The organism is Variovorax sp. DAIF25, from assembly GCF_050711835.1.
In the GTDB taxonomy this organism is placed as follows: domain Bacteria; phylum Pseudomonadota; class Gammaproteobacteria; order Burkholderiales; family Burkholderiaceae_C; genus Variovorax.
Window position 1 is genome coordinate 111943 of sequence record NZ_CP136637.1, and the last position, 228654, is coordinate 340596.

General features: G+C 70.5%; 200 protein-coding genes and 1 riboswitch (2 of these 201 cut by a window edge). Of the genes, 116 read left to right on the top strand and 84 right to left on the bottom strand.

Features of this window, described 5'->3' with window-relative positions; translation table 11 throughout:
• The 17 genes from R0232_RS34710 to R0232_RS34790 form a co-directional block, all read left to right on the top strand.
• Positions 1–491 carry the 3' portion of a Rieske 2Fe-2S domain-containing protein gene (locus tag R0232_RS34710; RefSeq protein WP_431513838.1) on the top strand. It extends 196 nt beyond the left edge of the window, so the window shows 491 of its 687 coding nt (coding positions 197–687); the start codon falls outside the window, past its left edge; its stop codon occupies positions 489–491.
• Positions 484–2298 carry a 2Fe-2S iron-sulfur cluster-binding protein gene (locus R0232_RS34715; RefSeq protein ID WP_431513839.1) on the top strand — a complete coding sequence of 605 codons (1815 nt, stop codon included), beginning with the start codon at positions 484–486 and terminating at the stop codon, positions 2296–2298. The genes R0232_RS34710 and R0232_RS34715 overlap by 8 nt, the downstream gene beginning before the upstream one ends.
• A gap of 9 nt (positions 2299–2307) precedes the next feature.
• Positions 2308–2952 (top strand): glutathione S-transferase family protein, encoded by a 645-nt coding sequence (locus R0232_RS34720; RefSeq protein ID WP_431513840.1) that lies wholly within the window; start codon positions 2308–2310, stop codon positions 2950–2952.
• A gap of 137 nt (positions 2953–3089) precedes the next feature.
• Positions 3090–4217 carry a Gfo/Idh/MocA family protein gene (locus R0232_RS34725; protein WP_431513841.1) on the top strand — a complete coding sequence of 376 codons (1128 nt, stop codon included), beginning with the start codon at positions 3090–3092 and terminating at the stop codon, positions 4215–4217.
• A gap of 49 nt (positions 4218–4266) precedes the next feature.
• Positions 4267–5178, top strand: a complete 912-nt coding sequence (locus tag R0232_RS34730; RefSeq protein WP_431513842.1) for a sugar phosphate isomerase/epimerase family protein — start codon at positions 4267–4269, stop codon at positions 5176–5178.
• Positions 5175–6347, top strand: coding sequence for an aldose 1-epimerase family protein (locus R0232_RS34735; protein ID WP_431513843.1), 1173 nt, complete (start codon positions 5175–5177; stop codon positions 6345–6347). The genes R0232_RS34730 and R0232_RS34735 overlap by 4 nt, the downstream gene beginning before the upstream one ends.
• A 69-nt stretch (positions 6348–6416) precedes the next feature.
• Positions 6417–7478 (top strand): LacI family DNA-binding transcriptional regulator, encoded by a 1062-nt coding sequence (locus R0232_RS34740; protein WP_208513560.1) that lies wholly within the window; start codon positions 6417–6419, stop codon positions 7476–7478.
• A gap of 42 nt (positions 7479–7520) precedes the next feature.
• The gene (locus tag R0232_RS34745; protein WP_431513844.1) at positions 7521–8282 is read left to right on the top strand and encodes an SDR family NAD(P)-dependent oxidoreductase; all 762 of its coding nucleotides are present in this window, start codon (positions 7521–7523) and stop codon (positions 8280–8282) included.
• Between the two features lie 204 nt (positions 8283–8486).
• Positions 8487–9743, top strand: coding sequence for an ABC transporter substrate-binding protein (locus tag R0232_RS34750; RefSeq protein ID WP_431513845.1), 1257 nt, complete (start codon positions 8487–8489; stop codon positions 9741–9743).
• A gap of 22 nt (positions 9744–9765) precedes the next feature.
• Positions 9766–10716 (top strand): carbohydrate ABC transporter permease, encoded by a 951-nt coding sequence (locus R0232_RS34755; protein WP_093345691.1) that lies wholly within the window; start codon positions 9766–9768, stop codon positions 10714–10716.
• A complete protein-coding gene (locus R0232_RS34760) occupies positions 10716–11546 on the top strand; it encodes a carbohydrate ABC transporter permease (protein WP_431513846.1) in 831 nt (276 codons plus the stop codon). Before R0232_RS34755 ends, R0232_RS34760 begins: the two co-directional genes overlap by 1 nt.
• 167 nt (positions 11547–11713) lie before the next feature.
• Entirely contained in the window at positions 11714–12895 is a 1182-nt protein-coding gene (locus R0232_RS34765) for an ABC transporter ATP-binding protein (protein ID WP_431513847.1), read from the top strand.
• A 31-nt stretch (positions 12896–12926) separates the two neighbouring features.
• Entirely contained in the window at positions 12927–14132 is a 1206-nt protein-coding gene (locus R0232_RS34770) for a CaiB/BaiF CoA transferase family protein (RefSeq protein WP_093345697.1), read from the top strand.
• A complete protein-coding gene (locus R0232_RS34775; RefSeq protein ID WP_431513848.1) occupies positions 14129–15271 on the top strand; it encodes a hypothetical protein in 1143 nt (380 codons plus the stop codon). The genes R0232_RS34770 and R0232_RS34775 overlap by 4 nt, the downstream gene beginning before the upstream one ends.
• 31 nt (positions 15272–15302) lie before the next feature.
• The gene (locus R0232_RS34780) at positions 15303–16070 is read left to right on the top strand and encodes an enoyl-CoA hydratase/isomerase family protein (RefSeq protein ID WP_057590038.1); all 768 of its coding nucleotides are present in this window, start codon (positions 15303–15305) and stop codon (positions 16068–16070) included.
• A gap of 1 nt (position 16071) precedes the next feature.
• Positions 16072–17259, top strand: coding sequence for a fumarylacetoacetate hydrolase family protein (locus R0232_RS34785; RefSeq protein ID WP_431513849.1), 1188 nt, complete (start codon positions 16072–16074; stop codon positions 17257–17259).
• Positions 17260–17305: 46 nt separating this feature from the next.
• Positions 17306–18352: a LacI family DNA-binding transcriptional regulator gene (locus tag R0232_RS34790; protein ID WP_296783351.1), complete on the top strand. Its 1047-nt coding sequence runs from the start codon at positions 17306–17308 to the stop codon at positions 18350–18352.
• Between the two features lie 98 nt (positions 18353–18450).
• Here R0232_RS34790 and R0232_RS34795 read toward each other — a convergent pair whose 3' ends face one another.
• Together R0232_RS34795 and R0232_RS34800 are read right to left on the bottom strand one after the other, a co-directional pair.
• Positions 18451–22830 carry a hypothetical protein gene (locus tag R0232_RS34795; RefSeq protein WP_431513850.1) on the bottom strand — a complete coding sequence of 1460 codons (4380 nt, stop codon included), beginning with the start codon at positions 22828–22830 and terminating at the stop codon, positions 18451–18453.
• A gap of 361 nt (positions 22831–23191) precedes the next feature.
• Positions 23192–24631 carry a short-chain fatty acyl-CoA regulator family protein gene (locus tag R0232_RS34800; RefSeq protein ID WP_431513851.1) on the bottom strand — a complete coding sequence of 480 codons (1440 nt, stop codon included), beginning with the start codon at positions 24629–24631 and terminating at the stop codon, positions 23192–23194.
• Positions 24632–24754: 123 nt separating this feature from the next.
• On the opposite strand from R0232_RS34800, the gene R0232_RS34805 reads away from it, so the two are divergent.
• The 6 genes from R0232_RS34805 to R0232_RS34830 all read left to right on the top strand — a co-directional run bounded on the left by R0232_RS34805 (position 24755) and on the right by R0232_RS34830 (position 32178).
• Positions 24755–25150: an acyl-CoA thioesterase gene (locus R0232_RS34805; protein WP_208513781.1), complete on the top strand. Its 396-nt coding sequence runs from the start codon at positions 24755–24757 to the stop codon at positions 25148–25150.
• Between the two features lie 5 nt (positions 25151–25155).
• Complete coding sequence (gene prpC, locus R0232_RS34810; RefSeq protein ID WP_431513852.1) at positions 25156–26313, top strand: bifunctional 2-methylcitrate synthase/citrate synthase; 1158 nt, start codon at positions 25156–25158, stop codon at positions 26311–26313.
• 120 nt (positions 26314–26433) lie between these two features.
• On the top strand, positions 26434–27417 hold the full coding sequence (locus R0232_RS34815; protein WP_093345741.1) for a tripartite tricarboxylate transporter substrate binding protein: 984 nt from the start codon (positions 26434–26436) through the stop codon (positions 27415–27417).
• Positions 27418–27472: 55 nt separating this feature from the next.
• Positions 27473–30097 carry a Fe/S-dependent 2-methylisocitrate dehydratase AcnD gene (gene acnD / locus R0232_RS34820; RefSeq protein WP_431513853.1) on the top strand — a complete coding sequence of 875 codons (2625 nt, stop codon included), beginning with the start codon at positions 27473–27475 and terminating at the stop codon, positions 30095–30097.
• Between the two features lie 12 nt (positions 30098–30109).
• Positions 30110–31303 carry a 2-methylaconitate cis-trans isomerase PrpF gene (gene prpF, locus R0232_RS34825; RefSeq protein ID WP_431513854.1) on the top strand — a complete coding sequence of 398 codons (1194 nt, stop codon included), beginning with the start codon at positions 30110–30112 and terminating at the stop codon, positions 31301–31303.
• Positions 31304–31317: 14 nt separating this feature from the next.
• The gene (locus tag R0232_RS34830; RefSeq protein WP_431513855.1) at positions 31318–32178 is read left to right on the top strand and encodes an isocitrate lyase/PEP mutase family protein; all 861 of its coding nucleotides are present in this window, start codon (positions 31318–31320) and stop codon (positions 32176–32178) included.
• On the opposite strand, the gene R0232_RS34835 is transcribed toward R0232_RS34830, so the two are convergent.
• On the bottom strand, positions 32169–33623 hold the full coding sequence (locus tag R0232_RS34835; RefSeq protein ID WP_431513856.1) for a PLP-dependent aminotransferase family protein: 1455 nt from the start codon (positions 33621–33623) through the stop codon (positions 32169–32171). The genes R0232_RS34830 and R0232_RS34835 overlap by 10 nt on opposite strands.
• An 83-nt stretch (positions 33624–33706) precedes the next feature.
• Here R0232_RS34835 and R0232_RS34840 point away from each other — a divergent pair, with 83 nt between their 5' ends.
• Complete coding sequence (locus tag R0232_RS34840) at positions 33707–34330, top strand: FMN-binding negative transcriptional regulator (protein WP_431513857.1); 624 nt, start codon at positions 33707–33709, stop codon at positions 34328–34330.
• On the opposite strand, the gene R0232_RS34845 is transcribed toward R0232_RS34840, so the two are convergent.
• Positions 34331–35215: a LysR family transcriptional regulator gene (locus R0232_RS34845; protein WP_431513858.1), complete on the bottom strand. Its 885-nt coding sequence runs from the start codon at positions 35213–35215 to the stop codon at positions 34331–34333.
• Between the two features lie 107 nt (positions 35216–35322).
• Here R0232_RS34845 and metE point away from each other — a divergent pair, with 107 nt between their 5' ends.
• Positions 35323–37614 (top strand): 5-methyltetrahydropteroyltriglutamate--homocysteine S-methyltransferase, encoded by a 2292-nt coding sequence (metE, locus tag R0232_RS34850; protein ID WP_431513859.1) that lies wholly within the window; start codon positions 35323–35325, stop codon positions 37612–37614.
• A gap of 173 nt (positions 37615–37787) precedes the next feature.
• Complete coding sequence (locus R0232_RS34855; RefSeq protein ID WP_431513860.1) at positions 37788–40508, top strand: LuxR C-terminal-related transcriptional regulator; 2721 nt, start codon at positions 37788–37790, stop codon at positions 40506–40508.
• 7 nt (positions 40509–40515) lie between these two features.
• Here R0232_RS34855 and R0232_RS34860 read toward each other — a convergent pair whose 3' ends face one another.
• The 8 genes from R0232_RS34860 to R0232_RS34895 form a co-directional block, all read right to left on the bottom strand.
• The gene (locus tag R0232_RS34860; protein ID WP_431513861.1) at positions 40516–41595 is read right to left on the bottom strand and encodes a zinc-binding dehydrogenase; all 1080 of its coding nucleotides are present in this window, start codon (positions 41593–41595) and stop codon (positions 40516–40518) included.
• A gap of 46 nt (positions 41596–41641) precedes the next feature.
• The gene (locus tag R0232_RS34865) at positions 41642–43696 is read right to left on the bottom strand and encodes a PQQ-dependent dehydrogenase, methanol/ethanol family (protein WP_431513862.1); all 2055 of its coding nucleotides are present in this window, start codon (positions 43694–43696) and stop codon (positions 41642–41644) included.
• Positions 43697–43758: 62 nt separating this feature from the next.
• Positions 43759–44958 carry a porin gene (locus R0232_RS34870; protein WP_431513863.1) on the bottom strand — a complete coding sequence of 400 codons (1200 nt, stop codon included), beginning with the start codon at positions 44956–44958 and terminating at the stop codon, positions 43759–43761.
• Between the two features lie 36 nt (positions 44959–44994).
• Positions 44995–45861, bottom strand: coding sequence for an acetoacetate decarboxylase family protein (locus tag R0232_RS34875; RefSeq protein ID WP_431513864.1), 867 nt, complete (start codon positions 45859–45861; stop codon positions 44995–44997).
• A 190-nt stretch (positions 45862–46051) separates the two neighbouring features.
• Positions 46052–46837: an SDR family NAD(P)-dependent oxidoreductase gene (locus R0232_RS34880; protein WP_431513865.1), complete on the bottom strand. Its 786-nt coding sequence runs from the start codon at positions 46835–46837 to the stop codon at positions 46052–46054.
• Positions 46830–47495, bottom strand: a complete 666-nt coding sequence (locus R0232_RS34885; protein ID WP_431513866.1) for an NADPH-dependent FMN reductase — start codon at positions 47493–47495, stop codon at positions 46830–46832. The genes R0232_RS34880 and R0232_RS34885 overlap by 8 nt, the downstream gene beginning before the upstream one ends.
• 5 nt (positions 47496–47500) lie before the next feature.
• Positions 47501–48670 (bottom strand): LLM class flavin-dependent oxidoreductase, encoded by a 1170-nt coding sequence (locus R0232_RS34890; protein WP_208510303.1) that lies wholly within the window; start codon positions 48668–48670, stop codon positions 47501–47503.
• Positions 48671–48886: 216 nt separating this feature from the next.
• Complete coding sequence (locus R0232_RS34895; protein WP_431513867.1) at positions 48887–50239, bottom strand: LLM class flavin-dependent oxidoreductase; 1353 nt, start codon at positions 50237–50239, stop codon at positions 48887–48889.
• 205 nt (positions 50240–50444) lie between these two features.
• Here R0232_RS34895 and R0232_RS34900 point away from each other — a divergent pair, with 205 nt between their 5' ends.
• The 3 genes from R0232_RS34900 to R0232_RS34910 are packed head-to-tail and all read left to right on the top strand — an operon-like array spanning position 50445 to position 52779.
• Complete coding sequence (locus tag R0232_RS34900; protein WP_431513868.1) at positions 50445–51542, top strand: putative FMN-dependent luciferase-like monooxygenase; 1098 nt, start codon at positions 50445–50447, stop codon at positions 51540–51542.
• The gene (locus R0232_RS34905) at positions 51539–52171 is read left to right on the top strand and encodes a CMD domain protein (RefSeq protein WP_431513869.1); all 633 of its coding nucleotides are present in this window, start codon (positions 51539–51541) and stop codon (positions 52169–52171) included. Before R0232_RS34900 ends, R0232_RS34905 begins: the two co-directional genes overlap by 4 nt.
• Positions 52172–52176: 5 nt before the next feature.
• Positions 52177–52779, top strand: a complete 603-nt coding sequence (locus R0232_RS34910; protein ID WP_431513870.1) for an alkylhydroperoxidase domain protein — start codon at positions 52177–52179, stop codon at positions 52777–52779.
• Between the two features lie 3 nt (positions 52780–52782).
• Here the strand turns inward: R0232_RS34910 and R0232_RS34915 are convergent, their stop codons facing one another.
• Positions 52783–53724: a CysB family HTH-type transcriptional regulator gene (locus R0232_RS34915; protein WP_431513871.1), complete on the bottom strand. Its 942-nt coding sequence runs from the start codon at positions 53722–53724 to the stop codon at positions 52783–52785.
• 286 nt (positions 53725–54010) lie between these two features.
• Here R0232_RS34915 and R0232_RS34920 point away from each other — a divergent pair, with 286 nt between their 5' ends.
• Positions 54011–55489 carry a SidA/IucD/PvdA family monooxygenase gene (locus R0232_RS34920; RefSeq protein ID WP_431513872.1) on the top strand — a complete coding sequence of 493 codons (1479 nt, stop codon included), beginning with the start codon at positions 54011–54013 and terminating at the stop codon, positions 55487–55489.
• An 18-nt stretch (positions 55490–55507) separates the two neighbouring features.
• Here the strand turns inward: R0232_RS34920 and R0232_RS34925 are convergent, their stop codons facing one another.
• Positions 55508–56527: a tripartite tricarboxylate transporter substrate binding protein gene (locus R0232_RS34925; RefSeq protein ID WP_431513873.1), complete on the bottom strand. Its 1020-nt coding sequence runs from the start codon at positions 56525–56527 to the stop codon at positions 55508–55510.
• A 180-nt stretch (positions 56528–56707) separates the two neighbouring features.
• Between R0232_RS34925 and R0232_RS34930 the strand changes: the two genes are divergently transcribed.
• From R0232_RS34930 to R0232_RS34965, 8 genes are all read left to right on the top strand, one after another.
• Entirely contained in the window at positions 56708–58960 is a 2253-nt protein-coding gene (locus R0232_RS34930; RefSeq protein ID WP_431513874.1) for a rhodanese-like domain-containing protein, read from the top strand.
• Complete coding sequence (locus R0232_RS34935; protein ID WP_093345771.1) at positions 58957–59940, top strand: ABC transporter permease; 984 nt, start codon at positions 58957–58959, stop codon at positions 59938–59940. The genes R0232_RS34930 and R0232_RS34935 overlap by 4 nt, the downstream gene beginning before the upstream one ends.
• 42 nt (positions 59941–59982) lie before the next feature.
• Positions 59983–60960, top strand: coding sequence for an ABC transporter permease (locus tag R0232_RS34940; protein WP_431513875.1), 978 nt, complete (start codon positions 59983–59985; stop codon positions 60958–60960).
• Position 60961: 1 nt separating this feature from the next.
• Positions 60962–62692, top strand: a complete 1731-nt coding sequence (locus tag R0232_RS34945; protein WP_093345773.1) for an ABC transporter ATP-binding protein — start codon at positions 60962–60964, stop codon at positions 62690–62692.
• A 69-nt stretch (positions 62693–62761) separates the two neighbouring features.
• Positions 62762–63061, top strand: coding sequence for a type II toxin-antitoxin system HigB family toxin (locus R0232_RS34950; protein ID WP_431513876.1), 300 nt, complete (start codon positions 62762–62764; stop codon positions 63059–63061).
• Between the two features lie 15 nt (positions 63062–63076).
• A complete protein-coding gene (locus R0232_RS34955) occupies positions 63077–63454 on the top strand; it encodes a helix-turn-helix domain-containing protein (protein WP_208513257.1) in 378 nt (125 codons plus the stop codon).
• Between the two features lie 175 nt (positions 63455–63629).
• Positions 63630–64454, top strand: a complete 825-nt coding sequence (locus R0232_RS34960) for a type IV toxin-antitoxin system AbiEi family antitoxin domain-containing protein (RefSeq protein ID WP_431513877.1) — start codon at positions 63630–63632, stop codon at positions 64452–64454.
• Complete coding sequence (locus tag R0232_RS34965) at positions 64438–65385, top strand: nucleotidyl transferase AbiEii/AbiGii toxin family protein (RefSeq protein WP_431513878.1); 948 nt, start codon at positions 64438–64440, stop codon at positions 65383–65385. The genes R0232_RS34960 and R0232_RS34965 overlap by 17 nt, the downstream gene beginning before the upstream one ends.
• A 13-nt stretch (positions 65386–65398) precedes the next feature.
• Here the strand turns inward: R0232_RS34965 and R0232_RS34970 are convergent, their stop codons facing one another.
• The 18 genes from R0232_RS34970 to R0232_RS35055 all read right to left on the bottom strand — a co-directional run bounded on the left by R0232_RS34970 (position 65399) and on the right by R0232_RS35055 (position 88774).
• Entirely contained in the window at positions 65399–65809 is a 411-nt protein-coding gene (locus R0232_RS34970; RefSeq protein WP_431513879.1) for a VOC family protein, read from the bottom strand.
• A 26-nt stretch (positions 65810–65835) separates the two neighbouring features.
• On the bottom strand, positions 65836–67443 hold the full coding sequence (locus tag R0232_RS34975) for an ABC transporter substrate-binding protein (RefSeq protein ID WP_431513880.1): 1608 nt from the start codon (positions 67441–67443) through the stop codon (positions 65836–65838).
• A 40-nt stretch (positions 67444–67483) separates the two neighbouring features.
• A complete protein-coding gene (locus tag R0232_RS34980; protein ID WP_431513881.1) occupies positions 67484–69202 on the bottom strand; it encodes a hydantoinase B/oxoprolinase family protein in 1719 nt (572 codons plus the stop codon).
• Positions 69199–70926 (bottom strand): hydantoinase B/oxoprolinase family protein, encoded by a 1728-nt coding sequence (locus R0232_RS34985; protein ID WP_431513882.1) that lies wholly within the window; start codon positions 70924–70926, stop codon positions 69199–69201. Before R0232_RS34985 ends, R0232_RS34980 begins: the two co-directional genes overlap by 4 nt.
• Entirely contained in the window at positions 70923–73082 is a 2160-nt protein-coding gene (locus tag R0232_RS34990; protein WP_431513883.1) for a hydantoinase/oxoprolinase family protein, read from the bottom strand. Before R0232_RS34990 ends, R0232_RS34985 begins: the two co-directional genes overlap by 4 nt.
• 47 nt (positions 73083–73129) lie before the next feature.
• Positions 73130–74389 carry a cystathionine beta-lyase gene (metC, locus tag R0232_RS34995; protein WP_431513884.1) on the bottom strand — a complete coding sequence of 420 codons (1260 nt, stop codon included), beginning with the start codon at positions 74387–74389 and terminating at the stop codon, positions 73130–73132.
• A complete protein-coding gene (locus tag R0232_RS35000; RefSeq protein ID WP_431513885.1) occupies positions 74386–75021 on the bottom strand; it encodes a cysteine dioxygenase in 636 nt (211 codons plus the stop codon). Before R0232_RS35000 ends, metC begins: the two co-directional genes overlap by 4 nt.
• Before the next feature lie 16 nt (positions 75022–75037).
• On the bottom strand, positions 75038–75907 hold the full coding sequence (locus tag R0232_RS35005; protein WP_431513886.1) for an amino acid ABC transporter ATP-binding protein: 870 nt from the start codon (positions 75905–75907) through the stop codon (positions 75038–75040).
• The gene (locus tag R0232_RS35010) at positions 75894–76730 is read right to left on the bottom strand and encodes an amino acid ABC transporter permease (protein WP_431513887.1); all 837 of its coding nucleotides are present in this window, start codon (positions 76728–76730) and stop codon (positions 75894–75896) included. The genes R0232_RS35005 and R0232_RS35010 overlap by 14 nt, the downstream gene beginning before the upstream one ends.
• Entirely contained in the window at positions 76720–77466 is a 747-nt protein-coding gene (locus R0232_RS35015; protein WP_203207493.1) for an amino acid ABC transporter permease, read from the bottom strand. Before R0232_RS35015 ends, R0232_RS35010 begins: the two co-directional genes overlap by 11 nt.
• Positions 77467–77601: 135 nt before the next feature.
• On the bottom strand, positions 77602–78456 hold the full coding sequence (locus tag R0232_RS35020) for a transporter substrate-binding domain-containing protein (protein WP_431513888.1): 855 nt from the start codon (positions 78454–78456) through the stop codon (positions 77602–77604).
• Between the two features lie 70 nt (positions 78457–78526).
• Positions 78527–80230, bottom strand: a complete 1704-nt coding sequence (locus tag R0232_RS35025) for a rhodanese-like domain-containing protein (RefSeq protein WP_431513889.1) — start codon at positions 80228–80230, stop codon at positions 78527–78529.
• A gap of 84 nt (positions 80231–80314) precedes the next feature.
• Positions 80315–81223, bottom strand: coding sequence for an SDR family NAD(P)-dependent oxidoreductase (locus tag R0232_RS35030; RefSeq protein WP_431513890.1), 909 nt, complete (start codon positions 81221–81223; stop codon positions 80315–80317).
• Complete coding sequence (locus R0232_RS35035) at positions 81220–82296, bottom strand: ABC transporter substrate-binding protein (protein ID WP_431513891.1); 1077 nt, start codon at positions 82294–82296, stop codon at positions 81220–81222. The genes R0232_RS35030 and R0232_RS35035 overlap by 4 nt, the downstream gene beginning before the upstream one ends.
• A gap of 24 nt (positions 82297–82320) precedes the next feature.
• Positions 82321–83952, bottom strand: a complete 1632-nt coding sequence (locus tag R0232_RS35040; protein ID WP_431513892.1) for an ABC transporter substrate-binding protein — start codon at positions 83950–83952, stop codon at positions 82321–82323.
• Between the two features lie 2 nt (positions 83953–83954).
• Positions 83955–85589 carry an ABC transporter substrate-binding protein gene (locus R0232_RS35045; RefSeq protein WP_431513893.1) on the bottom strand — a complete coding sequence of 545 codons (1635 nt, stop codon included), beginning with the start codon at positions 85587–85589 and terminating at the stop codon, positions 83955–83957.
• Complete coding sequence (locus R0232_RS35050) at positions 85586–87139, bottom strand: amidase (RefSeq protein WP_093345821.1); 1554 nt, start codon at positions 87137–87139, stop codon at positions 85586–85588. Before R0232_RS35050 ends, R0232_RS35045 begins: the two co-directional genes overlap by 4 nt.
• Before the next feature lie 30 nt (positions 87140–87169).
• On the bottom strand, positions 87170–88774 hold the full coding sequence (locus R0232_RS35055; protein WP_431513894.1) for an ABC transporter substrate-binding protein: 1605 nt from the start codon (positions 88772–88774) through the stop codon (positions 87170–87172).
• A gap of 220 nt (positions 88775–88994) precedes the next feature.
• On the opposite strand from R0232_RS35055, the gene R0232_RS35060 reads away from it, so the two are divergent.
• Complete coding sequence (locus R0232_RS35060; protein WP_431513895.1) at positions 88995–90230, top strand: acyl-CoA dehydrogenase family protein; 1236 nt, start codon at positions 88995–88997, stop codon at positions 90228–90230.
• Positions 90231–90244: 14 nt separating this feature from the next.
• Here the strand turns inward: R0232_RS35060 and arr are convergent, their stop codons facing one another.
• Positions 90245–90655 (bottom strand): NAD(+)--rifampin ADP-ribosyltransferase, encoded by a 411-nt coding sequence (gene arr, locus R0232_RS35065; RefSeq protein WP_431513896.1) that lies wholly within the window; start codon positions 90653–90655, stop codon positions 90245–90247.
• Positions 90656–90853: 198 nt separating this feature from the next.
• On the opposite strand from arr, the gene R0232_RS35070 reads away from it, so the two are divergent.
• The 10 genes from R0232_RS35070 (at position 90854) to R0232_RS35115 (ending at position 104646) form a co-directional block, all read left to right on the top strand.
• The gene (locus R0232_RS35070; protein ID WP_431513897.1) at positions 90854–92038 is read left to right on the top strand and encodes an LLM class flavin-dependent oxidoreductase; all 1185 of its coding nucleotides are present in this window, start codon (positions 90854–90856) and stop codon (positions 92036–92038) included.
• Positions 92039–92099: 61 nt separating this feature from the next.
• Complete coding sequence (locus tag R0232_RS35075) at positions 92100–93125, top strand: aldo/keto reductase (RefSeq protein WP_431514677.1); 1026 nt, start codon at positions 92100–92102, stop codon at positions 93123–93125.
• Positions 93122–94360: an SfnB family sulfur acquisition oxidoreductase gene (locus R0232_RS35080; protein WP_431513898.1), complete on the top strand. Its 1239-nt coding sequence runs from the start codon at positions 93122–93124 to the stop codon at positions 94358–94360. Before R0232_RS35075 ends, R0232_RS35080 begins: the two co-directional genes overlap by 4 nt.
• Positions 94361–94393: 33 nt before the next feature.
• The gene (locus R0232_RS35085) at positions 94394–95359 is read left to right on the top strand and encodes an aliphatic sulfonate ABC transporter substrate-binding protein (protein WP_431513899.1); all 966 of its coding nucleotides are present in this window, start codon (positions 94394–94396) and stop codon (positions 95357–95359) included.
• A gap of 573 nt (positions 95360–95932) precedes the next feature.
• The gene (locus R0232_RS35090) at positions 95933–98191 is read left to right on the top strand and encodes a hypothetical protein (protein WP_431513900.1); all 2259 of its coding nucleotides are present in this window, start codon (positions 95933–95935) and stop codon (positions 98189–98191) included.
• A 787-nt stretch (positions 98192–98978) separates the two neighbouring features.
• A complete protein-coding gene (locus R0232_RS35095; RefSeq protein WP_431513901.1) occupies positions 98979–100253 on the top strand; it encodes an HAF repeat-containing protein in 1275 nt (424 codons plus the stop codon).
• 136 nt (positions 100254–100389) lie between these two features.
• On the top strand, positions 100390–100653 hold the full coding sequence (locus R0232_RS35100; protein WP_431513902.1) for a hypothetical protein: 264 nt from the start codon (positions 100390–100392) through the stop codon (positions 100651–100653).
• 1010 nt (positions 100654–101663) lie between these two features.
• Positions 101664–101975, top strand: coding sequence for a hypothetical protein (locus tag R0232_RS35105; RefSeq protein WP_431513903.1), 312 nt, complete (start codon positions 101664–101666; stop codon positions 101973–101975).
• Between the two features lie 205 nt (positions 101976–102180).
• Positions 102181–102987, top strand: coding sequence for a MetQ/NlpA family ABC transporter substrate-binding protein (locus R0232_RS35110; RefSeq protein ID WP_431513904.1), 807 nt, complete (start codon positions 102181–102183; stop codon positions 102985–102987).
• Between the two features lie 30 nt (positions 102988–103017).
• A complete protein-coding gene (locus tag R0232_RS35115; protein WP_431513905.1) occupies positions 103018–104646 on the top strand; it encodes an ABC transporter substrate-binding protein in 1629 nt (542 codons plus the stop codon).
• A 19-nt stretch (positions 104647–104665) separates the two neighbouring features.
• On the opposite strand, the gene R0232_RS35120 is transcribed toward R0232_RS35115, so the two are convergent.
• The 9 genes from R0232_RS35120 to R0232_RS35160 form a co-directional block, all read right to left on the bottom strand.
• On the bottom strand, positions 104666–105490 hold the full coding sequence (locus R0232_RS35120) for an ABC transporter ATP-binding protein (RefSeq protein WP_431513906.1): 825 nt from the start codon (positions 105488–105490) through the stop codon (positions 104666–104668).
• 4 nt (positions 105491–105494) lie between these two features.
• A complete protein-coding gene (locus tag R0232_RS35125; protein ID WP_431513907.1) occupies positions 105495–106334 on the bottom strand; it encodes an NADPH-dependent oxidoreductase in 840 nt (279 codons plus the stop codon).
• Entirely contained in the window at positions 106331–107374 is a 1044-nt protein-coding gene (locus R0232_RS35130; RefSeq protein WP_431513908.1) for an ABC transporter ATP-binding protein, read from the bottom strand. The genes R0232_RS35125 and R0232_RS35130 overlap by 4 nt, the downstream gene beginning before the upstream one ends.
• Positions 107371–108243 carry an ABC transporter permease gene (locus R0232_RS35135; protein ID WP_431513909.1) on the bottom strand — a complete coding sequence of 291 codons (873 nt, stop codon included), beginning with the start codon at positions 108241–108243 and terminating at the stop codon, positions 107371–107373. The genes R0232_RS35130 and R0232_RS35135 overlap by 4 nt, the downstream gene beginning before the upstream one ends.
• Positions 108240–109259 carry an ABC transporter permease gene (locus R0232_RS35140; protein ID WP_431513910.1) on the bottom strand — a complete coding sequence of 340 codons (1020 nt, stop codon included), beginning with the start codon at positions 109257–109259 and terminating at the stop codon, positions 108240–108242. Before R0232_RS35140 ends, R0232_RS35135 begins: the two co-directional genes overlap by 4 nt.
• A 61-nt stretch (positions 109260–109320) precedes the next feature.
• The gene (locus tag R0232_RS35145) at positions 109321–110931 is read right to left on the bottom strand and encodes an ABC transporter substrate-binding protein (protein WP_431513911.1); all 1611 of its coding nucleotides are present in this window, start codon (positions 110929–110931) and stop codon (positions 109321–109323) included.
• Positions 110932–110961: 30 nt separating this feature from the next.
• Positions 110962–112170: an SfnB family sulfur acquisition oxidoreductase gene (locus R0232_RS35150; RefSeq protein WP_431513912.1), complete on the bottom strand. Its 1209-nt coding sequence runs from the start codon at positions 112168–112170 to the stop codon at positions 110962–110964.
• Complete coding sequence (locus R0232_RS35155; protein ID WP_431513913.1) at positions 112167–113549, bottom strand: LLM class flavin-dependent oxidoreductase; 1383 nt, start codon at positions 113547–113549, stop codon at positions 112167–112169. Before R0232_RS35155 ends, R0232_RS35150 begins: the two co-directional genes overlap by 4 nt.
• 77 nt (positions 113550–113626) lie before the next feature.
• On the bottom strand, positions 113627–114538 hold the full coding sequence (locus tag R0232_RS35160; protein WP_431513914.1) for a TauD/TfdA dioxygenase family protein: 912 nt from the start codon (positions 114536–114538) through the stop codon (positions 113627–113629).
• Positions 114539–114749: 211 nt separating this feature from the next.
• Between R0232_RS35160 and R0232_RS35165 the strand changes: the two genes are divergently transcribed.
• A complete protein-coding gene (locus R0232_RS35165; RefSeq protein ID WP_431513915.1) occupies positions 114750–115241 on the top strand; it encodes a helix-turn-helix domain-containing protein in 492 nt (163 codons plus the stop codon).
• Positions 115238–115897, top strand: coding sequence for a nucleotidyl transferase AbiEii/AbiGii toxin family protein (locus R0232_RS35170; RefSeq protein ID WP_431513916.1), 660 nt, complete (start codon positions 115238–115240; stop codon positions 115895–115897). The genes R0232_RS35165 and R0232_RS35170 overlap by 4 nt, the downstream gene beginning before the upstream one ends.
• Positions 115898–115901: 4 nt before the next feature.
• Here the strand turns inward: R0232_RS35170 and R0232_RS35175 are convergent, their stop codons facing one another.
• Complete coding sequence (locus R0232_RS35175; protein WP_208509415.1) at positions 115902–116921, bottom strand: ABC transporter substrate-binding protein; 1020 nt, start codon at positions 116919–116921, stop codon at positions 115902–115904.
• 226 nt (positions 116922–117147) lie between these two features.
• On the opposite strand from R0232_RS35175, the gene R0232_RS35180 reads away from it, so the two are divergent.
• Genes R0232_RS35180 through R0232_RS35205 form a run of 6 tightly spaced genes read left to right on the top strand, consistent with a single transcriptional unit; the run spans position 117148 to position 123426 of the window.
• Positions 117148–118338: an ABC transporter substrate-binding protein gene (locus R0232_RS35180; protein ID WP_431513917.1), complete on the top strand. Its 1191-nt coding sequence runs from the start codon at positions 117148–117150 to the stop codon at positions 118336–118338.
• Between the two features lie 49 nt (positions 118339–118387).
• Positions 118388–120217 (top strand): ABC transporter permease, encoded by a 1830-nt coding sequence (locus R0232_RS35185; RefSeq protein ID WP_431513918.1) that lies wholly within the window; start codon positions 118388–118390, stop codon positions 120215–120217.
• Positions 120218–120234: 17 nt separating this feature from the next.
• Complete coding sequence (locus R0232_RS35190; protein WP_431513919.1) at positions 120235–120813, top strand: OsmC family protein; 579 nt, start codon at positions 120235–120237, stop codon at positions 120811–120813.
• A complete protein-coding gene (locus R0232_RS35195; RefSeq protein WP_431513920.1) occupies positions 120797–121654 on the top strand; it encodes an ABC transporter ATP-binding protein in 858 nt (285 codons plus the stop codon). The genes R0232_RS35190 and R0232_RS35195 overlap by 17 nt, the downstream gene beginning before the upstream one ends.
• Positions 121651–122505, top strand: coding sequence for an ABC transporter ATP-binding protein (locus R0232_RS35200; RefSeq protein ID WP_431513921.1), 855 nt, complete (start codon positions 121651–121653; stop codon positions 122503–122505). The genes R0232_RS35195 and R0232_RS35200 overlap by 4 nt, the downstream gene beginning before the upstream one ends.
• A gap of 33 nt (positions 122506–122538) precedes the next feature.
• Positions 122539–123426, top strand: coding sequence for a VOC family protein (locus R0232_RS35205; protein ID WP_431513922.1), 888 nt, complete (start codon positions 122539–122541; stop codon positions 123424–123426).
• A 20-nt stretch (positions 123427–123446) separates the two neighbouring features.
• On the opposite strand, the gene R0232_RS35210 is transcribed toward R0232_RS35205, so the two are convergent.
• The gene (locus R0232_RS35210; protein ID WP_209539317.1) at positions 123447–123731 is read right to left on the bottom strand and encodes a hypothetical protein; all 285 of its coding nucleotides are present in this window, start codon (positions 123729–123731) and stop codon (positions 123447–123449) included.
• 164 nt (positions 123732–123895) lie between these two features.
• On the opposite strand from R0232_RS35210, the gene R0232_RS35215 reads away from it, so the two are divergent.
• A complete protein-coding gene (locus R0232_RS35215) occupies positions 123896–124393 on the top strand; it encodes an arsenate reductase ArsC (RefSeq protein WP_431513923.1) in 498 nt (165 codons plus the stop codon).
• 15 nt (positions 124394–124408) lie between these two features.
• Here R0232_RS35215 and R0232_RS35220 read toward each other — a convergent pair whose 3' ends face one another.
• Positions 124409–124657, bottom strand: coding sequence for a hypothetical protein (locus R0232_RS35220; protein WP_093345893.1), 249 nt, complete (start codon positions 124655–124657; stop codon positions 124409–124411).
• Positions 124658–124837: 180 nt separating this feature from the next.
• Between R0232_RS35220 and R0232_RS35225 the strand changes: the two genes are divergently transcribed.
• From R0232_RS35225 to R0232_RS35255, 7 genes are all read left to right on the top strand, one after another.
• Positions 124838–125149, top strand: coding sequence for a hypothetical protein (locus R0232_RS35225; RefSeq protein WP_431513924.1), 312 nt, complete (start codon positions 124838–124840; stop codon positions 125147–125149).
• Between the two features lie 150 nt (positions 125150–125299).
• Positions 125300–125515 (top strand): hypothetical protein, encoded by a 216-nt coding sequence (locus R0232_RS35230; RefSeq protein WP_431513925.1) that lies wholly within the window; start codon positions 125300–125302, stop codon positions 125513–125515.
• A 20-nt stretch (positions 125516–125535) separates the two neighbouring features.
• On the top strand, positions 125536–125946 hold the full coding sequence (locus tag R0232_RS35235) for a hypothetical protein (protein WP_431513926.1): 411 nt from the start codon (positions 125536–125538) through the stop codon (positions 125944–125946).
• Positions 125947–126275: 329 nt separating this feature from the next.
• Complete coding sequence (locus R0232_RS35240) at positions 126276–126959, top strand: response regulator (protein WP_431513927.1); 684 nt, start codon at positions 126276–126278, stop codon at positions 126957–126959.
• A gap of 38 nt (positions 126960–126997) precedes the next feature.
• Positions 126998–128779 carry an ATP-binding response regulator gene (locus tag R0232_RS35245; protein ID WP_281077766.1) on the top strand — a complete coding sequence of 594 codons (1782 nt, stop codon included), beginning with the start codon at positions 126998–127000 and terminating at the stop codon, positions 128777–128779.
• Positions 128780–128889: 110 nt separating this feature from the next.
• Positions 128890–130245 (top strand): hypothetical protein, encoded by a 1356-nt coding sequence (locus R0232_RS35250; protein WP_431513928.1) that lies wholly within the window; start codon positions 128890–128892, stop codon positions 130243–130245.
• Between the two features lie 90 nt (positions 130246–130335).
• Positions 130336–130506: riboswitch (yybP-ykoY riboswitch) on the top strand.
• A 10-nt stretch (positions 130507–130516) separates the two neighbouring features.
• Positions 130517–131089: a TMEM165/GDT1 family protein gene (locus R0232_RS35255; RefSeq protein ID WP_093345903.1), complete on the top strand. Its 573-nt coding sequence runs from the start codon at positions 130517–130519 to the stop codon at positions 131087–131089.
• 18 nt (positions 131090–131107) lie between these two features.
• Here R0232_RS35255 and R0232_RS35260 read toward each other — a convergent pair whose 3' ends face one another.
• Entirely contained in the window at positions 131108–132097 is a 990-nt protein-coding gene (locus R0232_RS35260; protein ID WP_208510258.1) for a tripartite tricarboxylate transporter substrate-binding protein, read from the bottom strand.
• 76 nt (positions 132098–132173) lie between these two features.
• Positions 132174–133667, bottom strand: coding sequence for an alpha/beta hydrolase (locus R0232_RS35265; RefSeq protein WP_431513929.1), 1494 nt, complete (start codon positions 133665–133667; stop codon positions 132174–132176).
• Between the two features lie 198 nt (positions 133668–133865).
• On the opposite strand from R0232_RS35265, the gene R0232_RS35270 reads away from it, so the two are divergent.
• The gene (locus tag R0232_RS35270) at positions 133866–134669 is read left to right on the top strand and encodes an IclR family transcriptional regulator (RefSeq protein ID WP_431513930.1); all 804 of its coding nucleotides are present in this window, start codon (positions 133866–133868) and stop codon (positions 134667–134669) included.
• A 25-nt stretch (positions 134670–134694) separates the two neighbouring features.
• Here R0232_RS35270 and R0232_RS35275 read toward each other — a convergent pair whose 3' ends face one another.
• A complete protein-coding gene (locus tag R0232_RS35275) occupies positions 134695–135576 on the bottom strand; it encodes an AraC family transcriptional regulator N-terminal domain-containing protein (protein WP_431513931.1) in 882 nt (293 codons plus the stop codon).
• A gap of 147 nt (positions 135577–135723) precedes the next feature.
• Between R0232_RS35275 and R0232_RS35280 the strand changes: the two genes are divergently transcribed.
• Positions 135724–136476, top strand: coding sequence for an SDR family NAD(P)-dependent oxidoreductase (locus R0232_RS35280; RefSeq protein ID WP_431513932.1), 753 nt, complete (start codon positions 135724–135726; stop codon positions 136474–136476).
• Positions 136477–136489: 13 nt separating this feature from the next.
• Positions 136490–136894, top strand: coding sequence for a VOC family protein (locus R0232_RS35285; RefSeq protein WP_431513933.1), 405 nt, complete (start codon positions 136490–136492; stop codon positions 136892–136894).
• A 5-nt stretch (positions 136895–136899) separates the two neighbouring features.
• Here the strand turns inward: R0232_RS35285 and R0232_RS35290 are convergent, their stop codons facing one another.
• The 3 genes from R0232_RS35290 to R0232_RS35300 all read right to left on the bottom strand — a co-directional run bounded on the left by R0232_RS35290 (position 136900) and on the right by R0232_RS35300 (position 138713).
• Positions 136900–137832, bottom strand: coding sequence for an alpha/beta hydrolase (locus R0232_RS35290; RefSeq protein ID WP_431513934.1), 933 nt, complete (start codon positions 137830–137832; stop codon positions 136900–136902).
• Between the two features lie 84 nt (positions 137833–137916).
• Positions 137917–138300, bottom strand: coding sequence for a MerR family transcriptional regulator (locus tag R0232_RS35295; protein WP_431513935.1), 384 nt, complete (start codon positions 138298–138300; stop codon positions 137917–137919).
• Positions 138301–138335: 35 nt separating this feature from the next.
• Complete coding sequence (locus tag R0232_RS35300; RefSeq protein WP_093345920.1) at positions 138336–138713, bottom strand: tautomerase family protein; 378 nt, start codon at positions 138711–138713, stop codon at positions 138336–138338.
• Positions 138714–138800: 87 nt separating this feature from the next.
• Here R0232_RS35300 and R0232_RS35305 point away from each other — a divergent pair, with 87 nt between their 5' ends.
• A complete protein-coding gene (locus R0232_RS35305; protein WP_431513936.1) occupies positions 138801–139658 on the top strand; it encodes a LysR family transcriptional regulator in 858 nt (285 codons plus the stop codon).
• Between the two features lies 1 nt (position 139659).
• Here the strand turns inward: R0232_RS35305 and R0232_RS35310 are convergent, their stop codons facing one another.
• From R0232_RS35310 to R0232_RS35340, 7 genes are all read right to left on the bottom strand, one after another.
• Positions 139660–141552 (bottom strand): TRAP transporter large permease subunit, encoded by a 1893-nt coding sequence (locus R0232_RS35310; protein ID WP_431513937.1) that lies wholly within the window; start codon positions 141550–141552, stop codon positions 139660–139662.
• Positions 141549–142562 carry a TRAP transporter substrate-binding protein gene (locus R0232_RS35315; RefSeq protein ID WP_431513938.1) on the bottom strand — a complete coding sequence of 338 codons (1014 nt, stop codon included), beginning with the start codon at positions 142560–142562 and terminating at the stop codon, positions 141549–141551. Before R0232_RS35315 ends, R0232_RS35310 begins: the two co-directional genes overlap by 4 nt.
• Positions 142563–142631: 69 nt before the next feature.
• The gene (locus tag R0232_RS35320; RefSeq protein WP_431513939.1) at positions 142632–144221 is read right to left on the bottom strand and encodes an acyl-CoA synthetase; all 1590 of its coding nucleotides are present in this window, start codon (positions 144219–144221) and stop codon (positions 142632–142634) included.
• A complete protein-coding gene (locus tag R0232_RS35325) occupies positions 144218–145390 on the bottom strand; it encodes an acetyl-CoA acetyltransferase (protein WP_431513940.1) in 1173 nt (390 codons plus the stop codon). Before R0232_RS35325 ends, R0232_RS35320 begins: the two co-directional genes overlap by 4 nt.
• Before the next feature lie 14 nt (positions 145391–145404).
• Positions 145405–146223 carry an SDR family NAD(P)-dependent oxidoreductase gene (locus tag R0232_RS35330; RefSeq protein WP_057591868.1) on the bottom strand — a complete coding sequence of 273 codons (819 nt, stop codon included), beginning with the start codon at positions 146221–146223 and terminating at the stop codon, positions 145405–145407.
• 22 nt (positions 146224–146245) lie between these two features.
• Complete coding sequence (locus R0232_RS35335; RefSeq protein WP_431513941.1) at positions 146246–146647, bottom strand: PPC domain-containing DNA-binding protein; 402 nt, start codon at positions 146645–146647, stop codon at positions 146246–146248.
• Complete coding sequence (locus tag R0232_RS35340; RefSeq protein ID WP_431513942.1) at positions 146640–147110, bottom strand: PCC domain-containing protein; 471 nt, start codon at positions 147108–147110, stop codon at positions 146640–146642. The genes R0232_RS35335 and R0232_RS35340 overlap by 8 nt, the downstream gene beginning before the upstream one ends.
• Before the next feature lie 200 nt (positions 147111–147310).
• Between R0232_RS35340 and R0232_RS35345 the strand changes: the two genes are divergently transcribed.
• The 4 genes from R0232_RS35345 (at position 147311) to R0232_RS35360 (ending at position 152401) form a co-directional block, all read left to right on the top strand.
• Entirely contained in the window at positions 147311–148192 is an 882-nt protein-coding gene (locus tag R0232_RS35345; protein ID WP_057591871.1) for a LysR family transcriptional regulator, read from the top strand.
• 290 nt (positions 148193–148482) lie between these two features.
• Complete coding sequence (locus R0232_RS35350; protein ID WP_431513943.1) at positions 148483–150477, top strand: M14 family zinc carboxypeptidase; 1995 nt, start codon at positions 148483–148485, stop codon at positions 150475–150477.
• Between the two features lie 35 nt (positions 150478–150512).
• Positions 150513–150698 carry a hypothetical protein gene (locus R0232_RS35355; protein ID WP_431513944.1) on the top strand — a complete coding sequence of 62 codons (186 nt, stop codon included), beginning with the start codon at positions 150513–150515 and terminating at the stop codon, positions 150696–150698.
• A 59-nt stretch (positions 150699–150757) separates the two neighbouring features.
• Positions 150758–152401: an amidase family protein gene (locus R0232_RS35360; protein WP_431513945.1), complete on the top strand. Its 1644-nt coding sequence runs from the start codon at positions 150758–150760 to the stop codon at positions 152399–152401.
• A gap of 17 nt (positions 152402–152418) precedes the next feature.
• Here R0232_RS35360 and R0232_RS35365 read toward each other — a convergent pair whose 3' ends face one another.
• Complete coding sequence (locus R0232_RS35365) at positions 152419–152601, bottom strand: hypothetical protein (protein ID WP_057591873.1); 183 nt, start codon at positions 152599–152601, stop codon at positions 152419–152421.
• Positions 152602–152923: 322 nt separating this feature from the next.
• A complete protein-coding gene (locus R0232_RS35370) occupies positions 152924–153676 on the bottom strand; it encodes an SDR family oxidoreductase (RefSeq protein ID WP_431513946.1) in 753 nt (250 codons plus the stop codon).
• A gap of 101 nt (positions 153677–153777) precedes the next feature.
• Between R0232_RS35370 and R0232_RS35375 the strand changes: the two genes are divergently transcribed.
• Complete coding sequence (locus R0232_RS35375; protein WP_431513947.1) at positions 153778–154704, top strand: cupin domain-containing protein; 927 nt, start codon at positions 153778–153780, stop codon at positions 154702–154704.
• Positions 154705–154713: 9 nt separating this feature from the next.
• Here the strand turns inward: R0232_RS35375 and R0232_RS35380 are convergent, their stop codons facing one another.
• From R0232_RS35380 to R0232_RS35410, 7 genes are all read right to left on the bottom strand, one after another.
• Positions 154714–155850 (bottom strand): 2-methylaconitate cis-trans isomerase PrpF family protein, encoded by a 1137-nt coding sequence (locus tag R0232_RS35380; protein ID WP_431513948.1) that lies wholly within the window; start codon positions 155848–155850, stop codon positions 154714–154716.
• Between the two features lie 3 nt (positions 155851–155853).
• The gene (locus R0232_RS35385; protein ID WP_431513949.1) at positions 155854–156852 is read right to left on the bottom strand and encodes a Bug family tripartite tricarboxylate transporter substrate binding protein; all 999 of its coding nucleotides are present in this window, start codon (positions 156850–156852) and stop codon (positions 155854–155856) included.
• A 38-nt stretch (positions 156853–156890) separates the two neighbouring features.
• Positions 156891–158072 (bottom strand): 2-methylaconitate cis-trans isomerase PrpF family protein, encoded by a 1182-nt coding sequence (locus R0232_RS35390; protein ID WP_431513950.1) that lies wholly within the window; start codon positions 158070–158072, stop codon positions 156891–156893.
• 4 nt (positions 158073–158076) lie between these two features.
• Entirely contained in the window at positions 158077–158868 is a 792-nt protein-coding gene (locus tag R0232_RS35395; protein ID WP_431513951.1) for a tripartite tricarboxylate transporter substrate binding protein, read from the bottom strand.
• A gap of 210 nt (positions 158869–159078) precedes the next feature.
• A complete protein-coding gene (leuD, locus tag R0232_RS35400; RefSeq protein WP_431513952.1) occupies positions 159079–159705 on the bottom strand; it encodes a 3-isopropylmalate dehydratase small subunit in 627 nt (208 codons plus the stop codon).
• Positions 159706–159707: 2 nt separating this feature from the next.
• Positions 159708–161126, bottom strand: a complete 1419-nt coding sequence (locus tag R0232_RS35405; protein ID WP_431513953.1) for a 3-isopropylmalate dehydratase large subunit — start codon at positions 161124–161126, stop codon at positions 159708–159710.
• Between the two features lie 5 nt (positions 161127–161131).
• Positions 161132–161995: an isocitrate lyase/PEP mutase family protein gene (locus tag R0232_RS35410; protein ID WP_431513954.1), complete on the bottom strand. Its 864-nt coding sequence runs from the start codon at positions 161993–161995 to the stop codon at positions 161132–161134.
• Positions 161996–162130: 135 nt separating this feature from the next.
• Between R0232_RS35410 and R0232_RS35415 the strand changes: the two genes are divergently transcribed.
• Entirely contained in the window at positions 162131–162934 is an 804-nt protein-coding gene (locus tag R0232_RS35415; protein WP_093346201.1) for a GntR family transcriptional regulator, read from the top strand.
• Positions 162935–162938: 4 nt separating this feature from the next.
• Positions 162939–163739, top strand: coding sequence for an aminoglycoside phosphotransferase family protein (locus R0232_RS35420; protein WP_431513955.1), 801 nt, complete (start codon positions 162939–162941; stop codon positions 163737–163739).
• Positions 163740–163778: 39 nt separating this feature from the next.
• Here the strand turns inward: R0232_RS35420 and R0232_RS35425 are convergent, their stop codons facing one another.
• From R0232_RS35425 to R0232_RS35445, 5 genes are all read right to left on the bottom strand, one after another.
• Positions 163779–164174 (bottom strand): VOC family protein, encoded by a 396-nt coding sequence (locus R0232_RS35425; RefSeq protein ID WP_431513956.1) that lies wholly within the window; start codon positions 164172–164174, stop codon positions 163779–163781.
• Complete coding sequence (locus tag R0232_RS35430) at positions 164171–165793, bottom strand: FAD-dependent monooxygenase (RefSeq protein ID WP_431513957.1); 1623 nt, start codon at positions 165791–165793, stop codon at positions 164171–164173. Before R0232_RS35430 ends, R0232_RS35425 begins: the two co-directional genes overlap by 4 nt.
• A gap of 60 nt (positions 165794–165853) precedes the next feature.
• Complete coding sequence (locus R0232_RS35435) at positions 165854–166630, bottom strand: alpha/beta fold hydrolase (protein WP_431513958.1); 777 nt, start codon at positions 166628–166630, stop codon at positions 165854–165856.
• An 8-nt stretch (positions 166631–166638) separates the two neighbouring features.
• Positions 166639–167598 (bottom strand): Bug family tripartite tricarboxylate transporter substrate binding protein, encoded by a 960-nt coding sequence (locus R0232_RS35440; protein ID WP_431513959.1) that lies wholly within the window; start codon positions 167596–167598, stop codon positions 166639–166641.
• A gap of 151 nt (positions 167599–167749) precedes the next feature.
• Positions 167750–168673 carry a LysR family transcriptional regulator gene (locus R0232_RS35445; protein WP_431513960.1) on the bottom strand — a complete coding sequence of 308 codons (924 nt, stop codon included), beginning with the start codon at positions 168671–168673 and terminating at the stop codon, positions 167750–167752.
• An 84-nt stretch (positions 168674–168757) separates the two neighbouring features.
• Here R0232_RS35445 and R0232_RS35450 point away from each other — a divergent pair, with 84 nt between their 5' ends.
• The 23 genes from R0232_RS35450 (at position 168758) to R0232_RS35560 (ending at position 196967) form a co-directional block, all read left to right on the top strand.
• The gene (locus tag R0232_RS35450) at positions 168758–170011 is read left to right on the top strand and encodes a cation:proton antiporter (RefSeq protein ID WP_431513961.1); all 1254 of its coding nucleotides are present in this window, start codon (positions 168758–168760) and stop codon (positions 170009–170011) included.
• A 155-nt stretch (positions 170012–170166) separates the two neighbouring features.
• On the top strand, positions 170167–171315 hold the full coding sequence (locus R0232_RS35455) for a transporter substrate-binding domain-containing protein (RefSeq protein ID WP_431513962.1): 1149 nt from the start codon (positions 170167–170169) through the stop codon (positions 171313–171315).
• A gap of 16 nt (positions 171316–171331) precedes the next feature.
• Positions 171332–171931, top strand: coding sequence for an ANTAR domain-containing response regulator (locus R0232_RS35460; RefSeq protein WP_093346041.1), 600 nt, complete (start codon positions 171332–171334; stop codon positions 171929–171931).
• Positions 171932–172190: 259 nt separating this feature from the next.
• Complete coding sequence (locus R0232_RS35465; RefSeq protein ID WP_261210604.1) at positions 172191–173438, top strand: transporter substrate-binding domain-containing protein; 1248 nt, start codon at positions 172191–172193, stop codon at positions 173436–173438.
• Between the two features lie 65 nt (positions 173439–173503).
• Positions 173504–174397 (top strand): urea ABC transporter permease subunit UrtB, encoded by an 894-nt coding sequence (gene urtB / locus R0232_RS35470; protein WP_057591911.1) that lies wholly within the window; start codon positions 173504–173506, stop codon positions 174395–174397.
• A 5-nt stretch (positions 174398–174402) separates the two neighbouring features.
• The gene (gene urtC / locus R0232_RS35475; protein WP_431513963.1) at positions 174403–175518 is read left to right on the top strand and encodes an urea ABC transporter permease subunit UrtC; all 1116 of its coding nucleotides are present in this window, start codon (positions 174403–174405) and stop codon (positions 175516–175518) included.
• Complete coding sequence (urtD, locus tag R0232_RS35480) at positions 175515–176273, top strand: urea ABC transporter ATP-binding protein UrtD (RefSeq protein WP_431513964.1); 759 nt, start codon at positions 175515–175517, stop codon at positions 176271–176273. The genes urtC and urtD overlap by 4 nt, the downstream gene beginning before the upstream one ends.
• Complete coding sequence (locus R0232_RS35485) at positions 176267–176959, top strand: ATP-binding cassette domain-containing protein (protein WP_203207381.1); 693 nt, start codon at positions 176267–176269, stop codon at positions 176957–176959. The genes urtD and R0232_RS35485 overlap by 7 nt, the downstream gene beginning before the upstream one ends.
• A gap of 55 nt (positions 176960–177014) precedes the next feature.
• Positions 177015–178556, top strand: a complete 1542-nt coding sequence (locus R0232_RS35490) for an amidase (RefSeq protein ID WP_431513965.1) — start codon at positions 177015–177017, stop codon at positions 178554–178556.
• A 172-nt stretch (positions 178557–178728) separates the two neighbouring features.
• The gene (gene phnA, locus R0232_RS35495; protein ID WP_431513966.1) at positions 178729–179967 is read left to right on the top strand and encodes a phosphonoacetate hydrolase; all 1239 of its coding nucleotides are present in this window, start codon (positions 178729–178731) and stop codon (positions 179965–179967) included.
• Between the two features lie 10 nt (positions 179968–179977).
• Entirely contained in the window at positions 179978–181075 is a 1098-nt protein-coding gene (psrA, locus tag R0232_RS35500) for an iron-containing alcohol dehydrogenase PsrA (protein WP_431513967.1), read from the top strand.
• A gap of 61 nt (positions 181076–181136) precedes the next feature.
• On the top strand, positions 181137–182582 hold the full coding sequence (phnY, locus tag R0232_RS35505) for a phosphonoacetaldehyde dehydrogenase (protein WP_431513968.1): 1446 nt from the start codon (positions 181137–181139) through the stop codon (positions 182580–182582).
• A gap of 108 nt (positions 182583–182690) precedes the next feature.
• Positions 182691–184256 (top strand): ABC transporter substrate-binding protein, encoded by a 1566-nt coding sequence (locus tag R0232_RS35510; RefSeq protein ID WP_431513969.1) that lies wholly within the window; start codon positions 182691–182693, stop codon positions 184254–184256.
• Between the two features lie 49 nt (positions 184257–184305).
• On the top strand, positions 184306–185262 hold the full coding sequence (locus R0232_RS35515; RefSeq protein ID WP_093346069.1) for an ABC transporter permease: 957 nt from the start codon (positions 184306–184308) through the stop codon (positions 185260–185262).
• A 3-nt stretch (positions 185263–185265) separates the two neighbouring features.
• Positions 185266–186111 (top strand): ABC transporter permease, encoded by an 846-nt coding sequence (locus tag R0232_RS35520; RefSeq protein WP_057591920.1) that lies wholly within the window; start codon positions 185266–185268, stop codon positions 186109–186111.
• 14 nt (positions 186112–186125) lie between these two features.
• Positions 186126–187829 carry a dipeptide ABC transporter ATP-binding protein gene (locus tag R0232_RS35525; protein WP_431513970.1) on the top strand — a complete coding sequence of 568 codons (1704 nt, stop codon included), beginning with the start codon at positions 186126–186128 and terminating at the stop codon, positions 187827–187829.
• Positions 187826–188626 (top strand): phosphodiesterase, encoded by an 801-nt coding sequence (locus R0232_RS35530; protein WP_431513971.1) that lies wholly within the window; start codon positions 187826–187828, stop codon positions 188624–188626. The genes R0232_RS35525 and R0232_RS35530 overlap by 4 nt, the downstream gene beginning before the upstream one ends.
• Positions 188623–189882 carry an alkaline phosphatase family protein gene (locus R0232_RS35535; RefSeq protein WP_431513972.1) on the top strand — a complete coding sequence of 420 codons (1260 nt, stop codon included), beginning with the start codon at positions 188623–188625 and terminating at the stop codon, positions 189880–189882. The genes R0232_RS35530 and R0232_RS35535 overlap by 4 nt, the downstream gene beginning before the upstream one ends.
• Before the next feature lie 111 nt (positions 189883–189993).
• The gene (locus R0232_RS35540) at positions 189994–191061 is read left to right on the top strand and encodes a porin (RefSeq protein ID WP_431513973.1); all 1068 of its coding nucleotides are present in this window, start codon (positions 189994–189996) and stop codon (positions 191059–191061) included.
• A 50-nt stretch (positions 191062–191111) separates the two neighbouring features.
• Positions 191112–192716, top strand: coding sequence for an alkaline phosphatase D family protein (locus R0232_RS35545; RefSeq protein ID WP_431513974.1), 1605 nt, complete (start codon positions 191112–191114; stop codon positions 192714–192716).
• Between the two features lie 3 nt (positions 192717–192719).
• Positions 192720–194021, top strand: a complete 1302-nt coding sequence (locus R0232_RS35550) for an MgtC/SapB family protein (protein ID WP_431513975.1) — start codon at positions 192720–192722, stop codon at positions 194019–194021.
• 38 nt (positions 194022–194059) lie between these two features.
• Positions 194060–196057 (top strand): acetate--CoA ligase, encoded by a 1998-nt coding sequence (gene acs, locus R0232_RS35555; RefSeq protein ID WP_431513976.1) that lies wholly within the window; start codon positions 194060–194062, stop codon positions 196055–196057.
• 199 nt (positions 196058–196256) lie between these two features.
• Positions 196257–196967, top strand: a complete 711-nt coding sequence (locus R0232_RS35560; protein WP_431513977.1) for a glycosyltransferase — start codon at positions 196257–196259, stop codon at positions 196965–196967.
• A 3-nt stretch (positions 196968–196970) separates the two neighbouring features.
• Here the strand turns inward: R0232_RS35560 and R0232_RS35565 are convergent, their stop codons facing one another.
• The 3 genes from R0232_RS35565 to R0232_RS35575 form a co-directional block, all read right to left on the bottom strand.
• Positions 196971–197234 carry a hypothetical protein gene (locus R0232_RS35565; RefSeq protein ID WP_093350133.1) on the bottom strand — a complete coding sequence of 88 codons (264 nt, stop codon included), beginning with the start codon at positions 197232–197234 and terminating at the stop codon, positions 196971–196973.
• A 229-nt stretch (positions 197235–197463) separates the two neighbouring features.
• A complete protein-coding gene (locus tag R0232_RS35570) occupies positions 197464–197718 on the bottom strand; it encodes a DUF1488 family protein (protein ID WP_208511063.1) in 255 nt (84 codons plus the stop codon).
• 74 nt (positions 197719–197792) lie between these two features.
• Positions 197793–197975, bottom strand: a complete 183-nt coding sequence (locus tag R0232_RS35575) for a hypothetical protein (RefSeq protein ID WP_208511064.1) — start codon at positions 197973–197975, stop codon at positions 197793–197795.
• A 288-nt stretch (positions 197976–198263) separates the two neighbouring features.
• Here R0232_RS35575 and R0232_RS35580 point away from each other — a divergent pair, with 288 nt between their 5' ends.
• Positions 198264–198482 (top strand): hypothetical protein, encoded by a 219-nt coding sequence (locus R0232_RS35580; protein WP_208511065.1) that lies wholly within the window; start codon positions 198264–198266, stop codon positions 198480–198482.
• Positions 198479–206716 carry a GH36-type glycosyl hydrolase domain-containing protein gene (locus tag R0232_RS35585; RefSeq protein WP_431513978.1) on the top strand — a complete coding sequence of 2746 codons (8238 nt, stop codon included), beginning with the start codon at positions 198479–198481 and terminating at the stop codon, positions 206714–206716. Before R0232_RS35580 ends, R0232_RS35585 begins: the two co-directional genes overlap by 4 nt.
• On the opposite strand, the gene R0232_RS35590 is transcribed toward R0232_RS35585, so the two are convergent.
• Positions 206700–207689 (bottom strand): Bug family tripartite tricarboxylate transporter substrate binding protein, encoded by a 990-nt coding sequence (locus R0232_RS35590; protein ID WP_431513979.1) that lies wholly within the window; start codon positions 207687–207689, stop codon positions 206700–206702. The genes R0232_RS35585 and R0232_RS35590 overlap by 17 nt on opposite strands.
• 33 nt (positions 207690–207722) lie before the next feature.
• Positions 207723–208526, bottom strand: coding sequence for a crotonase/enoyl-CoA hydratase family protein (locus R0232_RS35595; RefSeq protein ID WP_093350045.1), 804 nt, complete (start codon positions 208524–208526; stop codon positions 207723–207725).
• 166 nt (positions 208527–208692) lie between these two features.
• On the opposite strand from R0232_RS35595, the gene R0232_RS35600 reads away from it, so the two are divergent.
• The gene (locus R0232_RS35600; RefSeq protein WP_431513980.1) at positions 208693–209364 is read left to right on the top strand and encodes a TetR/AcrR family transcriptional regulator; all 672 of its coding nucleotides are present in this window, start codon (positions 208693–208695) and stop codon (positions 209362–209364) included.
• 12 nt (positions 209365–209376) lie between these two features.
• Here R0232_RS35600 and R0232_RS35605 read toward each other — a convergent pair whose 3' ends face one another.
• From R0232_RS35605 to R0232_RS35615, 3 genes are all read right to left on the bottom strand, one after another.
• Positions 209377–211047: a tannase/feruloyl esterase family alpha/beta hydrolase gene (locus tag R0232_RS35605; RefSeq protein ID WP_431513981.1), complete on the bottom strand. Its 1671-nt coding sequence runs from the start codon at positions 211045–211047 to the stop codon at positions 209377–209379.
• A gap of 164 nt (positions 211048–211211) precedes the next feature.
• Complete coding sequence (locus R0232_RS35610) at positions 211212–212180, bottom strand: Bug family tripartite tricarboxylate transporter substrate binding protein (protein WP_431513982.1); 969 nt, start codon at positions 212178–212180, stop codon at positions 211212–211214.
• A 69-nt stretch (positions 212181–212249) separates the two neighbouring features.
• The gene (locus R0232_RS35615) at positions 212250–213170 is read right to left on the bottom strand and encodes a LysR substrate-binding domain-containing protein (RefSeq protein WP_431513983.1); all 921 of its coding nucleotides are present in this window, start codon (positions 213168–213170) and stop codon (positions 212250–212252) included.
• A 164-nt stretch (positions 213171–213334) separates the two neighbouring features.
• Between R0232_RS35615 and R0232_RS35620 the strand changes: the two genes are divergently transcribed.
• Positions 213335–214435 (top strand): porin, encoded by a 1101-nt coding sequence (locus R0232_RS35620; protein ID WP_431513984.1) that lies wholly within the window; start codon positions 213335–213337, stop codon positions 214433–214435.
• Between the two features lie 48 nt (positions 214436–214483).
• Positions 214484–215083 (top strand): nuclear transport factor 2 family protein, encoded by a 600-nt coding sequence (locus R0232_RS35625; RefSeq protein WP_431513985.1) that lies wholly within the window; start codon positions 214484–214486, stop codon positions 215081–215083.
• Between the two features lie 31 nt (positions 215084–215114).
• On the opposite strand, the gene R0232_RS35630 is transcribed toward R0232_RS35625, so the two are convergent.
• Positions 215115–216104, bottom strand: a complete 990-nt coding sequence (locus R0232_RS35630) for a Bug family tripartite tricarboxylate transporter substrate binding protein (protein ID WP_431513986.1) — start codon at positions 216102–216104, stop codon at positions 215115–215117.
• Positions 216105–216252: 148 nt separating this feature from the next.
• Between R0232_RS35630 and R0232_RS35635 the strand changes: the two genes are divergently transcribed.
• The 8 genes from R0232_RS35635 (at position 216253) to R0232_RS35670 (ending at position 224456) form a co-directional block, all read left to right on the top strand.
• Positions 216253–216810: a VOC family protein gene (locus R0232_RS35635; RefSeq protein ID WP_431513987.1), complete on the top strand. Its 558-nt coding sequence runs from the start codon at positions 216253–216255 to the stop codon at positions 216808–216810.
• Positions 216803–218302 carry a bifunctional 3-(3-hydroxy-phenyl)propionate/3-hydroxycinnamic acid hydroxylase gene (locus R0232_RS35640; protein ID WP_431513988.1) on the top strand — a complete coding sequence of 500 codons (1500 nt, stop codon included), beginning with the start codon at positions 216803–216805 and terminating at the stop codon, positions 218300–218302. The genes R0232_RS35635 and R0232_RS35640 overlap by 8 nt, the downstream gene beginning before the upstream one ends.
• A gap of 33 nt (positions 218303–218335) precedes the next feature.
• Entirely contained in the window at positions 218336–219073 is a 738-nt protein-coding gene (locus tag R0232_RS35645) for an IclR family transcriptional regulator (RefSeq protein ID WP_057596260.1), read from the top strand.
• A 31-nt stretch (positions 219074–219104) separates the two neighbouring features.
• Positions 219105–219962, top strand: coding sequence for a fumarylacetoacetate hydrolase family protein (locus R0232_RS35650; RefSeq protein ID WP_431513989.1), 858 nt, complete (start codon positions 219105–219107; stop codon positions 219960–219962).
• Between the two features lie 18 nt (positions 219963–219980).
• The gene (locus R0232_RS35655; RefSeq protein WP_431513990.1) at positions 219981–220952 is read left to right on the top strand and encodes a tripartite tricarboxylate transporter substrate binding protein; all 972 of its coding nucleotides are present in this window, start codon (positions 219981–219983) and stop codon (positions 220950–220952) included.
• A gap of 14 nt (positions 220953–220966) precedes the next feature.
• Positions 220967–221536 (top strand): NADPH-dependent FMN reductase, encoded by a 570-nt coding sequence (locus R0232_RS35660; RefSeq protein WP_208509031.1) that lies wholly within the window; start codon positions 220967–220969, stop codon positions 221534–221536.
• A gap of 21 nt (positions 221537–221557) precedes the next feature.
• On the top strand, positions 221558–222157 hold the full coding sequence (gene mobA, locus R0232_RS35665) for a molybdenum cofactor guanylyltransferase MobA (protein ID WP_208509030.1): 600 nt from the start codon (positions 221558–221560) through the stop codon (positions 222155–222157).
• A 169-nt stretch (positions 222158–222326) separates the two neighbouring features.
• Positions 222327–224456: a hypothetical protein gene (locus R0232_RS35670; RefSeq protein ID WP_431513991.1), complete on the top strand. Its 2130-nt coding sequence runs from the start codon at positions 222327–222329 to the stop codon at positions 224454–224456.
• Between the two features lie 21 nt (positions 224457–224477).
• Here R0232_RS35670 and R0232_RS35675 read toward each other — a convergent pair whose 3' ends face one another.
• Positions 224478–225266, bottom strand: a complete 789-nt coding sequence (locus R0232_RS35675; RefSeq protein ID WP_431513992.1) for an AraC family transcriptional regulator — start codon at positions 225264–225266, stop codon at positions 224478–224480.
• A gap of 70 nt (positions 225267–225336) precedes the next feature.
• On the opposite strand from R0232_RS35675, the gene R0232_RS35680 reads away from it, so the two are divergent.
• Positions 225337–225996: an MSMEG_1061 family FMN-dependent PPOX-type flavoprotein gene (locus R0232_RS35680; protein ID WP_431513993.1), complete on the top strand. Its 660-nt coding sequence runs from the start codon at positions 225337–225339 to the stop codon at positions 225994–225996.
• Between the two features lie 49 nt (positions 225997–226045).
• Positions 226046–226432 carry a hypothetical protein gene (locus R0232_RS35685; RefSeq protein ID WP_208510188.1) on the top strand — a complete coding sequence of 129 codons (387 nt, stop codon included), beginning with the start codon at positions 226046–226048 and terminating at the stop codon, positions 226430–226432.
• Between the two features lies 1 nt (position 226433).
• Here R0232_RS35685 and R0232_RS35690 read toward each other — a convergent pair whose 3' ends face one another.
• Positions 226434–226940, bottom strand: a complete 507-nt coding sequence (locus tag R0232_RS35690; protein ID WP_431513994.1) for a GNAT family N-acetyltransferase — start codon at positions 226938–226940, stop codon at positions 226434–226436.
• Positions 226937–227389 carry a winged helix-turn-helix transcriptional regulator gene (locus R0232_RS35695; RefSeq protein WP_431513995.1) on the bottom strand — a complete coding sequence of 151 codons (453 nt, stop codon included), beginning with the start codon at positions 227387–227389 and terminating at the stop codon, positions 226937–226939. Before R0232_RS35695 ends, R0232_RS35690 begins: the two co-directional genes overlap by 4 nt.
• 46 nt (positions 227390–227435) lie before the next feature.
• Between R0232_RS35695 and R0232_RS35700 the strand changes: the two genes are divergently transcribed.
• Positions 227436–228377: an aromatic alcohol reductase gene (locus tag R0232_RS35700; RefSeq protein WP_431513996.1), complete on the top strand. Its 942-nt coding sequence runs from the start codon at positions 227436–227438 to the stop codon at positions 228375–228377.
• A gap of 233 nt (positions 228378–228610) precedes the next feature.
• Positions 228611–228654, top strand: partial view of a TonB family protein gene (locus tag R0232_RS35705; RefSeq protein ID WP_431513997.1) — the 5' end (the start) only. 580 nt of this gene lie beyond the right edge of the window; 44 of the gene's 624 nt are visible here — the first part of the coding sequence; its start codon is at positions 228611–228613; its stop codon lies off the right edge, out of view.

The following is a 228654-nucleotide window of genomic DNA, read 5'->3' on the forward strand; positions in this document are numbered from 1 at the left end:
GCTTCGTCGTCGGGGAAACGCTGGTCTGCCGCTACCACGGCTGGCGCTACGGCCGCGACGGCCACTGCGTGTCGGTGCCCTCGTCGCCGAAGAACGCGAGCCCGCCGGCCGCCTGCGCGCGCACCTACCTCAGCCGCGAGAGCGACGGCATCGTCTGGGCCAGCCTCGCGCGCATGCCGGCCGGCTATCCGCCGCGCCTTGGCGACGACCTCGTGCCGTCGCGCAGCTTCACGGTCGACCTCGATGCCGACACCTTCGCGCTGCAGGCCGAACGCGCGGGCTGGTTGCAAGGGCAGAGCACTTGCGTCTGGCAAGAAGGTGCATCGGCCCTGCTGATCCAGCCGCTGATGCCCGGCACCTCGATCGTCCACCTGCTCGTCGCGCGGAGTGCATCGAGCCTCGACAAGCAACGGGCCATCGAAAGCATCAAGACGCACATCGCCCGATGGACGGCCGAGGCCCGCGCACCGAGGGAGACCGAACATGCCTGACGCCATCGATCCCGCGATCGCGGCCGACTGGCTCGCCATCGGCGACAGCCTCGGCCTCGCGCCCGGCACGAGCCGGCGAGCCCGACTGCTGGGCCACGACCTGCACGTGCGCCGCCAGCCCGACGGCGCGCTCGAGGCCTGGTTCGAGGCCGAGCCCACGAGGCCTTGCCACGCCACCGACCACTGCGGCTTCATCCTGCTGTGCCTCAGCGACGAACCCGGGCCGCTGTTCGAACTGGCGGCCTTCGCGAACCCCGCGCGCCGCTTCCTCTACATGGGCGGCTTCGGCATCCACAGCGGTCCGCTGCGGGTGGTGGAGAACTTCCTCGACATGGCGCATTTCCCCTTCGTCCATGCCCACATCCTGGGCTCGGAGGAAGCGACCGAAGTGCGCGGCTACGAGGTCGAGCTCGATGCCCGCCAGGAGCTCTGGGCCCGCGACTGCAAGTTCATCCAGCCGCTGGCCTCGGCGGATGCGAAGGGCGGGGCGGACGTCGACTACGTCTACCGTGTCGTCAACCCTTTCTCGCCGATGCTCTACAAGCATCCGGCGGGCCGTTCGGCCGAGCTCGCCGACATCATCTTCCTGTTCATCCAGCCCACCGACGAAGAGCGCTGCATCGCGCACTTCGCGATCAGCTTGTTCGATGCCGAAAGCTCGAGCGGCGAGATCATGGCCTTCCAGCAGAACATCCTCGGGCAGGACAAGCCGATCCTCGAGAACCACGTCCACAAGAAGCTGCCGCTGGATCCGCGCATCGAGGTGCCTTCGCGCGCCGATGCGGCCTCGAGCACCTTTCGCCGCTGGCTGCGCGACATCCATCTGCGCTGGGGCATCGAAGCGCAGAGCACCGAGCCGCGGCCGCGGCTCAGCGTGGAGGTCTCGGCCAAGCGAACCGTGGCGCAGGACATCGTCGAGTTCAAGCTGCGCTCGCCGCGGCGCGGCCCTTTGCCGAGCGCCACCGCGGGCTCGCACCTCGACGTGCACCTGCCGAACGGCCAGATCCGCCAGTACTCGGTCTGCGGCCAGGACGACGAGGGCTACACGATCGCCGTCAAGCGCGAGGCCGATTCGCGTGGCGGTTCCATCGCCTTGCACGAGTCGGTGCAGGCCGGCATGCAACTGGAGATCGGACTGCCCAAGAACAACTTCCGGCTCGACCCGCGCATCGAACACGCGGTGCTGATCGCGGGCGGCATCGGCATCACGCCGATCCTCGCGATGGCGCGCGATCTCGTGGCAAGAGGAAAGCGGCCGGCTCTGCACTACTTCTGCCGCTCGGTCGAGCATGCGGCGTACCGTGCCGAGCTCGAGGCACTGTTGGGCATGAACCTGCATCTGCACCTGGGCCTGTCGCCGCAGCAGACCGAAGACCAGGTGCGACAGATGCTGGTAACGGGCAGTGATGCGCATGCCTTCGCCTGCGGGCCCGCACCGCTGATGCAATGCATCGAGCGCGTCGCGGCAGAACTCCATTGGCCCGCCGAGCGCGTGCACTTCGAATACTTCCGACGCACCACGCCCGTCGAGGCCACCGGCCCCGCATTCACCGTCGAACTCGCGCGCAGCGGCCGCCGCGTGCAGGTCGCGAGCGACACCACCATCGTCGAAGCACTGCGCGCGATCGACATCCACCTCGACACCAGCTGCGAGCAAGGCGTGTGCGGCACCTGCCTGTGCACCGTCATCGACGGCGAGCCCGATCACCGCGACCAGTACCTGAGCGCGGGCGAGAAGGCGTCCCACATGCAGATGCTGCCCTGCGTCTCGCGGTCGCGCTCGGCAACGTTGGTGCTCGACCTTTGAGGGCGCGCGATGATCAAGCTCTACAACGAACAGCTGTCCGGCAACTGCTACAAGCTGCGGCTCTTCATGGCCTTGCTCGGCATCGCCCATGAGCGCGTGCCGGTCAACTTCCATCCCGGGCGCGAACACAAGCAGGCCGAATTCCTCGCGCTCAATCCCTTCGGCCAGTTGCCCGTGATCGACGACGACGGCTTCGTGCTGCGCGACGCGCAGGCCATCCTCGTCTACCTCGCGAGCTGCCACGACAGCGCCGGCACCTGGTTTCCCGCCGATCCGAAGCGCCGTGCCCAGGTCATGCTGTGGCTCACCGTGGCCGAGGACATCACGCGCAGTGCCTCGGCCGCGCGCCTGCACGATGCCTTCGGCTACGACTTCGACGCACCGTCCTGCCGCGCGGCCGCGCACAAGCTGTTCGCGCACATCGAAGACCACCTGGGCGACCGCGAGGCCGCGGACGAGGGCTGGCTGGTCGGCGCCACGCCCACGCTCGCCGACATCGCCTGCTTCCCCTACATCGCGCTCGCGCCCGAGGGCGGCATCGCGCTGACGCGCTATCCCGCGCTCAGGCGCTGGATCGCGCGCGTCAAGTCGATCCCGGGCTTCATCGGCATGCCCGGCATCTTCGCGCTCGGCATCGACGCCGAAGCCACCTGATGCGTCGCGGGATGCCCCGCTGATTCGCCTCAAAAAACCTCATCCCGGTCGATTGGTCCGGGTCGCCGCGTCCCTTAACCTCGGTCGCGAGGCAGCAAAGCACTGCCTCGTTCAGCACCCAGGACAGGAGACAAGCCATGACCCCAACGAGCGCGACCGCCGCGCCGGCCGCCGATGCCCGCGGCTTCGAACCCGACGCGCCGATCCGCTGCCGCGACTTCCGCATCGGTGCCATCGGCGCCGGCTTCATCATGGCGGACGTGCAGCTCGCGGCCTACCGCGAGGCCGGTTTCCCCGTGGTGGCGATCGCCTCGCGCACCCGTTCCAAGGCGGCCGATGTGGCGCAGCGCTGGAACATCCCCACGGTGCACGACACGCCCGAGGCGCTGATCCGCGATCCGCAGGTTCAGATCGTCGACATCGCCTTTCCGCCCGACCGCCAGCCCGAACTGATCCGCCTCGCGCTCGCGCAGCCGCACGTGAAGGCGGTGCTCGCGCAGAAGCCGCTGGCGCTCGATCTCGACACGGCGCGCGCGCTGGCCGAGGAGGCGCGCGCGGCCGGCAAACCGCTGTCGGTGAACCAGAACATGCGCTTCGACCAGTCGATGCGCGTGCTCAAGCAGCTGCTCGACCGCGGCGAGCTCGGCACGCCGGTGCTCGCCACCATCGAGATGCGCGCCATCCCGCACTGGCAGGAGTTCCTGCGCGGCTACGGCCGCCTCACGCTGGCCAACATGAGCGTGCATCACCTCGACGTGCTGCGCTTCCTGTTCGGCGAGCCCGAGGACATCTACACCGCCGCGCGCCCCGATCCGCGCACCGGCTTCGAACACAGCGACGGCATCGTCTGCTCGACCCTGCGCTTTCGCAGCGGCGTGATGGCGCTCAGCATGGAGGACGTCTGGACCGGCCCGCACGGCGAGGGCTTCGATGCCGGCATCTTCATCAAGTGGCGCGTCGAGGGCACCGAGGGCGTGGCCGAAGGAACGATCGGCTGGCCCGACTATCCCGAAGGCAGCCCGAGCACGCTGCGCTACAGCTCGCGCCACGGCACGGGCGGCCAATGGATCGCACCGAGCTGGTCCACGCGCTGGTTCCCGCAGGCCTTCGCCGGCGTGATGGAACAGCTGCAATGGGCGCTCGCCCAGGGCGAGGCGCCGCTGCTCGACGTCGCCGACAACGTGAAGACCATGGCGCTGGTCGAGGCCGGCTACCGCTCGCTCGCCGAGCGGCGCGCCGTGCCGCTGGCCGAGTTCGGTGTCTGAGCCGCGCGCTTTCCCCGCATCCCCACCCACAACCCATCGGAGACAACCCATGATCCAAGTCGGCATCTTCAGCGGCTACTTCCCCTATGCCCTCGAGGAGTCCGCGCGCCGCATCAAGGCGCAGGGCTTCAACACCGTGCAGCTCGATCTCGCGTTCAAGGACATCGACTTCTCCACGCCCGAGGCCATCACGCGCGAGAAGTGCCACCGCGTGCGCGACACCTTCCGCCGCCACGACCTGCCGATCAGCTGCGTGTCGGCGTACACGAACATCGTCCACCCCGACGCCGGCGAGCGCAAGCGCCGCAACGACTACCTCAAGGCCACCTTGCGCCATGCGCGCGACTGCGGCACGCCCTACGTGATCAGCGAGACCGGCACCGTCAACCCCGACAGCGACTGGTCCTCGCATCCCGACAACAAGAGCGAGCGCGCCTACGCCGACTGCGTGAAGGTGGTGCGCGAGCTCGCGCAGGAGGCGCACGACCACGGCGCGGTGTTCCTGGTCGAGACCTACGTCAACAACATCATCGGCTCGGTCGAGGAGACGCTGCGCCTGTTCGCCGACGTCAATCATCCGGGCCTGGGCCTGCTGATGGACCCGACGAACTACTTCGAGAGCCACAACATCGACCGCATGGACCAGGTGCTGAACCAGATGTTCGACGCGCTCGGCGACAAGGTCCGCATCGCGCATGCCAAGGACGTGAAGCGCGCCGCGGGCGACGACAAGAGCGAGAAGTTCGCCGACATCGATGCCTCCGAAGCGCACCAGTTCCGCGGCGTGGGCGAGATCGAGCTGCCGGCGCCGGGCCTGGGCGCGCTGAACTACGACCTCTACCTCAAGCGGCTCGCGCAGCACCATCCCAACATCCCGATCATCATCGAGCACCTCGACGAATCGGACGTACCGCGCGCCAAGCGCTTCCTCGACGACAAGCTGCTGGAGGCCGGCGCGTGATCCAGCTCCACGGCCGCCACTGGACCCGGCGCGAGCTGCGCGAACACGCGGGCACGCTCGCGCAGTTCGCGGGCGTGCGACTGGTGACGCTGGGCGACGGCGTGGAACGCGGCATCCGCTGCCTCGAGTTCCGCACCGGCACCGGCTTCGCGTTCCAGGTGCTGGTCGACCGCGCGATGGACGTGGGCGCCTGCGAATACCGCGGCGCCGCCATCGGCTGGCAATCGCCCACGGGCTTCCGGCATCCGGGGCTGCACGAGAACGCGGACGAGGGCGGCCTCGGCTGGCTGCGTTCCTTCTCGGGCCTGCTCGTGACCTGCGGCCTCGACCACACGCTGTTCATGGACAGCGACCCGGCCGGCCACTACCACTACACGCCGCGCAAGAGCGTCGACAGCGGCCTGCACGGCCGCATCGCGAACATTCCCGCGCGGCTCACGGGCTACGGCGAGCGCTGGGAGGGCGACGACTGCATCCTCTGGTGCGAGGGCGTGGTGCAGCAGTCGGCAGTGTTCGGCGAGGACCTGCACCTGGTGCGGCGCATCGAGGCGCGCGTGGGCGAGCACGGCTTCACGCTGCACGACCGCGTGGTCAACCACGGCTTCTACCGCACGCCGCACATGTTCTGCTACCACATCAACGCCGGCCATCCGGTGCTCGACGAGGGCAGCCGCTACATCGCGCCGATCCGCCATACGCCCTGGGCCGCGCATGCCGATGCATTGCGCCGGCAATCGGTGGGCTACCGCACGCAGCCCGGACCGCAGGCGGACTTCCACGAGCAGGTCTACGAGCACGCGATGGCGGCCGATGCGCAGGGGCGCATCCCGGTCGCGCTGGTCAACGAGGGCTTCGACGGCGGCCGTGGCATCGGCCTCGCGGTCGAGGTCAACCGCGACGAGTTCCCGTGCCAGTTCCAGTGGCAGAACTACCAGCGCGGCCAGTACGCGATGGGCATCGAGCCGAGCACCAACCACGTGCTGGGCAAGCCCTTCGCGCGCGAACGCGGCGAGCTGATCTGGCTCGAGCATGGCGACGAGCGCCGCTACACCACGCGCTTCTCGGTGCTCGACGGGCGCGGCGAGATCGCGGCCTTCGAGGAGCGCGTGCGCGCCATCTGTGCACAGCCCGCCGACGAGTACCCGGTCATCACCGGCCGCTGGGACTGAGGCGCGAAGATGGGCGAGCCGGTGCGGACATCGCGGCAGGGCGTCTCGTTGCGCGGAATACTCGGCGACATGAAGACGAAGACATCGACGCCCCCCGCCGAGGCCCCCGGCCGCTCGCGCCTGGCCGACGTCGCGCGCGTGGCCGGCGTTTCCAAGGCCACGGCCGACCGCGCGCTGCATGCGCGCAAGGGCGTGCGCTCGGCCACGGTGCAGCGCGTGGTGCGCGCGGCCGCGCAGCTGGGCTACCTGCCCGACGAGAGCCTGCACCAGGTGCTGCGGCCACGGCCGATGGAGCTGATCTTCCTGCTGCCGGCCGGCACCAACCAGTTCATCCGCATGCTCGGCGACTACGTCGGCATCGTCGAGAAGCAGCTCGAGCCCTTCAACGTGCGCTGCCGCCGCGTCGAGATCGAGGGCTTCGATGCCGAGGTGCTCGCCGCGCGGCTGCTGCGCCATGGCCGGCAATGCGACGGCATCGCCTTCGTGCCGCTCGAGCATCCCGCCGTGCGCGAGGCCGTCGCGACGCTGGCCGACCAGGGCGTGCACCTGCTCACGCTGCTGTCGGACCTGCCGGGCTCGCGCCGCGCCGCCTATGTGGGCATCGACAACCACGCGGCCGGCCGCACCGCCGGCTATCTCATGGGCCGCATGCTCGACCGCAAGTCGGGCAAGGTCGGCCTGATCGCGGGCAGCCTCAGCTACCGCGGCCACGAGGAGCGCGAGGTCGGCTTCCTGCAGGTGCTGGCCGAGCAATTCCCGGGGCTGCGCGTGGTGGGCCTGCGCGAGGGCCACGACGACGTGGCGCAGAACTACCGCCAGGCGCGCACCTTGCTGCGTCAGCATGCCGACCTGGTGGCGCTCTACAACATCGGCGGCGCCTCCGAAGGCATCGGCCGCGCGCTCAAGGAGGCGGGCCTCGACCGCAAGGTGGTCTTCATCGGCCACGAGATCACGCCCGACACCCGCGCCATGCTGATCGACGGCACGCTCGACGCGGCCATCAACCAGAACCCGCAGACCGAGGTGATGAACTGCGTGCGCATCTTCGCCAACCTGCGCGCGGGCCGCGATGCGCTCGCGGGCGTGGAGCCGGTGCGCGCCGGCATCGCGGTGCGCGAGAACCTGCCCTGATCCCTCCTTTCCTCACACGACTTCAAAAGACACGACACGACCATGGACATGACAGGCAAGAAGGTGCTGGTGACCGGCGCCGCCGGCGGACTCGGCACCAGCATCTGCTGGGCTTTCGCACGCGCGGGCGCGCAGGTGCTGGCGCTGGACATCGATCCGGCCAAGGGCGAGCGCCTGGTCGCGGCCGGGGAGGGCGAGGGCGCCGAGGTGCGCGCGCGGCTGCGCTTCGTGCAGGGCGACCTCGCCGATCTCGGCGCGCTCGCGGCGCAACTGGCCACGCTCTTCGAGGCCCAGGGCGGCATCGACGTGCTGATCAACAACGCCGCCATCTATCCCTCGCGCAGCATCGAGGAGTTCAGCATCGAGGAGCATCGCCGCGTGCAGGGCGTGAACGTCGACGCGGCGCTGGTCTGCGTGCAGGCCGCGCTGCCGCACATGAAGCGCCAGCGCTTCGGCCGCATCGTCAACGTCGTCAGCATCACGATGTACGGCGGCTGGCCGCTGCTGCTGCCCTACGTCACCTCCAAGGGCGCGCTGCTCGGCATGACGCGTGCGATGGCGCGCGAGCTCGGGCCGCACGGCATCACGGTCAACGCGGTGTCGCCGGGCGCCTTCCCGACCGATGCCGAGAAGATCCATCCCGACCCCGAGGGCTACGAGCGCTTCGTGCTCGAGCACCAGTCGGTCAAGCGCCGCGGCGCGCCCGACGACATCGCGAACGCGATGCTGTTCTTCGCGGCCGAGGGCAGCGGCTTCATCACCGGCCAGACGCTCAACGTCGATGGCGGCTGGGTGATGCAGTAGCCGCCGGAGCCCCGACCCCTCCGCTCCACGCCTCCACCACCAGCTAGGGAAATCCCGTGATCGCAGCCACGGGTTGCAACGCTAAAGTCGTACTTGTTAGCGCTAACAGTTAGCGCTAATAATCTCGCCAACAGCAGCGCGACGGCTTCGGCCGGACGCCTCGAATCCCACGGCAGGGCCTGCCGTCATCGGAGACAGACACACATGAAGCAACGCCTTTTCACCGGCCGCCGCGCGGCCCTCGCCGCGATCGCCATCGTTCCGGCCCTGCAGCTGCTCGCCGCGGGCAGCGCCCAGGCGCAGGCCGCCGGCAAGCAGGTCGTGACCTTCGCCGCATCGAGCTTCGCCGAGCCCGGGCGCGGCGAGAAGATGCGCGCCTGGATCGGCAAGTTCAACCAGAGCCAGGACAAGGTCGAGATCCAGCCGGTCACGATCCCGTTCTCGTCCTTCGCGAGCACCGTCTTCACGCAGATGGGCGGCAATGCCGGCCCCGACCTCGTGCGCTTCGACCTGCCCGAGTTCTATGCCGCGGTCGATGCCAAGCGCCTCGTGCCCATCGACGACGTGATCGCCGACGGCGCCTTCCCGCTCACCGGCCCCGACAAGTACATGAAGATCGGCGGCAAGCGCTACGGCGTGGTGTTCGAGGTCAGCAACTACGCGATGGTCTACAACAAGGCGTTGCTCAAGGGCACGCCGCCTGCGAACTTCGACGAGTTCCTGGCCGCCGCCAAGGCCGCGACCGCCGCCGGCAACTACGGCTATGCCTACCGCGCCACCATGGCCGAGCGCGGCGGCTTCTGGTATGACCTGTGCAACTACGTCTACGGTTTCGGCGGCCGCTGGTCCGACGAGCAGGGCAACCCGACCATCAACAGCGCCAAGGTGATCGAGGGCGTGGCGGCCTACAAGAAGGTCTACGACGCCGGCGCGATCCCCAAGGGTGCCGATGCCGCCACCTACCGGCGCATGTTCGCCGAGGGCAAGATCGCGATGCAGGTCGACAACGGCGGCGTGGCCGCCAACCTCGCGACCCAGGCCAAGGGCTTCGAGTTCGGCGCCGCGCCCTCGCCGTTTCCCACCAAGGCGCAGGGCATGATCCTGGCGCCGATCAGCATCAACGCCAACAGCAAGAACAAGGCCGCGGCCGGTGCCTTCCTGCAGTGGATGCTGACGCCCGAGGCGCAGCGCGAGCTGCAGCTGATCCACGGCGCCTCGAGCGTCGCGATCGCCGTGCCGCGCTCGGCCGAGGAGGTCGCCAAGTGGCCCTGGATCTCGGTCTACGACCAGCAGACCGCCAACAGCGTGCCCGCGCTGCCGCAGGGCCTCGAGGTCAAGGCGCCCGAGATCCAGCAGATCGTGATCGAGCAGGTCATCAAGGTGCTGCAGGGCGGCGTCGATCCCGCCAAGGCGATGAACGACGCGCAGCAGACCGTGCTGAGCCGCGTGCTCAAGCGCTGAACCCGCGCTGCATCCCGTGACGATGAACGCCACGCTGTCCTCCGCCGCCGCGGTGGCCCGCCGCGAGGGTGCGCGCCGCCGCGCGCGCCTCGACGGCCATCCGCTCGCGCCCTATGCGCTGGTGCTGCCGGCCACGCTCTACCTGCTCGTGTTCCAGGGCTATCCGCTGTTGCGCGAACTGGTGCTGAGCTTCACCTCGACCTCGCTGCTCGCGGCCTCGCAGGGCGAATGGGTCGGCCTGCAGAATTACGCCGACCTCTGGAACGATCCCGACTTCCACCGCGTGATCTTCACCACGCTGCTCTACACCGTGGCCTGCGTGGCCTCGGCGATCGGGCTGGGCCTGGCCTCGGCGCTGCTGCTCGACGCGCCGTTCCGCGGCCGCGGCATCGCGCGCGCCGCCGTCACCATCCCGTGGGCCGCGCCGCCGGTCGCGGTGGCGCTGATCTTCATCTGGATCTACAACGCCCAGTACGGCGTGTTCGGCCACACGCTGCGCTTCTTCGGCATCGCCGCGGGCAGCGAGAACTGGCTCGACAGCATGCAGCACGCCATGCCCGCGGTGCTGATCACCACCATCTGGCAGATCTTCCCGTTCGCGTCGGTGGTGCTGCTGGCGGCGCTGCAGGGCGTGCCTTCCGAGTTGCGCGAGGCGGCCGTGATGGACGGCGCCGACCGGCTCAGCGTGTTCAAGGCGGTGGTGTGGCCCACCATCCGGCCCTCGGTCGCGCTGCTGGCACTGTTCTCCACCATCTGGTCGCTGCGCCGCTTCGACCTGATCTGGCTGCTCACGCAGGGCGGGCCGGTGGGTGCCACCAACACGCTGGTGATCGACCTCTACCGGCGCGCCTTCGTCAACCACCACCTGGGCCAGGCCGCGGCCGTCGGCATGGTGGGCGTGGCGATCGCGCTGGCCGTGACGCTGGTGTACTTCCGCTACACCGCGCGCGCCGAACGCGAAGGAGAGCGCTGATGCACGCCGCCATGAGCCGACAGGCGCTGCGCATGCTCGCGGTGCTGGTGCTGCTGGGCGCAGCGGCCTTCCCCATCTACTGGATGCTGGTGACCTCGCTCACGCCGACCGAAGCGCTGTTCGCCGACCGGCCGCAGCTGCTGCCGTTGCTGGGGCAACTGCCGGTGTATGCGAGCGTGTTCGCCATCAAGCCGGTGGCGAGCTGGCTCTTCAACAGCGCCTGCGTCGCGATCGGCACCACGGTGCTGAGCATCGCGCTGGCGGTGTTCCCGGCCTATGCGCTGTCGCGCTTCCGCTTCGGCGGCAAGGGCGCGATCGGCTTCGGGCTGTTCGCCACCCAGATGCTGCCCGAGGCGATGCTGGTGGTGCCGTTGTACGCGATCTTCGCGCAGATGCAGCTGCTCAACACCCTGAGCGGCCTGATCCTCGCGAACACCGCTTTCACCGTGCCGGTGATCACCTGGATCCTCAAGGGCGCCATCGACGGCGTGCCGATCGAGGTCGAGGAGGCCGCGCGGGTGGACGGCTGCTCGCGCATCGGCATCGTGCTGGGCGTGGTGGTGCCGCTGATCGCGCCCACGCTGGCCGCGGCCGCGGTGATCTCCTTCTTCCATGGCTGGAACGAGTACGTGTTCGCGCAGACGCTGATCACCGAGGAGCGGCTGCACACGGCCTCCGTCGGCCTGGCCGGCTTCATCGGCGAGCTCAGCACGCCGCTCGATGCCGTGATGGCGGTGGGCGTGATGTACACGCTGCCGGCCGTCATCTTCTACCTGATCGTGCAGCGCCACGTCGTCTCCGGCATGACGGCCGGCAGCGTCAAGGGCTGAGAAGGCATGAATGAACCTGCTGCGCACCCCGATCTCGCGTCTGCGGTCCTCGCCGTACCTGAGTACGGCTCCGGTCCTCGACGCGACCTCGGGGCGCTCGCGACGGTTCCTTCACGCCTTCTGAGCGCCCGTCGAACCCGAATAACCAAACGCTAGATCTTCAATCCATGGCTTCCATCAAGCTCCAGGACATCACCAAGAACTTCGCCGACAAGCATGTCGTCAAGGGCGTGTCGATCGACGTGCCCGACGGCGAATTCCTCGTGCTGCTCGGCCCCTCCGGTTGCGGCAAGTCGACCCTGCTGCGCATGCTCGCCGGGCTCGAGAGCATCAGCGGCGGCGAGATCCACATCAACGAGCGCCGCGTCGACGAGCTGCCGCCGACCGAACGCGACATCGCCTTCGTGTTCCAGTCCTATGCGCTCTATCCGCACATGACGGTGCGGCGCAACATCGCCTTTCCGCTGATCATGCGGCAGCACCGCTGGTGGTTCCACATCCCGCTGCTCGGCGGCATGGCCAAGCGGCGCATCGAGCGCTCGCCGGCCGTCTCGCAGCTGGTGGAGCGCACCGCGCGCACGCTGGCGCTGACCGACTGGCTCGACAAGTTCCCGCGCACGCTCTCGGGCGGCCAGCGCCAGCGCGTGGCGCTCGGCCGCGCGATGGTGCGCGAGCCGCAGGTGTTCCTGATGGACGAGCCGCTGTCGAACCTCGACGCCAAGCTGCGCACCACCATGCGCGCCGAGATCTCGAAGCTGCACCAGCGCGTGGGCGGCACCTTCGTCTACGTCACGCACGACCAGGTCGAGGCGATGACCATGGGCACGCGCATCGCGCTGCTCAAGGACGGCGTGGTGCAGCAGTTCGGCAGCCCGCGCGAGATCTACGAGGCGCCCGCCAACCTCTACGTGGCGCGCTTCATCGGCACGCCGCCGATGAACCTGCTGCAGGCCACGGTGAACGCCGACGGCAGCGCGCTCGCGCTCGGCGGCGAGGCCTCGATGCCGCTGCCCGCGCACCTGCGCGGCCTGGCCGCGCCCGGCGCCGCGGTGGTGCTCGGCCTGCGGCCGAACGCGCTGACGGTGGCGCGCGGCGGCCAGGGCCTGGCCGGGCGCATCGCGCTGGTCGAGCATGTCGGTGCCGAGTCGCTGGTGGCGGTCGCGCTCACCGAGGCGCGCACGCTGCACGACGAGGAAGGCGCCGCGAACGCCGACCTGATGGTCACGGTGCCGGGCTACACCGACCTCGCGAACGGCGACCCGGTCGCGGTCGGCTTCGATGCCGCGCAGGCCGTGCTGTTCGACGCCGCCACGGGCCGCAACCTCGCCGCCGCGCCGCGCACGCACTGAATTCTTCCCACCCCTCACGTCCACACACTCCATGAACAAATCCTCCGCCATCCTCGAGGGCTTCCGCGTTCTCGACTGCTCCATCGCCATGGCCGGCCCCTTCGCGGCCCAGCGCCTGGGCGACCTGGGCGCCGACGTCATCAAGGTCGAACCGGTCGCCGGCGAATGGCAGCGCCATGTCTCGGCCGGCGGCGCGCGCGGCAACCGCATCAATGTCTCCTTCCTCTCGCTCAACCGCAACAAGCGCAGCCTCGCGGTCGACCTCAAGAGCGACGAGGGCCGCGACGCGCTCTACGAACTGGTGCGCGGCTCCGACGTGTTCCTGCAGAACTACCGCCCCGGCGTGGCCGAGCGCCTGGGCGTGGACTACGCCACGCTCTCGAAGATCAACCCGCGGCTGGTCTACGTCTCGATGTCGGGCTACGGCGAGGACGGTCCCTACAAGCTCTGGCCCGGGCAGGACCTGCTGCTGCAGGCGATGAGCGGCGCCATGCTCTCCACCGGCCGCGCCGGCGAGCCGCCGTCGCCCGCGGGCCAGTACCTGGTCGACGCCATCACGGCCTCGACCGCCTTCGAGGCCGTGATCGCCGCGCTGCTGCACCGCGAGCGCAGCGGCGAGGGCCAGCTGGTGCAGGTCAACATGCTCGATGCCATCGTCGCGCTGCAGATGCAGGAGCTGTCGGTGTTCAGCGTGGCCGGCAAGCCGCAGGAGCGCACGGCCGAGCCCCATGCCCACGTCTACATCCGCGCGCCCTATGGCGTGTTCGCCACGCAGGACGGCTTCCTCGCGCTGGCCTTCCCGAAGATGGCGGCGCTGGCGCAGGCCATCGGCGCGCCGGTGCTGGCCGACTTCGACGACGAGCGCGACACCTTCGCGCGGCGCGACGAGATCTTCTCGATCACGCGCGAGAAGCTGCGCCACCGCAGCACCGCCGAGTGGCTCGCGGTGTTCCGCGCGGCCGACATCTGGGCCGGCCCGGTCTACGGCTATGCCGACGTCATGAACGATCCGCAGATCGTCCACAACGGCACCTTCGTCGAGTACGAGCATCCGACCGAGGGCAAGGTGAAGACGCCGGGCTTCCCGATCAAGTTCACGCGCACGCCCTCGAGCGTGCGCCGCGGCGCGCCGCTGGCGGGCCAGCACACGCGCGAGATCCTCGGCGAGCTGGGCTGGAGCACCGAGCGCATCGACGGCCTGCTCGCGGCCAAGGTGATCGGGGAAGAGACGCTGTGAGCGGCGCGCCGATCAAGGGCCTGACCTGGGACCATCCGCGCGGCTACGTCGCGCTCGAACGCGCGGCCGAGCGCGCGCGCGCCGAGGGCCTCGACCTGCACTGGGAGCGCCAGCCGCTCGAGGGCTTCGAGTCGCATCCGATCGAGGACCTGGCCGAGCGCTACGACCTGATCGTGCTCGACCATCCGCACATCGGCGACGCGGTGACCGGCGACTGCCTGCAGCCGCTCGAATCGCTGTTCGCGGCCGACGACCTCGCGCGCTGGCGCGCCCAGAGCATCGGCCGCTCGTTCGACAGCTACCGCTATGCCGGCGTGCACTGGGCGCTGCCGCTCGATGCCGCCACGCAGGTGGCGGTGGCGCGCAGCGACCGGCTCGAGGGCCCGCTGCCGCGCAGTTGGGCCGAGGTGCTCGCGCTGGCCGCGCGCCAGCCGGTGTGCCTGTCGCTGGCCGGCCCGCATGCCGCGCTCTCGCTGTTCAGCATGGCGGCCGCGCACGGCGATGCGCCCACGGGCAGCGAGCCCGGCCGGCTGTTCACGGGTCAGGGCGCCACCACGGCCTGGGAACTGCTGTCGGAACTGCATGCGCTGGCCTTCCGCGGCTGGGCCGGGCTCAACCCGATCGGCATCCTCGATGCGATGTCGCGCGATGCACAGGCCGTGTACTGCCCACTGGTCTACGGCTACGTCAACTACGCGGTGGCCGGCGCCGGCACGCGGCCGCTGCACTTCGCCGACGTGCCCGCGGGTTCGCACGGCCTCGGCTCGACGCTCGGCGGCACCGGCCTCGCGGTGAGCCGGCGCGCGACGGTCAGCGATGCGCTGCGCGCCCACCTCGTCGCGCTGATGAGCCCGGCGATGCAGGAAGACTTCATTCCCTTCGCCGACGGCCAGCCGAGCGCGCGCAGCGCGTGGAGCAACGAGCGCGTCAATACCGCCTGGAACGGCTTCTTCGCGCAGACCCAGGCCACGCTCGAGGCCGCGATCGTGCGGCCGCGCCACCCGGGCTACATCCCGTTCCAGACCGCGGCCTCGGCGCTGGTGCGCGAGATGCTCGCCGACCGGCTCGCGGCCAGGGCCGCGCTCGAGCGGCTCCAGTCCCTCTACCAGAGCCACCGGCCCGCGGGCAGCGAAGTCTGAGCCCGTCTTCCCTTCTTCAGTCCACATCGCCATGAACCACATCCTCTTCGAGGTCCGCGACCGGGTCGCGACCCTGATCCTCAACCGCCCCGAGAAGCTCAACGCCGTCACGCCCGAGATGGCCGATGCGCTGGTCGCCCACGTGAAGGACTGCAACGCGCGCGCCGACGTGCGTGCCGTCGTCATCACGGGCGCCGGCGAGAAGGCCTTCTGCGCCGGCAGCGACATCGCCGAGCTCGACGGCTACGACACGCCCTGGACCTTCCGCAACCGGCCCGACTACTGCGACGCGATCCGCGCGCTGCGCAAGCCCGTGGTCTGCGCCATCAACGGCTATGCGCTCGGCGGCGGCCTCGAGACCGCCATGTCCTGCGACATCCGCATCGCGGCCGAGCACGCACGCTTCGGCGCGCCCGAGGTCAAGCTCGGCTGGATCGGCGGTGGCGGCATGTCGTACATGCTCGCGCACAGCATCGGCGCCTCGAACACCGCGCTGATGCTGATGGGCGGCGATCCCATCGGCGCGCAGCAGGCGCTGCAGTGGGGCCTGGTGAGCGAGCTGGTGCCGGCCGCCGAGCTGCTGGCGCGCGCGCAGGCCATTGCCGCCACCATCGCGAGCCGCCCGCCGATCGCGGTCGAGACCGCCAAGGCCAACCTGCGCGCCGCCTATGCGATGCCGCTGGAGACCGCGATCCAGTACGAACGCGACCTGCAGACCGTGTGCTTCGCGACCGAGGACGCGAAGGAAGGCCGCGCGGCCTTCAAGGCGCGCCGTCCGGCCGTGTTCGAGGGGCGCTGAGATGCAGGCGATTCCCGACATGGTCGACGCCGCGGCCACGCTGCCCATCGATGCGGAAAAAGCGCTGCTCGTGGGCCGCGCCTGGCTGCCGGGCGAGCAGGGCGGCCCGACGCTGGTGACGGTGCGCGAAGGCCAGTTGGTCGACATCGGCGCGCTCGCGCCCACGGTCTCGGCGCTGCTGGAGCGCGAGGATGCGGCCAGCGCCGTGCGCGATGCCGAAGGCGTGCCGCTCGGCACGCTGGCCGACTGGCTCGCAAGCACCGCCGCGCACGGCCCCGATCCCGCGCAGCGCCACCTGCTCGCGCCCAACGACCTGCAGGTGGTGAAGGCGGCCGGCGTGACCTTCGCGGCCAGCATGGTCGAGCGCGTGATCGAGGAACAGGCGCGCGGCGATGCGAGCCGCGCCGAGGCCGTGCGCCGCCAGGTGGTGGCCGTGGTCGGCGACGACCTCTCGGGCATCGTGCCGGGCTCGCCCGAGGCCATGCAGCTCAAGCAGGTGCTGCTCGCGCAGGGCCTGTGGTCGCAGTACCTCGAGGTCGGCATCGGGCCCGACGCCGAGGTCTTCACCAAGGCCGCGCCGCTGGCCTCGGTGGGCACCGGCGTGCAGGTGGGCCTGCATCCGGGCTCGACCTGGAACAACCCCGAGCCCGAGGTCGTGCTCGCCGTCGACAGCCGCGGCCGGACCGTCGGTGCCGCGCTCGGCAACGACGTCAACCTGCGCGACTTCGAGGGCCGCAGCGCGCTGCTGCTGGGCAAGGCCAAGGACAACAACGCCTCGTGCGCCATCGGCCCGTTCATCCGCCTGTTCGACGCCCACTACGGCATCGACGACCTGCGCGCCACCGTGGTCGAGCTGCGCGTGGAAGGCGAGGACGGCTTCGTGCTCGAGGGCTCGAGCTCGATGGCGCAGATCAGCCGCGATCCGCTCGAGCTGGTGCGCCACGCCATGGGCGCGCATCACCAGTACCCCGACGGCATCCTGCTGTTCTGCGGCACCATGTTCGCGCCGATCCAGGACCGCGACGCGCCGGGCGCCGGCTTCACCCACCACGAGGGCGACCGCGTCGCGATCCGCGCCGAGCGGCTGGGCACGCTGTTCAACCGGGTCGGCCGCAGCGACCGCGTTCCGCCGTGGACCTTCGGCATCGGCGCGCTGATGCGCAACCTCGCCGCGCGCGGGCGGCTTTGAGCGCGGCGGTGGCCGGGCGCGCTTGGCGGCAGAATCCGGGCCACCCATGACAGAACCCGAAAAAAGACAGGGCCGCCGCCGCTTCGGCACCAATTCCGTCACCATGGCCGACGTGGCCCAGGTGGCGGGCGTGTCGGCACAGACCGTGTCGCGCGTGCTGCGCGACCCCGAGGGCTGCACGCCGCAGACGCGCGAGCGCGTGGAGGCGGCGATCCGCAGCACCCGCTACGTGCAGAACCTCGCGGCCAGCCACCTGGCCTCGAACCGCAGCATGACGGTGGCCGCCGTGATCCCGCAGATCGCGGCCTCGGTCTTCGCCGAGACGCTGCAGGGCCTGTCGAACGTGCTGCTGCAGGCCGGCTACCAGGTGATCATCGGCCACACCGACTACAGCCACGAGCGCGAGGAGGCCGTGGTGCGCAGCCTGCTGGGCCGACGCCCCGACGCCTTCTTCCTCGTCGGCACGCGCCACACCGACGCGGTGCGCGAGATGCTCGCGCGCGCCGCCATTCCCGTGGTCGAGAGCTGGGCCTGGACGCGCAAGCCCATCGACCAGCTCGTGGGCTTCTCGAACCAGGAGGCGCTGGCCGCGGCCGTGGCCTATGCGCAGCGCCGCGGCTACCGCCATCCCACCTTCGTGGGCGCCGCGCGCCCCGGCGACGACCGCGCGCGCGAGCGCCTGGACGGCTACACCACCGGCATGGCGCGCCACTACCCGGGCCAGGCGCCGCGCAGCCTGGTGGTGGAGGACCTGCCCTACACCATGGGCAGCGGCAGCACCCTGCTCGAGGCCGCGCGCGCACGCTTCCCCGACAGCGACCTGCTGCTGTTCTCGAGCGACCTGCTGGCCTCGGGCGCGCTGCTGGCCTGCCAGCGGCTGGGCATCGCGGTGCCGAAGCAGCTCGCGATCATGGGCTTCGGCGACTACGAGATCGCGCGGGAACTCAACCCCGGCCTCACGACCATCGCGGTGCCGACCGTGCGCATGGGCGAGGAGGCCGCGCGCATGCTGGTGCAGCGGCTGCGCAGCGAGACGCCGGCGGCGCGCAAGCGCGATTTGGGTTTCGAGCTGATCGAGCGCGGGAGCGCCTGAACGGGACCGCGCCCCGCGGGGCGCCATGAGAAAAGGGGCCGACCGTCGCCGGTCCGCCCCTTCTCGTCGTGCGCCGCGGCGCGAGCCGCGGTGCGCGATCAGCCCAGCAGGCCGTGCAGGATGTTGGCGACCGGGGTCACCACATTGCCCACCGTGTGCTCGACCTGGCTGGTGATCGGGGTCACCACGTCGCTGACCACCGAGCCCACCGCGTGATCGACGTTCTCGACCACGTTGGACACGGTCGCGACCACCGGGGCCGCCGCCGCGGTCGCGCCGGCCAGGATGTCGGTCACCGGGGCCAGGGCACCGGAGCCGGCGCTGGTCAGCGTATCGACCACCGGAGCGAGGGTGTCGCTCAGGCCGCTGGCGATCTCGGTTACCGGCTGCAGGATGTTGGCCACCGGGCCGTCGCCGCCCAGCGCACCGAGCAGGCTGCCGACGAGGCCGTCGTTGCCGAGCAGGCCACCCACCAGGCCACCGACCAGACCGTCGCTGCCCAGCAGGTTGCCCACCAGGCCATCGTTGCCGAGCAGACCGCCGACCAGGCCGTCGTCGCCGAGGACGCCACCGAGCAGGCCGCCTTCGCCGCCGCCGAGCACGCCGCCCAGCAGGCCGTCGTCGCCGAGGATGCCACCGAGCAGGCCGCCATCACCGCCGAGCACGCCGCCCAGCAGGCCGTCGTCACCGAGGATGCCACCGAGCAGGCCGCCATCACCGCCGAGCACGCCGCCCAGCAGGCCGTCGTCACCGAGGATGCCGCCGAGCAGACCGCCGTCGCCACCGAGCACGCCGCCCAGCAGGCCGTCGTCACCGAGGATGCCGCCGAGCAGACCGCCGTCGCCACCGAGCACGCCGCCCAGCAGGCCGTCGTCACCCAGGATGCCGCCGAGCAGGCCGCCGTCACCGCCGAGCACGCCACCCAGCAGGCCGTCGTCGCCCAGGATGCCGCCGAGCAAGCCACCTTCGCCACCGAGCACGCCGCCCAGCAGGCCACCGTCGCCCAGGACGCCACCGAGCAGGCCGCCGTCGCCACCGAGCACGCCGCCCAGCAGGCCATCGTCGCCGAGGATGCTGCCGAGCAGGCCACCGTCACCGCTGAGCAGACCGCCCAGCAGGCCGTCGTCACCGAGGATGCCGCCGAGCAGGCCGCCTTCGCCACCCAGCAGACCGCCGAGCAGGCCACCGTCGGCCGGCGCATCGGCCGCGACCATCAGGCTGGCCGAGGCGCTGGCATCGGCACCACCGCCGAGCAGGCCGCCCAGCAGACCGCCGAGAAGGCCGTCATCGCCGAGGATGCCGCCGAGCAGGCCACCGTCGCCACCGAGCACGCCGCCGAGCAGACCATCGTCACCCAGGATGCCACCGAGCAGGCCATCGTCGCCGAGGACGCCGCCCAGGAGGCCACCGTCACCACCGAGCAGGCCGCCCAGCAGACCGTCGTCACCCAGGACACCACCCAGCAAACCGCCGTCGCCGCCGAGCAGACCGCCCAGCAGACCGTCGTCACCCAGGACGCCACCCAGCAGGCCGCCGTCGCCACCGAGCAAGCCGCCCAGCAGACCGTCGTCACCCAGGACACCACCCAGCAGGCCGCCGTCGCCGCCGAGCAAGCCGCCCAGCAGGCCGTCATCACCCAGGATGCCGCCGAGCAGGCCGCCGTCGCCGCCGAGCAAGCCGCCCAGCAGACCGTCATCGCCGAGGACGCCACCCAGCAGGCCACCGTCGCCACCGAGCAAACCGCCCAGCAGACCGTCGTCGCCCAGGATGCCACCCAGCAGACCACCGTCGCCACCGAGCAAACCGCCCAGCAGACCGTCGTCACCCAGCACGCCACCCAGCAGGCCGCCGTCGCCGCCGAGCAAACCGCCCAGCAGACCATCGTCACCCAGCACACCACCCAGCAGCCCATCGCCGCCGATCAGATTCGCCACGCCATCGGTCAGGAAGTCGACCTGCGTGCCCACCGCGCCCAGCAGTGCGTCGGTGGTGCCGGCGCCCAGCAGCTGGTCGGTCAGCGGGCTCAGCAGGCCGCCGACACCGTCGGTGACCTGGCTCACGAGGTCGTCCACCGGATCCAGCACGTTCGGGTCGTTCGGCGTGAAGGTGTCGCCGAGCACCGGGCCCAGCAGGCCGCTCACCGTATCGGTCAGGCTGTCGGTCAGGCCGACCACCGGGGCGAGCACGTCGCCCAGGCCGAGCTCACCGAGCAGCCCGTCGTTGAGGCCGTCGACCAGGCCGCCGACGATGCTGTCGGTCGGGTCGAGCAGTTGGGCACCGGTGCCGCCACCGCCACCGCCGATGCCGCCGAGCACGCCGCCCAGCAAGCCACCGAGCAGACCGTCTTCACCGAGCAGGCCGCCCACGAGGCCGTCGCTGCCCAGCAGGCCGCCGACCAGACCGTCGTCGCCGAGCAGGCTCGGCACCAGGCCGTCCTCGCCGAGCACGCCGCCGAGGATGCCGCCTTCGCCGAGCAGGCCACCCAGCAGGCCGTCGTCGCCCAGCAGGCCACCGACCAGGCCGTCATCGCCGAGCAGACCGCCCAGCAGGCCATCGCCGCCGATCAGGCCACCGAGCAGGCCGTCGTCGGCCAGCACGCCGCCGAGCAGGCCGTCGTCACCGAGCAGGCCACCGAGCAAGCCGTCATCGGCCAGCAGACCGCCGAGCAGGCCGTCGTCGCCCAGCAGGCCGCCGAGCGGGCCACCGGCGCCGAGGATGCCGTCTTCGCCGAGCACGCCACCGAGCAGGCCGTCGTCGCCGAGCAGACCGCCCAGCAGGCCGTCGTCACCCAGCAGGCCGCCGAGCAATCCGTCTTCACCGCCGAGCAGGCCACCGAGCGGGCCGTCGGCCAGCAGGCTGCCGACCACGCCATCCGGTCCCAGCAGGCTGCCGACCAGACCGTCGGGTCCGAGCAGGCCGCCGCTCAGGCCTTCGCTGCCGAGCAGGCCGCTGAGCAGGCCGTCGTCGCCGAGCAGGCTGCCCACGATGCCGTCTTCGCCGAGCAGGCCGCCGAGGGCACCGTCGTCGCCCAGCAGGCCACCGAGCAGGCCGCCTTCGCCGAGTGCCGGGCCCAGCAGGCCGCCGAGCAATCCGTCTTCGCCGCCCAGGCCGCCGAGCAGGCCGCCGTCACCCAGCAGAGTGTCGAGCAGGCTGCCGACCGCCGTGCCTTCGCCGATCAGGCCACCGAGCAGGCCGTCGTCGCCGAGCAGGCCGCCCACGAGGCCGTCTTCGCCCAGCAGGCCACCGAGCAGGCTGTGCTCGCCGAGCAGGCCGTCGAGCACCTGGCCGACCACGCCGTCGTCGCCCAGCAGGCCGTCGACGAGGCCGTCGATGCCCAGGCCGGTGGTCACGCCGCCCAGCAGGCCGTCGCTGCCCAGCACGTTCTCGAGGATGTTGTTCAGCGCATCGGTCAGGTAGTCGACCTGGCCATTGAGCGTGTCGATGATCGCGCCGGTGGTGCCGCCGCCCAGCAGGCCGTCGACCACGGGGGACAGCACGCCGCCGAGGTTGGTGGTGACATGGTCGACCACGTTGTCCACGGGATCGAACTCGTTGGGATCGTTGGGCGTGAAGTCGCTGCCGGCGATCGGCGCGAGCACGTCGTCGATCACGTCGGTGACGCTGTCGACGATGGGCTTCACGGTCTGGAGCGCGCCGCCCAGGCCCAGGGTGTTGTCCACGGCATCGATCACGTGGCCGACGGTGCCGTCGCCCGGATCCAGCAGGTGGTCGGCATCCGCGTCGGCGTCGGCGTCTGCATCGGCGTCAGCGTCGGCATCCGCGTCAGCGTCCGCATCTGCGTCGGCATCCGCATCGGCGTCTGCATCCGCGTCGGCATCGGCGTCCGCATCGGCATCCGCGTCTGCGTCGGCATCACCGTCCGCATCGGCGTCGGCATCCGCGTCCGCATCGGCATCCGCATCGGAATCGCCGACACCGGGAATGAAGAAGGGAACGCTCGAATCGCTGCCGCCGCCGCCCAGGGCCGCGGCCAGCGCGATGCCGCCCAGCGCGCCGAGCGCGAACTCGCCGACGCCGAGGCCGCCGCCGGTGGCGAGCTTCTTGGTAACGGCCAGCGCCGCCGCATCGGCGTCGGCATCGGGCGGGGTGACGGCGAGGTCGCCCGAGGCCACGTCGACATTCACCTGCTCGAGGCCGCCCGGCAGCTTGGTCGACGTGACGGTGGCATCGGTGCCGCCCGCGAAGACGCCGGCCAGCGGCGCCTTGTTGGTGGCCGAGCCGGGGAACAGCACGTTGGCCTGGCCGCCATCGGGAACGATCACGCGGTCGCCGGCGATCAGCGACTGGTTGCCGTCCACCGGGATGCTCACGCCGTCGCGCACGATGGTCGTGCCGGGCGTCGCATTCGATAGCGATCCGATGCTGGCGGGCGCGGCGGCCGCGGGTGCCGAGGAGGGCACTGCCGCGGCCGCGCCCATCGGGGCGATCGGCGAGGCGGTGGCTTGAGCGAGGACCACGGGCGCCCCACCGTTTGCGGTGGTGGCCGGGGTCGTCGGGGTCGATGATTGTGTTGTAGTCATGGCGGCCTCTGTGACAAAGATATGGCCTACAGGGGCAACATGCGTGCCGCCTTCGCGCTGCCGCCATGACAGGCCTTTGTTACGGCACCGTGATCGACTTATCTCGTTGATTCAAAAGGCTTTTGGCGTTTGGGGTAACACGCGGCGGGAACATGCGTAACACCGCTTTTCGCCGCGCGTTACGTAACGCGGGGCGCTTTTTTTCCGGAACGCCAAGCGGGTTCCGGGGTCGCGCCACGGCGCCGGCGAAGGCGTCGAAAAGCCGTCGGACGGCGCCCGCGCGGGGGCACCGCGACGCCTAGCGCTCGAAGCCGTAGGGCGCGAACCGGCTCTGGTTCTCGTCCACGTCGAGCGTCTCGCCGATGAACGGAAAGGCGCGCTGCGGGCAGCGCTCGCGCTCGCAGACCTTGCAGCCCATGCCGATCGGCGTGGCGGCCTCGGGGTCCTGCAGGTCGAGCCCCTTCGCATACACCAGCCGCGGCGCATGGCGGATGTCGCAGCCCAGTCCGATCGAGAAGGTCTTGCGCGGCGAGCCCCAGCCGCGCTGCCCGCGCGAGACCGAGCGCGCGATCCACAGGTAGCGCCGCCCGTCGGGCATGCGCGCGAGCTGCGGCAGGATGCGCTCGGGCTGCGCGAAGGCCTCGTACACGTTCCACAGCGGGCAGGTGCCGCCGGTGCGGCTGAAGTGGAAGTGCGTGGCCGACTGGCGCTTGGAGATGTTGCCGGCCTTGTCCACGCGCACGAAGAAGAAGGGCACGCCGGGCGCGCCCAGCCGCTGCAGCGTGCTGAGCCGGTGGCACACGGTCTCGAAGCCGACGCCGAAGCGCTGGCCGAGCAGGTCGATGTCGTAGCGCAGCGATTCCGCGGCCTCGAGGAAGGCGCCATAGGGCAGCAGCAGCGCGCCCGCGAAGTAGTTCGCGAGGCCGATGCGCGCGAGCTTGCGCGAGGCCGGGTCCTCGGTGAAGGGCGGCGCGTCGACCAGCGCGTCGATCGCCGCGCCGAGCTCGAGCAGCGCGAGCTGGGTGCCGAGCTGGAACGCCTGCTGGCCCGGCTCGAGCGCGGGCGACAGCCGCAGGCTGCGCTGCGCGGCGTCGTAGCGGCGCTTGCTGACCTCGGTGTCGTCGGTCAGCAGCACGCGCACGCCATGGCGCTGGCGCAACCGCTCGACCAGCCATTCGGCGAGATGGCCGCCGTGCTCGCGCGCGCCCGGCGCGGCCTGCGCCTGCTGCGCCTCCCGCGCCAGCGCCTCGGCCGCGCGGTCGAGGGTGTCGAAGTGGTTCTGGTGCGCGAAGAAGAAGTCGCGCACCACCTCGAAGGGCATGGCGCGCGGCGCGGCCAGGCCCGAGCGCTCGTCGCCCAGGCGCAGCGCCATGGTCTCGAGCTGTTCCATCGCCTCGAGGTTGCGCCGGTGCAGCGCCAGCAGCGCGCGGCCCAGCGCGGGCATCTGCGCTGCCACCTCCTGCAGCTCGGGCAGCGCCACCGGCTCGGCGGCGTCGGCCAGCGCCTCGCGCATGCCGGCGACCAGCCGCGCCTCCTCGTCCTCGGAGAACTGCTGGATGTCGACGCCGAGCGCGCGGCTGATCTTGAGCAGCACCGCCACCGTCAGCGGCCGCTGGTTCTGTTCGAGCTGGTTGAGGTAGCTGGGCGACAGCTCCAGGGCATTGGCCAGCGCCACCTGCGACAGGCCGCGCTCCGCGCGCAGGCTGCGCAGGCGCACGCCCATGAATGTCTTCTTCATCGTTTCGCCTTCGCTGCGAATGCGGGGAAATTCGCAAAATTTGCAAATTGGAGGATTGGGGTTCGCAAGAATTTGCCTTTTCAGTCCTTCTGCAAACCGCATTCTCTGCGTAGATTGCGAAGCATGACAACACCCGCTGGAACGACAGAACTGCGCGAACTGGTGCTGCCGGTGCATGCCAACCACCGCGGCACGCTGTTCGCCGGGCAGGGCCTGCAGCTGATGACCAAGGCCGCCTTCCTGGCCGCGCGCGGCCTGGCGCAGCGCGAGGTGGTGATGGCCGGCGTGACCGGCGTCGACTTCCTCGCGCCGGTGCCGGTGGGCCACCAGTTGCTGCTGCGCGGCTGGGTCAGCCGCATCGGCCGCAGCTCGATGACCGTGTGCGTGACCGGCCTGGCCGACGTGCCCGGCGCGCCGGCCGAAGAAGTCCTCAAGGGCGTGTTCGAGATGGTGGCGGTCGACGCCGCCGGTCGTCCCGCCGCCATCGATCGCGCCTACCTCAACGAAGAAACCGCATGAACCCCATGACCGAAACCACCGCCCCCGCGGGCTTCCGCCCCAAGAAATCCGTCGCCCTCTCGGGCGTGACCGCGGGCAACACCGCGCTGTGCACCGTGGGCCGCACCGGCAACGACCTGCACTACCGCGGCTACGACATCCTCGACATCGCCGAGGTCTGCGAGTTCGAGGAGATCGCCCACCTGCTGGTGCACGGCAAGCTGCCCACGCGCGCCGAGCTCAAGGCCTACAAGGCGCGGCTCAAGGCGCTGCGCGGCCTGCCCGCGAGCGTGAAGGAAGCGCTCGAGAGCCTGCCGGCCGGCGCTCACCCGATGGACGTGATGCGCACCGGCGTCTCGGCGCTGGGCTGCGTGCTGCCCGAGAAGGACGACCACAACCTGCCGGGCGCGCGCGACATCGCCGACCGCCTGATGGCCTCGCTCGGCTCGATGCTGCTGTACTGGTACCACTGGAGCAGCCAGGGCAAGCGCATCGACGTGGAGACCGACGACGACTCGATCGGCGGCCACTTCCTGCACCTGCTGCATGGACAGAAGCCCTCCGAGGCCTGGGTGCGCGCGATGCACACCTCGCTCAACCTCTATGCCGAGCACGAGTTCAACGCCAGCACCTTCACCGCGCGCGTCATCGCCGGCACCGGCAGCGACATGCACTCGGCCATCGCCGGCGCGATCGGCGCGCTGCGCGGCCCCAAGCACGGCGGCGCCAACGAGGTCGCGTTCGAGATCCAGAAGCGCTACGACAGCCCGGCCGAGGCCGAGGCCGACATCCGCCGCCGCGTGGAGGCCAAGGAAGTCGTGATCGGCTTCGGCCACCCGGTCTACACCGTGAGCGACCCGCGCAACGTGGTGATCAAGGGCGTGGCCCGGAGGCTGTCGGAAGAGGCCGGCTCGACCAAGATGTACGACATCGCCGAGCGGCTCGAGTCGGTGATGTGGGAGGTCAAGAAGATGTTCCCCAACCTCGACTGGTTCAGCGCCGTGAGCTACCACATGATGGGCGTGCCCACCGCCATGTTCACGCCGCTGTTCGTGATCGCGCGCACCAGCGGCTGGGCCGCGCACGTCATCGAGCAGCGCGTGGACAACAAGATCATCCGCCCGAGCGCGAACTACACCGGTCCCGAGGACCTGGCGTTCGTGCCGATCGAGGCGCGCGCCTGAGGCGAGAGGCTGAGGCGCGGTGAAGTCCTTCCAGGCCGATGTCGCTCGGAGCACACTCCGCGGTGCCGCCCCGCGGGGCGGCGCGCTCCCACACCGAACGACAACACTGGAGACAAGACCATGACGCTGAATCGCCGCGCCTTCTCGGCCGCCGCCCTGGCGGGACTGACGCTGCCCGCCGCCACCCTGAGCCGCGCCCAGGAGGCGTTCCCGAACAAGCCGCTGCGCATCGTCTGCCCCTTCGCACCGGGCGGCGGCTCCGACTTCATCGCCCGCGTGGCGGCCAACGTGCTGACCCAGCAGCTGGGCCAGTCGGTGGTGGTGGACAACCGGCCCGGCGCCGGCGGCACCATCGGCACCGAGTACGCGCTGCACACGCCGCCCGACGGCTACACGCTGCTGCTGATCGCGGGCAGCTACACGGTCAATCCCTCGCTCTACAAGCTGCGCTTCGATCCGGTGGCCGAGATGACGCCGGTGATCCAGCTCTCCAAGGGCGCCTACGTGCTGTGCGTCAACCCGTCGAAGGTGCCCGCGAAGAACCTGCAGGAACTGCTGGCCTTCGCGCGCCAGAACCCCGGCAAGCTCACCTTCGCCTCGGCCGGCAACGGCAGCCACCTGCACATCGTGAGCGAGTACCTGTTCGGCATGGCGAAGGTCAAGGCCACGCACGTGCCGTACCGCGGCACCGGGCCGGCCGTCACCGACCTGGTGGCGGGCAACGTCGACATGTTGATCGCGGGCACCGAGGCGCTGATGCCGCACGTGCAGTCGGGCCGGCTGCGCGCCTTCGCCGTCACCACGGCGAAGCGGCTGCAGGCCTATCCCGACATCCCCTCGATCGCCGAGAGCGGCGGCCTGCCCGCGTACGACGTGGTGGCCTGGCACGGCCTGATCGCGCCCCGGGGCGTGCCGCCGTCCGTGCTCGCCAAGCTCAACGGCGCGCTCGACACCGGCCTCAAGGCGCCGGAACTGGTCGCGAAGCTCGATCCCACCGGCGTGTCGCCGGCCGGCGGCAGCGCCGAGCAGTTCGGCGCGCTGATCGGCACCGAGATCCCGCGCTATGCCAAGGTCGTGAAGGACAACGACATCCGCTCCGAATGAACCCCGCGCGGCCCCTCGCAGCGGGGCCGCATCGCTTTCCTGCCCGCTTCCCACGATGACTTCTAGCCACAGAAAAAAACTCCCCGGCACCGCGCTCGACTACATCGACGCGCGCGCCGCCATCGAAGCGCTGCGCCCCGGTGCCTGGGACACGCTGTCCTACACCGCGCGCGTGCATGCCGAGAACCTCGTGCGCCGCTGCGATCCCGCGATCCTCGACGAATGCCTGCTGCAGATCGCCGAGCGCCGGCGCGATCGCGACTTCCCGTGGTTCCCGGTGCGCGTGGTCTGCCACGACATCCTGGGCCAGACCGCGCTGGTCGACCTCGCGGGCCTGCGCGATGCGATCGCGGCCGAGGGCGGCGATCCGGCGCAGGTGAATCCGGTGGTGCCGGTGCAGTTGATCGTCGACCACTCGCTGGCCGTGGAGTGCGGCGGCTTCGACCCGCGAGCCTTCGAGAAGAACCGCGAGATCGAGGACCGGCGCAACGAGGACCGCTTCCATTTCATCGAGTGGACCAAGCGCGCCTTCGCCAACATGGAGGTGATCCCCGCGGGGAACGGGATCATGCATCAGATCAACCTCGAGAAGATGTCGCCCGTGGTCTACGTGCAGGACGGCCTGGCCTTCCCCGACACCTGCGTGGGCACCGACAGCCACACGCCGCACGTCGACGCGCTGGGCGTGATCGCGGTCGGCGTGGGCGGGCTCGAGGCCGAGAACGTGATGCTCGGCCGCGCCTCGTGGATGCGGCTGCCCGAGATCGTCGGCGTGGAGCTCACGGGCCGCCGCCAGCCGGGCATCACCGCCACCGACATCGTGCTGGCGCTGACCGAGTTCCTGCGCAAGGAAAAGGTGGTCGGCGCCTACCTCGAGTTCTACGGTGAGGGCGCGCGCAGCCTCACCATCGGCGACCGCGCGACCATCTCCAACATGTGCCCCGAATATGGCGCCACCGCGGCGCTGTTCCACATCGACGAACAGACGCTGGCCTACCTGCGGCTCACCGGCCGCGAGGACGCGCAGGTCGCGCTGGTCGAGACCTATGCGAAGACCGCGGGCTTCTGGGCCGACGCGCTGGCATCCGCCACCTACGAGCGCGTGCTGAAGTTCGACCTCTCCAGCGTGGTGCGCAACATGGCGGGCCCGTCGAACCCGCACCGCCGCCTGCCGACCTCGCAGCTGGCCGAGCGCGAGATCGCCATCGGCCTGCACGAGGCGCGCCAGCAGGAGGCCGCGGGCCTGATGCCCGACGGCGCCGTGATCATCGCGGCCATCACCTCGTGCACCAACACCTCGAACCCGCGCAACGTGATCGCGGCCGGGCTGCTGGCGCGCAACGCCAACCGGCTGGGGCTGGTGCGCAAGCCCTGGGTCAAGTCCTCGCTGGCGCCGGGCTCGAAGGCCGTCGAGCTCTATCTGCGCGACGCCGGCCTGCTGGCCGAGCTCGAGCAGCTGGGCTTCGGCATCGTCGCCTTCGCCTGCACCACCTGCAACGGCATGTCGGGCGCGCTCGATCCGAAGATCCAGCAGGAGATCGTCGAGCGCGACCTCTACGCCACCGCCGTGCTCTCGGGCAACCGCAACTTCGACGGCCGCATCCATCCCTACGCCAAGCAGGCCTTCCTGGCCTCGCCGCCGCTGGTGGTGGCCTATGCGATCGCGGGCACGATGCGCTTCGACATCGAGCGCGACATCCTCGACGTGGTCGACGGCAAGGAGATCCGCCTGGCCGACCTCTGGCCCGCCGACGAGGAGATCGACGCGATCGTCGCCGCCTCGGTGCGGCCCGAGATGTTCCGCCAGGTCTACGAGCCGATGTTCGCGATCCATGCCGACCACGGCGAGAAGGCCAGCCCGCAGTACGACTGGCGCCCGCAGTCCACCTACATCCGCCGTCCGCCCTACTGGGACAGCGAGGGCGTGGGCGCGCTCGCGGCCAACCCGCGCACCCTGCGCGGCATGCGGCCGCTGGCGCTGCTGCCCGACAACATCACGACCGACCACCTGTCGCCGTCGAATGCGATCCTGCGCGACAGCGCCGCCGGCGAGTACCTCGCGAAGATGGGCCTGCCGGAAGAGGACTTCAATTCCTACGCCACGCACCGTGGCGACCACCTGACGGCGATGCGCGCCACCTTCGCCAATCCGCAGCTCGTGAACGAGATGGCGGTGGTCGACGGGGTGCAGAAGAAGGGCTCGCTCGCGCGCATCGAACCCGAGGGCCGCGTGGTGCGGATGTGGGAGGCGATCGAGACCTACCTGAATCGCCGCCAGCCGCTGATCATCGTGGCCGGTGCCGACTACGGTCAGGGTTCCTCGCGCGACTGGGCCGCCAAGGGCGTGCGCCTGGCCGGCGTCGAAACGGTGGTGGCCGAGGGCTTCGAGCGCATCCACCGCACCAACCTGCTCGGCATGGGCGTGCTGCCGCTCGAGTTCAAGCCCGGCACCACGCGGCTCACGCTGGGGCTGGACGGCACCGAGACCTACGACGTGGCCGGCGAACCGGCCCCGCGCGCCGACCTCGCGCTGATCGTGCATCGCCGCAATGGCGAGGAGCTGCGCATACCGGTCACCTGCCGCCTCGACACCGCCGAGGAAGTGTCCATCTACGAGGCCGGCGGCGTGCTGCAGCGTTTTGCGCAAGACTTCCTGGCCGCGAACACCGCGGCCGCTTGAGAACCCATCACCATGGCATCCATTCCCCAGATCAAGATTCCCGCCGTCTACATGCGCGGCGGCACCAGCAAGGGCGTGTTCTTCCGCCTGCAGGACCTGCCGCCGGCCGCGCAACAGCCGGGCCCGGCGCGCGACGCGCTGCTGCTGCGCGTGATCGGCAGCCCCGACCCCTATGCCAAGCAGATCGACGGCATGGGCGGCGCGACCTCGTCGACCTCGAAGACCGTGATCCTCTCGCGCTCCACGCGGCCCGATCACGACGTCGACTATCTGTTCGGCCAGGTGTCCATCGACAGCGCCTTCGTCGACTGGTCGGGCAACTGCGGCAACCTGTCGGCCGCCGTGGGTCCGTTCGCGATCGCGCAGGGCCTGATCGATCCGGCCCGCGTGCCGGCCGATGGCGTGTGCACCGTGCGCATCTGGCAGGCCAACATCGGCAAGACCATCGTGGCCCATGTGCCGATCTCTGGCGGCCAGGTGCAGGAGACCGGCGACTTCGAGCTCGACGGCGTGACCTTCGCGGCGGCCGAGGTGCCGCTGGAGTTCATCGATCCGGCCGACGAAGGGGAGGGCGAGGGCGGCGGCGCCATGTTCCCCACCGGCAGGCTGGTCGACGACCTCGAGGTGCCCGGCGTCGGCACTTTCAAGGCCACGCTGATCAACGCGGGCATCCCCACCATCTTCGTCAACGCCGCCGACATCGGCTACAGCGGCACCGAGCTGCAGGACGCGATCAACGGCGACCCGAAGGCGCTCGCGATGTTCGAGACCATCCGCGCGCACGGCGCCGTGAAGATGGGCCTGATCCAGGACATCGCCGAGGCCGCGAAGCGCCAGCACACGCCCAAGGTCGCGTTCGTCGCGCCGCCGAAGGACTACGTCGCGTCCAGCGGCAAGCCGGTGCGGGCCGCCGACGTCGACCTGCTGGTGCGCGCCCTGTCGATGGGCAAGCTGCACCACGCCATGATGGGCACGGCCGCGGTCGCGATCGGCACCGCGGCCGCGATTCCCGGCACGCTGGTGAACCTCGCGGCCGGCGGCGGCGAACGCCAGGCGGTGCGCTTCGGCCATCCGTCGGGCAGCTTGCGCGTCGGCGCCGAGGCGCGCGCGGTCGATGGCCAATGGGCCGTGACCAAGGCCCTGATGAGCCGCAGCGCGCGCGTATTGATGGAAGGCTGGGTGCGCGTGCCCGGCGACAGTTTCTGAAAACGGATCCCCTCATGTCCACCCGCAAGCAACTCAAGTCCCTCGCCGAGGCCCGCCGCGGCCTGATCGTTCCGGGCGCCTTCAATGCGCTCTCCGCCCGCGTCGTCGAGGACCTCGGCTTCCAGGCCATCTACGTCACCGGCGCCGGCGTCACCAACATGTGGTTCGGCATGCCCGACCAGGGCTTCATGGGCCTGTCGGAGATCGCCGACCACACGGCGCGCATCCGCGATGCGGTGTCGGTGCCGCTGATCGTCGATGCCGACACCGGCTTCGGCAACGCGCTCAACGTGCGCCACACCGTGCGCACGCTCGAGCGCGCGGGCGCCGACTGCATCCAGTTCGAGGACCAGGTCGCGCCCAAGCGCTGCGGCCATTTCTCGGGCAAGGAAGTGATCTCGACCGAGGAGGCCGTGAGCAAGATCATGGCGGCCGTCGATGCGCGCCGCGATCCCGACCTGCTGATCATGGCGCGCACCGACGCGGCCGCCGTCCATGGCTTCGAGGCCGCGGTCGAGCGCGCGCAGCGCTTCGCCGAGGCCGGCGCCGACATCCTGTTCGTCGAGGCCGTGACCAGCGCCGAGGAAGTGCGCGCGCTGCCGCGGCGCCTCGACCGGCCGCAGCTCATGAACATGGTGATCGGCGGCAAGACGCCGATCTTCAACGCGACCGAACTCGGCGAGCTCGGCTACGGCATCGTGCTCTATGCCAATGCCGCGCTGCAGGGCGCGGTGGCCGGCATGCAGAAGGCGCTGACGGTGCTGCGCGACGAGAAGGAAGTGCGCGAGTCCAGCGGCCTGGTCACGCCCTTCGCCGAGCGCCAGCGGCTCGTGGGCAAGCCCGAGTGGGACGCGCTGGAGCAGCGCTACACCTGAAGCACCGCGGCCAGCAGCCGCACGCCCTGCGCGATCTGCTCGACCGTGAGGCTCGCATAGCCGAGGATCAGACCGCCGCAACGACTGCCGGTGGCCTTGCCCGCGTAGAGCGGCGACACCGGATAGACACCCACGCCACGCAGCCGCGCCGCGGCGACCAGCGCGGCTTCGTCGCGCGGCCGCAGCCACGGCAACCACAGCACCACGTGCAGCCCGGCCGCCGTGCCCGCGACCTGCGCCTCGGCCGGCAGATGGCGCGCGATCGCCTCGAGCAGCGCCGTGCGGCGGCGCTCGTTCTCGCGCCGCGCGCGCCGCACGTGGCGCTCGTAGGCACCGCTGTCGATCAGGGCCGCCAGCACCCGCTGCTCGAGCAGCGGCGCATGGCGGTCGGCCATGCGCTTGGCCTGGCGGAACACCGGCACCAGCTCGGGCGGCAGCACCAGGTAGCCGAGCCGCATCTGCGGCGACAGCGCCTTCGAGAAGGTGCCCACGTAGAGCACGCGCCCGTCGGCATCGATCGCGCGCAGCGCATCGATCGGGCGCTGGCCGTAGCGGAACTCGCCGTCGTAGTCGTCTTCCACGATCCAGGCGCGCTGCTGCCGTGCCCATTGCAGCAGTTCGAGGCGCCGGCCGATGGCGAGCACGCCGCCGAGCGGGAACTGGTGCGAGGGCGTGACATAGGCCAGGCGCGCGCGGCCGTCGCGCGGCAGCGCGGCCGTGTCCAGGCCCTGCGCATCGACGGGCACCGGCAGCATCGCGGCCCCCGTGGCCTCGAAGCAGCGCCGCGCCATCAGGTAGCCGGGGTTCTCGAACACGAAGGCATCGGCCGGATCGAGCAGCAACCGCGCGCACAGGTCGATGCCCTGCTGCGAGCCCTGCACCACGACGATCTGTTCCGCGTCGCAGACCAGCCCGCGCGCGCGCCGCAGATAGCCCTGCAGCGCGCGCCTCAAGCCTTCGTCGCCTTCGGGCGGCGCGTAGCTCAGGCTGCGCTGCTGGCGCAGCAGCTCGGCCTGGTAGGCGCGCCGCCAGACCAGCGCGGGGAAGTCGCGCGAGGCGACCGCGCCATAGAGGAAGTCGATGCGCGCCGGCTCGGGCGGCGCGGTGGCCGGCGGCGCCATCGCGGCGATGCGGCGACCATAGGCCGACAGCGTGGGCGCGGGCCGGGCGCGGCCACGGGGCGTCGCGGGGCGCGCCACCGCCGCGGCCGGCGGGCTCGCGATGCGCGCGGCACGGCCCGCGGACGTGAGCAGGTAGCCCTCGGCCGCGAGCTGCTCGTAGACCGCGGTCACCGTGGTGCGCGAAACGCCGAGCTCGGCCGCCAGGGCCCGGGTCGACGGCGCGGGCGCGCCCGCGGGCAGGGTGCCGTCGGCGATCTGGTCGCGCAGCAGCGCATAGATGCGGCGGCCCGCGCCCTGGCCTGGGGGAAGCGACAACTGGTCCATGCAAAAAGGCCAAAACTGGTTCTTCGCATTGTGCCGGTTCGAGGCGACATTCAGGCACCCCCACGCTTCTCACCCCACGCCCGATGTACATCCCCGCGCATTTCGCCGTCACCGATCCCGCCGCGCTCCAGCGCGTCATCCGCGAGCATCCGCTCGGCATGCTGGTCACGCACGGCCCCGCGGGGCTGGACGCCGAGCACCTGCCCTTCGAGTTCGATCCCGAGGTCGGCACGCACGGCCTGCTCTCGGCCCACGTCGCGCGCGCCAACGACGTCTGGCAGCGCTGCCCGAGCGGCACCGAGGTCATGGTGGTCTTCCGCGCCGCGCAGGCCTACATCTCGCCGAGCTGGTATCCGAGCAAGCACGAGCAGCACCGCCAGGTGCCGACCTGGAACTACGAGGTGGTGCATGCGCACGGCACGATCACCGTGCGCGACGACGAGCGCTTCGTGCGCGGCATCGTCGCGCGCCTCACGCGCCGCCACGAGGCGGCCGAGCCCCGGCCCTGGAAGATGGGCGACTCGGCGCCCGAATTCATCGACGGGCTGCTGGGCCACATCGTCGGCATCGAGATCGCGCTCACCTCGCTGGTCGGCAAGTCGAAGCTCAGCCAGAACAAGGAGACGCGCGACCGCACGGGCGCGTCCGAGGCGCTGGCCGCGCGCGGCCATGCCGAGCTCGCCGAGCGCATGCGCCCGGCCGGCTGATCAACCGGCCGCGCGCGCCAGCTCGACGAAGGCGCGCAGGTAGTCGATGTCGGTGTCGGTCTCGCGCGCGCCCAGGAAGATCTGCTTGGCGATGCCGCGCGCGCCGAGCCGCACCGGCACCACGTCCATCTTCTGCGCGTACTCCTCGACCAGCCAGCGCGGCAGCGCGGCCACGCCGCGGCCGCTGGCCACCATCTGCAACATGATGTCGGTGGTCTCGATGGCCTTGTGCCGCTTGGGCGTCACGCCCGCGGGCATCAGGAACATGTTGTAGATGTCGAGCCGATCGGTCGCCACCGGGTAGGTGACCAGCACCTCCTGCGTGAGCTGCGCGGGCTTCACGTAGGGCAGGTTCGCCAGCCGGTGGCCGCGCGCCACCGCCAGCACCTGCTCGTAGTCGAACACCGGCTCGTAGTGCAGGCCCGGCTTGTAGAGCGGGTCGGGCGTCACGAGCAGGTCGATCTCGTAGCCGAACAGCGCGCCGATGCCGCCGAACTGGAATTTCTGCTTCACGTCCACGTCCACGTCGGGCCAGGCCGCGAGGTAGGGCGAGACCACCTTGAGCAGCCACTGGTAGCAGGGATGGCATTCCATGCCGATGCGCAGCGAGCCGCGCTCGCCCTGCGCGAACTGGCCCAGCCGTTCTTCCGCCAGCGCGAGCTGCGGCAGCACGCGGTTGGCCACCGCGAGCAGGTACTGGCCCGCCTGCGTCAGCCGCAGGCTGCGCCCCTCGCGCTGCCAGACCTCGGTGCCGAGCTGCTGTTCGAGCTTGCGGATCGAATGGCTCAGCGCCGACTGCGTGAGGTGCAGCACCTCGGCGGCCGCGGTCAGCGAGCCCTGCTTGTCCACTTCCTGGACGATCGACAGATGGATGCGCTCGAGCATGGTCAATGAGCCAGATTCATGGATACGTGAAATAAGACCATTTTACTTCACGGGTCGCCAAACCTAGGATCGCGCCTTTCCCTGTACTGCCGGACCCTTCGCTACCCATGACCACCACCCACAACCTCGGCTTTCCCCGCATCGGCGCCCGGCGCGAACTGAAGTTCGCGCTCGAGTCGTACTGGAAGGGAGAGTCCTCGCGCGACGCGCTCCAGGCCCTGGGCGCCACGCTGCGCCAGCGCCACTGGAACGACCAGGCCGGCATCGACCTCGTGCCGGTCGGCGACTTCGCGTTCTACGACCAGGTGCTGGACATGAGCTTCACGCTCGGCAACCTGCCCGAGCGCGTGCGCGGCTTCCATGGCGATGCGCTCGACAACTACTTCCGCGTGGCGCGCGGCCGCTCGGCGCAGTCGGCCGAGGAGCATGCGGGCTGCTGCGGCGGCGTGGCCGCGGGCGAGATGACCAAGTGGTTCGACACCAACTACCACTACATCGTCCCCGAGTTCACCGCGACCACCGAGTTCAGGCTCGATGCCTCGCGCCTGCTCGAACAGCTCGACGAAGCCAAGGTCCAGGGCGTGAAGGCCAAGCCGGTGCTGGTCGGCCCCGTGACCTACCTGGCCATCGGCAAGGCCAAGGACGACTCCGACCGCCTCGCGCTGCTGCCGCGCCTGCTGCCGGTCTATGCCGAGCTGCTCGACGCGCTCGCGGCGCGCGGCGTCGAATGGGTGCAGATCGACGAGCCGCTGCTCGCGACCGAGCTCGATGCCGACTGGCAGCACGCCTTCAACACGGCCTACCACCACCTCAAGAGCGCGAGGATCAAGATCCTGCTGGCCACCTACTTCGGCCAGCTCGCCGAGAACAAGTACCTGGCCGCCAACCTGCCGGTGGCCGGCCTGCACGTCGATGCCATCAACGGCCGCGACGACGTGCTGCCGCTGCTGAGCATGCTGCCGCCGCACAAGGTGCTGTCGCTCGGCGTGATCAACGGCCGCAACATCTGGAAGACCGACCTGGCCGCCGTGCTCGACTGGCTCGAGCCGCTGGCCGAGCGCCTCGGCGACCGCCTGTGGATCGCGCCCTCGTGCTCGCTGCTGCATGTGCCGGTCGACCTGGCGAGCGAGCAGAAGCTCGACGCCGAGCTCAAGTCGTGGCTTGCGTACGCCCTGCAGAAGCTCGAGGAACTGCGCGTGCTGGCCAGCGCGCTGCGCGACGGCCGCGCGGCCGTGAAGGAGGCGCTGGCCGCGAACGCCGCGGCGCTGGCCGCGCGCCGTGCCTCGCCGCGCGTGAACAACCCCGCCGTGCAGGCGGCCGTGGCCCGGCTCAACAGCCAGCTCGGCCGGCGCGAGAGCGTCTATGCCCAGCGCGCGCCCAAGCAGGCCGCGTTCCTCAAGCTGCCGCCGTTCCCCACCACCACCATCGGCTCGTTCCCGCAGACGGCCGAGATCCGCCATGCGCGCAGCGAGTTCAAGGCCGGCCGCCTCGACGCGGCCCACTACCAGGTGGCGATGCGCGCCGAGATCGAGCGCAGCGTGCGCGAGCAGGAAGCGCTCGACCTCGACGTGCTCGTGCATGGCGAGGCCGAACGCAACGACATGGTCGAGTACTTCGGCGAGCAGCTCGAGGGCTATGCCTTCAGCCAGTTCGGCTGGGTGCAGTCCTACGGCTCGCGCTGCGTGAAGCCGCCGATCCTGTTCGGCGACATCAGCCGCCCGAAGGCGATGACGGTCGAGTGGATCCGCTATGCGCAGTCGCTCACGCAACGGCCGATGAAGGGCATGCTGACGGGCCCCGTGACCATCCTCAACTGGTCCTTCGTGCGCGACGACCAGCCGCGTTCGGCCTCGTGCCGCCAGCTCGCGCTGGCCATCCGCGAGGAGGTGCTCGACCTCGAGCGCGCCGGCGTGCGCGTGATCCAGATCGACGAGGCCGCGCTGCGCGAAGGCCTGCCGCTGCGCAAGTCGCAATGGCAGGAGTACCTGGACTGGGCGGTGGATGCGTTCCGCATCACGGCCAACGGCGTGCGCGACGAGACGCAGATCCACACCCACATGTGCTATTCGGAGTTCAACGACATCATCGCGTCGATCGCCGACATGGATGCCGACGTCATCACCATCGAGACCTCGCGCTCGGACATGGAGCTGCTCGATGCCTTCGACGACTTCAAGTACCCGAACGAGATCGGCCCCGGCGTCTACGACATCCACTCGCCGAACATCCCGAGCCAGGAGCACATCGTGCAGCTGATGAAGAAGGCGGCCGAGCGCATTCCCGCGGAACGCCTGTGGGTCAACCCCGACTGCGGCCTCAAGACGCGCCAGTGGCCCGAGGTGATTCCGGCGCTGAGCAACATGGTGGCGGCCGCCAAGACGCTGCGCGCCACGGCCTGAGGGCGATCGGCCGCGCTGAAACCGCGTTCCGATTCTTCGATCGATAAGGGCGGCCCGCCAGCGGCTGCCGGCTTGCCACGCCCCGCGTGGCTCGGCTACCCTGAGGCCGCGGCCGCGATGCTGTCACGCCATTGCAACAGCCATGCGGCAGCCGGCATCGCGACCCGCTCCTCATGTCCACCACCGAGCGCACCCGCCCGCATTCCACGGCGCCTGCCAGGCCCGCCGCGGCGGCGCCTCGCCTGCCCGCGGACATGGTCGAACGCACCGAGCTGATCGAGGCCTGGCTGCCGCACCGGCACCGCCGCTGCCACGTGGTGCTGGGCCCCGCGGGCAGCGGCAAGACCACGCTCGCCCTGCAATGGCGCGCCCGTCTCTCGCCGCTGGGCTTTCATGCGGCATGGCTGTCGATGCATCGCGGCGAGCCGCCGCAGGCACTGGCGCGGCGATTGATCGCGGCCTGCCCGCAGTCGCCGCTGCTGGAAGAAGCGCAAGCCGGCGCGGCGTCCGCCTTCCCGTCGCCCGGCATGCTGGCCGCCGCGATGCTTCGCGCATTCGCGCACCAGGGCCACGATGTCATGCTGCTGATCGACGACTACCAGAACGTCGCCGACCCGCAGGTGCACGAGCTGTTCCAGACGCTGCTCGACTACGCCCCCGCCAACCTCCATCTGCTGATCCTTTCGCGCACCGAGTTGCCGTTGTCGCTGCTGCGCCTCGCGACCTCGGGCCAGCTGCACCTCATCGACTGGCAGCGGCTTCGCTTCACGCGCGCCGAAACGAGCCAGCTGGTCGGCCGCCATGCGCCCGCGTTGCCGCCCCATGGCCTGGCCCGCCTGCAGGCGCTGACCGATGGCTGGGCGGTGGGCATCCGCATGCTCGTGCAGGCGGCGCAGCGCCGGCACGCCGACAGCCGCGCGCCGTTGCGGATCACCACGCAGATCGCCACCTACCTCCAGCGCGAGCTGCTCTCCCATCTGCCGGCCGCCTTGCTGCACGCGCTGGTCCGGCTGTCGCCGGCGCGGCACTTCAACGAAGCGCTCGTGGCCCGGCTGCTCGGCGTCGACATCCTGGAGCGCCTGAGCACGCTGCTCCAGCGCGAGCGCCTGCTGATCACGGCGACGACGCGCTCGGGCGGCGAGACCTGGTGGCAGTTCCATCCCTTGCTGCACGAGCTGCTGCTGACCCGCTTCGCCCAGATGCCCGCCGAGTCGCAGCAGCGTGCACGGCAAGGGCTCGGCGCCTGGTTCGCCCAGCGCGGCATGCTCGACGACGCGGCCCGCCTGCTGATCGCCGCGGGAGAGCCCGAAGCGGCGGCCGACTGGATCGAGGCCCATGCCGGCAGCCTCTTCTTTCGCGGCGAACTGCAAGCGCTGGTGCGTGCGCTGTCGGTGCTGCCGCCCGAGCTGCTCGCCCGGCGCCCGGCGCTGCGCCTCTGGGACGCCTGGTCCTTGCTGTGCCACCGCCGCTTCGATGCCTGCGCCCGCAGCCTGGCCGAGCTCGAACGGGGCGCCGATGGGCAGTCGCCCCGGCAACGCTACCTGCTGCGCATGCTCAAGGTCTCGCTCGCCATCCAGCGCGACGACCTGGCCGCGGTGGCCCAGGACGTGCCGGGCCTGCGCGAGACGGCGGGCATCGACGACGCGGTGCTGCTCGGCGGGCGGCGCAACCTCGTGGCCTGGAGCCTGTTGCAGCAGGGCCGGCCCGAGGAAGCGCGCCGGCATCTCGCGGGCCCGATGCTGGTCTCGGACGACGGCACGCCGCTGCGCGATTCCCCCTTCGGCTCGCAGATGAGTTCCGTCATCCTCGGCGCGACCCATCTGCACGAAGGCGGCTGCCGCCAGGCCGAGGCCGTGCTGAGCGCCAGCCTCGAGCAGTCGGTCGCCACCCTGGGCGAACAGTCGCTGAGTGCCTGCATCGCGGCGGGCACGCTTTGCGAAGTGCGGGTCGAGACCGGCGACGTGGAGGGCGCGCGATCGCTCGCCGCGCGCTATCTGCAGATGCTGGAGAAGCTGGCCTATCCCGATGCCCTGCTCAGTGCGACGCTGGCCCTCGCGCGCCTGCAGGTGCTGGCGGGCGACTTCGACGAAGCGCTGGCGGTGCTCGACGCCCTGGCCGAACTTCCCATGGTCCGAGGCATGCCGCGCATCGGCGCCAGGCTGTGCCTCGAGGCCTTTCACACCTGCCTGCTCGCCCGGCGCGAGAAGGAGGCCGGCGCGCGGCTGGCAGCGCTCGAAGCCCTGGCCCGCCAGGCGCACGCCGTCGCGCACCATGGGGCCGCGACCATCGCGCGGTGGACCGAGCTGGCGCAGGCGCAATGGCATCTGCACCGCCTGCAGGACGCGAAGGCCGGCGATCTCATCGGTGCCCTCGAAGCCGATGCCGCGCTCGACGGCCGGCTTCGCTTCCAGGCCGGTGCGCTGGCCGCCGTCATCCTGCGGCGCGGCGGTCGCGAGCGCATGGCGGCCCGCCGCACCCTGGAACTCGTGCAGCAGGCGCGGGCCCTGGGGCTATTCGCGAGCCTCGTGGCCCAGGGCCCGGAATTCGTCGACCTGTTGCGCGAGCTGGCCCGCTGCGTCCCCGCGGACGATCCGATGCTGGCGCTGTTTCTCGAACGCGTGCTCGCGCAGGTCCCCGCGGCGCCGTCCTTCGCCGTCCCGGCACGCGCGCGACGCGAAGCGCCGAGCAGGCGGGAGCGGCAGGTGCTCGCACTGCTCATGCACGACCTGTCGAACCGCCGCATTGCCGAGGCGCTCGGCGTCTCGGTCGAAACCGTGCGCTGGCACCTCAAGAACATCTATCTGAAGCTCGAGGTCAGGGGCCGGCGCGACGCCATCGCGGCGGTGCGCCGCCTCGGCATCGATCCGGATCCGCGGCACGAGGACCTTCGCTGACCGCGTCTCAAGGCCGGCGCGGATCCACGAGGATCTTGACCGGCCCGTCCGCGCCGCGCAGCGCAGCGAACGCGCCCTCGACGCCGCTCAAGCCCACGGTCGACGAAACGAGCGGCGCGGCATCGATCGATCCCTCGGCGAGGCGATGCAGCGTGGCCGCAAACTCGGAGGGCGTGTAGGCGAACACGAACTCGAAGCGAAGCTGCTTCTGGATGGCCAGCGCCGGCTGGATCCGGTCTTCCGTCATGCAGACACCCACGACCGTGACGCGGCTCGTCGGCGGCACGTTCGCGATCAGCGCCTGCAGCATGCCGGGGGTGCCCACGCATTCGAACACCGCCGCCTCGCGCAGGCTGCGGCCCGACAACTGCGCCGCGCCCAGGCTCGCGAGCGTGGCCGGCACGTCGAGGGCCTCCCAGTACGCATGCGGCGAAACCATCGCGGGGTCGACCACGATGTCGGCCCCCATGCGTTCGGCCAGGCGCCGCCGCGCGGCGGAGAGATCGCAGGCGATGATCGGCGCGACCTTCGCGATCCGCAGTGCCGCGATCACCGCGAGACCGATCGGCCCGCAACCGACGACCAGCGCGACGCAGCCGGGTGGAGGTGCGGCCTGCGCCACCGCGTGCGTGCCGACCGCGAAGGGCTCGACCAGGGCCGCGAGCTCCGTGGGCAACCCGTTCGGCACCTCGAGCAGCAGCGACTCCTGGAGCACCAGGCGCTCCGCGAAACCGCCGGGCAGCCGGTTCGAGAAGCCGATGAACTCCATGCCGTCGGCCGTGTGGACGTAAGGCATCGCGACCACCCTGGCGCCGGGCCGCAGCCGCTTCGATGCGCGCGGCCCGTGCTCCAGCAACTCGCCGCAGAACTCGTGGCCCAGCACCATGTCCCGGTCCGCATCGATCGAGAGCCCGCTTCCCGACTGCGCGTTCAGCGCCGCCAGCTCGGGCAGATGGTCGAGCGCGTGCAGATCCGAACCGCAGATGCCGCAGGCCAGCGTGCCGACCAGCACCTGGCCGGCTTGCGGGACCGGGTCGTTCATGTCCTCGCAGACCAGCCTGTGGTGCCGGCAGACGACAGCGCGCATGGGTTCCTCCTGTTTCCTTCGTGATCGGCGCCCGGCGGCCCGGGCCTCATCGCGGGGCCGAACGGATGTAGTGCTGCAGGCGCTCGAGTTCCTCGGCCGTCAGCTCCTCGAAGCGCGGCATGCCGGCAGCCATCAGCCGCCCCTGCCTGACCACGGCCTCGAAGGTCGTGGGGTCGGCGGCCATCGCCGATCTGCGCAGGTCCGGCGCCCCGCCGGCGGCCGCCGCGTTGAAGCCATGGCACAGCGCGCATCGCTGCGCGTAGAGGATCAGGCCGGCGATCGCCTTCGACATGTCGGGCTTGAACGAAGGGTCGTCGATGAACGGCAACTCGGCCGACGTGGAAGGCGGCAGCGACGCCTTGCCGTCGAGCGCGAAAGTCAGGACCCGGCGCCGCTGCAGCCTGTAGTCCCAGACGGGCGGGGGCAGGAAGCCGCGCCATCCGGTGATCACCGTCACGTACTGCCTGCCGTCGAGTTCGTAGCTGATCGGGTTGCCCAGGATGCCGTTCCCGGCATCGAAGGACCACAGCCGCTTGCCGCTGTCGGCCGCGTAGGCGACGAACTGGCCGCTGCCCTGGCCCTGGAACACCAGGTTGCCGGCCGTGGCGAGCGTTCCGCCGTTCGTTCCGGCACCGAGTTCGATGCGCCATGCCTGCCGCTGCCGCAGCACGTCCCAGGCGACCAGTGCCGAGGTCAGCGGCGGCACCTTCAGGTTCGCGGGCGGCAGCCCCAGGCCGCCGTCGTTGACCATGCCGGCCCGGCGCTGCCACGCCCGCGGGTCCGGCGGATCGACATAGGGGAAGCCGTTCTCGCTCGCGGGGATGTAGGCCAGTCCGGTCCTGGGGCTGAGCGACATGGTCTGCACGTTGTGCGCGCCGAACGAGCCGGGCTGCACGACGAAGGGCCGGCCGCCCGGATAGCGGGCCGCCGGGTTCTCCACCGGGCGGCCGGTGCGCAGGTCGATGCGCTCGGCCCAGTTGACGTTCCTGGCGAACTTCTCCGCCGACACCAGCTTGCCCGTTTCGCGATCGATCACATAGAAGAAGCCGTTCTTGGGCGCATGCAGCAGGACCGGCCGCAGCTTGCCGTCGATCGGCAGCTCCGCCAGCTCGATGTCCATGGCGGCGCTGTAGTCCCAGGTCTCGCCCGGGTTGACCTGGTAGTGCCACTGGTACTCGCCGGTGTCGGCATCGAGCGCCACGATGGAGGCCAGGAACAGGTTGTCGCCGCCGCCCGGGCTGCGGATCTTCTGGTTCCAGGGCGACCCGTTGCCGACGCCGATATAGACGCGCTTGAATCGCTCGTCGTAGGTCATGGCATTCCACACGGTGCCGCCGCCGCCGTGTTTCCACCATTCGCCGGTCCAGGTCTTCGCGGCCATCGCCATGGCCTCGTTCTCGAAGCCCCTGGCCGGGTCGCCCGGCACGGTGTGGAAGCGCCAGAGCTGCTTGCCGGTCGCGGCGTCGTAGGTCGTGACATAACCGCGCAGCGCGCCGTAGTCGGCCCCGCCGAACCCGATGATGACCTTGCCGTCGAAGGCGCGCGGCGTGCCCACGCCATAGGCTTCGCTCCCGGGGTCGATGGTCTGCACGCTCCAGTCCTGCCGGCCCGTGCGGGCATCGAGCGCGATCAGCCGGCCGTCCACCGTTCCCACGAAGATCCGCCCGTCGAGATAGGCCAGGTCATGCAGGCCGAAGCCGGCGCGCAGCTTGTGGCCGGCCAACCTGTAGGCCTCGGGATCGTGTTTCCACAGCAGCTTTCCGCTGCGCGCGTCGACCGCATGGACCACCGACTGCCCGGCCGCGAAGTACAGCACGCCGTCGACCATCAGCGGTGCGCTGAAGCTGGTGAGGCCCGGATCGATGTCGTGGCTCCAGCCGAGGCCCAGGCGCTCGATGTTGCCGCTGGTGATCCGGTCCAGGCCGCTGTAGTAGGTCTCGCCGTGCGTGCCGCCCTTGGCGAACCAGTTCGCGCCCGCCGCATCGGCGGCGATGCGCGGCGCCGGTTCCGCGGGGCCCGCGGCGACCGGCGGCATGAAGGCCAGCGCCATCGCGGCGACCAGGAGCGCGCGAACGCCGATCGAATGCTTGTTCGTGATCATGAGGTTCGTCCGTCGTTCGATTCGGTTGAGAAGCATTTCCGGGCTCGGGACAAGGCCGTGTCCTAGAAGAAGTGCCGCAGGCCGAGCTCGAATCCGGTCGAGGTGCCGGGCCGGCGCTGGACCGACTCCGCGGACGCGCTGCCGTAGAACGGTCGCGCCAGGCTCAGGCGGGTACCGTCGTGGTTCGTCAGGCGCATCAGGTTCGCGTAGAGCGCGGTTCGCTTGGACAGGTTGTGCACGTAGCCGATGGCCCATTTGCCGACCCTCGGCGTGCCGAAGCTCGCGAGCGTGCCGGGGGCGAACAGTCCGTCGTAGCGCACGCGCGCATAGGAGGCGCGCAGCATGCCGGCGCCCACGGGAACCGTCAGGCCCGCCAGGTAGCCGCGCATGCCGATGTCGGGGAGCGGGGTCGAGGCCGATGCCGTCATGTCGTTCCCACCCGACGCCTTGGACCTCGAATACTCCGCCACCAGTTTGGCGATGCCGAAGTCGTAGCTTGCGACGGCCGTGAAGAAGCGGACTTTGTCGCTGCTGGCGTCGCGCAGGCCGCCACCTACCTCGATGCGGCTGTACGTGCCCGCGAGGAGCAGCGGGCCATCCGCATAGGCCAGGCCCATGCCCGCGTAGCGATCGGCCTTCGTTCGACCGCGCGACGAGCGCGAACCGCCCGGGGCATCGTCGTCCTCGCCCAGGGCATACATGAGTTGGCCGTGGAAGCCGCCCAGATTCGGCGGCAGCAGGTAGCTGGCCGAATTGCTCGCGCGCATGTAGTCCGCGATTCCGCCCAACCCGCCCGGATTCCCCAAGGGATCGAGGGCATTGGCGGCGGACAGCAGATTCACGCCGTTGCCGAATCCCACGAAGGGGTCGATCACGGAGTCGGCGCCGAAGGCCAGCGTGTAGTCCCGCCCGAAGCGGATCTCGCCGAACGGCCCGGAGAGGCTCACGACGGAACGATCCCTGAATCCATCGAGACCCTCGGAACCGTCGTCCACGGCGGTGCCTGCCTGCAGCCAGATGCCCAGCTGGAGGCCGCCGCCCAGGTCCTCGCTGCTGCGGAAGCCCAGGTGGCTCTTGCCGAAGTTTTTCTGGTTCAAGGCGTCGAGGCGCTTCGTCGTCTTGCGCCGCGTGACGAGATCGCGCTCGCTGTTCGTATAGCGGCTGATCGACATGTCGATCACGCCGAATATCGTGGTGGTCGATTGCGCCGAGCACAGCGGTGTGACGCTCGATGCGCAGAATGCGAGCAGATATTTGTGCACGGGGTCTCCATCCCGATGGCTGTTCTTGCCGGCGTCCTATTTCTTGATGGGGTACGAACGGCGCGGCATGACGAGCTGAAGCCTGGCCTTGCGCAGCAGCGTGGCGCCGAGGACCTTGCCCACCGGCGCGTGGTGGAAGGGGGCGAATTCCGAGAAGCCCGTCAGTGCGAGCGAGCCGTTGCCCGACCAGAGCTCGCCCGAGATCACCTTCATCACCGAGGGCACGAGTTCGTCGACGACGGGGGGCTGTTCCTTCGACACCGCGCGCACGGTCCGGCGGTTGAGCGTGGTGCTGGCGGCGGCACCGAGGGCGGCGGCATCCATCCGCCTGACCGGCTGGAACTGGGCATAGGCCGCCGGAACATCCGCCGGGCGCCTCACCGATGCGACGACGAGGCTGCTCATTTCGACGCGCTCGGCATCGAAGGAGATGTCGGCCAGCAGCTTGGGCCATCCCAGCCATTCGCGTCCTTCGATCATCGATTGTTCGTTGTCGACATAGATGTTCAGGACATAGCTGGCCGCCGCCCCTTCGTGACGCACGGGCACGCTTTGCAGGACTTCGCGGTAGCTGCCGACACCGGACATCCCGTAGCGCACGAAGCTCAGGACGGCGGCGCCGCTGCCATCGTGTTCCACGCCCGGGGGCAGGGCGATCTGCGCGCCCGCCGCGACCTTGTAGACCAGCGACAGGATGTCCACGTCGCTGAAGTCGGCGAGCTCGTCGTTCCGGCGGCCGGCCTGCGGCGCGGAGGGCTGCGCCGGCGTGGCGGCGCGCATCGGCAGGCCGAGGCTGCCGCCCGCCAGGCCGACCGCCGCCGCGGCGAGAAGCCGGCGGCGCGCCATGCCCGGCGCTGCACCGAGGGCGGGCGAGGTGAAGGAAAGAAGGGGGCGATGCGTCATGGGGTCACTCCTGAAAAGTGCTGGAAGAAAAGCGCTGCCTCGTGGAACCGGCCGGCCTGCGCGAGGCGAGCGCTCGCGCCTCGCGCACCGGTGCGTGATGTCGGCAGCCGGAGGCTGCGTGCAGGGCTGCGCCGCGCGCTGGACCGCGGGTCCGCTCGAATGGGGGGCGATCGGCGCGACGCGCTGGCCGTCAACCCATGAAGTCGGCGACCTTGGGTTGCCCGGTGCCGGCCATGGCCCCGCCGTCGACCACGACGATGCTGCCGGTCATGTAGCTGGCGGCGTCCGATGCCAGGAAAGCCACCACGCGCGCCACTTCCTCCGGCATCCCCGCGCGCCGCATCGGGATGCCGCGTTCCCAGGTCTCGCGCAGCTTGCCCATGCCCTCGATCGGCGCCGTCAGCGGGGTGGCGATCAGGCCGGGGCAGATCGCATTGACGCGGATGTTGTGGGGCGCGTGATCGAGCGCCAGCGCGCGCGTGTAGTTGATCACCGCGCCCTTGGCGGCGTTGTAGGCCGTGAAACCGTGGTCGCCCGCCAGGCCCGAGATCGACGCGGTATTGACGATCGCGCCGCCGCCGCGCTGGCGCATGAGCGGAATCACCGCCTTGCAGGCATAGAAGACCGAGTGCAGGTCCACCGACAGCACCCGGTGCCAGGTGCCCACGTCCAGTTCCGGCGTGGTGCCGCCCAGGCAGCCGATGCCCGCGTTGTTGTGCAGGATGTCGACGCCGCCGAAACGGTCGGCGACCGCCTCCGCCAGGTCCATGACCTGGTCGAGGTCGGCAACGTCGCACTGCCGGAACCAGGCGGCGGACCCCAGCTCGGCCGCCAGCGCCGCCCCGCGCTCGCCGTCGATGTCGGCCAGCACGACCCGCGCTCCCGCGCCCACGAAATGGCGCGCGGTCGCGGCGCCGATGCCGGAAACGCCACCGGTGACGATGACGACCTTGCCCTCGAACTTCGAATCAGCCATCGATCTTCTCCTTGGTTGTTGCGGGTGAACACGGTCCGGCAAGCATGGGATGCCAGCCCGCGAGGTGCAGCACCTGCCGCACCATCGCCTCGAGCTGGCCCGCCACGTCGGGGTTCAGGCTGTCCGCCGCGTCGACCAGCGGCTGCGCGGAGTTGACGGCCACGCCCAGCGGCGTGGGCCAGCCGCGCAGGGCATGGGCGACCGAGCGCAGTGCCGTCAGCGTGCTGTTGGCACCCTGCCAGCCCGCGGCCGACGCGATGCATCCCACGGCGCGGCCGTGCAGGTAGGGGCGTGCATCGACGCGCAGTTCCTCGAGGTAGTCGAGCGCGTTCTTGAGCAGGCCCGAGATGCCGCCGTGGTAGCCCGGCGACGAGACGATCATGCCGTCGCAGCGCTGCACCTCGCGCACGAAGGCCCGCGCCACGGGATGGCGCACGGGACGGTCCGGCGCGTACATCGGCAGCTCGAGTTCCGCCGCACGGAAGAAGGAGGTGGTCGCGCCCAGCGATCTCGCCAGCGCTTCGCAGTGCCGGGCGAGGCGCTCGCTGGTGGAGCCGAGGCGGACGGTGCCGCCGACGATCACCAGGTGCGGCAGCGCCGAATCGAAGAGGTGCGCCACGTCGGCGGCCGCCGCCTCATGGAGAGGGAGGGGATTCATGGCGCTCAGGCGTTCTTCGCATCCAGTTCCGCCTGGTACTTGCGCGACATGTGGTCGATCGCCTTGAGCTGGTCGGCCGCATGGGCCGCGCGCGTGCTGCGCGCCAGTTCGGCGGCCTCGAGCGTCGGCGCGGCCTGGCCCTGGAAATGCGGCGCGACCTCGCGCGCGAAGATCTCGAGCGAGCGGTCGGTATCGAAGCGGTTGGCCCAGTTGTGCGCCATCAGCAGCATCGAGCCGAAACCGCCCGACTGTTCCACCAGGCGCTGCACGTGTTCGCGCGCCTGCGCGGCGGTGCCGATGACGCCGACCCGGGCCGCCGTGATGAAGTCGATCATCTGTTCGATCGTGTCGCCCTTGACCCCCATCTGCGGGAAGGCCGCGACCTGCTGCATGTACTCGAACCAGTAGGCGATGCCGTGGCGGACTTCCTGGCGCGCCTGCTCCTCCGTGTCGGCCAGGTGGAACATGCTCACCAGGCGCCACTTGCGGCGATCCATCGTGGTGCCGAAGTGCCGCGCCCGCTCCTCGGCCACCGACCAATGGCTGGCCAGCGCATCGAAGCCCTCGGCGCTGAGCGTGGCCCCGATCGACAGCAGGCCCAGGCCGTGGGTGCCGGCCATGCGCGGGCCGGTCGGCGAGGCGACGGCGGCCACCGCGATCTCGAACGCCTCGGAGTAGGGGCGCAACTGCAGCCGGGCATCGATCAGCTTGTGGGTCTGGGTCTGCGCGTTGACGGTCTCGCCGCGCAGCAGGCGCACGATGATCTCGAGGTTCTCGCCCATCAGCTCGCGCGTGTCGGTCGGGCTCAGGCCGATCATGGCCGAGTCGGTGGGCAGCGAGCCCGGGCCGACGCCCAGCATCACCCGCCCGCGCGTCAGGTGGTCGAGCAGCACCATGCGGTCGGCCACCCACAGGGGGTTGTGGTAAGCGATCGACGTGACGCCGGTGCCGAAGCGCAGATGCCGGGTGCGCTCGGCCGCCGCCGCGATGAAGATTTCCGGGCAGCCGATGATCTCGGTGCCGGCGCTGTGGTGCTCTCCGATCCACGCCTCGTCGTACCCGAGCCGGTCGAGCTGCTCCATGAGCAGCAGGTCGAGGCTCAGGGCCTGCGTCGGGTTGGTGCCCGATCTGTGGAAGGGCGCGAGGAAGACGCCGAACTTGAGGCGCTGCGGCATGGTGTTCTCTCCTGATGGACTGATGTGTGACCTGTTGTCGCGAAGCACCAGGTCCGTGTCGGTCTGGTGTCGCGGGTCCCATGCTGTCCATGCAGCGCCGCCCGGCAACCACCCGATTCAGGGTGGCTAGGGTTTGTCATAGGCGGCTCGATCGACCGGCGCGATGCGCGGGCACGGCCTCGCGCGCCATCGGCGCGCCGGTGTCGACCCGGCTCTCTAGGCCGCGCTCACCGCGGCCCGGCGCTGCCCATGCCGCGGCCGCTGCAGCCCCAGGTGCTCGCGCAAGGTGCGCCCCTCGTACTCGGTGCGCACCAGGCCGCGCCGGCGCAGCTCGGGCAGCACCAGCGCGATGAAGTCCTGCAGCCCGCCCGGGAACCACGGCGACATGATGTTGAAGCCGTCGGCGCCGCCTTCCTCGAACCACTGCTGCAGCTGGTCGGCGATGCTCTGCGGCGTGCCCACCACCTGCTGGTGGCCGCGCGCGCCCGCGATGCGCAGGTAGAGGTCGCGGATGCTGAGGTTCTCGCGCCGCGCGAGGTCGAGCAGCAGGCGCTGCCGGCTCTTGGGGCCGTTGGTCTCGGGCAGCTCGGGCACCGGGCCGTCGACCGGCAGGCCCGAGAAGTCGAAGCCGCCGATCACGTTCGACAGCAGCGAGACACCCACCACCGGGTGCACCAGGTCCTGCAGCAGCGCGAACTTCTCCTCGGCCTCCTCCTGCGTGCGGCCGACCACCGGGAAGATGCCCGGCATGATCTTGATCGACTCGGGCTCGCGGTCGTAGGCCTGGGCGCGGTCCTTGATGTCGCGGTAGAAGCTCTTCGCCTCGTCGAAGGTCTGGTGCGCGACGAAGATCACCTCGGCCGTGCGCGCCGCGAGGTCGCGGCCTGCTTCCGAGGCGCCGGCCTGCACCACCACCGGCCGGCCCTGCGGCGAGCGCGAGACGTTGAGCGGCCCGCGCACCGAGAAATGCTTGCCCTTGTGGTGCAGCACGTGCAGCTTGTCCTCGTGGAAGTACTGGCCGCTGTCCTTGTCGCGCACGAAGCTGTCGTCCTCCCAGCTGTCCCACAGGCCGGTCACCACGTCGTGGAACTCGGCCGCGCGCTCGTAGCGCAGCGCATGCTCGAAGTGCTCGTCGCGGTTGAAGTTCTGCGCCTCGCTGGTGCCGCTCGAGGTCACGAGGTTCCAGCCCGAACGTCCGCCGCTGATCTGGTCGAGCGAGGCGAACTTGCGCGCCACGTTGAAGGGCTCGTTGAAGCTGGTCGACACGGTGGCGATCAGGCCGATGCGCTCGGTGACCGCGGCCAGCGCCGACAGCAGGGTCAGCGGCTCGAAGTGGTCGCTGCGCGCGGTGCGCGAGAGCGAGGCGAGTTCGCTGCTGCGCACGCCCACCGAGTCGGCCAGGAAGACGGCATCGAACTTCGCGGCCTCGGCCAGCTTCGCGAGCTCGACGTAGTGGCGGAAATTGCTGCCCGCGTCGGCCTGGGCCTGCGGATGGCGCCAGGCGGCGATGTGGTGGCCGGTCTGCATGAGAAAGGCGCCCAGCTTGATCTGGCGGGAGGAAGTGGCCATGGGAACTCGTGGTCGGAGGGTGCGCGCAAAAGTGCGGCGGCAGGTTAAGTCGGTGCCCGCTCGCGCGGAAAGAAGGGATTCGCACTTCCTTAGGCGCGCACTGCATTTGGCAAGGCGGATTGATCGCGCAGCCTCGGTTTGCGCATATGCATGCGACTTTTTCTTCGCAGGCGGCGCGCGCCGCGGCCGCCACAATTTCCGCTTCATGCCCGAGCCTTCGCACGCACCCTCCGCCCAACGACCGACGGTGCGCAAGCGCCTCGGCTTCTTCAGCCGGCTGCTCGACGACGCCCCCGCGGCCGAGCGCTATCGCCTGGTGGCCGCGCAGATCGCGCACGCCGAGGCCTTCGGCTTCGACTCGGCCTGGGTCGCGCAGCACCACTTCCACGAACACGAGGGCGGGCTGCCGTCGCCCTTCGTCTTCCTGGCCCACGTGGCCGCGCGCACGCGCCGCATCCGCCTGGGCACCGGCATCGTGACCCTGCCGCTCGAGAACGCGCTGCGCGTGGCCGAGGACGCCATCGTGCTGGACCTGCTCGCGGGCGGTCGGCTCGAAATCGGCGTGGGCACGGGCGGCACGCCCGAGGCCTTCGCCGCCTTCGGTCTCGATGCGGCCGAGCGTCCGGCCCTGTTCGCACGGCAGCTTGCGGCCGTGCGCGCGGCCTGGGCCGGCCGGCCGCTCGCGGGCGGCGACACGCTGTACCCCGCGGGCGCGCAACTGCTGGGCCGGATCTGGCAGGCGACCTTCTCCGTGAGCGGCGGCACGCGCGCGGGCCAGGCCGGCGACGGCCTGATGCTCTCGCGCACCCAGCCGCGCACGCTGGAAGCACCCGATGCGACGCTGGCCGAGCTGCAGGACCCGATCGTCGATGCCTACCTGGCCGCGCTGCCGGCCGGCGCCACGCCACGCATCGTGGGATCGCGCAGCGTCTTCGTGGCCGACACGCGCGCCGAGGCCCTGCGCCTGGCCGAGATCGGCCTGCGCCGCTCGGCCGCGCGCTTCGCGGCCTCGGGCGGCGGTGGTCTCGCGGACCGCGCGGGCCCCGAGGCCCCGCTCGAACGACTGATCGCCGCCTACGACGTGCACGTGGGCACGCCCGAGGACGTGATCGCCTCGCTTGCCGCCGACAGCACGCTCGCGCGCGTCACCGACCTCGTGTGCCAGGTGCACTCGGTCGATCCGCCGCATGCGGCGATCCTGCGCTCGATCGAGCTCGTCGCCACCGAGGTCGCGCCCGCGCTAGGCTGGCAGCGCGACACGGCGGCGGCCTCCACCGACATTCCTTCCCTCCAGACCTCATGACCGCCATCACCCCTCCCGTCGCCGACGTGATCGACCAACTGGTCGGCATCGCGCCCGGCGATCCGCTCGACCGGCTGCGCGCGCAGCGCGAACAGGCGCGCCTCAACGCGCAGCAGAGTTATCTCGCGCTGTTCGCGCCGACGCCGCCCGTGCCCGAGGACTTCGACATCGCGGACCGCTTCGCCGTCGCGGCCTTCGTGACCGCGCTGCACGAGCAGTCCGAGGTCGCGCGCTTCTATGCGCAGCGCCTCGCCGCGCAGCGCGCCCGCGCGGGCCTGGCCGAGGCGATCGCGGACGAAGCGAAACGCGCCGCCGCCAAGGGCCCGTACGGCCGCTATCCCGCGGGACCGCTGAGCGCCGAGGACACGGCCGGCCCCTCGTATGCGGTCGCCGATGCGAACCGCGAAGCGCTGGGCCCGCGCCTCTCGGCCGCGCTCGTGCATGCACAGTTGCTGGTGTTCCATCCGCGCGATGCGAGCCCCACCGCGCTGCAGGCCTTGCTCGATGCCGGCTGGTCGTCCACCGGCATCGTGACCCTGTCGCAGCTCGTGGCCTTCCTCGCGTTCCAGGTCCGCGTCGTCGCGGGCCTGCGCACGCTGGCGCGCCATCCCATCACTTCCGTCGACTGAACGCCATGGCCACCGAATCGACCCTGAGCTATCCGGACAACGCGCACCCCGCGCGCTTCACGCAGGCGCAGCTCGAATGGCTGCCCTGGCTCGAGCCACTGCCCGAAGCCGAGCTCACCGAGCGCCACTTCGCGGGCCTGGTGGATGCGGCGCGCGCCAAGTCGCCGTACTTCCGGCTGCTCGCGCGCGATCCCGACATCCTCGGCGCGCGCACGCGCACCGACAAGGACATCTTCTACAACCCCGAGGCCGGCCTGCCGCGCGCCGAGCGCGAACTGGCCGCGGCCGCGGCCTCGCGCCACAACGGCTGCATCTACTGCGCCTCGGTGCATGCGCGCTTCGCCACGCATTTCTCGCAGCGTTCGGACGATGTGCAGCGGCTGCTCGACGAGGGCACGGCGGCCGCGCTCGGCGAGCGCTGGGACGCGATCGTCGCGGCCTCGGTGGCGCTGTCGTCCACGCCTTCGAGCTTCGGCACGGAACACATCGAGGCATTGCGCGCACAGGGCCTCGACGACCTCGCGATCGCCGACGTGATCCACGGCGCGGCCTTCTTCAACTGGGCGAACCGGCTGATGCTCTCGCTGGGCGAGCCGCAACAACCCTGACGTTCAGGCGCCGTCTTCGGGCGGCGCCTCCGCACTGGCGCGCGCGATCGCCTCGCGCGCCATGCCGGGCGCGAAGGCATCGATGAAGGCATGGATGTAGCCGCGCAGATGCCCGCCGCGGCGCACCGCGAGCTGGGTGCGGTTCTCGCCGAACAGGTGGCCGGCTTCCAGCGCGCGCAGGCGCCGGTCGCGCACTGCGTCGTAGGCCAGGTCGGCGACGATGCCCACGCCCACGCCGAGCTCCACGTAGGTCTTGATCACGTCCGCATCCATCGCGGCCAGCACGATGTCGGGAGAGAGGCCATGGCGCGCGAAGGCCTCGTCGATGCGCGAGCGGCCGGTGAGGCCGCTGTCGTAGGTGATGAGCGGATGGCGCGCGAGCTTCTCGATGGTGAGCGGCGCCTCGGTCAGCAGCGGATGGCCCGCGGGCGCCACCACCAGGTGCGTCCAGCAGCGACAGGAGATGGCCGCGAGCTGCGGATGGTTCTGCGGCAACTCGGTGGCGATGCCCACGTCGACCTCGCCGTCGAGCAGCATCTGCGCGATCTGGCGCGGCGTGCCCTGGTGCAGGTGCAGCCGCACGCCGGGAAAGCGCAGCCGGAACTCCTGCACCGCGGCCGGCAGCGCATAGCGCGCCTGCGAATGCGTGGCCGCGATCGACAGCAGGCCCTCCTCGCGCGCCAGGAAATCCTGGCCGGCCTGGCGCAGGTTCAGGCTGTCGTCGAGCACGCGCTCGATGATCGGCAGCAGGTGGTCGCCGGGCGAGGTGAGGCCCGTGAGCCGCTTGCCCGAGCGCTTGAACAGCAGGATGCCGAGCTCGTTCTCGAGGTCGCGGATCTGCCGGCTCACGCCGGACTGCGAGGCCTCGAGCACCACGGCGGCTTCGCTGAGGTTGAAGCCGCAGCGCACGGTCTCGCGCACGGATCGCAGTTGCTGGAAGTTCATGGCGACGGGAAGAGGCTTGTCTCTGGCGGGGGCATGCGCCTTCCGGGCGCGCACTCGGTGGGAGTGCCCGCAGGCTATCGCGCGACGATGCCGTGCGGCAAAGAACAAAAACGGATCAGCGTATGCGGATTACGTGCTTCGCGAAGGCCGCGCTCTCTTGAAGAATGAGGGCTCTTGCCTTCGAGGGTGAGTGTCTCCTGGTCGCTACGGCGATGCAGTTTCAACGGGCCCCTCGGGGCCCGTTTTTTTTCGCGGCATCCGCCGCGCCACTCCTGTCGACCACCTCATGAGCAACGCCCCCTCCACGCCCCTCGCACCGAACGACCCGCGCGACCGCTTCGCCCACGAGGCCCTGCGCCTGCTCGGCCCCGCGCCCGCCAACTGGGTGCCGCGCCACGATGGCATCGACCACGACGTGCTCGTCGTCGGCGGCGGCCAGAGCGGTGCCGCGCTCTCGTTCGCGCTGCGCCGCGCGGGCATCGCCGAAGTCAGCGTGATCGATGCCGCGCCCGATGCGCAGCGCGCGGGCGTGTGGCTCACGCGCGCGCGCATGCACAAGCTGCGCACGCTCAAGAACCTGGTCGGCCCCGAGGGACCGGTGAGCGCGCTGGGCTTCCAGGCCTGGTACGAATCGCGCCATGGCCTCGAGGCCTATGCGGCGCTCGACCGCATTCCGCGCACCGACTGGGCCGCCTACCTCGACTGGTTCCGCCACATCACCGCCACCGGGGTGCGTTACGGCACGCGGCTGGTCGGCTTCGAGGCGGCCGGGCAGGGCGCGGTGCCGCACTTCCGCGTGCGGCTCGAGGTCGATGGCCAGGAGCGCATCGAGACCGCGCGCAAGCTGGTCTTCGCCAACGGCGTGGCCGGCAGCGGCGCGCCCTTCGTGCCCGAGCTGCTCGCGAATGCGGTGGCCGGCGGGCTCGCGGCCCACACCGGCCATGCGATCGATTTCGCGGCGCTCGAAGGCAAGCGCGTGGCCGTGATCGGCGCGGCGGCCTCGGCCTTCGACGCGGCCGCGGTGGCGCTCGAGCATGGCGCGGCCGCCGTGCACCTGTTTGCGCGCCGCGACCATCTCGCGGCCACGCCGGTGGCGCGCGTGCGTGGCTATCCGGGCCTGTACGACAACTACTTCGCGCTGCCCGATGCCACGCGCTGGCACCATGCGGCGCGCTACCGGCGCCTGGGCACCACGCCGCCGCCCGACTCGGTGCAGCGCGTGCTGGCCTTTCCCAACTTCCATCTGCACCTGGGCGCGCCGTGGCGCGGCGTCACGCAGAACGGCAACCGGCTCGTGGCCCATGTGCACGACGAGCATTTCCACTTCGATTTCGCGATCGCCGGCACCGGCTACAGCCACGAGCTGAGCGAGCGCCCCGAGCTGGCCGGCATCGCCGAGCTGGTGCTGCGCTGGCGCGACCGCTTCGAGGCGCCCGCGCACGAGCGCGACGACGAGCTCGCGGCCGCGCCCTACCTGGGCACGGGCCTCGAGCTGGTCGAGAAGACAGCGGGCACGGCGCCGTGGCTGCGCGACATCCACGTCTACAACCCGGGCGGCTTCGCGAGCACCGGGCTGCCGCTGGGCGACGTGCCCGGCATGCGCGGCTACGTGCCGGCCATCGTGCGCCGCATCAGCGAGGACCTGGTGCTGGCCGACCTGCCGCTGCACGAGGCGCGCACGCGCGCCGAGGTGGCGCCGGACTTCGGGCCCGAGCTCTATGCGGGCGCGCTGTGGCAGGGCGAGGCGCGGCTGCAGGTAGCCTGAACGGATGGCGGCGGGATCTCAGCGCAGCGAGATCCCCGCCGTCTGGATGGTCTTCGCATAGCGGATGCGCTCCGCCGCCAGCGTGCGCCCCAGGTCGGCCGGCGAACCGCCCGTCACCTTGAAGCCCATGTCCTCGAGCTTGGCGCGCGTCTCGGGCGCGGCGATCACGGCCTGGATGTCGCGGTTGATCTTCGCGACCACGGCCGGCGGCGTGCCGGCCGGCGCGAAATAGCCCTGCCAGCTCTCGACCGCGAAGCCCGGCAGCCCGGCCTCGGCCATGGTCGGCACCTCGGGCAGGGCGCCCGAGCGGTAGTCGGTGGTGACCGCGAGCGCGCGCAGCTTGCCGGCGCGCACGTGGTCGGTCACGGCGGCCAGCGTGATCAGCGTGGCGTCGACATGGCCCGCGAGCACGTCGAGCGTGGCCGGGCCGCCGCCCGAGTAGGGGATGTAGTTGACCTGCGCGCCGGTCTCCTGGCCGATCATCTCGTGCGCCACGTGGGCGATGCCGCCGTTGCCCGGCAGCCCCAGGCTGATCGAGTGTGGCCGTGCCTTGGCGCGCGCGAGGTAGGCGCGGAAGTCGCCGATGCCGGTCTTCGGATTGACCACCAGGATCTGCGGATTGACCACCGCCTTGATCACCGGCGTGAAGGCCTTCTGGCCGTCGTAGGGCAGGCGGTCGAACAGGATGCCGTTGAGCGTCAGGCCCTCGCCCTGCTGCAGCAGCGTGTAGCCGTCGGCCGGCGACTTGGCCACGCGCGCGGCGCCGATGGTGCCGCTGGCGCCCCCGAGGTTCTCGACCACCACCGACTGGCCCCAGCGCTCGGTCAGGCGCTCGGCGATCAGGCGCGTGAGCTTGTCGGCGCTGCCGCCGGCGGCCACCGGCACCACGATGTGGACCGGCTTCGAGGGGAAACCGGCCGCCTCGTCGGTGGCGGCGCGGGCGGAAGCCGTGAAGGCGGCGAGCAGGACGGGCGCGGCCAGCGTGGCGCGCAGCAGGGCGCGGCGCGCGCCGCGGATCGGGAAGGGCAGGGAGGTCATGGAGGGTCTTGTTCGAGGATGCGCCGACCGTAGGCGCGGGCGCGCGCGCGTCCAACGAAGCAAACCGGATATGCGTAGAAGAAAAACTTCGTTCGGCCGGCCCGGTCCGGCGCATACCCTGCCCACACCGCGGCCCCGGGCCGTGTTCCCGCTTCCCCGCCTTCCCCTCGAAAGTCCCCCATGAGCCTCTCCGAACTCCCCGTCGAAACGGCGGGCAACGACGTCGCGAGCGAGCGCGCGCGCGCCGTCGACGCCTTCCTCGCGCAGGCGCGCGGCCTGCTGGCCGCCGGCCCCGGCGAGGGCCATGCCCGGCTGCAGCCCGTGGCCGATGCGCTGATCGCCCTGGGCCGGCGCGCCGACCTGTTCCCGGCCGCCCATTTCCCCATCGATGCCGAGCGCCCCGCGCAGGTCTACCGGCTGGCCGAGGACGCCGATGGCGGCTTCGCGCTCTACCTCTCGGCGGGCCTGGCCGGCAAGGCCCAGCCGCCGCACGACCACACGACCTGGGCGATCATTGCCGGCGTCGAGGGCAACGAGCGCAACGTGCTCTACCGCCGCGAGAAGACCACCGACCCCGCGCGCGACGACCTCGTGCAGACGCGCGTGGTCGACGTGGCCGCGGGCAGTGCGGTGGTGCTGACGCCCACCGACGTCCACACCATCGAACTGGTCGACGGCCTCGACGGCCGGCACCTGCATTTCTACGGCCGCGCGCTCGAGCGGCTCGAGCATCGCGTGGTGTTCGAAGGCACGGCCGGCGGCAGCTACCGCCGGTTCGGGCCGCCGCGCAACATCCGCCATCCGGCGATCGCGCCGGCGGCGCTCAAGGCCGCGCTGTCCGATGGCGAGGAGATCGCGCTGCTCGACGTGCGCGAGACCGGCGTCTTCGTGCGCAGCCATATCCTGCTGGCCGCCTCGGCGCCGCTGTGGCGACTGGAGCTCTTGATCGACCGCCTGGTGCCGCGCCGCGACACCCGCATCGTGCTGACCGACGCCGACGAGTCGCTGGCCCACCAGGCGGCAGGCAAGCTGGTGCGCCTGGGCTGGCGCAACGTGTCGGTGCTGGCCGGCGGCACCGCGGGCTGGGCCGCGGCGGGCTACGAGCTGTTCAGCGGCAGCAACGTGCCGAGCAAGGCCTTCGGCGAGGTCATCGAGCACCGCAAGCACACGCCGTGGATCTCGGTCGACGAGCTGCACCAGCGCGTGGAACGCGGCGACGACATCGTGGTGGTCGACAGCCGCACGCCCGAGGAGTTCGCCGACTTCAGCCTGCCGTTCGCCCACAGCCTGCCGGGCGCCGAGCTGGTCTACCGCATCCATGAATTCGCGCCGCGTCCCGAAACGCTGGTGGTGGTGAACTGCGCCGGCCGCACGCGCAGCATCGTCGGCGCGCAGACGCTGATCGACGCGGGCATTCCGAACCCCGTGGTCTCGCTCAAGGACGGCACCATGGCCTGGCTGCTGGCCGGGCGCACGCTGTCGCATGGCCGCAGCGCGCCGCTGCCCGAGCCCGAGGCCGCCGGCCTCGAGCAGGCGCGCGCACGGGCCGAGGACGTGGCCCGGCGCGCCGGCGTGCGCCGCCTCGACGCCGCGGGGCTGGCGCGGCTCGAGGCCGAGGCCGGCGAACGCTCGCTCTACCGCTTCGACGTGCGCACGCGCCAGGAGTACGAGGCCGGCCATCTCGAGGGCTGGCGCTGGGCGCCCGGCGGCCAGCTGGTGCAGGCCACCGACGAATACGTGGGCGTGCGCCGCGCGCGCATCGTGCTGGCCGACTGGGACGGCGTGCGCGCGCTGACCACCGGCGCCTGGCTCGCGCAGCTCGGCGGCCACGAGGTCTTCGTGCATGCGCCGGCGCCGCTGCCCGTGCTGGTGCTCGGCCCCGAGCCCGTGAAGCTGCTGCCGCTGCATGCGCGCGCGCCGCGCATCGCCGTGCGAGAACTCGCATCGGCGCTGGACGCCGGCAGCGTCGCGGTGTTCGACATCGAGCGCCGCGCCGCCTACGAGCGCCGCCATGTCGCGGGCGCGCGTTTCGCGGTGCCCGACCGGCTCGAGGAATTCGTCGCCGGCCTGCCCGCCACGCAGCGCGTGGTGCTGGTCTCGTCCGACGGCGTGCTGGCCGGCGCGGTCGCAGCCGAGCTGATCTCGCGTCTGGCCCGCGACGGCTCCGCGCGCGAGGTGCTCGCGCTGGCGGGCGGCACCCAGGCCTGGGTCGCGGCCGGCCTGCCCACCGGCCAGGGCGTCGAGGGCGTGCTGACCGGCGACGACGACCACTGGTACAGCCCCTACGCGCATGCCGACCTGGCGGCGCGCAATGCCGGCTTCCAGCAGTACCTGGACTGGGAGATCGGCCTCGTGGCCCAGCTCGAGCGCGAAGGCGACGTGGGCATCCGGCTGGTCGCGCCCGCCACGGCCGACGCGGCGGTGGCGCCATGAACCTGCGAAGCGCCGGCCGAACCCTGGTGCGCACGGCCTGGCAGGCCGTGCCGACCGTGATCGGCGTCATCCTGCTGAACTTCGTGCTGATGCAGCTGATCCCGGGCGACGCCGCCGACGTGGTGGCGGCCGAATCGGGCTCGGCCACGGCCGAGAGCATGGCGCAGCTGCGCGCCCACTTCGGCCTCGACCTGCCGGTGCTGCAGCAGCTCGGCAGCTACCTCTACAACCTCTCGCACGGCAGCCTCGGCGTTTCGCCGCGCTACAACATGCCGGTGGTGGCGCTGATCGGCGCGCGCCTGGGCAACACGCTGCTCTTGATGCTCACCGCGCTGGGCTTCGCGCTCGCCATCGGCATCGCGCTGGGCACCATCATGGCCACCCGCGTGGGCCGCTGGCAGGACCGCACGCTCTCGGTGCTGGCGCTGCTGCTGTACTCCACGCCGGGCTTCTGGCTCGGGCTGATGGCGATCGTGCTGTTCTCGGTGCACCTGGGCTGGCTGCCCACCGGCGGCAGCGAGACCATCGGCGCGGGCTACACCGGCCTGAAGCACGCGGTCGACGTGGCGCGCCACCTGGTGCTGCCGGCGCTCGCGCTCGCGGGCTTCTACATCGCCATCTTCTCGCGGCTCACGCGGGCCGCCATGCTCGAGGTGTCGCGCCAGGACTTCGTGCGCACCGCCGAGGCCAAGGGCCTGCATCCGTGGACCGTCACCATGCGCCACGTGCTGCGCAACGCGCTGATCCCGGTCACCACCGTGGCCGGCATGCACCTGGGCACCCTGCTCGGCGGCGCGGTGGTGGTCGAGACCGTCTTCAGCTGGCCCGGCCTCGGCCGGCTGGCCTTCGACTCGGTGGCCGGACGCGACTACACGGTGCTGCTCGGCGTGCTGCTGATGTCCTCGCTGCTGGTGATCGTGGCCAACATGCTGGTCGACCTGCTGCACGCGCTGCTCGACCCGCGCATCCAGGTGCGCTGAGTTCCGCACGCGCACCGCTTCACGCTCTTCTCGTTCTCACCGATGTCCACTCCCTTCCTGCTCGACTCCAACCTCGCGCAAGCGAGCGCGCCGGCAACGGCGCCCCGCCGCGCGGAACCGCCCGCGCCGCCGACGCCGGCCGCTGCCGTCGTCGTCGCCGCCGTCGACGCACGCCCGGTCTCGGCGCGCCGCGCCGCGCTGCGCGCCTTCGTGCGCAACCCTTCCGCCGTGGCGGGCGTGGTGCTGCTGCTGGCGATGCTGGTGCTGGCGCTGCTCGCGCCGCTGCTCTATCCGGGCGATCCGCTCGACATGGTCGCGCAGCCGCTGCTGTGGCCCGGCCAGGACGCGGCCTATCCGCTGGGCAGCGACTCGCTCGGGCGCGACGTCGCCGCCGGCATCGCGCACGGCGCGCGCGTCTCGCTCGCCGTGGGCGTGGTCGCGGCCGTGCTGAGCCTCGCGATCGGCATCCTCGTGGGCGCCACCGCGGGCTACTTCGGCGGCCGGGTCGACGACGTGCTGGTGCGCATCACCGAGCTGTTCCAGACCATGCCCTCGTTCCTGTTCGTGATCGTGGTGGTGGCGATCGGCCAGCCCTCGGTGCCGGTGATCGTGTTCGCGATCGGCCTGGCCTCCTGGCCCGTGATCGCGCGGCTGGTGCGCGCCGAGTTCCGCGCGCTGCGCGAGACCGAGTTCGTGCTCGCCGCGCGCAGCCAGGGCTTCGGCCATGCGCGCATCATCTTCCAGGAGATGCTGCCGAACGCGCTGCCGCCGGTCATCGTCACCACCTCGGTGCTGGTGGCCAGCGCGATCCTGATCGAATCGGCGCTGTCCTTCCTCGGCATGGGCGACCCCAATGCGGTGTCGTGGGGCAGCATGATCGGCCAGGGCCGCGAGCTGCTGCGCACGGCCTGGTACCTCACGGCGCTGCCGGGCGCGGCCATCGTCTTCACCGTGCTGGCGCTCAACCTCGTGGGCGATGGCCTCAACGATGCCTTCAACCCGCGTTTGAGGGGCCGTTGAGATGACGCTCGAACCAGTGACGATCGCGCCGCCGCTGCTGGACGTGCGCGGCCTCGATGTCTTCTTCCACGGCTCGAACGGTCCGATCCAGGCCGTGCGCGGGCTGGACCTGACCTTGCAGCGCGGCGAGACGCTGGCGCTGGTCGGCGAATCGGGCTGCGGCAAGTCGACCACCGCGCTGGCGCTGCTGCGCCTGCTCGCGCCCGGCACCGCGCTGCGCGGCAGCATCCATTTCGACGGACGCGACATCCTCGCGCTGTCGCCGGCCGCGCTGCGCGAGGTGCGCGGGCGCGAGATCGCGATGATCTTCCAGGAGCCGATGACTTCGCTGAACCCGGTGCACACCATCGGCGCGCAGATCGAGGAGACGCTGCGCCGCCACGAGAAGCTCTCGGCCGCCGCGGCGCGCCGGCGCGCCATCGAGTTGCTCGACCTGGTGCGCATCCCCGAGCCGCAGCGGCGCATCGACGACCATCCGCACAACCTCTCGGGCGGCCAGCGCCAGCGCGTGATGATCGCGATGGCCGTGGCCTGCAAGCCGCGCCTGCTGGTGGCCGACGAGCCGACCACCGCGCTCGACGTGACCATCCAGGCGCAGATCCTCGAACTGCTCGACGGCCTGCGCCGCGAGCTCGACATGGCGCTGCTGCTGATCACCCACGACCTGGGCCTGGTGGCCCAGTGGGCCGATCGCGTGGCCGTGATGTACGGCGGCGAGAAGGTCGAGGAGGCACCGACCTCGAAGCTCTTCGCCGCCCCTTCGCATGCCTACACCCGCGGCCTGCTCGGCGCCTCGCTGCATGCCGGCAGCGCGTTGCACTACGCGGATGCGCGCCTGCCCGAGATCCAGACCCGGCTCGACCCCGCGACCGGCGTGCGCGACTTCGCGCTGCACGTGCCGCAGCCGAACACGAAGGTGCGTGCCTTGCCCGTGCGCGCCGCGGCCGGCGAGCCGCTGCTGTCGGTGCAGGACCTGCGCACCGACTATCCGACGCGCGGCGGCGGCGTGCTGCATGCGGTCGACGGTGTGTCCTTCGACATCCGCGCGGGCGAGACCGTGGGCCTGGTCGGCGAATCGGGCTGCGGCAAGTCCACGCTCTCTCGGACCCTGCTGCGGCTGGTGGACCCGGCGGGCGGGCGCATCGTGTTCGACGGCACCGACATCGCTTCGCTGTCCGAGAAAGCGCTCAAGCCGTGGCGGCGCCGTGTGCAGATGGTGTTCCAGGACCCCTATGCATCGCTGAACCCGCGGCGCAGCGTGTTCGACATCCTCGAGTCGGTGCTCAAGGTGCACGGCGTGGACGACCGCGCCGAGCGCCGCAACCGCATCGCCGCCATCCTCGAGCGCGTGGGCCTGCCGGCCGACGCGGCGCGGCGCTTTCCCAACGAGTTCTCGGGCGGGCAGCGCCAGCGCATCGGCATCGCGCGCGCGCTCGTGCTGCGGCCGTCGCTGGTGGTGCTCGACGAGCCGGTGTCGGCGCTCGACGTGTCGGTGCAGGCGCAGATCCTGAACCTGCTGGTGGAGCTGAAGGAGGACTTCGGGCTTTCCTACCTGTTCATCTCGCACGATCTGTCGGTGGTGCGGTACATCGCGGATCGGGTGATGGTGATGAACAAGGGGAAGATCGTGGAAACGGGGGGGTATCAGGATATTTGGGATCGGCCGCAGCATGCGTATACGCGGAGTTTGATTGCGGCTGTGCCGGGGGCGGAGCAGAGGAAGGCGGCCTGAGGTTGCTCCGAAAACGCCGGCGGGAACACATCGCCGGCACCAGTCCCAATTTGGGACTAAAATTGCGTCATGCGAGTCATCGCCCAGAAAATGCTGGTCGACTTCTACCGGCAGGACGCCCATCAGGACTGTGTCGGCCCGGCGCGGGCCTGGTACGCGATGGCCTGCGCCGCGCAGTGGACGCAGCCCGCCGATGTCGTGGCCGCCATGCCGAAGGTCAGCATCCTCAAGGACGGCCGTGCCGTGTTCAACCTCGGGGGCAACAAGTACCGGCTCGTCGTCTGGATCAACTACGACTACGCAACGATCTACACCCGGTTCATCGGCACGCACGCGCAGTACGACCAGATCGACGCGAACACCATTTGAAGGAAGGAGCCCGTCATGGAAATTCAACCCGTCAAGAACGAAAGCAGCTACCGCGCCGCGCTCGCGGCGATTGAAGGCCTGATGATGGCCAAGCGGGACACGCCCGAAGGCGACCGCCTCGATGTGCTCGTGACGCTGGTTCAGGCCTACGAAGCGAAGCATCACCCGATCGATCCCCCCGACCCGATCGAGGCGATCAAGTTCCGCATGGACCAGTCGGGCATGGGCGTGAAGGATCTCGTTCCCTTTATCGGACCGCTGAATCGTGTGTACGAGGTGTTGGCGCGCAAGCGCCCGTTGACGTTGCACATGATCCGCCGCCTGAATAAAGGGATGGGGATTCCGGCCGATGTGTTGATTGGGTTGGCCGAGGAAGAAGCATTGGTGGATTGATGAATCCACCGGGCCGGCCGTCCCGGCTGGAGTGGGTGGGATCGGAAACTCCTGAAGGGTCGGCTGAGGACGGGCGTGTTGACGTCTTGGGAATAAAGCACCCCCGATGACCAAATTTCCGACCGTCGAACACCAAGCCTAGGCAGAAGTTCAGAAAACCTGTATTTTGAGCACTATGAGTGATCAAAATCACGGAAAACTAAACCATCTGCTGGCCGAACTCGACGACACCCGTCTTGTCTCCAGCAGTTGGCTGCGGGCACATGGCTACTCCAACAGCCTGGTCGCGCGCTATGTGGGCAGCGGGTGGCTGGTCTCGCCGGCTCGCGGCGTCTACATGCGCCGAGGCGCACGTCTGCAGTGGGATGGGGTGGTGCGCAGCCTGCAGGTCGGGGAGGAGATGGCGCTGCACGTGGGAGGGCGCTTCGCGCTGACCTTGCAGGGACACGAGCACTACCTGCGCCTGGGCGATGCCGGTGTGGTGACGCTCCATGGGCCGCAGCGGCCACCGGGCTGGGTGGACAAGCTGCCGCTGAAGGAGCGCTTCGCATTTCTCGGCAAAGGGCCGTTCGATCTGCCGTCCCTGGCGTTCAGCGCCAGGCTGGCCGAGTCCGCACTGGCCCAACAAGGCTTGGCATGGCATCGGATGGGCCCGGACGCCGATGCGCGTTTGGTGTGTGCCACGCCCGAACGCGCCATGTTGGAGCTGTGCGACGGCGTGTCGGATGCGCCGCAGATCCACGAAGCCGACGCCCTGATGCAGGCCATGACCACGCTGCGGCCGCAGCGCGTTGAATGGCTGCTGCGCCACTGCCGGAGCATCAAGGCCAAGCGGCTCTTTCTGGCCCTGGCCGACCGCCACCGGCATGCGTGGTTGTCGCACGTGTCCCTGGAGGGCGTCGATCTCGGCCGGGGCAAGCGCGCCTTGGTTCCCGGTGGGCGCCTGCATCCGACCTACCAGATCACCTTGCCGGCAGACCTCGATGAACACCTGGCTTGAGTCCCGAGGTGGGCGCTACGCCGACCGGGTACGGCTGCTGGTCGAGATCCTGCCGGCGCTCGCGCAGGAGCCGCGTTTCGCGCTCAAGGGCGGAACCGCCATCAACCTGTTCGAGCACGACCTGCCGCGTTTGTCGGTCGACATCGATCTGGCCTGGCTGCCGGTGCACGACTACGCTGAGGATGCGAAGTTGATCGCGCAGGCCTTCGGGCAATTGGCCGATGGGCTGCGAGCCCGTCCGTTGCAGCTGCAGGTGCAGACCTCGGCGGGCGAGGGCACGGGGACGATCACGAGGCTGGTGGCCAGCCGTGGCCGTGCGCGCGTGCAGATCGAGACGACACCGGTCATGCGCGGCACGGTGCATCCGGTACGCCACATGGTCGTGCGTCCGACGGTAGCGGAGGCATTCGGCTTTGCGCAGGCACAGGTACTGGATTTCGCCGACCTCTACGCCGGCAAGCTCGCCGCGGCCTTGTCCCGGCAGCATCCGCGCGATCTCTTCGACGTGGGCTTGCTGCTCGACGACGAACGGGCGGACGAGGTGCTCTGGCGCACTTTTCTCGTGTACCTCACGTGCAGCCCCAAGCCCGCCTGGGAGATGCTGGCGCCCCGCGTGCCGGCGGATTTCGCGGCCACCTTCGAAGCCCATTTCAAAGGCATGACCGCCGAGCCCATCGACGTGCAGACCTTGCTGGAGAACCGCGATCGACTGCTCGCGCGCGTGGCGAAGTGGCTGGATGAGCCGTCGCGTAGCTTCCTTCGATCGGTCGAACAGGAGCAGCCGGATTTCGACCTGATCGGGCTGGCCCATGCCTCGGGCCTGCCAGGCGTGCGACGCAAGCTGCACAACCTCGCGCAACGTACCGCGAGCAAGCGTGAGGCGGATCGCTGCCAGTTGGAAGAGACATTGGCGCGCATCGCGACGCGCTGAAGTCCGCAGAGGGTCATCCGTCGCCCTCGCGCGGCCGCTCCCCCACCCCCGCCGAAAACCTCACCAGATACCCGTCCGGATCCTGCACCACCACCTGATGCACCCCCACCTCGACGTTCCCCTTGCGATACCACTTCTCCTCGGCCGCCAGAAACAACGGCCACCCCGCAAGCGCCAAGGCCTCGAGGATCGGCCCCAGCGCCCGCACGCCCACCTGAAAATTCACACCGCGTCCATACGGCGCCTCCAACGCCCCGGTCACCCAGTTGCGCCCCCGCCCTCGTTCCTCGAGCATCACCTGCGCCCCCTCCCGATCGAGGTAGGCGAACCCCTCGTCCAGCCGGTGATAGACGACCGCGAACCCACAGAGGTCGCACCAGAACCGCAGGCTCGCATGCACATCCGCGACCAGCAGTTCCGGCACCAGCTTCGCCGGAATGAACGAAGCGCTTATTTCTTCGCCTCGTCGACGTAGACATCCGCCAGATTCGACTCCACCCCATCCGCCGTCAACGAATGGTCATGCACCCGCTGATTGGCAATGGTGATGAACACAGGCTGATAGAGATTCAAATCCGGCACATCCCGCGCCACCGTATCCTGAAACTCCTTGAACAGCTTCAGCCGCCGCGCAGGATCGTTCTCCACCGCCGCATCCTCGAGCAGTTTGTCCACCACAGGACTCTGATAGTGCGTGCCATTCGAGAACGGCACCCCCTTGATGAAGTTCTTCGACCAGTACAACCGCTGCACCCCCACGGTCGGATCGAACAGGTTGCTGGCCCCGTTGTGCGTGAACGCGAAATCGCGGTCCGTGTAGATGCGCTTGATGAAGGCGCTCGGATCCTGCGCCCGCACCGTCACCGCGATGCCGATGCGCGCCAGGGTCGAACGCAGGTAGTCGGCCAGGCGCGGGCCGTCCGCGCCGATGGGGTTGAAGTCCAGCGGCACGCTGAAGCGCACGCCGCCGGCCTTGCGCGGATAGCCGGCCTCGTCGAGCAGGGCGTTGGCCTTCTTGAGGTCGAAGGCATAGGGCGAGGGCGCGGGATCGTGGAAGGCCTTGAGGCCGGGTGCGATCGGCGAATAGCTGACCTGGCCGTAGCCGTAGTTCACCACCTTCACGATCACGCCGCGGTCGACGGCATGGGCCACGGCCTGGCGCACCTTCTCGTTCTTGAAGTACTCGTTGTCGAGGTTGAACTCGAGCCGGGTCACGTTCGACGAGTAGCTGTTGCCCTTGGTCTCGAAGCGCAGCGCGGGCACCTTCTTGAGCCGCTCGAGGTCCGCGAGCGGCACCGGCGTGCGATAGCCGAGGTCGACGGTGCCGGTCTCGAAGGCCACGGCGGCTGCCGCTGGGTCGGTCACGAAGCGCACGATCAGCTGGTCGATGAAGGGCTTGGGCTTGTCCCAGTACTCGGGATTGCGCTCGTACACGATGTGGCTGCCGCGCACCCACTCCTTGAACCTGAACGGGCCGGTGCCGATCGGCGCGTTGTTGTTCGGGTTGTTCGCCGGGTCGGTGCCCTCGTAGACGTGCTTGGGCACGATCGGCGTCTCGGTCGCGACCAGCGCGCGGATCAGGTAGGGCGCGGGCTTCGACAGCCGCAGGATCGCGGTGTACTTGTCGGGCGTGTCGATGGCCGTGAGGTTGGCGAAAGTGTTGCGGCCGCGCGGATGGATCTTCTTCAACAGCTCGATCGAGTAGGCGACGTCGGCCGAGGTGAAGTCCTTGCCGTCGTGCCACTTCACGCCCTGGCGCAGCGTGAAGGTGTAGGTCAGGCCATCGGGGCTGATGACCCACTTGGTCGCCAGCTGCGGCTGTGGATTGACGTCGTAGTCGTACTTGAGCAGGCCCTCGGTGACCTTGGCGCTGACGCTGAGGATCGGCGTGGCGACATTGCCGATGGTCACGAGCGCGGTCGGCTCGCTGGTCGACAGCAGGGTCAGGGTGCCGCTGTGATTGGGCGGCGCGGCCTGCGTGGCGGCAGCGAGGCCGGCGGCGAGCAGCAGCGCGACGGCGGCGCGGCGGAGGTGCGGGGGGCGGAGCAGGGAAGACATGGTGGGAGGAACGGAAGCAGAAAGAAGAAGAGGAACGAAATCAGGCAACGGCGGCATCGATCGCGGGCACCGGCGCGGCCGTCACCAGCCCTTCGCGCAGGTCGCGCGCGATGGCGGCTTCGGCGCGCCGGGCGGCATCGCCGAGGCCACCGCCGCCGGGCGTCTCGACCACCAGCTTGTCGCCGGCCGGAATCAGCTGGCGCCCCTTGGCGCGCAGCGCGCGGCCCGAGGCCAGCCGCAGCCGGCCCGGCGCGCCGTCGCTGCCGCCGAGCGCGCCGCGCGCCGGATGGTCGACGCGGTCGAAGGCGGCGGCGATCAGGAAGGCCGCGTCGGGCTGCGCATGGCGCACCTCGATCACCTGGCCCAGGCCGCCGCGCACGGTGCCGGCACCGCCCGAGTCGACGCGGAACTCCTTGCGCTCGAACAGCAGCGGCGCCTGGGTCTCGAGGATCTCGAGCGAGACGTTGCGCACGCCGCTCGGGTAGGCGGTGACCGAGAGGCCGTCCTTGCCGGGCCGCGCGCCGGTACCACCGGTGCTGAAGCTGATCACGTTGAAGCGCGGACCGCGGCGCACCGCCTCGGCATCGGCCGGCGCGGTGCCGGCCAGCACCTCGCCGCCCACGAGCTGCAGGTTCCACAGCGACGACGAACCCTCGGCCGGCACCCGGTCGGGCCGGGCCTGCCGCAGCGCGCCGAACACGGCGTCGGGCAGCAGCTGGCCGATGACGTGGCGCGCGGTCACGGCCGCGGGATGCAGCGCATGCAGGATGCAGCCCTCGGGCGCGGCGACGCGGATCGGCGCCAGCGAGCCCGCGTTGTTGGGCACGTCGGCGCCCACCAGGCAGCGGATGCCGAAGGAGGTGTAGGCATCGGTGTAGGCCTTGGGCACGTTGATGCCGCGCGCCACCGTGCCCGAGGTGCCGGCGAAGTCCACGTCGATGCCGTCGTCGCCGATGGTCACGGCCACCTGCAGCGTGATCGGCGCGTCGTAGCCGTCGGCCACCAGCGTGTGGTGCCAGGTGCCACGCGGCCATTCGGCCAGCGCCTCGCGCATGGCCTGCGCCGAGCGCGCGATGACGAAGTCGCCGAGCGCCTCGAGGTCGGCCAGGCCGAACTCGCGCAGCAGGGTGCGCAGCCGCCGGCCGCCGACCTCGTTGCAGGCCACCAGCGCGAACAGGTCGCCCTCGACCTGCTCGGGATCGCGCACGTTGGCGCGGATGATGGCGTGCACCGCCGGGTCGACCGTGCCGCGGCGCACGAAGCGCAGGATCGGCAGGAACAGGCCCTCGTGGTAGATCTCCAGCCCGTCGGGACTCGAGCCGATGCCGCCGATGTCGACCACGTGCAGCGTGGAGGCGAACAGCGCGACCGCGCGCCGCGCCTCGCCCTCGCCATGGAACACCGGCGTGACCATGGTCATGTCGAACAGGTGGCCGGTGCCCTTCCACGGGTCGTTGGTGAGGAACACGTCGCCGTCTTCCATGGTCTCGATCGGAAAGCGGCGCAGGAAGTGCTTGACCGACTCGGCCATCGAGTTGACGTGGCCCGGCGTGCCGGTCACGGCCTGCGCGATCATGCGGCCGTCGGGCAGGAACACGCCGGCCGAGAGGTCGCCGGCCTCGCGCGTGGAGGTGCCGAAAGCGGTGCGGATCAGCGTCTGGGCCTGCTCCTCGACCACCGAGAGCAGGCGGTTCCAGGCGAGCTGGTGGCGGATCAGTTGGCGGCCGGCGGGGGCCGCGGGCTTGGGTGTGGAACTCATGCGTGGTGGTCCGAAAGTTCGGGGGCGAAGGAAGAAGAGGAGGAAAGAGGAGCGGCCGCCGCATGGCTGATCAGCCCGGCTTCGAGGTCGCGCGCGATCCGCGCCGGATCGCGCTCCGAGGGATCGCCGAGGCCGGCACCGCCGGGCGTCTCGACCACCAGCACCTCGCCGGCCGGTACGAGCTGGCGCCCCTTGCCGCGCAAGGTCGTGCCCGCATGCTTGAGCCGCGCGGTGCCCGGCGCGCCATCGCCGCCGCCGAGCGCGCCGCGCGCCGGAAAGCGCACGCGGTCCCAGGTGGCCGACAGCACCATCGGGTCGCCGTCGGCGTTCTCGACCTCGATCACCTGGCCCAGCCCGCCGCGCGAGCTGCCCGCGCCGCCCGAATCGGGCCGGTACTCCTTGCGCCGGAACAGCAGCGGCGCCTGGGTCTCGAGGATCTCGAGCGAGACGTTGCGCACGCCGCTAGGGTAGGCGGTGGCCGAGAGCCCGTCCTTGCCGGGCCGCGCGCCGGTGCCGCCGGTGCTGAAGCTCACGATGTTGAAGCGGCGCGCGCGCCGCAGCGCGTCGTTGGGCCCGCCCTCGATCGGCTGGCCGCCGTACAGGCGGATGTTCCACAGCGACGACGCGCCCTCGGCCGGCACGCGGTCGGGCCGGGCCTGACGCAGCGCGCCGAACACCAGGTCGGGCAGCATCTGGCCGATGGCCGCGCGCGTGGCAACGGCCGCCGGCGGCAGCGCATGGACGATCGAGCCCTCGGGCCCGACCACGCGGATCGGCGCCAGGGAGCCCGAGTTGTTGGGCACGTCCGCGCCGATCAGGCAGCGGATGCCGAAGGAGGTGTAGGCATCGGTGTAGGCCTTGGGCACGTTGATGCCGCGCGCCACCGTGCCCGAGGTGCCCGCGAAGTCGACCAGGATGCCGTCGTCGGAGATCGTGACCGCCGCATGCAGCTCGACCGGCGTGTCGTAGCCGTCCACGGTCATGTGGTTGCGCCAGGTGCCGCGCGGCCAGTCGGCCAGCGCGGCGCGCATGGCCTGGGCCGAGCGCTCGATCACGTAGTCGCCCTGCGCCTGCAGGTCGTCCAGGCCGAACTCGCGCAGCAGCCGCTGCAGCCGCGTCGCGCCCACCGCGTTGCAGGCCACCAGCGCATGCAGGTCGCCCTCGACCTGCTCGGGCTCGCGCACGTTGGCGCGCACGATGGCCAGCACCGACTCGTCGAGCACGCCGTCGCTCGCGAAGCGCAGCGGCGGCAGGAACAGGCCCTCGTGGTAGATCTCGAGCGCGTCGGGGCCGGCATTCACGCCGCCGATGTCGACCACGTGCACCGTCGAGGCGAACAGCGCCACCAGCCGGCCGCCGTGGAACACCGGCGTGACCATCACCACGTCGAACAGGTGGCCCGTGCCCTTCCACGGATCGTTGGTGACGAACACGTCGCCGTCGCGCATGGTGTGGGCCGGAAAGGCGCGCAGGAAATGCAGCACCGAGTCGGCCATCGAGTTGACGTGGCCCGGCGTGCCGGTCACGGCCTGCGCCACCATGCGGCCGTCGGGCAGGAACACGCCGGCCGACAGGTCGCCGGCCTCGCGCGTCGGCGTGCCGAAGGCGGTGCGGATCAGCGCCTGCGCCTGCTCCTCGACCACGGCGAGCAGGCGGCTCCACACGAGCTGCTGGCGCAGCGCCTGGCGCCCATTGGCGGTGCTGGCGGCGCTGGCAGCACTCATGCCGCCACCGCCGCTGCCTGCGCTTCCTCGTCGTGCTGCACGGCCGTGGTGTCGTCGAGCACCAGCGCGCCGAGCCGGCTCACGCGCGCCTCGAAGCCTGCGATCAGTTGCGTGGTCGTCTCGTCCTCGACGACCAGCGCCGGGCCCTCGACCCACAGGCCGGGCCGCAGCGCGGCGCGCTCGTACACCGGCACCGCCTGCCAGCGGCCGGTCTCGGCGTCGTAGAGCTCGCGCGTGGCCGAGGCCGTGGCGCGGCCCTCGTCGGCCACGAGCCCGTCGGCCTCGGGCGCGGCGCGGCCGCCGGCTTCCACCGCGACCGACCAGCTCACGGCCTCGGCCGCGATGTGCGGCAGGCTGCGGCCGTAGAGCGCGGCATAGCGCGCCTCGAAGCGCAGGTGCAGCGCGGCGCTGGCGGCCGCGTCGAATGCGCCCTCGGGCAACTCGACCGGGATCTCATGGCCCTGGCCCGCATAGCGCATGAACACCACGCGCTGGCGCACCAGCGGCGCGCCGGGCGCGGCACGCAGCACCACGTCGTCGGCGGTGGCGGTGAGCTCGTCGAGCAGCCGGCCCACGGCCGCGTGGTCGATGCGGTCGAGCCGCTGGTGCAGGCTGCGCACCGTCTGGTAGGCCACCGGTGCCCAGAGGAAGCCCAGCGCCGAACCCACGCCGGCCGAGTTGGGAATCACCAGCCGCGCGATGCCGAGCTTGCGCGCCAGCAGCGCCGCATGCAGCGGCGCCGCGCCGCCGAAGGCGATCAGCGTGCTCTCCTCGGCCACCTTGCCGAGTTCCGAGGCATGCACGCGCGCCGCGTTGGCCATGTTCTCGGTCACGATCTCGACCACCGCCTGCGCGGCCGCCTCGACCTCGAGCCCGGTCTGCGCGGCCACGCCCTGCAGCAGCGCGGCGCGCGCGCGCTGCGGATCGAGCCGCACCTTGCCGACAGCGAAGCGCGCCGGGTCGATCGCGCCGAGCGCCGCATGCGCATCGGTCACGGTCGGCTGCTCGCCGCCCAGGCCGTAGGCGGCCGGGCCGGGCGAGGAGCCGGCGCTGTCGGGGCCGACCTGCACCACGCTCAGGTGGTTGACGCGCGCGATCGAGCCGCCGCCGGCTCCGATCTCCACCATCTCGATCACCGGGATGCGGATCGGCAGGCCCGAGCCCTTGAGGTGCCGGTGCACGCGGCCGAACTCGAAGCTGCGGCTCAGCTGCGGCTGGTAGTCGTCGATGAAGCAGATCTTGGCCGTGGTGCCGCCCATGTCGAACGAGAGCGCGCGCGTGGCGCCGATCTGCTCGGCCACCTGGCGCGCGAGCACCGCGCCGCCCGCCGGGCCCGACTCGACCAGCCGCACCGGCTCGTCGATGCCGGCCTGCAGCGTGGTGATGGCGCCGCCCGAGGTCATGAGGAAGGGCTCGGCCTTCAGGCCGCGTTCGCGCGCGCCGTCCTGCAGCCGGCGCAGGTAGCCGGCCACCTGCGGCTGCACGTAGGCATTGGCGCTGACGGTCGACAGCCGCTCGTACTCGCGGATCTCGGGGCAGACGTCGGAGGCCAGTGACACCCACAGCTGCGGCGCATGCTCGCGCAGCAGCTCGCGCACGCGGCGCTCGTGCACGGGGTTCGCATAGCCGTGCAGGAAGCACACGGCCACGCTCTCGATGCCGTCGGCCACGAGCTGGCGCGCGAGCACGGCCACCTGGGCCTCGTCGAGCGGCGTGACCACGCGGCCCGCCGCGTCGGTGCGCTCGACCACGCCATGGCGCCAGTGGCGCGGCACCAGCGGCGCCGGCTTGTCGAGGAACACGTCGTACTGCGCGAAGCGGTCCTCCAGCCCGATCTCGACCAGGTCGCGGAAGCCCTGCGTGGTCAGCAGCGCCGTGGGCGCGCCCTTGCGCTCGATCAGCGCGTTGGTGGCCAGCGTGGTGCCGAGGATCAGCAGGTCGACGTCGGCCCAGGCCGCGCCGGCCTGCTGCAGCACCTCCGCCACGCCGTCGAACACGGCCTGTTCGGGCGCGGCCGGCGTGGTAAGCACCTTCACGGTGTGCTTGCGCTCGCCGCGCAGCAGCACGATGTCGGTGAAGGTGCCGCCGACGTCGACCGCCACGCGCACGCGCGGGTCGATGACGGGGACGGTGGGGGAGGTGGAGTGCGAGGACATGGCGACGGTTCGAGGGAAACGGGAGAAGCGGGAGAGGAAGGGAAGACTCAGAGCAGGTGCGCGCCGGCGCGCAATTCGCGGAACGGTGCCGTGGGTGCTGATACGGGCGCGGATCCGGTTGCAGTCGCCTTCGCGAAGGCCCGCGCCAGGTCGGCCACGAGGTCGCCCGGATCCTCGAGGCCGACATGCAGCCGCACCACCGGTGCGTTGCCCTGCCACTGGCGGTGTTCGCGCAGCCGCTCGGGCTGGGCCGCGAGCGCCAGGCTTTCGTAGCCGCCCCACGAGGCGCCGATGCCGAACAGCGTGAGCGCGTCGACGAAGGCATCGGCCTCGGAGGCCGTGGCATCGCGGAACGCGAAGGACACCAGGCCGCTCGCGCCGCTGAAGTCGCGCCGCCACAGCGCATGGCCCGGGTCTTCCGGCAGCGCCGGGTAATACACGCGGCCCACCTGCGCCTGCTGCTGCAGGAAGCGCGCGACCTCGGTGGCATTGCGCTGGTGCTGCGCCAGCCGCACCGGCAGCGTGCGCAGGCCGCGCAGCGCCAGGTAGGCGTCGTCGGCGCCGATGGTCAGGCCCAGCGCCTCGTGCGCGCTCAGCAGCTTCGCGGCCAGCGCGGGGCTGTCGACCACCACGATGCCCTGCATCAGGTCGGAATGGCCCGAGATGTACTTGGTGGCGGCCTGGATCGAGATGTTGGCGCCGAGCGCGAGCGGCTTGTAGAACCAGCCGCCGCTCCAGGTGTTGTCGGTGGCCACGGTCACGCCGCGCTCGCGCGCGATCGCGCTGAGCGCGGGCAGGTCGAGCACCTCGTAGAGCAGCGAGGTCGGCGACTCGAGGTAGACCAGCCGCGTGTTCGGCCGCAGCAGGCTCGCGAGGTCGTCGTGCGCGGGCGAGAAATACTCGACCGTGATGTTGAGCCGCTTGAGCAGCGTGCTGTCGACGCGCCGCAGCGGCGCATAGACGCCGTCGGCCACCAGCGCATGGTCGCCGGGCGACAGCAGCGCGAGCAGCACCAGCGTGATCGCCGACAGGCCCGAGGGCGTGAGGAAGGCGCGGTGCCCGCCCTCGAGCGCGGTCACGGCGTCCTCGAGCGCGCGGTGCGTGTCGAGGCCATGGCGGCCATAGGAGGCCACGCGCTCGCCCGTGGCGCGGCGGTGGTGATGATCGGCATGGGCGGCAGTGTTCTCGAAGCGCACGGTGCTCGTGCGCACCACGGGCACGTTGACCGGGCCCGAGCCGGCGCGCAGCTGCGGCGCGCCCGCATGCAGCAGCCGGGTCGCGTCGTTCAAGCCGTTGACAGCGCTCATGCGACCGCCTTGCTCGGCTGCAGCTGCGTCGCGTTGTAGTTGACGATCGCGCCGGTCTCGAGGTTCACGCCGATGCGGCGCGACAGCGTCTCGAGCGGCTGGCCGTAGAGATGGAAATGCAGCGTCGGCCGGTCGCCGATCACATGGATGCTGTGCAGGTCCTCGGGCAGGAAGGCGATCGAGGTGCCGGGCTGTACCGTCACCTCGCGCTCGAGTTCGAGCCGCGCCTGCGCGGGATCGCTGCCGTCGTCGATGCGGCGGTAGACGCGGTTCTCCTCCTGGCCCTCGACCGCCACGATGGTGGCCCAGGTCGTGTGGTTGTGCGGGATCGAGGTCTTGCCGGGATTGATCGAGTTCAGGTAGAGCGCCACGTCGTCGTCGCCGTCCCCGGGGTTGAGCCGGTAGCGCGTGGAGGCGCCCACGCCCTCGCTCGCGGCCGGCGGCGGGAAGTCCTCGCGCGTGAACAGGGCGGCGTGGGCCGCGAGCTTCTCGAGCCGCGCCGTGATGCGCGCGAGCACCGCGCGGTCGAGTGGCTGGGCCGCGGCGATGGCGCGGATGTCGGCCAGGGCCTGGTCGACGGCGATGCGGCGCTGGGCCGCGATGGCGGTCGTGTCGTTCTGGGAAGTGGTCATGGGGAGCCTCGGTGGGTCAGAGGGCGAAGCGCAGCCGGTCGAAGGGCGGCGTTTCGGGGAAGGGGGCGGGGCGGCGCGCGGGCACGCTGTCGTCGGACGGGTCGCGCGCACCGTCGCCGAGCGCGCGGTGCAGGAAGGCGCGCGTGCGGTCGCTGGCGGGCGCGCGGAAGATGCGCGCGGGCGGGCCGTGCTCGACGATCACGCCGGCCTCGGTGAAGTAGACGGTGTCGCTGATCTCCTCGGCGAAGCGCATCTCGTGCGTCACCAGCACGCAGGTCAGGCCCTCGCGCACCAGGTCGCGGATCACGGTCAGCACCTCGCCCACGGTCTCGGGGTCGAGCGCCGAGGTCACCTCGTCGAACAGCATCAGCTCGGGCCGCATCGCGAGCGCGCGCGCGATCGCCACGCGCTGCTGCTGCCCGCCCGAGAGCTCGCCCGGATAGGCCGCGGCCTTGTGCGAGAGCCGCACCTTGTCGAGCAGCTCGCGCGCCTCGCGCTCGGCGGCGGCGCGCTCGCGGCCGGCCACGCGCGTGGGCGCGATCACCAGGTTCTCGAGCACCGTGAGGTGCGGGAACAGGTTGTACTGCTGGAACACGAAGCCCACGCGCTTGCGCAGCGCGATGAACTCGGCCTCGGCGCGCAGCGCGTCCACGCGCGTGTCGCCGACGCGGATCTCGCCGCGCTGCGGTCGCAGCAGCCCGGTGATGCAGCGCAGGATGGTCGACTTGCCCGAGCCCGAGGGCCCGATGATCGACACCGCCTGGCCGCGCTGCACCTCGAGCGAGATGCCGCGCAGCACCGCGTTGGCGCCGAAGGCGAGCTCCACGTCGCGCAGGGCGACCAGGGGCGTGTTGGAGCGGGGGGTGGCGGTCTCAGTGGCGGGCATGGCGGCGTTCCAGCGCGCGCGTGGCGCGGGCGATCGGGTAGCAGTAGGCGAAGAACACGGCGAGCAGCGTGAAATAGACCAGCACCGTGAAGTCGGTGCGCGCCACCGTGTTGCTGGCGACCTGGGCCGCGTCGACCACGTCGTGCGCGCCGACCAGCGAGGACAGCGCCGTGCTCATCGTGATGCTCGCGTAGAGGTTCATCCACGGCGGCAGCATGCGGCGCAGGCACTGCGGCAGCACGATCAGCCGGAAGATCTCGCCGCGCCGGAAGGCCAGCGACTGCGCGGCCTCCCATTGCGCGCTCGGGATCGACTGGATCGCGCCGCGGAAGATCTCGGCCACCACCGCGCTGGTGGGCAGCGCGAGGCCCAGCACCACCTTGAGCCAGTCGGGGAAGGGCACGGTCCAGGCCACCAGCCGCAGCTCGAACGGAAACACGTAGGTGGTGAAATAGATCAGCACCAGCACCGGCGCGTTGCGGAAGAACTGCACGTACCAGCGCGTGGCCCCGCGCACCGGCGCGAACGGCGAGAACGACAGCGCGCCCACCAGCAACCCCACGGCGGTGCCGATCGCCATCGCGAGCACGCTGATCTGGACGTTGGTGAGCAAGCCCAGCAGCAGCGTGGGCGACCATTGCCACAGGTGGCGCAATGCGGCGGGCGTGGTGCCGGTGGCGGTCCAGGCCGTGACCAGCAGCAGCACGGCGGCCAGCGCGGCGAGCCAGGGATGGCGGCGCGGATCGAGGTGCGCGATGAAGCCTGCGCCGGCCTCGGTGCCGAGTGCGGGAGCGGCCGGAGCCGCGGCGATCTCACTGGCCATAGCCGGGCATCCGCCAGCGCGCCTCGAGCCAGCGCCCGGCCAGGCTCACGAGCCAGGTCAGCAGGCCGAAGTACAGCAGGATCAGCAGCAGCAGCTCGAGCACGTTGTCGCGCTGCGTCCAGATCATGATCGACTCGTAGGTCACGTCGCCCACGGCGATGGCCGAGGCCACCGCGGTCATCTTCACCAGGTCGACCAGGTTGTTGACCAGCGAGGGCAGCGCGAAGCGCAGCGCCAGCGGCAGCTCGACGCGCCACAGCAGCTGGCGCTGCGAGAAGCCCAGCGAGCGCGCGGCCTCGAGCGTGACGCGCGGCACCGCCTCGATGCCCGCGCGCAGCGCCTCGGCGTGGAACACGCCCTTGTGCAGCGCGACCACGATCACCACCCAGACGAAGGGCGTCAGCGGATTGCCGCCCAGGCCCTGGAGCTGCTGCGTGATCAGCATGTTGAGCACGAGGAAGGCGCAATAGAGCTGCACCAGCGTCGGCGTGTTGCGCGTGACTTCCACGAAGGCGCGCGCCGGCAGCGCGACCCAGCGCCGCGGCGAGGTCAGCGCGGCCGCGATCGCCACGCCCGCCGCGAGGCTGCAGGGCACGGTGAGCACGCAGAGCTCGAAGGTGACGAGCAGCCCGCGCAGGAAGGCCTGGCGCTCGCCCGCATCGAGCACGAAGGCGTAGTTGAGGCCCAGGGTCTTGAGCGCGGCCACGGCCTGCGCGAGCAGTCCGGCGTCGTTCATGGCTGGCGCGCCGACGATGGCGTGTCGGTGGAGGAGCGTGGCTTCATGGCGCGAACGGAAAGGGCAGGGCGCGGCGCCGGTTCAGGGGCGCCGCTCACGGCGAACGGAAGGGGGCGATGCGGCCGGGCCGTGGGTTCAGGGCGCGGCGCGCAGCTTGGCCTGCAGCTCGGGCAGCAGCGGCTGCGGCGGCTCGATGCCGTTGCGCTTCTCGGTCTCGATCAGCCAGCCGCTGCGGTGCCATTGCTTGACCACCTTGTCGACCGCGGCGATGGTGTCGGCCTCGCCCTTGCGGGCCCAGACCACCGAGGGCGCGGGCAGGATCTCGTCGCGGATCGGCGCCGCGTAGGTGGCCCATTCGGGATTGCTGCGCAGCAGCGGCTGGATCAGCGTGGCGTCGTGCACGGCGGCCACGCAGTTGCCGCCGCGCAGCGCCAGCAGCGATTCCTGCGCGGTCTTGAAGCCGCGCACCTGGGCGCCGTACTGCTCCTGCAGCGGCTTCACGAAGCTGCTGCCCTGCGAGGCACACACGGTCTTGCCGCGCAGGTCTTCCCACTTGGCGATGCCGCTGGTCTTGAGCACGGCGGCCGTGCCACCCACGCGGTAGAACGGCGTTGGTGCGTAGCCGAGGATCTCGCCGCGGTCGGCGTTGTATTCCATCGAGGCGATCAGCAGGTCGACCTTGCCCGACTGCAGGAACTGCACGCGGTTGGCCGGCTGCACCTGCACCAGCTCGACCTCGGCGCCGAGCTGCTTGGCGAGGTCGCGAGCGAGGTCGGGGTTCCAGCCCACGAGCTGTTGGGTGGCCGGGTCGATCGAGCCGAAGGGCCCGCCGTTGACCACCACGCCGATCGCGACCTTGCCGCGCTGCTTGATGCGGTCGAGCGTGGCATCGGCATGGGCCGCGCCGGCCAGGCCGAGCAGGGTGGCGAGCGCCGCGGCGGCGAAACGGGAGGAAGAAGGGGAGAAACGCGAACGCGGACGGGAAGTCATCGAATGAAAGGGGCGAAGCAGGGCAGGCGGCGATCTTCCGAGGCCGCGCCTGCCGTCGCAACGAAGGCCTTCAACTATCGATATGCGCTTTTCCGTGCAAGCCTCGGGTCGCTTCGCCGTGCGGCCGGAACACGGCCAGCTCGTCGCCCGCGCATTGCGCGATCAGGCCCAGCTCCCAGTCGAGGTAGCGGCGCGCCGCGTCGAGGTTGCCGTCGTGCCGGTCGTGCACGAAGAACAGGTAGTCGATGGCCTCGGCATCGCCGGGCGACGCTGGCGTGGCCTCCATGCCGTGGCCCGCGGCCACGAGCGCCTCGTGCGTGGTCCAGGTGGGCGCGGGCCAGCCGGCATCGCGCAGGTCGGCGGCGGCGAGCCGTGCCACCAGCGCGTCGGGCGCGATCAGCAGCAACGGGCGGCGCGTGTCGCCACCGGTGGCGGTGCGCGCATCGGCCAGCAGGCGCGGGCGGATCGACCAGCGCGCGCCGCGCACGTGGGCCTGGCGGTAGGCCGGCGACGCGCGCAGGTCGAGCAGCACCGTGCCTTCGGGCAGCGCGACCAGCTGCCCGGCCGAAGCCGAAGCGGGCACCGGGCCCAGCGCCGGCGGCGCGCCCTCGGGCACGCGCAGCCCGCTCGCGAGGCCGCCTTCGACCAGCGCGGCCTCGAGGCCCAGCCGGCGCAGCCACAGCGCGATGACCGGCGCGCGCACGCCATCGTCGTCGAGCACCACCACGCGCGCATGGCGCACGCCGATCTGCAGGTCGGTGGCCTGCAGCAGCTGGCCGCCCGGCGCATGGCGCGCGCCGGGCAGGCTGCCGGCCGCGAATTCCTCGGCCGTGCGCACGTCGAACACGAAGGCGGTGCGGCTGGCGTCGTCGAGCCAGGCCTGTGCCGCGGCCCGCGACAGCACCGGCACGCCGAAACGCCGCGCGGCGGCCTCGGCACTCGCGCGCGCGGCTTCGCGCCGGGCCGCATCGGGCGCGGCCGGCAGCGTTCGGCGGCTGCCGCGCTCGAGCTCGAGGCCGGCCAGCGCCCAGCCCTGGGTGCCGTTCTCGAGCGCGAACACCGGGTTGGGCACGCCGAGGTCGCGCAGGATCTGCGCGCCGACGATGCTGCGGGTGCGGCCCGCGCAGTGCACCACGATCGGCGTGCGCTCGTCGCTCACCTGGGTGCGCCAGCGCAGCGCCAGTTCGCCGTTGGGCACGGGAATGGCGCCGGGCAGCGTCATCTTGCGGTGTTCCTCGAGCGTGCGGCCGTCGAGCAGCACGAAGGGCTCGGCCTCGCGCTGCCAGCGCGCCAGCGTGGGCGCGTCGATGTGCGGCACCTCGAAGGCATGCTCGGCGACCTCGCCGAAGGTCTTCGAGGGCAGGTTCACGCCCTTGAACAGCGTGCGGCCCGCGCGTTCCCAGGCCGGCGCGCCGCCGGCCAGCACCGAGACGCCGGACCAGCCGAGCGCGGCCAGCCGCAGGGCCGCGCGCCGGGCCAGCGCATCGCCGTCGATGCCGTCGTCGAACAGCACGGTGCGGGTCGCGCGGCGCGGCACCAGCCGCGCCACCTCGGGCTCGAGCCGGCTGTAGGCCGCATGCACCGCGAAGAAGGGATGGCCCTCGCCGTACTGGCCGTGCTCGCGGATGTCGAGCAGCGCGAGCTCGTCGCCGTCCTGCAGCCAGCGCTGCAGGGTGGCGGCATCGATGGCGGGCACGCGTTCGGGGGAGGAGGAAGAGGAAGAGGAGGGCGCCGCGCCGGTGGCGGGCGCCGCGAGATCGGCGAGTGAGGACATGGAATGGGGACGGTGAAAATCGGCGGCACCTTAGCGGCCGCCGGTGCGCGCGGCTACGAAGCCTTCCGCATAAGCACATGCGGTTCAGGCCGCGAGCGACTCGGCCACGAAGTCCTCGATGCGCCGCGGTGGCCGGCCCAGCACGCGTTCCACCGTGTCGGTGACGGTGGCCGCCTCGCCGGCACCGATCAGCGCGGCGAACTGCGCATGCACCTGCGCGATGTAGGGCGAGGGCGCCTGCGCCTGGCGCGCCGCGAGTTCCTGCGGTGACAGCGGCTCGGCCACCACCGGGCGGCCGCTGAGGCCGGCCGCGATGCGCGCGAGCTCGCCATGGTCGACGGCGCGCGCGCCGGTCAGCACCCAGGGGCCGGGCGGCGCGTCGTCCGCATCGTTCAGCAGCGCCTCGACCGCCACGTCGGCGATGTCGCGCGCGTCGATGCAGGCCACGCGCGGCAGGCCCGGCGGCGCGTGCAGCACATCGCCCGCGGCCAGTTCGGCCGCCAGCCGCGCGAGCACCACCTGCGTCCAGGCATTGGGGCGCAGCACGCGGTGCGCGATGCCCGTGGTGGCCAGCGCGGCCTCGATGCGCGCATGCGCGTCGCCCGACAGCGAACGGCCCGGCGGCTCGATGGTCCAGTGCGAGCCCGAGAGCTTGACGATGCGGCGCACGCCGGCCTCGGCCGCGGCCTCGATGGCGGCGATCTGCTGCGCGGCCAGCGCGGGCACGATCGGCGACAGCAGGAACAGGTGCGAGACGCCTTCGAAGGCGCGCCGCAGCGAGGCCCGGTCCTCGAGGTCGCCCACGGCCACCTCGAAGGGCGCGCGCTCGTGCCGGCTCTGGTCGGTCAGCGCGGCGGCATTCGCCACCTGCCGCGTGAAGGCGCGCACCACCGCGCCGCGCTCGCGCAGCCGCGGCACCAGCAGCCGGCCGAGGCGGCCGGTGGCACCGGTCACGAGGATGCGCGGCGCCGGGTTGGAGTTCGCGGCGCTCATGCGGCGGCAAGCACCGCGGCTTCGGGCGCCGTCGCCTTGCCGGCACGCAACGTACGCAAGGGCTCGGCATCGACCCACTCGCCGAGGTCGAAGTCGCCCGGCAGGAAGCCCCACTGCAGCAGGAAGTCCTTGAAATGCCCGATCGCCTCGACCAGCGGCGCGTCGAGCCCGATGCCCAGGTGCCGGTGCACCTCGGGCCCGTTCGAGGCCAGCACCGCCTCCTCGCTGGTGGCGATCTCGCGCGCCACGAAGCGCACCGTCTCGTCGGGATGGTCCTCGGCCCAGCGGCCGGCGCGCTCCACCACCTCGAGCAGGCGCAGCACCAGGTCGGGCCGCCGCTCGGACAGCGCCGCATCGACCGTCAGCACGCGCGGCGTGCCGTTGTTGATGCGGATCTTCGGATCGGGATGGCTGCCGAACTCGGACACCACCTGGGCGCCGATCAGGTTCGCGACCACCAGGCCCTCGGCGCCCTTGACGAAGATCGCGTCGACCTCGCCGCGCACCAGCGCCTCGACCTCGCGGAAATAGGGATGGCGCCGGCGCAGCCCGAACAGGCTGGGCTCGCCCTGCGCGAGGATCACCGACTCCTCGATCGGCAGCTGCACCAGCGTGAGGTCCTCGGTCGTGAGGCCGGCCAGCGACAGCGCCGACACCACGCCCTTGAGCGCGGTGGCGCGGTGGAAGTCGATCAGGTCGTTGACGCGGCGCGGCACCGCGAAGCGCCGGCCCGCGAGCTGTTCGATCGACGCGATGCCGCGCCCCGGCAGGGTCACGATGGCCTGGAACTCGTCGGTCCAGGTGATCGCCACCAGTCGCGTCGCGCGGCCGTTGGCGCGGGCCCAGATCGGCGGGATGTTGCCGCCCTGGCGGAAGGACCAGGCCAGGTGGTGGTCGAAGTGGCTCTCGCGGATGCTGCGGTCCTTCGAGTCGATGATCGATTCGATCGCGATGCCTTCCTCGGCGAAGGTCTGGGCCAGCCAGCCCTGGCGCGCGGCGATGCCCAGTGGCGAGGGCACGGGGCAGCGGGTGTACCAGAGCACGTCGGGGCGGTCGGTGGTGGCGGTGGTCATGGAGAGGTTTCCTTTCACTGTCGATCAGGTGCCGATCCACGCACCGGCCAGGTTGCCGGCGATGCCGTCGGCGCTGACCGTGTGGCCGCGCACGCGGCGGTCGGCGATGGTGTAGTTGTCGAGCGCCAGCAGCGTGATGTCGGGCAGGTCGCGCACGATGTGGCGCTGGAACTCGGCGAAGGCCTGACGCCGGCGCGTCTCGTCGGTCTCGATGGCGGCGGCCTCGAGCAGCCGGTCGACCTCGGGGTTGTTGTAGCCCGAGCCATTGGAGAACGGCAGGCCCTTCTTGAAGTTCTTCGACCAGTACAAGCGCTGGATGCCCACGGTGGGGTCGAAGGTGTTGCTCATCACGCTCACGTGCAGGTCGAAGGCGCGGTCGGCATAGATGCGGCGCACGTAGGTCGCGAAGTCGGTCGCGTTGATCGTGACCTCGATGCCGATGCGCCCCAGGCTCTGCTTCAGGTACTCGGCGGTGCGCTGGCCGCCCTCGTTGGGAATGGGCGTCAGCGCGAGCTTGAGCCGCAGGTTGGGGCCGGCCTTGCCGCGCGCGAGGCCCGCCGCGTCGAGCAGGGCCTCGGCCTGCTTCGGATCGTGCGGCAGCACCGGCAGGTCGGGCACGTAGAACTTCGCGAGCGCCGGATGCACCGGCCCCGGGATCAACCGGCCCTGGCCGTACCACACGGTCTTCTGCACCACCTGGCGGTTGATGGCATGCGCGATCGCCTGGCGCACGCGCAGGTCCTGCAGCGCGGGGTTCTCGAGGTTGAACTCCACCCGCGAAACGTTGTTGATGTACTGGTAGCCGTTCGGCTCGAACACCAGGTTCGGCCTGGCGCGCAGCCGCTCCACGTCGCCCAGCGGCACCGGCGTGCCCGGGCTCAGGTGCACCTCGCCCTTCTCGATCGCGGCCGCGCGCGCGGCGGCGTCGGGGATGAAGCGCACGATCAGCCGGTCGACGTAGGGCCTGGGGTTGTCCCAGTAGTCGGGGTTGCGCTCGTAGCTCACATGGCTGCCGCGCACCCATTCCTTGAACACGAAGGGGCCGGTGCCCACGGGTGCGTTGTTGGCCGGGTTGGCATCGGCCTTGCCGTTCTCGTAGAGGTGCTTCGGCACGATCGGCGACTCGGCCGCCGACAGTGCGGTGATCAGGTAGGGCACCGGCTTCGACAGCACCAGGATCGCGGTGTGCGCATCGGGCGTGCGCACCTCCGATACGCTCGAGAAGGTGGCGCGCCCGCGCGGGTGGTATTGCTTGAGCAGGCCGATCGAATGCGCGACGTCGGCCGATGTGAAGGGCCGGCCGTCGTGCCACTTCACGCCGCGGCGCAGGGTGAAGCTGTACTGCAGCCCGTCGGCGCTCACGCTCCAGGCGGTCGCGAGCTGCGGCTGCGGCGAGAGATCGAAACCGTAGCTCAGCAGGCCCTCGGTGGTCTTGGCCGAGATCAGCACCGAGGCGCCGGCCGAATGCGCGATGGTGGTGAGCGTGGGCGGCTCGGGATCGATCAGCACGGTCAGCGTGCCGCCGCGCACCGGCGTGCCCGCGTCGCGGCCCTGCGCGAGCGCGGACACCGCCGCGAACGGCGAGGCCAGGCCCGCGAGCCCGAGTCCCGCGCCGGCCTGCAGCCAGGCGCGGCGCTCCATGTTCCAGTCCTGCATGCTCATCCCTTGAGGTGAAGATCGGCGAAGTTGCCCGACAGGCCCTCGGCGCCGACCGTGTGGCCGCCGATGCGGCGATTGGCCACCGTGACCTGCGCCACCGCCACGAGCCCGATGGTCGGCAGCTCGCGCGCGATCACGCGCTGGAACTCGGCATAGAGCGCGCGCCGCTTGGCGGCATCGTTCTCCACCGCCGCGGCCTCGAGCAGCCGGTCGACCTCGGGGTTGTCGTAGTGCGCGCCGTTGGAGAAGGGCACGCCGGGGCGGAAGTTCTTCGACCAGTAGAAGCGCTGGATGCCGACCGCGGGGTCGAACATCTGGCTCATGCCCTGGTTGTTGAAGTCGAAGTCGCGGTCGGTGTAGACGCGCTTGATGTAGGCGCCGAACTCCTGCGTGCGCACCGTCACGTCGATGCCCACGCGCGCGAGCGCCTGGCGGATGTACTGGCCCACGCGGTTGCCGCCGCCGTCGAACACGTCGTGGCTGACGCGAAAGCGCACGCCGTCGGCGCCGCGCGCAAAGCCGGCCTCGTCGAGCAGCGCCTCGGCGCGCTTGCGGTCGAAGCCCGGCACGCCGGCCGCGGGCTCGTAGAAAGCCCGCAGCACCGGCGAGATCGGGCCCGGCGCGGCCAGGCCGTAGCCGTACCACACGGTCTTGAGGATCACCTCGCGATCGATCGCATGCGCCACCGCCTGGCGTACCTTGGCGTGGCGGAAGTAGGGGTTGTCGAGGTTGAACTCGATGCGCGTGGTCGAGTTGTTGAAGTACTCGTTGCCGCGCGTGTCCAGGCTCAGGTGCGGCAGCGCCTTGAGCCGGTCGAGGTCGGGGATCGGCACCGGTGTCGCGCCGGCCAGGTCGACCGTGCCGCTCTCGAGCGCGGCCGCGGCCGCCGCGGGATCGGGCACGAAGCGCACCACCAGCCTGTCGATGTAGGGCTTGCCGGTATCCCAGTAGTCGGGGTTGCGCTCGTAGATGATGTGGCTGCCGCGCTGCCATTCCTTGAACACGAAGGGCCCGGTGCCGATCGGCGCGTTGTTGGCCGGATGGCTCGCGAGATCGCGGCCCTCGTAGACATGGCGCGGCACGATCGGCGACTCGGCGGCAGCCAGCGCGGTCAGCAGGAAGGGCGCGGGCTTGCTGAGCACCAGCACCGCCGTGTGCGCATCGGGCGTGCGCACCTCACTCACGCTCGCGAAGGTGGCACGACCGCGCGGATGCGACTGCTTGAGCGCGAGGATCGAGAAGGCCACGTCGGCCGAGGTGAAGGGGCGGCCGTCGTGCCACTTCACGCCGCGGCGCAGCCTGAAGGTGTATTGCAGGCCGTCGGGCTGCACCTCCCAGGCCACGGCGAGCTGCGGACGCGGGCGCAGGTCGAAGTCGTAGCTCAGCAGGCCCTCGACCGCCTTGGGCGACACCAGGAAGGTGCCGGCCGCGGAGTTGACCAGGCCCACCAGCGTGGGCGGCTCGAGCGCGGTGAGCAGGGTGACGACGCTGCCGGGCTTGTGGCGCGGCGCGGTGTCCGGTGCGGTATGGGGCGCGGCATTGGCCGCGGCGGCCGGCACAGCGGCCAGCGCGAGCGGCAGCCCCGCGAGCCGCCGGTGGAAATGCCGGCGGCTGATCGGAGGCGTCGGCGTCATGCGGCGGGCGCGGTCGGGGCGGCGGGCGTCGCGGGCGCGGCCACGCTGTCCTCGTAGCCCGGCGGCGCGATGAAGCCGCCATAGGCCTCCTCGAGCAGCCGCGCGAAGGCGATGGTGGTGCGGTCCTCGAGGTAGGCGCCGACCGCCTGCGCGCTCACCGGCAGGCCCTCGTCGTCGAGCCCGATCGGGAAGCTGGTGGCCGGCAGGCCCGGCAGCACCGGCAGCCCGGCCCAGGCGAACAGGTCGAGGAAGCGCACCTCGCGCGTGCCGTCCTCGAAGGCCACGGGATAGGTGCGCGCATCCTTGGGCTCGTCGTGGTTGTGCCGGAAGGCCGGCAGCGGCGCCACCGGCGTCACCACCACGTCGAACTGCGCGAAGAAGCGTTCCCACTGGTGGCGCAGCGCCACGCGCGCCTCGTGGTCCTGCAGCCACTGGCTGTGGCGCAGCGTGGAGGCGCGCAGCCAGGCCGCGTCGGCGCTGTCGTCCTCGGGCGAGAGCGCTTCCAGCCGCTGCTGCGCGGCCTCGCTGAGCGCTGGCGGCGTGGCCAGCGAGGAGCCCAGCAGGCTGCGGTAGACGCGGTGCGAGCGCACCAGGTCGGGCAGCAGACCCGGCGGCAGGTCGGCCGGCCGGCTCACCTGCACGCCCTGCGTGCGAAGCCGGTCGACCACGCGCTCGCTCACCTGGCGCTCGTGCACGCTGCGCTCGCTGCCGGGCCACTGGTCGATCACCAGCACGCGGAAGTCGGACAGCCGCGCATGGCGCGCCGGCGGCAGGGTCGCCTTCCAGCCCTTGGCCAGCAGCGGGTCGCGATTGATGAGCAGGCCGAGCGCGAGCTCGAGATCGGACGCCGTGCGCGCGAGCGGCCCGGCCACCACCAGGTCGCGCTCGGCATGGCGGCCCGAGGGCACGCCGGTGCCGCGCAGCGCCACCAGGCCGGCGGTCGGCTTGTGGCCGTACACGCCGTTGAAGTGCGCGGGAATGCGGATCGAGCCGCCGATGTCGGTGCCGATCTCCAGCGCCACGTAGCCCGCGGCCAGCGCCGCGGCCGAGCCGCCCGAGGAACCGCCCGGCGTGCGCGCCGGGTCCCAGGGGTTGTTGCTGATGCCGTAGACCGCGTTGTAGCTCTGCAGGTCGGCCAGGCCCAGCGGCACGTTGCTCTTGCCGACGATCACCGCGCCGGCCTCGCGCAGCGCGGCCACCGCGAGCGAGTCCTCGCGCGCCACGTTGTCGGCGAAGGCCGGGTTGCCGCTGCTCGTGACCAGGCCCGCCACGTCGAAGGACTCCTTCACCGTGACCGGCACGCCCAGCAGCGGCCGGCGTTCGCCGCGCGCGAGCGCCGCGTCGGCCTCGCGTGCCGCGGCGCGCGCGCGCTCGTCGTCGCGCACGGGCACCGCGTTGAGCGCGCCGTCGAAGCGGTCGATGCGCGCGAGCAGGTGCTCGAGCAGCGCCACCGCGCTGACGCGGCCCTCGGCCAGCGCGCGGGCCTGTTCGCCGGCGCTCGCGAAGCTCAGTGCATGGAGTTGGTCGTTCGTGATGTCCTGGAGGCTCATGGCGTTCCGTCCGTCTCTGTCTTCTCTGTCTTACTTGCGGGGTTCGATCCAGGCATCGGCGAAGTCGCCGGCCGTGAGGTCGATGCTGTTGTTGAGTTCGTGCACGCGGGTGCTGTAGACCTGCAGCGCCGAATGCACCGTGACCAGCGGCACCACCGGCAGCTCGCGGCCCACGATCTGCTGGATCTGGCGGAACTGGGTGGCGCGCTTCGCGCCGTCGAGCTCGACCGCGGCCTGGCGGAACAGCTCGTCGACCTGCGGGTTGTCGTAGTGCGAGGCATTGATCCAGATCAGCGGATTGCGCACCCCGTCGCCCCAGTAGATGCGCTGCACGCCCACCGTCGGGTCGAACAGCCGGCCCAGGCCGTTGAGGTTGATGTCGAAGTCGCGCGTGCTGTAGACGCGCTTGAGGAAGGTGGGCAGGTCGCCGTCGACGATCTCGACCTTGACGCCGATGCGCGAGAAGGCCGCGCGCAGGTAGTCGCTGGTGCGCTTGAATTCCGCGCCCGGGATGTAGCTCAGCCGCAGCGAGAAGCGCGTGCCGCCCGCGCCGCGCGGCTGGCCGGCTTCGTCGAGCAGGCGGTTGGCCGCGGTCACGTCGAAGGGATAGCGGAAGGTGCTGTCGTCGTAGTAGTCGGCCAGCACGCGCGGGATCGGCGAGTTCACCACCTCCACGCGCTTGTAGTAGATGGTGTCGCGGATGAAGTTGCGGTCGATCGCCTGCGCGATCGCATGCCGCACCTTCGGGTTCGCGAGCACCGGGTTCTCGAGGTTGAACTCGAGGAACGAGGCGTTGTTGAGGAAGGCGTCGTAGGTGGCGTCGACCTTGAGCTTCGGGTTCTTCTCGAGCCGTTCGAGGTCGGCCAGGCCCACGCCGAGCGCCGCGTCGACCTCGCCGGTCTCGACCGCGGTGGAGATCGCGGCCGGATCGCGCACGAACTTCACGATCACGCGGTCGAGGTGCGGATAGCCCTTGCGCCAGTAGTTCGGGTTCTTCCTGAGCACCAGGTGGCTGCCGCGCACCCACTGGTCGAACACGAAGGGGCCGGTGCCCACCGGCGCCGTGACGTTGGGATTGCCCAGCGGCTCGCCGTCGGCGTAGCGGTGCGAGGGCACGATCGGCAGTTCGGCCGAAGACAGCGACTTCAGCAGGAAGGGCGCGGGCTTCGACAGCACGATCACCGCGGTCAGCGGATCGGGCGCGTCGACGCGTTCCACGTTCGCGAGCGTGATGCGCCCGCGCGGTCCCTGCTTCTTCTGCGTCAGGATCGAATAGCGCACGTCCTCCGCGCCGAAGTCGCGGCCATCGTGCCACTTCACGCCGGGGCGCAGCTTGAAGGTGTACTTCAGGCCATCGGCGCTGACCTGCCACGACGTGGCGAGCAGCGGCTGCGCGCGGAACTGAGCGTCGTAGCGCAGCAGGCCCTCGGTGATCTTCGCACTGATGTTGCGGTTGTCGGTCTTGGTGTCGAGGAAGGACACCAGCGAGGTCGGCTCCTGCGATACCGCGAGCGTCAGCGTGCCGCCGTCGATGGGTTGGGGGGAGGGTGCGGTGCCCTGCGCGAAGGCGCCCGGGAGCGCGGCGGCCACTGCTGCGGCGAGGGCGACGCGCAGTGCCCATCGATCGAATTTCATTCTCTGACTGGTTAGCGGTTGGGCCGCCGATGGTCTGGGATATCCCCGCGAAATCCAAGCGCGCGCTTAGCATCTTTTCGCGTTTGGAAATGCGCCGTGCTCCACGCGATCCGTGCCCGTTCGCCATTGCAGGAATGCGAGTTTTCTTATGCGGGAAACGGCCATGCCGCGCGCCCATACTGCGTTCATCCTCGACCGCTCGCTGCCCGCACCTTCACCGATGAACGCACCCGACCGCGCCGCGCTGGCGCCCGACCTCCAGACCCTGCTCGATCGCCTGCCCGCGCTGGCCATGGCCATCGCACAAGGCGCCTCGCAGCGCGAGCGCGACCGCGTGCTGCCCTTCGAGGCCTTCGCGCTGTTCCGCGCCTCGGGCCTCGGCGCGCTGCGCGTGCCGCCCGAGCGCGGCGGTCCCGGCGGCTCGGTCGAGGACCTGATCGAGGTGGTCGCGACGCTCGCGGCCGCCGACTCCAACGTCGCGCATGCGCTGCGCATCCACTACAACGCGATCGAGCTCTGGACCACCGCGCCACCCGATGCGAACAGCGAGCTGCAGCTGGCGCGCGTGCGCGAAGGCGCGCTGTTCGGCGGCGCCTTCACCGAGCTCGGCACGCCCAAGTCGGGCACCGTGACCACCGCGCTCGAGCGCGATGGCGATCGCCTGGTGCTCAACGGCCGCAAGTACTACGCCACCGGCACCGCCTTCTCGGATTACGCGAGCATCGCTGTGCGCGACCCCGAGGGCCGCGACGTCGCCATCGTCGTGCCCACGCGGCGCGAAGGCCTGCACGTGAAGGACGACTGGGACGGCATGGGCCAGCGCCTGACCGCGAGCGGCAGCCTGGAGTTCGAGGGCCTCGAAGTGCACGCCGACGAGCTGGTGTACGGCAGCCCCAAGACCCTGCAGCGCCGCCATGCATCGTCGCTGCGCCAGCTCTACCTGGTGGCCGTGGCCGCGGGCATCGTGCGCAACATCTTCGCCGACGCGCTCGACTATGTGCGCCACCATGCGCGGCCGGCCGCGCACAGCCCGGCCGACAGCGCGGCGCAGGACCACTTCACGCAATGGGTGGTCGGCGACCTAGCGACCGCCACGCACGCGGTCGATGCGCTGGTCGCGGACAACGCGCGGCGCCTCGATCGTTCGGCGCAGGCGCTGCGGCACGATGCCGCAACGGACCAGGAGAGCGAACGCACGCGCCAGCTCGTGCTCGAAGGCGCGCTCGCCACCGCGAAGACCCAGCTCGCGGTGAGCCGCATCGCGCTGCAGGCGGCCGAGCGGCTGTTCGAGGCCGGCGGCGCATCGGCCACCTCGCGTCGCCACAACTTCGACCGCCACTGGCGCAATCTGCGCACCATCTTCAATCACAACCCGCTGCAGCAGAAGGCACGCGTGATCGGCGACCACCATCTCAACGGCACGACCACGCATCTCGAAGAGGGCAAGGTGTTCTGACAGGGTGTGGGCGTTCAGTCCTCGATCGCCTCGATGCCCGCGCGCCTGAGTTCCTCCAGGCGCTCGCGCATCGCCTGCAGCTGCTCGGGCGCATGGCCCTGCCAGTCGCTCACCTCGCCCGTGATCCGCAGCGGCTGCCGCGTGCGGTAGGACTTGGTCGGGTTGCCGGGGAATTTCTTGTCGGTCAGGTTGGGGTCGTCCTCGATCGGCCCGGTCGGCTCCACCACGTAGATCCGGCCGCGTCCCTCGCCGACGGCCAGCTCGGCGCCCCAGGTCGCGGCCTCGAGCGTGGCGCTCAGGTACACATACGCCGCCTTCCTGCGCTGGCCGTAGTTGGAGCTGTAGCCGGCCTCGATCAGGTCGCCGAGGTTCAGGTCGGCCTTGGTGCCGTGGTAGTAGGGCGGTGGGGTGGGGGTGGCTGACATGTGCGGATGTACCTCCGGGAAAAGTCGAGCCGAAGGAGGTTAGCGGAGTTCCATGCCCACGCTCCTACGCTTTCTCGTGTTCCCCCAAAGCCGTCCACCTTCGCCATTGCGCCTCCCCGCATGTCGATATGCGAATTACGGGCGTGCCATTCCCGCCCCTGCTGGCCAGAATCCGCGCCAGCAGAAAGTAATCCTCCAATGTCCCTGTCACACCGACCCGGCGCCATCGCCGGATGGGAGCGCTTCGTCGCGCCGACCGAATTCGCCGCCAGCCCGATCTCCCGTGCCTTCGAGCAGCCGGTGCTGCTGGGCCTGTTCCTGCCGATCCAGGCCGGGGGCTGGAGCGCGTCGACCTTGCCGCGCACCACCGACTGGCGCTTCGATTACAACCGCGACCTGGTGCTGCAGGCCGAGCGGCTGGGCTTCGACCTGGTGTTCGCGCTCTCTCAATGGCTGCCCAAGGGCGGCTACGGCGGGGTGTTCAACGGCAACGCGCTCGACTCCTTCATGACGACGGCGGCCCTCACCGCGGTGACGCAGCGCATCATGCTGATCTCGACCATCCACGTGCTCTACGGGCCGCTGCATCCGCTGCACCTGGCCAAGTACGCGGCCACGCTCGACCACATCTCGGGCGGGCGCTGGGGCATCAACGTGGTGACTGGGCACCGCGCGGTCGAGCACGAGATGTTCGGCTCGCAGCGCATCGAGCACGACCGGCGCTACGAGCTCGCGGCCGAGTTCCTCGAGGCGGTGCAGCGGCTGTGGGCCGACACCGAGAACTGGGCGTTCCAGGGCGAGTCGCCGTGGAAGCTCGATGGCGCCTTCGTGTCGCCCAAGCCGCGCTTCGGCCGGCCCGTGCTGGTGAACGCGACCGGCTCCGACGCCGGCATCGAATTCGCGGCACGCTATTCCGACATCGTCTTCATCACCAGTCCGGCCGGCTCGAGCTTCCCGAGCGCGATCGAGGCGTTGCCCGCGCACACGGCGCGCGTGAAGCAGGCCGCGCGCAACGTGGGCCGCGAGGTGCGCACGCTGCTCAATCCCATGGTCATCAGCCGCGCGACCGAGAAGGAGACCTGGGCCTACCACGATGCGATCGTGGCGCATGCCGACGTCGATCCGCAGGCCAGCTTCAACCGCTTCGACAGCGACGCCCATGCGTGGCGCGGCCGCGTCGGCAACGACGCCGCCAAGCGGCGCGCCATCGGCGGCAACATCGAGGTGATCGGCACGCCCGAGCAGGTGGTCGAGCAGTTCGTGCAGCTCAAGCGCGCGGGCGTCGACGGCCTTCAGCTGAGCTTCTACGACTTCAAGCCCGACCTCGAATTCTTCGGCGACCGCATCCTGCCGCTGATGAAGCAGGCCGGGCTGCGCTTCTGATTCCGGCGCGTCACGCGCGCCGCCTCTTCCTTCCTCTCTTCTTCCTTCTCCCATGAGCACCATCGACTACCGGCCGCTCGGCCGCAGCGGCATCCTCGTCTCGCCGCTGACCCTCGGCACCATGATGTTCGGCGGCCAGACCGACCGCGCGACCTCGCAACGCATCGCCGACCGCGCGCGCGAGCAGGGCGTGAACTTCATCGACACCGCCAATGCCTACAACCAGGGCCAGTCGGAGACGGTGGTCGGCGAGCTGATCGCGCCGCACCGGCAGCACTGGGTGATGGCGACCAAGTTCGCCAATGCCGATCCCGACATCGAAGGCCCGAACAACCGCAGCACCGGACGCCACGGCATCGTGCGCTCGGTCGAGGCCAGCCTGAAGCGCCTGGGCACCGACCACATCGACCTGCTCTACCTGCACCGCGAGGACCGCCAGACGCCGGTGGAGGAAACCGTGCGCGCGCTCGGCGACCTGATCCGCGCGGGCAAGCTGCGCAGCTACGGTCTGTCGAACCACAGCGCCTGGAAGATCGCCGAGTTCGCGCGCACGGCCGATGCGCTCAACGTCGACCGGCCGGTGGCGACGCAGCCGCTCTACAACCTCGCGAACCGGCAGATCGAGGCCGAGCACCTGCCCGCGGCCGAGTACTACGGCCTCGGCGTGGTGTCGTACAGCCCGCTCGCGCGCGGCGTGCTCACGGCCAAGTACCGGCCCGGCGAGGCGCCGCCGCCCGGCACGCGCGCGGGCCGCGACGACAAGCGCATCCTGCAGACCGAATGGCGCCCCGAATCGCTGGAGATCGCGCAGCGCGTGAAGGAACACGTGGAGGGCCGCGGCATCACGCCGGGCCAGTTCGCGCTGGCCTGGGTGCTCAACAACCGGCTCGTGACCTCGGCCATCGCCGGGCCGCGCACGCTCGAGCAGTGGGAAGACTACGTGCCCGCGCTGCAGTACCGCTTCACCGACGCGGACGAGGCACTGGTCGACGGCCTCGTGACCACGGGCCATTCGTCGCGCCCGGGCTTCAACGATCCCAGCCACCCGTTCTTCGGCCGCAAGCCGCGGCATCGCGCGGCGCCATGAGCGCGCTGGCCGCATCGATCGAGGTCCAGAGCGATCTGCCGCGGACCGCGCGCCGCGTCGAGCCAGCGCAGCGGCTGCGCTCCGACGCCGAGGTGCTCGAAGCCGCGCAGCGTGTCGCGAAGTCGCTGGCCGAAGGCGCGGCCGCGCGCGACAGCCAGCGCCTGCTGCCCGAGCGCGAGCTCGACCAGGTCTCGGGCGCCGGCCTGTGGGCCATGAACCTGCCGCGCGCCCATGGCGGCGCGGCCGTGTCCTACGCCACCGTGGCGCGGGTGTTCGCGCTCCTGTCGGCAGCCGATGCCTCGATCGGCCAGATCCAGCAGAACCACAACAGCGCCGTGTTCTGGCTCTCGACCATCGGCACCGAGGCGCAGAAGGCCTTCTTCCTCGGCGAGATCCTGCGCGGCTGCCGCTTCGGCAATGCCAACGTCGACGCACCGCGCGACGGCGCCGTGCAGCCGCTGCGGATCGAGCGCACGCCGCGAGGCTGGCTGTTGCGCGGCGAGAAGATCTACGCCACCGGCGCGCTGTTCGCGCACTACGTGTCGGCCATCGGCCTGAACGCGGCCGGCGAGAAGACGGTGGCGATCATTCCGGCGGGCACGCCGGGCCTGGCCATCGAGGACGACTGGCAGAGCTTCGGCCAGCGCACCACCGCGAGCGGCCGCGTGCATCTCGACGACGTGCTGCTGCCCGATCTCTGCGTGCTGCCGATCCACCGCGCCTACAGCGAGCAGCCGATGGGCGCGGTCTCGCAGATCAGCCATGTGGGCATCGACCTCGGCATCGCCCAGGCCGCGCTCGACGACACGGTGCGCTTCCTGCGCGAACACGCATCGATCGCGCAGCCGACCGGCGCACCGCGCGCGATCGTCGATGCGCTGGTGATCGCGCAGGTCGGCGAGATCCAGATCCGCCTGCACGCCGCCGAGGCGATGACTCAGCGCGCGGGCCTCGCGCTCGACGAAGCCATCGCCCGGCCCGACCGCGAGCGCCGCGCCTTGGCCTCGCTCGCGGTGGCCGAGGCCAAGGTGCTGACCTCGGAGATCGCGCTGCATGCCTCGAGCAAGCTGTTCGAGCTCTGCGGCACGCGTTCCGCGCAGGCGCCGCATGCCTTCGACCGCCACTGGCGCAACGCGCGCGTGCACACGCTGCACGACCCGGTGCGCCACAAGTTCACTGTGGTCGGCGACCACCTGCTCAACGGCATCCTGCCCGAGAGCGCGGGTGCGCTGTGACCCTGGCTTTCATTCGCTGAATCGATCCCCGCCATGCTGACCCGCCGCCAATTCACTCTCGCCGCGGGCGCCGCCTCGCTGGTCGCCGCCCCTTCCGCCTGGAGCGCCGCCACCGGCCTCAAGGGATCCACTTTGACGCTGGGCTACCAGAAGACCGGCATTCCGCTGGTGGCGCGCCAGCTCAAGGTGTTCGAGAAGCGCTTCGAGCCGCTGGGCATCCGCATCGAATGGGCCGAGTTCACCTCGGGCCTCAACCTGCTGCAGGCCATGGACACCGGCGACGTCGCCTTCGGCAATGCGGGCAACGTGGGCTGCATCTTCCTGCAGGCCTCGGGCGGGCGCGTGGCCTATGTGGCGGCGCAGCCCTCGACGCCGCGCTCCGAGGGCATCCTCGTGAAGGAGGATTCGCCGATCCGCAGCATCGCCGACCTGCAGGGCCGGCGCATCGGCTATGCCAAGGGATCGAGCTCGCACAACCTGGTGGCGGCCGCGCTCGAGCGCCAGGGGCTGGACATCAAGGCCGTGACCAGCATCGGCCTGGGCGCGGCCGACGCGGCCTTCGCCTTCGATGGCGGCGACATCGATGCCTGGGCCATCTGGGACCCGTACTTCACCATCGCGCGCCGCCGCAACAGGACGCGCGTGATCGCCTGGCAGGGCGACGTGCTCGAGGACAGCGCCTCCTTCCTGCTCGCCAACACCGGCTTCGCCAAGGCCTGGCCCGCTCATGTGAAGGCGCTGGTCGAGGGCTCGGCCGAGGCCGGCCGCTGGGCCAGGGCCAATCCCGCCGAGGTCGCGAAGTCGGTCGCGGCCGCCACCGGCATGCCGTTGGACGTGGTGACCGAGGTCAATGCCAATGCGGGCTTCGACGTGGTGCCGCTGTCGAACGCGATCCTCGCTTCGCAGCAGCGCACGGCCGACCGGCTGTTCAAGCTCGGCGTGCTGCCGAAGTCGGTCGCGGTGCGCGAGGCGGTCTGGGACAACGCGGAGCGCGGCTGAGGCTGGGGCACCGCATTCGTGCGCGCGGGCGAGCCATCCGGCCGATCCCATCGGCGCCGAATCCAAGGCCAGCATCCGCCGCGCGATGCCTCGTGGCATCGCGGATGCTCGCATGCGCAGTGCGGCGCCGCGATCTTTTCGGGCCATCGATCAGAGCGCCGAACCGGGCTTTCCAATTGCGCATCGATGACGACCCAATGGGCCTGATCAATTAGCCCCGGAATATCTTTCTCATCGGCAATTCAATGCCATTGCGAATACCGCAATGGCATCGTTGCAAGGCATATGAATTGCTTCTCCACGCGGTCCGCAACGCGAGATGCTCATCAACACGAGAGACAAGCGTCGGCCCCGATGAATTGCTAAATCCGCATTGCGCGAATCGGACACCACTCGGAGCGAGTCGTGCCTGGATCGCAGATCGCTCCAATCATCGAAAGAATATTTTGGAGAAGATCAATGAATGGACAGCGTTGCATGCGCTTGTTGAAAGCGTGCGCGGTTCTTCTGGGATTCGCCCTCGCGAGCGGATGCGGTGGAGGCAGCGACGGTGGGGCGGGCTCCCTGGCCTTGATGGTGCCCCCGCCCACGACCGGCGTCACCACCGGAACGGCCGATCCGGCGCCGACGATCCCGGTCACCACCCCACCGAACCCGGAGGATCCTTCCGTCGTCACCCGCTTCACCGCGACCGTGCCGTTCGGCGAGAAGGGAGGCCATGTGTCCTCGGAGCAGATCGTCTACGGCTTCGGCACCGCGGCGGTGTCGGATGCGCGGTACAAGGACGTGATCTACACCGTGCCGCTGCGGGGCACGGTGCGCTATCCGACAGGACCGGCCGGCACACCGGGCGATTCCAGGGTCCAGCCCGCGGCCAGCGGCGGCCATCCGGTGGTGGTGTTCCTGCACGGCATGCATGACTCCTCCGATCTCAACAATGCCAAGGGCTACGACTACCTGCAGAAGAACCTGGCGGAGAACGGCTACGTGGCCTTCTCCATCGATGCGGGAAAGATCAACGGGCTCAACGGCAACGCCTCGGACGCCGGTGCGCTGGCGCGCGGCCAGCTGCTGATGACCACGCTCGACCTGCTGCGCGCGGGCAACGCCACGGGCGTCTTCAACGGCGTGTCGCTGCCCGAGCTCAAGGGCAGGATGGACCTCGGGCGCGTGGGCCTGGTCGGGCACTCGCGCGGCGCGGAAGCGGTGGCCTATGCGGTGGAGCTGAACCGGCAACGCGTGGGCATCAGCTACCAGAACATCGAGAAGGCACGCGACATCCGCGCGGCGACCATTCCGCTCCAGGCCGCGCTCGACGAAGCGCGGCAGCGGGTCGACGAGGCGCAATCCGCCTCGACCGCCGTCTCGGTGCAGCTCCTGATCGCGAAGTTCAAGCGCCAGGCGGCGCTGGACCGCACGCCGCCCGCGCCAGCGCTGGAGATCGAGGCCTTGACCCGCGAGGTGGAGCAACTGCAGCGCCAGGCGCAGGACGCACAGGCCACGCTCCAGGCCGCGGAGCTCGCGCTGGAGAAGGCCACCGCCGCGTTCCGGGACCTGGGCACCGTGGTGCGGCGGATCAATGCGAACAGCGAGCAATGGCTGCAGCAGGCCACCTCCGAGGAGGCCCTGCGCCGATCCGGCGTGCTGCTGCCTTCGGGCACCGGGGACCCGCACCGGATCCGCGCGGTCTTCTCGCTCGCGGCGATCAACAAGAAGCAGCTGTCGCGCATCACCCATGTGCCGTTCATGACCCTGCTGCCGAGCTGCGACGGCGACGTCTACACGCTGGAAGGCGCGCAGATCTTCGACGAGAGCCGCTACACCGCCGAGGACGACAGCGCGCCCAAGTACCAGGTCGTGGTGCGGGGCGCCAACCACAACTTCTACAACGACTACTGGGCCGAGACCGACGATTCGCAGGGCCGAGCACCGCTCTATTGCAAGGCCGCGCAGGCCGAGACGCTGCGCCTGAACCAGGAGGACCAGCGCCGCAACGGCATGTTCCTGATCGAATCGTTCATGCGCTATTTCGTCGGCGACGAGTTCCAGTTCGCGCCGTACTGGAAGGGGCAGGCGCCGATCCCGGCCGCGGGCTGCCCGGTGGGCGAGGGCAGTTGCGACGAGCGCGTGATCCTGACGATCCATCAACCCGCCGCGCAGCGCAAGCTGCTCCAGAACTTTAGCGCCGCCGATGCCAGCGCGAGGAACCCGGGCGGGCTCTCGACCTCCTACGAGAAATTCACCCAGGCCGTGCAATGCCGATTCCTCGCGCTCAAGCCCGATCGCGACGCGGCATGCACCGATCCCGCGAGCCAGGCCGGCGTCGATCGCCTGTTCAAGGAAGGCGCGCTGTACGACTTCACCTATGACGCGAAGACGCTGCTGACCTGGTCGATCACGGACCAGGCCCAGCTGCAATGGACCGCGGCCGGCGCCGCGATGACGATCCACACCGGCGACCTCTCCACCAAGGGCTTCGACACGCTGAGCCTGCGCGTCGCCGTGGTGGCACCGATCGGGCAGGAGGTCGAGATCGCGCTGACCGACACGCAGGATCGCAAGGCCGCGATCAAGGGCAGCGACTTCAGCGACGCGCTCTACGGCATCGCGCGCAAGCCCGACGGCGCGATCCCGCTGGTCGACGCGCCCGCGGATGCGATCTATGCCGACACCGGCACCACCCGGCCGCTGCTGAACATGGTGGCGGTTCCGCTGAAGGCCTTCGCGCTGCATGGCGTGGATCTCGCGCACATCAAACAGGTCACGCTGCGGTTTCCGAAGGCTTCGGGCAGCGTGGCGGTGACCGATGTCCAGTTGCAGCGGATGAATTGAAGACTGCCATCCGCGCCGTCGTCATCCTCGGGAGGGACGGCGCTTCGACAGGCGTCATCCGGTGCCGGCAAACCGCCGCAACGAAGCCTCCGTGACCCGCAGATGGCTCACGCGGCACAGCTTCTGCTGTGCCGCTGCATACCATCGGCGCAACGACCAGCGGGGGCGGGGTTTCGCGGGGCCGTGCACCAGCAGGCTGTACACGCGCAGTTGCCCCGCCAGGATGCAGGAGCGGACCACCCGCGCCGTGACCTGCAAGTCTTGGCAAGCCTGCTCGAAGCCTACGCCCTCGCATACGCGAGAGCTCAAGCCTCGGCGGTGCATCTGGCAGCGCACGGAGCGCTCGCTGCGGCGCAATCGCCGGCAGATTGTCCTGACCGGCAAGACGCCGGCCCAACGCTCGAGGTCATGGAGTTCGGAGTCGCTCCAGCGGCGACGTGGTCGCGACGCGAGGCCGATGGCCTGGGATTCAGGTACGTGTGAGAGGACCATGAGCAATGCCTCCATTGCTTCTCGACCCGCCGACTGATCTGCCCAATTGCCGGGCTGCTTGGGCTGTCGGTTGACACGGCTCCCTGCGCGCGGACGAGACAATAGGGCGCGCCAAAAAAATAATCAAGTCGTTGATCTTGCGAATCTATTTGCGCGCGGACAGTGCGATGCAGATGGACATCGCGAATGGGGTGGTCTTACCGTCGCGCCGCTGTCCCGCTCAAGCGATGGGCAAGAAGAAGAACGGTTTCGGACCAGGGAGAGATTCATCTTTTCTTATTAAGGAGAGCATCTCATGTCCGTTCGCGCCAATTCATCGGCATCGTTCGCAGACCTCGTTCTTTCCGCACTTCCTCGCCTGCTGATGGCTGCCAGCCCGTTGCTCGTTGGCAGCCTGGCCCAGGCCGGCCCCATGCAAGACATCGGTATCAGTTCCGGGCCTCAATGCGCGGGCACCAGCGTCAACAACTCGGGCCACGTGGTCGGTGCCTGCGCCGAAGCCGATGGCATGGCTTCGGGCTTCGTTGCCCTGGCGCCCGGCGGTGCCGTCGACCTGGGCCACCTGATGGGCGGGCGCAGCTGCTCGGCCAGCGCCGTCACCAACAGCGGCCGGATCATCGGCAGTTGCCTCAATGGCAACTCCCTGTCCACGGCCGTGGTCTGGAACAGTGCCACGCCCCAGGTGACCCAGACCCTGGATCCATTGCCTTTGGTGCTGCTTCCGCCTTCGCCGGCCGGGGTACGCACGCGCGCAACGGCATTCAGCCAGAGCGGTGTCGTCGCGGGCGTGAGCGTCAATGCCAACAACACCGCCTTGCCCGTGGTGTGGTATCCCGAGAATGGAACCGCCAATGCCTTGCCCGAGGGATTGCTGGGACTGGGCGCCACCAATTGCGCCCCCGCCGACGTCGACGACTACGCCGCCAATCCCGCCAGGCCCGACATCGTGGGCAATTGCCCCGGCAGCAATGGCCGTCCGCAGGCCGTTTTCTGGTCGGCCAATGGATTGCTGGGCGGCTATACCTCGGCGGCCCTCCCGCTGCCCGCGGGCGCCACGTTCTGCGCCGCGTCCACGCTGAACAGCGGGAAGATCCTCGGCTACTGCGACTTCGGGGCCCAGGGAGGCCGTACCGCGCTATGGCCCAACAAGACCACGGCGCCTGCCTTGCTCTCGACCAATCCTGCGCGCAACAGCGGCATCGACCTCAATGCCAGTGGCGGCGTGATCGGCCAGTACCAAAACAGCACCGGCGAATCGATTCCCTTCTACTGGGACACCGCGAACAACATCCGCACCGACATCCCGTCGCTCAGCGGCGGCTTCAAGATCAATGTGACGGACATCGGCGACAACGGCATGGTGGTGGGCACCAGCGAGTTGATCGACGGCTCTCGGCATGCGATTTCCTGGACGCCATCCACCAGCACGGTGGACCTGGGGACCTTGCCCGGCGGGGAGAACAGCGGGGCGCGGGTGCTGAGTCAGAGCGGGTGCTATTTGACGGGGAGCAGCGAGGTGGGGGCGGGGCATGCGACGCATGCGTTTGTGCAGAACCTGTGTGCGCCATGAGTTTTATTAATTTAGCTTAAATATATCTTGCAGAAGTGCTTCGAGGGTTGCAAAACCCGAAAAAATAAAAAAGAAGGCCGCGCCAATTATTCCCCTGGGCAATTGGACAGCAAAAATAAATCAAAGGAATTCAATGATGGTCGCTCTCAAAAAGACAATTCGCCGTCTGCGTGACATTGCAATTGCAACCCTGGCAAGCACGATCTCGTGCTTCGCAATAACCGCACCTTTACAAGGCCGTTTTGAATATTTAAACGAAGGGTGCGGAATTTCCGATTCGCGAGAATGGCATGTAGTGCCTTGCGAAAAATTCGCCAATGCCGAGATATTTGCGAAATCGCATTATGGACAAAGTATATCTATTGCCGGCATGTTGGCTCGGGAATTAGGGACTTATTAGACTTGATGAAATCGTCATTGGGCCGGCCGCATTATCAAGTAACCGCCGCCTCTATAGCGGGGCACGGGTGTTGAGTCAGAGCGGATGTCTTTTACGGGTGGCAGCGAGGCGGAGAATGGGCATTCAACGCATGCGTTTGTGTGACGCAACCGAAAATCCTGATGAAGGAGATCAAATGACTTCAATCGGTAGAACAGCATCAATAATTCGATGTCTAATATTTTCAGCGACTTTGACAGTGAAAATAAAAGGCTCAGCAAATGCGGCACCAATATTGATTATGAAATCATGGTGAAGATTGTAAATGCGAAAACGCTGAAAGAATGCGTGTCTCTAGGTGATTCCCTTCCCACACTTCAGAGAATTTAGGTAGAGCGTATGTGCCAACGAGATTAGAACCGCATTTTACGAGAATGGCAAAAGCCAGTTTGATTGGAAATATCTATGATTTCTGAAATTAAAAACCTCTTTCTTTCAATGCCAAAGTTTTTACTCCTAATTTTTTTGGCATCAAGCTTTCCTGCAGATGCGTCGCGCATTTTATTTTCGGATGAAATCGGGCCCAATGAATTTCAGCATTACACCACCGGCGTCAGGCAAGTAATAGTGGCCGTAAACAAAATGGATTCAACAACTCCGCCATATAGCGAAATCCGATTTCCAGAAATTGAAAAGGAGATCGGCCGTTATTAGCCTGTCAAACAGGTTGGTGCAAATAAAATGACGACTTGTAAGAATCGGAACCTCCATCGCGATCGTTCAAGAAAGTCCTGCGAAGCACGGCTGTGTCATCTATTTTCGAAGAGGCAGAGTTCAATTTCGCAAACACAGCTGTACGAACTCATCATAAAAAGCACTGGTCAAAAATTTTAATGCCTATTAAAACTGCCATTTTTTAAATGACGGCGCTTGCGAAAAAGAAGTCTAGGGTTTAAAAATCTCGTGCGCATGGAAAACTAAAAGGCCGGCAGGATGAATGGATTTCAATTATTCAAATATGGATTGCAGCGATGAATCGAATGCTGATATTGAATTATGTGCGATCTCCCTTCAATATGATTGGACCTAAAGAGATGGCCCTCTTGAATAAGCCCTCAGAGCTTCCGTTAATTCTCTTGACGGTCATTGCCCTCAGTTTTCCTGCCGTCGCCGAAGCACGAAAAATCCAGGGCTCCCCATTTCTGCTTGAAAAAGAGCAGGCACCGACGCCAATCGCGTACACCAGTTTTTCAAATAAATTACCAGTAGAGGAGAATTCATTTGAAGAGCGTTGGCATCCTCATTTTCAGGACAGCAGAGATTTCATTAGAGCCACTTTCTAAGGGCCAGCCGATCTCGCAGCATTCCCCGACAGCGCAACGGAACGCCAAGTACTGGCGTTCTGCTTGCTCGCAAATCACATAAGCAAGCGCCGATTCATCGCTTGGGAGGGCGGCATCGCGCCGCTAACCTGCGCAGCGCCGGACGTTCCTGCGAGGACAGGGCGATCCGGCGTTTTTCATTTCTGACGATGAGGGAATTCCAACCATGACGTTTTCGTTTCAGCGCGCCTTCTCGGTGATGGTGCTGTCGGTGGCCGGTCTGGGCGCGATGTCCGCGCAGGCGCAGGAGACGCTGCGCGTGGCAGCCTCGCCGGTGCCGCACGCCGAGATCCTCGAATTCATCCGCCCGCAGCTCAAGGCGCAGGGCGTGGACCTCGAGGTCAAGGTGTTCAACGACTACGTGCAGCCCAACCTCGCGGTCGGCGACAAGCAGCTCGACGCGAACTTCTTCCAGAACCGTCCCTACCTCGATTCCTTCAACAAGGACCGCAAGACCGACATCGTCGAGGTGCCGAACAGCGACGTGCACATCGAGCCCTTCGGCGCCTACTCGCAGAAGATCAAGAAGGCGGCCGACCTGCGCGAGGGCGCGGTGGTGGCGATCCCCAACGATCCGTCGAACTCGGGCCGCGCGCTGGCGCTGCTGGCCAAGCAGGGCCTGCTCAAGCTCAAGGACCCGGGCAACATCAAGTCGACCGCGCGCGACATCGTCTCGAACCCGAAGAAGCTGGTGATCCGCGAGATCGAATCGGCGCAGCTGCCGCGCGCGCTGCCCGACGTGGACCTCGCGCTGATCAACACCAACTACGCGCTCGAGGCCAAGCTCGATCCGGGCCGCGACGCGCTGTTCATCGAGGACGGCCGCCATTCGCCCTACGCGAACTTCATCGCGGCGCGCAAGGACAACCTGCAGTCGCCGGCCATCGCCAAGCTGGTGAAGACGCTGCACACGCCCGAGGTGCGCAAGTTCATCCAGGACAAGTACAAGGGCGCGGTCATCCCGGCGTTCTGAGCGAGCTTCGTTGGCCACACGCATCCGAACATGACATCTCCCTCTCGCAACAAGAGCATCGCCCCGCTGCGTCGCCGCACGCTGGCCGCCGGCGCCGCCGGCGCCGCCGCGCTCTCGGCCCTCGCGCTGCTGGCCGCGCCAGCGGCCTGGGCCCAGCCCCGGCAGGGCGGCACGCTGAACTGGCTGGTCAATCCCGTGCCCGCTTCCATCGTGCCGCTGACGACCACGGCCGGCGGCAATGCCGAGATCGGCCCGAAAATCGTCGAAGGCCTGCTGACCTACGACTACGAGCTCAAGCCCAAGCCGCTGCTGGCCACCGCCTGGTCGCTGAGCGCCGATGGCCTGCAATACACCTTCACCTTGCGCAAGGGCGTGAAGTGGCACGACGGCAAGGACTTCACGTCGGCCGACGTGGCCTTCTCGATCCTGACGCTCAAGCAGGTGCATCCGCGCGGCCGCGGCACCTTCGCCAACGTGGTGGAGGTGCGCACGCCCGATCCCTACACGGCCGTGGTGGTGCTGAGCAAGCCCGCGCCCTTCCTGCTGACGGCCCTGGCCGCGACCGAATCGCCGATCGTGCCCAAGCACCTGTACGAAGGCACGGACATCGCGGCGAGCAAGTACAACAGCCAGCCGATCGGCACCGGTCCCTTCGTGTTCAAGGAGTGGGTGCAGGGCAGCCACATCATCCTCGAGCGCAACCCGAACTACTGGGACAAGCCCAAGCCTTATCTCGACCGCGTGGTGGTGCGCTTCGTGCTCGATGCCGCCGCGCGCGCCGCGGCGCTCGAGTCGGGCGCGGCCGACCTGGCCAACGGCACCGGCGGCATCCCGCTGTCGGACGTGGAGCGCTTCCGCAAGCTGCCCGGCGTCGAGATCGATACGCGCATCTCGCCCTACCTCGGCAGCCACCAGCAGATCTACTTCAACCTCGACACGCCGGCGCTGCAGAAGGTGGAGGTGCGTCGTGCCATTGCTCAGGCGATCGACGTGAATGCCTTCGCCAAGACGGTCTGGTACGGCCTGGGCACGCCCTCGGCCTCGCCGATCGGCAAGGGGATCTCGCGCTACCACGATGCGAGCATCCAGCCCTATCCCTACGACCCGAAGGCGGCCGAGGCCGCGCTCGACGCGGCCGGCTTCAAGCGCGGCGCGGGCGGCACGCGGCTCAAGCTGCGCGTGCTCTACAACCCGTTCCAGGAACGCCGCGCGGCCGACTTCGTGCGCCAGTCGCTGGGCCGCATCGGCATCGACGCCGCGGTCGAGAGCTACGACTTCGCGACCTACGTGACCAAGGCCTACACGGAGCGCGCCTTCGACATCACGCTCGAGAGCCTCACCAACCTGTTCGATCCCACGGTGGGCGTGCAGCGCGTGTTCTGGTCGAAGAACTTCAAGGTCGGCCTGCCGTTCTCGAACGCGGCGCACTACGTCAATCCCGAGGTCGACCGGCTGCTGGAAGCGGCGGCCGTGGAGGTGGACGAGACCAGGCGGCGCCAGCTCTTCGTCGACTTCCAGCAGATCGTGCACCGCGACGTGCCCTCGATCGAGCTGGGCGCGAATCCGGCGATCACGGTGCTCGCGAAGAAGGTGCGCGACTACGGGCCGACGGGCGAGCACATCCGCGGGAGCTTCGCGGATCTGTACTTCCAGCCCTGAAGCCGCGCCGGCCGGCCGCTCAGGCGGCCGCCGGAAAGCGCGGCACCGCCGCTGCCAGCTCGGCGGTGTAGGGATGCCGCGGGCGCTCGAACAGCGCTTGCGGCGCCCCTTCGTCGACGATGCGCCCCGCGCGCATCACCAGCACACGCTCGCACAGCAGCCGCACCACGCCGAGGTCGTGCGAGATGAACAGGATCGCGAGGCCGAGCTCGCGGCGCAGCCCCGCCAGCAGCGCGAGCAGGCCGGCCTGCACCGAGACGTCGAGCGCCGCGGTGGGCTCGTCGAGGATCAACAGCTCGGGCGCGGGCGCCAGCGCGCGCGCGATGCCCACGCGCGCGGCCTGGCCGCCCGAGAGCTGGTGCGGCCGGCGCGCCAGCAGCTCGTCGCCGAGTTGCACGCGCCGCGCGGTCTGCAGCACGCGTTCGCGCAACGCGGCGCCGTCGAGCGCCGCGAGCCGGCGCAGCGGATCGGCGATCGCCTCGAAGGCGCTGCGGCGCGGGTCCAGGCTTTCGTAAGGGTCCTGGAACACCATCTGGATGCGATGGCGCCAGCGCGCCTCGGCCGCCTGGCCGGCACGCACGGTGGCCAGATCGATGCCGTCGAACAGCAGCCGGCCCGACAGCGGATCGGCCAGCCGCGCGAGCACGGATGCCAGGGTCGACTTGCCGCAGCCCGATTCGCCGATGAGGCCCAGCGCCTCGCCGCGCGCCAGCGCGAAGCTCACGCCGTCGACGGCCGGCAGCCAGCGGCGGCGATGCAACAGACCGCCCCAGGCCGGCACCGCGGGCAGGGCATGGCGCGCGTGCAGGTCCTCGACGCGCAGCAGCGCTTGCGAATCGCCCATGGGATCAGCGCAGCCCGATGCGTTGCGCGGCCAGCGCCTCGACCAGCCGGTGGCGGCCGCGCAATTGCGCGGGATCGCGCAGCCGTGCCAGCGAATGGTCGCTCCAGCGCACCGCCGGCATGCCCTGCGAGGCATAGAAGGACTGCATGGTCGCGTCGTAGTGCTTCACATGGCCGACGGTGTCGCTGGCCGCATGGCGTTCGTGCGAGAGCACCGCGCGCTGCGGCAGCCGCGGCTTGACGGCCGCGGGCCGCGCCGGATCGGGCCAGCCGATGCACAGGCCGACGACCGCGAACACGCCGGGCGGCAGGCCCAGTTCGGCCGCCACCTCCTCGGGCCGGTTGCGGATCGCGCCGAGGTAGACGGTGCCCAGCCCCAGCGATTCGGCCGCGGTCACGGCGTTCTGCGCGGCCAGCGCGGCATCGATCACGGCCATCAGCGAGGTGTCGAGGAAGTCGGCGCCCTCGATCGGCACGGCCGCGTCGTCGGCCAGGGTGCGCAGGCGTGCGACGTCGGCCAGCCACACCAGCAGCAGCGGCGCCTCGCGCACCTGTGCCTGCCGGCCCGCGTACTCGGCGATGCGGGCCCGGCGTTCGAGGTCTTCCACGGCCACCACGCTCCAGGTCTGCAGGTTCGACGAGCTGGGCGCCGACTGCGCCGCGGCGATCAGCCATTCGAGCGTGCCTGGCGGCAGCGCGCGCTCGGCATCGAAGGCGCGCACCGAGCGGTGGGCCAGCAGGGTTTCGAGCACGGGATTGGCCGGTGGCGGCGCGGACTGCGGCGACTCGCCGCCGTAGCGGCTGCGAAAGAGCGAGGCCAGGGTGTCGGACGTGGGCTGTGTCATGCGGGGACTGCTTCGGGTGTCGGGTTGACGGGATGTTCGGCGCCGGGCCGCGCGGCCGGTGCCAGCGGCAGCCAGCAATGCACGCGGTGCGCGGTGCCTTGCCGCTGCGCCACCGGCGGCTGCATCCGGCAGCGCGCCTCGGCCTGCGGGCAGCGCTCGGCGAAGCGGCAGGCCGGCAGGTCGGTGCGCGCGAGATCGGGCAGCCGGCCATCGACGCCGCGCAACGCGTCGAGCGTGTGCGCCGATTGCGGCGTGGCGCGCAGCAGCTGGCGCGTGTAGGGATGGGCCGCGCCCTCGCGCAGGTGCCGCGAGGGCAGGGTCTCGACCACCTGGCCCGCATGCATCACGGCGATGCGGTCGCAGCGCTGCGCGGCCAGCGCGAGGTCGTGGGTGATCAGCAGGGTCGCCAGCCCACGCTCGCGCGCGAGGCCGGCCAGCAGGTCGAGCACCCGCGCCTGCGTGACCACGTCGAGGCCGGTGGTCGGCTCGTCGGCGATCAGCAGCTCGGGCTCGCCGGCCAGTGCCAGCGCGATCATCGCGCGCTGGCACTGGCCGCCCGAGAGCTGGTGGGCAAAAGCGCGCAGCCGGCGCTCGGGCTCGGGCAGGCCCACGCGCTCGATCCATTCGAGCGCGGCCTGGCGCGCGGCGCGTGCCGACAGGCCGCGGTGCAGCCGCAGCACCTGCTGCAGCTGGTCGCCGATGGTGCGCAGCGGATGCAGCGCGCGGCGCGGACTCTGGAATACGAAGCCGATGCGTCGGCCGCGCAGCGCATCCCAGGCCGCGTGCGCCGGACGGCCGCTGTCGTCGAGCAGGTCGAGCCCCTGGAAGCGCAACCGCCGCGCGGCCGCGTCGGCCTGCGCATCGAGCAGGCCCGCGAGCGCCAGCGCGGTCACCGACTTGCCCGATCCGCTCTCGCCGACCAGGCCCAGGGTTTCGCCGGCCGCGAGCTCGAGGCCCACGCGGTCGAGCACATGGACCGCGCCCTGCGCGCCATGGAAACGCAGGCTCAGCGCATCGACCTCGAGCAGCGGCGCGCTCATGGGCCGCTCCGGTCGGCGGCGCCGCGCGGATCGAGCCGGTCGCGCAGCGCGTCGCCCAGCAGCGTGAAGCAGCCCACGGCCATGAACAGCGCCAGGCCCGGGAAGCCCGCGAGCCACCACTGGCCCGTGATGATGTAGGGCGCGCCCTCGCTCACCAGCACGCCCCATTCGGGCGTCGGCGGCTTCACGCCGAGGCCGATGAAGGACAGGCCCGCGCCGTTGAGCAGCGCCCAGCCCAGGTTGATCGAGCCCTGCACCGCGAGCATGGGCAGCACGTGCGGCAGCAATACGCCGAACAGCAGCCGCGCCGGCCCCTGGCCGCCGAGCCGCGCGGCCAGCACGTAGCCGGCGCCGCGCCGCACGCCGACCTCGCTGCGCGCGAGCCGGATGTAGAAGGGCAGGTTGATCAGCGCCGTCGCATAGACGATGTTGACGACCGTGTTGCCCCACGCCGCGACCAGCGCCATCGCCACCACGAACAGCGGGAAGGCCATCAGCACGTCGACCAGCCGGCCGACCCAGCGGTCGAGCCGGCCGCCGACGAAGCCGCACAGCGCACCGATGGCGCTGCCCGCCGCCAGCGACAGCAGCACCGCGCCCGCGGCCATCGAGAGATCGAGCCGCGTGGCCACCAGCACGCGCGAGAACAGGTCGCGGCCCAGCGCGTCGGTGCCGAACCAGTGCAGCGCGCTCGGCGGCTGCAGCCGCGCGGGCACGTCGGTGGCCAGCGGATCGAAGGGCGCGAGCGCGGGGCCGGCGATGGCGGCGAGCAGCAGCAGCGCGAGCAGCAGCAGGCCCAGCGCCTCGTTGCCGCGCGGGCGCCAGCGCGGCCGTGCGTCTGCCTCGAACTTGCCCGGCACCGCGCTCATGCCGCATTCCCCACGCGCGGATCGATGCGCTCGTGAAGCAGGTCGATCGCGAAATTGACCAGCACGAACATCAGCGCCACCAGCAGCACGAAGCCCTGCAGCGGCGCATGGTCGGCCGCCATCAGCGCGTCGAGCGCATAGCTGCCGATGCCGGGCCAGGCGAACACCTTCTCGATCACCACGTTGGCGCTCAGCATGTACGAGAACACCATGCCGGCGCTCGTGACCACCGGCAGCAACGCCAGGTGCAGCGCGCCGGCCAGCACGGCGCGCGGCGGCAGGCCGAGCGCGCGCGCGGTGCGCACGGGGTCGCTGCGCAGCACGCCCAGCAGCGACGCGCGCGTGAGCCGCGCCACCGGCGCCAGCGAGAAGGCCGCCATCGCCACGCTCGGCAGCAGCAGCCGGCCGGCCGCGGAAACGAAGGCATCCCAGCGCAGCGCGAGCGCGGCATCGAGCAGCATGAAGCCGCTGCGCACCGGCGGCGGCGCGATCATCGCGTCGATGCGGCCCGTGGGTTCGGGCGCCCAGCCGAGCAGGAAATAGAAGACGTAGACCAGCAGCAGCGCGATCACGAAGCTCGGCACGCAGCTGCCGCCCACGGTGAGCACGGTGCAGGCGCGGTCCCACAGCGAGCGCGGGCGCAGCGCGGCCGCGGTGCCCAGCGGCAGTGCCACCAGCAGCGTGAGCACGAAGGCCGCGACGGTGAGCTCGAGCGAGGCCGGCAGGCGCTGCCACAGGTCGGTCAGCACCAGCTGCCCCGTCGTGTGCGACTGGCCCCAGTCGCCGTGCGCCAGGGCCTGCAGGTAGTGCCACAGCTGCGTGGGCAGCGGCAGGTCCAGGCCCATGCGCGCGCGGATCTGCGCGATCTCCTCCGGGCCGGCGTTCGGCCCCGAGGCGAGGAAGGCCGCGGGGTCGCCCGGCAGCACGTGCGTGAGCACGAAGGTGAAGACGGCCGTGCCCGCGAGCACCGGCACGGTGGCCGCGAGCCTGGAGACGACGCGCCGCGCGAAGCTCATTGGAACACCTTCGTGCTTCGCACTGCGGTGCGAGCTTGCTTGGGGCGGCCCGGCGCTGCGCTCATGAGCGCGTCAACGGCCGGAAGTCCACCTGGCCATGGATGTAGTAGGTGAAGCCCTGCAGGTCGGGCTGCAGCGCCGCCTCGAAGGTGGGCAGCCACAGCGGCACCAGCGGCACCTGCTCGAAGGCGATCTCGATCGCGCGCTGGATCGCGCGGTCGTACTTCGCGCGGTCGGTCTCCCAGCGCGCCTGCTCGAGCAGCTTCGCGAGCTCGTCGTTCTTGAAGGAGCCGAAGTTCCAGCGCCAGTCGCCCTGGAAGAAGATGCGGAAGAAGTAGTCGGGGTCGTTGAACCAGGCCGAGGAGCTGTCGATGAAGAAGGGCAGCTTCTTCTCGGTCTGCAGGGTGCCCCACTGGGCGCTGGGCACCTTCTCGATGCTCAGCGCGATGCCGATCTTCGCCAGCGCCTCCTGGATCAGCAGCGCCGCGGGCTCGGCCAGCGTGGCGTCGCCGACGTTGTAGCTGAAGCTGGTCTTGAAGCCCTGCGGATAACCGGCCTGTGCCAGCAACTCCTTCGCCTTGAGCAATTGGGTGTCGTAGGGATAGGGCTGCGGAAAGCGGCTGCTCGCGGGCTTGCCGGGTTTGGCGCCGTACAGCGCCTCGCCTCGGCCCAGGTTGGCGCCGCGCAGCAGGGTGGTGTAGGGCAGGGCGTAGGCGATGGCCTGGCGCACGCGCACGTCGTCGAAGGGCTTGGCCTGGGTGTTGAAGGCGACGAAGCGGAAGCTGGTCGTGACCGGCACCGACACCACCTTGGCGCGCGTGGTGTCGGTCAGCGCGTCGAGGTCCTTGGGCGGCAGCTGCAGCGCCACGTCGGCGTCACCCTTGAGCAAGGCGGCCACGCGGTTGGAGGCCGAGGGCACGACCTGGAACACGGCGCGGCGCAGCTGCGGCGCGCTGCCGCCCTTCCAGCCGTCGAAGCGGGTGTAGACCACCTGCTGGCCCGGCGTGAAGCTCTCGATGCGGAAGGCACCGCCGCCGGCTTCGTGCGCCTTGATCCATTCGGTGGCCCAGGGATCGGCCGCGGTGGCATGCGACTTCGCGAGCTCGCTGTTGAGCACCGAGGCGAAGCTCAGCGCGAGGTTCGGCAGCGTGTAGCGGTCGGCGCGCGGCAGCGCGATGCGGAAGGTGTGCGCATCCACCACCGTGAACTGCGAGGGATTCTCGAGCGAGCCGGTCGCGAGCTGGCGCTTGCTGGCCGGCAGCGAGACCGCGCGGTCGAGCGACCACTTCACGTCGGCGGCCGTCACCGGCTTGCCGTCGTGGAAGGTGGCGTCGCGGCGCAGGAAGAAGGTCAGGGTGCGGCCGTCGGCGCTGGTCTCGAAGCGCTCGGCCAGCTCGCCGCGGAAGCGCCCGTAGTCGTACTTGAAGACGCCCGGCGAGAGTTGCGCGCGGTCGAAGTTGATGAGCCGGTCGTAGACGTTGAAGAACAGGCCCAGCGATTCGCGGCTCACGCCCTCGCCGTGCGGGTCCTGCGAGTTGGGCGCGCCCTCGGAGAGCACGCGCAGCGTGTCCTTGCGCGCCTGGGCCCAGGCCGACAGCGGCAGGCTGGTGCCGGCGACGGTGCCGAGCGAGAAGGCGGCGCTGCCTTGTTGGATGAAACGGCGACGGTCCATGGTGATGGCTTTCGGAGAGACGATGAGGAATCAGATCGAGGCGTGGCGTTGCGGGCTGGCACCGTTGAGCCAGTGGTTGCCCACGGCATGCGGCTTCCAGCGCACCGGGTCGTGCACGGTGTGCGTGCGCGCGTTGCGCCAGTGGCGGTCGAGGTTGTGCTCGGCCAGCGTGGACTGCGTGCCCGCGAGCTCGATCAGCGCGGTGGCGGCCTCGAGCGCGAACTCGGTGCTCAGCATCTTGGCTTCGGCGACTGCGATCGAGGCCTCTGTCACGTGTTCGGCGCCGGGCTCGTCGCGCGCGCGGTCGAGCGCGCGGCCCGAGCGTTCGAGCAGCGCCTCGGCCGCATGCTGCTGGATCACCAGCCGGCCGATGCGCGCGAGCGTGAGCGGATCGTCGGCTGCGCGCGCCACGCCGCTGTCGGGCCAGGGCCGCGCGCGATCGCGCACCCAGTGGTGCAGGTCGGCCATGGCGGCACGGCCGATGCCGAGGTCGATGGCGGCGTGCAGGACCTGGGCGAACGGGCCGTGGATGGTCGGCGGCTCGAACAGTTGTGCGCGCGGCAGCACCTGCAGCGCGCCGACCGCGACGTTGTCGGCCGTGACGGTGCCGCTCGCGGTGGTGCGCTGGCCGAAGCCGCTCCAGTCGTCGACGACCTCGAGGCCCGGCGCCTCGCGCGCGACATAGACCAGCACCTGCTTGTCCTGCTCGTCCTTGGCCGCGACCGGCACCCAGTGCGCGAACAGCGCGCCGGTGCAGTAGAACTTGCGGCCGTCGAGTCGCAGGCCCTCGGGCGTGGCGCGCAGCCGCGCGGTCACGACCTTGGCGTTGGCGGTGCCGCTTTCCGACACCGCATTGCCGAAGCGCCGGCCCTCGATCGCCTCGCGGAAGAAGAACGTCTGCTGTTGCGCATCGCCGATCAGCCGCACCGCGTCGACCAGGCAGTAGTGGTTCTGCGGGATCTGGCCGAGCGCGGGATCGGCTTCGGAGATCAGCGCCGTGACCTCGGCCAGCGTGGCATGCGAGACCGCGGCGCCGCCGAAGGCGCGCGGCACCGTGATGCCCCAGAGGCCGCTGGCCGAGAAGCGCTCGACCTCCTCGAAAGGCAGGCGGCGCTGCCGGTCGCGTTCGGAGGCGCCGGCGGCGAAATCGGCCGCGAGGCGGCGTGCGATGGCGAGGGCCTCGGCATCGTCGCGCACGACGTGGACCGGGCCGGTGGGGAGGGAGGAGGGAGCTGTCATGGCGATGCGGAGGTGCGTCGCCGCACCCCGGTGTGGGAGGACGGCAGCCGGGCGCGGCCCGGGCCGAAGATCTTTTCGCGCCAGCTGCCTTCGGCATAGGCGCGCTTGTGCAGGCCGCGGCGCTGCAGCTCGGGCACCACGAGGTCGACGAAATGCTCGAGGCCCTCGGGGCTCACGGTGCGCACGAGGTTGAAGCCATCGATGCCGGCCTCGCTGACCCAGGCCTCGATGGTGTCGGCGATCTGCGCGGGCGTGCCGACCACGGGCGCATGGCGCGCGCCCAGCGGCATCTGCGCGAGCAGTGCGCGCGGGGTCAGCGGCGCGCCGCCGGGTCCCTTGAGCGAGGCGACCGAGCTCTGGATCGCATCGGCGCTCCCGCCGCCGATGGCGTCGTCGAGGCCATGGCGCGACAGGTCGTGGCCGATCGCGCTGCTGAACTGCACCAGGCCGGCCTCGGGCTGCGCATAGCGGCGGTACTCCTCGTAGCGCGCATGGGCCTCGGTTTCGGTGCGCCCGGTCACGACCAGCAGCGTGGTCACGAAGCGCACCGCGTCGGCATCGCGCCCGGCCTCGGCCAGCGCCGCGCGCAGCTTGCGCACCACGGCCGCGGTCGCGGCCAGGCCCTGGTTGGGCACGAACACCACCTCGGCATGGCGCGCCGCGAAGGCCGTGCCGCGCGCCGAGGCACCGGCCTGGAACAGCAGCGGCGTGCGCTGCGGCGAAGGCTCGCAGGGATGCACCGCATCGAGCCGCCAGCCTTCGCCCGCATGGCGGATGGCGCGCACGCGCGCGGGGTCGGCATAGATGCCGCGCGCGCGGTCGGCGATCACCGCGTCGTCGTCCCAGCTCTCTTCCCAGAGCCGGTAGACCAGCGTCATGAACTCGTCGGCCAGGTCGTAGCGCCGGTCGTGGCCGGTGGCGGCGGCCGCGCCCTGCGCGCGCGCCGAGCTGTCGAGGAAGCCGGTCACGATGTTCCAGCCGATGCGGCCCTCGCTCAGGTGGTCGAGCGTGGACATGCGGCGCGCGAAGGCATGCGGCGCCTCGGCCGCGATGGTGGCCGTGATGCCGAAGCCCAGGTGGCGCGTGACGCTGGCCATCGCGCTCACGAGCACGGCCGGGTCGTTGATCGGCACCTGGATGCCATGGCGCAGCGCGGCCTCGGGGCTGCCGCCCCAGACGTCGTAGACACCGGTCACGTCGGCGAGGAACAGGCCGTCGAACAGCCCGCGCTCGAGCGTGCGCGCGAGGTCGAGCCAGTAGGGCAGCCGCTTGTAGTCGGTGGCGCGGTCGCGCGGATGCCGCCACAGGCCGTGGGTCAGGTGGCTGGGCGTGTTCATGTCGAACGCGTTCAGCAGGATGGGACGGCGGGGAAGGGGCATGGCTGGCTCGCGCGCGCGCCGCCGCGCGGGGCGGTGGCGCGCATGGCGGTGCGCTTGGGGGAGGGCCGGTGGCGGTGTCAGTACGGGCGGCTGCCCGAGAGGCTGATGCGCTTGAGCACGCGGCGCTCGCCGTTGTCGAAGGCGCTGCGCGCATGCAGCGTGGCCTGGTTGTCCCAGTAGACGATGTCGCCCACGCTCCAGCGGTGCGTGTAGGCGAAGCGCGGCTGCAGCAGGTGCTGGCGCAGGCGCGCGATCAGCGCGGCGCCGTACTGCGGGTCGACGCCGACGATCTCGACCTCGGTGCGCGCCCCCAGGTAGAGCACGCGGCGGCCGCTGTCGGGATGGGTGCGCACCAGCGGATGCACCTCGAAGGGCTCGAGCGGCGTGATTTCGGGCGTGCGGTAGAGCGGGAAGCCGGTGGTGAGCGGCTTGAGCTTGCGCAGGAAGGGGTTGTAGGTGATGAGCCGCAGGTGCTCGATCTCGCGCTGCGTGCCGGCATCGAGTTCGTCCCAGGCGGCCGCGAGGTTGTACCAGGTGGTGTCGCCGCCCTCCGAGGGCACCTCGATGCCGTAGAGCAGCGAGCCCGACGACGGCACCGGCGTCCAGTGGTGGTCGGCATGCGCCGCGAGCTCGTCATGGCCGAGCACGCCGCCATCGACGTTCGACACCCGCACGATGTCGGGCGTGTTGCCGCCATAGGGATCGGAGCCGAGCACCGGCACGTTCGACGGCGGACGGAACACGGCGCCGAAGTAGCTGGCCAGGCGCTCGAACTGCGCGTCGTCGAGCCGCTGCTGCTTGAGCACGAGTACATGCCGCTCGAGCAGCGCCTCCTTGAGCGCACGCACCTGCGCGGCCGGCACCGGGCGCGTGGCATCGAGGCCTGTGACCTCGGCGCCGAGCGATGCATCGATCGCGGCGATCCTGAACGGGACAACGGAAGAAGGTTCGGCAACGGTCGGCCGTTCGGCGGCAAGCACGGAGGACATGGCGTGGGAGCGCGGGCGCGCTGGGTGGAATGGATGCTGCGCCCGATGCTAGGAAAGTTCGCATGGGTTGCATGCGCTCTTTGCGCATGTGCTTATGCGAAGAATCGAAGGGGAGTGGTTCGGGCCGGGCTCAGGTCTTTTTCTTTGGCATTCAGATCAACCGAAATAGAATGTCCAATATTTTTGACATATTTCGGATTCAACCTTCGCCATGAACCTGATCGACATCGGCCACGCGGTACGCGCCAGGCGCACTGAGTTGGGCTTGTCCCAGTCTCAGCTGGCGCACCTGAGCGGCCTGTCGCGGCAGACCCTGGTCGGCCTGGAGAACGGTGCGCTGGGCGACCTGGGCGTCAACCGCGTGGGCCAGGTGATGGCGGTGCTGGGGCTGGACAGCCCCGCGCCGGATACGCTGGCGCGGCGCAAGAAGCGTGGCCTGTGGATGGCGGCCAAGACGGCCAGCGTCAGCTACGCACGCGAGCTCGGCCCCGAAGCGCTGGAGAAGGTGCTGGCGAGCGGCGACGTGCCGCCGCCATTCACCGCGCACCTGACCCATCTGCTCGATGAAGCGCCCATTCCCGTCGTCGTGATGGCCGTGGAAGAAACCGCCTCGCGCGCGCGCCTGCCGCCGCGGCAGGTCTGGCGCAACGTGGCGAAGCTCGCGGAGTCCTTGTCCGTGCACCGGCGGGCGCTGTGGGCATGAAGCCGAGACCACTGCCCAACGGTCCCTGGGAGGCACTGTTCGCGCGGGCGCTGACGCTGCTCGACGACATCGGCCGGTACGGTGGCATCGCCGATCCGTTCTGGACCCTGGGCGGCGGGACCGTGCTGATGTTCCGCTACCGTCATCGGCTGAGCAAGGACATCGATATCTTCGTGCCCGATCCGCAATACCTCGGCTATGTCACGCCTCGGTTGAGCGACACGGCGGCGGACTTGACGCAGGACTACACCGAGCAGCCGGGCGCCTTCGTCAAGTTGCAGTTCGAGGAGGGCGAGGTCGACTTCGTGGCCGCTCCCAATCTGCTGCCGGACAAGGCCTGGGAAATCTGGCACATCGGCGGCCGACAGGTGAAGGTGGAGACAGCCGCCGAGATCATCGCCAAGAAGATGTACCACCGCGGCGACCGGGTCACGGCGCGCGATCTGTTCGACCTTGCACTCGTGATCGAACGCGAGCCCCTAGACCTTCTGCCGGCGGCGCCGTTCCTGCTGCGCCACCGGGACGCCTTTCTCGGACAGATCCGGCAACCGCATGCCGGCTTGCGCGCCGCGTTCGATGCGATCGCGACATTGGAGTACGCGCCGGACTTCGAGCACTGCGCGACCACGGCCGGGGAATTCCTGACCGGCCTGTAGCCCCTCAAGCCAGCACGTCCAACGACACGTGGTTCGCAAACCGAACCACGTCCGTGCTCTTCTTCAGGATCCCCGCATTCCGGAAGTCCGTCGCAAACGCCTCCACCTCGTTGCGCAGCGCCTTGCCCGCCGGATGGTGCTTGTAGGTCAGCTCGGTGAACAGCTTCTGCAGGTCTTCCACCGCGACCTTGGGCGCGTACTTGGCATAGATGCGCGCCGACTCGTTCGGGTTCTCGGCCACGTAGTCGGAGGCTTGCGCCAGCGCGCGCACGGTGGCGGCGGCGCGCGGCTTGTCGTTGCGCGCGAACTCGCCGCGCGCGCCGACGATGCAGCACAGGCGCTCGGCGTACTCGCCCTTGGCGCTGTTGGCGATCTCGGTGAAGACGCCGGGGTTGCGCTTCTCGATCAGGTAGACGTTCGGGTCGCCGTCGGCAATGGCCTGGATCTCGCCCTTCTTCACGGCGATGTCGAGCAGGTCGGCCGGATAGACGCGCCAGTCGACGTCCTTCTCGATGTCGATGCCCTTCTTCGCGAGATGGATCGCATAGAACTGGCGCGCCGGGCTGTTCTGGTCCGACACGCCGATGGTCTTGCCCTTGAGGCTCGCGAGCTCGGTGGTCACGCCGGCGGCCTTGGCGCCCACCAGCCGCAGGCAACCGCCGTGCACGCTGCCGACCACCTTCACGTCGAAGCCGGCTTCCAGCGGCTTGACCCAGCGGTGGATCAGGCCGACGCCGACATCGGCCTTGCCGGTGGCCAGTGCCTCGAGCATCTGGTCGGACGAGCCGGCCCAGTTCAGCAGCTCGACGTCGAGCCCGTTCTTCTCGAAGAAGCCGCGCTCGAGCGCGACCGGCACGGGCGCGAGGCAGAAGCCGGCCTGGCTCCAGGCAAAGGTCAGCTTGCGCGGTTGCGACCAGGCCGAGGCGCCGAGCAGGGCCGCGGAGCCCACGACGGCGGCGGCGGCGCCGGCTTGAAGGACGCTGCGGCGCGAAGGCGGCAGGCGTGAGGAAAGAGAGTCGGTCATCAGGGCTTCTCCACCGGAATATTCGAAGCGGCGAGTGTCCGAGCGCGGTCCGCGCCTATCCAACGAATGTTTTCAGTCATGCATATGTCCGGCCTGCAAGAGCGCGAAGCGCGCGCCATGCCTTGCTCGGAAAACGCATATCGCGCAGCGCTTTTTTTCGTTCCAGCGGCCCCGGGCAACGCGAAGAATGGCCGGCCTGATCTTCATGCCCCGGGACCTTCACACCATGCCAACACCGATCTCCCGCCAACGCTTCCTGCACCGGATCGCCGCGCTGTCGCTGGCCGGCGCCGCCTTCGCGCTGTCCGCACCCGTCCTGGCCGCGCCGGCCAGCGGCGAGCCCGTCTGGTTCGGCGTCAGCGGGCCGCTGACCGGCCAGAACGCGCAGTACGGCGCGCAGTGGAAGGCGGGCTTCGACCTCGCGCTCGAGCACATCAACGCGCAGGGCGGCATCCATGGCCGGCCGCTGGCCTACAACTTCGAGGACAGCCAGAGCGACCCGCGCCAGTCGGTCGCGATCGCGCAGAAGCTGGTGAACGACAAGCGCGTGCTGATCGAGCTCGGCGACTTCTCGAGTCCGGCCTCGATGGCGGCCTCGCCGATCTACCAGCGCGCGGGCCTGGTGCAACTGGGTTTCACCAACTCGCACCCCGACTTCACCAAGGGCGGCGATTACATCTGGAGCCCGTCGATCAGCCAGGCCGACGCGCAGCCGCTGCTGGCAGACCTCGCGGTCAAGACGCTGGGCTTCAAGCGCATCGCGGTGCTCTATCTCAACACCGACTGGGGCCGCACCAGCAAGGACGTGCTGGTGAAGGCCGCGCAGGAACGCGGCGCGCAGCTCGCCATCGCCGAGGGCTACCAGCCCGACGAGAAGGACTTCCGCTCCACGCTCGTGCGCGTGCGCGACGCCAACCCCGACGGCCTGGTGCTGATCTCCTACTACCCCGACGGCGCGCTCATCGCGGGTCAGGTGCGCAGCGTGGGCCTGAAGCAGTCGATCGCGGCGGTGGGCTCGGTCTATTCGCCCAAGTTCATCGAGCTCGGCGGCGCCGCGGTCAACGGCATCCACACCAACACCGCCTTCTTCCCCGAGGAGCCGCGCGCCGAGGTGCGCGACTTCGTGAAGAGCTTCCGCGCCAGGTACGACAAGGAACCCGACGCCTTCAACGCCTATGCCTACGACGCCGTGGTGTACGCGGCGGCCGCGCTGCGCCAGGCCGGCCCCAATGCCGACCGCAAGGCCGTGCGCGACGCCTTCTACAAGATCAAGGACGTTCCCAGCGTGATCTTCGGCAAGACCAGCTTCGATCCGCAGACGCGCCGCGTGATCGGCGTGAAGAGCGTGAACCTGGTGGTGAAGGACGGCAAGTGGGCGCAGCTCGACGAGAAGGCGGCGTTGGCCTCGACCAAATGAGCGTGCTCGCGCACGGCGCGCCTTTCCGTGAGGAGAGGGCGGTCCTTCGATGAACTTCGGCTCCTTCTTCGACTACACGGTCAACGGCCTGATCATCGGCAACATCTATGCGTTGCTGGCGGTCGGGCTGGCGCTGATCTTCGGCGTCTCGCACCTGATCAACTTCGCGCACGGCTCGGTCTACACCGTCGGCGCCTACATCGGCTGGGCCTCGATCACTTATCTGCACACGCCGCTGCCCGTGACGATCGCTCTGGTGGTGCTGGGCTCGGGCGCGCTCGGCATGCTGATCGAGCGCGTGGGATTGCGCCCGCTGCAGGGCGCGGCGCGCATCGCGCCGCTCTTGGCCACCATCGGCATCAGCTTCGTGCTCGACATCCTGGTGCAGCTGGTCTTCAGCCCCGATCCGCGCGCGCTGCCCACGGCGTTGCCCGACTGGCGGCTGCAGGTCGGCAGCGGCACCATCGGCGCGCTCGACCTGCTGATCGCGGGCATCGGCCTCGCGAGCGCGGCCGTGCTGTTCGGCTTCCTGCGCTTCACCAGGCTCGGCTGGGCGGTGCGCGCCACCGCGCAGGACCGCGACGCGGCGCAGCAGATGGGCGTCGACGTCGACCGCGTGAACCAGACCGTGTTCGCGATCGCGGCCGCGCTCGGCGGGCTGTCGGGCCTGCTGGTGGGCATGTACTACAACAACATCAGCCCAGCGATGAGCTTCCAGGCCACGCTCAAGGGCGTGGTGGCCACCGTGGTCGGCGGCGTGGGCAACGTGCCCGGGGCGATCGTCGGAAGCCTGTTGCTCGGGTTGATCGAGAGCTATGGCGTGGCGCTGCTGGGCACGCCCTACCGCAACCTGTTCGCCTTCGCGCTGCTGCTGGCGATCCTGGTGTGGAAGCCCAACGGCCTGTTCGGCCGCAAGCGCGCGCTGCCGCCCGAGCCGCTGACCGGTACCTTCATCGCGCCGAGCAAGCCCTGGCGCGTGCCGCGCCGGCTGCTCGTGGCGCTGTTCGCGGCCGCGGTGCTGCTGCCGCTGTTCGATCCCTCGCCCTACCTGCTGCAGACGCTCACCAATGCCTGGCTCTATGCGGCGCTGGCGCTGAGCCTCACGCTGGTGGCGGGCACCGTCGGCCAGATCTCGCTCGGCCATGCGGGGCTGCTGGCCATCGGCGCCTATGCCTCCTCGCTGCTGGTGCTCGACCTGCATCTGCCGGTGGGCACGGGCATCGTGCTGGCCGGCATCCTCACCTCGCTGATCGGCACCGCGCTGATCTTCCCGGCCTTCCGGCTGCGCGGCCACTACGTGTCGATCGCCACGCTGGGCATCGGCGAGATCGTGGCGCTCACCATCCTCAACTGGGAGAGCCTCACGCGCGGGCCGATCGGCGTCTCGGGCATTCCGCCGCTGTCGCTGTTCGGGCGCGATGCCTCGTCGAACGGCGCGATCTACTGGGCCTCGTTCGGCGCCATGGTGCTGCTCGCGCTGCTGCAGTGGCGGCTGCTGGGCTCGCACCTGGGCCGCACCTTCCGCGCGGTGCGCGAGGACGAGGTGGCCGCGCGCGCCTACGGCGTGAGCCCCGACCGCTACAAGGCGCTGGCCTTCGGCTTCGGCGGCTTCGCGGCCGGCGTGAGCGGCGCCTTCACGGCCCACATGTACTCGTACATCAACCACGAGACCTTCGGCTCGCAGATCGCGATCCTCGCGCTCACCATGGTGATCCTCGGCGGGCTCGGGAACATCAGCGGCGCGCTGCTCGGCGCGGTCGCGCTCGTGAGCCTGCCCGAACTGTTCCGCGTCACCGCCGAGTACCGCATGCTGATCTACGGCGTCGCGCTGCTGCTGCTGATCCGTTTCCGCCCGCAAGGCCTGCTGGGCACCGTCTGAAGAAAGAACCACACACCATGAGCCACCTCAACGACTACCTCGCCGAGAAGCGCGCCGCCGTGCTGGCGCGCAATGCCGCCGTCGACGCGGGCAGCGCGCAGCCGCTGCAACTGAAGGCCAGCGTCAAGGCCGAGGGCCGCAGCGGCGTACGCCGGCTGCGCATCCGCGACCACCAGGTCATCAGCGACAGCCCGCCGAACTTCGCGGGCTACGACCTCGGCCCGAGCTCGCCCGAGCTGCAGCTCGGCGTGCTCGGCACCTGCGTCACGCACATCTTCCTGATCCAGGCGGCCGAGCGCCAGGTGCCGCTCGAAAGCCTCGAGGTCGAGGTCACGGGCCTCATCGATCCGCGCGGCGGCAAGCCGGGCCACGAGAGCACGCCGATCTGGCCGCACCAGATCGGCTACACGGTGCACATCGATTCGCCCGCGAGCCGCGCCGAGATCGACGCGCTGTTCGAGGCAGTGGAGCGCAACTGCCCGATCCTCAACCTGCTGCGCAACCCGCAGACCATCCGCGCCGAGGTGAAGCTCGAGAACTCGAAGGCGCAGGCCGCCAACGCGCCGCAGGAAGCGGGCGATGCCATCGCTGCTTGAGATCCGCGGCCTGGTGCGCCGCTTCGGCGGCCTCACGGCCGTGAACGCGGTCGACCTGCACGTGGCCGAGGGCGAACTGCTCAGCGTGATCGGGCCCAACGGGGCCGGCAAGACCACGCTCTTCAACCTCGTGACCGGACTGGACCGGCCCGACGCGGGGCAGGTGCTGTTCGAGGGGCAGGACATCACGGGCCTGCCCGCGCAGCAGCTCGCCGCGCGCGGCCTGGCGCGCACCTTCCAGCATGGCCGCGTGTTCGCCAACCTCTCGGTGCTCGACAACGTGCTGGTCGGCGCGCACACCCGGCTGCGCGCCGTGAAGCCGCGCGTGGGCGGCGTGCCGGGCCTGGGCGCGCTGGCCGAACTGGCGCTCGCGCTGGTGCAGCCCGCCGCCGTGCGGCGCGAGGAGGAGACGCTGCGCCAGGAAGCGCTCGAGATCGTCGCGCTGTTCGGCGAGCGGCTGGCGCCGCGCATCGATCACCCGGCCTACAGCCTCTCGTACGCCAACCGCCGCCGCGTGGAGATCGCGCGCGCGCTCGCGCTCCAGCCCCGGCTGCTGCTGCTCGACGAACCCACGGCCGGCATGAACGAGAGCGAGACCGCCGAGATGCTCGAGATCATCCGCGGCCTGAAGGCGCGCGGCCAGACCATCCTCCTGATCGAGCACAAGCTCGACCTCGTGATGCAGCTGTCGGACCGCGTGGCCGTGCTCGACGACGGCCGCAAGATCGCCGAGGGCCGGCCCGACGACGTGCGCAACGACCCCGCGGTGATCGAGGCCTACCTCGGCCACCGGCAGGTGGGGCAGGTGGGCCAGGCACGGCCCGAGGCGGTGCCCGCATGATCGCCACCGTCGCCCGCACGGGCCTGCCGCCGTCGCCGTTGTGGGGAGACGGCCGCGACGAGGACCATGCCGCGCCGGCCGTGCCGCCCGCTGGCCCCGCGGCCCGCATCGCTGTTCATCCGCTGCTGCAGCTGCGCAAGGTCAACAGCTTCTATGGCCCGGTGCAGGCCCATTTCGACCTCGACATCGAGGTGCGCAAGGGCCAGATCGTGAGCCTGCTCGGCGGCAATGCCAGCGGCAAGTCGACCACCATGAAGATCGTGCTGGGCCTGCTCAAGCCGCGTTCGGGCGAGGTGCTGTTCGACGGCGTCTCGACGCTGGGCTTGAGCACGCCGCAGATCATCCGCAAGGGTATCGGCTCGGTGCCCGAGGCGCGCCGGCTGTTTCCCGCGATGACCGTGCGCGAGAACCTGCTGATGGGTGCCTACGCGCGCAACGACCGCCGCGCGGTGGCCGAGGACCTCGAGCGCATGCTCGAGCTGTTCCCGCGCGTGGCCGAGCGCATAGCCTTCCAGGCCGGCACGCTCTCGGGCGGCGAGCAGCAGATGGTGGCGATGGCGCGCGCGCTCATGGGCCGCCCGCAGCTCATCTGCATGGACGAGCCGACCATGGGCCTGTCGCCGCTGTATGTCGACAAGGTGCTCGAGCTGATCGCGCGCATCAATGCCCAGGGCGTCTCGGTCTTCATGGTCGAGCAGAACGCCAGTCTCGCGCTGCAGATCGCGCACCACGGCTACGTGCTGCAGACCGGGCGCATCGTGCTCTCGGGCCCGGCCGCCGCGCTGCTCGACGACCCGCGCATCCGCGATGCCTACCTGGGCGGCGACGGCGCCGCGCGCACCGCCTCCTGAACTTCACACGTCCCCACGGGAGAACACACGACCATGTCATTGAAACTCGACCACATCGTCATCGCGGTGCACGACCTCGAGAGCGCCATCGCCGACTACGCGGCGCTCGGCTTCCAGGTGCTGCGCGGCGGCGACCATCCGGGCCGCACCACGCACAACGCGCTGGTGGTGTTCCAGGACGGCAGCTACTTCGAGCTGATCGCCTGGCGCGCGCCCTCGCCCGAGGAGCGCTGGTGGCAATTGCTGCAGCGCCATGGCGAAGGCATCGTCGACTTCGCGCTGCTGCCGCGCAGCACCGCGATCACCGTCGAGGAAGCCAAGGCGCGCGGGCTCGCGCTCGACGGCCCGCTCGATGGCGGCCGCGTGCGCCCCGACGGCGAACGCCTGCGCTGGCAGACCGCGCGGCCCGCGACGGCCGACCTGCCTTTTCTGTGCGGCGACCTCACGCCGCGCGCGCTGCGCGTGCCCGAGGGCGATGCGCGCACGCATCCCAATGGCGCGCTTGGCGTCGCGAGCCTCGCGCTCGCGGTGCACGACCTCGACGCCACGCTCGAGCGCTACCGCGCGCTGCTCGGCGACGGGCATGGCGAGGTGGCGGTGCATGTCGGCGAAGCCGTGGCGCTGCCGGGCAGCGGCGTGCGGCTGGCCGTGATCGCGCTCGGCGGCAGCGCGCTGGTGTTCTCTTCGCCGCGCGCGAGCGCGAAGACCGATGCCGCCACGCCGATCGGCCGCGCGGTGGAGCAGCGGCTCAGCGCGCGCGGCGAGGGACCGTATGCGCTGGTGCTGCACACGGCGGCCACGCCGTCGCCCGAGGCGCCGGACCTCGCGAAGACACATGGCGCGCTGATCGAATTCGCGCCGGCTGCGCGCGAAGGCGCGGCGCGGCGTGCGTCGGCGCTCGACAGCCTCGTGGGCGGCTGAAGGGCGCGGGAGCGGGCCGCTTACTTGTCGGCGTCCTTGGCTTCTTCGCCGTCCTCGACCGACTCTTCCTCCGACTCCTCTTCTTCCTCTTCCGATTCCTCGAAGTACTCGGGGATCGGCTGCTCGGCCAGCGCCTTCGCCAGCTGCAGGCGGAACTCGGCCAGCGCCTTGGCCGACTTGGCGATGTCCTTCGCGCCCTGGTCGGCGATCTTCTCGACCAGCAGGGCCGGTTCTTCCGACAGGATGATCTCGATGTAGTGGTCGGCGAGTTCGGCGGCGGCGATGAGCTTGGCGTCGGTGGACATGCGGTGCTTTCGGTGAAGTGGAGAAAGACGCCATCGTGCGCAGCGAAGGTGACGCCGGCACTACACACGCCGGCGCGGGGGTGTCATGCGTGCGTCATCGGAAGCGGCGTCAATGCCCGGGTCCGCAACAAACCGGGCCGCGACGCGCGGCCTCGCGTCACGCCATGAATCCCGGCCATCCCGTCCACGTCCTGTTCCTCTGCAACAGCAATGCCGCGCGCAGCCTGATCGCCGAATCGCTGCTCAACCAACTGGGCCACGGCCGCTTCGTCGCGCATTCCGCGGGCCATGCGCCCACGGCCGACGGCCAGGCCGATCCGCGCACGCTCGAGGCGCTGCGTGGCGCGGGTCTGCCGACCGAAGGACTGCGCAGCAAGAGCTGGGAGGAATTCGGCGCGGCCTCGGCCCCGCACATGGACCTCGTGGTCACGCTCTGCGACGAATCCGCGGGCGAGACCTGCCCGGTCTGGCCCGGCCAGCCCGCCTCTGCGCACTGGTCGCATCCCGACCCGCGCGCACCGGGCGCGGAGCTTGGCGACGACGCCTTCGTGCAGACCCTGCATGCGATCCGTCGGCACGTGGAGCTGCTGGTCAACCTGCCCGACGAGCGCATCGACCACCTCGTGATCGAGGCGGAGGCGCGTCAGATCGGGACCTCCTGAGCCGCTGGCGTGGGCTCAGCCTTCGCGGCGGTAGAGCGCCCACCTGACGGTCAGAACGTCGGCGGCGATCTTGGCGGCGTTGGCGCCCGCGTAGTCCTGCGTGGGGTCGAACTCGAAGCCCTGGCGGTAGCGCACCACCTGCCCATAGTCCCGGTCGAACACCATCGGCCCGGTCAGTTCGGCGGGATCGGTGCCGGACGGAACGGCCATGAATTTCTCGGGATCGGTGACGCTTTGATAGAGATCGACGCTGAGCTGGGACATGGTTTTTTTCCTCGAGGTCTTGGTCGGGAAAATCATCGGCCCCCGGCGCGGGTGGCGGGCAGTCCTCCACCGGCAGGCCGAGTCGGCAATGACCTACAGAACACGCACGGTCCGATCGATACGGTGTATCAAGGCGTAGATGATTGCGACTGCGCCCAACTTCTTCGCTGGGGAACAAGCATGCAAGACAACCGGGACGCCGCCTTTGCGGCATGGGTGGGCGCCGAGGACGCGGCCCAGGCGGCCATTCACGTGCTGCACCAGCGAACGCGCGGCGGCCGCATCAAGGTCGCACCCCAGGAGATCGAGCAGATCGCGCGCCTGCGCAAGGAAGCCGACGTGCGCTTCGCCGCCGTGTGGGGCGCGCTCGGCACGACCGCGGCCGCACCCGAGGCCTTGCCCGAGCCGCTGCCGCGCGCGAAACGGCCGCAGCGCATCGTGGTGGGACCACGTGCCGCGCAGGGGCAGGCACTGCCTTCGATCGCGATCTGAGCGCGGGCCGCTTTGCGCGGCATTCGTGATCGGCGCTGTCGCATGAACGCGACCGGGCGCGCCTCGGCCGCCTGACTGCCGAGACATCCAACCAGTCACCGGCGCCATTGCACAATGGCACCAAGAACAACCCTTTGGCTGGGCCCCTCCATGAAGATCCTGATCTTGAGCTTCGGCGCGCTTCTGATCGCATGGCCGTGGATCCATTTCGAAGCGGCATCGGGGACCGGGAGGTCGTCGAAGGAAATGGGTTGGGGCGAAGGCGACGCCCACCCTGTCCAACGCGCGCTGGCGATGCTTGTCGCATGGCGATGGCTCGTGGCCTACGTCGGGCTGGTCACGGTCGTGCTCGGCCTGCTGTTCTGAGCCCGCGGCTGAATCGACCCGTGTTTCTCAAGATCATCAAGCTGGTGCTGGTGAGCCTGATGACGCTCGGCCTGGGCGGCGCCGCCTTCCTGCACGGCTTCAGGGGATGGCGCGCGGGTCAGGTCGAGGTGTGGCGAAAAGGCCAGGCGCCATTCGTCGCGACCGTCGATGGCGCGCTTCCCATCACTTTCACCGTCGAGGTCTGGAGCTGGATGATCATCGGTGCCGGTGTTTTTCTGCTGGGCGTGGGCATCGTCATCAAGTTTCTGTTCGCTGCGCGTGCCGAGCGACAAGCGATGCTGGCTCGCATGGATGATGCGTTCCTTCGCTCCTCGAGGGAAGAGCCGATTCCGCGAGGCGTGGCGCTTGCCATCATCGGCGCGGTCGTGGCCTTCTTTGTCTATCTCGGGTTCAGAGTTCACGCGCAGTAGGAAGGCCAGGCGCCCCCTTGGGGGGCCGCTGCTGACTCGCGAGCGGACTTCTCGATACGCCATGGCACGGCATGTGTCCAGAAGGCGTATGTCTTTGTGCGTATGGTTTCCTGTTTGGTCGGCAATCGGGCGCGAAGAAGACACGAACATCCAGTCCGCATGCTCCATTCCGAGGTGCAGGACAGATGGTGAGGACACAAGCAAACGCCGCGCAATATTTCAAAGGGCGAGTCCCTTGGCAACAGCGCCGGCCGCTCCCCGCGCAGCAGCGGTTTTCATGACTTTGGTCATTTCGTTTTTCGCTCGAGGCAGCACTAAGATGCCCGCCCATGGCCCACGCCACACCCCTGTCACCGCATGCCGCGCCGCTGCGCAGCGAAGTCGGCGTGCCCCTGCCGGCGCGCGGCATCCTGGTGGTCGACGACCATGAGCTGGTGCGCCTGGGCCTGCGCGCGCTGCTGCTCGCGGAGACCGGCAGCGTGCCGGTGTACGAGGCGCGCTGCCTCGCCGACGCCTTGCACCTCTACGCGCTCCATGAGGCCGCGCACCACCTGGTGCTGCTCGACCTCGACCTGCCCGACTCGCAGGGGCTGGACACCCTGGTGCGCTTCCGGCGCGCCTTTCCTTCCTCGCCCGTGATCGTGCTCTCGGGCAAGGACAGCCATGCGCTGATGCATGGCGCGATGGCGCTCGGGGCGCAGGCCTTCCTGCCCAAGACCGGCCACTTGGGCGAGGTGCTGCGCTACGTGAGGGAAAACGACCTGATCGGCCTGCCGGCCCGGCCATCGACGACCTCGAGCAGCGCGCCCACGACGCCGGCGCGCGCCGAGTCGCAGCCGCAGCTCAATGCGCGCCAGGTCGAGATCCTCGACTGGCTGCTGGCCGGCAAGTCGAACAAGGAGATCGCGCAGCTGTCGCACCTGACCGAGGGCACGGTCAAGAACCATGTGTCCACCTTGCTGCTGCTGTTCGGCATGCGCTCGCGGGCCCAGCTCATCAGCAGCCTTCGATAAGCTCTCCGCCCCATGCGGCTTTCGATGGAGATGCCCGCATGCTCGCGATGACTGACGCGCCCCCGCCCGAACTGGCCCGGCGGGTGCTGCGCGAACAGGTGGCGGCGGTCCATGCGAACGCGCCGGCCGCCTATCTCGCGGACATGCTCACGGCGCAGGCCCTGGGCATCGGCCTGTTCGTGGCCACGTGGCGCTGGCAGGTGCTGCTGTGGATGGCGCTGCACCTGGCATTGACGCTGCGACGCGCCTACCGACGCTACCGGCGCAGCCCCGATGCGGCCGAGCATCCCGAGTACTGGGCGCGCTTCAACGCGCGCAACGTGCTGCTGCGCTCCTGCGTCTGGGGCCTCGCGCCCTGGCTGTGCGTGCCGCCGGGGCGCAACCTCGGGCTCTGGGTCATGGTCATCGTGATGATGATGGGCGGCTGCGCGGGCGGTGCGCTGTCGCTGGCGGTCCTCAAGCGCAACATCCCGCGCTTCATCGTGCCCAGCATGGCGAGCCTGACCCTGGCGCTGGCCTGGCGCGGCGACACGGTGCACCTGTTCCTGGCCACCGGCTGCCTGCTCTACATGTGCGTGATGATCACCTTCGCGCTGCAGCACCATCGGCTGCTGACGGCCTCGCTGACCATGCGTTTCGAGAAGGAGGCGCTGGCCGAGCAGCTGAGCCACCAGATCGCCGCGACCCAGCGCGCCAGCGAGGAGAAGACGCGCTTTCTCGCCGCGGCGAGCCACGATCTGCGCCAGCCCCTGCATGCGATCGCGCTGTTCGGCGCGGTGATCGAGAAGAAGCTGCAGGGCAGCGAGGAATGGGACCACGCGGTGCGGCTGATGGACGCGGTCGGAACGCTCGGCGATTCGCTCGATACCTTGCTGGACATCTCGCGGCTGGATGCCGGCGAGGTGGCGCCGCGGATCCGGCCGGTGGAGCTCAACCCGCTGTTCCTCGCGCTCAACAACGTGTTCGCGGCGCAGGCGGCCGGCAGGGACCTGCAACTCCGATTGCGCGCCACGCCGTGCTGGGTGCTGAGCGACCCGCAGTTGTTGCAGCGGCTGCTCTCCAATCTCGTGGACAACGCGCTCAAGTACACGCCGCGCGGCGGCGTGGTGGTGGCCGCCCGTGCGCGCGGGCCGCTGGTGTGGATCGACGTCTGCGACACCGGCATCGGCATCTCGCCCGAGCACCTGGGCCGCATCTTCGACGAGTTCTACCAGGTCGACAATCCGGGCCGCGATCGCGCGCAGGGGCTGGGCATCGGCCTGTCGATCGTGCAGCGGCTCTCGCGCCTGCTGGCGCATCCGCTGCAGGTGCATTCGCGCCCGCAGCGCGGCAGCCGCTTCCGCATGGTGCTGCCGGCGGTGTCGGCCTCGGGTGTCGCGCCGTCCATCGCGCGCCCCGACGCCGTCCTGCCCTTGCCGCGGCGCGTGCTGCTGATCGACGACGAGGCGCCGATCCGCCAGGCCGTGACCGGGCTGCTGCAGGCGCATCGCGTGGCCATCGACGCGGTGGCCAGCGAGGCCGAAGCCGAGGCCGTGCTGGCGCAGGCCGCGCAGGCGGGCACCCCGGTCGACGTGCTGTTGTGCGACGTGCGCCTGGCCGATGGCGCCGACGGGCTGGCCGTGGCGCAGCGGCTGCGCGCGCGCTTCGGCCCCGGCTTGCAGGTGTTGCTGATCACCGGGGAAACCGCGCCGCGGCGGCAGCAGCAGATGCACGACGCGGGCCTGCAGGTGTTGCTCAAGCCGGTGGCGGCCGACCGGCTGCTGCAGGCGCTCGCAGCGCTGACGCGACACGAAACGACGCCCGTCCGCAGGCACGCCTGAGCGTCTTTTTTCCGCCGAAAGTCGATGACCTTCGACACTAGATCGCAGGTGTCGCCATCCCTACCGTGGAGGCCTTCTCATCCACTCACTTGAAAGAAGGAAGGCCTCTCATGAACACCCGTCTTGCCGTTTGCCGCGCAGCGCGCACACCCGTCGCGTTGCTGGTCATGAATCTCGTGCTGGTGGCCTGCGGGGGTGGCGGCGGTGGCGGGGGCTTTGCCGGCTTCCCGGTCGCTCCCGCTCCCGCGCCTGCCGCGCAGACACCTCCGCCGGCACCCGCCCCAGCCGCGGCCTCGATCACGACGCAGCCATCGAACACCATCGTGGGCCAGGGCGTGTCCGCCACCTTGAAGGTGCAGGCCGCGCACGCCACGGCCTACCAGTGGCAACGCAGCACCGACGGCGGTGCCCACTGGACCGATGTCGCCGGTGCCACGAGCGACAGCTTCCGCACGGCCGCCAGCCTGCTGGCCGACAGCGGCCAGCAATTGCGCGTGCGGGTGACGGGCGCCAGCGGCAGCGTGACGAGCCGGGCCGCCACGTTGACGGTCAAGCCCTGGGTCGCCACCGTGCTGGCGACGACGGGCGTGAGCTACAGCAGCCCCTATCAGCTCGCACTCGATGCGAGTGGCGCGAAGCTCTACGTGGCCATGGGTGGCAATGGCTCGGTCTATCGGATCGACACGGCCAGCGGCAGCGGTGCCGAGGTGACGCCGGGGGCGACGATGAATGCGCCGGTCGGCCTGGCACTGGCGGCCGACGGCACCCTCTACGTGAGCGACCAGCATCGCATCAGCAGGATCGCGCCCAACGCCACGACCGCCAGCACCTGGGTCGGCACCGGCAGCAGCGGATACGCCGACAGCCCGGCCACCGCGATGTTCAACAACCCCACCGGCATCGCGCTCGACAGCGCGGGCAACCTGTTCGTGGCGGACACGGAGAACAAGCGCGTGCGCAAGGTCGCGCCCGACGGCACCACGAGCACGCTCGCGGGCGACGGCACGCAGGCCTACCTCGACGGCGTCGGCACGGCCGCCCAGTTCGCGCGCCCGCAGGGCCTGGCGCTCAGCCGCGACGGCAAGACGCTCTACGACACCGACACCGACAGTCCCTGCCTGCGCAAGATCGACGTGGCCAGTGCCACGGTGAGCACGCTGCTGGGCGATTGCGCCAACGGCAACGCGGGCGCGGGCGTGGTCGACGGAACGGTGGCCACGCCGGCCAAGCTCGGCTATTCGTACGGCGTGGCGGTTGATGCGCGCGACAACGTGTTCCTGACCCACGCCTGGGACGGCGTGGCGCGCGTGGTCACGCCCGCGGGCGAGATCAGCACCCTGCAGGACGGCACCGGCGCGCCGATCGCCTTCAACTTCCCGATCGGCGTGGCGGTGGCCGCCGACGGCACCGTCTACGTGGGCGCGAACCACGGCAACCAGATCCTCAAGCTCACGCTCGCGCCCTGAGCGCGCATGCCCGGTAATGCAACTCGCTCTCGACACGGGGACATTCGTCGAAAAGACGAGGGCGAATCGGCGCTCGCCCCTAAGATCGCGGCCTCAGTCATTGGGGAGTAGCTGACCTGCGCAACGCAGGAGCCCGCGTCAACACACTTGGCCTTCGGCCATGGCGCGAGCAGCTTTAGAGCCTGGCAAGACCTTTGACCACGTCACCTCGGTATGGGCCGGGAAGTGGCGTGGTCTTCGCGTCGCTGGCCCAGGGAGTTCTCTTTTCATCATGGAAGCCTTACTCGTATCCACGGGCGTGGTCGCGCTCGGGGAAATGGGCGACAAGACCCAACTGCTCGCGATCATCCTGGCCGCGACCTTTCGCAAACCCTGGCAGATCGTCGCGGGCATCTTCACCGCCACCGTCGTCAACCACGCGGCCGCGGGCGCGCTCGGCGGCTGGGTGGCCCAGGCCATGGGGCCGAACATCCTGCGCTGGGTGATCGGCGCCTCGTTCCTGGCCATGGCCGCGTGGATGCTGATCCCCGACAAGATCGACGACGACGCGGCGAAGACCAAGAGCCGCTTCGGCGCCTTCGGCACCACGGTCATCACCTTCTTCCTCGCGGAGATGGGCGACAAGACGCAGATCGCGACCGTGGCGCTGGCCGCGCGCTATCCCGACGTGGTGCAGGTCGTGATCGGCACCACGCTGGGCATGATGCTGGCCGATGCGCCCGCGGTCTTCCTCGGCGAGAAGATCGCGGCCAAGGTCTCGATGCGGCTGGTGCACGGCGTGGCCGCCGTCATCTTCGGCGTGCTGGGGCTGCTGACGCTGTTCAACGTCGGCAACCTGTTCTGAGCCCCGGCGGGCGGCCGCCTACTTGGCGGCGCCCGCCGTGCCCAGGCCCAGCTTGTCGATCACGGCCTTCTCGGTCTTCATGGTGCGCACTGCGTACTGCTTGTAGGCCGCGCTGTCCATGTAGAAGGTCTCCATGTCGAACTTGGCGAGCGACTCCTGGTAGTTGGGCATCTCCATCGCCTTCTTGAAGGCGTCGTGCAGGATCGCGACCACCTTCGGGTTCGCGCCCTTGGGCAGCACCAGGCCGAAGGGCGAGGCCTGCACCATGTCGATGCCCGACTCCTTGAGCGTGGGCGCGTTCGGGTACTTCTTCGAGCGCTGCTCGCCCCAGGTCGACAGCAGCCGCAGCTTGCCCTGGTCGACATAGGGGCCCCAGCCCGGCGTGTCGGCCACCGACATCACGTGGCCGCCGAGCACCGCCTGCAGCGATTCGGAGTTGCCCTTGTAGGGCACGTGATTGAACTCCACGCCGGCCTGGATCGCGATCGCTTCCATCGTGAGGTGCAAGGTGGTGAGCGCACCCGGCGTGCCGTAGCTCAGGCGGCCCGGGTTGGCCTTGGCATAGGCGAGGTACTCGCGCATCGACTTGATCGGCGAATCGGCGGGCACCACCAGGCCGAACGAATAGCCGGCCAGGCCGATCACGTAGCTCAGGTCGTTGGCCGGGTCCCAGTTGAGCTTGGTGGTGTAGGGCAGGCGGAACACCGGCAGCGGCACCTGCGCGAGCGTGTAGCCGTCGGGCGCGGTGGCCTGCATGGTCTGCGCGGGCAGCACGCCGCCCGCGCCGGGCTTGTTCTCGATGATCACCGGCTGGCCGAGGATCTTCGAGGCGTTCTCGGCCAGCACGCGGAAGGGCACGTCGGTCGAGCCGCCGGCGGTGAAGCCGATCAGCACGCGGATCGGCCGCACCGGAAAGGCATCGGACTGCGCGAAGGCGGGAGCGGCGGCGAGGCCGGCGGCCAGCAGCAGGGCGTGCAGCGCACGGCGGGTGAGGGTGGGTTGTTTCATGGCGGGACGTGCGAACGAAGAAAACGGGAAGGGCGGTGCGGCCGCCCCGCGAACGGGACGGGCCGCACCGGCGCCGTCAGGGCGCGGGACAGCCGCCGCGGCTGGCCGAGGAGAACTTGCAGCCGTAGTCGGCGCGCGCCACGGTCGCGGCGTCGAGCACCTCGTCGCCGGCCGGCTTCACGCCGTTCTGCTCCCAGTTCGTCATCGCGTCGAAGGCCTGGGTCTGTTCCTCGGTCGTGAAATCGCAGTGGCTGATGCCGCGGATCGCGCGCTGCACGAGCCACTTCGAGGTGCCCAGCGCATCGGCGCGGCGCTTGTAGATCTGCTCCATGCTGAACGGCACGTAGACGTCGCCCAGCGTGTGGATGGTCACCACCGGCACGTCGATGCGCGCATTGGACTTGGGGAACCAGCGCAGGCCGTCGCGCCGCAGCCGGTTGGCCTCGGGGTCGGCATGCAAGCGGTAGGCACCCTGGTTGAAGGTGACTTCCTCCGGGCTTTGCGCCGGGTCGTTGTCGAGCTGGTAGACGATGCCGGTGGTGTCGTAGCCGTCGCGGTTGAGGATGCCGTTGATGGTGCCGTCGCGGCCGAAGGTGCCCCACACGGTGGCGTTCATGCTGCCCGCGAAGCCGGCGTCGAACATCGGGCGCTCGCCGCCCGTGAGGTTCTTGACGATGGCCTTGTACTTCTCGCCCTGCGCGGTCGTCGCGCTCGGGAATCTCGTGAACAGCGCGGCGCGCACCGTGGGCAGCAGGTCGTTCCAGTTGCTCACCGGCCAGCCGTTGACGGGCAGGCCCGCCAGCTGCTGCGCGGCGATCTGCGAGGCGCCGAAGTAGTTGTAGAGCTCGGTGTCGCCGAGCACGCCGCACATCGGCACCGCGCCCGCATAGCGCACCTTGTGGTTGGCCGTCTCCGTCGCCTCGGCATCGACCGCGGCCGCGGCCACGTGGCCGCCGAGCGACTGGCCGACGATGTAGGTCTTGCGCGGCGCATCGAGCGTGCGACCGTTCTGCGAGGCGATGCGCTGGAAGGCCAGCGCGAGCGCGTTGGTGTCCTCGACGCCGGCGCGCACGTTGTAGTAGTTCTTGGTGTAGCTCGACGCGGCCCAGGCATAGCCCTGGCCGATCAGGTGCGCGCGGATGGTGGGATCGCTGACGCTCACCACCGGGCCCGTGCCGCCGTAGCCGTGCGCGTACATCACGAGCATGCCGTTCCAGTTCTTCGGCACTTCGACGCGGTAGCCCGCGCCCTCGAGCACGCCCCACCAGCGGTCGGTGTCGGGTGCGCCCGAGATGGCCGCGAACGGCAGCTTGGTCTCGTCGACCGTGAACTGGCGGCCGTCCTGCGCGCGCGTTTCCTCGGGCTCGGGGGCGGCCGGGGGCGGCGGTGCCGGGGGATTGCCGGCGCCCGCGCCGCCTGCACCGGCCTGTTGCGCAGCGATGGCGGCGGCCAGCGCCGCGGCGCTGGCGCCCGACGAATCGCCGCCACCGCCGCCGCATGCGGCCAGCGTCGCGGCGGCGATGAGCGAGAGAAGGGTGGCGCGGCGGCCCGGATGGCGATGGAACTTCACGAGATGTCTCCTGCGTGTGGGGATGGGTTCCGCGTGAATCTTTTAATTTCGTTCAGCGGAATTAGATTTATGGAACGTTCTTTCGAACGACGGCGAGTATCTTTCCGCTCGCGTTTCTCTCGTATAGGGAATTCCATGAACCGTTTCCAACTGCCGAAAATATAATTCCGTCCAACGAAATTAAATTGAGAGAAACGCATGGGCCGCACCAAGCAGATCGACTTCGAGGAGGGTGCCGACAGCCCGCGCTTCGTGACCGCGCTGGCGCGCGGGCTGGACATCCTGGCCGCCTGGGGCCCCGACGAGAAATGGCTCACCAGCACCGAGCTCGCGCGCCGCACCGGCCTGCCCAAGCCCACGATCGCGCGGCTCGCCTACACCCTCGTCGTGGCGGGCTACCTGCGCCACTCGCGCGAGACCGGCAAGTACGCGCATGGCGACGGCCTGGTGGCGCTCGGCATCACGATGGTGTCGAACCTCAAGCTGCGGCGCATCGCGCGGCCCTACATGCAGGACCTGGCCGACCGCTACGACGCCTCGGTGTCGCTCGGCATCCGCAACGGGCTGTCGATGCTCTACGTGGAGAACTGCCGCTCGAGCGCGCCGCTGTCGCTGGGCCTGGACATCGGTTCGCGGCTGCCCGTGGCGCTGTCCGCGATGGGGCATGCCTACCTCTGCGCGCTCGATGCGAAGGAGCGCGAGCGGCTGCTGGGCGAGATCCGCCTGGCCGACCGCGAACGCTGGCCGCAGACGCAGCAGGCCATCGAGACCTCGCTCGCCCGCTGGCGCGAGCGCGGCTTCACGATGGTCGTGCGCGGCTGGGAGAGCGACATCAGCGGCGTGGGCGCGGCCATCCGGCAGGCCGATGGCAATGTCGTGACCTTCAACGTCGGCGGCTCGGCGAGCCGCTTCGGCCGCGAGCTGCTCGAGCAGGACATCGGCCCGCAGCTCGCGCGCATGGTCAAGGTGCTCGAGTCCTTCGTGCGCGCAGACGACCGCTGACAAGGTGTGAGCCGGCAGACCGCGCTCAGGCGGTCCCGACCAGGATCCGTTCCGCGTCGCGCCCCGGCGGCAGCCCGAAGGCGCGCGCATATTCGCGGCTGAACTGCGTGGCGCTCTCGTAGCCGACCTCGAAGGCGGCCGCGCTCACGCTCCTGCCCTGGGCCACCAGCAGCGTTCGCGCCTGCAGCAGGCGGATGCGCTTCTGGTACTGCACCGGGCTCAGCGAGGTCGCGGCCTTGAAGTGCCGATGGAAGGCCGACGCGCTCATCGACGCCTGCTGCGCGAGCGCCTCGACCCGCAGCGGCTGCGCGAAGTCGCGCCGGATCCACTGGATCGCGCGGCTCACGCGCGAGAGGGCGCTGTCGGGCATGGCGATGCCGCGCAGCATCGCGCCCTGCGGTCCCTGCAGCACGCGATAGAGGATCTCGCGCTCGTAGACCGGCGCCAGCGCCGGGATGTCGGCGGGCCGCCGCATCAGCCGCAGCATGCGCACCCAGGCGTCCATCAGGTCCGGCGTCACCGCGGCCACCGAGAAGCCGGCCTCGGGTTTCTGCGCGAGCGCGATCGGCGGCAGGTCGGCGATCAGCGCCGCGATCACCGCCGGCTGCAGGCTCAGGGCCACCGCGAGATAAGGCTCGCCGCCCGGCGCGGGCCGCACCGTGCCGGCCGCGGGCAGCTCGATGGACATCACGAAATAGGTGGCCGGGCCGTAGTGCAGCGTGCGCTCGCCGACGGTCATCGACTTGCCGCCCTGTAGCACCAGGTTGACCATCGGGTCGTAGACCGCGTTGAGCTCGTGCTCGGGAATCTTCCCCTGCACCATGGCCACGCGCGGAATGCCGGTCTCCGTGAGGCGGTTGCGCGCATGGGCGGCCAGGTCGCGGAGTTCCGCCAGTTGTTCTTCCATGGGGCGCATCAGATCGCACCGCTGCGTGCATCGCAAGTGCCCGCGTGCATGCAAGGCAGTTTTGGGCAGGCCCGAGGCAGGAATGGGCAGGCCGCGACGCGGGCCGCCACCTATCGTCGATGCATCACCGATTCAACGAAAGCACGCATGAACATCGTCATCATCACCGGCGCGAGCCGCGGCCTCGGCGCCAGCACGGCCCTGCAGGCCGCCAAACGCGGCATGGGCGTGATCCTCACCTACAACAGCCACGCGGCCGGTGCCGAGGCGCTCGTGCGCACGATCGAAGCCGAGGGCGGCAAGGCCGCGGCCCTCGCGCTCGACGTGGGCCAGGTCGCATCGTTCGCCGTCTTTCGCGACCGGGTCGCGGCAACGCTCGAAGCGACATGGAAGCGCAACAGCTTCGATGCACTGGTCAACAACGCGGGCTACGGCCTCTTCAATCCGATTGCCACGGTCAGCGAGGCCGAGTTCGACGGCCTGCTCGATGTGCATCTCAAGGGACCGTTCTTCCTGACCCAGGCGCTGCTGCCGCTGATGGCCGACGGCGGCCACATCGTCAACCTGAGCAGCGCGACCACGCGCGTCGCGACACCGGGCGTCGCGCCCTATGCCGCCTTCAAGGGCGGGCTGGAGGTGCTCACGCGCTACATGGCCAAGGAGTTCGGCGCGCGCGGCATCCGCGCCAATGCCGTCTCGCCGGGCGCGATTCGCACCGACATGACCAGCGACGCGCTCGACCAGAGCCCCGGCTTCGAAGCCCAGCTCGCCGCGCAGACCGCGCTCGGCCGCATCGGCGCGCCCGACGACGTCGGCCGCGTGATCGCGAGTCTGCTGTCCCCCGACAATGCCTGGATCAACGCGCAAACCATCGAGGTGGCCGGCGGCTACAACATCTGAACTGCGGCCCTCCATGCTCGACCACATCTTCCTGTCCGTCAGCGACCTGCAACGCTCGGTCGACTTCTATGCCGCCACGCTCGCGCCGCTGGGCATCGCCCACCAGCACGACTACGCGGGCAAGGACGGCCCGCCCGGCCATCCCGACCTGAAGGGCTTCGGCGCCCGGGGCCGCGTGTTCTTCTGGCTGCGGCAAGGCCCGGTGAACGGCGAAGCGGTGCATGTGGGCTTCGTCGCCGCGGGCCATGCCGAAGTCGACGCAGCCCATGCCGCGGCCATGGCCGCCGGCGCCCGCGACAACGGCGCACCCGGGGCCCGCCTGCACTACGACCCGCGCTACTACGCGGCCAACGTGCTCGACCCCGACGGCCACAGCCTCGAGTTCGTCCACAAGAGCTGGCAGCATCCGCCGCGCTGAGGCCGCTACGCCGCGAACAGCGTGGGCCGCAGTGCCCGCGCGGCATCGGCCAGCGCTTCGCGCGTGGCGTCGAAGGGCCAGCGCATGAACTCGTGGATCATGTCGTCGTAGCGCTTCACGCTGACCGGCACGCCGGCCTCGCGCAGCCGCTCGCCATAGGCTTCGCCCTCGTCGCGCAGCGCATCGAACTCGGCCGTGACGATATGGGCCGGCGGCAGTCCGCGCAGGTCCCCGGCCAGCAGCGGCGAGACCAGCGCATGGGTCTTCAGTGCCGCGTCGCCGAGGTAGTGGTCCATGAACCAGTGCTGCATCTCGCGGCCGATGTTGCCGTACTGCCCCGCATAGGCCTGGATCGAGGTGTTGATGCGGCGGAAATCGACATCGGGATAGATCAGCAGCTGGTGCGCGATCCGCGGTCCCGCGGCATCGCGCGCCTTCAGCGCGACCACCGCCGCGAGGTTGCCGCCGGCGCTGTCGCCCGCGACCGCGAGCCGATGCCCGTCGGCCCCGAGCTGCGCCGCATGCTCGGCGACCCAGGCGGTGGCCGCGAAGGCCGCGTCGACACCGGCCGGGAACTTGTGCTCGGGCGCCAGCGGATAGGCCACCGAGACCACGACCGCCTGCGTCGCCACGGCGAGCGCGCGCGCGAGGCCGTCGTGCGTGTCGAGGTCGCCGAGCACGAAGCCGCCGCCGTGGAAGAACACGATGACCGGCAGCACCTGCCGCGGCGATGGGTGGTAGATGCGCACGTCGAGCGGCCCCACCGCGCTGTCGATGCGCCGGTCGACGACCGAGGCCACCGGCGCGCCGGGTGGCAGCGCCGCGAGCATGCGGCGCATGCCCTGTCGGATCGCGTCGGGCGCGAGCGTGTGCATGTCGGAGAAGCGGGTGGCGGCGAGGCGATCCAGATGCGCCTGGGCCTGGGGATGAAGCGGCATGTCCTGTCTTCCGGTGGTGAAGGGGACAGCCAATCTACGACTTGAACTTCGGTTCAAGTCAAGCGCTTCTTCGAAGTTTTCTTGCTAACGCACCAGCTCGCGGAAGTTGGCCTTGAACTTCGGGCATTCGACCAACGAGGCATGCGTGCACACGGCCGCATGCTTGAGGCTGTCGCGCATGGTCTGCAGTCGCTCGATCTCGTCGTCGAGCGCGGTGGCGCGCTTCGCCATGCTGCGTCGCAGCTCGACGTCCTTGGGCGTGGACGCGAGGAAGCGGCCGATCTGCGCGAGCGAGAAGCCGGCCGACTTCGCGCAGTGGATCAGCGCCAGCCGCGCGACCACCTCGGGCCGGTAGGCGCGCCGCAGGCCGGTGCGGCCCGCGGACTCGATCAGTCCGCGCCGTTCATAGAAGCGCAGCGCCGAAGGCGCCAGGCCGGCGCGCTGCGCGACCTCTGCAATATCGAGCATGGGATGTCTCCATCGTGGATCTCGTCGGCCGGGCCTCAGGCGAATTGCGCGAGGCCATGGCCCACCGACCAATTCTCCTTCGGCGAGTCGACGATGTTCACGAACAGGTCTTCGCCGCGCAGGCCGGGGCTCTCTGCGAGCAGTTCCGCGAGCCGCCGAAACAGCGCCTGCTTCTGCTGCGCGCTGCGCGTGTCGAACACCGTGATCCGGATGTAGACCACGTCGTCGCTGCGCGTCACGCCGTAGGCGTTGCCGTGGCGGAAGTTCGCGGGCTCGTGCTCGCTGAGCGTCATGAAGCGGTTGTCCTCGGACACGCCGAGCGCGTCGCTGAGTGCGCGGCCGAGGCCGTCGAGGATCGCCTTGCGATAGGCCTCGGGCTTGCCGGCGCGCAGGAAGACATGGCTGATGGGCATCGTGATTCCTTCAAGGGGTGGTGAGGTCGGACGATGCTAGTCATACGAAATTGCTATGGATATTTATATCAACGACAATTTTTTGAAATGATTGCACGCCCCCTCGATCTCGATGCCGTCCTGGCCTTCATCCGCATCGTCGAGCTCGGCAGCTTCACGCTCGCGGCCGAGGCGCTGCAGACCACGCAGGCCGGCATCAGCCTCAAGCTCAAGCGGCTCGAGGAGCGGCTCGGCTGCCGGCTGGTGGAGCGCACGCCGCGGCACGTGGAGCTGTCGGCCAAGGGGGCGGCCTTTCTCGAGCACGCGCGCGAGCTGCTGGCGGTGCACGACCGCGCGCTCGGCGCCTTCGCGCAGGCGCGCCAGCGGCTCACCATCGGCATCAGCGACCACGTGGCCGGCCCCGAGCTGCCCGCACTGATCGCGCGCATGAACGCGCAGGACCCGCAGCTGCTGATCGAGATCCGCATCGGCTCCTCGGGCGAGCTGCTGCAGAGCTTCGACCGGCGCGAACTCGACACCGTGATCGTGCGCCTGCATGCGGGCCGCAACGACGGCGAACTGCTGGCCGAAGAACGGTTCGGCTGGTTCGCGGCGCCGACCTGGCAGCACCGTGCGGGCGAGCCGCTGCCGCTGGCCACCATGGCCGAGCCCTGCGGCGTGCGCGCGCTGGCCGCGCGGCTGCTCGACGAGGCGCGCGTGCCCTGGACCGAGGTCTTCGTCGGCGGTGGCGTCGCCGCCGTCGCGGCCGCGGTCATGGCCGGCCTCGGCGTGGCCGCGCTGGCGCCGCGCATGCTGCCCTTCGGCGCGGTCGAGGTGGGCGCGCGGCTCGGGTTGCCCGAGTTGCCGCGCCTGCCGGTGCTGCTGCACACGCGCGTGGGGGAGGGGCGGCCGCGCGCGGCGCTCGAGGCGCTGTCGGTGGCCTTCCGCAGCGTGGTGCGAAGCTAGTTCAGAGGAAGCCGATCGACAGCCACGGAATCGCCGCCACCACGATCGTCCCCGCGAGCAGCGCCAGCATGTACCCCACGATCGGCCCCATCCCCGCGTCGGGCTGCACGCGCCCGATCGCGCAGGCCGCGTAGTAGCCCACGCCCAGCGGCGGCGCGAACAGGCCCAGGCCCATCGACAGCACCACCACCATCGCGTAGTGCACCTCGTGGATGCCGAGCTGGCGCGCGATCGGAAACAGCAGCGGGCCGAACAGCACGATCGCCGGGATGCCCTCGAGCACCGAGCCGAGGATCACGAAGATCACCAGCGACACGGCCAGGAACATCCCGGCGCCGCCCGGCAGGTTCGCCATCAGCTCGGCGAGCCAGCGCGAGAAGCCCGACTGCGTGAGGCCCCAGGCCATCGCGGTGGCGGTGCCGATGATCAGCAGGATGGCGCCCGACAGCGAGGCGGTGGCCACCAGCATCGGCCCGAGCCGGCGCCAGTCGAACTGCCGGTAGATCGCGATCCCGGCCACCACCGCATAGACGATGCCGATGGTCGAGACCTCGGTGGCGGTGGCCACGCCTTCCACCACGGCGGCGCGGATCACGAAGGGCAGGGCGAGCGCGGGCAGCGCCACCAGCGCGAGCCGCAGCACCTGCGACCAGGGCGAGCGTTCGACCCGGCTCAGGTCCTCGTGGCGGCTGCGGAAGTGCACCACCACGCACAGCATCAGCCCGAGGATCACGGCCGGCAGCAGCCCGCCGGTGAACAGCGCCGCGATCGACACGCCGGTGACCGAGCCGATGGTGATCAGCACCAGGCTCGGCGGCACGGTCTCGGTCTGCGCGCCGGTGGCCGCCAGCAGCGCGACCAGTTCGCCGTCGCTGGCGCCGCGCTTCTGCATCTCGGGAAACAGCGCCGGCGCGACCGCCGCCATGTCGGCGGCCTTCGATCCCGAGATGCCCGACACCAGGTACATCGCGCCCACCAGCACGTACGACAGCCCGCCCTTCACGTGGCCGAGCAGGCTCGCGAGGAAGGCCACCATCGCCTTGGCCATGCCGGTCATCTCGATCAGCAGGCCGAGGAAGACGAACAGCGGCACCGCGAGCAGGATCAGGTGCGACATGCCCTCGTCCATGCGCCCGACGATCACCGGCAGCGCGGTGTCGGTCGTCAGCGCGAGGTAGCCGAAGGTGCCGAGGCCGAAGGCGAAGGCGATCGGGATGCCGCCGAGCACGCAGGCCAGCACCACGCCGACGAAGAAGACCAGCAGGTTGAGCCGGCCCAGGTCCTCGAACACGGCACGCCCGAAGCCGAAGGCCGCGACCACGATCGCCACCACGCAGACGGCCTTGGTGGTGGTCTTCCAGTCGAAGTCGCGGAACAGCCGCAGCACCGCGAACAGCGCCATCAGCGCCACGCCCGCGGGCAGGGCGGCGGCGCGCCAGGCGTTCGAGATGTCGAGCGCGGGCGTGGTGATGAAGCGTTCCTCCGCGGCGTACTCCCAGGCCGGCCACGCGATCATCGCGAGGAAGGCGAGCGCCGCGCACAGCGCGAGCGCCTCGGCCAGCTGGCGGCGTTCGGGCGCGAGGCCCGACACCAGCGCCGTCATGCGCATGTGCTCGCCGCGCCGCAGCGCGACCACCGCGCCCAGCATCGCCAGCCAGATGAAGAGCATCGAGGCCAGTTCGTCCGACCAGATCAGCGGCTGGTGCAGCACGAAGCGCGCGACCACGCCCGCGAGCAGCACCGCCACGTCGGCCAGCACCAGCGCGCCGGCCGCGACGCTCACGGCGGCGCCGAGCGCCTGCTCGATGCGCGCCGCGAGCGGGTTCGATGCCGCCGGGTCGAAGGTCTGCGCGGCCCCATGGCCTTGCGCGACCGCCAGACGCTGCGTGCTCATGCCAGCTTGCCCACGCTGCGCTCGAGCAGCGCCCAGGCCTCGTCGCCGTACTTGGCCTTCCACTCGGCATAGAAGCCGGCCTTGCGCAGCTGGTCGCGGAAGGCGGCCGGGTCGGGCTGGTTGATCTGCATGCCCTTGGCGGCCAGCTCCTTCTGCAGCCCGGTGTTGAGCTCGGCCACGTCGGTGCGTTCCTTGAGCGCCGCGGCGTTGACGTGCCGCGCCACGATGGCCTGCAGCTCGGGCGGCAGGCGGTCCCAGGCGCGCTTGTTGGCGAGGAACCAGAAGCCGTCCCACATGTGGTTGCTCATCGAGCAGTACTTCTGCACCTCGTAGAGCTTGGCGGTCGAGATGATCGCGAGCGGGTTCTCCTGGCCGTCGACGATCTTCGTCTGCAGCGCCGAATACACCTCGGCGAAGTTGATCGAGGTCGGCGCGGCCTCGAGCGCCTTGAACATCGAGGTCCACAGCGGTGAGACCGGCACGCGCACCTTGAAGCCCTTCAGGTCGGCCGGCGCCGCGATGGGTTTGCTCGAGGAGGTGATCTGGCGGAAGCCGTTGTCCCAGATGCGGTCCATCGCGAGGATGTTGGCCTTGGCGATCTGCTGGCGGATGTGGGCGCCGAGCTCGCCGTCCATCGCCTTCCAGACGCTGGCGTAGTCGGGGAACGCGAAGCCCACGCCGCTGATGGAGGCCGCGGGCACCAGGGTGGCGAGGATCAGGCCCGACAGCGTGAAGAACTCGACCCCGCCCGAGCGCAGCTGGCTCAGCATGTCGGTGTCCGAGCCGAGCTGGTTGTTCGGAAAGATCTGGATGTCGACCTGGCCCTGGGTCTCGGCACGGATCGCGTCGGCCATCTCCTTGGCCCGTATGTTCATCGGGTGCGTGACCGGCAGGTTGTTCGCGTACTTGTAGCTGTAGGGCTTCTTCTGCGCGAAGGCGTGGCGCAGCGGCAGGGCCAGCGTGGATGCGGCGGCGGCGGTGCGCAGCACGGTGCGGCGTTGGATGTTCATGGCGCTTGTCTCCTGTGATGTGGGTTTTCTGGGGATCTGTCGAACGCTGTGGGGGAAGGGGACGGGACTTCAGGCGATGGCGGCCTCCGCGATCTCGCCGCGCTCGGCCAGCAGCCGGCGGATGTCGTTCTTCGCGACCTTGCCGTAGCCCGACTTGGGCAGCGCGGGCCAGAACAGCACGTGGCGCGGCCAGCGGTATCTGGCGCAGCGGCCGTCGAGATGGCGCAGGATCGCCTCGGCGTCGACGTCGTCGTGCTCGCACACCAGCACGGCCACGCCGACCTCGCCCCACTTGGCGTCGGGCCAGCCGAGCACCGCGGCCTCGCGCACCGCCGGATGGGTCAGCAGGATCTCCTCGACCTCGCGCGGATAGACGTTCGAGCCGCCCGAGATGTACATGTCGGACTCGCGGCCCGTGATGTAGAGCAGCCCGCGCTCGTCCATGCGCCCGAGGTCGCCGGTGTGGAACCAGCCGCCGCGCAGCGCCTTGGCCGTGGCCTCGGGGTTGTCGAAGTAGCCCGCGAACACGGCGGGGCCGCGGCAGCAGATCTCGCCGACGGCGCCGGCCGGCAGGCGCTGCATCTGGTCATCGAGGATCGCGACCTCCATGCCGGTGCGCGGCCGGCCGCAGGAGCCGAGGTTCGCTGCGGGATCGGCATCGTCGGCCGAATGCATCGAGGGCGGCAGCACCGTGATGCAGCCCGTGACCTCGCCGAGGCCGAAGTACTGCACGAGCACCGGCCCGAGCTTGCGCAGCGCGCGCTTCTGGTCGGCGCGGTACATGGGCGCGCCGGCATAGACCAGGTAGCGCAGCGAGCCGTGGTCGAAGGCATCGACCGACGGGTCTTCCACCAGCATCTTGACGATGGTGGGCACGGTGAAGAGGTTGCTCACCCGGTGCCGCTCGACCAGCGCCCAGATGGCGGGCGGATCGAGCCGGTCCGAGGCCGGCAGCACGGTCGCCGCGCCGCGCGCGACGTTGAGCAGCGCATGGATGCCCGCGCCGTGCGACAGCGGCGCGACGGCGATCGAGCAGTCGCGCTCGGTGGTGCCGGGGATCAGGTCGGCGAGATGGTTCGTGACCACGAAGGCCAGCTGCCCGTGGGTCAGCACCGCGGCCTTGGGCTTGCCGGTGGTGCCCGAGGTGTAGAAGTACCACAGCGGCGTGTCTGTATCGACCGGTGCTGTGGCATTCGCCGCGCCAGCGTGCGCCGCGAGCAATGCCTCGTAGCCTTGCGTGCCCTGCGGGGTCTCGCCGATCGTCACCACATGGCGCAGGTGCGCCGAGGCCGCGCGCACCGCCTCCACGTGCGCGCCGAAGCAGTCCTCGACGAGCATCACCGCGGCGCGGCTCGCGCTGCCGAGGTAGGCCACCTCGGGCGGAGTCAGCCGCGCATTCACCGGCACCCAGACCGCGCCCAGGCGGAACGCGGCCCAGCAGCTCTCGAACAGCGCGATGTTGTTGCGCGACTGCACGAGCAGCTTGTCGCCGGGCTGCATGCCGAGCGCGCGCAGCGCATCGACCAGCGCGTCGACGCGTGCGTCGATCTCGCGCCAGGTCCAGGTCCGGTCCTCGAGGATCAGGCCCGGCCGGTCGGGAAACAGCGCCGCGGTCTGCGACAGCAGCACCGAGAGGTTCGCCGCCTGCGCCGCGCTCACACCGCCTCCAGCACGCTGAGGTAGTTGGCGACCGCCGCGCCGCCCATGTTGAAGACGGCGCCGGGCCGGCCCGTGGCCACCTGCATGTCGCCCGCCAGGCCGGTGAGCTGCATCGCGGCCATCACGTGCTGCGACACGCCGGTCGCGCCGATCGGGTGGCCGCGCGACTTGAGGCCGCCCGAGGGATTGACCGGCAGCCGGCCGTCCTTGCGCGTCACGCCGTCGAGGATCGCGCGCGCCCCCTGGCCGTGCGGCGCCAGGCCCATGGCCTCGTACTCGAGCAGCTCGGCGATGGTGAAGCAGTCGTGCGTCTCGACGAAGCCGAGGTCGTCCAGCTTGAGCCCGGCCACCTCGAGCCCGCGGCTCCATGCAAGTGCCGCGCCCTCGAAGCGCGTGGGATCGCGGCGCGACAGCGGCAGGTATTCGTTGACCTGCGTGCGCGAACGCCAGCGCACGGCCGGCACGCGGGCCGAGGCCGTCGGTGCGGCCGAGATCACCAGCGCCGCGGCGCCATCGGAGACCAGCGAGCAATCGGAGCGCTTGAGCGGGCCCGCGACCACCGGATTGCGGTCCGACACCTGGCGGCAGAAATCGAAGCCCAGGTCGCGCCGCATGTGGGCGAAGGGGTTGTGCATGCCGTTGGCGTGGTTCTTGGCCGCGATGGCCGCGAGCGCGTCGCCCTGGTCGCCGAAGCGCTCGAAATAGCTGCCCGCGATGCGGCCGAACACGCCAGCGAAGCCCGCGGGCGTGTCGCCTTCCTCCTTCACGTAGGAACAGCGCAGCAGCGTCTGCGCGACCACCGGGGCCGGCACGGCATTCATGATCTCGAAGCCCACCACCAGCGCATGGCGCACGCGGCCGCTCTGTACCGCGTCGAGCGCGGCCCAGATCGCGGCCGAGCCGGTGGCGCAGGCGTTCTCCATGCGCACGGCCGGTACATGGCGAAGGCCCGGCACCGCGAGCGCGACCAGCGAGGCGCTGAAGTCCTGCGGCATGAAGCCGCCGTTGAAGTGGCCGACGAAGACACCGTCGATGTCGGTGGCCTCGAGCCCGGCCGTGTGCAGCGCGGGATTCACCGCATCGCGGATCAGCTGTTCGCTGTCGACCGCGTCGAGCTTGCCGAAGACCGTGTGGCCCCAGCCGGTGATGAAGGCGTTGTCGTGGTTCATGGCGTGCGGCTCCTTCAGGCGTGCGCGGCTTCGGCGGCGCGTTCGGACGGCAGTCCACGGCGCAGGGTCGGCAGGCCGACGCCCGCGGCATCGAAGCCGCCGTCGACCGCGATCACCTGGCCGTTGATGAAGCTGGCGGCGTCGCTGCACAGGAAGCCCACCGTGTTCGCCATCTCCTCCACGCTGCCGTAGCGCCCGAGCGGGATCGCGTCGTAGTAGTCGGAGCGGATCGCCACGCTGTGGACCAGCTTGGCCATCTCGGTCTCGACCGGGCCCGGCGCGATCACGTTCACGCGCACGCCGGCATTGCCGAGCTCCACCGCGTACTGCTTGGTCAGGTGGATCAGCGCCGCCTTGCTGGTGCCGTAGGCCACGCGCAGCGTGCTCGCGCGCAGGCCGGAGATCGAGGCCACGTTCACCACCGCGCCGCCGCCGGCCTGCACCATCAGCGCGCCGAAGGCCTGGGTGCAGAGGAAGGCGCCGTCGAGGTTGGTGCCGAGCACCGTGCGCCAGTCGGCGAAGCTGGTCTCGGCCACGCGCTTGAACACCGCCACGCCCGCGTTGTTGACCAGCGCGTCGACGCGGCCGAAGCGCGCGACCACGGCATGCGCGGCCGCATCGACCTGCGCGGGATCGGACACGTCGCAGTTCACGGTCAGCACGCGATCGGGCTGCGCGAGCGTGCGGCCGGTCGCTTCGAGCGTGGCGCGGTCGTTGTCGAGCAGCGCGACCTGGTGGCCGTGCGCGAGGAACCATTGGCCGATCGCGAGGCCGATGCCGCGCGCGCCGCCGGTGACGACGGCGACGCGCCGGGAGGAGGAGGTGTCTGTCATGGGAGTCCTGCAGTTGTCGAAATCAGTTGTCGTCGTCGGCGGGCAGCCACTCCTCGAGCGTGACCTCGAAGGTGACGCACACGGTGTTGGCGCCGGCCACGAAGGGCCCGCCGTAGACCCGGCCCTCGGTGTCGGCGACCACGCCGGTGAGTGAAGAGCGCAGGCTGCCGTCGGGTTGCCGGCGCACTTCGCCGGCCAGGCTCACGACCTCGATGGCCGGGCCGCGGATCACCTGGCAGGCGCCGTCGGGGCGCTCGAGGCAGGCGTCGATCAGGCTGCCGAGCGCGCCGCGCACGAAGGCATGGCGAAAGCCCTGGGCCACGCAGAGCTTCTCGACGCCCTGCATCAGGTCTTCGTTGGGGCCGATGCGTGCGTAGGCCACGCGGCCCATGCGGCCGCGTTCGATCCGGTGGACTTCAGACATGGCCGGCCCTGGCCTCGGGGCGCATCAGCGGCATGCGCGTCTCCTCGTCGTAGGCCACGCGCAGCTCGAAGCTGTCGAGCGCGGTCACGAGCACCGTGACCGGCACGCGGCCGACCACGCTGCGGTCGCAGAGGATGTGGCCGCCGCGCACCGCGCCGTCCGCCTCGCAGAAGGCGCCATGGCAGTGGACCAGCGGCGTGTTCGACGCCGAGCGGCCCAGCGTGGCATTGCCGAAGATCAGCCGCGCGCCGCGCAGCGGCACCGGCGCGCCGTAGGTGGCGAGCACGCGGCCCGAGGGGTCGGGCAGGGCCATGCAGAAGCTCAGGCTCTCGAGGTCGCCGCCGAGCAGCGTCATCGAGGCGCTGTGCACCGCCTCGCGCGCCAGGGCCTCGACCAGGCCCTCGTGCAGGGTGCGGCCCGCGGGCAGCGAAAGCCGGAAGTGCCGACCGTGGTCGGCACGCATGTGGTTGATCCTCACGGGGCCGCTGGGCCCAGGGTGGACCACGGTCCTTGCTCGTGGCAGGGCCGTCGTCGACTGCTTGTTCACTTTGTCTCCTGACTGCGCGGCAGGGGGTAGGGCCGGCGCATGGCCGCGGAGTCTAGGAGCCTCGATCCATAGCAACAAATCTACAATTCAGATCGATCAATACAGGATTCAGATCGATGGAACTCCGCCACCTGCGCTGCCTGGTCGCCGTCGCCGAGGAACTCCACTTCGGCCGCGCCGCCGAGCGCCTCAATCTCTCGCAACCGCCCGTGAGCCTCGCGATCAAGGAGCTGGAGGAGGAACTGGGCGTCGCGCTGTTCGAGCGCAGCTCGCGCCGCATCGCGATCACGCGCGCGGGCGAGGAGGCCCTGCGCGACGCGCGCGCCGTGCTCGGCGGCATGGAGAGCCTGCGCCGCCATGCGAAGGATGCGGCGGCCGGCCTCAAGGGCTCGATCGCGGTCGGCTTCATCAGCCTGCCGGCCTACACCTTCCTGCCGCAGGTGCTGCGCGACTTCAACGAGAACCATCCCAACGCGAGCATCGCGCTGCGCGAGGGCATCACCGAGCAGATCCTGGCCGACGTGCAGTCGGGCCGGCTCGACATCGGCCTGATCCTGCAGCCGGCCGAGATGCCGCCGACGCTGGACTCGCGGCTGGTGCAGAAGGACACGCTGATCCTCGCGCTGCCCGAGACGCATGCGCTCGCGCGGCCCGGCAGCGTGGCGCTCGAGCGCTTCGCGAGCGAACGCTTCCTGGGCTTCGAGCGCCACATCGGTCCGCAGATGTTCGACGCCATCGTCGCCACCTGCATGCGGCGCGGCTTCAGCCCGCGCATGTTTCCGGCGCGCCAGATGAACACCATCGTGAGCCTGGTCTCGGGCGGCGTGGGCGTCGCGCTGGTGCCGGCCTGCGTGAAGGCACTGCATCGCGAGGGCGTGGTGTTCCGTCCGCTCAAGGGCGAGAAGACGCATGTCGACACGCTGGTGGTCTGGCGCAAGTCGGACGAGTCGCCGCTGCTCAAGGCCTTTCTCGCGCTGCTGCCGCGGCTGCGCGACTGACGCGCCGACTTTCTCGAAAGAATAAGGACGAGCGGCTGTTTCGCTCGGACGCTCGAGCCCTTATTCTTTTTCGCCAGCAGGCATTGCTCACGCGGTGAGCCTGCTTCGGGTGCGGAACAGGGAGGGAACGCACCCGCGCGTCCATGCGCCATCCAATACCAAGACACGGTCCCGTCGAGGACCCGTGTGGACGCGAGTTGCCGATGCCCCTTCGCGACGGTGCCGACCTGGCCTGCCGAACATCGGGCCGGGTCGGTGGATTCCATGGAATGCAGCACAGGACAACCCACATGACACCCGGTCTTCATGCCGCGCCTCGGCGCCCGCGTCTTCGTTTCGCGCTCTGCGGGCTGATCGTGCTCGCACAGCTCGCGCCACCCGCGATCGCGCAGGGCACCGTCGACCCCTCGGCCGCACCGCCAGCGCAGCTCGAGCAGGGCCGCATCTGGTCGGTGCGCGTGCCCTATGCGTCGCGCGAGGACATCCAGCGCCTGTCGCGCTGGATCGATCACATGCGGGTCGACAAGGTCGGCAAGACCCTCGCGACGGAACTCGACACGCGCGGTGTCGAACGGCTGCGCGGCATGGGCTACGCGGTCGAGATCGACGTGGAAGGCTCCGAGCGGATCCGCGGCTTCCAGCGCCAGCGGCAGCAGCTGTTGAAGCTGGGCAAGCCCGGCGATCCGCCGTTCGGCGGCAATGCCGCCTGCTACCGCACGGTCGAGCAGGCCAACCTCGACATCGACGCGCTGGCCGCGCGCTATCCGAAGCTGATCCGTGTCGCGCCCGTGGGACAGACCTGGGTGCAGACGCAGCTGCTGTCGTTTCGCAACGTGCTGATCAAGTACCTGCCACAGAGCGTCGTCAGCCTGATCGACTTCGACCTGCTGCCCGACAGCAAGGGCAATCCGCTGCGCGCCGTCGTCATCGGCAACCGGGATCGCATCCAGGACCAGACCGTGCCGCGCATGGTCACCACCTCGTCGATCCATGCACGCGAGTACACGCCGGCCGAGATCTCCACGCGCTTCACCGAATGGCTCGTGAAGAACCATGGCATCGATCCCACGGCCACCTGGCTGCTCGACCACAACGAGTTCCACTTCATCCTGCATGCGAATCCCGATGGCCGGAAGCTCGCGGAGCAGGCCGTGCCGCAGGGTTTCGGCTCGGGATGGCGCAAGAACGTCAATCTCGCGGACGGCTATTGCAAGGCGCCCGACGACCCGTTCATGTCCCAGTTCATGGGTCCCATCGAATCGGGCGTGGACCTGAACCGCAATTTCCCGTTCGGCTGGAACAGCACCAAGGGCGCGGGATCCAGCGGCGATGCCTGCGATGCGACCTTCCGCGGCGCCTCCGCCGCGTCCGAGCCCGAGACCGCCGCCATCGTCAGGTACGTCGCGGGCACGCGCCAGCAGGACGGCAACTTCACGGGTGGCCTGCTGCGCGACCGAAGGACGGCCGCGGCCAACGACTTCGCGACCGGCGCGCCCGGCGACTACGAGGGCCTGTACATCGACATCCACAGCTTCTCGCAGCTGGTGCTGTGGCCATGGGGCATCCGGCGCGAGTCGCTGCGCGGCGATTCCAAGACGGCGAACGACGACGGCATGGCGGCCTTCGCCCAGCGCCTCGCCTGGTACAACGGCTACGCCGCCACGCAGATCATCGACTACGACACCGACGGCACGACCACCGACACCTTCTATGGCGAGCTCGGCGCGCCTTCGTTCACGATCGAGCTCGGCACCTCGTTCTACGAGCCCTGCGAGGAGTTCGAGAAGAACACCTTCCCGAAGAACGTGGCCTCGCTGCGCTATGCGGCCCGCACGCTGAAGGCGCCCTACCAGCTTCCGCTGGGGCCGGACGCCGCCGACATCCAGCTGTCGGCGGCCACGGTCCGGCAGGGCGAGTCCGTCACGCTGACCGCGACGATCGACGACGACCGGTACCTCTACGAACAGGGCGACAGCAGGCTGCCGGTCACCCGGCACGACCCGCAGCCCATCCAGGCCGCCAACGCCTACATCAACACGCCGCCCTGGGACGGCGCGGCCCGGGCGATCCCGCTGCGCGCGACCGCCGACATGGCCTTCGGCGCGGGGCCCAGGGTCAAGGTGTCGGGCGTGATCGACACCTCGGCCTTCATGCCGGGCAAGCACCTGCTCTACGTGCAGGGCATCAACCAGAAGGGCAGGGCCGGACCGCCCGACGCGGTCTTCCTCGAGGTGCGGGCCAAGGATGCGCCGCAGCCCTGCCCGCCCGGGCAGCCCGCGGCCTGAGGGCCGGCGTTCCGTTCCAGACACAGGGAGTCCTCATGCCGATCCAACCCGCGATCCTTGCGCGGCGCGCGTGCGCGCTGCTTCTTCCCTGCCTCGTGCTCAGCGCCTGCGGCGGTGGCGATGGAGGCAGCACCCGCATCCTGCCGGCGGCCATCGGGCCCGGCACCGGAACCATCGCGCCGGTGATCCCGCCGGGCACCGATGCGAACTGCAAGCCCTGAGGTCGCGGCCACATGCCACGGCCCTCGCCTCGTTTCCCCACGATCCACAAGGAGTGAAAGTGAAGAATGATGTTCGTCCGCGCCGCGACGTGTCGGCCGCGAGGATCGGTTGCGTGCTGCTCTGCGGCCTCGTGCTCTGGGCATGCGGCGGTGGCGATGGCGCCAGGGTCGCGCCGTTCGCCGCGGCGCCGCCTGCAACGACCGACGGCACCGGCGTCGAACCCGCGGTGCCCATCGCGCCGGTCGGCCCCGCCGTGGTCCCGCCCTCGCTCGAAGGCATCGAGTACGCCGACATCGCGGGCCTCGCCGAGAAGGCGGCGCAGGGTGCCACTTCGCGCGACATGGTGGCCTACCTGCTGGAGCGCGTCGACATGCTCGACAAGCGAGGGCCCACCCTCAACGCCGTCATCGAACTCAATCCCGATGCGCTGGCCATCGCCGACCAGCGCGACGCGGAGCGCGCGAGCGGCAAGTCGCGCGGCCCCCTGCACGGCATCCCGCTGTTCCTCAAGGACAACATCGACACCGGCGACCGGATGCAGACCACGGCGGGATCGCTGGCCATGGTGGGACAGCCCGCGGCCAGCGATGCCTTCGTCGCCAGGCGGCTGCGCGACGCGGGCGCGATCATCCTGGGCAAGACGAACCTCAGCGAATGGGCGGGTTATCGCGACGGGGCCTTGTTCCCTGGCTGGAGCGGACGGGGCGGGCGGACGTTGAATCCGCATGTGCTCGACCAGGGTCCCTGCGGGTCGAGCACGGGCTCGGCCGTGGTGGTGGCCGCGGGCTTCGCGCCCCTCGCGGTCGGCACCGAAACCGAGGGTTCGATCCTGTGCCCGGCCGGTATGAACGGCATCGTCGGGATCCGGCCCACGCTCGGCCTGGTCAGCAGGACCGGCATCATCCCGCTCGCGAGCACGCAGGACACGGCGGGGCCCATGGCACGCACGGTGCGCGACGCGGCGATCCTGCTGTCGGCGATGGCGGCCAGCGATCCGAAGGACGGGGCCACCGCGGATGCGCGCACCCACGCGGTGGACTACACGCAGTTCCTGCGGCCCGATGGGCTCGCGGGCAGGCGCGTCGGCTATCCCTCGCTCTTCCTCTCGGGCTACGGCGAGATCCTCTTTCCGGAGCTTCCGAAGGTCATCGACGCCATGCGAAGCGCCGGCGCCATCATGGTGGCGGTGGACCTGCCCGACGAATCCGGGCCCGAGGAAACGATACTGCTGTCGTACTACTTCGGCCGGGAACTGAATGCCTACCTCGCCACCCGGCGCGGCATTCCCGTCAAGACCATCGAGGAACTCCAGGCCTTCAACAAGACCGCGCCCCTCGATCCCGAGGGCAAGCCCTATCCGCAGCGATCGATCGACGAGGCTGTCCAGTTGCTGAAGGCCGACGAGGCCGTCTACGAACGCAAGGCGCGGGAGCAGAAGGCACGCGTCGCGGCCGAGATCGACCGCGTGCTGCAGGCCAACAACGTGGACGCCATCCTCACGCCGGCGCCCAGCGGTGCGATGGCCGGCTACCCCGGCATCTCGGTGCCCACCGGAATGAGCAGCCGCGGCACGCCGACCTGGATCTACCTCGTCGGCACGCGCTGGAGCGAACCGAAGCTGCTGTCGATCGCCTACGGCTTCGAGCAGGCCACGAAGGCACGGCGCAATCCGCAGTTCCTGAAGACCCCGCCGCCGAACTGAGCGCGGGCCGGACCGTCTCAGTCCGCCGCCAGCAGCAACTCCAGTGCGGTGACGACCGCCGCGGCGAACAGGCAGAGCCCGCTGCCGATGCGCAGCGCCTTGACGTCGCGTTGCTCGCATCCATCGCGTTTTGCCGCCCAGGCGGCATAGCCGATGCCCGCCGCGAGCACCAGCCCCATCCAGCCGCCGGCGCCGATCACCGGGCACCTCGGCGATGCGCGCAAGCCCGCGACGGTCGCAGGCGATAGCCGAGCCGCGCGAGGCCGGGCGTGACCGCGATGCAGCGAAAGAGGAAGGGGCGTGGCATCGGCTGCGCGTGCAGCGTTCGATGCAGGGTCCGCAGGACCCGAAGGAGTTCGGCCATGGCAACACCTCGACAAGGTTGCAGGGCCGTCCCTCAATGTGCGTCAGCGCCGAAGTCGTCCTCGGCGAGTCTCGATGCACGACGCATGGAGCGCGCCGAGGATAGCAGCCGGCTGCGCGATGCCTCGCGAATCGGCCTGCGCGCCGAACGGGTATGGCTCAGCCCACCTCGGCCGCCCACGCGACGGCATCGGCGCCGGCCGGGATGCGCATCGGTGCCGCGGGATCGGTGGCCGCGCGCCACACGGCCTCGGCGACGTCGAGCGCATGGGTGGTCGGGGCGGACGTGTCCTGGAACTGGGCGAAGACTTTCTGCGCGAGCTCCGCATAGTCCTCGTGATCGAAGCCCGCCATGTTCGGCCGCGCGTTGTCGCCGAAGCGCGTCTCGGGCGAGCGGCCCGGCAGCACCAGCCGCAGCCGCACGCCCAGCGGCTCGAGCTCGATGGCCATCGACTCGGTGAAGGCATTGACCGCCATCTTGCTCGCGCGGTAGGCCGCGATCAGCGGCAGCGCCTTCAGCGTCACGCTCGAGGTGACGTTGACCACCACGCCCGCGCGGCGCTGCCGGAACTGGGGCAGCACCGCCTGCATCAGCGCGAGGGTGCCGAAGGTGTTGGTCTCGAAGAGCTGGCGCACGGTGGCCAGCGGCGTGAGCTCGGCCGGCGAGGCCGCGCCGAAGCCCGCGTTGTTGACGAGCACATCGATGGGGCCGGCCGCTTCCACGGCACGCGCGATGCTCCGTGGATCGGTGACGTCGAGCGCGAGCACGCGCAGGCGCGGCGATGCGGGCAGCAGGTCGGTGCGCGGGGTGCGCATGGTCGCGACGACCTGCCAGTCGCGGTCCAGGAAATAACGCGCGGTTTCGAGGCCGAAGCCCGAGGAGCAGCCGGTGATGAGAACGGTCCGGGTCATGGAGATCCTTGAGAAGGGGAGTGATCGATGCCTGACGATAGGCCGTGAGGGCCGGACTTGCTACGATCCCGAGTCCGAGTCTCATCAGAAATCGTCCGAACATGGTGGATCCCCTGGCCGAAGTGGTCATGCTGCTGCGGCCGAGCGCGCGCTTCTCCAAGCGCGTGTTCGGCGCCAGCCCCTGGCGCATCGAGCGCTCCGATGCGGGCGAACCCTTCTACTGCGTGATCCTCGAGGGCGGCTGCCGCCTCGCGGTCGACGGGGGCGAGCCGCTCGAACTGCAATCGGGCGACTTCGTGCTGGTGCCCGCCGCCCGGCACATCGCGCTCTGCAGCCTCGAGCCGCCACCGTCGGGCGTGCAAACCGCGCCGCCGGTGCCGCTGGGCAATGGCGAATTCAGGGTCGGCGATGCACGGGGCGCGATCGACCTGCGCATGCTCGCGGGCCACTGCAGCTTCGATTCGCCCGATGCCTCGCTGCTGGTGTCGCTGCTGCCGCAATTCGTGCACGTGCGCGGCGAGGAGCGGCTCGCGATGCTGGTGCAGTTCGTGCGCGAGGAGTCGCGCGAGCAGCGGCCGGCACGCGAGCCCGTGCTGGCGCGGCTGCTGGAACTGCTGCTGATCGAGGCGCTGCGCTCCACCGGCGGAACGAACGCCTCGTCGGGGCTGGCGCGCGGCCTCGCCGAGCCGCGCCTCGCGGCCGCGATCCGCGCGATGCACCAGCGTCCGGCACACGACTGGACGGTGGCCGAGCTCGCGCACGAGGCCGCGCTCTCGCGCTCGACCTTCTTCGAGCGCTTCGGCCGCACCGTCGGCGTGGCGCCGATGGAATACCTGCTGGCCTGGCGCATGGCGCTCGCGAAGGACCTGCTGCGACGCAACGCGGGCAGCGTGGCCGAGATCGCACAACGCGTGGGCTACAACGCCGCGAACACCTTCAGCAGTGCGTTCGCGCGGCACGTCGGGCTGCCGCCGACGCGGTATGCGCGCGAGCACGCGGGCCTCGCGCAGGTGCCGGACGGTGCCTGAGCACGGCGTTCACGCCGTCTCGGCCGGCACGTAGACCACGCCCTCCATCAAGCGTCGCGCCGTGCGCTGAAGACCCAGCGCCGTGAACCGCGGCAGCGCCGCACCGGGCTGCGCGACGACCTTGACCGCCATCACGCCCAGCGGATGACCGATGCGCAGCACCTCGCCGCGCAGCCGGTCGCCCGCGGCCGCATGGACCCGCGTGCCCGGAATGCGCGAGGCCGCCGCGGTGCAGATCGACCCCGTGCCCGCCATGCTGTCGTGGCACTTGCCGAGGAACACGAGGCGCGCGCGCAGGTCGCTGTCCTCGCGCCCGGCCGGCGCCACGATCACGGCCAGCGGCAGGCCCGGCAGATGCACGTCGCGCCAATGCGCGTAGAGCCCGATGCGCTCGCCGGCCCGGGCCTGGATCTCGCCGATGGTCTCGATGAGCGCGCGATCGCCACCGATCGCGGGCGGCAGCTCGTCGCCGTGGAGCCCGAGCGACTCGGCCGCGATGAAGACGCAGGGCGTGGCCGCATCGACGATCGAGACCTGCACCTCGCGTCCGTCCTCCAGCGCGATCGCATCGACCGGCTGGCCCGTCGGCAACAGGCGGCCCGTCTTGGCACCGAGCGTGTCGGTGTAGTCCATGAGGATCTCGGCCCCGGTGCCCGGCACGCCCGCGATGGCGCAGTCGCCCGTCACGCGCGCCTTGCCGTCGCGCACCTGCACGCGCGCGACCAGCACGGTGCCCGTGTTCGTGTTGTGGATGCGCACCACGGTGAGCGGCTCGACAGCCTCGACCAGCCCCTCGTCGACCGCGAACGGCCCCACGGCCGAGGAGATGTTGCCGCAGTTGGCGTCGTAGCCGATCAGGTCGCGCTCCACGTCGCATTGCGCGAAGGTGTAGTCGACATCGGCATCGGGCCGCGTCGACGGACCGATCAGCGCCACCTTGGACGTGACCAGCCGCGAGCCGCCCATGCCGTCGATCTGCAGCGGGTCGGGCGTGCCCATGGCGCGCTTGAGGAAGGCGTCGCGCGCCGGGCCCGGCGGCGGGACGTGGCGCAGGTGGAAGAACAGCGCCTTGCTGGTGCCGCCGCGCATCAGCACGCAGGGCACGCCATGCTGTTCGCCGAAGGTGCTGGGGTCGTCATGCGCCATGGCTTACTCCGGCGTGACACCAGCGGCGCGCGCGGCCTCGCCCCACTTGCGGTTCTCGGCGATCAGGAAGGCCTTGAGCTGCTCGGGCGACCCGCCCTCGAGCTCGCTGCCCGAGGTCTCGGCCGAACGGATCACGTCGGGACGGCGCTGCGCCTGGAGCAGGGCCTTGTTGAGCTTCTCGACCACGGCGGGCGGCGTGGCGGCCGGGGCCAGCACGGCGGTCCACGATGCGACCTCGAAGCCCGGATAGCCCTGCTCGGCGATGGTGGAAACCTGCGGCAGTTCCTTGTAGCGGCCCTTGCTCGACACGCCGAGCACCTTGAGCTTGCCCTGGCGCACCTGCGGCAGCACCAGCCCGCCCGCGTCCATCATCACGTCGATCTGGCTGCCGATGAGGTCGGTGAGCGCGGCCGACGAGCCCTTGTAGGGCACGTGCACGATGTCGGCGCCGGCCGCCTTCTTGAGCATCTCCATCGCGAGGTTGGCCGTGATGCCGCGCCCGCCCGAACCGTAGTTGAGCTTGCCCGGATGGGCTTTGGCATAGGCCACGAGGTCGGCCAGCGTGTGGAAGGGCGAGGCCGCCGGCACCACCACGTAGAGCCGGCCCACGCCGTTGAGCATGACGGGCGCGAAGTCCTTGACCGGGTCGTAGCCGGGCTTGGCGTAGATCGAGGGATTGATGGCCAACTGGCCCGAGGTGCCCAGCAGCAGCGTGTAGCCGTCGGGCGCCGCGTTGCGCACGTCCTGCGCGCCGAGGATGCCGTTGGCGCCGGCCTTGTTGTCGACGAACACCGGCTTGCCGAGGATCTCGGTGAGCGCGATCGACAGAGAGCGCGCGCCGGTGTCCACGGTCTGCCCCGGCGGATAGCCGACGACGATGCGGATCGGGCGCGAGGGATAGCCGTCGCCTTGCGCCCATGCGAGCGAGGGCACGAGCGAAGCGGTGGTGGCCGCGGCCGCGCACTGCCCGAGGAAGCGGCGGCGAGAGGGGTTCGAATGCATGAAGTCTCCTTGGAATGTGTTCGGGGATCGGGAACGGCTCAGGTCGGGTCCAGCACCGACCGCGGCACCCAGGCCGTGCCGTCCATCAGGCGGCGCGCCGTGCGCGCGAAGCCCAGCGCCTCGAAGGCCAGCGGCCGCGAGGCCTCGCAGCGCCCCTGCACGTCGACGCGCATCGCGCCGAGCGGATGGCCGATGTGCAGGCTGTCGGGCACGACGCGTGCGTCGATGCCGCGCGCCGCCGCATGCACCACCGAGCCCTCGACGCTCGCGCAGGCCGCGGTGCAGATCGCGCCGGTGCCCGCCATGCTTTCGTGGCAGCGGCCGTAGAACACCAGCCGCGCGCACAGGTCGACCTGCGCGGCCGCCACGGCGCGGCCCTGGGCATCGGCATAGGCGGTGGGCGGCGCGACGATCACGACCAGCGGCAGCGCGGGCGACACGCTGTCGGCCTCGCGCCAGTGGCCGCACAGGCCGAGCAGGGCGGCCGCGCGCGCACGCAGCGCCTTCAAGGTCGACAGCAGCGCGGCATCGGCATCGATCGCGTTCGGCAGCTCGGTGCCCGAGAGACCCAGGGCATCGGCCGCGACGAAGACGCAGGGGTTGCCGACGTCGCAGAGGCTGACCTCGAAGCGCCGCCCGTCGTCGAGCGCGATCTCGTCGCGCGCATGGCCCGTGGGCATGCCGCGGCCGGTCTTGGCGCCGATGGTGGCGCGGTAGTCCATGAAGATCCGTGCGCCGGTGCCGGGCACGCCGGGGATCGCGAAGTCGCCGCGCACGCGCGCATGGCCATCGGCCACGGGCACATGCGCCACCAGCAGCTTGCCGGTGTTCGTGTTGTGGATGCGCACGCGCGCCACGGGGCCTTCGGCGCGCACCAACCCGGCATCAATCGCGAACGGCCCCACGCCCGCCGAGATGTTGCCGCAGTTGCTCGTGAAGACCACGCGGCCCTCGCCCGGCGGCACGATGCCGTAGGTGTAGTCCACGTCGGCCTGGGGGTGTGTGGGCGGCCCGACGATCGCGAGCTTGGCCGTGACCAGCCGCGAGCCACCGAGGCCGTCGATCTGCAGCAGGTCGTGCGCGCCGAGCAGCGCCATCAGCAGGCGGTCGCGCCGCGCGCCCGCGGGCGGCAGGTCGGCGGCGTTGAAGTAGAGGCCCTTGCTGGTGCCGCCGCGCAGCACGGTGCAGGGCACGCCGACCTGTTCGCCCATGACTTGCATCGCATCAGTCCTCGAGCGGGAAGCGCTTGACCAGTGCAGCGAGGCGCGCATCGTCCTCGCGGATCATGGTCTCGAAGGCGGCCGGGCTGGTGAAGGCCGGCTCCGCCCCCGCGACCGCCAGGGCCTCGCGCACATGGGCGTCCTTGCCGGCTTCGCGCGTGGCATCGGCGATGGCGCGCGCGATCGCGGGCGGCGTTCCCTTGGGCGCGAACACGCCGTACCAGGTCACCGAATAAGAGTCGGGCCAGCCGGCCTCGAGGCTGGTCGGCACCTCGGGCAGGGCCTGCGCGCGCCGCTCGCCGTTGGTCACGAGGATGCGCACGCGCCCGGCCTTGTGCAGCGGCATCGCGGCCGTGATGCCGGTGAAGGCCATCGTGAGATTGCCCGAGACCAGGTCGCCCACGATCGGCGAGGTGCCCTTGTAGTTGACGACCGCGAGGTCGCGCAGCTGGTAGTCGGCCGCGAACTTCTGCGCCCGCACCTTGGAGCTGTTCTCGCCGCTGCCCGCGTTGCAGGGCCTGGTGCGGCAATGGGCGATGAGCTCGGGCAGGGTCTTGAAGGGCAGGGTGGCCGTCATCACCAGCGCGGTCGGCGAAGTCGCCACCGCGGTCACGGGCGTGAGCCGGGTCACGGGGTCGATCGCCTTGAGGCTGCGCTGGTACTTCATCAGCAGCAGCGAGGGCACCTGGAACAGCAGCGTGTAGCCGTCGGGCGCGGCCTCGATCACGCGCCGGGTGCCGATCAGGCCGTCGGCGCCGCCGAGGTTCTCGACCAGCACCGGCTGCTTCCACAGCACCGACAGGCGGCTCGCGACGGCGCGCGCGGTGGCGTCGGTGCCGCGCCGGGGTTGTAGGGCACGACCAGCGTGACCGGACGTTGCGGCGCCCAGGCGGTCTGGGCCTGGACCGTGGCGGCGCCGAAGCCGCAGGCCGCGCAGAGCGCGGGCAGCCAGCGGCGCGCCGTCGAGCGAAGGGATGTGTCGAACATGAAAGGCGGTCTCCGGTGGTCAGGATTGCGGCACGGCGGCTGCCGGCCAGGCCCAGGGGCGGGCCGCGCGGTCGCGCGCCTGCCAGGCATCGACGGCACCGCGCAGCTTGAGCGTGCGGCCGATGTCGTCGAGCCCTTCGAGCAGGGCTTCGCGGCGCAGCGGATCGACCTCGAAGGGCAGCTCGGCGCCGTCGGGCAGCGCGATGCGCTGCGTGCGCAGGTCGACCTGCCACGGTCCCTCGGCGGTGCAGGCCGCATGGGCGCGCGCCAGTTCGGAGGGCGCGAGGCGGATGGGCAGCACGCCGTTCTGGAAGCAGTTGGCGTGGAAGATGTCGCCGAAGCTCTCGGCGATCACGCAGCGGATGCCGCGCGCCAGCAGCGCCCACACGGCGCCCTCGCGCGACGACCCGCAGCCGAAGTTGCGGCCGGCCACCAGGATCGGTGCCTCGCGCCAGCGCGGCTGGTTGAGCACGAACGCCGGGTCTTCGCTGCCGTCGGCGCGAAAGCGCAGCGCCTCGAAGGCCCAGGGGCCGAGCTCGCCGCGCGCGAGGCTGGTGAGGCGCTCGATGCGCACGATCAGGTCGGTGTCGACGTTGTCGATGGAAAGCGGCGCCGCGGCGCCGCGCAGGAGGGTGAAGGGCTGCATGCTCAGAGGCTCCGTGGATCGGCGATGGCGCCGGCCAGCGCGGCCGCGACGGCGCTGGCCGGGCTGGCGAGGTGGGTGCGCGCGCCCGGGCCCTGGCGGCCGACGAAGTTGCGGTTCGAGGTCGAGACCACGCGCTCGCCCGGTGCGGCCTGCTCGCCGTTCGCGGCCACGCACATGCTGCAGCCCGGTTCGCGCCATTCGAAGCCGGCTTCTCGGAACAGCCGGTCCAGGCCTTCGCGCTCGGCCGCGCGCTTGACGTTCTCCGAGCCCGGCACCACCCAGGCCCGCACATGCGAGGCCACGCGCCGGCCGCGCAGCAGGGCCGCGGCCTCGCGCAGGTCCGACAGCCGGGAGTTGGTGCACGAGCCGATGAACACGCGGTCCACGCGCTGGCCCTGCAGCGGCGCGCCGGCCGCGAGCCCCATGTAGTCGAGCGCGCCCTGCCAAGCCTGGCGCTGCGAGGCGTCGGTGGCATCGGCGGGATCGGGAATGCGCGCGTCGATCGCGATCGCATGCTCCGGGCTCGTGCCCCAGGTCAGCGTGGGCGCCACGGCGCTCGCGTCGATCCGCGCCTCGCGCGCGTAGACCGCGCCGGGGTCGCTCGGAAGGCCGCGCCAATACGCAGCCGCTTCGGCGAAGCGCGCCTCGGGCGGCGCGAAGTCCCGGCCGCGCAGATAGGCCTCGGTCTTCGCGTCGGGCGCCACCATGCCGATGCGCGCGCCCAGCTCGATCGAGAGATTGCACAGCGTCATGCGCTGCTCGATCTCCATCGCGCGCACGGCCTCGCCGGCGTACTCCACCGCGAAGCCCGTGCCGGCGCTGGCACCGAGCCGGGCGATCATCGCGAGCGCGAGGTCCTTGGCGCCCACGCCGGCACCCGGCAGTCCGTCGAAGTGCACGCGCAGGGTGCGCGGCCGGCGCAGCACCAGCGTCTGGCTCGCGAGCGCATGCGTGACCTCGGACGAACCCACGCCGAAGGCGATCGCACCGAGGGCGCCGTTGGTGCAGGTGTGGCTGTCGCCGCAGATCAGCGTCATGCCGGGCTGCACGATGCCGAGTTCCGGTCCCATCACATGCACGATGCCCTGGCCGGGCTGCCCCAGGTCGAACAGGCGGATGCCGGCACCGCGCGTCAGCAGCTTGAGGCCCTGGTACAGATGCACGCCGCCCGCGAAGCTCTGGCCGGTGCGGCCCGGCGCGCTCGAGACGGCATGGTCGGGCGTGGCGAAGGCCAGCTCGGGATTGCGCACCGGCAGGCCGCGCTCGGCCAGCTCGCGCAGGCCGGCGGTGCCCGAGAGGTCGTGCAGCAGGTGGCGGTCGATGTGCAGCAGGTCCCAGCCGTCGGGCAGGGGCTGGACCACGTGCGCGTCCCAGACCTTGTCGAACAGCGTGCGCGGTGCGGCGGTGGAGGAGGTCGTCATGGCGGTCATTCCGCCGCCTGGAAGCGCGTGCGCAGCGCATCCCACTCCGCGGCGCCCAGGCGCCGGAAGCGCTCGGCCACGCCGGGCGCATGGGCCGAACTCGGCGGCTGGCCCGTGCTGCGCAGGGCCGACAGCGCCTGCTCGCAGGCCGAGGCGGCGGCGCCGATCAGCAGACTCGGCAGGATCGCGAGGCGATAGCCCATCTGCTGCGCCGCCGCCAGGTCCAGGTCGGGCGTCTTGCCGCCGCGCACGATGTTGAGCAGGCACGGCCCCTCGACCCGCCGCGGGATCGAGGCCAGCTCCTCCATCGATTGCGCGGCCTCGACGAACACCATGTCGGCACCGGCGGCCAGCGCCTCGCGTGCGCGTTCCACCGCCTCGTCGAGCCCGAGCATCGCGCGCGCATCGGTGCGCGCGATCACCAGGAAGGCCGGGTCGCGCCGGGCGGCGAGGGCGGCGCGGATCTTGGCGACGAACTGGTCGCGCGGAATCACCTCCTTGCCGTCGAGATGGCCGCAGCGCTTGGGCGCAACCTGGTCCTCGATATGCAGCCCGGCCACGCCGCGCATCTCGTACTCGCGCACGGTGCGCGTCACGTTGAGCTCGTTGCCGTAGCCGGTGTCGGCATCGGCGATGACCGGCACGCCGACCGAGCGCGCCAGCACGCCCGCGGCCTCGGCCATCTCGGTCATCGACAGCAGGCCGTAGTCGGGAAAGCCGCGCGCGGCCGAGGCGCCGGCGCCGGTCATGTAGACGCAGGCGAAGCCGGCCGCCTCGACCATCTTCGCGGTCATGCCGTCATAGGCGCCGGGGGCGACGACGAGTTCGGGACGGGAGAGCAGCTGGCGCAGGTCGTGGGCGGTGGTCATGGAGCAAGGCGTCGAAGTGATTTAGTGATGACATCATAATGCTATAACCTTTCGACGTTGTTAGGGTATGCCTGAATGGGCGGGCACAATCGGCCGAACGCGCGGGCGGCCCGCGCCGCCGAAGCACTGCTCTCCATGGACACACCGAACCCTTCCCAACTGCGCCGCGAACCCGGCACCGCGCTGCACCGGCAGCTCTTCATGGTGCTGCGCGACCAGATCGCCCAGGGCGCCTATGGCGTGGGCGAGCTGATTCCGGCCGAGGACGCGCTGTGCGCCCAGTTCGACGTCTCGCGCATCACCGTGCGGCGCGCGGTGTCGGACCTGGAACACCTGGGGCTGGTCGAGAAGCGGCCGGGCCGCGGCACCTTCGTGCGCGCCGTGCCGCGCGCGCAGCGCCCGCAGCCTTCGTTCGGCCTGATCGAATCGCTGGGCCGGCAGGCGCGCGAGACCGAGGTGACCGTGCTCAAGGTCGAGACGGCCCTCGCGCCGCCGACAGTGGCGCAGCAGCTGCAGCTGGAGGCGGGCGCGGTCGCCGTTCACGCGGTGCGCCTGCGTTCGGCGCATGGCACGCCGATGATGGTCACCGATGCCTGGGTGCCGCAGGAAGTCGGCCGGCACGTGACCGCCTCCGAGTTGCAGAAGCGCGCGCTGTTCGAGATCCTGATGGCCGAGGGCATCAAGTTCGGCCGCGTGATCCAGGAGGTGACCGCCGTCGCGGCCGACCCCGTGCTCGCCGGCCTTCTGCGCGTGGACCTCGGCGCGCCGCTGGTGCGGCTGGTGCGGCTGCTGCACGACCGGCGCAAGCGGCCGGTGCAGTACATCACCATCCATTTCACGGGCGAGCGCAGCCGCGTGCTGATGGAGGTGCCGGCCGAGGCGGTGAACACGATGGGGGCGGGGCAGATCGTGCATGACCTGGAGCTGCCTGAGGGCTGAGCCCATGTTCGAACCCTACCTGCAGCGCTGGGACCTGGTCCCCGACGGCGAACCCTTCTCCTCGTTGAGCGGCCATCTGCTGCCGGTCCGCGCGCGCGGCCTGCCGGCCATGCTCAAGCTCTCGCACCAGCCCGAGGAGATGGCCGGTGCGGCGCTGATGGCCTGGTGGGACGGGCAGGGCGCGGCGGCCGTGCTGGCGCAGGCCGGCGAAGCGCTGCTGATGGCGCGCGCCCAGGGCACGGCGTCGCTGGCGCGGATGGCCAGAAGCGGACAGGACGACGAGGCGACGCGCATCCTCTGCGAGGTCGCGACGCGCCTGCATGCCCCGCGCGGCAAGCCGCTGCCGCCGCTGGTCCCGCTGACGCGATGGTTCGCCTCGCTGTGCGCGGAAGGCGCCGGCCACGCGGGCGTGCTCGGTGCATCGGCGCGCACCGCGCGGGCGTTGCTGGCCGCGCCGCGCGAGGCCTGCGTGCTGCATGGCGACATCCACCACGGCAATGTGCTCGACTTCGGCGCCGACGGCTGGCTCGCGATCGATCCCAAGGGGCTGGTCGGCGAGCGCGGCTTCGATGTCGCGAACATCTTCTGCAACCCCGACGACGCGACCGCGCTCGCGCCGGGCTGTTTCGAGCGGCGCCTGGCCATCGTGGCCAAGGCCGCGGACATCGACCGCGAGCGCCTGCTGCAATGGGTGCTCGCCTGGGCCGGCCTGTCGTCGGTCTGGATGATCGAGGACGGCGACGAGCCCGGCGGCACGCTCGAGGTCGCCAGGCAAGCGGCCGCGGCGCTCGGCATCGCGCATTGAGGCGCCTTCGGCCGGGGCCGCCGAAGAGGGCGGTGCCCGCTACCCGGCCTCGAGATCCAGATCGAAATTCAGCTCGACCTTGAGCCCGAGCGGATCGCTGAGGAAGACCTGGTGCAGCGAGGTCCCGGTCAGCGGCGTTTCGCTGAAGGGCACCTTCGCCGCGCGCAGCGCCTGCCGCGTGGCTTCGAGGCCGCGCGCCTTCAGGGCCACGTGATCGAAGGGGCCGCACTCCCGCGGCGGCGACACCGTCCGCAGCGCGTTGAGATGCACGATCGCGTGTCCGTCGGCATACAGCCAGTAGCCCGGATGACGCAGCGCGGGGCGGTGCCCCTCCTTCAGCCCCAGCGTGCCCACGTAGAAGTCGTGCAGCGCGGGCAGGTCCTCGACCGCGCAGCCGACCGTGAAGTGATGGATGGCGCTGACTTCCATGCTCATGCGGCGCTCCCGGGCACCGCCGCGCCGCGGCACAGGATCGCGTTCATGACCGCCTGCAGCGTGGCGCGCGGGTCGTCGCCGCCCGATGGCGAGCGCCAGGCCACATGGCCGTCGGGCCGCACGAGGACCGCGCCATCTTCGCGCAGGCCATAGGCCGCGAGCCAGTCGCCACCGTCCTCCTCGCGGATTTCCTCGCCGATGACGGCGTTGGTCACACGGGGCCCTTCGAGCCGATCCGCGGCGGCCCGCCAGGCCGAGCCCGCGGGCGCGGTGAGCAGCACGAAGCCGCGGCCCAGCAGGTCGGTGGTCGAGAGCTTCCGCGAACCCTTGCGCAACGCGACATGGGGCGCGCGGCAGCCGGGCGCGGCGCTCGGCACATAGGCCTCGATCGCGTCCGCGACCGGCGCGGGCTCTTCCTGCGACACGACCGCGCGCGATGCGTAGCGCGCGCCGAACACCAGGCCGATCTCGTTGAGGAATTCCTTGCGCGGCAGCACGGCCTCGGTCTGCCGCGCCGTGCGCCCCATCGACAGCGCGTTGAGCAGGCTGGTGTGGGTGACGGCCTCGCCGACCGGGCGGCGCTCGGCATCGTAGCTGTCGAGCAGCGCGTCGCCGGCCTCGCCGCGCAGCACCGCGGCCAGCTTCCATGCGAGGTTCTGCGCATCCTGCACGCCGGTGTTGAGGCCGAAGCCGCCGGTCGGCGGCATCTCGTGCGCGGCATCGCCGGCCAGGAACACCGGCCCCGCGCGGTAGCGCTCGGCCACCATCGCGGAGGCCTTCCAGGCGCTGACGCCGAGGACCTCGACGGCGAGGTCGGCTACACCCACCGCGCGGCGCACGATCTCGGTGCTGAACGCGGGCGTGAACTGCTCCGGCGTGAAGCCGTAGTGCGACAGCGAGGTGACCAGGAAGCCCCAGCGGTCGCTGCCGTTGATCGTCAGGAAGGTGCCGCGCAATTCCGGCTGCTCGATCAGGTACAGCGCCGCCGGGCGCTCCGCGATCCACGGTGTCAGGTCGGCACGCAGGTGGATGTTGATGCTGTCGTAGACATCGGCTTCGCCGCGTCGGCCGATCCCGAGTTGCTGCCGGATGCGGCTCTGCGAACCGTCGGCGGCGATCAGGTAGCGCGCGCGCACCTGTTCGCTGCGGCCCTCGGCATCCTCGATGCTGGCGGTCACGCCGTCGGCGTCGCAACTCAGTTCGCGCAGCGCGGTGCCGAAGCGGAGCCTGCCGGGACCGGCCGTCTCGGCCCGCCGGCGCAGCACCGGCTCGAGGATGTCCTGCGAGCAGCCGCAGTTGCCGGCGATCGACAAGGCCTGGTTGGCCGCCGATCCGCGCCCGGGATGCAGTCGCTTGATCTCGCGGCCGGCCAGGCTCTCGGACCAGAGGATGGTGCCGCCGAAGCGATCGGGCATGGCGACGGCGCGGATCGCGTCCTCCAGATCGATCTGGCGGTACATCTCCATGGTGCGGGCATTGAGGGCCCGCGCCTTGGGAAGGATCGCGGTGCCCGGATGGCGCTCGACCAGCAGCGACTCGATGCCGAACAGCGACAGATACAGGGATGCGGTGAGGCCCACGGGACCGCCACCGACGACGAGGACCGGTACATCAATCATCGAACGAAGACTCCATGCGCCCAGCGGCGCGGAACAGGGGAACGGAAAAGGAAACGAGGTTCACGCCAGGAACTCGCGCAGATGCAATGCGAGCGCCTCGGGTGCCTGGGCCGTGCCCAGGTGGCCCACGCCGGGCAGCAGCACCGAGCGCGTGTCGCGGATGTGCTGCGCCAGCGAGAGCGTGAGCGCTGCCGGCACCACGCGATCGAGCTCGCCCGCGACGAGCAGCGTGGGCCGATCGATCTCCGACAGCGCGAGCGCGGGCCTATCGCCGACCACGGCGGCCCGGCGATCGGACCGCGCGGAGCGCGCCGGTGCCGCGGCGAAATGCGCCTTGAAGGCAGGATGCTCGGCCAGGAAGGGCGCGGGAAAGAACAGCGCCGCGAGCTGCTCGGCGCTCGCGGGCAACTGCGCGCGCAGCACGGCGATTTCGCGCGCCACCTCGGCGTTGGCCTGCGCGAGCGAGGCGGGCAGGGGCCAGGTGCTGGCCAGCACGAGCCGGCGCACGGCCTTCGCATGGCGCACCGCGAAGACCTGCGCGACCCGGCCGCCGAACGAGGTGCCGAACACGAAGGCGCTCGCGTGCCCGAGGGCCTCGAGCAGTCGCATCGCATCGTCGGCGAGATCGATCAGCGTCGGTGCCCGCTCGGGGCCGGACGTGTCGCCGCAGTCGCGCTGGTCGTAGCGGATCACGGTGTAGCGGTCGCTCAGCGCCGGCAGGATGCGCGCGAACTGCCGGCGGCTGCCTTCGGCACCATGCAGCATCAGCAGCGGCGGTCCTTCCCCCGCCACCTCGAAGGCGGTGCGGACGTCGCCGAGGTCGATGAATTCGGGCATGGCGGCTCCTAGCCGATCTGGATGTCGAGCGGCGGCAGCAGCCGGCGGTAGCGCCCGATCTCGGCCGTGACGTAGGCCCTGAACGGCTCGGGCGGCATCAGGTCGGGCTCGTCGCCGTTGTCGCGCATGTAGGCGATCAGCGCGGGCGTGCGCGCTGCCTTGACGATGGTGTCGTGCAACGCATGCACCGCGTCGGGCGCCATCTTTCCGGGACCGAAGAGGCCCGACCAGGCCGGGATGTCCTCGACCGTGAAGCCCTGCTCGGCGAAGGTCGCCACCTCGGGCAGCAGCGCCGAGCGCCGGCCGCCCGAGATCCCCAGCGCGCGCAGGCGGCCCGCGCGGATCTGCGAGCCCGCGGTCGACGGCGCGAGGAAGGCGCAGTCGACCGTGCCCGCCAGCAGGTCGTTGGTCGGCGAGCCCTTGAACGGCACGTGCAGCAGGTCCACGCCCACGCCCTTGCCGAAGAACACGCCCATCACGTGCGTGGTGTTGCCCACGCCCGAGGAGCCGAAGCTCAGCTGGCCCGGCCTGGCCTTGGCGGCCGCCACGAACTCCGCGAGCGAGCGGTACGGCGACTTCTCGCCGACCAGCAGCGCGAAGCCCGAGGACAGCGCCAGCCGCGTGATGGGCAGCAGGTCCGCGACCGGGTCGAAGGGCAGCTTCTTGATCAGCACCGCGCTGGTGGTGTAGCCGCCCGTGGTGTAGAGCACGGTGTTGCCGTCGGGGCGCGAACGCGCCACGTCGACTGAGCCGAGCACGGTGCCGGCGCCGGGCTTGTTGTCGACGATGACCGTGCGCCCGCTGCTCTTGACGATCGCATCGCCCAGCACGCGCGCCGTCACGTCCGTGCCGCTGCCGGCCGAGAAGGGAACCACGATGCGAAGCGGCTGCTCCTGCGCCCGCACCAGCGCCGGCGCGAAGGTGGCGGCCGCGGCCGCCCCGAGGAATGTTCTTCGATCACATGCCATCTGCTTGTCTCCGTTCTTGTGAAGTCCGGCGCGCCACCCGGTGGGCGGTGGCGGCAGCGGACGGCGCAAGATTAGGGACGCGCGCGGCGCAGGTCCAAGTGAATTTTCTGACCGCCCTCATAACGAAGCGGCATGGCCCGGCGCGACCTGCTCAGGACAGCTGCGCGTTCGGCCACTTGCCTTCGCGCACGTGCCGCTCGATCACCGTGCGCAGCACGCCCATCACGCCTTCGGTGGCGCGCGATGCGGGACGGTCCGAGGCGCGCGCGAGCACGCGGTGCAGGAACAGGCCTTCGATCGGAACGGCGCGCAGCCGCGACGCCGCCAGGTCCTCCTGGACCGCCGCCGCGAAATGGGCCGTGAGCCCGACGCCGTCGAGCACGAGCCGGCGCGCCACCTCGGCGGTCTCGACCTCGACCACGCGATGCAGCTCGAGCTTGGCGCGCGCGGCGGCCGCCTCGAGCTCGAGCCGCACGCCCGACTTCACGAGCCCGGTCATGATCAGCGGCACGCCGGCCAGGTCGCGCATCCGGATCTTCGGCTTGCGCAGTCGGGGGTCGTCGGGCAGGCCGATCAGGCAGATCTGTTCCTTCAGCAGCGGCAGGGTGCTCAGGTTCGATCGCTCGATGGGCTCGATCAGCAGCGCGATGTCGACCTCGCCCTGCGCCAGCATGGTCTGCAGCGACGGCGCGAAGCCCTCGATGAAGCGCAGCCTGACTTCGGGCAGGTACTGGAGCACCGCCTTGGTCAGCAGCACCGTGAGCTGCTGCGCGAGACCGGGCGAGAGCCCGATGGCGACCGGCCCGCGAGGCTCCCTTTGTCGGGCCAGCAGGTCGGACTTGATCTGGTCGACGTAGCGCAGCAGGAACAGCGCCCGCTCGAGCAGCAGCCGCGCTTCATCGGTCGGCGCCGCGCCGCGCGCGTGGCGCTCGAACAGCTGGACGCCCAGTTCCTCCTCGAGCAGGCGGATCTGCCGGCTCAGCGCCGGCTGCGTCACGTGCAGGATGCCCGCCGCCTTGCCGTAATGCTGCTGGGTCGCGAGCGCGACGAAATAGCGGAGTTGCCTGAGGTCCATCGCGCTATCGTAGCCAGCGGGCGGCGGGAGCCGCGACGCCTCGGCATCGCTTCCGCGACACGGGGCCACGGTAGCATTCGCCCCATGCTCCACAGCCTGCTCTCGACCTTCGCCGACCTGATCCTCTTCATGGGCCTGTCCTGGGCCATCTGGCGCGCCCTCGGCCGCTCGGTGCCGATCGCGGTGCTGCCGATCATCATCGGCCTGTTGCTCGCGGCCACTGGCGTGCTGCCCAAGGCCGCGGGCATTCCGTCGGCGGGCGGCGACTTCATCGGCTGGATCGGCGTGCTGCTGCTGGCCTTCACCGCGGGGCTCGAAACGCGGCAGACGGTGCACCTGCCGGGCGCGACCGATCTGCCGCCGGCGCGGCCCGGCGAGACGCTGCGCTTCGTCGCCAGCGCGGTGATGGCGTTGCTGCTGCCGTTCGCGGTGGGCACGCTGGCCGCCAAGCTCTGGTTCAACCACCTGCCGGGCTGGAGCGCGCCGCATGGCGGGCAGTGGTGGGGCGCGCTGGCGATCGGCCTGTGCCTCGCGGTCAGCGCGCTGCCGGTGCTGATCGGCATCGTGCGCGAACTCGGGCCGTTGCACCGGCCACTGACGCGCATCGCGCTGCGCATCGCGGTGCTCGACGACGCGGTGCTCTGGATCGGTCTGGCGCTGCTGCTGCTGGCGGCCGAAGGGCAGGCGCTGCTCGCGGGCTCCTGGGTCAAGCCGGCCGCCGCGATCGCGCTGGCCGCGACGCTGGCGGGCATTGCCGCCGTCGCGCGCAAGGCGACGCGCGAGCCGCCGGCCTGGGCGATCTGGCTCGCGATGCCGCTGTTCCTCGCGGCCGGTGCCTGGTCGAGCTCGCAGCTGGGCCTGCACGAGCTGCTCGGTGCCTACTTCGCGGGCGCGATCGTGCCGGCGGCCTGGTCCCGCCGGCTGCCGGTGGAGCGGCTCGGCCAGTTCGCATTGATCGGCCTGGCGCCGGTGTTCTTCGGCCACAGCGGGCTCAAGATCGACGGCAGCGTGCTGGGCTGGGCCTCGCTGCAGGCCTCGGCCACGCTGCTGGTGCTGGCGGTGGGAGCCAAGCTGGTGGCGGTGCTGGCGTGCTCGCCGGCCCAATGGCTGTCGCGGCGCGAGGCGCTCGCGGTGGGCACGCTGCTGCAATGCAAGGGGCTGATGGAGATCGTGGCCGCCACGATCCTGCGCGACAAGGGCCTGCTGTCGGAACATGCCTTCGCGGCGCTGGTCACGCTCGCCGTGCTGTCGACCCTGCTGACCGGGCCGGCCTTCCGCTGGATCGTGCGGCGGGTGGTGCCGATGGAGAACGCCAACGGCCGCTCGGCCTCCCACTGAGGTCCGGGGCTTCCCAAAAGACTTGCCTGCCAGGGCCGTGGGACTGCTACAGTAGCGCGGACGACGCCGCAAGGCCTCGACATTGACATGGAGCAGTGAAGCTCCCAGCGGCCGCGAGGGCTGCTGGGGGCTTTTTTCATTTGGGAGTCCAGACCGTGACCGGATCCAAACCACAACCCCCCTGGCGAGTCGGGGTGCTTTTCTCATCGACCGGCGTGACCGCGGCCGTCGAGCGCACGCAGCAGGCCGCGACCCTGCTCGCGATCGAGGAGGTCAACGCGAGCGGCGGGGTGCTCGGGCGGCCGATCGAGCCGGTGGTGCTCGACCCGGCCTCGCGGCCGCCGCGCTACCGCGAGCTGGCCAAGCAGCTGTGCGACCAGGCGGGCGTGGCGGTGATCTTCGGCTGCTACATGTCGAGCACGCGCAAGGCGGTGCTGCCGGTGGTCGAGGCGCATCGCGCGCTGCTGTTCTATCCCACGCTCTACGAGGGCTTCGAGTACTCGCCGAACTGCGTCTACACGGGCGCGGCGCCGAACCAGAACTCGGTGCAGCTGGTGCGCTACCTCACGAGCCATTTCGGCAAGCGGCTGTTCCTGATCGGCTCGGACTACGTCTATCCCTACGAGTCCAACCGGATCATCGCGGACCTGTTCCGCCAGGCCGGCGGCGAGGTGCTCGACGAGATGTACGTGCCGCTGCGCGTGGCCGACATCGACATGCCGAAGGTGATCCGGCGCATCGAGGCCGCGCAGCCCGACGTCGTCTATTCGACCGTGGTCGGCGACGGCATCGCGCGCTTCTACGAGGCCTACGGCGAGGCGGGCTTCGACCAGCAGACGCATCCGATCGCGAGCCAGTCGACGCAGGAGGCCGAGATCGCGCAGATGTCGGCACGCGCGGCCGCGGGCAGCATCACGGCGGCACCTTACTTCTCGACCCTGCAGACGCCGGCCAACCTCCGGTTCGTGGCGGCCTGGCGCAAGCGCTTCGGCACCGGCCTGCCGATCACGGCCTGCGCGGAGTCGGCCTACTTCCAGGTGATGCTCTATGCGCAGACGCTGGCGCGCGCGGGCAGCGACCGCCTCGAGGCGATGCTGCCGCACCTGCACGAGCACGAGTTCGACGCGCCGCAGGGCCGGGTGCGCATCGACCAGGAGAACCACCACACCTACCTCTGGCCGCGCGTGGCACGCGTCGATGCGCAGGGCACCTTCCAGGTGGTGGACGATCCGGGCCTGCGCGTGAAGCCCGATCCCTACATGTACGAGAACCGGTTCGATCCGCTCGCGGGACGGCCGGCCTGAGGGAAGCGGAGGCGCCATGACCATTTCGCTGCTGCGCGAACTGCCCGAGCTCAAGATCGTCGTCGTCCATCCGCCGGACGAGGAGGGCGATGCCCTCGTCAGCCACCTGCGCCGCGTGGGCTGCATGGTGAGCATGGCCTGGCCCATGCCGGCCACCGTGCCGCCCAACGTCGACGTGCTGTTCCTGCTGGTGGAGGGCGAGTCGCGCCAGGCCACCGAGGCCCTGCTCAAGTCGATGCCGCGGCCCGAGCCGACGGTGATCGCGATCGTCAACTACGAGGACCCGACCACCCTGCAGCTGGTGCTCGAGAGCGCGGCCTTCGCGGTGGTGCAGAAGCCGATCAAGCCCTTCGGCCTGCTCGCGCACCTGGTGACCGCGCGCAGCCTGTGGGCCGAGCGCCAGGCGATGCTCAAGGAGAACCGCAAGCTGCGCCGCAAGATCACGAGCGACCAGGCCATGAGCCGCGCGAAGACGATCCTCATGGCCTCCAAGGGCATCAGCGAGGGCGAGGCCTACCAGGCGATCCGCGCGCAGGCGATGGCCAAGCGGCTGTCGATGGAACAGATCGCGAGTTCGATCATCAACATGGAAACCCTGTTGCACCCGTCGCCCTAACTCGCTAGCATGACTGCATCGAGTCGGTCCTCCGGCTCGGTGGTTGCATCCCCTTGATTCGTCAGGCGCCGATGCAGCCGGCACCGGGAACCATGTGTGTTCTCCGGTCCACCTGGCAATGAAGCCCACGCCGCGGTCCCCACCGCGTTGTGGGTTTTTTTTCGCCTGCGCCCGACAGTGCTGTCGGCTGGTTCCACCCATCGAGCTCTTCAACCATTCGTCAGCGCATGGTCGCTGCGTCACGTCCCGAGGTCCCATCATGTTGACAACCAACCGTCGCCACTTCCTCGTTTCCTCGGCTGCTTCCGCGGCCGCCCTCTCGTCGCCCGCGCTGATGCGCAGCGCCTACGCGGCCGACACCATCAAGGTCGGCGCGCTCTATTCGCAGACCGGCGGCCTCTCGATCGTCGAGAAGATGCTCGCCAACGGCGTGCGCATGGCCGTGGCCGAGATCAATGCCGCGGGCGGCGTGATGGGCCGCCAGGTCGAGGTGGTGCTCGAGGACGGCGCCTCCGACCCGAAGACCTTCAACGAGAAGGCCTCGAAGCTGATCACGCGCGACCGCATCGAGACCGTGTTCGGCTGCCACACCTCGGCCAGCCGCAAGGCGGTGCTGCCGGTGTTCGAGCGCCGCAACGCGATGCTGTTCTATCAAACCCACTACGAAGGCTTCGAATGCTCGAAGAACGTGGTCTACAGCGGCGCGGTCGCCAACCAGCAGCTGGCCAACTACGTGCCGTGGATCGTCGAGAAGCTCGGCAAGAAGAAGTTCTTCATCGTCGGTTCCAACTACGTCTATCCGCGCGAGATGTCGAAGGTCAGCAAGAAGCTGATCGAGCAGTCGGGCGCCAAGTGGGTGGCCGACGAGTACCTCGAGCTCGGCCATTCGGAATGGGCCTCGGTGGTGCGCAAGATCAAGGAGTCGGGCGCCGACGTGGTGCTCTCGCACGTGGTGGGCGACTCGCTCGTGGCCTTCTACCGCGAGTACAAGAACCAGGGCATGTCGCAGGCCGCGGTGCCGATCTGCGCCACCGTGATCAGCGAGATCGAGATCGCGGCCATGGGCGGCGAGTACGCGGCCGGCAGCTACACCTCGGTGCCGTACTTCATGTCGATCGACACGCCGGCCAACAAGTCCTTCATCGAGCGCTACCGCAAGTTCGTCAACGACCCCAAGGCCGTGACCTACCACTCGCTCGAAGCCGCCTACTTCCAGGTCTTCCTCTGGAAGCAGGCGGTGGAGGCCGGCAAGGCCACCACGGCCGACGCCATCCGCGCCCACATCGGCGGCCAGAGCTACGACGCGCCCGGCGGCAAGGTGCGCATCGATCCCGAGAGCCTGCATGCCTGGGTCACGCCGCGCATCGGCCAGTGGCAGGCCGACGGCCAGAGCAAGGTGGTCGACGCCAGCCCGCAACCGGTGCGGCCGCTGCCTTACTTCGCCTACGGCGAGACCGACGCCAACCTGATCTGCAAGCGCAACGGCGCCGCGCCGGTCAAGGCCTGAAGAGCCGGCCGCGGGCGCGGCGGCATGTGCCGTGCCCGCATTCACCCTCGAGAGAAAGACTTCCGATGTTGGACGTACTCCTGATCGGGCTCAGCATGGGCTCGATTCTTCTGCTGGCCGCGCTCGGCCTGGTCATCATCTACGGCGCGATGGGCGTGGTGAACATGGCGCACGGCGAGATGATCATGGTCGGCGCCTATGCCGCGGTGCTGGCGCAGATCTGGCTCGGGCTCGGGCTGTTCGCCGCGATCCCGATCGCCTTCGTGGTCGCCGCGGCGCTCGGCCTCCTGATCGAACGCTGCGTGGTGCGGCGCCTCTACGGCCGGCTCGGCGACACGCTGCTCGCCACCTGGGGCGTGGCGATCCTGGTGCAGCAGGCGGTGCGGCTCGAAGGCGGCCTGGCCTTCTTCGGCATCCACATCGAAGGGCTGGGGCCGGGGCTGCAGAACATGCCGATCCCCGCCGTGCTGCAGGGCGCGGTGATGGTCGGCGACACGCCGATCAATGCCTACCGCGCCTTCATCGTGGCCTGCACCGTGGTGCTGACCTTCGCGACCTGGCTGCTGCTCTACCGCACGCGCATCGGCATGCAGGTGCGCGCCATCATCCGCAACCCGCGCATGGCCGCGGCCTGCGGCATCGACGTGCAGCGCGTCAACGCCTGGACCTTCGCCTTCGGCGCCGGCCTGGCCGGCATCACCGGCGTGCTGGTGGCGGGCTTCAAGACCGTCTCGCCCGACATGGGCACGGCATTGGTGGTCGACAGCTTCCTGGTGGTGGTCTCGGGCGGCGTCGGCAGCCTGCTCGGCGCGGTCGTCACCTCGATCGGCCTCGGCGAGGTCACGGGCGTGGTGGCGGCGGTCAGCAACGACATCCTCGCGCGCGCGGTGGTGTTCGGCCTGGTGATCCTGCTGATCGTGGTGCGGCCGCAGGGCCTGTTCTCGTTCAAGGGGCGGTGAACGGCATGGGCACTCCTCTGGACCGGCGCGCGACCTTCGCCGCCTACGCAATCTTCCTGGCCGTGGTCGCGCTGGCACCGCTGGTGCTCGACGGCTTCTGGCTCAACCGGCTCGCCAAGTACCTGGTGTTCGGCATGCTCGGCATCGCCGTCGCCATGAGCTGGGGCTATGCCGGCATCCTCAACCTGGGGCAGGGGCTGTTCTTCGGCCTCGGCGCCTACATGCTGGCCATGTCGCTGAAGATGGCCAGCCCCACCAGCCTGCAGCATGGCGGTGCCAACCCGGTGCCGGACTTCATGCTGTCGAACGCGCAGCCCGGCGCCACCGTCGACCTGTGCTGCATCAACCCGGGCGCCTTCCTGTGGCAGCCGTTCCAGTCGCAGGGGTTCGGCCTCGCCATGGGCCTGCTGCTGCCGGCACTGGTGGCCTTCGTGCTCGGCGCGCTGCTGTTCCGCAAGCGCATCGCGGGCGTGTTCGTGTCGATCGTCACGCTGGCCCTGGTGCTGCTGGTGCGCCTGCTGCTGGTCGACGCGCAGCCGATCACCAACGGCTTCAACGGGCTGTCGGACCTGGCCTGGCTGCGCATCGCGGGGCACGAGCTCGATCCCTACGGCGTGTCGACCTACTACCTGGTCGCGGGCGTGCTCGCCGTGGTGCTGGTCGGTGCGCGCGCGCTGCTCGCCACGCGCGCCGGCGTGATCCTGCGTGCCACCTCGGGCGATCCGCAGCGCGCGCGCTACCTGGGCTTCGACGTGGCGCACTACCAGACCTTCTTCTTCGCGCTGTCGGCGGCCATCGCCGCGGTGGCCGGGATGCTCTACGTGGTGGTGGCCGAGTTCGCCTCGCCCACCTTCATGGACCTGAGCTTCTCGATCACCATGGTGGTGTGGGCCGCGGTGGGCGGGCGCGCCTCGCTGCTGGGCGCGTGCATCGGCGCGATCCTGATCAACATGCTCGAGGCCACGGCGAGCGAGACCCAGTCGCTGGTCGAGGCCTGGCGCGTGATCGTGGGGCTGACCTTCGTGCTGGTGGTGCTGTACCTGCCCAAGGGCATGGCGGGCTGGGCGCACGAGCTGCTCGAGCGCATCGGCCAGCGCCGTGCCGGCGGAGGTGCGCCATGAGCGACATCGCACTCGAACTGCATGCGCTGGGCGTGAGCTTCGGCGGCTTCAAGGCGGTGGACGGCGTGTCGTTGCGCGTGGCCGAGGGCGAGCTGCGCGTGCTGCTGGGCGCCAACGGCGCCGGCAAGACCACGCTGATGGACCTGGTCTCGGGCAAGACGCGCAGCACCGAGGGCCGGGTCGAGTTGCACGGCCGCGACCTCACGAACTGGCCCGAGTACCGGATCGCGCGCGCGGGCATCGGCCGCAAGTTCCAGATCCCGAGCGTGTTCCGCGAGCTCACGGTGCGCCACAACCTCTGCGTGGCCGCGAGCCGCGAGCCCTCGATCCTGCGCAACCTGCGCTGGGGCTTCGGGCGCGAGACCGACCGCCGCGTCGACGAGATCCTGGCCCTGGCCGGCCTGGAAGATGTGCAGCAGCAGCAGGCCGGCGACCTGAGCCACGGCCAGACGCAGTGGCTGGAGCTGGGCCTGCTGATCGCGCAGCAGCCGAAGGTGATCCTGCTCGACGAGCCCACGGCCGGCATGACGGCGGGCGAGACGCGCAAGACCGCGCAGATCCTCAAGAGCCTGCGCGGGCGCCACACCATCCTGGTGGTGGAGCACGACATGGCCTTCGTGCGCGACATCGCCGAGCGCATCACCGTGCTGCACCTGGGCCGCGTGCTGGCCGAGGGCAGCGTCGCCGAGATCGAACGCGATGCGCGCGTTCGGCAGGCCTACCTCGGATCCCACGGAATCGCATCAACATGCTGACACTCGCCAACGTCGACAGCTACTACGGCCGCAGCCACGCGCTGCAGGACGTGAGCCTCTCCATCCCGAAGGGGAAGATCACCGCCATCCTCGGGCGCAACGGCATGGGCAAGACCACGCTGCTGCGCACCCTGATGGGCAGCATGGTGCGCGCCACGGGCCGCATCGAACTCGACGGCCTGCGCATCGACGGGCTGCCCACGCACCTGCGCGCGCGCGGCGGCATCGCCTACGTGCCGCAGGGGCGCGAGATCATCCCCGACTTCAGCGTGCGCCAGAACATCCTGATGGGCGCCTTCTCGGGCCGCGGGCCGCGCGCGATCCCGCCGCTGGCGCTCGAGCTGTTCCCGTACCTGGCGGCCAACCTCGACCGCCCGGGCGGCGTGCTGTCGGGCGGCCAGCAGCAGCAGCTCGCACTCGCGCGCGCCCTCGCGGCGCAACCGAGCGTGATGCTGCTCGACGAGCCCAACGAGGGCATCCAGCCCTCGGTGGTGCAGGAGATCGAGGCCGCGATCGCGCGCATGAACCGCGAGCTCGGCCTGACGATGGTGCTGGTCGAGCAGAACATCGACTTCGTGCGCCGCGTGGCCAGCGGCTTCGCCATGTTCGAGAAGGGAACCATCGTCGAGAGCGGTCCCATCGAGCAGCTGAGCGACGAGATCATCGATCGCCACATGACCTTCTGACTTCCCCTTTTTGTCTCCCTCTTCATTCACCGCATTCACGAGGAGTTTCTTCGCCATGAGCCAGACCCCCCCCACCATCGACCTCGCCACGCTGACCGTCGACACCGTGCAGGAAGGCTTTCGCAACGGCAGTTTCACGGCCGAGTCGCTCGCGCACGCCTGCCTCGCGCAGATCGAGACCTGGAACGCACGCTACAACGCCATCATCTTCCTCAACGACGAGGCCATCGACGACGCACGCGCCATCGACCGCCGGCGCGCGGCCGGCGAGGCGCTCGGGCCGCTCGCGGGCGTGCCCGTGGTCGTCAAGGACCCGATGGACATGGTCGGCTTCCCGACCACGGCCGGCTGGTCGCTGCTGCACGGCAAGAGCGGCGGCGTCGACCTGATGCCCGCCACCGACGCGCCCGTGGTGGCGCGCATGCGCGCGGCCGGCGCCGTCATCCTCGGCAAGACCAACGTGCCGGTGCTGAGCCACACCGGCACCCATGCCGACGACAGCTGGGCCGGCCCCACGCTCAACGTGGTGCTGCCCGATCGCGTGCCCGGTGGCAGCAGCGCGGGCACGGCCACCGCGGTCGGCGCCAGCATGGCCGTGCTGGGCCTGGCCGAGGAAACCGGTGGCTCGATCCAGAACCCGGCCTCGGCGCAGGACCTGGTCGGCATCAAGCCCACCATCGGCCTGGTGCCCAATGCCGGCGTGATGCCGCTGTCGGGCAACCGCGACGTGGTGGGCCCGATCGCGCGCACCGTGAAGGACGCGGCGCTGTGCCTCGACGTGCTCGCGGGCTACTCGCCGGAAGATCCGAAGACCTTGGCCGGCGTCGGCAAGAAGCCGGTGGGCGGCTACACCGCGCAGTTCGGCAGCCGCAGCCTCGCGGGCGCGCGCATCGGCCTGTACGGCCCGGGCTGGCGCACCCAGCCGCTGTCGGCCGAGGCGAGCGAACTCTATGCGCGCGCGGCGAAGGAACTCGTGCAGCGCGGCGCGGTGCTGGTCGACGACCCCTTCGCCGACACCGGCTTCGCGCAGCTGCGCCAGCCCACGCTGCCGCTCACGAACTTCGATGCGCGCGGCATGGAATCGGTGCCCTACGACCTGCAGAAATACCTCGAGCGGCTGGGCCCCGACGCGGCGCTCAAGTCCTTCGCCGATTTCGCGAAGGCGACCGAGAAGGAATCCGCCTTCGCGCCCGGCGGCGTGCTGAGCTACCTGCACAACCTGCCGCAGTTCGCGGCCGCGCTCAAGTCGCCGGGCACGCCGCCCGACCTGTCGGACTTCATCGCGCTCAAGGAGGCCTACCTGCGCATCGTCGACGCGGTGTTCGCGCGCGAGCGGCTCGATGCACTGGTGTTCCCGCAGATGCGCGAGGAGCTGCCGGTCACGCGCGGCGGCACGATCCAGGAGACCACGGTGGGCGAGCTCAACATCGCGGGCCTGCCGGCCGTGACGGTGCCCGCGGGCTACTACGCCTCGGGCGCGCCCTTCGGCCTGCTGTTCGTCGGGCCGCTGTGGAGCGAGGCGACCCTGCTCGCGCTGGCGCACGACTACGAGACGGCGACGCGGCATCGCAAGGCGCCGCGGCTCATAGCCGCCTGAGCGCGGCGTACGGAGCGGCGTCTCCGTACTTTCCCGGGCGATGTATAGCTCTGCTCAATACATTGCCCGAAAAACTTGAATTGGACGAATAGAAGCTTCGAGCGGACAGTGCACCCAACGCGAGACGACAAGGTCTCCGAGACAAGTCACTGATTTCCAAAGGAGCTTCCCGATGACATTTCAAGCCGAGACCGTCCTGGCCAATGGACGGCATTACGCGAAGCCGCGCGCGCCGGTGGTCGTGGTGTGCGTCGATGGCTGCGAGCCCGACTACATCACCCAGGCCATCCAGGCCGGCGCGGCGCCGTTCCTGCAGCGCATGCTGAAGCAGGGCAGCTCGCTGATCGGCGACTGCGTGGTGCCGAGCTTCACGAACCCGAACAACGTGTCGATCGTGACCGGCGTGCCGCCCTCGGTGCACGGCATCTGCGGCAACTTCTTCTACGACGTGGCGGCGGACAAGGAGGTCATGATGAACGACCCCGAGTACCTGCGCGCGCCCACGCTGCTGTCGGCCTTCTCCGATGCCGGTGCGCTGGTGGCGGCCGTGACCGCCAAGGACAAGCTGCGCACCATGCTCGGCCACGGCCTGCGCGGCATCTGCTTCTCGGCCGAGAAGGCCGACAAGGCGACCGTCGCCGAATGCGGCATCGACCGCGTGCTCGAACTGGTCGGCAAGCCCGTGCCCTCGGTCTACAGCGCCGATCTCAGCGAGTTCGTCTTCGCCGCCGGCGTGCGCCTGCTCGAGACGCGCAAGCCCGACCTGATGTACCTCTCGACCACCGACTACGTGCAGCACAAGTGCGCGCCCGGCACGCCCGAGGCCAACGCCTTCTACGCGATGATGGACGGCTACCTCGCGCGGCTCGACGCGCTGGGCGCGGTGATCGGCCTCACGGCCGACCACGGCATGAGCCCCAAGACCGACGCGGCCGGCAATCCGCGCGTGCTCTACCTGCAGCAGGAACTCGACGCGCGGCTCGGCGAGGCCAGCACGCGCGTGATCCTGCCGATCACCGATCCCTACGTGGTGCACCACGGCGCGCTCGGCTCGTTCGCGACGGTGTACGTCAACCGCGCGCCGCTGGAACAGGTGCACGAGGCGCTGGCCGGCCTGCCCGGCGTCGAGCAGGTGCTCACGCGCGACCAGGCGGTGCGGCAGTTCGAGCTCGCGGGCGACCGCATCGGCGACCTGGTCGTGGTCGGCGACCACCTGACGGTGCTGGGCACCAGCGCGGCCCGGCACGACCTCAGCGGCCTCACGGTGCCGCTGCGCTCGCACGGCGGCATCTCGGAGCAGAAGGTGCCGCTGCTGTTCAACCGCGCGCTGCAGGGGGTCGACCCGCGCCGCCGGCTGCGCAACTTCGACGTCTTCGACCTGGCCCTGAACCACGCGGGCGCCGCCCACTGAAGCGATCCAGATGTCCCAGGAATTCTTCAATCCCGTGCGCAGCGTGTACGGGGCAGGGGCCTTGTCGTCCCTGCCGAAGCTGCTGGCCGGCCGCAAGGCCGTGGTCGTGACCTTTCCGGAGGCGCGCCGCTTCGGGCTCGTCGACCGGCTGCAGGCCCTGCTCGGCGACGGCCTGGCCGGCGTGATCGACGCCGTGCTGCCGAACCCCGACGTGGCCGAACTGCGGGCGCTCTACGAGGCGTTCTGGCAGGAGTCGGCGCAGGCCGAGGTGCTGGTCGCGGTCGGCGGCGGCAGCGCGATCGACACCGCCAAGGCGCTGATGGTCGGAACACAGAGCGGCCGCTTCGACGACCTGGTGGCGGCCCTGGCCGCGGGCGGGCCCTTCGTGCCGGCGCGCGTGAAGACGCTGATCGCCGTGCCGACGACCGCCGGCACCGGCAGCGAGGTCACGCCCTGGGCCACGATCTGGGACCGCGAGGCGCAGCGCAAGCATTCGCTGCACCTTCCCGAGACCTGGCCCAGCATTGCGATCGTCGACCCCGAGCTGATGCTCTCGCTGCCGGCCTCGGTGACGCTGCAGAGCGGCCTCGATGCGCTGTCGCATGCGCTCGAGGCGATATGGAACGTGAATGCGAACGCGCTGTCCGACACCTTCGCGGTCGCGGCGGTGCAGCAGATCTTCGAGACCCTGCCGCTGCTGATGGACAAGCTCGGCGACCTCGACCTGCGCGCTCGCATGGCGCTGGCCGCGCTGCAGGCCGGCATGGCGTTTTCGAACACCCGCACCGCGCTCGCGCACTCCATCTCCTACGAGATGACCCTGCGCTACGGCCTGCCGCACGGCATCGCCTGCTCGTTCCCGCTGCCGATGGTGCTGCGGCGCGCGATCGGGCAGGACGCCGGCCGCGACGCGGTGCTCGAGCGCGCGCTCGGCCCGCTGGACCGCGCGCCGCAGCGGCTCTCGGACTTCATCGAGCGCCTGGGCGTCAAGACGCGCTTTTCGGACTACGGCGTGTCGAGCGAGCAGGCGGACCGCATGGTCGCGCATGCGCTGACCGGCGCGCGCGGCAAGAACTTCATCGGCACCCCACAGAAGGAGGCGGCATGAGCGCCGCGCCGGGCCGCCCCAAGCAAGCTCGCACCGCAGTGCGAAGCACGAAGGTACTTTAATGAACGCCATTCTCGACAAACAGGACATCCGCGCCGAAGCGCTGCGCATCGGCGGCGACAAGGTCCACACGCCGCGCACGATCGCCGTGCGCAACCCCTACACCGGCGAGACGGTGGGCACCGTCGCCATGGCCACGCTGGAGCATGTGCGGCGCGCCTACGAGATCGCGCACGCCTACGTGCCGCGCCTGTCGCGCTACGAGCGCTCCGCGATCCTCAACCGCGCCGCGCTGCTGCTGCGCGCGCGCACCGACGAGGCCTCCACGCTGATCACCAGCGAGTCGGGCCTGTCGAAGAAGGACAGCATCTACGAGATCGGCCGCGTGGCCGACGTGCTGAACTTCGGCGCCAACGAGGCGCTGCGCGACGACGGCCAGGTGTTCTCGTGCGACCTCACGCCGCACGGCAAGCAGCGCAAGGTGATCACCACGCGCGAGCCGCTCCTGGGCGTGATCACCGCCATCACGCCGTTCAACCACCCGATGAACCAGGTGGCGCACAAGGTGGTGCCCTCGGTCGCGACCAACAACCGCATGGTGCTCAAGCCCTCGGAGAAGGTGCCGCTGTCGGCGCTGTACTTCGCGGACCTGCTGTACGAGGCCGGCCTGCCGCCCGAGATGCTGCAGGTGATCACGGGCGACCCGCGCGAGATCGCCGACGAGATGCTGACCCACCGGCACGTGGAACTGATCACCTTCACCGGCGGCGTCGAGATCGGCAAGTACATCGCGAACAAGGCCGGCTACCGGCGCATCGTGCTCGAGCTCGGCGGCAACGACCCGCTGATCGTGATGGACGACGCCGACCTCGACCGCGCCAGCGATCTCGCCGTGCAGGGTTCCTACAAGAACTCCGGCCAGCGCTGCACCGCCGTCAAGCGCATGCTGGTGCACGAGAAGGTGGCCGCGGCGTTCACCGAGCGCGTGGTGGCCAAGACCCGCGCCTGGAAGTTCGGCGATCCGATGGATGCGGGCAACGACATGGGCACGGTGATCGACGAGGCCGCGGCCCGCCGCTTCCAGGCGGTGGTGGAAGAAGCGGTCGCGCAGGGCGCGCGGCTGCTGGCCGGCAACGAGCGCGAGGGCGCGCTGTACGCGCCGACGGTGCTCGACCGGGTGCGCCCCGAGATGACCGTGGTGCGCGAGGAAACCTTCGGCCCGGTGTCGCCGATCCTGCGCTTCGCGAACATCGACGAGGCCATCGCGATGTCGAACGGCACCGCCTTCGGACTCTCGTCGGGCATCTGCACCAACCGCATGGACGACGTGATGCGCTTCGCCAAGGAGCTCAAGGTCGGCACCGTCAACCTCTGGGAGGTGCCGGGCTACCGGATCGAGCTCACGCCCTTCGGCGGCATCAAGGACTCGGGCCTTGGCTACAAGGAAGGGGTGCAGGAGGCGATCAAGTCGTTCACCAACTGCAAGACGCTCTCGCTGCCATGGTGAGCCCACCGAAAATGGACTGAACTGCGCGCCGCCTCGCATCGATGTGCGATGCGGGCGGCGCGAACCGAAGAGCGCCGACCAGGCGCCCGATGACTGCCAGGAGACACGATGAGACCCAACGACAACTGCCCGATCGACGCCATGCGCCGCCGATTGCTGACGGGCGCCGGCGCCGGCGCCGCGCTCTCGCTCGGCGAGCTGCTCTTTCCGCAGGCGGCCCAGGCCGCCCCCAAGCGCGGCGGCACCTTCGTCTACACCAACACCTACCCGAACAACCGGATGGGCGATGCGCGCACCGGCCGCCATCCCCAGCACTGGCTCGACCTCAACAACCGCAGCGCCTACAACGCGCTGACCTGGGTCGACGAGAACCTCGAGGTGCAGCCCGAGCTCGCCACGGCCTGGGAGCCCAGCGCCGACCTCAAGGTCTGGGACATCACGCTGCGCGAGGGCGTGCTGTTCCACGACGGCCGCGAGATGACGGCCGACGACGTGGTGTCGTCCTACCGCTTCCACCAGACCGCGACCGGCTACGCCAAGCAGATCGTCAAGGTCGAGAAGGTCGGCAGGAAGGTGCGCATGACGCTGGACGCGCCGAACAGCGAGTTCCCCTACGTGCTCGCCGAGTACCACCTGATGATCATGCCGGCGGCCGAGAAGGAGGCGATCGGCCTCGCGGGCATCGGCACCGGGCCGTTCCGGATCGCGAGCCTCGATCCCAAGCGCCGCATCATCCTCGAGCGCAACGAGAAGTACTGGCGCGCCGGCTTCCCGTACCTCGACCGCCTCGAGGTCGTGAGCTCGCCCGGCCGCATGGAAGGCGCGCTGAACGGTTTCCGCGGCGGCCTGTTCGATGCCGTGATCGGCGTCGACCCCGGCCTGCTGCCCGACCTCGAGCGCACGCCCGACCTCAAGTACAGCCTGTCGAGCAGCGGCGACCAGGCGCTGATGGTGATTCCCAAGGTGGCGGGATCGCCGCTCGACGACAAGCGCGTGCGGCAGGCCCTGGCGCTGGCGGCCGACCGCGAGAAGATCATCCGCATCGTCTACGGCAAGAAGGCCGGCTGGGTCGGCAACGACTCGCACCTGACGCCGGCCAATGCCGCGTTCCAGCCGCTGCAGCGCATGCACGACGTGGCGCGGGCGCGCGCGCTGCTGGCCGAGGCCGGCCATCCCAACGGGGTGAAGCTGCCGACCTTCTACTTCGCGCCCACCTGGCCCGAGGTGCCGCGCGTGTTCCAGGTGCTGGCCGAATCGGTGAAGGAGGCCGGCATCGTGCTGCCGATCGAGCAGCGGCCGAGCGACGGCTACCGCCAGTGGCGCGTCGAGGATGCCGAGAAGACGCGCAAGCACCGCTTCGCCTACACGCCGGCCGGCCCGCGCAATCCCGGCGTGAGCCTGTACCGGCTGCGGCCCGACAACAACGAGAGCGGTTACTGGCGCGGCGCGGGCTGCGACGAGTACATGGCGCTCTACCAGAAGTCGCTGGCCGAGCCTTCCACCGAGAAGCGGCGCGCGAACTACGTGCGCATGCAGGAGATCCTGCGCGACGAGGTGCCGACCCTGTCCGCGGGTGGACGGCGCAACCTGCTGATCCACAAGCCCAACGTGCACGACCTGCGCAACCACTCGCAGTTCTGGTCGATGCGCTTCGACGAGGTCTGGAAATCGTGAGCCGGCCCCGCATCCCCTTCACCGACCCGCGCGCGAACGGCGACCCATCATGCTCATGACCTTCCTGCGGCGCGTGGGCCTCTACGCGCTGACCCTGCTGCTGGCCTCGATGCTGGTGTTCGTGGCGACCGAGGTGCTGCCCGGCGACGCGCTCGAAGTCAGCCTCACGGCCGACGAGATCGCGATGATGAATCCCGAGGACCTGGCGCGGAAGCGCCACGACCTCGGCCTCGACCGGCCGGCGCCGGTGCGCTATTTCGAGTGGCTCACGGGCGCCATGCGCGGCGACTTCGGCAAGACCATCCTCGGCGGCACGCCGGTGGTCGAGATCATCCGCGAGCCGGTGAAGAACTCGCTGCTGCTCGCGGCCGTGACGGCGCTGGTGGCCATTCCGGTGTCGCTGCTGCTGGGCATCGTCGCGGCCTTCTGGCGCGGCCGGCTGCCCGACACGCTGGCCTCGATGGGCGCGGTGATCGGCTACTCGATCCCCGAGTTCGCCTCGGGCAACCTGCTGGTGCTGGTGTTCGCGATCTGGATCCCGGTCTTCCCGGCCGTGATCCTGGCCTTCGCCGACGCGCCGCCGTCGGCGCTGCTGGCCGTGTCGGTGCTGCCGGTCGCGACCATCGTGTTCGGCTCCATCGCCCACCTGGTGCAGCTGATCCGCACCGGGCTGATCGAGTCGCTGGCCAGCGACTACGTCGAGCGGGCCCGCTTCACCGGCCTGGGCGAACTGCGGCTGATCCTGCGCCATGCATTGCCGGCCTCGGTGATCCCGGCGCTCAACTCGGCCGCGCTCTACGTGGCCGGCCTGCTCAGCGGCATCGTGGTGGTCGAGAAGGTGTTCGGCTATCCCGGGCTCGGAATGATCCTGCTGCAGGCCGTCGACAAGCGCGAGGTGCCGATCGTGCAGGCCATCAGCCTGCTGGCGGCCCTGGCCGTCGTCTCGATGAACCTGCTGGCCGACCTCGCGGTGGCCGCCCTCGACCCCCGCGCCAGGAGCCGCTGAATCATGATGTTCAAGATCAACCACCACGCGCTGCTGCGGCCCGTGGCCCTGTTCGGCATCGGCATCGTCGTGCTGCACCTGGCCGTCGCGCTGGCCGCGCCCTGGATCGCGCCCTACGACCCGATGTCGCTCAACGGCGGCCGCGCCGAGCCGCCGAGCGCCGAGTTCTGGCTCGGCACCGACGTGCTGGGCCGTGACTACCTGTCGCGCCTGCTGTGGGGCGGACGCACGGCGCTGCTGGCCGCCTTCACGGGCGTGGTCGTCGCGGTCAGCGTCGGCAGCATCCTCGGCGTGACGGCCGCCTACCTCGGCGGGCTGTTCGACGACGTGATGATGCGCATCGTCGACCTCAAGCTGGCGCTGCCGGGCATCCTGTTCGTCGCGCTGTTCGCGGTCGGCTTCGGCGAATCGCTGCCGGTGCTGATCGTGCTCATCGGGATGGTGTACTTCCCGGGCGTGATCCGCATCGTGCGGGCCCAGGCGCTGACGCAGGTGCAGCTGGGCTACGTGAAGGCCGCGCAGCTGCGCGGCGAGGGCACGGTGTCGATCATCCTGCGCGAGCTGCTGCCCAACACGCTCGACGTGGTCTACGTCGAGTTCGCGATCCGCATGTCGCACGCGATCCTGCTCTTGAGCTCGCTGTCCTTCCTGGGCATGGGCATCTCGCCGCCCACGCCCGACTGGGGGCTGATGGTCGCCGAGGGCGTGAGCCAGCTCGCGTTCGCACCCTGGCTGGTGCTGGCGCCGGCGGTCTTCATCTCCACCCTGGTGGTGGGACTCAACTTCGGCGCCGAGGCGCTGGCACGGGCCCTGGGACTGGACGCCACGCGCGGCCAGGACGCGGCATGAAGGAACAGGCAACGATGAAGCATCCCGAATCCAACGCGCTGGCAAGGCGCCAGCAGGCGGCGCGCCGCATCGGCGGACGGCTCGAGGTCCAGGGCCTGGGCATCGGCTACCGGCGCGCCGACGGGGAGGTCGTCGGCGCGGTGCGCGGCGTCGAGTTCACGGTCGAGGCCGGCAGCAGCCTGGGCATCGTCGGCGAGAGCGGCTCGGGCAAGTCGACCGTGGCGCGCGCGCTGCTGGGCCATTGCCGGCCCGGCGGCGTGATCACCGCGGGCGCGGTGCGCATCGCGGGCGAGGACATCCTGCGCCTGGACGAGCCCGCGCGGCGCCGGCTGCGCGGCCGGCACATCGCCTTCGTGCCGCAGAACCCGCTGAGCTCGCTGACGCCGCACATGCGCATCGGCGACCAGGTCGACGAGGCCGTGCGCCACCTGCGCGGCTGCGGCGCCGCCGAGGCGCGGGCGCGCACGCTCGAGCTGTTCGAGGCCACCAACCTGCCCGATCCGAAGGGTATCTGCGCGCGCTTCCCGCACGAGCTCTCGGGCGGCCAGCGCCAGCGCGTGGTGATCGCCGCGGCGCTGGCCGGCGACCCGGGCGTGCTGGTGCTCGACGAACCGACCACCGCGCTCGACAAGACCACCGAGGTCCAGGTGCTGGAGCTGGTGCGCACCCTGCGCGAGCGCTTCGGCACCTCGCTGATCTACGTGAGCCACGACCTCGGCGTGATCTCGCGCATGTGCGACCAGGTGATCGTGATGCACCAGGGCCGCATCGTCGAGCAGGGGCCGGCCGCGCGCATCTTCGGCGCACCCGCGCATGTCTACACGCGGCAGCTGATCGCGGCGATTCCGCGCATCGATGCCGAGCCGCCGGCGCGCGAGCAGCAACCACAGGCGCAAGGCGCGCTGCTGGTGGCGAAAGACCTCGCGTTCTCTTACCCGGCGCGCCGCCGTGCCTGGTTCCAGCCGCCGCAGGCCACGGCGCGGCCCGCGCTGGCCGGCCTGTCCTTCGCGATCGGGCGCGGCGAGACGCTCGGCCTGGTCGGCGAGTCCGGCAGCGGCAAGTCCACCGCGGCCTCGCTGGTCGCGGGGCTGATGGCGCCCTCGGGCGGCTCGCTGCACTTCGACGGCCAGCCGCTGGCCGCGAAGGCCACCGACCGCTCGCCGACGCTACGGCGGCGGGTGCAGATCGTGTTCCAGGACCCGCTGTCCTCGCTCAATCCGCGCCAGCGCATCGCCGCCATCCTCGAGCGGCCGCTGACCCTGTTCACCGGGCTGCGCGGCCCGGCGCTGCGCGAACGCGCGCAGGCGCTGATGCGCGCCATGCACCTCGATCCGGCGCTGCTCGAGTGCTACCCGCGCCAGCTCTCGGGCGGGCAGCAACAGCGCGTTGCCATCGCGCGCGCCTTCGCGGCCGAGCCCGACCTGATCGTCTGCGACGAGATCACCTCGGCGCTCGACGTGTCGGTGCAGGCCCAGGTGCTGGAGCTGCTGCTCGAGCTGCAGCGCAAGACCGGCACGGCCTACCTGTTCATCAGCCACGACCTCGGCGTGGTCCGGCGCATGGCCGACCGCGTCGTGGTGCTGCGCCATGGCGAGGTCCGCGAGGCCGGCGCTACGCGCCAGGTCTTCGATGCCCCGGCCGACGACTACACGCGCCTGCTGCTGCAGGCCACCGCCCTGCATTCCGTGACCGCCTCACCCGAAACCCTTGCCGCATGACCAAGTTCATCCACATCACCGATCCCCACCTCGTCGCGCCCGGCGAGATCCTGCACGGCCTGGACCCGTACGCGCGCCTGAGCGCCTGCATCGACGACATCCTCGAGCACCACCGCGACGCGGCCTGCTGCGTGATCACGGGTGACCTCGCGCACCGCGGCGAGAGCGCGGCCTACGCGGCGCTGCGCACCCAGCTCGCGCGGCTGCCCATGCCGTGCTTCCCGCTGGTGGGCAACCACGACATCCGCGCGCTGCTCGCGGCGCAATGCCCGGGCGGGCCGAGCGACGGCCACGGCTTCGTGCAGGGCCGCTTCGATGTGGCCGACGCGAGCTTCCTGCTGCTCGACACGCTCGACGAGGGCCGCAACGGTGGCCTCTACTGCGAGCAGCGGCTGGCCTGGCTCGCGGCCGAGCTCGACCGGCTCGGCGAGCGGCCGACCTACCTGTTCATGCACCACCCGCCGTTCGACATCGGCATCCCGTGCCTCGACCGCATCGGCCTCGCGAACCCCGAGCCCTTCGCGCGGCTGCTGGCGGGCCGGCGCAACCTGCGCCACCTGTTCTTCGGCCACGTGCACCGGCCGGTCTGCGGCAGCTGGCGCGGCATCCCGTTCTCGACCCTGCGCGGCCTCAACCACCAGGTGCCGTTCGACCTGCACACCATTTCGCCGGTGCCCAAGAGCCACGAGCCGCCGGCCTATGCGGTGGTGTTCCTCGCGGCGGACCAGGTCACGGTCCATTTCCACGACTACCTCGACAAGTCCACGCTCCCGGCGCCCCGGGACGCTTCGAAATGAGCAGCCGGCGGCGCGCCGTCGTGGTGGTCTGCGACAGCCTGTGCGCGGACCTGGTCACGCCCGGCGTGGCTCCCGCGCTCGCGGCGCTGCGCGCGCAGGGCGCCGACTTCGTTTCGGCGCGCGGTGTCTTTCCCTCGACCACGCGCACCAGCTCGGCCTCGATGGCCACCGGCTGCCTGCCGGCCGCCCACGGCCTGCTGGGCAACACCATGGTGCTGCGCGAGCAGGGCGCGCTGGTGCGGCTGTCGGTGGGCAAGCCCGACTTCCTCGAGCGCCTGCGCCGGGCCACGGGCCGCACCTTGCGGCGCCCGACCTGGGCCGAGCGGCTCGCGCGGCAGGGCGGTGCGATCGTCATGTCGAACGTGTCGCCGGGCGCGGCCTACCTGCAGGACCCCGACGGCTTCGGCCATGTCTACCACCGCGCCGGTTCGCGCGGGCCGGGCGGTGTCGCGCTGGCGGACGGCCTGGCCATCGAGGTGGGCGCCGCGGGCGACCGGGCGATGACCGATCGCTTCTGCCGCGAGGTGCTGCGCGAACGCGCGCCCGCGTTGGCCGTGCTGTGGCTCTCGGAGCCCGACCACACGGCGCACGGCGTGCCGCTCGGATCGGGCGAGCACCTGGCGATGATCGCCCACGCCGATGCCTGCGTCGACCAGGTGCGGCGCACCGTGGAGGCACTCGATCCGGCCGGCGACGAAATTCTGCTGGTCGCCTGTTCCGACCACGGCATGGAGACGGTGGAACGCAAGATCGACCTCGACGCGCTGCTGGTCGAGGCCGGCTGGAAGCAGTCGCGCGAATCGCGGGAGGTGGTGGTGGCGCCCAACGGCAATGCTGCGCTGCTGTACTTCGCCGACCAGGCGCGCGATGCGATCCCGGCGCTCGTGCGCTGGCTGCAGGACCAGGACTTCACGGGGCGCGTGTTCGCCGGCCAGGCCCTCGCCGAGATCGGCCTGCCGACCGAAGGCCCGCTCGGCCTGGCGCTCGCGCTGCGCCATGACCCGAGCGCCAATCCCCATGGCGTGCCGGGCCGCAGCGTCTCGCTGCTGAGCCCGTTCAGCGATTCATCGCCCGTCGGCTGCGCACAGCACGGCGGACTGGGCGAGCACGAACAGCATCCCTTTCTCTGCCTGAGAGGGGGAGGGCTTCGTCCCGGCGAGCGATGCCAACCCGCGTCGCTGATCGACATCGCGCCGACCGTGCTGCGCCACCTCGGCGTCGCGGCGGACGGCATGCAGGGACGCGCATTGCAGTAGACGCGCCGCGTCTTTCGCTCCCCCGATGCCGGATGGATTCGTCACGCATGCGCGTGAGGGGCCCGCCTGCGCGTCGCCATCCCTGGGTCACCCCACCACTCGAAGAAAAAGATGAAGAGACAACGAAGATTCACCCCCGTCATCGCCGGCGGCGCCATGCTCGCCATCGGCGCCTGCCACGCGCAGTCGAGCGTCACCCTGTTCGGGCTGATCGACACCGGCGTCGCCCACTACCGCGTGCACGGCAAGGGCAGCCAGACCGCGCTGGCCTCCGACGGGCTCGCGAGCAGTCGCCTGGGCTTTCGCGGCCAGGAAGACCTCGGCGGCGGCCTGAGCGCGGGCTTCTGGCTCGAGGGCTCGCTCGCCGTCGACAACCCGACGTCCTTCGACCTCGCACGGCGCTCGACCGTGAGCCTGGCCGGCCCCTGGGGCGAACTGCGGCTGGGCCGCGACTACACGCCGACCTACCTGATCCAGTCGGACTTCTCGGGGCCCTGGGTCACCAACGGCGTCGGCGAGAGCATCGTCTACCGCGGCCGCGCCGTCCTCTACGGCAGCGCCAACGCGGGTCAGAGCTCGCATGTGCGCGTGAGCAACTCGGTCGGCTACTTCCTGCCGCGCGACCTGGGCGGCTTCTCGGGCCAGTTCCAGTACGGCCTGCCCGAGGCGGTCGACGGCGGCGACGCGGAGCGCTACCTCGGCGGGCGCCTCGGCTACCGGCAGGGCGCGTTCCGCGTGGGCGCGGCCTACAGCCGGACCCTGGGCGGGCCCAAGGCGCCGACCACGCGCCCGCGCGACATCCGCTCGGCCAGCCTCGGCGTCGCCTACGACTTCGGCGTGGCATCGGTCGAGGCGCTGTACGCGCAGGACCGGGTGCAGATGCCGCTGGGCCCCAAGCGCTTCGAAGGCGCGACCGTCGGCGTGACGGTGCCGGTCGGCCCCGGCGAGATCCGCGCGAGCTACGGGCAGGTGGCGTTCCGCTACCCGGGCGACCGCTCGCGCGCCAGCAAGATCGCGCTGGGCTACGTGCACCACCTGTCGAAGCGCACTGCGCTCTACGCGACCGTTGCCCATGTGCGCAACCGGCGCGGCGCCGCGCTGACCGTCGGCGGCGACGTCGCCAGCCTCGCCGACCACGCGGCCAGCGGCCAGAACTTCGGCATCCGGCACGCGTTCTGAGCGCGCCCGGCCCGCTGAACCACCCCCACAATCCACGATTGGAGACAAGCATGCACCGTCGCGATCTCATCCGCCTGGCCTCGGCCGCCGCGGCCGCCACCTCCCTGCCGCGCTGGAGCTGGTCGAACACACTGGCCCAGCGCGACCTGTTCCCGCTCGGCGTCGCCAGCGGGTCGCCGACCCCCGACGGCTTCGTGCTGTGGACGCGGCTGCTCGACGGCCCGGTGCCCGGCACCGTGCCTTTCGACACGCCGCGCCTGCCGCTGCCCGCCGCGCTGACGGTGCGCTGGGAGGTGGCCGAGGACGAGGCCTTCCGCCGCATCGTGCGCGCGGGCCAGGCGAACGCGCTGGCCGAGCTCGGGCACGCGGTGCACGTGGAGGTGTCGGGCCTGCGGCCGGACCGCTGGTACTTCTACCGCTTCATGCATGGCGATGCGGTCACGCAGACGGCGCGCACGCGCACCGCGCCGGCCCCGCACGCCATGCCCGGGCGCACGCGCTTCGCCTTCGTCTCCTGCCAGCGCTGGGAGCAGGGCCACTACGCGGGCTACCGCCACATGCTCGACGAGAACCTCGACCTGGTCGTGTTCCTCGGCGACTACGTCTACGAATACGCGATGCCGAAGAAGCCGCCGAGCTACCAGCTGGTGCGCACGCACACGCTGCCGGCCGCGAAGACGCTCGCGGACTTCCGCGACCGCTACGCGCTCTACAAGACCGACGTTCAACTGCAGGCCGCGCACCGCGCCTGCCCGTGGCTCGTGACCTGGGACGACCACGAGGTGCAGAACGACTACGCGGGCCTCGAAGGCACCGGCGCGGCGGGCGACTTCCTCGCGCGGCGCGGCGCCGGCTACCAGGCCTTCTACGAGAACATGCCGCTGCGCGCCTCGGTGCTCACGCAGGGCATCGGCGGGCTCGGCACGCTCGACGGTTTGCGCATCCACGAGCGGCATGCCTGGGGCCGGCTGCTGCGCTTCCACATGCTCGACACGCGCCAGTACCGCGACCGCCAGCCCTGCCGCGTGCCCGGCGAGGAATCGCCGAGCTCGGTGACGCCCACCGGCTGCCCCGAGCTGCGGGACCCCGCGCGCTCGATCCTCGGCAGCTACCAGGAGCGCTGGCTCGAGCAGGGCCTGGCGCAGGACGCCGCGCTGGGCGAGCGCTGGAGCGTGGTGGCGCAGCAGACCATCTTCGCGCAGCGCAACTACAAGCCGCTGCCGGCCGAGAGCTACCACCCCAGCACCTGGGACGGCTATCCCGCGAGCCGCCAGCGCGTGCTCGACGCGGTGCAGGGCGCGGGCGCGCGCAACACCGTGTTCCTCGGCGGCGACATCCACCAGAACTACGTGAGCCGCGTGCTGGCCGATTTCTCGCGGCCGCAGTCGCCGGTCATCGCGAGCGAGTTCTGCGGCACCTCGATCGCCTCGGCCAGCGGCACGGCGCAAAGCCGCGCGCAGGAGATCGCCGACAACAACCCGCACATCCTGCTCGCGCGTTCCGACAGGCGCGGCTATGCGGTGGCCGACGTGACGCCCGGGCGCTGGCTCAGCTCGCTGCGCGTGCTCGACGACGTGGCGCAGCCCGACAGCGGCATCTCGACGCTGGCGCGCTTCGTGGTCGACGACTGCGTGCCGGGCCCCCGGGCGGTCTGACCCATGCCCGACAAGACCATCCCCATGACCACCGGGGCCGAGTGGCCCTACCTGGAGATCCTGGTGCGGCTGGCGCTGAGCCTGGCGCTCGGCCTGCTGATCGGGCTGGAGCGCGAGCGCCGCGGCAAGGAGGCGGGGCTGCGCACCTTCGGCTTCATCTGCCTGCTGGGCGCGCTCGGCGGCCTGCTCGGCATGCCGGTGGCGCTGCTGTGCCTGGCGCTGGTGGGCGTGCTCGCGGTGCTGCTCAACGTGCAGACGCTGCGCGCCGGGCAGGGCGCCGAGCTCACGACCTCGGCCGCCATGCTGGTGACCTGCCTGGCCGGCGTGCTCTGCGGCCAGGGCCACACCATCTCGCCCGCGGCCGTGATGGTGCTGGCCACGGCGCTGCTGGCGTGGAAGGAACGGCTGGCCGGCTTCTCGGCCGGGCTGACCGAGAGCGAGATGCGCTCGGCGCTGCTGCTGGCGATCCTCGCGATCGTGATCTATCCGGCACTGCCGGCCGGGGCCGTGGGACCGTGGCACCTGGTGGAGCCGCGCGCCGCCTGGGTCACGGTGATCCTGATCGCGGGCATCGGCTTCGTGAACTACATCCTCTGGAAGCTCTACGGCGCGCGCGGCACCGAGCTCTCGGGCTTTCTCGGCGGGCTGGTGAACAGCAACTTCACGGTGATCGAGATGGCCTCGCGCGTCGTCGCCACGCGCGGCGCCTACGTGGGAACGGCCTACCGCGGCATCCTGCTGGCGACCACCGCGATGGTGGTGCGCAATGCCGGGCTGCTGCTGATCCTGGCGCCGCTCGCGCTGCTGGGCGCCTCGGGCGCCTTCGCGCTGATGATGCTCGCGAGCGCGGTGCTGGTGCTGTGGAGCTACCGGCGCGCCACGCGCGGCCCCGTGCCCGACGTGCCCGAGATCAAGCTCGACCTGCCGTTCTCGCTGCCGCTGGCGCTCAAGTACGGCGTGGTGTTCCTGGTGCTGCACATCGTCGGCGGCCTGACGCAGCGGCAGTTCGGCGATGCGGGCTTCTACTTCGTGAGCGTGGTCGGCGGCCTGATGTCGAGCGCGAGCGCCGTGGCCGCGGCCGCCGCGCTCGCGTCGCAGGGCAGCCTGTCGGCCACCACGGCGGGCACGGGCGCGGTGCTGGCCTCGCTCACGAGCATCGCCTTCAGCATGTCCTTCGTGCTGCGCACGCGCGAACGCAGCCTGACCACGAAGCTGTGCACGGCCATGCTGTGCATCGCCGTCGCCGGTGCCCTCGGGCTGGCCGGCTGGCATGTGGTCCTGCCGATGCTGCCTATCGGCCACTGAAGGCCGCACCGATACCTCCATCCCTCGAACCCGACACCATGAGCCATCCCACGAAGAACATCGAATCCGTCCTGGTCGAGAACCGCGTGTTCCCGCCCGATGCCCGCGCCACGCAAGGCGCCCGCATTTCCGGCATGGCCGCCTACGAGGCCCTGTGCAAGGAAGCGGAACAGGACTTCGAAGGCTTCTGGAGCCGCCAGGCCACGACCCACCTGCAGTGGACGAAGCCCTTCAGCAAGATCCTCGACGAATCGAACGCGCCGTTCTACCAATGGTTCGGCGACGGCGAACTCAACGCCAGCGCCAACTGCCTCGACCGCCACATCGGCACCCCGGTCGAGAACAAGACCGCCATCGTCTTCGAAGCCGACGACGGTACCGTCACCCAGGTCACCTACAAGGAACTGCTCGCGCGCGTGAGCCAGTTCGCCAATGCGCTCAAGGCCTCCGGCATCCAGAAGGGCGACCGCGTCATCGTCTACATGCCGATGACGGTCGAGGGCGTGATCGCGATGCAGGCCTGCGCGCGCATCGGCGCCACCCACAGCGTGGTGTTCGGCGGCTTCTCGGCCAAGGCGCTGCAGGAACGCATCATCGACGCCGGCGCGGTCGCGGTCATCACCGCCAACTTCCAGCTGCGCGGCGGCAAGGAGCTGCCGCTCAAGGCCATCGTCGACGACGGCATCGCGCTCGGCGGCTGCGAGTCGATCAAGACCGTGTTCGTGTTCGAGCGCACGCCCTCGGCCTGGCACCGCGTCGAGGGCCGCGACAAGACCTTCGCCGAGGCGCTGGCCGGCCAGAGCACCGAGTGCGCGCCCGAGCCGGTGAATGCCGAGCACCCGCTGTTCATCCTCTACACCTCGGGCTCCACCGGCAAGCCCAAGGGCGTGCAGCACGCCACCGGCGGCTACCTGCTGTGGGCCAAGATGACGATGGACTGGACCTTCGACATCCGCCCCGAGGACGTGTTCTGGTGCACCGCCGACATCGGCTGGATCACGGGCCACACCTACGTCGCCTACGGCCCGCTCGCGGCCGGCGCCACGCAGGTGGTGTTCGAGGGCATCCCGACCTTCCCGCACGCGGGGCGCTTCTGGCAGATGATCGAGAAGCACAAGGTCAGCGTGTTCTATACCGCGCCGACCGCGATCCGCTCGCTGATCAAGGCGGCCGAGGGCGACGAGAAGGTGCATCCGAAGAACTGGGACCTCACGAGCCTGCGCATCCTGGGCTCGGTCGGCGAGCCGATCAATCCCGAGGCCTGGATGTGGTACCACCGCAATATCGGCGGCGAGCGCTGCCCGATCGTCGACACCTTCTGGCAGACCGAGACCGGCGGCCACGTGATCACGCCGCTGCCGGGCGCCACGCCGCTGGTGCCGGGCTCGTGCACCCTGCCGCTGCCGGGGATCATGGCCGCGATCGTCGACGAGACCGGCAAGGACCTGCCCAACGGCGCGGGCGGCATGCTGGTGATCAAGCGGCCCTGGCCCTCGATGATCCGCACCATCTGGAACGACCCCGAGCGCTTCAAGAAGAGCTACTTCCCCGAGGAGATGGGCGGCACGATCTATCTGGCCGGTGACGGTGCGGTGCGCAGTGCCGACCGCGGCTACTTCCGCATCACGGGCCGCATCGACGACGTGCTCAATGTCTCGGGCCACCGGCTGGGCACGATGGAGATCGAGTCGGCGCTGGTGTCCAAGACCGACCTCGTGGCCGAGGCCGCGGTGGTGGGGCGTCCGGACGACCTGACGGGCGAGGCGATCTGCGCCTTCGTCGTGCTCAAGCGCGCGCGCCCGACCGGCGAGGAAGCCAAACAGATCGCCACCGAGTTGCGCAACTGGGTGGCCAAGGAGATCGGGCCGATCGCCAAGCCCAAGGACATCCGCTTCGGCGACAACCTGCCCAAGACGCGCAGCGGCAAGATCATGCGGCGGCTGCTGCGCAGCATCGCCAAGGGCGAGGCGATCACGCAGGACACCTCGACGCTGGAGAACCCGGCCATCTTCGATCAGTTGTCGCAGACGAACTGAGCGACGCGCCGGGCGCTGCCGGCCGCCGGTGCAATGACGCCAGCGAAGCGGCGTGTCCTACAAGGGGCGGTGAACGGACGGGCTAGCTTGCAGCGTCCACATTCACCCCGCACGGGAACACCGCCATGACCCAGCCACCGAAGAACGCGCGGTCGCCCGCCACACCGATCCACCATGCCGTCGCCGCGCGAGGCGCGACATGATCGGCATCGTCGTCCCCGCCCACGACGAGGAGGCGACGATCCGCGCCTGCCTCGCGGCGACGCGCCGTGCGTCGCGACATCCCGCGCTGGCGGGCGAAAAGGTCGAGACCATCGTGGTGCTCGACGCCTGCACCGACGCGACCGGCGTGGTGGCGGCCTGCTGCGATGCGCTGACGGTGACGATCCGTGCACGCAACGTGGGCATGGCACGCGCCGTCGGTGCCGAGGCCCTGCTGGCGCGCGGCGCACGCTGGCTCGCGTTCACCGATGCCGACACGCTGGTGTCCGAGGATTGGCTGGCCGCGCAACTGGCGCTGCAGACCGAGGTGGTCTGCGGCACGGTCTCGGTGGCCGACTGGTCGCCCCATGGCGGCAACGCCGGTCTGCTCGCAGCGCATTTCGGCGCGACCTACGCCGATCGCGAGGGCCATCGCCACGTGCATGGCGCCAATCTGGGCGTCTCGGCCGCGGCCTACCGCCGGGCCGGTGGCTTCCGGCATCTGGCCTGCAGCGAGGACGTCGCGCTGGTGCGGGCGCTGGCGGATGCCGGATGCTCGATCGCATGGAGCGCGCTGCCGCGCGTCGTGACCAGCGCGCGCACCGATGCGCGCGCGGAAGGCGGCTTCGCCACCGCGCTGCTCCATGCGGTGGCGCAGCGCCTGGCCGAAGCGGCGAGTGGGCCCTCGGGCGCCGCCGCTGTCGCTTGAAGTTCAGTCCCCACCGCCCAGCGGGCCGACGGGCGGTGCATCCTCGTCCTCGCCGGGAGTGCGCGGCCCGATGTTCTCGTCGCGGACCATGCGCTTGAGTTCGGCGCACCCGTCCTCGAAGGCGTCGAGCCACAGGTCGTAGGCCATGGGGCTGGCCGACAGCTCCACCCATTCCGAGGCGTCGTCGCCCTGCTCGTGCAGCACCCAGTGGAAATGGCCCGGCTCCACTTCCTCCACGAACACCGCGATGCGGCGCAGCCGGCTCATGGCCGCTCTCCGGCGGCCTTCACCGCGTCGCGAAGCGTGCTGGGATCGTCTGTCATAGGGCCTCCTGAAGGTTGTTCGACCGCTGCCGATGCAGGCCGCGAGTCTGCGGAGCGGGCCCGCCCGGGTGCCGTAGGTGTTCGACGCATCGCGACGCAGGAGACGGGCAGGGGCGCGGATGCGAGGCGCAACGCCAGTGGGTGCGCGATCGTGCGGACGGCGATCGCCGCCGCTACCCGGCAACGCGCAGGTCGTGCTCCCGCAGCATCACGGGCGGTGTCGATCCCTGGGCCAGCCGGCGCCGCACGGCGGCATCGATCTCCTCGGCATGCGATGCATAGGTCTCGAGAGGATCGGCGTTGTCGGCGGTGCGGAAGTGGTAGTGCAGGGCCGCCTTGCCGACGCTGGCGCTCACCGATTGGCCGTCCACAGTGACGAAGAAGCGGACCGCGCTCGAGGCGTCGTGGAAGAAGGGGGTATCGGACATCGGTGGACTTTCTGGCGCGAACGAGCGCGACCTGGAGGAGGTGGGAAGGCGAAGAGGCGTCATGGCGCCCCGCGCTACAGGGGCGACGCGTGGAAATACGCATCGATCGCCCAGAGCGCGAGCAGCACGGCGGCATAGAGAGCGCCGCCGAGGATCAGGGCGGCGCGCAGCGATCCCATCTCGGCGGTCGCGGGCGCGATGGCCGGCGGATCCGCGACGGGGGGAAGGGTGGAGAGGGCGGGGAGGGGCTTGGGCATGGGGCGCTTTCGTTGCAAGCCATGGCGTCGAGCGGTGCACCCGGTTCGGGCTTCCGCTGCCAGGGCAGCCGGCCCACGCTACGCCTGTTTGGGCGCAAGCGCGCGACTTTCGGTGCGCGTCGCGGCCATGCAGTCGCATCGCGCATGGCCCTGTAGGCCAACAGGCCTTTCTCGCTGGCGGGCCGAATAAGCGAGCGCGGGGGCCGGAAAGAGAGTACGGTCGGCAGACGTTCACACAGTTCTCGCGATCGCGCGGCAGCTCTTGGTCCGTCACAAGGAGCCGTAGCCATGTCCGTCCCCCTCTCGTCCATCCCTTCGCACGCCGACCTCATCGGCAGCGACGTCGATTCCCTCGCCTCCCACATGCGCCATTGCGCGCGCGCGCACGGCCGCTGGTCCTCGCTGCGCGGCCGCCTGCAGCAGCTGCACGCGCTCGCGGCCGGCCGCATCGTGACCCTGGCATGCGCCGCCGTGGTGCTCGGCATCGGCCTGTTCCTCGCGGCTTGAGCGCCGCGGCCATCGTCCACAGGCTCGACGGACTGAGCGCCTACGCGCGCAACCTGCTGCTGCACCCGCACGACCCGGTGGCGCCACCGATCCGCGCGGAGCTGTTCGGTGCCCAGCGTTTCGAACAGCATGGGCGCAGCCTCGCGCGCGCGCAGGCGGTGGTGGCGGACGACGACCGCGCGCGCCACGCACGCGAGCGCGCGCCGTTCTTCCCGCGCGTGCACGAGAACCTCGAGTCGCTGCGCAGCGCCTTCGACTACATCGCGCTGATCTCGCAGAGCGGGCGCTACGTGTCGCCGGCCGCGGAATGGCTGCTCGACAACTTCCACCTGGTCGAGGCGCAGCTGCAGCAGATCCAGGACGGCGTGCCGCGCAGCTATTACGCGCGCCTGCCCAAGCTCGCGCGCGCGCCGCTGGCCGGCCTGCCGCGCGTCTACGGCATCGCCTGGGCCTACGTGGCCCATACCGACAGCGTGCTCAACCAGGCGCTGTTCACCGCTTTCCTCGATGCCTACCAGGACGTCGAGGAACTCACGCTCGGTGAACTCTGGGCGCTGCCCACCACCCTGCGCGTGGTCCTGCTCGAGAACCTGCGCCGCGTGGCCGAGAGCATCGCCGAGAACAAGGTCGCGGGCGAGATCGCGCACGCGGCCTGGGATGCGGCCGCGCGGCTCGACGCGGCCGACCTCGACGTGCTGTTCCGCGCGCTGCACAGCCATGGCCTGCAGCACAGCTACCTCACGCAGCTGTGGCAGCGCCTGCCGGGCGAGCATGGCGAGAACATGCCCGCGCTGGTGCGCTGGACCGAGCTGCACTGCCCGAACGGCGCGGCGCTGATCCGCGATGCGCAGGACGCGCAGGTGGCCGCCAACCTGACGGTCGGCAACATCATCACCACGCTGCGCATGGTCGGCCAGGTGGAGTGGAACGACCTGATCGAGCCCGTGAGCCGTTCGCTGCGCGTGCTGCGCGAATTGCCGAGCTTCGCCGCCGAGAGCGAGCCCACGCGCCAGCAGATCACGCATGCGATGGAGCAGGTGGCGCGCCAGAGCCGGCGCTCCGAGCGCGACGTGGCGCAGGCCGTGGTGCAGCTGGCCATGGCGGCCGCGCACGACGGCATCGATACGCGCGAACCCGATGTCGACCCCGCGGACGAGACCGCCGGCTACTACCTGTTCGGCCAGGGCCTGCCCGCGCTCGATGCGCTGCTGCGCCCGCGCGCCGATGCCGCGGGCCATCGCGCACGTCGCGCTGCGCGGCACGGTGCGCGCTCGTGGCGGCTGCCGCTGTACGCCTTCGCGGTCGTGCTGGTCACCGGCCTGCTGTTGCTGGCCGCCGCGCGCGGACTGCCGCACCGCGGCGACTGGCTGTCGGTGCTGGCGCTCGTGCTGCTCGCCTGGCCGCTGTCGGAAGCGGTGACCGCGCTGGTCCAGCGCATCGTCGCGGAATCGGTGCGCGTGCAGGCGCTGCCGCGGCTCGATTTCGCGGCCGGCATTCCCGCGCGGCATCGGGTGCTGGTCGCGGTGCCGGCCATGCTGGTCTCGGCCGAGGGCAACGCGCAGCTCGCGCACCGGCTCGAGCTGCACTGGCTCGCCAACCGCGAGGCGCACGCCCAGTTCGCGCTGCTGACCGACTGGGTCGATGCGCCGCTGGCGACGCTGCCCGGCGATGCGCCGCTGCTCGAGGATGCGCTCGCGCGCATCGCGGCGCTCAACGCGCGCCATCCCGCGGCCGAGGGCGCGCTGCCGCGCTTCGTGCTGCTGCACCGCCCGCGCAGCTGGAGCGACACCGAGCAGCGCTGGATCGGCTGGGAGCGCAAGCGCGGCAAGCTCGAGATGCTGCTGCGCCTGCTGGCGCAGGGCGAGGCCGACGGCTTCCTGCCGCTGGCGCCCGGCAGCTTCGCGACCGGCCGCACGCCCTACGTGCTCACGCTCGACAGCGACACCGTGCTGCCGCCCGGCGCGCTGCGCGAGCTGGTCGCGGTCGCCGCGCATCCGCTCAACGCGCCGCGCGTCGATGCCGCGCGCCGCCGCGTGGTCAGCGGCTACGGCATCCTGCAGCCGCGCATCGTCACGCCCTTCGGGCCGCGCGAGGAGCGCTCGCTGTTCCGCTGGATCTTCGCGGGCGCCTGCGGGCTCGACCCCTACAGCAACAGCGCCTCCGACGTGTACCAGGACGTGTTCGGCAGCGGCTCGTTCACCGGCAAGGGCCTGCTCAACGTGCGTGCCGTGCATGCGGTGCTCGACCGCCGGCTGCCCGACGACGCGGTGCTGAGCCACGACCTGCTCGAAGGCTCGATGGCGCGCTGCGCGGTGGTGAACGACCTGGTGCTGGTGGAGGACTTCCCGCACCACGCGGGCGTGTTCGCCTCGCGCGTGCACCGCTGGGTGCGCGGCGACTGGCAGCTGCTGCCGCTGATGCGGCGCGCCGGCCACTACGGCATCGACGGCGTGGGGCTCTGGAAGATGGGCGACAACCTGCGCCGTTCGATGGTGGTGCCGGCCTCGTTCGCGCTGCTGGTGCTGGTGGTGTTCACGCATGCGCTGCCGCTGGGCTGGACCTTGCTGGCCGTGGCCGCGGGACTGACCATCGGCCCGGTGCTCGGCGCGCTGGCCGGGCTGGTGCCGACGCGGCGCGCGATCGAGCTGCGCCATTTCTTCGACGTCGGCGCGGTCGAGCTGCTGCGCGCCCTGGCCGGCGCGGCCTGGCAGTTCGTGCAGCTCGCCGCGCAGGCGCGGATGCTGCTCGATGCGATGGCGCGCGCGCTCTGGCGGCTGCTGGTGAGCCGGCGGCGCCTGCTGCAATGGACCACCGCCGCGCAGTCGCAGGCCCAGTCGAGCCAGCGCCTGGCCGCGTTCCTGCGCGGTGGCGGCGCGGTCGGGGGGGCCTGCCTGCTGCTGGCCGTGGCCGCGCACTACAGCGACTGGCCGGTGCTGGCCCCGCTGCTGTTCGTGCTGTGGGCACTGGCGCCGGTCGCGGCCTGGTGGGGCAGCCGGGTCGAAACCGGGCGTCCCGATGCGCTCGACACCGGCCAGCGCGACTACCTCGAGGCGCTGGCGCGCGACACCTGGCGCTTCTTCGAGCACGTGGTCGGCGCGCAGGACAACCACCTGCCGCCCGACAACCTGCAGACCGACCCCGAGCCGGCCCTGGCGCACCGCACCTCGCCGACCAACATCGGCATGTACCTGCTGGCGGCCGCCTGCGCGCGCGAGTTCGGCTGGATCGGCAGCACCGAGCTGGTGGCGCGGCTGACCGCCACGCTCGGCAGCGTCGAGCGGCTGCACAAGCACCAGGGCCACCTGTGCAACTGGTACGACACGCAGACGCTCGAGCGGCTGGCGCCGGCCTATGTCTCGAGCGTGGACAGCGGCAACCTGGCCGGCCACCTGATCGCGGTGGCGCAGGCCTGCCGCGCCTTCGCGGCGCAGGATGCGGCCGGCGGCGGCACGGCCGGGGCACCGAACGGCGAGGCCCTCGAGGCGCTCGCGCGGCGCTGCGAGGCGCTCAGCGACGGCATGGACTTCCGGGGCCTCTACGACCCGAAGCGGCACCTGTTCCACATCGGGCTGCGCGTGGACGACGACGTGCTCGACCCCAGCTACTACGACCTGATGGCCTCGGAGTCGCGGCTGCTGAGCTTCCTCGCGATCGCCAAGGCCGATGTGCCGCGGCGCCACTGGATGGCGCTGGGCCGGCCCTTCCTGCTGGTGGGCTTCCGGCCCGGCCTCAAGTCGTGGTCGGGCTCGATGTTCGAGTACCTCATGCCCTCGCTGGTGATGCCCGAGCCCGACGACGGCCTGCTGCAGGTGGCCAATGCCGCCGCCATCGCCGAGCACCGCGCCTTCGCGCGCGCGCAGGACCTGCCCTGGGGCGTGTCGGAGTCGGCCTATCACGGCCGCGACCATTCGCTGGCCTACCAGTACGCGCCCTTCGGCGTGCCGCGCCTCGCGTTGCGCCGCACGCCGCCCACCGACCGCGTGGTGGCGCCCTATGCGAGCGCGCTGGCCGCGGTGCTCGCGCCGGCCGAGGCGACCGACAACCTGCGGCTGCTCGAATCGCTGGGCGCGCGCGGCGCCTACGGCTTCCACGACGCGGTCGACTTCACCGCCTCGCGCCAGCACGAGGGCCAGGCCTTCACCGTGGTGCGCAACTTCATGGCGCACCACCAGGGCATGACCCTGGTGGCGCTGTGCAACGTGCTGCGCGACGACGCGCCGCGCCGCTGGTTCGGCAGCGCGGCCGTGGTGGAGGCGCATCTCTCGCTGCTGCACGAGCGCACGCCGCGCCAGATCATCGGCAGCGCCGACCCGCGCTCGCCGCCCGAGCCGAGCCGCGGCGAGCTGCCGCCGATGTTCCAGCCGCGGCTGGTCGATCCGCTGGCACCGGGCCCGCAGCCCACGCACCTGCTGTCGAACGGCCGCTACACGGTGGCGCTGCGCGCCAGCGGCGCCGGCGTGAGCCGCTGGCGCTCGTTCAACGTGACACGCTGGCGCGACGACCCGCTGCGCGACGGCTACGGCACCTTCTTCTACCTGCGCGACGACGCGAACGACACGCCCGTCTCGCTGACCGCGCTGCCCGCGCCCGGCATCGACTGGGACTACCGCACCCGCTTCCTCGCCGACCAGGTGCAGTTCGATGCCAGCGGGCCGGGCCTGCAGGTGCGCACCACGGTGCTGATCAGCCCCGAGGACGACACCGAGCTGCGCAGCATCACGCTGCAGAACACCGGCGAGCGCACGCGCACGCTCGAGCTGTTCTCGTACTTCGAGCCGGTGCTCTCGAACCCCAAGGCCGACGAGGCCCATCCGGCCTTCGCCAACCTGTTCGTCGAGTCGCGCTGGCGCCCGGACCTGCGCGCGCTGCTGATGTCGCGCCGGCCGCGGCTGCAGGGCGATCCGGCGGTGGCGGCCGTGCATTTCGTGGCCTCGGTCGATGCCCACGTGATCGCCATCGACTGCATGACCGACCGGCGCGCCTTCGTCGGCCGCAACCGCACGCTGGCGGCGCCGGCGATCGACATGCAGCCGCTCGATGCCACCGGCGCGCCCATCAACGGCCTCGACCCCATCGCCTGCCTGCGCGTGCGGCTGTCGATCGCGCCGGGCGCCACCGCGCGGCTGGGCTTCGCCACCGCGGCCGACGAGAGCATCGAGGCGCTGATGCCCACCATCGACCGCTACCTCGAGCCGATGCACGTGGAGCGCACGAAGCGGATGGCCGCCACGCTGGCGCAGGTGCGCCTGCGCGACCTCACGATCACGCCCGCGCAGAACGTGGCGCTGCAGGATCTGACCACCATCCTCACCTACACCACGCCGCGCCCGATGGGCGAGCGCGGCCTGTTCGACCTGCGGCAGATCTGGCGCTTCGGCATCTCGGGCGACAAGCCGATCGTGCTGGTGCTGATCCACTCGGTGAGCGGCATGGGCCTGGTCAACGCGCTGTTGCGCGCGCAGCCGTGGTGGGGCTTCGGCGGCGTGGCCTGCGACCTGGTGGTGATCAACGGCGAGCCGGCCTCCTACCTGCTGTCGCTGCAGCGCGAGATCGAGACCTTGCGCCAGCGCGTGCTGCAGCAGACCCGCAACAGCTTTCCGCGCAACGACACCGCCGGCTTCTACCTGCTGCACGAGCAGGAGGTGTCGGCCGCCGAGCGCGCGGCGTTGTCGAGCATGGCGCGCGTGGTGTTCACCGCCGACGGGCGTGCGCTCGACGTGCAGGTGGCCGCGCTGCGCGAAGCGCGCGGCATGGGGCCGTGGGCACCCGAGGCCGTGCTGCCGCCGGCGGTGCCGCTGGCGGCCGGCGTCGCGTCGACCCTGCCGGCCGAAACCGTCGCGGGCGAGTTCGATGCCGCGAGCGGCGAGTTCCGCTTCGAGGTGGGCCTCGCGCGCCGCACGCCGCGCCCATGGATCAACGTGATCGCCAACGCGGGCTTCGGCTTTCAGGTCTCCGAGTGGGGCAACGGCTTCACCTGGGCCGGCAACAGCCGCATGCACCAGCTCACGCCGTGGTCGAACGATCCGGTGCAGGACCCGGCCTTCGAGCACTACCTGCTGCAGGACCTGTCGACGCGCGAGCTGCTGCCGCTCACGCCGGCCGGACGAGGTGGCGGCGGCGGTGGCGACGGTGCGCCCGACGACCTGCTGCACCGCGTTCGCCATGGCCAGGGCTACACCGTCTTCGAATGCCGGCTGGGCGGGTTGTCGCTGAGCACCACCTTCCTGGCCGACCGCGACGATGCCGTTAAGCTGGTGCACGTTCAACTGCGCAACGAGGGCGGCGGCACGCGCCGGCTGCGCGCGCTCGCGATGGCCGAGTGGCAGCTGGGCGCCGCGCGCGGCGAGCGCCGCAGCGTGCGGACCTGGAAGCAGGACGATCTGCCGGCCGTGTTCGGCGAGCAGCGCGAGTCCAGCGGCGGCTTCGGCGGCGGCACCGCCTTCCTGATGCTCGCGGGCCTGCCGGGCGCCACCCAGTGGACCTGCGACCGCAACGAGTTCTTCCGCGGCCGCGGCATCGTCGAGGTGCCCGACAGCCTCGGGCGCCGCGGCGGCAGCGGGCTCGATGCCTGCGCGGCGGTCGATGGCGAATTCAGGCTGGCCGCGGGCGAGAGCGCGAGCTTCACCTTCGTGCTGGGCCATGCCGACAGCGCCGAGGCCGCCATCGCGCTCGCGCGGCGCTGGCGCGAACGCGACGTGCCGGCCGCGCTCGCGCAGGTCGGCGGCTTCTGGGACGAGCTGCTGGGCCGGCTGCAGGTGCGCACGCCCGATCCGCTGTTCGATGCGATGGTCAATCGCTGGCTGGTCTACCAGACCCTGGCCTGCCGGCTGTGGTCGAAGGCCGGCTTCTACCAGGCCGGCGGGGCCTTCGGTTTCCGCGACCAGCTGCAGGACGCGATGGCCTTCGCGCTCACCGATCCCAAGCGGCTGCGCGCGCAGATCCTGGTCAACGCGGCGCGGCAGTTCCCCGAGGGCGACGTGCAGCACTGGTGGCACATGCCCGGCGGCGCCGGCGTGCGCACGCATTTCTCCGACGACCTGCTGTGGCTGCCGTTCGCGGCCGCGCACTATGCGCAGGTGACGGGCGACGCCACGCTGTTCGACGAGAGCGTGGGTTTCATCGAGGGCGCGGCGATCCCGGCCGGTGCCGAGGACGCCTACTACACGCCGCAGCATGCCGGCCGCGTCGCCAGCCTGTACGAGCACGGCGCGCTGGCCATCGACCGCAGCCTCGCGACCGGCGCGCATGGCCTGCCGCTGATGGGCACGGGCGACTGGAACGACGGCATGAACCGCGTCGGCCACGAGGGCCGCGGCGAATCGGTCTGGCTCGCGTGGTTCCTCTGCAGCGTGGTCGAGCGCTATGCGCCGATTGCGCAGGCCCGCGGCGAGACGGAGCGCGGCGCGCGCTGGCTGCGTGCGCGCGAGGGCTGGATCGCCGCGCTGCACGACGCGGGCTGGGACGGCGCGTGGTTCCGCCGCGCCTTCTTCGACAACGGCGCGCCGCTGGGCTCGGCCGCCAACGACGAGTGCCGCATCGACCTGATCGCGCAGGCCTGGTCGGTGCTGTCGGGCGCGTCGGACGAGCGCCACACCCACGCCGCGATGGCCGCCGCGAAAACGCATCTGCACGATGACACGGCCGGGCTGTTGCGCCTGCTCGCGCCACCGTTCGTGCAGTCGGCCAACAACCCGGGCTACATCCAGGCCTACCCGCCGGGCGTGCGCGAGAACGGCGGACAGTACGCGCATGGCGCCGTGTGGGGGCTGATGGCGCAGGCGCTGACGGGCGACCGCGAGGCGGCCTGGGCGAGCTTCGAAGGCCTGAGCCCGGCCCATCGCGCCAGCGATCCGCGGCGCGGTCCGGCCTACGAACTCGAGCCCTACGTGATGGCCGGCGACATCTACGGCGCCGTACCCTACGTGGGACGTGGCGGCTGGAGCTGGTACACGGGCTCGGCCGCGTGGCTGCACCGCGCGGCGGTCGAGACCTTGCTGGGCCTCACGGTGAAGGGCGACGCGCTGTCGCTCGCGCCGCGCGTGCCCGCGCACTGGCCGGCCTTCGAGATCGAACTGCGGCTCGGAGAGCGCGAGTTCACGCTGCAGTGGGGCACGCCGCAGGGCGCCGCCGCCGCCACCCACCATGCGGTGGAGGGCGACTGGATCGACTGGCAGGCGCTGCCTGCGAAGGCGGTGGTGCGGGTCGCTGCGCGAGGGCCTACGACTCCGCCGTGAAGCCGATGCGCTTGACCAGCGGCCCCCAGCGCTCGAACTCGGCCTGCTGCGACTTCGCCATCTCTTCCGCGGTCGAGCCGCGCGCGATCAGGCCGACGACGCCCAGGCTGTCGATCACGGCGCGCTCCTTGACCGCGGCATTGACGGCGGCGTTGGCGCGCGCGATCGCGGCGGCCGGCGTCTGTGCGGGCGCATAGAAGCCGAACCATTCCTCGGTCGTGAGCTCGGCGAAGCCCTGTTCCGCGAAGGTCGGCACCTCGGGCGAGAACGGCGAACGCTGCCGGCCCGAGGTCGCGATCATCCGCAGCTTGCCCGCGCGGTGGTTGGCGAGGAAGTCGCCGCTCGGCGTGACCATGGCGGCGATCTGTCCGCCCACCACGTCGGTGATGCCGGGCACCGAGCCGCGATAGGGCACGTGCCGCAGGTCGACGTTGGCCGTGAGGCCGAGCAGGGCGCCGATGAAATGCGGCGTGGAGCCCGCGGCCGGCGAGCCGTAGTTCGCCTCCTGCGGGTTGGCCTTGGCCCAGGCCAGGAAGTCCCGCACCGTGACCACGCTGGTGGGCACCTTCGGTCCCACCGCGAGGCCGTGGTGCATGACGGCGCCGATCGAGACGGCGGTGAAGTCCTTGTTCGCGTCGTAGCTGAGCTTCGAGTAGACGTGCGGATAGATCGAGGTGCAGGAGAACGGCGACAGCGCCAGCACCGATCCGTCGGCCGGCGCCGACTTCAGCACCTCGAGCGCGATGCGCCCGCCCGCCCCCGGGCGGTTGTCGACCACCGCGACGTTGCGCGAGTACGCGGAGCCCGCGACCTTCTCGCCGATACGGCGCGCCACGCTGTCGCCGGCACTGCCCGCGGGAAAGCCGTAATAGATCTTGACCTGGTCCAGTGCCTGGGCCGAAGCCGCGAGCGGCAGCAGCGAGGCGAGGGCGCCGCCGCCCGCTGCCTGAATGAAGGTCCGTCGTGTCTGCATGAAAGTCTCCTCGGGTGTTGTGAATGTCGTGGCTCAGGCGGCGGGCGCGATGTCCGCGCCGGCCTGCGGCGTGCGCACCTTGGCGCCCGCGCCGTCGAGGAAGGCCTGCACGCGCAGCTTCGCCTCGGGCGCGCTCTGCGTGATGGCGCTCATCAGGGCTTCGGTCATCAGCCCGTGGTCCGCGGGCTGCTCCGCGATGCGCGGCAGCGCCTGCATCACCGCGAAGTTGGTCAGCGGCGCATTGCGCGCCACCTGGTGGGCCAGTGAGAGCGCGTGCGACCAGGCCTTGCCCTCGGCCACGAGGTACTGCGAGAAGCCGACGCGCTCGCCCTCGTCGGCGCGGTACACGCGGCCGGTGAGCATCATGTCGGCCATGCGCGAGACCCCGATCAGCTTGGGAATGCGCACCGATCCGCCACCGCCGACGAAGATGCCGCGCGTGCCTTCGGGCAGCGCGTAGAAGGCGGTGGCATCGGCCACGCGCACATGGCAGGCCGCGGCCAGCTCGAGGCCGCCGCCGATCACGGCCCCGTGCAGCGCGGCGATCACGGGCACCGGGCCGAACTGGATGGCATCGAGCGCCGCATGCCACATGCGCGAGTGCTGCACCGCCTGCGGCGGATCGCGGTGGGCCAGTTCGGACAGGTCGAGCCCGGCGCAGAAGTGCGCGCCCCGGCCGCCGAGCACGGCGGCGCGCACATGGCCGGGCAGGTTCTCGAACGCATGCCGCAACTCCAGCACCAGGCCGTCGTTGAGGGCATTGCGCTTGCCGGCGCGGTTCAGGTGCAGGTGGGCGATCTCCTCCTGGAGTTCGAGGGTCAGGAACTGGTACTGCATGGCTTTCGATGAGGTCGGGGAAGAAGCTTTTTCGCGTTTCTCAATACACGTACAGATGTGTATGGTGCGGCGATGCTATCAGGCGGATCCGGACGAGCGGCTCAGGGTTTGCCCAAGGGAAACGGGCCTGACTCTGGTGCATGCGGGCCTCCGCTATCATCGGCGCATGCTGACGACCACCCCTGGCAAACCGCGCCCGCGCAAGGCCTCGGCCGCCCTGCAGCGCAAGAGCGAGGCCGGCACCAAGCCGGCCTCCGAGCGGTCCCAGCTCGGGCCCGCCGACTGGATCGTGGCCGCGACGGAACTGCTGATCGACAAGAGCATCGACGCGGTCCGCGTCGACGTGCTGGCCAAGCTCCTGCAGGTGACGCGCGGTTCCTTCTACTGGCACTTCGTCGACCGCGACGACCTGCTCAAGCGCATCCTCGTGAGCTGGCAGGAGGCGCAGACCGAGCAGATCATCGCGCGCTACCGCAAGCAGGGCGTCGAGGCGCAGGACCTGATCGTCGAGCTGGTCGAGCTGCCGTTCCATGGCCGCGCGGCCATGAAGGGCGCGTCGGTCGAGCTCGCGGTCCGTGCCTGGGCCCGGCGCGACGAGATGGCGCGCATGATCGTCGACGAGGTCGATGCCAAGCGACTCGCCTACATCGAGGAATGCTTCCTCTCGTGCGGCTTCGATGGCAGGTCCGCGCGCTCGCGCGCCTTCACGCTCTATTGCTACATGCAGTCGGAGTCGCTGTTCAGGAACCAGGGTTCCACCGCCGACAAGGCCGAGCGCCGCCGCTTCGTGGCCCAGATGCTGCTGGCGCCGGAGCCCGGCAAGGCCCCGGCGCGCTAGCACGCCGCTGCTTCAGTCGTAGGCGCAGCTGAAGCTGGCCGCCAGGTTCTGGTCGCCCGAGCCGCGGTACTTCGGCCAGGTCGGGTAGCGGCACAGCGGACGCGTCATCTCCACGCGCTTGCCGTCGGCCGCGAGCCGCGCCGCCGTGAGCGAATCGTCGGGCGCCTTGCCCTTCTCGACCCAGTTCTCGAGGATCGCGAGGTTGTCGACGATGCCGGCACCCGGGCCGCCCGGGCCATGGACCACGCCCGGCAGCATGTAGAAGCGCATGAAGGAATCGGTGGTCTCCTGGCCCAGCTTGCCGACCACGCTCTGGTAGTAGTCCGTGGCATAGCCGGGTGGCACCAGGTTGTCGCTCGCACCGGCCCACAGCAGCAGCTTGGCGCCGCGTCCCGCGAAGGCCGACAGGTCGGGATTCGTCGCGTTGACCTTCTCGGAGAGCTCGAGCCAGCGTGCCGGATCGGACCCCGGCGTGTAGCCGAGCACCGTCGTGTTGACGTTCGAGGTCACCTGGTACTTGAGCCACCAGTCGGAGAAGAAGTAGAGCTGGCTCGCCGGCGCCGTCGGGCTGGCGCCGAACTGCGCGATGGTCCAGTTGCCGGCCGCCGCCGCCTCGCCGCCCACGCCCCAGGCCGGCGCCCTGGTGATGCCGTTCGCCACCGGCACGGGCAGCGTGAAGTCCGAGCGCATGAAGTCGACCGACGCGATCTGCGGATCCGACAGGCAGCTGTCGCCGCCGTCCGCGCCGCCCGGGCAGCGCAGCGTGCGCACGTCGAAGCGGCAGGCGCTGACATGGGAGATGACCCCGTCGACCGCGCCGTCGAGGCCGTCGCAGGCCGCCATCTGGGCATCGCCGAACAGCTTGATCTTGGCCGGGCTCAGCCAGCCCGCGCCGTTGTTCGAGAACGCCAGCTTGGCCAGCGCGATCCCGCGCTGGATCACGTTGCTGTAGTCGACCACGGGCTCGCCGGCCACGATGCCGTCGTAGCTCTGCGGATAGCGCTGCGCCTGCAGCAGTGCCTCGCGGCCGCCGGTGGACATGCCGTAGAAGTAGGTCCTGGCGGCGGGCTTGCCGTAGATCGACTGGATCGCCGCACTGGCGACCTTCAGCACCTGCGGGTGGTAGGCGAAGGCGAAGTTGTCGAAGGCCGAGGGGTTGTTGAGCGTCGAGCTCAGGTCGGGCACCTGCACCCCGCCGTCCGCGCTGACCCACGCGTAGCCGCGCTTGTAGACATCGCCATTGGCCAGCATCACGAGGTCGGGCCCGACGACCACGCCGTCGTAGCCGCCACCGCCGATCTGCACCAGCCGCTGGTTCCACACCGAGTCCTCGGGCAGGTCGATGCGGAAGTTGATGGTCGAGGTGGGCGAGCTCACGATGGCGCCACGCACCTGGCAGGTCTGCAGCGTGGTGGCGGACGCGGCCATCACTTCGGCCGTGGCGACGCTGCCTGGTCCGACGGCCTTGCCGACCAGTCCGCCGCAGCGCTCCTTGAACGCGGCCCGCGGGGCCGGCGGTGCGGAGCCCGGCCCGTTGGCCCCGGCGGCGGCCGCATTGGCCGCCGCGATCGCGGCCGCCAGCGCGGCCGCGTCTCCACCCCCGCCGCTGCCGCCCCCGCAGCCGGCGGCGAGCGCGGCCAGGGTGCAGGAAAGAGCAAAGGCTATCGATCTGTTGCGAGTCATGTTGTCTCCGGTTTGGGTCGCCAGTTCGATCATTCACCATACACATGTGAATGGTCGGAGCGGATGATAGGGAGGACAAAGCGACACGCAGCCCGGGCTTACCCTGACTTTTCCATACAGTAGTGAATGTTCAAGAGCGCGACGACTGATGCGTCGTCGCCGGCTCAGCGTGCCTCGATCTTCAGCCCGTCGAGCACCCGCCCCCAGCGCTGCCGCTCGTCGGCCACGAAGCGCGCGGTCTCGGCCGGCGTCAACGCACGCGGGAACACGCCGAGCTCCACGAAGCGCGCCGCGAGCCGAGGATCCTGCAGCACCTGGCGGACGTCGCGGTTCACGCGCTCGACCACCTCGGCGCTCGCGTTCTTCCGGCCGAACAGCACGAACCAGCCGCTGAGTTCCGGGCTGCCCGGCAGCGTCTCTGCCAACGTCGGCAGCTTGGGCTCGCCCGGCAGGCGCTCCGAGGCGGTGGTGGCCAACGCCTTGATGCGCCCGGACTGGCGCATCGCGCCCACGCCCGGAATGCCGTCGACCATCAGTTGCGCATCGCCATTGACGAGGGCATTGAGGGCGCCTCCGGTGCTGCCGAAGGAGACGATGTTGACATCGAGCCCCGCGGCCTTCCGGATGTACTCGGCCGACAGGTGCGGAATGGAGTACTGGCCCGTGGCGGCCACCGTGATCGGCTGCCTGCCCGAACGCGCCAGCGCGAAGGCCTCGGCGAGCGTGTTCGCGCCGAAGTCCTGGCGCGCGAGGATCATCATGGGGCTCAGCGCGACGAGCGCGATCGGCGTCATGTCTGCGTCGACATCGAAGCGCGGGTTCGCCAGCGTGCGCGGCGTCACCGCGATGACGGCCGCCTGCGCGAGCAGGAAGCCGTGCTGGTCGGCCGGCGCCTGCTTGAAAGCCGAGATGCCGATGACGCCGCTGGCGCCCGGCTTGTTCTCCACGATCACGGGCTGCTTCCAGAGCTGGCCGAGCCGCTCGCCGAGCAGGCGCGCGATGACGTCCGGCGCGCTGCCCGCCGCCGTGGGCAGGACCACGCGCACCGGCTTCACGGGCCAGCCGTCGGCGCATGCGCCCGGCGAGAGAAGCAGCGCGGCCGCGGCGGCGGCCAGATGGGCAAGGACTTTCATGCGGCGGGAGTCTAGGCAGCGCCTTCGCACGGCGGCAGATGCCGCGGCGTCGATGAAGATAGGTCGCGGTTATGGCTGCGTGCCGCCGCGGTGGGCCGCGACGTGGTACTCGATGTGCCGGCGCAGCAAGGTCAGCATGTGCTCGGCCGCGGGCGTGAGCGGCATGGCGGCTTTCGCGATCAGCACGATCTCCGCGCCCGGCAGCGTCTCGCCGATCGGGATCTCGACCAGGAAGCTGTCGAAGGGCCGGGCGTCCGCGTACTGGCGCGGAACGATGGCGAGCATGTCGGTGCGGGCCAGCAGCGAGAGCAGGGCCGTCGGGTATTCGCACTGCACCACCGATCGCGGCACCGGCAGGCCCAGCCCCAGGAAGACCTGGTCGTGCTCCGCCGCGGCCAGGCCCATCGCACCGGGCACCAGCCACCGGGCCTCGGTGAGTTCGCCCAGCGATCTCGCATGGCGCAGCGGATGGCCGGCGCGGCACACGACGGCGCGCGTGTTGGTGAACAGGTGCTCGACGCAGAACTCCTCGCTCAGCGACACGGCCGGCCGGGGCCCGATCGAGAAGTCGAGCGCGCCCGCGCGCAGCTCGCTGAACATCACGGCGAAGGTGCCCGAGACCACGCGCACCGCGGCGTCGGGATAGCGCCTGCGGAATTCGGTCAGCGCCTCGGGCAGGGCCGTGAGCGCGGCGGCCGCCGACACGGCCATGTTCACATGGCCGCCCGCGCCGCCGAGGTGCTGGAGTTCGGAGGCGGCGCGCTGCAGTTCGTTGAGCACCGTCTCGGCGCGCGGCAGGAAGGCGCGGCCCGCGAAGCTCAGCACGGCGCCGCGCGCATGGCGCTCGAACAGCGCGCTGCCCAGTTCCTTCTCGAGCTGCTGGATGCTCTTCGAGAGCGAGGGCTGCGTGAGCCCCAGGCGCCGCGCCGCCGCGCGCAGGCTGCCGGTGGAGGCCACGGCCACGAAGTCGCGCAACTGGTGCAGTTTCATCGAGCGTCCCCGGTGCCAAACGCCACGCGCTGGCGATAGCCGCCGGCGATCGAGCGCGAGAAATTGCCGTCTTCTGGCCCCGCGAGGCCGTGGCTACCGTGCGGGGGCCGTCGATGCGGCGCACCCGCGAAGACCGGCATCCACCCCCACGAGGACCAGAAGACATGAGACAAGAGAAACGGGCCGTCATGGCCCTCGCGCTCGTCGCGGCGCTCGCCGCGGCCACGCCCGCCCGGGCGCAGGGCAGCCTGCAGACCTACGGCCTGCTCGACCTCGGGGTCGAGCACGTGCAGGGCCATGGCGGGCCGGGTGCGATCGGCGTCACGCGCATGCAGTTCGGCACCCTGCCTTCGCGCCTGGGCTTCCGGGGCGCCGAGGACCTGGGCGGCGGCACGCGCGCGATCTTCAACCTCGAGATGGGCTTCAACGCCGACACCGGGGTCATCGCCAACGGCGGGCGCAGTTTCGGCCGCACCTCCACGGTCGGCCTGGCGGGCGACTGGGGCACGGTCACGCTGGGCCGGCAGCTGACCTTCCTGTTCTGGTCGATGACCGAGTCGGACATCATGGGACCCGGTGCCTACAGCTCGAGCTCGCTCGATCCCTACCTCGCGAACATCCGTGCCGACAACGCGATCGCCTACCGCGGCAGCTTCGGCGCGTGGAGCGTCGGCACGCTCTACAGCCTGGGCCGCGACGTGGTCGCGACCAACAGCCCGGGCGGCACCAACTGCGCGGGCGAACTGCCCGGCGACGCACGGGCCTGCCGCACGCTGTCGGGCATGCTCAAGTACGAGCAGGCGTCGTGGGGTGTCGCGCTCGGCGCCGACCGGATCCAGGGCGGCCCCGGTGCCTTCGGCGGCCTGTCCAGCAGCGACCGCAGCGACACGCGGGCCACGTTCAACGGCTACCTGAAGCTCGGCGAGGTCAAGCTCGCTGCGGGCTACCTGCGGCGCGACAACGAAGGCAGCGCGACGCAGCCGCGCAGCGACCTGTGGTGGCTGGGCGGCACCTACCCGAGCGGCCCGTGGCTGTTCGAGGCGCAGCTGTTCAAGCTCGACTACCGCCACACCGCCAACGGGGCGCGGCTGGCCGTGTTCCGCGCCAGCTACTTCCTGTCGAAGCGCTCGCTGGTCTACGCGACCGCGGGCCACATCCGCAACAGCGGCAGCCTGACGCTGCCGGTCAACGGCTATCCCGGCCTCACGAACACGCCCGGCGGCTCCCAGAGCGGCTTCATGCTGGGCGTGAAGCACACGTTCTGAACCTCCCATCCCGGGGCGCGATGCGCCCTTCATCCTCGAGAAAGCGCCATGCCATCGAAGACCGAACCTATCCTCCACCAGGCCGCCATCGCCGAACTGATCCAGCGCTGGGCCTTTTGCCGCGACAACGCGCGCTGGGCCGCGCTGAACGACTGCTTCACGCCCGCGGGCGACATCGCCGTGAGCTGGTTCCGCGGCCGCCATGTCGATTTCGTGGAGGCCTCGCGCCGATTGCAGGGCCGCAGCTTCAACCGGCACCGCATGCTCGGCACGCTGTGCGAGGTGGAGGGCGAGCGCGCCTGGGCCGAGTCGGCCGTGATGATGATCGGCTTCGGCAGCCTGGACGGCACGCCGGTGCGATGGGAATGCCACTTCCGCTTCATCGACCTGCTCGCGCAGGAGGAGGGCGCGTGGAGGCTGGCGCGGCGCACCGCCGTCTACGACATGGACAGCCTCGTAGCGGACGCCGAGGGCGCCACGCTCGCGCTCGATGCGAAGCGGCTGTCGCGCCTGCCGCGGCCGTACCGCTACCTCGGCTACCGCCTGCTGCAGGCCGGACACGAGGTTCCCCTCGACCTGCCGACCGCCGACTCGGAGGCCGAGCGCGAACTGCGCGAGCAGGCACGCGCGTGGCTGCACCGGCCCTGAACCCGCGCGATGCGGAGAACGCACGCCGCGCTCAATCGAGCTTCACCCGCGCCTCGCGGATCACCTTGCCCCACATCGCGCGATCGGCATCGATGAAGGCCTTGAACTCCGCGGGCGTGTTGCAGCGCAGCTCGCCGCCGTAGTCGCGCCACTTGCGCGCGAGCTCGCTCGACTGGCAGGCCTTGCGCATCGCGGCGCTGAGCTTCTCGAGCACGGGCTTGGGCGTGCCCGCGGGCGCGAGCAACCCCTGCCAGGCGATCGGCGCGTAGTCGGGCAGGCCGGCCTCGGCGAAGGTGGGCACGTCGGGGAAGCTCGGCGCGCGCTCCTTGCCGGTGATGGCCAGCAGCTTGAGCTTGCCGGTGTGGATGTTGCCCGCGGCGGCCGGCAGGCCGTCGAACATCAGCTGCACCTGGCCCGCGATCAGGTCGACGTAGGGGCTGCTGCTGTTGTAGGGAACGAGGTTGGTCTTCACGCCCGCGGCGCTGTTGAACCACAGGGCCGACAGGTGCGAGTAGCTGCCGATGCCCGCGGTCGCGACCGCCACCGAATCGGGCCGGGCCTTGAGCGCGGCGATCAGTGCGCGCGCGTCGCGCGCCTCCACGCCGGGCGTGGCGATCAGGCCGGTGTTGAGCACGCCGAGCAGGCTCACGGGCGCGAAGTCCTTCTCGGCGTCGAAAGGCAGCTTCGAATAGAGATGAGGCACCACCGACAGCGAACTGGTGGTGCCGATGTAGAGCGAGTAGCCGTCGGCCGGCGCCTTCGCGGCGACCTCGGTGCCGATGATGTTCGAGGCCCCGGGGCGGTTCTCCACATAGAAGCTCTGGCCCAGCAGCTTCGTGAGCTCGGCCGCGATCTCGCGCGCGTTCGCGTCGGGGCCGCTGCCGGCGGGGAAGGGGGCAATGATCCGCACCGCCTTGCTCGGGTAGTCGGCCTGGGCCCAGGCCGCGCCCGCCAGCAGGCCCGCGGCGGCGATGCATCCAGGGGCCAGCCAGCGGCGGCCCCGCGTCTTCGAAACGTTCATCGGTTTGTCTCCATTCGATCTTGGGTGCGGTTTGCACCGGTCGCGATGATAGATAAATCGTAGTTATTGTCAAAATACGATAATAACTATAGTATTTCGACATCGAAACGGAAAAGCTCCGTGCGATTTATCGTTTGGAGACATTGAGATGACGGATTTCGTCCCTTCGGACCTGCAGTTCAGCCACATCGGCCTCTACGTGAGCGACCTGCCGCGCATGGCGCGCTTCTACAAGCAGGCGCTGCGCTTCACGCAGACCGACGCGGGCGACCTGGGCCCGGTGCAGCTGGTGTTCCTGAGCCGCGATCCGCGCGAGCACCACCAACTCGTGCTGGCCACCGGCCGGCCCGCGAACCCGGGCTTCAACGTGGTCAACCAGATCTCGTTCCGCGTGCCCGACCTCGGCGCGCTGCGCCGCTTCCACGACCGGCTGCTGGCCGAGGGCGCGAGCGAGATGCACCCGGTCACGCACGGCAACGCCATCTCCGTCTACTGCCGCGACCCCGAGGGCAACCGGCTCGAGCTGTTCATGGACACGCCCTGGTACTGCGACCAGCCGCTGCGCGAGACCATCGACCTGTCGCAGTCCGACGCAGCCATCCTCGCGCAGGCCGAGGCCATCGCGAAGCGCTTCCCCAAGTTCATGAGCCGTGCCCAATGGCAGGCCGAGGTGGCGCGCCGCATGCAGGAAGACCAGCGTGGCTGAAGCGATGGAGATGCACGACGTCGCGATCGTCGGACTCGGGCCCACCGGCGCCACGCTCGCCAACCTGCTGGGCGCGGTCGGGCTGTCGGTGCTGGTGCTCGAGAAGGAGGCCGGCATCTTCCCGCTGCCGCGCGCGATCCACTTCGACGGCGAGGTGCTGCGCATCCTGCAGGGCGCGGGCCTGCGCGAGCAGGTGCTGGCCATCGCGCGCCCCGGCGAGCAGGGCATGCATTTCGTGAACGGCGCGGGCGAGACGATGCTGATCCGCGGCGGCAGCGCAGCGCTCGGCCCGCATGGCTGCGCCAACAACTACTACTTCCACCAGCCCGAGCTCGAAGCCGTGCTGCGCGAAGGCCTCGCGCGCTTTCCCAACGTCGAGCTGCGGCTGCGGCACGAGCTGACCGGCATCGCGCAGGACGCGGACGGCGCCACGCTGAGCGTGCGCGACCTGCACCGGCAAGAGAACACCACGCTGCGCGCGCGCTATGTCGTCGGCTGCGACGGCGCGCGCTCGCCGGTGCGCCGGCAGATGGGCAGCGCGATGGTCGACCTCGGGCTGCGCCAGCCCTGGCTGGTGTTCGACGTGCTGCTGCGGCAACCGGTCGCACTGCCCGACCACACGGTGCAGCACTGCGATCCGGCGCGGCCCATGACCTACTGCAACGTGGTCGGCGACCGGCGGCGCTGGGAGATCATGGTGCTGCCCGACGACGACCGCGAAGCGCTGGTGCAACCCGACACGCTGTGGCGGTTGGTCGCGCCCTGGGTGAAGCCCGAGCAGGCGCGGCTCGAGCGCGCCGCCATCTACACCTTCCATTCCGTCATCGCGCAGGGCTGGCGCCAGGGCCGGCTGCTGCTGGCCGGCGATGCCTGCCACCAGACGCCGCCGTTCCTCGGGCAGGGCATGTGCGCGGGCATCCGCGACGCGGCCAACCTCGCCTGGAAGCTCGAGGCCGTGCTCGCGCGCGGCGCGCCCGCCGAACTGCTCGATACCTACGAGTCGGAGCGCGCGCCGCATGTGCGCGCGCTGATCGAGCTCGCGGTGCGGCTGGGCGACATCATCCAGACCACCGATCCCGCGCGTGCGGCCGAGCGCGATGCACGCTTTCGTGCCGGGCGCCCCGAGATCTTCGAGCTGCCGCCGCAGCTGCTGGGCCAGGGCGCCTTCGATGCCGACGCGGGCTCGCCCGCCGGGCGGCCCTTTCCCCAGCCGCGGCTGGCCGACGGCCGCCTGCTCGACGAGCTGCTGGGCCGGCGCAGCGCGGTGATCGGCAGCCCCGACGCGCTCGCGGCCGCCGCGCCCGCCACCGCCGAACGCTGGCGCCGCGCCGATGCCATCGTCATCGACCGACCCGACGCGCCGCTGCGCCACTGGCTCGAGGCCCACGAGGCGCGGGCGGTGATACTGCGCCCCGACCGATATATCGTCGGCGTCGCGCGCACGGGGCACGATCTGGATCGCATCTCGCAACACCTCCCCGTCGCGCCATGACACTCTGGAGGAATTGGCGTGCCGGAAAAATCCATGTCCAGCCTGGGGCGCATGCTGGGGGTGCTCGACCTGTTCGACGACACCCACCTGACGCGCACGGCGGACGACATCTCCGCGGCGCTCGAGGTCTCGCTGCCCACGGGCTACCGCTACGTGCGGCTGCTGCTCGAGGCCGGGCTGCTGCAGCGCGTGGAGGACTCGCACTACGCGCTCGGGCCGCGGATCATCCTGCTGGACCACTACATCCGCAATGCCGACCCGGTGCTGCGCGAAGGCATCCCGGTGATGCGCGAACTGGTGGCCGCCACCGGCTTCGACTGCGTGAGCTCGGGCATCTTCGGCATGCAGGTGCTCGACACCCATCGCGAGATGGGCGGCGCGCCGCCGACGCTGGCCTACGGGCGCGGCCGGCCGCGCCCGCTGTTCCTGGGCGCCGCGCCCAAGGTGCTGCTCTCGACCTTCGCGCCGCCGCAGCTGCGCAAGGTCTTCGATGCCCGCCACGACGAGGTCGTGCGCAGCGGGCTGCCGGCCGAGTGGAGCGAATTCCGCCGTCTCTACGCGGGGATCCGCAAGGCCGGCCACTACGTGTCGATCGGCGAACTCGAACCGCAGCTCGCGGCCGTGGCCGCGCCGATCCCGAAGGCCGACGGGGGCGCATGGGCCGCCATCCAGCTGGTCTTCGACACCTCGCGCCTGTCCATCGTCGACCTCGACAAGATGGTTCACCTGATCACCGAGGGCGCGCAGCGCATTGGAGGTCGGCTGGCGTAGTTCTATTCCCATCACTCCTCACGGACAGACCATGAAACTCATCAGCTACCAACTCAACGGCACCGCCAGCTACGGCGCGGTGACCGGCGACCGCGCGGACCGCGTCGTCGACCTGCGCCAGATCTTCGGCGAGCGCGCCGCGGACCTGAAGGCGCTGATCGCGGCCGACCTGCTGGCCGAGGCCGCCACGGCCGTCGGCCAGGCGAGCGCCACGCTGGCGCTGAGCGAGCTTCAACTGCTGCCCGTGATTCCCAACCCCGGCAAGATCGTCTGCGTGGGCCTCAACTACGGCGAGCATGTGCGCGAAACCGGCCGCGAGATCACCGAGCAGCCCACGCTGTTCCTGCGCGTGGCCGAATCGCAGCTCGCGCACGGCGAGGACATCGTGCTGCCGCCCGAGTCGACGCGGCTCGACTACGAGGGCGAGATCGCGGTCGTGATCGGCCGCGGCGGCCGGCGCATCGCCGAGGCCGATGCCTGGGCGCACATCGCGGGCTATGCCTGCTACAACGACGGCAGCATCCGCGACTGGCAGACCGCCACGCCGCAATGGACGGCCGGCAAGAACTTCTGGCGCACCGGCGGCTTCGGCCCCTGGATGGTCACGCGCGACGAGATCGCCGACGGGCGCGTAATGACCCTGGTGACGCGGCTCAACGGCCAGGAGATGCAGCGCACCACCACCGACAAGCTGATCCATAGCATCCCGCGCCAGATCGCGCACATCTCGGCCTTCACGCCGCTGGCCGCGGGCGACGTGATCGTGACCGGCACGCCGGGCGGCGTGGGCGCCAAGCGCAACCCGCCGGTGTGGATGAAGCCCGGCGACATCGTCGAGATCGAGGTCGACGCCATCGGCGTGCTGCGCAACGGCATTCGCGCCGAGTAACCCGCCGGCGGCATTCCCATGAACCGACGATTCGATCGCCGCAGCGCGCTGCTGCTCGCTGCGCTGTGCGCCGCGCTGCCCGCCGCGGCGGCCTCCGACTATCCCTCGCGCCCGATCCAGATGATCGTGCCCTTCGCCGCCGGCGGCGGGCTCGACATCAATGCACGCAGCCTCGCGCAGGCCATGTCCGAGAACCTCGGCCAGCCCTTCGCGGTGATCAACCGCGACGGCGCAGCCGGCACCATCGGCCTGAACATGGGCGCCGGCGCGCGCGCCGACGGCTACACGGTGGTCTTCACGCCCGCCGTGCCGCTGACCAGCGAGCCGCACCGGCTCAAGGCGCTGAACTACGGGCTCGATTCCTTCCGCTACGTCTGCAAGGTGTTCGACAACATCTTCGCGATCGCGGTGCCGGCCAGGTCGCCGTACCGCAGCGTGCAGGACATCCTGGCCGATGCGAGGAAGGAACCGGGCAAGGTCAGCTACGGCACCTCGGGCACCGGCTCGATCCCGCACCTGGGCACCTCGGACATCGAGGCCGCCAGCAAGGTCGCGCTCACGCACGTGCCCTACAAGGGCGACGCGCCGATGCTGCAGGACCTGCTGAGCGAGCGCCTGAGCTTCGGCGCCGTGCTCGCGAGCTCGATCACCGGCCACCTGCAATCGGGCGCGCTGCGCCTGATCGCGGTCTACACCGACAAGCGCCATCCCTCGTTCCCCGACGTGCCCACCCTGAAGGAGTCGGGCGTGCCCGTGGTGCAGGCGAGCTTCGGCGGCGTGCTGGTGCCCGCGAAGACGCCCGACGCGGTGGTCGTGCGCCTCGAGTCCTCGTGCCGCGAGGCCGTGGCCTCGCCCAAGTACCAGGCCTGGGCGCGCGGCGCCAACCAGGTGGTCGACTTCCAGCCGGGCAAGGACTTCGAGCGCCAGGTGCGCGAGGACAGCCGCCTCAAGGCCGCGACCCTCGCGCGCCTCGGACTGGCCACGCCATGACTTAGGATTCGGCGATGACCCGTCCCATCCTCCATACCCTGATCTGCAGCACGCGGCCCGGCCGCGTGGGCCCGGCCGTCGCCCAGTGGGCGCACGGCATCGCCGAAGCGCACGGCGGCTTCGACGCCCGTCTCGTCGACCTGGCCGCCTTCGGCCTGCCGGTGTTCGACGAACCCGAGCATCCGCGCCTGCAGCGCTACACGCATGAGCACACGCGCGCCTGGAGCGCGAGCGTCGCCGAGGCCGATGCCTTCCTGTTCGTGCTGCCCGAATACAACTTCGCGCCGCCGGGCGCGCTGGTCAATGCCCTGAACTACCTCGTGCGCGAATGGCAGTACAAGGCCGTCGGCTTCGTGAGCTACGGCGGCATGTCGGGCGGCATCCGCGCGGTGCAGGTCACCAAGCAGTTGCTCGGCACGCTCAAGGTGGTGCCGATGCTCGAGGCGGTCGCGTTCACGAACGTGGGCCAGCAGCTGCAGGCCGAGGGCGGTCTCTCGGCCAACCCCGCCAACGCGGCGGCCGCGAAGGCGATGCTCGACGAGCTGCTGCGCTGGACCTCGGCGCTGCGGACGCTGAGGTCGTAGGCCTCGGGCGAGAATGCGCGCATGAACCTCATCGCGCGCGAAGACATCACGGGCCTGGTGCTGGCCGGCGGCCGCGGCAGCCGCATGGGCGGCGTCGACAAGGGCCTGCAGGACCACCGCGGCACGCCGCTGGCGCTGCATGCGCTGCGCCGCCTGCAGCCGCAGGTGGGCACGGCCATGCTCAGCGCCAATCGCAACCTGCCCGACTACGAGGCGATGGGCGTGCCCGTGTGGTCCGATTCCATCGAAGGCTATGCGGGGCCGCTCGCGGGCCTGCTGACCGGGCTCGAGCATGCGCGCACCGATTGGCTGGTCACCGTGCCCTGCGACACGCCGGACTTTCCGCCGGACCTGGTCGACCGGCTGGCCGAGGCCGCGGCCGCGCAGGGCGCCGAGATCGCGATGGCCGCCACGCGCGAAGACGGCGAGCTGCGCGCGCAGCCCGTGTTCTGCCTGCTGCGCACCGGCCTGGCGCCGAGCCTGCTCGCCTTCCTGCAGGCGGGCGAGCGCAAGTTCGGCAAGTGGACCGCGCAGCATCGGATGGTGCAGGTGGCGTTCGACGATGCGGCCGCCTTCTTCAACGCCAACACCAGCGACGAGCTGCGCCAGTTGCAGCGCTGAGCGCCGTCGATCCGGCGCCGCGCGCGCCGTCCGTCGATCTTTTGCACCCCTTACCGTTCGCTGACCTCTTTCCCGTCGCGTCGCCCTAAGTTCCATCTCGCGCAGAAGCCGGTCGCTTGTGCCGCGGAACTTCACCAGGGCGCTGACCACGCAGGAAGACGGATCGACGATGGATCAAACGGAAAGCACGAGGCGCCGCCTGCTGACGCGCGCCATGACGGCGGGCATGGGCGCCGCGCTGGCGGCCTGTGGCGGTGGTGGCGGCGGCGCGGGCGGGTGGGCCGTTCCACCGCTTCCCGGCCCGGGCGACGGGGGCGCGGGTGGTGACGGCGGCGGAGGGACCGGTGGCCGGTTCAGTTCGGAACAGCGCTCCGAAGCCACCTGGCGCATCGCCGAGAAGTACGAGCAACTGCTCGGGGCGCGCACCGCCAGGCCCTTCGAGGCGCTGCGCGACTGGGTCCTGCTGCAGCCCGAGTACGACGCCGTGGACATCGACACCGACAGCCTGTGGGCACGCTTCACCGACGGGCGCTACTTCCTCTTCACCGACGACTGGAAGACCGGGGCGCCGACCGCGCCCATGGCACCGCGCGAAGGTGATCTCGCCGCGCGCCAGCAGCGCGCCGCCCCACTCGCGGCCGGCGACATGCAGGTGCCCGGCAGCGACAAGGCGCTGCTGCTCAAACTCAAGGAAGACATCTTCTCGCCCGAGGGCGACGCGGCCATCGCCAAGGCCAAGGCGGCGCTCGAGAAGCGCGGATGGACGGTGCCGGCGCAGCATGTGCTGACGCTCGAGGCGCTCAAGAATGCCGGCGAAGTCGGGCTGCTCTATCTCAACGGGCATGCCGCGGTCTACGGTCCCAAGGAAGGTCCCGACGCCTACCGCGACTTCGCGATGCTGACCGAAAACAATTCGAGCGACGACGCCGACGAACTCTATGCACAGGACCTGGACGACCGCTCGATCATCCTGCACCGCGATCGCAGCCGCTGGAACGAGTACCTGCACGGCCAGCGCCGGCCCAACTACGCGATCACCAGCATCTTCATCCGCAAGTACCTCAAGCTCGCGCCCAACTCGCTGGTGGTCCTCATGGCCTGCAGCGCGGGGCTGGCCGAGGCCGCGGTGTTCCGCGCCAGCCTGAGCAACGTGGGCGCCTCGGAAATCATCGCCTGGCAGGGCAGCGCCACCGCCGCCGGCTACCGCACGGTCGATGCGCTGTTCGACCGCATGACCGGCGTCAATGCCAACGATCCCAGGACGCCGCCCAACCGCGCCTTCGACTTCGAGGACGTCTGGCGCTACCTCGGCAGCCGCGGCCTGCTGGAGAACCCGCCGACCGGCGAGCCCGGCTCGCGTCCCGCGCCCATCAAGCGCTTCGGGCAGGGCGGCTTCGACCTGACCAATCCGCTGATCACGATGCTCGAGGTCGACTGGAAGGACAAGCTCGTGGTGCACGGCGGCTTCGGTGCCGAGCCCGGCACCGTGAGCGTGGGCGGCACGGTGCTGCCGGTCACGCGCTGGAGCGAGGCCGAGATCGAGCTGACGCTGCCGACCGGCCCGAACGATCCGCCGGGCTCGCACGGCGACGTGATCGTCACCACGCGCAAGCGCAGCAGCAACGTCCGGCCCCTCACTTCGTGGCGCGGCGAGATCGTCTACCTCGCCGAGGAACTGGCGCAGGAACACGGGCAGGGGCGGCTCACGCGCGAGCTCAGGCTCGAACTGCATCTGCGTGGCGATGGCCATGCCACCCGCACCGAGGTGGACGGCGCGCCGAAGCCCAACACCTGGAACCTGATCGCCGCGTCCGACAGCCGGGCCCGTCATGTATCGGGTGGCTCCATCAGGTACGGCGTGCTCGGCGGGAACACCACGACCTCGCAGCAGGGGCGCGGGGAACTGAGGATCGTCGGCCCGGCGGAGGCGGCCGGCGGCCCGGGCCTGATGGTGGTGATCGGCCGCGTCGACGCCGTGACGCGCCAGCTGCAGATCCTGCCGCTCGTGAGCGTCGGCGACTACTACGACGTCTTCCTCGATGGCCAGCATTCGAACGTCGGCAGGATCCTGATGGAAGTCCAGGGACTCGGGTTCTGGGATCCCAAGGGCTCGGCGCACTCGCACCTGCCGCTGATGTTCGGCACGACGCTGCCGATGGGCACGAACGGCGCGATCGCGGCCTACGAGCGGACGATCGTGACGGACACCAGCCTCGAGGGACGCCCGGTGATGCAGCAGACGGTCAGGACCGCGGGGCTGAGCGCGACCCCGGCGCTGCGCGGCGACGTGGGCCTGTGAGGCGGCATGCACCGGCCGGCGTCACAGCCGCGCCCGGTAGCTCGCCGGCGTCTCGCCGAAGGTGCGGCGGAACAGCCCGATGAACGCGCTCGGGGTCGAATAGCCGAGGTCGAGCGCGATCGCCGTCACCGAGACGCCGGCCGCGAGCATCTCGAGCGAGCGCATCATGCGCGCGCGCTGCCGCCAGGCCGTGAAGTTGAAGCCGGTCTCCAGCACGAAGCGCCGGCTCAGCGTGCGCGAGCTCACGGCGGCCCAGCGCGCCCATTGCTCGAGGTCGCGCTGGTCCGCGGGCTCTGCGATCAGCGCGTGCGCGATGCGCTGCAGCCGCGGGTCGCTTGGCAGCGGCAGGCCGAAGGGCTCGACCGGCAGGCTGCGGATCTCGTCGAGGATGACCGCCGCCACGTGCGCGCGGCTCTCGTCCAGCGGCTTGGGCGCCTCGAGCGGCCAGCTGCAGGCGCGCAGCACCGCCTCGCGCAGCAGGCCCGAGGTGCGGATCGTGCAGGGCCGTGGGGGCAGGGTGGCGCAGGCCGGCTCCGCCACGTAGACGCTCCAGCCATGGAAGGGGCCGTGCGAACGCCCCGAATGCTCCTGGTGCGGCGGCAGCCAGACCGCGTGGATGGCCGGCACGATCCAGACACCGTCCTCGACGCCGACCGACAGCAGCCCGCGCAGCGAGCCGAACAGCTGCCCGCGCGCATGGCGGTGCGGGCCCGAGGCCAGCTCCTCGCCCTGGCTGCCCTCGGCCGCGATGAGGACCGGGCCGTCCGGTCGGTCGACCAGGCCGGCCAGGCGAAGAATGGGATCGGTCATGGCGGATGAGAGCTATCGATTGGCCGATCCAGTCTACAGCCGCCAAGGCCTTTCTTCGTACGCTGGCGCCATGAACCCAAGACCTCGCCCTTTCCTCGACGATCAGACCCCGGAACCCGACCTCGACGCGCTGTATGCCGCGCCCTCCGAGATGATCCAGAAGGCGGTGCTCGATCGCCTGGTCGACTTCCACGAGGCCTATCTCGCGCAGGCCACCTTCTTCTGCCTCGCGACCGGCAGCGAGCAGGGGCTCGACGCCTCGCCGCGCGGCGGCCCGCCGGGCTTCGTCCATGTGCTGGATGCGCACACGGTCGCCTTCGCCGACTGGCCCGGCAACAACCGCATCGAGTCGATGCGCAACCTGCGGCGCGACGAGCGGCTCGCGATGGTGTTCCTGTTCCCGGGCCTCGAACTCTTCCTGCGCATCAACGGCCGCGGCCGGGTCTCGACCGATGCCGGGCTGCTGAACGAACTGCGCGAGGGCGAGCGCGTTCCCAAGACCGCGACCGTGGTGCGGATCGACGAGGTGCTGCTGCATTGCGGCAAGGCCATCAACCGCGCCCGGCTGTGGCAGGACAGCGCCCGCCTCGCGCGCGATGCGCTGCCGACCGTGGGCCAGATGATGGCCGCGCTGGGCCGGCGCGCCGATGCCGAGGCCGAGCTCGGCACGGACCAGATCGCGCAGATCGACGCGCACTACGACCACGCGGTCAGGCACGAGCTGTACTGACGAATCGAGCGCCCCACGAAGGCTTCCCTTTTTTTCTGGAGAGAACGCGATGCTGTTCGACACGACGAGATTTCCGCTGGTGTTCCTGAAGGAAGACCCGCAGGCCGATTCGCACGACACCGACACCGAGGCGCAACTGGCCACGCTGCTCGAGCGCGGCGAGCGCTTCGTGCTGCTGACCGACCACCTGCCGGGCGACCACCCCGAGGAAAGCCACGAGGACCGCAAGCGCCGCGCGCTGTTCTTCAAGCGCCACAAGGAGCGCATGCGCGCGTTCTGCGCGGGCCTGGTGATCGTCACGGGCGAGCGCACGATTCCCGCGGCGGTGCGGCTGGCGGCGCAGGGCGCGGGCAAGGTGCTGGGGCTGTCCTTCGACTTCGTGCGCAGCGAGAGCGAAGGGGTGGCGGCGGCCGAGCGATTCCTGGCGCGCGGCTAGTTCAGGCCGTCGCGTCGAAGGCCTCGCTGTAGGCGACGCTGCCCGTGGGCACCGCCCCCGCCAGCGCGAGCGCCATGAAGTACTCGGGCGGCACGCCCGGCAGCGTCAGGCCGGGCTCGGCCCTGAAGCCGAAGCGCGCGTAGTAGGCCGGATCGCCCAGCAGCACGCAGCCACCGGCGCGCCGCAGGCGCAGCGCGTCCAGGGCCTGCGCCATCAGCTGCGAACCGATGCCCCGGCCCTGGCAGTCGGGCCGTACCGAGAGGGGACCCAGGCCGTACCAATCGCCCGCCCGACCATCGATGCGAATGGGAGACACGGCCACGTGGCCGACGATCCGTTCGTCCTCGATGGCGACCAGCGACACCGCGAGCTGGCCCCGCGCGCGCAGCGCCCGCACGATGAACTGCTCGGTGTGGCTGGTGTGCGCGGCGTGTTCGAAGGCCGCGATGGTGACGGCCTCGATGGCCGGGGCATCGGCGGGCGTTTCGTGGCGGATGCGGATGTTCATGGTGTCGAATCCTCGGGCTGGCCATGCACCGCATCGAAAGCGCGGCGCCTTTCTCTGAAGCCCTCGGCGTTCTCGATCACCCAGGTCCACAGCGGAATCATCTGGTAGAGCAGGCCACGGCCCAGGCTCGTGAGCTCGTACTCGACGCGCGGCGGCACCTCCCGGTGGTCGAAGCGCAGCACGAGGCCGTCGCGCTCGAGCGCCCGCAGCGTGCGCGTCAGCATGCGCTGCGTCACGCCCGAAAGCCGGCGCCCCAGCTCCGCATGCCGCAGCCGGCCCGACACGCCCAGCGCATGCACCACGCCCAGCGACCAGCGGCTGCCGGCATGCGCGAGCACTTCGCGCTTGAGTCCGTCGTCGTCGTCGCTGAGCGCATCGCAAGCGGCTTGCGATTGCCGGATCAGCGCCTCGATTTTTTCCTGCGGTATCACGCGTGTGCCTTCTTTCATTGGGGGGTGCCGGGTCCAACTGCCGATTTTGATCGGAGATGCATCCATGCCGCAGACAAGACAAGACGCTCTCGAGATCCTGGTGGTGGGCGCCGGGGAACTGGGATCGAGCGTGATTCGCGCACTGGCAGCGAGGGCCGAACGCGAGGGCGCGCGGATCTCGGTGCTGCTGCGGCCCGACACGGCGTCGTCGCCATCGCCCGTGCGGCGCGCGCTGCTCGAAGAACTGGCGGCATTGAAGGTGGCCGTCATCCATGCCGACATCGCTGCGTCCGATGCGCACGGGTTGTCCCGGATCTTTCGCGCGTTCCATACCGTGGTCAATTGCACGGGCTTCGTCGGCGGTCCGGGCACGCAGCGCAAGCTCACGGCCGCGGCGCTCGAAGCCGGCGTCGCGCGCTATGTGCCATGGCAGTTCGGCATCGACTACGACACCATCGAGACCGGCAGCGCGGGCGGGCTGTTCGACGAGCAGATCGCGGTGCGCGCGATGCTGCGCTCGCAGCAGGCGACGCGCTGGCTCATCGTGTCGACCGGGATGTTCACGAGCTTCCTGTTCGAACCGGCCTTCGGCGTGGTCGACCTCGAAGGCCTGCGCGTGAACGCGCTGGGCAGCTGGGACACGCGCGTGACGGTGACCACGCCCGAGGACATCGGCCGGCTCACGGCGGACATCCTCTTCACCCAACCGGTCGACCACAGCGGCATCTTCTTCACCGCGGGCGAGACCTTGAGCTATGGCCGGCTGGCCGATCTCGTCGAGCAGCGCTTCCAGCGCCGGGTCGAACGCATCGAGTGGAGCGTGCCGATGCTCGAGGACGAGCTCGCGAAGCAGCCGCGGGACACGATGCGCAAGTACCGGCTGGCGTTCGCGCGCGAGCCCGGCGTGGCCTGGGATGTCGGTCTCACCTACAACGCGCAGCGGGGCATCGCGACCGCGGATGTCGCCCGCTTCCTGCGCGGCCATCGGGGTGTCGCGGCGATGTAGTAACAAATCAGTCATCGTCGGGCGCCAAGATCGCGGGTTCCCAACAGTGCCTGCGCCGTGTCGGTCCTCCCCCTTTTCCCATCGTCCCGCCCGCGGCCACGCCCTGGGCGCGGCACGGCCGCCGTCGAGACCCGCTGCGGATGCGCCTTCACGCGCGCCTCCTGAGCAGGCTCCGGGCCGCGACCTGCATGGTGTGCACGCTGGCGACTCCCGCCTGGGCCGCGGACAACGCGATGCAGCCGCCGGTTCCCGAGGCGGCCGCGGCGCTGCTCGACTT

What these genes read in the sequence shown, in the direction of transcription:
- R0232_RS35570 (WP_208511063.1), bottom strand. Translation starts at nt 197,718, where the DNA reads ATGTCCGATACCCCCTTCTTCCACGACGCCTCGAGCGCGGTCCGCTTC.
- R0232_RS35565 (WP_093350133.1), bottom strand. Translation starts at nt 197,234, where the DNA reads ATGAGCCGGCTGCGCCGCATCGCGGTGTTCGTGGAGGAAGTGGAGCCG.
- R0232_RS35025 (WP_431513889.1), bottom strand. Translation starts at nt 80,230, where the DNA reads ATGTCCTCACTCGCCGATCTCGCGGCGCCCGCCACCGGCGCGGCGCCC.
- R0232_RS34720 (WP_431513840.1), top strand. Translation starts at nt 2,308, where the DNA reads ATGATCAAGCTCTACAACGAACAGCTGTCCGGCAACTGCTACAAGCTG.
- R0232_RS35410 (WP_431513954.1), bottom strand. Translation starts at nt 161,995, where the DNA reads ATGACCACCGCCCACGACCTGCGCCAGCTGCTCTCCCGTCCCGAACTC.
- R0232_RS35460 (WP_093346041.1), top strand. Translation starts at nt 171,332, where the DNA reads ATGACCATTTCGCTGCTGCGCGAACTGCCCGAGCTCAAGATCGTCGTC.
- R0232_RS35440 (WP_431513959.1), bottom strand. Translation starts at nt 167,598, where the DNA reads ATGGCATGTGATCGAAGAACATTCCTCGGGGCGGCCGCGGCCGCCACC.
- R0232_RS35695 (WP_431513995.1), bottom strand. Translation starts at nt 227,389, where the DNA reads ATGAAAGAAGGCACACGCGTGATACCGCAGGAAAAAATCGAGGCGCTG.
- R0232_RS34985 (WP_431513882.1), bottom strand. Translation starts at nt 70,926, where the DNA reads ATGAGTGCTGCCAGCGCCGCCAGCACCGCCAATGGGCGCCAGGCGCTG.
- R0232_RS34750 (WP_431513845.1), top strand. Translation starts at nt 8,487, where the DNA reads ATGAAGCAACGCCTTTTCACCGGCCGCCGCGCGGCCCTCGCCGCGATC.
- R0232_RS35070 (WP_431513897.1), top strand. Translation starts at nt 90,854, where the DNA reads ATGTCCCTGTCACACCGACCCGGCGCCATCGCCGGATGGGAGCGCTTC.
- R0232_RS35240 (WP_431513927.1), top strand. Translation starts at nt 126,276, where the DNA reads ATGGCCCACGCCACACCCCTGTCACCGCATGCCGCGCCGCTGCGCAGC.
- R0232_RS35420 (WP_431513955.1), top strand. Translation starts at nt 162,939, where the DNA reads ATGTTCGAACCCTACCTGCAGCGCTGGGACCTGGTCCCCGACGGCGAA.
- prpF (WP_431513854.1), top strand. Translation starts at nt 30,110, where the DNA reads ATGGCATCCATTCCCCAGATCAAGATTCCCGCCGTCTACATGCGCGGC.
- prpC (WP_431513852.1), top strand. Translation starts at nt 25,156, where the DNA reads ATGACCGAAACCACCGCCCCCGCGGGCTTCCGCCCCAAGAAATCCGTC.
- R0232_RS34730 (WP_431513842.1), top strand. Translation starts at nt 4,267, where the DNA reads ATGATCCAAGTCGGCATCTTCAGCGGCTACTTCCCCTATGCCCTCGAG.
- psrA (WP_431513967.1), top strand. Translation starts at nt 179,978, where the DNA reads ATGTCCCAGGAATTCTTCAATCCCGTGCGCAGCGTGTACGGGGCAGGG.
- urtD (WP_431513964.1), top strand. Translation starts at nt 175,515, where the DNA reads ATGAGCGACATCGCACTCGAACTGCATGCGCTGGGCGTGAGCTTCGGC.
- R0232_RS34805 (WP_208513781.1), top strand. Translation starts at nt 24,755, where the DNA reads ATGACAACACCCGCTGGAACGACAGAACTGCGCGAACTGGTGCTGCCG.
- R0232_RS35615 (WP_431513983.1), bottom strand. Translation starts at nt 213,170, where the DNA reads ATGAAACTGCACCAGTTGCGCGACTTCGTGGCCGTGGCCTCCACCGGC.
- R0232_RS35140 (WP_431513910.1), bottom strand. Translation starts at nt 109,259, where the DNA reads ATGAGCTTCGCGCGGCGCGTCGTCTCCAGGCTCGCGGCCACCGTGCCG.
- R0232_RS35270 (WP_431513930.1), top strand. Translation starts at nt 133,866, where the DNA reads ATGGGCCGCACCAAGCAGATCGACTTCGAGGAGGGTGCCGACAGCCCG.
- R0232_RS35095 (WP_431513901.1), top strand. Translation starts at nt 98,979, where the DNA reads ATGTCCGTTCGCGCCAATTCATCGGCATCGTTCGCAGACCTCGTTCTT.
- R0232_RS35540 (WP_431513973.1), top strand. Translation starts at nt 189,994, where the DNA reads ATGAAGAGACAACGAAGATTCACCCCCGTCATCGCCGGCGGCGCCATG.
- R0232_RS35535 (WP_431513972.1), top strand. Translation starts at nt 188,623, where the DNA reads ATGAGCAGCCGGCGGCGCGCCGTCGTGGTGGTCTGCGACAGCCTGTGC.
- arr (WP_431513896.1), bottom strand. Translation starts at nt 90,655, where the DNA reads ATGTCAGCCACCCCCACCCCACCGCCCTACTACCACGGCACCAAGGCC.
- R0232_RS35220 (WP_093345893.1), bottom strand. Translation starts at nt 124,657, where the DNA reads ATGTCCCAGCTCAGCGTCGATCTCTATCAAAGCGTCACCGATCCCGAG.
- R0232_RS35300 (WP_093345920.1), bottom strand. Translation starts at nt 138,713, where the DNA reads ATGCCCATCAGCCATGTCTTCCTGCGCGCCGGCAAGCCCGAGGCCTAT.
- R0232_RS35465 (WP_261210604.1), top strand. Translation starts at nt 172,191, where the DNA reads ATGTTGACAACCAACCGTCGCCACTTCCTCGTTTCCTCGGCTGCTTCC.
- R0232_RS35610 (WP_431513982.1), bottom strand. Translation starts at nt 212,180, where the DNA reads ATGAAAGTCCTTGCCCATCTGGCCGCCGCCGCGGCCGCGCTGCTTCTC.
- phnY (WP_431513968.1), top strand. Translation starts at nt 181,137, where the DNA reads ATGAACGCCATTCTCGACAAACAGGACATCCGCGCCGAAGCGCTGCGC.
- R0232_RS35385 (WP_431513949.1), bottom strand. Translation starts at nt 156,852, where the DNA reads ATGCATTCGAACCCCTCTCGCCGCCGCTTCCTCGGGCAGTGCGCGGCC.
- metE (WP_431513859.1), top strand. Translation starts at nt 35,323, where the DNA reads ATGACCACCACCCACAACCTCGGCTTTCCCCGCATCGGCGCCCGGCGC.
- R0232_RS35545 (WP_431513974.1), top strand. Translation starts at nt 191,112, where the DNA reads ATGCACCGTCGCGATCTCATCCGCCTGGCCTCGGCCGCCGCGGCCGCC.
- R0232_RS34935 (WP_093345771.1), top strand. Translation starts at nt 58,957, where the DNA reads ATGAACCTGCGAAGCGCCGGCCGAACCCTGGTGCGCACGGCCTGGCAG.
- R0232_RS35145 (WP_431513911.1), bottom strand. Translation starts at nt 110,931, where the DNA reads ATGGACCGTCGCCGTTTCATCCAACAAGGCAGCGCCGCCTTCTCGCTC.
- R0232_RS35205 (WP_431513922.1), top strand. Translation starts at nt 122,539, where the DNA reads ATGTCATTGAAACTCGACCACATCGTCATCGCGGTGCACGACCTCGAG.
- R0232_RS34790 (WP_296783351.1), top strand. Translation starts at nt 17,306, where the DNA reads ATGACAGAACCCGAAAAAAGACAGGGCCGCCGCCGCTTCGGCACCAAT.
- R0232_RS35330 (WP_057591868.1), bottom strand. Translation starts at nt 146,223, where the DNA reads ATGACAGACACCTCCTCCTCCCGGCGCGTCGCCGTCGTCACCGGCGGC.
- R0232_RS35620 (WP_431513984.1), top strand. Translation starts at nt 213,335, where the DNA reads ATGAGACAAGAGAAACGGGCCGTCATGGCCCTCGCGCTCGTCGCGGCG.
- R0232_RS35230 (WP_431513925.1), top strand. Translation starts at nt 125,300, where the DNA reads ATGAAGATCCTGATCTTGAGCTTCGGCGCGCTTCTGATCGCATGGCCG.
- R0232_RS35165 (WP_431513915.1), top strand. Translation starts at nt 114,750, where the DNA reads ATGAACCTGATCGACATCGGCCACGCGGTACGCGCCAGGCGCACTGAG.
- R0232_RS35000 (WP_431513885.1), bottom strand. Translation starts at nt 75,021, where the DNA reads ATGACCACTTCCCAGAACGACACGACCGCCATCGCGGCCCAGCGCCGC.
- R0232_RS34785 (WP_431513849.1), top strand. Translation starts at nt 16,072, where the DNA reads ATGCAGGCGATTCCCGACATGGTCGACGCCGCGGCCACGCTGCCCATC.
- urtB (WP_057591911.1), top strand. Translation starts at nt 173,504, where the DNA reads ATGTTGGACGTACTCCTGATCGGGCTCAGCATGGGCTCGATTCTTCTG.
- R0232_RS35405 (WP_431513953.1), bottom strand. Translation starts at nt 161,126, where the DNA reads ATGACGACCTCCTCCACCGCCGCACCGCGCACGCTGTTCGACAAGGTC.
- R0232_RS35340 (WP_431513942.1), bottom strand. Translation starts at nt 147,110, where the DNA reads ATGCGTGCCGACCACGGTCGGCACTTCCGGCTTTCGCTGCCCGCGGGC.
- R0232_RS34925 (WP_431513873.1), bottom strand. Translation starts at nt 56,527, where the DNA reads ATGACCTCCCTGCCCTTCCCGATCCGCGGCGCGCGCCGCGCCCTGCTG.
- R0232_RS34885 (WP_431513866.1), bottom strand. Translation starts at nt 47,495, where the DNA reads ATGAATCCCCTCCCTCTCCATGAGGCGGCGGCCGCCGACGTGGCGCAC.
- R0232_RS35275 (WP_431513931.1), bottom strand. Translation starts at nt 135,576, where the DNA reads ATGGAAGAACAACTGGCGGAACTCCGCGACCTGGCCGCCCATGCGCGC.
- R0232_RS35310 (WP_431513937.1), bottom strand. Translation starts at nt 141,552, where the DNA reads ATGAGCACGCAGCGTCTGGCGGTCGCGCAAGGCCATGGGGCCGCGCAG.
- R0232_RS35605 (WP_431513981.1), bottom strand. Translation starts at nt 211,047, where the DNA reads ATGACTCGCAACAGATCGATAGCCTTTGCTCTTTCCTGCACCCTGGCC.
- R0232_RS34755 (WP_093345691.1), top strand. Translation starts at nt 9,766, where the DNA reads ATGAACGCCACGCTGTCCTCCGCCGCCGCGGTGGCCCGCCGCGAGGGT.
- R0232_RS35510 (WP_431513969.1), top strand. Translation starts at nt 182,691, where the DNA reads ATGAGACCCAACGACAACTGCCCGATCGACGCCATGCGCCGCCGATTG.
- urtC (WP_431513963.1), top strand. Translation starts at nt 174,403, where the DNA reads ATGGGCACTCCTCTGGACCGGCGCGCGACCTTCGCCGCCTACGCAATC.
- R0232_RS35350 (WP_431513943.1), top strand. Translation starts at nt 148,483, where the DNA reads ATGACACCCGGTCTTCATGCCGCGCCTCGGCGCCCGCGTCTTCGTTTC.
- R0232_RS35150 (WP_431513912.1), bottom strand. Translation starts at nt 112,170, where the DNA reads ATGACAGCTCCCTCCTCCCTCCCCACCGGCCCGGTCCACGTCGTGCGC.
- R0232_RS35415 (WP_093346201.1), top strand. Translation starts at nt 162,131, where the DNA reads ATGGACACACCGAACCCTTCCCAACTGCGCCGCGAACCCGGCACCGCG.
- R0232_RS34715 (WP_431513839.1), top strand. Translation starts at nt 484, where the DNA reads ATGCCTGACGCCATCGATCCCGCGATCGCGGCCGACTGGCTCGCCATC.
- R0232_RS35380 (WP_431513948.1), bottom strand. Translation starts at nt 155,850, where the DNA reads ATGGCGCATGACGACCCCAGCACCTTCGGCGAACAGCATGGCGTGCCC.
- R0232_RS35290 (WP_431513934.1), bottom strand. Translation starts at nt 137,832, where the DNA reads ATGCCGCTTCATCCCCAGGCCCAGGCGCATCTGGATCGCCTCGCCGCC.
- R0232_RS34780 (WP_057590038.1), top strand. Translation starts at nt 15,303, where the DNA reads ATGAACCACATCCTCTTCGAGGTCCGCGACCGGGTCGCGACCCTGATC.
- R0232_RS34830 (WP_431513855.1), top strand. Translation starts at nt 31,318, where the DNA reads ATGTCCACCCGCAAGCAACTCAAGTCCCTCGCCGAGGCCCGCCGCGGC.
- R0232_RS35355 (WP_431513944.1), top strand. Translation starts at nt 150,513, where the DNA reads ATGCCGATCCAACCCGCGATCCTTGCGCGGCGCGCGTGCGCGCTGCTT.
- R0232_RS35445 (WP_431513960.1), bottom strand. Translation starts at nt 168,673, where the DNA reads ATGGACCTCAGGCAACTCCGCTATTTCGTCGCGCTCGCGACCCAGCAG.
- R0232_RS35160 (WP_431513914.1), bottom strand. Translation starts at nt 114,538, where the DNA reads ATGTCCTCCGTGCTTGCCGCCGAACGGCCGACCGTTGCCGAACCTTCT.
- R0232_RS35655 (WP_431513990.1), top strand. Translation starts at nt 219,981, where the DNA reads ATGAACCGACGATTCGATCGCCGCAGCGCGCTGCTGCTCGCTGCGCTG.
- R0232_RS35050 (WP_093345821.1), bottom strand. Translation starts at nt 87,139, where the DNA reads ATGAGCCTCCAGGACATCACGAACGACCAACTCCATGCACTGAGCTTC.
- R0232_RS34915 (WP_431513871.1), bottom strand. Translation starts at nt 53,724, where the DNA reads ATGAACTTCCAGCAACTGCGATCCGTGCGCGAGACCGTGCGCTGCGGC.
- R0232_RS35375 (WP_431513947.1), top strand. Translation starts at nt 153,778, where the DNA reads ATGGTGGATCCCCTGGCCGAAGTGGTCATGCTGCTGCGGCCGAGCGCG.
- R0232_RS35255 (WP_093345903.1), top strand. Translation starts at nt 130,517, where the DNA reads ATGGAAGCCTTACTCGTATCCACGGGCGTGGTCGCGCTCGGGGAAATG.
- R0232_RS35700 (WP_431513996.1), top strand. Translation starts at nt 227,436, where the DNA reads ATGCCGCAGACAAGACAAGACGCTCTCGAGATCCTGGTGGTGGGCGCC.
- R0232_RS35215 (WP_431513923.1), top strand. Translation starts at nt 123,896, where the DNA reads ATGAATCCCGGCCATCCCGTCCACGTCCTGTTCCTCTGCAACAGCAAT.
- R0232_RS35285 (WP_431513933.1), top strand. Translation starts at nt 136,490, where the DNA reads ATGCTCGACCACATCTTCCTGTCCGTCAGCGACCTGCAACGCTCGGTC.
- R0232_RS34955 (WP_208513257.1), top strand. Translation starts at nt 63,077, where the DNA reads ATGGAAATTCAACCCGTCAAGAACGAAAGCAGCTACCGCGCCGCGCTC.
- R0232_RS34900 (WP_431513868.1), top strand. Translation starts at nt 50,445, where the DNA reads ATGCCCGAGCCTTCGCACGCACCCTCCGCCCAACGACCGACGGTGCGC.
- acnD (WP_431513853.1), top strand. Translation starts at nt 27,473, where the DNA reads ATGACTTCTAGCCACAGAAAAAAACTCCCCGGCACCGCGCTCGACTAC.
- R0232_RS35305 (WP_431513936.1), top strand. Translation starts at nt 138,801, where the DNA reads ATGATTGCACGCCCCCTCGATCTCGATGCCGTCCTGGCCTTCATCCGC.
- R0232_RS35625 (WP_431513985.1), top strand. Translation starts at nt 214,484, where the DNA reads ATGCCATCGAAGACCGAACCTATCCTCCACCAGGCCGCCATCGCCGAA.
- R0232_RS35530 (WP_431513971.1), top strand. Translation starts at nt 187,826, where the DNA reads ATGACCAAGTTCATCCACATCACCGATCCCCACCTCGTCGCGCCCGGC.
- R0232_RS35020 (WP_431513888.1), bottom strand. Translation starts at nt 78,456, where the DNA reads ATGACTTCCCGTCCGCGTTCGCGTTTCTCCCCTTCTTCCTCCCGTTTC.
- R0232_RS34930 (WP_431513874.1), top strand. Translation starts at nt 56,708, where the DNA reads ATGAGCCTCTCCGAACTCCCCGTCGAAACGGCGGGCAACGACGTCGCG.
- R0232_RS35315 (WP_431513938.1), bottom strand. Translation starts at nt 142,562, where the DNA reads ATGAACATCCAACGCCGCACCGTGCTGCGCACCGCCGCCGCCGCATCC.
- R0232_RS34965 (WP_431513878.1), top strand. Translation starts at nt 64,438, where the DNA reads ATGAACACCTGGCTTGAGTCCCGAGGTGGGCGCTACGCCGACCGGGTA.
- R0232_RS35345 (WP_057591871.1), top strand. Translation starts at nt 147,311, where the DNA reads ATGGAACTCCGCCACCTGCGCTGCCTGGTCGCCGTCGCCGAGGAACTC.
- R0232_RS34920 (WP_431513872.1), top strand. Translation starts at nt 54,011, where the DNA reads ATGAGCAACGCCCCCTCCACGCCCCTCGCACCGAACGACCCGCGCGAC.
- R0232_RS35210 (WP_209539317.1), bottom strand. Translation starts at nt 123,731, where the DNA reads ATGTCCACCGACGCCAAGCTCATCGCCGCCGCCGAACTCGCCGACCAC.
- R0232_RS35120 (WP_431513906.1), bottom strand. Translation starts at nt 105,490, where the DNA reads ATGGGCGATTCGCAAGCGCTGCTGCGCGTCGAGGACCTGCACGCGCGC.
- R0232_RS35630 (WP_431513986.1), bottom strand. Translation starts at nt 216,104, where the DNA reads ATGAACGTTTCGAAGACGCGGGGCCGCCGCTGGCTGGCCCCTGGATGC.
- R0232_RS34990 (WP_431513883.1), bottom strand. Translation starts at nt 73,082, where the DNA reads ATGTCCTCGCACTCCACCTCCCCCACCGTCCCCGTCATCGACCCGCGC.
- R0232_RS35335 (WP_431513941.1), bottom strand. Translation starts at nt 146,647, where the DNA reads ATGTCTGAAGTCCACCGGATCGAACGCGGCCGCATGGGCCGCGTGGCC.
- R0232_RS35280 (WP_431513932.1), top strand. Translation starts at nt 135,724, where the DNA reads ATGAACATCGTCATCATCACCGGCGCGAGCCGCGGCCTCGGCGCCAGC.
- R0232_RS34840 (WP_431513857.1), top strand. Translation starts at nt 33,707, where the DNA reads ATGTACATCCCCGCGCATTTCGCCGTCACCGATCCCGCCGCGCTCCAG.
- R0232_RS35550 (WP_431513975.1), top strand. Translation starts at nt 192,720, where the DNA reads ATGCCCGACAAGACCATCCCCATGACCACCGGGGCCGAGTGGCCCTAC.
- R0232_RS35015 (WP_203207493.1), bottom strand. Translation starts at nt 77,466, where the DNA reads ATGAACGACGCCGGACTGCTCGCGCAGGCCGTGGCCGCGCTCAAGACC.
- R0232_RS35110 (WP_431513904.1), top strand. Translation starts at nt 102,181, where the DNA reads ATGACGTTTTCGTTTCAGCGCGCCTTCTCGGTGATGGTGCTGTCGGTG.
- R0232_RS35650 (WP_431513989.1), top strand. Translation starts at nt 219,105, where the DNA reads ATGAAACTCATCAGCTACCAACTCAACGGCACCGCCAGCTACGGCGCG.
- R0232_RS35125 (WP_431513907.1), bottom strand. Translation starts at nt 106,334, where the DNA reads ATGACACAGCCCACGTCCGACACCCTGGCCTCGCTCTTTCGCAGCCGC.
- R0232_RS34800 (WP_431513851.1), bottom strand. Translation starts at nt 24,631, where the DNA reads ATGAAGAAGACATTCATGGGCGTGCGCCTGCGCAGCCTGCGCGCGGAG.
- R0232_RS35100 (WP_431513902.1), top strand. Translation starts at nt 100,390, where the DNA reads ATGGTCGCTCTCAAAAAGACAATTCGCCGTCTGCGTGACATTGCAATT.
- R0232_RS35045 (WP_431513893.1), bottom strand. Translation starts at nt 85,589, where the DNA reads ATGACGCCGACGCCTCCGATCAGCCGCCGGCATTTCCACCGGCGGCTC.
- R0232_RS34815 (WP_093345741.1), top strand. Translation starts at nt 26,434, where the DNA reads ATGACGCTGAATCGCCGCGCCTTCTCGGCCGCCGCCCTGGCGGGACTG.
- R0232_RS35105 (WP_431513903.1), top strand. Translation starts at nt 101,664, where the DNA reads ATGAATCGAATGCTGATATTGAATTATGTGCGATCTCCCTTCAATATG.
- R0232_RS35135 (WP_431513909.1), bottom strand. Translation starts at nt 108,243, where the DNA reads ATGAGCGCGGTGCCGGGCAAGTTCGAGGCAGACGCACGGCCGCGCTGG.
- R0232_RS34905 (WP_431513869.1), top strand. Translation starts at nt 51,539, where the DNA reads ATGACCGCCATCACCCCTCCCGTCGCCGACGTGATCGACCAACTGGTC.
- R0232_RS35170 (WP_431513916.1), top strand. Translation starts at nt 115,238, where the DNA reads ATGAAGCCGAGACCACTGCCCAACGGTCCCTGGGAGGCACTGTTCGCG.
- R0232_RS34845 (WP_431513858.1), bottom strand. Translation starts at nt 35,215, where the DNA reads ATGCTCGAGCGCATCCATCTGTCGATCGTCCAGGAAGTGGACAAGCAG.
- R0232_RS34940 (WP_431513875.1), top strand. Translation starts at nt 59,983, where the DNA reads ATGTCCACTCCCTTCCTGCTCGACTCCAACCTCGCGCAAGCGAGCGCG.
- R0232_RS35590 (WP_431513979.1), bottom strand. Translation starts at nt 207,689, where the DNA reads ATGCAGACACGACGGACCTTCATTCAGGCAGCGGGCGGCGGCGCCCTC.
- R0232_RS35180 (WP_431513917.1), top strand. Translation starts at nt 117,148, where the DNA reads ATGCCAACACCGATCTCCCGCCAACGCTTCCTGCACCGGATCGCCGCG.
- R0232_RS35040 (WP_431513892.1), bottom strand. Translation starts at nt 83,952, where the DNA reads ATGCAGGACTGGAACATGGAGCGCCGCGCCTGGCTGCAGGCCGGCGCG.
- R0232_RS34740 (WP_208513560.1), top strand. Translation starts at nt 6,417, where the DNA reads ATGAAGACGAAGACATCGACGCCCCCCGCCGAGGCCCCCGGCCGCTCG.
- R0232_RS34880 (WP_431513865.1), bottom strand. Translation starts at nt 46,837, where the DNA reads ATGGCTGATTCGAAGTTCGAGGGCAAGGTCGTCATCGTCACCGGTGGC.
- R0232_RS34760 (WP_431513846.1), top strand. Translation starts at nt 10,716, where the DNA reads ATGCACGCCGCCATGAGCCGACAGGCGCTGCGCATGCTCGCGGTGCTG.
- R0232_RS34745 (WP_431513844.1), top strand. Translation starts at nt 7,521, where the DNA reads ATGGACATGACAGGCAAGAAGGTGCTGGTGACCGGCGCCGCCGGCGGA.
- R0232_RS35175 (WP_208509415.1), bottom strand. Translation starts at nt 116,921, where the DNA reads ATGACCGACTCTCTTTCCTCACGCCTGCCGCCTTCGCGCCGCAGCGTC.
- R0232_RS35035 (WP_431513891.1), bottom strand. Translation starts at nt 82,296, where the DNA reads ATGACCACCGCCACCACCGACCGCCCCGACGTGCTCTGGTACACCCGC.
- mobA (WP_208509030.1), top strand. Translation starts at nt 221,558, where the DNA reads ATGAACCTCATCGCGCGCGAAGACATCACGGGCCTGGTGCTGGCCGGC.
- R0232_RS35425 (WP_431513956.1), bottom strand. Translation starts at nt 164,174, where the DNA reads ATGAGCATGGAAGTCAGCGCCATCCATCACTTCACGGTCGGCTGCGCG.
- R0232_RS35520 (WP_057591920.1), top strand. Translation starts at nt 185,266, where the DNA reads ATGATGTTCAAGATCAACCACCACGCGCTGCTGCGGCCCGTGGCCCTG.
- R0232_RS35115 (WP_431513905.1), top strand. Translation starts at nt 103,018, where the DNA reads ATGACATCTCCCTCTCGCAACAAGAGCATCGCCCCGCTGCGTCGCCGC.
- R0232_RS34975 (WP_431513880.1), bottom strand. Translation starts at nt 67,443, where the DNA reads ATGTCTTCCCTGCTCCGCCCCCCGCACCTCCGCCGCGCCGCCGTCGCG.
- R0232_RS35450 (WP_431513961.1), top strand. Translation starts at nt 168,758, where the DNA reads ATGCTCCACAGCCTGCTCTCGACCTTCGCCGACCTGATCCTCTTCATG.
- R0232_RS35200 (WP_431513921.1), top strand. Translation starts at nt 121,651, where the DNA reads ATGATCGCCACCGTCGCCCGCACGGGCCTGCCGCCGTCGCCGTTGTGG.
- R0232_RS35155 (WP_431513913.1), bottom strand. Translation starts at nt 113,549, where the DNA reads ATGCCCCTTCCCCGCCGTCCCATCCTGCTGAACGCGTTCGACATGAAC.
- acs (WP_431513976.1), top strand. Translation starts at nt 194,060, where the DNA reads ATGAGCCATCCCACGAAGAACATCGAATCCGTCCTGGTCGAGAACCGC.
- R0232_RS35685 (WP_208510188.1), top strand. Translation starts at nt 226,046, where the DNA reads ATGCTGTTCGACACGACGAGATTTCCGCTGGTGTTCCTGAAGGAAGAC.
- R0232_RS35195 (WP_431513920.1), top strand. Translation starts at nt 120,797, where the DNA reads ATGCCATCGCTGCTTGAGATCCGCGGCCTGGTGCGCCGCTTCGGCGGC.
- R0232_RS35390 (WP_431513950.1), bottom strand. Translation starts at nt 158,072, where the DNA reads ATGCAAGTCATGGGCGAACAGGTCGGCGTGCCCTGCACCGTGCTGCGC.
- R0232_RS35675 (WP_431513992.1), bottom strand. Translation starts at nt 225,266, where the DNA reads ATGACCGATCCCATTCTTCGCCTGGCCGGCCTGGTCGACCGACCGGAC.
- R0232_RS35190 (WP_431513919.1), top strand. Translation starts at nt 120,235, where the DNA reads ATGAGCCACCTCAACGACTACCTCGCCGAGAAGCGCGCCGCCGTGCTG.
- R0232_RS35645 (WP_057596260.1), top strand. Translation starts at nt 218,336, where the DNA reads ATGTCCAGCCTGGGGCGCATGCTGGGGGTGCTCGACCTGTTCGACGAC.
- R0232_RS35435 (WP_431513958.1), bottom strand. Translation starts at nt 166,630, where the DNA reads ATGCCCGAATTCATCGACCTCGGCGACGTCCGCACCGCCTTCGAGGTG.
- R0232_RS35295 (WP_431513935.1), bottom strand. Translation starts at nt 138,300, where the DNA reads ATGCTCGATATTGCAGAGGTCGCGCAGCGCGCCGGCCTGGCGCCTTCG.
- R0232_RS35635 (WP_431513987.1), top strand. Translation starts at nt 216,253, where the DNA reads ATGACGGATTTCGTCCCTTCGGACCTGCAGTTCAGCCACATCGGCCTC.
- R0232_RS35580 (WP_208511065.1), top strand. Translation starts at nt 198,264, where the DNA reads ATGTCCGTCCCCCTCTCGTCCATCCCTTCGCACGCCGACCTCATCGGC.
- R0232_RS35130 (WP_431513908.1), bottom strand. Translation starts at nt 107,374, where the DNA reads ATGAGCGCGCCGCTGCTCGAGGTCGATGCGCTGAGCCTGCGTTTCCAT.
- R0232_RS34960 (WP_431513877.1), top strand. Translation starts at nt 63,630, where the DNA reads ATGAGTGATCAAAATCACGGAAAACTAAACCATCTGCTGGCCGAACTC.
- R0232_RS35225 (WP_431513924.1), top strand. Translation starts at nt 124,838, where the DNA reads ATGCAAGACAACCGGGACGCCGCCTTTGCGGCATGGGTGGGCGCCGAG.
- R0232_RS35575 (WP_208511064.1), bottom strand. Translation starts at nt 197,975, where the DNA reads ATGCCCAAGCCCCTCCCCGCCCTCTCCACCCTTCCCCCCGTCGCGGAT.
- R0232_RS35515 (WP_093346069.1), top strand. Translation starts at nt 184,306, where the DNA reads ATGCTCATGACCTTCCTGCGGCGCGTGGGCCTCTACGCGCTGACCCTG.
- R0232_RS34770 (WP_093345697.1), top strand. Translation starts at nt 12,927, where the DNA reads ATGAACAAATCCTCCGCCATCCTCGAGGGCTTCCGCGTTCTCGACTGC.
- R0232_RS34855 (WP_431513860.1), top strand. Translation starts at nt 37,788, where the DNA reads ATGTCCACCACCGAGCGCACCCGCCCGCATTCCACGGCGCCTGCCAGG.
- R0232_RS34895 (WP_431513867.1), bottom strand. Translation starts at nt 50,239, where the DNA reads ATGGCCACTTCCTCCCGCCAGATCAAGCTGGGCGCCTTTCTCATGCAG.
- R0232_RS35055 (WP_431513894.1), bottom strand. Translation starts at nt 88,774, where the DNA reads ATGAAATTCGATCGATGGGCACTGCGCGTCGCCCTCGCCGCAGCAGTG.
- R0232_RS35260 (WP_208510258.1), bottom strand. Translation starts at nt 132,097, where the DNA reads ATGAAACAACCCACCCTCACCCGCCGTGCGCTGCACGCCCTGCTGCTG.
- R0232_RS35600 (WP_431513980.1), top strand. Translation starts at nt 208,693, where the DNA reads ATGCTGACGACCACCCCTGGCAAACCGCGCCCGCGCAAGGCCTCGGCC.
- R0232_RS35670 (WP_431513991.1), top strand. Translation starts at nt 222,327, where the DNA reads ATGGATCAAACGGAAAGCACGAGGCGCCGCCTGCTGACGCGCGCCATG.
- R0232_RS35490 (WP_431513965.1), top strand. Translation starts at nt 177,015, where the DNA reads ATGAGCCAGACCCCCCCCACCATCGACCTCGCCACGCTGACCGTCGAC.
- R0232_RS34860 (WP_431513861.1), bottom strand. Translation starts at nt 41,595, where the DNA reads ATGCGCGCTGTCGTCTGCCGGCACCACAGGCTGGTCTGCGAGGACATG.
- R0232_RS35250 (WP_431513928.1), top strand. Translation starts at nt 128,890, where the DNA reads ATGAACACCCGTCTTGCCGTTTGCCGCGCAGCGCGCACACCCGTCGCG.
- R0232_RS35060 (WP_431513895.1), top strand. Translation starts at nt 88,995, where the DNA reads ATGAACGCACCCGACCGCGCCGCGCTGGCGCCCGACCTCCAGACCCTG.
- R0232_RS34765 (WP_431513847.1), top strand. Translation starts at nt 11,714, where the DNA reads ATGGCTTCCATCAAGCTCCAGGACATCACCAAGAACTTCGCCGACAAG.
- R0232_RS35245 (WP_281077766.1), top strand. Translation starts at nt 126,998, where the DNA reads ATGCTCGCGATGACTGACGCGCCCCCGCCCGAACTGGCCCGGCGGGTG.
- R0232_RS35595 (WP_093350045.1), bottom strand. Translation starts at nt 208,526, where the DNA reads ATGCAGTACCAGTTCCTGACCCTCGAACTCCAGGAGGAGATCGCCCAC.
- R0232_RS34980 (WP_431513881.1), bottom strand. Translation starts at nt 69,202, where the DNA reads ATGAGTTCCACACCCAAGCCCGCGGCCCCCGCCGGCCGCCAACTGATC.
- R0232_RS34945 (WP_093345773.1), top strand. Translation starts at nt 60,962, where the DNA reads ATGACGCTCGAACCAGTGACGATCGCGCCGCCGCTGCTGGACGTGCGC.
- R0232_RS35085 (WP_431513899.1), top strand. Translation starts at nt 94,394, where the DNA reads ATGCTGACCCGCCGCCAATTCACTCTCGCCGCGGGCGCCGCCTCGCTG.
- R0232_RS34890 (WP_208510303.1), bottom strand. Translation starts at nt 48,670, where the DNA reads ATGCCGCAGCGCCTCAAGTTCGGCGTCTTCCTCGCGCCCTTCCACAGA.
- R0232_RS35370 (WP_431513946.1), bottom strand. Translation starts at nt 153,676, where the DNA reads ATGACCCGGACCGTTCTCATCACCGGCTGCTCCTCGGGCTTCGGCCTC.
- R0232_RS35080 (WP_431513898.1), top strand. Translation starts at nt 93,122, where the DNA reads ATGAGCGCGCTGGCCGCATCGATCGAGGTCCAGAGCGATCTGCCGCGG.
- R0232_RS35325 (WP_431513940.1), bottom strand. Translation starts at nt 145,390, where the DNA reads ATGAACCACGACAACGCCTTCATCACCGGCTGGGGCCACACGGTCTTC.
- R0232_RS35690 (WP_431513994.1), bottom strand. Translation starts at nt 226,940, where the DNA reads ATGAACATCCGCATCCGCCACGAAACGCCCGCCGATGCCCCGGCCATC.
- R0232_RS35430 (WP_431513957.1), bottom strand. Translation starts at nt 165,793, where the DNA reads ATGATTGATGTACCGGTCCTCGTCGTCGGTGGCGGTCCCGTGGGCCTC.
- R0232_RS34725 (WP_431513841.1), top strand. Translation starts at nt 3,090, where the DNA reads ATGACCCCAACGAGCGCGACCGCCGCGCCGGCCGCCGATGCCCGCGGC.
- R0232_RS34950 (WP_431513876.1), top strand. Translation starts at nt 62,762, where the DNA reads ATGCGAGTCATCGCCCAGAAAATGCTGGTCGACTTCTACCGGCAGGAC.
- R0232_RS35005 (WP_431513886.1), bottom strand. Translation starts at nt 75,907, where the DNA reads ATGCCCGCCACTGAGACCGCCACCCCCCGCTCCAACACGCCCCTGGTC.
- R0232_RS35660 (WP_208509031.1), top strand. Translation starts at nt 220,967, where the DNA reads ATGACCCGTCCCATCCTCCATACCCTGATCTGCAGCACGCGGCCCGGC.
- R0232_RS35010 (WP_431513887.1), bottom strand. Translation starts at nt 76,730, where the DNA reads ATGGCCAGTGAGATCGCCGCGGCTCCGGCCGCTCCCGCACTCGGCACC.
- R0232_RS35560 (WP_431513977.1), top strand. Translation starts at nt 196,257, where the DNA reads ATGATCGGCATCGTCGTCCCCGCCCACGACGAGGAGGCGACGATCCGC.
- phnA (WP_431513966.1), top strand. Translation starts at nt 178,729, where the DNA reads ATGACATTTCAAGCCGAGACCGTCCTGGCCAATGGACGGCATTACGCG.
- R0232_RS34865 (WP_431513862.1), bottom strand. Translation starts at nt 43,696, where the DNA reads ATGATCACGAACAAGCATTCGATCGGCGTTCGCGCGCTCCTGGTCGCC.
- R0232_RS35525 (WP_431513970.1), top strand. Translation starts at nt 186,126, where the DNA reads ATGAAGCATCCCGAATCCAACGCGCTGGCAAGGCGCCAGCAGGCGGCG.
- R0232_RS35090 (WP_431513900.1), top strand. Translation starts at nt 95,933, where the DNA reads ATGGTGCCCCCGCCCACGACCGGCGTCACCACCGGAACGGCCGATCCG.
- metC (WP_431513884.1), bottom strand. Translation starts at nt 74,389, where the DNA reads ATGAGCGCTGTCAACGGCTTGAACGACGCGACCCGGCTGCTGCATGCG.
- leuD (WP_431513952.1), bottom strand. Translation starts at nt 159,705, where the DNA reads ATGCAGCCCTTCACCCTCCTGCGCGGCGCCGCGGCGCCGCTTTCCATC.
- R0232_RS34875 (WP_431513864.1), bottom strand. Translation starts at nt 45,861, where the DNA reads ATGACGCATCGCCCCCTTCTTTCCTTCACCTCGCCCGCCCTCGGTGCA.
- R0232_RS35680 (WP_431513993.1), top strand. Translation starts at nt 225,337, where the DNA reads ATGAACCCAAGACCTCGCCCTTTCCTCGACGATCAGACCCCGGAACCC.
- R0232_RS35185 (WP_431513918.1), top strand. Translation starts at nt 118,388, where the DNA reads ATGAACTTCGGCTCCTTCTTCGACTACACGGTCAACGGCCTGATCATC.
- R0232_RS35485 (WP_203207381.1), top strand. Translation starts at nt 176,267, where the DNA reads ATGCTGACACTCGCCAACGTCGACAGCTACTACGGCCGCAGCCACGCG.
- R0232_RS34910 (WP_431513870.1), top strand. Translation starts at nt 52,177, where the DNA reads ATGGCCACCGAATCGACCCTGAGCTATCCGGACAACGCGCACCCCGCG.
- R0232_RS35030 (WP_431513890.1), bottom strand. Translation starts at nt 81,223, where the DNA reads ATGAGCGCCGCGAACTCCAACCCGGCGCCGCGCATCCTCGTGACCGGT.
- R0232_RS34835 (WP_431513856.1), bottom strand. Translation starts at nt 33,623, where the DNA reads ATGGACCAGTTGTCGCTTCCCCCAGGCCAGGGCGCGGGCCGCCGCATC.